The organism is Paenibacillus harenae DSM 16969, from assembly GCF_000422465.1.
In the GTDB taxonomy this organism is placed as follows: domain Bacteria; phylum Bacillota; class Bacilli; order Paenibacillales; family Paenibacillaceae; genus Pristimantibacillus; species Pristimantibacillus harenae.
Genome location: NZ_AULV01000013.1, coordinates 115,343 through 324,295 on the forward strand (window position 1 = coordinate 115,343; position 208,953 = coordinate 324,295).

At 52.3% G+C, this 208,953-nt stretch carries 205 protein-coding genes, 1 tRNA gene, 2 pseudogenes and 1 riboswitch (1 of these 209 running past the window's edge); of the genes and pseudogenes, 58 read left to right on the forward strand and 150 right to left on the reverse strand.

Translation table 11 applies throughout. The features are described 5' to 3' along the window. The 47 genes from H581_RS0100425 to spoIIR form a co-directional block, all read right to left on the reverse strand. Positions 1–205 carry the beginning of a carbohydrate ABC transporter permease gene (locus H581_RS0100425; RefSeq protein ID WP_028608276.1) on the reverse strand. The gene continues 680 nt to the left of window position 1, outside the view, so the window shows 205 of its 885 coding nt (coding positions 1–205); the start codon lies at positions 203–205; the stop codon falls past the left edge of the window. Between the two features lie 106 nt (positions 206–311). Continuing rightward, positions 312–1,637, reverse strand: coding sequence for an ABC transporter substrate-binding protein (locus tag H581_RS0100430; protein WP_028608277.1), 1,326 nt, complete (start codon positions 1,635–1,637; stop codon positions 312–314). A 173-nt stretch (positions 1,638–1,810) separates the two neighbouring features. Then, positions 1,811–2,788, reverse strand: coding sequence for a LacI family DNA-binding transcriptional regulator (locus tag H581_RS0100435; RefSeq protein ID WP_028608278.1), 978 nt, complete (start codon positions 2,786–2,788; stop codon positions 1,811–1,813). A gap of 313 nt (positions 2,789–3,101) precedes the next feature. After that, the gene (gene murA, locus H581_RS0100440; protein ID WP_028608279.1) at positions 3,102–4,556 is read right to left on the reverse strand and encodes a UDP-N-acetylglucosamine 1-carboxyvinyltransferase; all 1,455 of its coding nucleotides are present in this window, start codon (positions 4,554–4,556) and stop codon (positions 3,102–3,104) included. 300 nt (positions 4,557–4,856) lie between these two features. Then, the gene (locus H581_RS0100445; RefSeq protein ID WP_028608280.1) at positions 4,857–5,123 is read right to left on the reverse strand and encodes a DUF1146 domain-containing protein; all 267 of its coding nucleotides are present in this window, start codon (positions 5,121–5,123) and stop codon (positions 4,857–4,859) included. Positions 5,124–5,138: 15 nt separating this feature from the next. Beyond that, complete coding sequence (locus H581_RS32620) at positions 5,139–8,375, reverse strand: S8 family serine peptidase (protein ID WP_051250356.1); 3,237 nt, start codon at positions 8,373–8,375, stop codon at positions 5,139–5,141. Between the two features lie 898 nt (positions 8,376–9,273). Further along, positions 9,274–10,830 carry an NADH-quinone oxidoreductase subunit N gene (locus H581_RS0100460; protein WP_036717260.1) on the reverse strand — a complete coding sequence of 519 codons (1,557 nt, stop codon included), beginning with the start codon at positions 10,828–10,830 and terminating at the stop codon, positions 9,274–9,276. A 3-nt stretch (positions 10,831–10,833) separates the two neighbouring features. Then, a complete protein-coding gene (locus tag H581_RS0100465; RefSeq protein WP_036717264.1) occupies positions 10,834–12,462 on the reverse strand; it encodes a complex I subunit 4 family protein in 1,629 nt (542 codons plus the stop codon). Further along, the gene (nuoL, locus tag H581_RS0100470; RefSeq protein WP_028608283.1) at positions 12,459–14,330 is read right to left on the reverse strand and encodes an NADH-quinone oxidoreductase subunit L; all 1,872 of its coding nucleotides are present in this window, start codon (positions 14,328–14,330) and stop codon (positions 12,459–12,461) included. Before nuoL ends, H581_RS0100465 begins: the two co-directional genes overlap by 4 nt. 8 nt (positions 14,331–14,338) lie before the next feature. Next, complete coding sequence (gene nuoK / locus H581_RS0100475; protein WP_028608284.1) at positions 14,339–14,641, reverse strand: NADH-quinone oxidoreductase subunit NuoK; 303 nt, start codon at positions 14,639–14,641, stop codon at positions 14,339–14,341. A 4-nt stretch (positions 14,642–14,645) separates the two neighbouring features. Then, positions 14,646–15,161: an NADH-quinone oxidoreductase subunit J gene (locus H581_RS0100480; RefSeq protein ID WP_028608285.1), complete on the reverse strand. Its 516-nt coding sequence runs from the start codon at positions 15,159–15,161 to the stop codon at positions 14,646–14,648. Further along, positions 15,162–15,611, reverse strand: coding sequence for an NADH-quinone oxidoreductase subunit NuoI (gene nuoI / locus H581_RS0100485; protein WP_028608286.1), 450 nt, complete (start codon positions 15,609–15,611; stop codon positions 15,162–15,164). It abuts the gene before it with no gap. Positions 15,612–15,630: 19 nt separating this feature from the next. Next, positions 15,631–16,644, reverse strand: a complete 1,014-nt coding sequence (nuoH, locus tag H581_RS0100490; RefSeq protein ID WP_028608287.1) for an NADH-quinone oxidoreductase subunit NuoH — start codon at positions 16,642–16,644, stop codon at positions 15,631–15,633. After that, positions 16,644–17,744 (reverse strand): NADH-quinone oxidoreductase subunit D, encoded by a 1,101-nt coding sequence (locus tag H581_RS0100495; RefSeq protein WP_028608288.1) that lies wholly within the window; start codon positions 17,742–17,744, stop codon positions 16,644–16,646. The genes nuoH and H581_RS0100495 overlap by 1 nt, the downstream gene beginning before the upstream one ends. Positions 17,745–17,751: 7 nt before the next feature. Further along, positions 17,752–18,444 (reverse strand): NADH-quinone oxidoreductase subunit C, encoded by a 693-nt coding sequence (locus tag H581_RS0100500; RefSeq protein WP_028608289.1) that lies wholly within the window; start codon positions 18,442–18,444, stop codon positions 17,752–17,754. Continuing rightward, positions 18,441–18,959 (reverse strand): NuoB/complex I 20 kDa subunit family protein, encoded by a 519-nt coding sequence (locus H581_RS0100505; protein ID WP_028608290.1) that lies wholly within the window; start codon positions 18,957–18,959, stop codon positions 18,441–18,443. The genes H581_RS0100500 and H581_RS0100505 overlap by 4 nt, the downstream gene beginning before the upstream one ends. Then, positions 18,944–19,315, reverse strand: a complete 372-nt coding sequence (locus tag H581_RS0100510) for an NADH-quinone oxidoreductase subunit A (RefSeq protein ID WP_028608291.1) — start codon at positions 19,313–19,315, stop codon at positions 18,944–18,946. The genes H581_RS0100505 and H581_RS0100510 overlap by 16 nt, the downstream gene beginning before the upstream one ends. Positions 19,316–19,425: 110 nt before the next feature. Then, on the reverse strand, positions 19,426–20,649 hold the full coding sequence (locus tag H581_RS0100515; RefSeq protein ID WP_028608292.1) for a GerAB/ArcD/ProY family transporter: 1,224 nt from the start codon (positions 20,647–20,649) through the stop codon (positions 19,426–19,428). 5 nt (positions 20,650–20,654) lie between these two features. Beyond that, the gene (locus H581_RS0100520) at positions 20,655–20,897 is read right to left on the reverse strand and encodes a hypothetical protein (protein WP_028608293.1); all 243 of its coding nucleotides are present in this window, start codon (positions 20,895–20,897) and stop codon (positions 20,655–20,657) included. A 10-nt stretch (positions 20,898–20,907) separates the two neighbouring features. Beyond that, positions 20,908–22,158: a Ger(x)C family spore germination protein gene (locus tag H581_RS0100525; RefSeq protein ID WP_028608294.1), complete on the reverse strand. Its 1,251-nt coding sequence runs from the start codon at positions 22,156–22,158 to the stop codon at positions 20,908–20,910. Next, positions 22,155–23,795 (reverse strand): spore germination protein, encoded by a 1,641-nt coding sequence (locus tag H581_RS32625; RefSeq protein WP_156889463.1) that lies wholly within the window; start codon positions 23,793–23,795, stop codon positions 22,155–22,157. The genes H581_RS0100525 and H581_RS32625 overlap by 4 nt, the downstream gene beginning before the upstream one ends. A 202-nt stretch (positions 23,796–23,997) precedes the next feature. Beyond that, positions 23,998–26,220: a methyl-accepting chemotaxis protein gene (locus H581_RS0100535; RefSeq protein WP_028608295.1), complete on the reverse strand. Its 2,223-nt coding sequence runs from the start codon at positions 26,218–26,220 to the stop codon at positions 23,998–24,000. Positions 26,221–26,459: 239 nt separating this feature from the next. Beyond that, positions 26,460–26,858, reverse strand: coding sequence for a F0F1 ATP synthase subunit epsilon (locus tag H581_RS0100540; protein WP_028608296.1), 399 nt, complete (start codon positions 26,856–26,858; stop codon positions 26,460–26,462). Positions 26,859–26,879: 21 nt separating this feature from the next. Further along, the gene (gene atpD, locus H581_RS0100545) at positions 26,880–28,286 is read right to left on the reverse strand and encodes a F0F1 ATP synthase subunit beta (protein ID WP_028608297.1); all 1,407 of its coding nucleotides are present in this window, start codon (positions 28,284–28,286) and stop codon (positions 26,880–26,882) included. Positions 28,287–28,379: 93 nt separating this feature from the next. Next, a complete protein-coding gene (atpG, locus tag H581_RS0100550; protein ID WP_028608298.1) occupies positions 28,380–29,240 on the reverse strand; it encodes an ATP synthase F1 subunit gamma in 861 nt (286 codons plus the stop codon). A 285-nt stretch (positions 29,241–29,525) separates the two neighbouring features. Then, positions 29,526–31,040, reverse strand: a complete 1,515-nt coding sequence (atpA, locus tag H581_RS0100555; RefSeq protein ID WP_028608299.1) for a F0F1 ATP synthase subunit alpha — start codon at positions 31,038–31,040, stop codon at positions 29,526–29,528. A gap of 25 nt (positions 31,041–31,065) precedes the next feature. Next, complete coding sequence (locus H581_RS0100560) at positions 31,066–31,605, reverse strand: F0F1 ATP synthase subunit delta (protein WP_028608300.1); 540 nt, start codon at positions 31,603–31,605, stop codon at positions 31,066–31,068. Then, on the reverse strand, positions 31,602–32,084 hold the full coding sequence (gene atpF / locus H581_RS0100565; protein ID WP_028608301.1) for a F0F1 ATP synthase subunit B: 483 nt from the start codon (positions 32,082–32,084) through the stop codon (positions 31,602–31,604). Before atpF ends, H581_RS0100560 begins: the two co-directional genes overlap by 4 nt. 92 nt (positions 32,085–32,176) lie before the next feature. Beyond that, positions 32,177–32,389 (reverse strand): F0F1 ATP synthase subunit C, encoded by a 213-nt coding sequence (atpE, locus tag H581_RS0100570; RefSeq protein ID WP_028608302.1) that lies wholly within the window; start codon positions 32,387–32,389, stop codon positions 32,177–32,179. A gap of 114 nt (positions 32,390–32,503) precedes the next feature. After that, positions 32,504–33,262, reverse strand: a complete 759-nt coding sequence (atpB, locus tag H581_RS0100575; protein ID WP_028608303.1) for a F0F1 ATP synthase subunit A — start codon at positions 33,260–33,262, stop codon at positions 32,504–32,506. A gap of 9 nt (positions 33,263–33,271) precedes the next feature. Further along, complete coding sequence (locus tag H581_RS0100580; protein WP_028608304.1) at positions 33,272–33,655, reverse strand: ATP synthase subunit I; 384 nt, start codon at positions 33,653–33,655, stop codon at positions 33,272–33,274. Further along, complete coding sequence (locus tag H581_RS0100585; protein WP_028608305.1) at positions 33,648–33,881, reverse strand: AtpZ/AtpI family protein; 234 nt, start codon at positions 33,879–33,881, stop codon at positions 33,648–33,650. The genes H581_RS0100580 and H581_RS0100585 overlap by 8 nt, the downstream gene beginning before the upstream one ends. A 191-nt stretch (positions 33,882–34,072) precedes the next feature. After that, positions 34,073–35,221: a non-hydrolyzing UDP-N-acetylglucosamine 2-epimerase gene (wecB, locus tag H581_RS0100590; RefSeq protein WP_028608306.1), complete on the reverse strand. Its 1,149-nt coding sequence runs from the start codon at positions 35,219–35,221 to the stop codon at positions 34,073–34,075. 38 nt (positions 35,222–35,259) lie between these two features. After that, the gene (gene upp, locus H581_RS0100595) at positions 35,260–35,889 is read right to left on the reverse strand and encodes a uracil phosphoribosyltransferase (protein WP_028608307.1); all 630 of its coding nucleotides are present in this window, start codon (positions 35,887–35,889) and stop codon (positions 35,260–35,262) included. Positions 35,890–36,121: 232 nt separating this feature from the next. After that, positions 36,122–37,231 (reverse strand): glycine-rich domain-containing protein, encoded by a 1,110-nt coding sequence (locus tag H581_RS32630; RefSeq protein WP_051250358.1) that lies wholly within the window; start codon positions 37,229–37,231, stop codon positions 36,122–36,124. A gap of 301 nt (positions 37,232–37,532) precedes the next feature. Then, entirely contained in the window at positions 37,533–38,489 is a 957-nt protein-coding gene (locus H581_RS0100605; protein ID WP_028608308.1) for an ABC transporter ATP-binding protein, read from the reverse strand. Continuing rightward, positions 38,486–39,487, reverse strand: a complete 1,002-nt coding sequence (locus tag H581_RS0100610) for an ABC transporter ATP-binding protein (protein ID WP_028608309.1) — start codon at positions 39,485–39,487, stop codon at positions 38,486–38,488. Before H581_RS0100610 ends, H581_RS0100605 begins: the two co-directional genes overlap by 4 nt. A 33-nt stretch (positions 39,488–39,520) precedes the next feature. Continuing rightward, a complete protein-coding gene (locus H581_RS0100615; protein WP_028608310.1) occupies positions 39,521–40,465 on the reverse strand; it encodes an ABC transporter permease in 945 nt (314 codons plus the stop codon). 3 nt (positions 40,466–40,468) lie between these two features. Further along, complete coding sequence (locus H581_RS0100620; RefSeq protein ID WP_028608311.1) at positions 40,469–41,404, reverse strand: ABC transporter permease; 936 nt, start codon at positions 41,402–41,404, stop codon at positions 40,469–40,471. Between the two features lie 123 nt (positions 41,405–41,527). Beyond that, a complete protein-coding gene (locus tag H581_RS0100625; protein WP_051250359.1) occupies positions 41,528–43,207 on the reverse strand; it encodes a peptide ABC transporter substrate-binding protein in 1,680 nt (559 codons plus the stop codon). Positions 43,208–43,878: 671 nt separating this feature from the next. Beyond that, positions 43,879–45,126: a serine hydroxymethyltransferase gene (locus H581_RS0100630; RefSeq protein ID WP_028608313.1), complete on the reverse strand. Its 1,248-nt coding sequence runs from the start codon at positions 45,124–45,126 to the stop codon at positions 43,879–43,881. Between the two features lie 73 nt (positions 45,127–45,199). Next, the gene (locus H581_RS0100635; protein ID WP_028608314.1) at positions 45,200–45,802 is read right to left on the reverse strand and encodes a TIGR01440 family protein; all 603 of its coding nucleotides are present in this window, start codon (positions 45,800–45,802) and stop codon (positions 45,200–45,202) included. Positions 45,803–45,821: 19 nt separating this feature from the next. Continuing rightward, positions 45,822–46,280, reverse strand: coding sequence for a ribose 5-phosphate isomerase B (rpiB, locus tag H581_RS0100640; RefSeq protein ID WP_028608315.1), 459 nt, complete (start codon positions 46,278–46,280; stop codon positions 45,822–45,824). A 99-nt stretch (positions 46,281–46,379) separates the two neighbouring features. After that, a riboswitch (ZMP/ZTP riboswitch) is annotated at positions 46,380–46,461 on the reverse strand. Between the two features lie 92 nt (positions 46,462–46,553). Next, positions 46,554–47,132 carry a low molecular weight protein arginine phosphatase gene (locus tag H581_RS0100645; protein ID WP_028608316.1) on the reverse strand — a complete coding sequence of 193 codons (579 nt, stop codon included), beginning with the start codon at positions 47,130–47,132 and terminating at the stop codon, positions 46,554–46,556. 27 nt (positions 47,133–47,159) lie between these two features. Then, complete coding sequence (locus tag H581_RS0100650) at positions 47,160–47,720, reverse strand: manganese efflux pump MntP (protein WP_028608317.1); 561 nt, start codon at positions 47,718–47,720, stop codon at positions 47,160–47,162. Between the two features lie 79 nt (positions 47,721–47,799). Beyond that, the gene (locus H581_RS0100655; RefSeq protein WP_028608318.1) at positions 47,800–48,861 is read right to left on the reverse strand and encodes an L-threonylcarbamoyladenylate synthase; all 1,062 of its coding nucleotides are present in this window, start codon (positions 48,859–48,861) and stop codon (positions 47,800–47,802) included. A gap of 140 nt (positions 48,862–49,001) precedes the next feature. Continuing rightward, positions 49,002–49,730, reverse strand: coding sequence for a stage II sporulation protein R (gene spoIIR / locus H581_RS0100660; protein ID WP_425414565.1), 729 nt, complete (start codon positions 49,728–49,730; stop codon positions 49,002–49,004). A 273-nt stretch (positions 49,731–50,003) separates the two neighbouring features. Between spoIIR and H581_RS0100665 the strand changes: the two genes are divergently transcribed. Next, the gene (locus H581_RS0100665; RefSeq protein WP_028608320.1) at positions 50,004–50,870 is read left to right on the forward strand and encodes an RNA polymerase sigma-70 factor; all 867 of its coding nucleotides are present in this window, start codon (positions 50,004–50,006) and stop codon (positions 50,868–50,870) included. A gap of 121 nt (positions 50,871–50,991) precedes the next feature. Further along, entirely contained in the window at positions 50,992–51,429 is a 438-nt protein-coding gene (locus H581_RS0100670) for a carboxymuconolactone decarboxylase family protein (protein ID WP_028608321.1), read from the forward strand. Positions 51,430–52,261: 832 nt separating this feature from the next. Here the strand turns inward: H581_RS0100670 and H581_RS38705 are convergent. The 3 genes from H581_RS38705 to ychF form a co-directional block, all read right to left on the reverse strand. Beyond that, a complete protein-coding gene (locus H581_RS38705) occupies positions 52,262–53,341 on the reverse strand; it encodes a N5-glutamine methyltransferase family protein (RefSeq protein WP_051250360.1) in 1,080 nt (359 codons plus the stop codon). Positions 53,342–53,641: 300 nt separating this feature from the next. Further along, positions 53,642–54,712, reverse strand: coding sequence for a peptide chain release factor 1 (prfA, locus tag H581_RS0100690; protein WP_028608323.1), 1,071 nt, complete (start codon positions 54,710–54,712; stop codon positions 53,642–53,644). Between the two features lie 345 nt (positions 54,713–55,057). Next, positions 55,058–56,158, reverse strand: coding sequence for a redox-regulated ATPase YchF (gene ychF / locus H581_RS0100700; protein ID WP_028608324.1), 1,101 nt, complete (start codon positions 56,156–56,158; stop codon positions 55,058–55,060). 555 nt (positions 56,159–56,713) lie between these two features. On the opposite strand from ychF, the gene H581_RS38265 reads away from it, so the two are divergent. After that, on the forward strand, positions 56,714–56,860 hold the full coding sequence (locus H581_RS38265; RefSeq protein WP_169507391.1) for a hypothetical protein: 147 nt from the start codon (positions 56,714–56,716) through the stop codon (positions 56,858–56,860). A 68-nt stretch (positions 56,861–56,928) separates the two neighbouring features. On the opposite strand, the gene H581_RS0100710 is transcribed toward H581_RS38265, so the two are convergent. The 7 genes from H581_RS0100710 to H581_RS0100740 form a co-directional block, all read right to left on the reverse strand. Next, entirely contained in the window at positions 56,929–59,304 is a 2,376-nt protein-coding gene (locus H581_RS0100710; RefSeq protein ID WP_028608325.1) for an S-layer homology domain-containing protein, read from the reverse strand. 133 nt (positions 59,305–59,437) lie between these two features. Further along, positions 59,438–60,703, reverse strand: coding sequence for a phospholipid carrier-dependent glycosyltransferase (locus H581_RS0100715; RefSeq protein WP_051250361.1), 1,266 nt, complete (start codon positions 60,701–60,703; stop codon positions 59,438–59,440). A gap of 33 nt (positions 60,704–60,736) precedes the next feature. Continuing rightward, complete coding sequence (locus tag H581_RS0100720) at positions 60,737–61,081, reverse strand: EamA family transporter (protein ID WP_028608327.1); 345 nt, start codon at positions 61,079–61,081, stop codon at positions 60,737–60,739. Then, the gene (locus tag H581_RS0100725) at positions 61,081–61,425 is read right to left on the reverse strand and encodes a DUF2304 domain-containing protein (protein ID WP_028608328.1); all 345 of its coding nucleotides are present in this window, start codon (positions 61,423–61,425) and stop codon (positions 61,081–61,083) included. The genes H581_RS0100720 and H581_RS0100725 overlap by 1 nt, the downstream gene beginning before the upstream one ends. Before the next feature lie 92 nt (positions 61,426–61,517). Continuing rightward, positions 61,518–62,300, reverse strand: coding sequence for a glycosyltransferase family 2 protein (locus H581_RS0100730; protein WP_245599848.1), 783 nt, complete (start codon positions 62,298–62,300; stop codon positions 61,518–61,520). 266 nt (positions 62,301–62,566) lie between these two features. Then, positions 62,567–62,878: a thioredoxin gene (gene trxA / locus H581_RS0100735; protein WP_028608330.1), complete on the reverse strand. Its 312-nt coding sequence runs from the start codon at positions 62,876–62,878 to the stop codon at positions 62,567–62,569. 72 nt (positions 62,879–62,950) lie between these two features. Further along, a complete protein-coding gene (locus H581_RS0100740) occupies positions 62,951–63,370 on the reverse strand; it encodes an RrF2 family transcriptional regulator (RefSeq protein ID WP_028608331.1) in 420 nt (139 codons plus the stop codon). Positions 63,371–63,624: 254 nt separating this feature from the next. Between H581_RS0100740 and H581_RS0100745 the strand changes: the two genes are divergently transcribed. Continuing rightward, on the forward strand, positions 63,625–63,834 hold the full coding sequence (locus H581_RS0100745) for a hypothetical protein (RefSeq protein WP_028608332.1): 210 nt from the start codon (positions 63,625–63,627) through the stop codon (positions 63,832–63,834). A gap of 81 nt (positions 63,835–63,915) precedes the next feature. Here the strand turns inward: H581_RS0100745 and H581_RS0100750 are convergent, their stop codons facing one another. The 12 genes from H581_RS0100750 to H581_RS0100805 all read right to left on the reverse strand — a co-directional run bounded on the left by H581_RS0100750 (position 63,916) and on the right by H581_RS0100805 (position 72,147). Next, complete coding sequence (locus H581_RS0100750; protein WP_425414566.1) at positions 63,916–64,623, reverse strand: serine/threonine-protein kinase; 708 nt, start codon at positions 64,621–64,623, stop codon at positions 63,916–63,918. A 56-nt stretch (positions 64,624–64,679) separates the two neighbouring features. Further along, on the reverse strand, positions 64,680–65,003 hold the full coding sequence (locus H581_RS0100755) for a DMT family transporter (RefSeq protein ID WP_028608334.1): 324 nt from the start codon (positions 65,001–65,003) through the stop codon (positions 64,680–64,682). A 2-nt stretch (positions 65,004–65,005) separates the two neighbouring features. Next, on the reverse strand, positions 65,006–65,431 hold the full coding sequence (locus H581_RS0100760) for a DMT family transporter (RefSeq protein ID WP_342663376.1): 426 nt from the start codon (positions 65,429–65,431) through the stop codon (positions 65,006–65,008). A gap of 81 nt (positions 65,432–65,512) precedes the next feature. Then, positions 65,513–65,962: a hypothetical protein gene (locus H581_RS0100765; RefSeq protein WP_028608336.1), complete on the reverse strand. Its 450-nt coding sequence runs from the start codon at positions 65,960–65,962 to the stop codon at positions 65,513–65,515. Then, entirely contained in the window at positions 65,962–67,023 is a 1,062-nt protein-coding gene (hisC, locus tag H581_RS0100770) for a histidinol-phosphate transaminase (protein WP_028608337.1), read from the reverse strand. Before hisC ends, H581_RS0100765 begins: the two co-directional genes overlap by 1 nt. A gap of 33 nt (positions 67,024–67,056) precedes the next feature. Continuing rightward, entirely contained in the window at positions 67,057–67,518 is a 462-nt protein-coding gene (locus H581_RS38555; RefSeq protein ID WP_028608338.1) for a VanZ family protein, read from the reverse strand. A gap of 39 nt (positions 67,519–67,557) precedes the next feature. Next, entirely contained in the window at positions 67,558–68,271 is a 714-nt protein-coding gene (locus H581_RS0100780) for a metallophosphoesterase (RefSeq protein ID WP_028608339.1), read from the reverse strand. Continuing rightward, entirely contained in the window at positions 68,268–68,774 is a 507-nt protein-coding gene (locus tag H581_RS0100785) for a GNAT family N-acetyltransferase (protein WP_028608340.1), read from the reverse strand. The genes H581_RS0100780 and H581_RS0100785 overlap by 4 nt, the downstream gene beginning before the upstream one ends. Positions 68,775–68,789: 15 nt before the next feature. After that, on the reverse strand, positions 68,790–69,221 hold the full coding sequence (locus tag H581_RS0100790; RefSeq protein WP_028608341.1) for a hypothetical protein: 432 nt from the start codon (positions 69,219–69,221) through the stop codon (positions 68,790–68,792). Between the two features lie 104 nt (positions 69,222–69,325). Beyond that, positions 69,326–69,919 (reverse strand): molybdenum cofactor guanylyltransferase, encoded by a 594-nt coding sequence (gene mobA, locus H581_RS32635; protein ID WP_084134398.1) that lies wholly within the window; start codon positions 69,917–69,919, stop codon positions 69,326–69,328. Positions 69,920–70,089: 170 nt separating this feature from the next. After that, on the reverse strand, positions 70,090–71,751 hold the full coding sequence (locus tag H581_RS0100800) for a glutamine--tRNA ligase/YqeY domain fusion protein (protein ID WP_028608342.1): 1,662 nt from the start codon (positions 71,749–71,751) through the stop codon (positions 70,090–70,092). Positions 71,752–71,895: 144 nt separating this feature from the next. After that, the gene (locus H581_RS0100805; RefSeq protein WP_028608343.1) at positions 71,896–72,147 is read right to left on the reverse strand and encodes a DUF7667 family protein; all 252 of its coding nucleotides are present in this window, start codon (positions 72,145–72,147) and stop codon (positions 71,896–71,898) included. 197 nt (positions 72,148–72,344) lie between these two features. Between H581_RS0100805 and H581_RS0100810 the strand changes: the two genes are divergently transcribed. After that, positions 72,345–73,547, forward strand: a complete 1,203-nt coding sequence (locus tag H581_RS0100810) for a hypothetical protein (RefSeq protein ID WP_028608344.1) — start codon at positions 72,345–72,347, stop codon at positions 73,545–73,547. Positions 73,548–74,270: 723 nt separating this feature from the next. Here the strand turns inward: H581_RS0100810 and H581_RS0100815 are convergent. The 7 genes from H581_RS0100815 to H581_RS0100845 form a co-directional block, all read right to left on the reverse strand. Then, positions 74,271–74,816 (reverse strand): glutathione peroxidase, encoded by a 546-nt coding sequence (locus H581_RS0100815; protein WP_028608345.1) that lies wholly within the window; start codon positions 74,814–74,816, stop codon positions 74,271–74,273. A 181-nt stretch (positions 74,817–74,997) separates the two neighbouring features. Continuing rightward, positions 74,998–76,332, reverse strand: coding sequence for a DUF2252 domain-containing protein (locus tag H581_RS0100820; RefSeq protein WP_028608346.1), 1,335 nt, complete (start codon positions 76,330–76,332; stop codon positions 74,998–75,000). A gap of 19 nt (positions 76,333–76,351) precedes the next feature. Beyond that, positions 76,352–76,834: a CcdC family protein gene (locus H581_RS0100825; protein ID WP_245599849.1), complete on the reverse strand. Its 483-nt coding sequence runs from the start codon at positions 76,832–76,834 to the stop codon at positions 76,352–76,354. A gap of 179 nt (positions 76,835–77,013) precedes the next feature. After that, complete coding sequence (locus H581_RS0100830) at positions 77,014–77,877, reverse strand: AraC family transcriptional regulator (RefSeq protein ID WP_028608348.1); 864 nt, start codon at positions 77,875–77,877, stop codon at positions 77,014–77,016. A gap of 97 nt (positions 77,878–77,974) precedes the next feature. Then, complete coding sequence (locus H581_RS0100835) at positions 77,975–78,439, reverse strand: GNAT family N-acetyltransferase (RefSeq protein ID WP_028608349.1); 465 nt, start codon at positions 78,437–78,439, stop codon at positions 77,975–77,977. Positions 78,440–78,604: 165 nt separating this feature from the next. Continuing rightward, the gene (locus H581_RS0100840; RefSeq protein WP_028608350.1) at positions 78,605–79,801 is read right to left on the reverse strand and encodes an MFS transporter; all 1,197 of its coding nucleotides are present in this window, start codon (positions 79,799–79,801) and stop codon (positions 78,605–78,607) included. A gap of 150 nt (positions 79,802–79,951) precedes the next feature. Then, complete coding sequence (locus H581_RS0100845; protein WP_028608351.1) at positions 79,952–80,236, reverse strand: ArsR/SmtB family transcription factor; 285 nt, start codon at positions 80,234–80,236, stop codon at positions 79,952–79,954. A gap of 536 nt (positions 80,237–80,772) precedes the next feature. Here H581_RS0100845 and H581_RS0100850 point away from each other — a divergent pair. Further along, on the forward strand, positions 80,773–81,297 hold the full coding sequence (locus H581_RS0100850) for a GNAT family N-acetyltransferase (RefSeq protein WP_028608352.1): 525 nt from the start codon (positions 80,773–80,775) through the stop codon (positions 81,295–81,297). A gap of 311 nt (positions 81,298–81,608) precedes the next feature. Here the strand turns inward: H581_RS0100850 and H581_RS0100855 are convergent, their stop codons facing one another. The 4 genes from H581_RS0100855 to H581_RS0100870 form a co-directional block, all read right to left on the reverse strand. After that, entirely contained in the window at positions 81,609–83,063 is a 1,455-nt protein-coding gene (locus tag H581_RS0100855) for a catalase (RefSeq protein ID WP_028608353.1), read from the reverse strand. Between the two features lie 186 nt (positions 83,064–83,249). Further along, the gene (locus H581_RS32640; RefSeq protein WP_051250362.1) at positions 83,250–84,107 is read right to left on the reverse strand and encodes a winged helix-turn-helix transcriptional regulator; all 858 of its coding nucleotides are present in this window, start codon (positions 84,105–84,107) and stop codon (positions 83,250–83,252) included. Then, positions 84,086–84,478, reverse strand: a complete 393-nt coding sequence (locus H581_RS0100865) for a Fur family transcriptional regulator (RefSeq protein WP_028608354.1) — start codon at positions 84,476–84,478, stop codon at positions 84,086–84,088. The genes H581_RS32640 and H581_RS0100865 overlap by 22 nt, the downstream gene beginning before the upstream one ends. A gap of 103 nt (positions 84,479–84,581) precedes the next feature. Further along, entirely contained in the window at positions 84,582–84,935 is a 354-nt protein-coding gene (locus tag H581_RS0100870) for a winged helix-turn-helix transcriptional regulator (RefSeq protein WP_051250363.1), read from the reverse strand. A gap of 168 nt (positions 84,936–85,103) precedes the next feature. On the opposite strand from H581_RS0100870, the gene H581_RS0100875 reads away from it, so the two are divergent. Further along, complete coding sequence (locus H581_RS0100875) at positions 85,104–86,225, forward strand: NADH-dependent flavin oxidoreductase (protein ID WP_028608356.1); 1,122 nt, start codon at positions 85,104–85,106, stop codon at positions 86,223–86,225. Positions 86,226–86,662: 437 nt separating this feature from the next. Here the strand turns inward: H581_RS0100875 and cls are convergent, their stop codons facing one another. Continuing rightward, positions 86,663–88,111, reverse strand: a complete 1,449-nt coding sequence (gene cls / locus H581_RS0100880) for a cardiolipin synthase (protein ID WP_028608357.1) — start codon at positions 88,109–88,111, stop codon at positions 86,663–86,665. Between the two features lie 147 nt (positions 88,112–88,258). Here cls and H581_RS0100885 point away from each other — a divergent pair, with 147 nt between their 5' ends. Further along, on the forward strand, positions 88,259–89,575 hold the full coding sequence (locus tag H581_RS0100885; RefSeq protein WP_028608358.1) for a deoxyguanosinetriphosphate triphosphohydrolase family protein: 1,317 nt from the start codon (positions 88,259–88,261) through the stop codon (positions 89,573–89,575). 132 nt (positions 89,576–89,707) lie between these two features. Here H581_RS0100885 and H581_RS0100890 read toward each other — a convergent pair whose 3' ends face one another. Further along, complete coding sequence (locus H581_RS0100890; RefSeq protein ID WP_028608359.1) at positions 89,708–90,679, reverse strand: nucleoside hydrolase; 972 nt, start codon at positions 90,677–90,679, stop codon at positions 89,708–89,710. Between the two features lie 71 nt (positions 90,680–90,750). On the opposite strand from H581_RS0100890, the gene H581_RS36835 reads away from it, so the two are divergent. Continuing rightward, positions 90,751–90,906 (forward strand): DUF1540 domain-containing protein, encoded by a 156-nt coding sequence (locus tag H581_RS36835; RefSeq protein ID WP_084134399.1) that lies wholly within the window; start codon positions 90,751–90,753, stop codon positions 90,904–90,906. A gap of 153 nt (positions 90,907–91,059) precedes the next feature. Here the strand turns inward: H581_RS36835 and H581_RS0100900 are convergent, their stop codons facing one another. Continuing rightward, entirely contained in the window at positions 91,060–91,989 is a 930-nt protein-coding gene (locus tag H581_RS0100900) for a M15 family metallopeptidase (protein WP_028608360.1), read from the reverse strand. 324 nt (positions 91,990–92,313) lie between these two features. Here H581_RS0100900 and H581_RS0100905 point away from each other — a divergent pair, with 324 nt between their 5' ends. Continuing rightward, positions 92,314–94,179 carry an LTA synthase family protein gene (locus H581_RS0100905; RefSeq protein WP_028608361.1) on the forward strand — a complete coding sequence of 622 codons (1,866 nt, stop codon included), beginning with the start codon at positions 92,314–92,316 and terminating at the stop codon, positions 94,177–94,179. Positions 94,180–94,253: 74 nt separating this feature from the next. Here the strand turns inward: H581_RS0100905 and bcp are convergent, their stop codons facing one another. Then, the gene (bcp, locus tag H581_RS0100910) at positions 94,254–94,727 is read right to left on the reverse strand and encodes a thioredoxin-dependent thiol peroxidase (RefSeq protein WP_028608362.1); all 474 of its coding nucleotides are present in this window, start codon (positions 94,725–94,727) and stop codon (positions 94,254–94,256) included. 41 nt (positions 94,728–94,768) lie between these two features. Beyond that, the gene (locus H581_RS0100915) at positions 94,769–95,827 is read right to left on the reverse strand and encodes an asparaginase (protein ID WP_028608363.1); all 1,059 of its coding nucleotides are present in this window, start codon (positions 95,825–95,827) and stop codon (positions 94,769–94,771) included. Between the two features lie 315 nt (positions 95,828–96,142). On the opposite strand from H581_RS0100915, the gene H581_RS32645 reads away from it, so the two are divergent. The 4 genes from H581_RS32645 (at position 96,143) to map (ending at position 100,450) form a co-directional block, all read left to right on the forward strand. Beyond that, the gene (locus H581_RS32645; RefSeq protein WP_051250365.1) at positions 96,143–96,745 is read left to right on the forward strand and encodes a PadR family transcriptional regulator; all 603 of its coding nucleotides are present in this window, start codon (positions 96,143–96,145) and stop codon (positions 96,743–96,745) included. Then, positions 96,745–98,616, forward strand: a complete 1,872-nt coding sequence (locus H581_RS0100925) for an ABC transporter ATP-binding protein (protein WP_028608364.1) — start codon at positions 96,745–96,747, stop codon at positions 98,614–98,616. Before H581_RS32645 ends, H581_RS0100925 begins: the two co-directional genes overlap by 1 nt. Positions 98,617–98,804: 188 nt before the next feature. Further along, positions 98,805–99,620, forward strand: coding sequence for a pentapeptide repeat-containing protein (locus H581_RS0100930; RefSeq protein WP_051250376.1), 816 nt, complete (start codon positions 98,805–98,807; stop codon positions 99,618–99,620). Positions 99,621–99,703: 83 nt separating this feature from the next. After that, positions 99,704–100,450 carry a type I methionyl aminopeptidase gene (gene map, locus H581_RS0100935; RefSeq protein ID WP_028608366.1) on the forward strand — a complete coding sequence of 249 codons (747 nt, stop codon included), beginning with the start codon at positions 99,704–99,706 and terminating at the stop codon, positions 100,448–100,450. A 126-nt stretch (positions 100,451–100,576) separates the two neighbouring features. Here map and H581_RS0100940 read toward each other — a convergent pair whose 3' ends face one another. From H581_RS0100940 to H581_RS36165, 3 genes are all read right to left on the reverse strand, one after another. Beyond that, positions 100,577–103,783, reverse strand: a complete 3,207-nt coding sequence (locus H581_RS0100940; RefSeq protein ID WP_028608367.1) for an MMPL family transporter — start codon at positions 103,781–103,783, stop codon at positions 100,577–100,579. Then, entirely contained in the window at positions 103,761–104,234 is a 474-nt protein-coding gene (locus tag H581_RS0100945) for a MarR family winged helix-turn-helix transcriptional regulator (protein WP_028608368.1), read from the reverse strand. Before H581_RS0100945 ends, H581_RS0100940 begins: the two co-directional genes overlap by 23 nt. Positions 104,235–104,636: 402 nt before the next feature. Continuing rightward, on the reverse strand, positions 104,637–105,536 hold the full coding sequence (locus H581_RS36165) for a hypothetical protein (RefSeq protein ID WP_028608369.1): 900 nt from the start codon (positions 105,534–105,536) through the stop codon (positions 104,637–104,639). A gap of 167 nt (positions 105,537–105,703) precedes the next feature. Here H581_RS36165 and H581_RS32655 point away from each other — a divergent pair. The 3 genes and pseudogenes from H581_RS32655 to H581_RS0100965 form a co-directional block, all read left to right on the forward strand. Next, positions 105,704–105,829: pseudogene (locus tag H581_RS32655) on the forward strand (DUF6262 family protein); the annotation flags it as partial. Positions 105,830–105,986: 157 nt separating this feature from the next. Continuing rightward, positions 105,987–106,433 carry a MarR family winged helix-turn-helix transcriptional regulator gene (locus tag H581_RS0100960; RefSeq protein WP_028608370.1) on the forward strand — a complete coding sequence of 149 codons (447 nt, stop codon included), beginning with the start codon at positions 105,987–105,989 and terminating at the stop codon, positions 106,431–106,433. A 75-nt stretch (positions 106,434–106,508) separates the two neighbouring features. After that, positions 106,509–107,735, forward strand: coding sequence for an epoxide hydrolase family protein (locus tag H581_RS0100965; protein WP_028608371.1), 1,227 nt, complete (start codon positions 106,509–106,511; stop codon positions 107,733–107,735). Between the two features lie 96 nt (positions 107,736–107,831). On the opposite strand, the gene H581_RS0100970 is transcribed toward H581_RS0100965, so the two are convergent. The 13 genes from H581_RS0100970 to H581_RS0101035 form a co-directional block, all read right to left on the reverse strand. Beyond that, positions 107,832–108,299 (reverse strand): SRPBCC family protein, encoded by a 468-nt coding sequence (locus H581_RS0100970; RefSeq protein WP_028608372.1) that lies wholly within the window; start codon positions 108,297–108,299, stop codon positions 107,832–107,834. After that, positions 108,296–108,640 (reverse strand): MerR family transcriptional regulator, encoded by a 345-nt coding sequence (locus H581_RS0100975; protein ID WP_028608373.1) that lies wholly within the window; start codon positions 108,638–108,640, stop codon positions 108,296–108,298. The genes H581_RS0100970 and H581_RS0100975 overlap by 4 nt, the downstream gene beginning before the upstream one ends. Before the next feature lie 183 nt (positions 108,641–108,823). Then, positions 108,824–109,609 (reverse strand): phosphotransferase family protein, encoded by a 786-nt coding sequence (locus H581_RS0100980; RefSeq protein WP_028608374.1) that lies wholly within the window; start codon positions 109,607–109,609, stop codon positions 108,824–108,826. 27 nt (positions 109,610–109,636) lie between these two features. After that, positions 109,637–110,053: a GNAT family N-acetyltransferase gene (locus H581_RS0100985; RefSeq protein ID WP_028608375.1), complete on the reverse strand. Its 417-nt coding sequence runs from the start codon at positions 110,051–110,053 to the stop codon at positions 109,637–109,639. Between the two features lie 55 nt (positions 110,054–110,108). Then, complete coding sequence (locus H581_RS0100990) at positions 110,109–110,648, reverse strand: histidine phosphatase family protein (RefSeq protein ID WP_028608376.1); 540 nt, start codon at positions 110,646–110,648, stop codon at positions 110,109–110,111. Between the two features lie 83 nt (positions 110,649–110,731). Beyond that, a complete protein-coding gene (locus H581_RS0100995) occupies positions 110,732–111,448 on the reverse strand; it encodes an IMP cyclohydrolase (RefSeq protein WP_028608377.1) in 717 nt (238 codons plus the stop codon). Between the two features lie 138 nt (positions 111,449–111,586). Next, entirely contained in the window at positions 111,587–112,102 is a 516-nt protein-coding gene (locus H581_RS0101000) for an NUDIX domain-containing protein (RefSeq protein ID WP_036717279.1), read from the reverse strand. 140 nt (positions 112,103–112,242) lie between these two features. Continuing rightward, positions 112,243–112,734: a GNAT family N-acetyltransferase gene (locus tag H581_RS0101005; RefSeq protein WP_028608379.1), complete on the reverse strand. Its 492-nt coding sequence runs from the start codon at positions 112,732–112,734 to the stop codon at positions 112,243–112,245. Between the two features lie 26 nt (positions 112,735–112,760). Continuing rightward, complete coding sequence (locus H581_RS0101010) at positions 112,761–113,225, reverse strand: 8-oxo-dGTP diphosphatase (RefSeq protein ID WP_051250377.1); 465 nt, start codon at positions 113,223–113,225, stop codon at positions 112,761–112,763. 591 nt (positions 113,226–113,816) lie between these two features. After that, positions 113,817–115,838, reverse strand: a complete 2,022-nt coding sequence (locus tag H581_RS0101015; protein ID WP_028608381.1) for an ABC transporter ATP-binding protein — start codon at positions 115,836–115,838, stop codon at positions 113,817–113,819. Between the two features lie 22 nt (positions 115,839–115,860). Then, positions 115,861–117,606 carry an ABC transporter ATP-binding protein gene (locus tag H581_RS0101020; protein ID WP_028608382.1) on the reverse strand — a complete coding sequence of 582 codons (1,746 nt, stop codon included), beginning with the start codon at positions 117,604–117,606 and terminating at the stop codon, positions 115,861–115,863. 430 nt (positions 117,607–118,036) lie between these two features. After that, positions 118,037–118,210 (reverse strand): hypothetical protein, encoded by a 174-nt coding sequence (locus H581_RS37600; protein WP_156889465.1) that lies wholly within the window; start codon positions 118,208–118,210, stop codon positions 118,037–118,039. A gap of 26 nt (positions 118,211–118,236) precedes the next feature. Further along, the gene (locus H581_RS0101035) at positions 118,237–118,938 is read right to left on the reverse strand and encodes a hypothetical protein (RefSeq protein WP_028608383.1); all 702 of its coding nucleotides are present in this window, start codon (positions 118,936–118,938) and stop codon (positions 118,237–118,239) included. A gap of 799 nt (positions 118,939–119,737) precedes the next feature. Between H581_RS0101035 and H581_RS0101045 the strand changes: the two genes are divergently transcribed. The 5 genes and pseudogenes from H581_RS0101045 (at position 119,738) to hmpA (ending at position 124,783) form a co-directional block, all read left to right on the forward strand. Further along, the gene (locus H581_RS0101045; protein ID WP_028608384.1) at positions 119,738–120,142 is read left to right on the forward strand and encodes a hypothetical protein; all 405 of its coding nucleotides are present in this window, start codon (positions 119,738–119,740) and stop codon (positions 120,140–120,142) included. A gap of 41 nt (positions 120,143–120,183) precedes the next feature. Further along, on the forward strand, positions 120,184–120,969 hold the full coding sequence (locus tag H581_RS37605; protein WP_036717283.1) for a hypothetical protein: 786 nt from the start codon (positions 120,184–120,186) through the stop codon (positions 120,967–120,969). Between the two features lie 241 nt (positions 120,970–121,210). After that, the gene (locus tag H581_RS0101055) at positions 121,211–122,647 is read left to right on the forward strand and encodes an IS4 family transposase (protein ID WP_028608385.1); all 1,437 of its coding nucleotides are present in this window, start codon (positions 121,211–121,213) and stop codon (positions 122,645–122,647) included. A 191-nt stretch (positions 122,648–122,838) separates the two neighbouring features. Continuing rightward, a pseudogene (locus tag H581_RS0101060) lies at positions 122,839–123,276 on the forward strand (ISNCY family transposase); the annotation flags it as partial. A 271-nt stretch (positions 123,277–123,547) separates the two neighbouring features. Next, the gene (gene hmpA, locus H581_RS0101065; RefSeq protein WP_028608387.1) at positions 123,548–124,783 is read left to right on the forward strand and encodes an NO-inducible flavohemoprotein; all 1,236 of its coding nucleotides are present in this window, start codon (positions 123,548–123,550) and stop codon (positions 124,781–124,783) included. Here hmpA and H581_RS0101070 read toward each other — a convergent pair. Both H581_RS0101070 and H581_RS0101075 read right to left on the reverse strand, forming a co-directional pair. Further along, positions 124,780–125,289, reverse strand: a complete 510-nt coding sequence (locus tag H581_RS0101070) for a Crp/Fnr family transcriptional regulator (RefSeq protein ID WP_028608388.1) — start codon at positions 125,287–125,289, stop codon at positions 124,780–124,782. The genes hmpA and H581_RS0101070 overlap by 4 nt on opposite strands. A gap of 112 nt (positions 125,290–125,401) precedes the next feature. Further along, positions 125,402–127,690: a helicase C-terminal domain-containing protein gene (locus H581_RS0101075; protein ID WP_036717286.1), complete on the reverse strand. Its 2,289-nt coding sequence runs from the start codon at positions 127,688–127,690 to the stop codon at positions 125,402–125,404. A 175-nt stretch (positions 127,691–127,865) separates the two neighbouring features. On the opposite strand from H581_RS0101075, the gene H581_RS0101080 reads away from it, so the two are divergent. Further along, on the forward strand, positions 127,866–128,273 hold the full coding sequence (locus tag H581_RS0101080; protein WP_028608390.1) for a YhfM domain-containing protein: 408 nt from the start codon (positions 127,866–127,868) through the stop codon (positions 128,271–128,273). 606 nt (positions 128,274–128,879) lie between these two features. Here the strand turns inward: H581_RS0101080 and H581_RS32665 are convergent. The 3 genes from H581_RS32665 to H581_RS0101100 form a co-directional block, all read right to left on the reverse strand. Then, positions 128,880–129,311 carry a hypothetical protein gene (locus H581_RS32665; RefSeq protein WP_036717288.1) on the reverse strand — a complete coding sequence of 144 codons (432 nt, stop codon included), beginning with the start codon at positions 129,309–129,311 and terminating at the stop codon, positions 128,880–128,882. A gap of 55 nt (positions 129,312–129,366) precedes the next feature. Then, positions 129,367–130,311 carry a PP2C family protein-serine/threonine phosphatase gene (locus H581_RS0101095; RefSeq protein WP_028608392.1) on the reverse strand — a complete coding sequence of 315 codons (945 nt, stop codon included), beginning with the start codon at positions 130,309–130,311 and terminating at the stop codon, positions 129,367–129,369. Between the two features lie 185 nt (positions 130,312–130,496). Next, positions 130,497–132,200: a glycoside hydrolase family 2 protein gene (locus H581_RS0101100; RefSeq protein ID WP_028608393.1), complete on the reverse strand. Its 1,704-nt coding sequence runs from the start codon at positions 132,198–132,200 to the stop codon at positions 130,497–130,499. Positions 132,201–132,571: 371 nt separating this feature from the next. Here H581_RS0101100 and H581_RS0101105 point away from each other — a divergent pair. Both H581_RS0101105 and gluQRS read left to right on the forward strand, forming a co-directional pair. Further along, a tRNA-Asp gene (locus H581_RS0101105) sits at positions 132,572–132,648 on the forward strand. A gap of 112 nt (positions 132,649–132,760) precedes the next feature. Next, a complete protein-coding gene (gluQRS, locus tag H581_RS0101110) occupies positions 132,761–133,729 on the forward strand; it encodes a tRNA glutamyl-Q(34) synthetase GluQRS (RefSeq protein ID WP_028608394.1) in 969 nt (322 codons plus the stop codon). Positions 133,730–134,239: 510 nt separating this feature from the next. Here the strand turns inward: gluQRS and H581_RS0101120 are convergent. Together H581_RS0101120 and H581_RS0101125 are read right to left on the reverse strand one after the other, a co-directional pair. Then, positions 134,240–134,755, reverse strand: coding sequence for a hypothetical protein (locus H581_RS0101120; protein WP_028608395.1), 516 nt, complete (start codon positions 134,753–134,755; stop codon positions 134,240–134,242). Between the two features lie 410 nt (positions 134,756–135,165). After that, positions 135,166–136,545 carry an MFS transporter gene (locus H581_RS0101125; RefSeq protein ID WP_051250369.1) on the reverse strand — a complete coding sequence of 460 codons (1,380 nt, stop codon included), beginning with the start codon at positions 136,543–136,545 and terminating at the stop codon, positions 135,166–135,168. A 121-nt stretch (positions 136,546–136,666) separates the two neighbouring features. On the opposite strand from H581_RS0101125, the gene H581_RS0101130 reads away from it, so the two are divergent. Beyond that, positions 136,667–136,996 (forward strand): ArsR/SmtB family transcription factor, encoded by a 330-nt coding sequence (locus H581_RS0101130; protein ID WP_028608397.1) that lies wholly within the window; start codon positions 136,667–136,669, stop codon positions 136,994–136,996. A 73-nt stretch (positions 136,997–137,069) separates the two neighbouring features. Here the strand turns inward: H581_RS0101130 and H581_RS0101135 are convergent, their stop codons facing one another. The 4 genes from H581_RS0101135 to H581_RS0101150 form a co-directional block, all read right to left on the reverse strand. Beyond that, positions 137,070–137,615: a GNAT family N-acetyltransferase gene (locus H581_RS0101135; protein WP_245599850.1), complete on the reverse strand. Its 546-nt coding sequence runs from the start codon at positions 137,613–137,615 to the stop codon at positions 137,070–137,072. After that, complete coding sequence (locus tag H581_RS0101140; RefSeq protein ID WP_028608399.1) at positions 137,612–138,100, reverse strand: GyrI-like domain-containing protein; 489 nt, start codon at positions 138,098–138,100, stop codon at positions 137,612–137,614. Before H581_RS0101140 ends, H581_RS0101135 begins: the two co-directional genes overlap by 4 nt. A 190-nt stretch (positions 138,101–138,290) precedes the next feature. Then, positions 138,291–138,521, reverse strand: a complete 231-nt coding sequence (locus H581_RS0101145) for a cold-shock protein (protein WP_028608400.1) — start codon at positions 138,519–138,521, stop codon at positions 138,291–138,293. Positions 138,522–138,684: 163 nt separating this feature from the next. Beyond that, positions 138,685–139,344 (reverse strand): hypothetical protein, encoded by a 660-nt coding sequence (locus H581_RS0101150; RefSeq protein WP_028608401.1) that lies wholly within the window; start codon positions 139,342–139,344, stop codon positions 138,685–138,687. A 257-nt stretch (positions 139,345–139,601) separates the two neighbouring features. On the opposite strand from H581_RS0101150, the gene H581_RS36845 reads away from it, so the two are divergent. After that, complete coding sequence (locus H581_RS36845) at positions 139,602–139,733, forward strand: DUF4023 domain-containing protein (RefSeq protein WP_084134401.1); 132 nt, start codon at positions 139,602–139,604, stop codon at positions 139,731–139,733. Between the two features lie 245 nt (positions 139,734–139,978). Here the strand turns inward: H581_RS36845 and H581_RS0101160 are convergent, their stop codons facing one another. Continuing rightward, positions 139,979–141,154 (reverse strand): amidase, encoded by a 1,176-nt coding sequence (locus tag H581_RS0101160; RefSeq protein WP_028608402.1) that lies wholly within the window; start codon positions 141,152–141,154, stop codon positions 139,979–139,981. A 63-nt stretch (positions 141,155–141,217) separates the two neighbouring features. Further along, positions 141,218–142,798: a gamma-glutamyltransferase gene (ggt, locus tag H581_RS0101165; RefSeq protein WP_028608403.1), complete on the reverse strand. Its 1,581-nt coding sequence runs from the start codon at positions 142,796–142,798 to the stop codon at positions 141,218–141,220. 222 nt (positions 142,799–143,020) lie between these two features. Between ggt and chrS the strand changes: the two genes are divergently transcribed. The 6 genes from chrS (at position 143,021) to H581_RS0101195 (ending at position 146,847) form a co-directional block, all read left to right on the forward strand. After that, positions 143,021–143,506 carry a chromate efflux transcriptional regulator ChrS gene (gene chrS / locus H581_RS0101170; RefSeq protein ID WP_028608404.1) on the forward strand — a complete coding sequence of 162 codons (486 nt, stop codon included), beginning with the start codon at positions 143,021–143,023 and terminating at the stop codon, positions 143,504–143,506. 3 nt (positions 143,507–143,509) lie between these two features. Then, positions 143,510–144,145: a chromate efflux transporter ChrB gene (gene chrB, locus H581_RS0101175; protein ID WP_281169502.1), complete on the forward strand. Its 636-nt coding sequence runs from the start codon at positions 143,510–143,512 to the stop codon at positions 144,143–144,145. Then, the gene (gene chrA, locus H581_RS0101180) at positions 144,132–144,683 is read left to right on the forward strand and encodes a chromate efflux transporter ChrA (protein ID WP_028608406.1); all 552 of its coding nucleotides are present in this window, start codon (positions 144,132–144,134) and stop codon (positions 144,681–144,683) included. The genes chrB and chrA overlap by 14 nt, the downstream gene beginning before the upstream one ends. Before the next feature lie 222 nt (positions 144,684–144,905). After that, positions 144,906–145,274, forward strand: coding sequence for a GntR family transcriptional regulator (locus H581_RS0101185; RefSeq protein WP_028608407.1), 369 nt, complete (start codon positions 144,906–144,908; stop codon positions 145,272–145,274). Continuing rightward, entirely contained in the window at positions 145,274–146,167 is an 894-nt protein-coding gene (locus H581_RS0101190) for an ABC transporter ATP-binding protein (RefSeq protein WP_028608408.1), read from the forward strand. Before H581_RS0101185 ends, H581_RS0101190 begins: the two co-directional genes overlap by 1 nt. Next, positions 146,167–146,847 carry a hypothetical protein gene (locus tag H581_RS0101195; RefSeq protein ID WP_028608409.1) on the forward strand — a complete coding sequence of 227 codons (681 nt, stop codon included), beginning with the start codon at positions 146,167–146,169 and terminating at the stop codon, positions 146,845–146,847. The genes H581_RS0101190 and H581_RS0101195 overlap by 1 nt, the downstream gene beginning before the upstream one ends. Positions 146,848–146,901: 54 nt before the next feature. Here the strand turns inward: H581_RS0101195 and pdxR are convergent, their stop codons facing one another. Continuing rightward, positions 146,902–148,326: a MocR-like pyridoxine biosynthesis transcription factor PdxR gene (gene pdxR, locus H581_RS0101200; RefSeq protein ID WP_028608410.1), complete on the reverse strand. Its 1,425-nt coding sequence runs from the start codon at positions 148,324–148,326 to the stop codon at positions 146,902–146,904. A 122-nt stretch (positions 148,327–148,448) separates the two neighbouring features. Between pdxR and H581_RS0101205 the strand changes: the two genes are divergently transcribed. From H581_RS0101205 to H581_RS0101215, 3 genes are read left to right on the forward strand one after another with little or no spacing between them, the layout of a single operon-like run. Further along, the gene (locus H581_RS0101205) at positions 148,449–149,021 is read left to right on the forward strand and encodes a thioredoxin family protein (RefSeq protein ID WP_245599851.1); all 573 of its coding nucleotides are present in this window, start codon (positions 148,449–148,451) and stop codon (positions 149,019–149,021) included. A gap of 36 nt (positions 149,022–149,057) precedes the next feature. Continuing rightward, entirely contained in the window at positions 149,058–150,002 is a 945-nt protein-coding gene (locus tag H581_RS32670) for a DMT family transporter (protein WP_051250370.1), read from the forward strand. A gap of 8 nt (positions 150,003–150,010) precedes the next feature. After that, positions 150,011–150,877: an arylamine N-acetyltransferase family protein gene (locus H581_RS0101215; RefSeq protein ID WP_028608412.1), complete on the forward strand. Its 867-nt coding sequence runs from the start codon at positions 150,011–150,013 to the stop codon at positions 150,875–150,877. Between the two features lie 76 nt (positions 150,878–150,953). On the opposite strand, the gene H581_RS0101220 is transcribed toward H581_RS0101215, so the two are convergent. The 9 genes from H581_RS0101220 to H581_RS0101260 form a co-directional block, all read right to left on the reverse strand. Continuing rightward, positions 150,954–153,338: a polyprenyl synthetase family protein gene (locus H581_RS0101220; protein ID WP_028608413.1), complete on the reverse strand. Its 2,385-nt coding sequence runs from the start codon at positions 153,336–153,338 to the stop codon at positions 150,954–150,956. 386 nt (positions 153,339–153,724) lie between these two features. Beyond that, positions 153,725–154,294: a TetR/AcrR family transcriptional regulator gene (locus H581_RS0101225; protein WP_028608414.1), complete on the reverse strand. Its 570-nt coding sequence runs from the start codon at positions 154,292–154,294 to the stop codon at positions 153,725–153,727. Between the two features lie 19 nt (positions 154,295–154,313). Continuing rightward, positions 154,314–154,712: a DUF5360 family protein gene (locus H581_RS0101230; protein WP_028608415.1), complete on the reverse strand. Its 399-nt coding sequence runs from the start codon at positions 154,710–154,712 to the stop codon at positions 154,314–154,316. A 384-nt stretch (positions 154,713–155,096) separates the two neighbouring features. Beyond that, a complete protein-coding gene (locus tag H581_RS32675) occupies positions 155,097–156,197 on the reverse strand; it encodes a UDP-N-acetylmuramoyl-tripeptide--D-alanyl-D-alanine ligase (RefSeq protein ID WP_036717292.1) in 1,101 nt (366 codons plus the stop codon). A gap of 133 nt (positions 156,198–156,330) precedes the next feature. Then, a complete protein-coding gene (locus H581_RS0101240) occupies positions 156,331–156,756 on the reverse strand; it encodes a rhodanese-like domain-containing protein (RefSeq protein ID WP_028608416.1) in 426 nt (141 codons plus the stop codon). 102 nt (positions 156,757–156,858) lie between these two features. Then, a complete protein-coding gene (locus tag H581_RS0101245) occupies positions 156,859–157,746 on the reverse strand; it encodes a LysR family transcriptional regulator (RefSeq protein ID WP_028608417.1) in 888 nt (295 codons plus the stop codon). 108 nt (positions 157,747–157,854) lie between these two features. Beyond that, positions 157,855–158,679 carry a sugar phosphate isomerase/epimerase family protein gene (locus H581_RS0101250; protein WP_028608418.1) on the reverse strand — a complete coding sequence of 275 codons (825 nt, stop codon included), beginning with the start codon at positions 158,677–158,679 and terminating at the stop codon, positions 157,855–157,857. A 17-nt stretch (positions 158,680–158,696) separates the two neighbouring features. Beyond that, positions 158,697–159,521 (reverse strand): membrane protein insertase YidC, encoded by an 825-nt coding sequence (gene yidC / locus H581_RS0101255; protein WP_028608419.1) that lies wholly within the window; start codon positions 159,519–159,521, stop codon positions 158,697–158,699. After that, a complete protein-coding gene (locus tag H581_RS0101260) occupies positions 159,491–159,814 on the reverse strand; it encodes a hypothetical protein (RefSeq protein WP_028608420.1) in 324 nt (107 codons plus the stop codon). Before H581_RS0101260 ends, yidC begins: the two co-directional genes overlap by 31 nt. A gap of 198 nt (positions 159,815–160,012) precedes the next feature. On the opposite strand from H581_RS0101260, the gene H581_RS0101265 reads away from it, so the two are divergent. Both H581_RS0101265 and H581_RS0101270 read left to right on the forward strand, forming a co-directional pair. Then, positions 160,013–161,518 carry an ABC transporter substrate-binding protein/permease gene (locus H581_RS0101265; protein ID WP_028608421.1) on the forward strand — a complete coding sequence of 502 codons (1,506 nt, stop codon included), beginning with the start codon at positions 160,013–160,015 and terminating at the stop codon, positions 161,516–161,518. Beyond that, positions 161,511–162,233 (forward strand): amino acid ABC transporter ATP-binding protein, encoded by a 723-nt coding sequence (locus H581_RS0101270; protein WP_028608422.1) that lies wholly within the window; start codon positions 161,511–161,513, stop codon positions 162,231–162,233. Before H581_RS0101265 ends, H581_RS0101270 begins: the two co-directional genes overlap by 8 nt. Before the next feature lie 128 nt (positions 162,234–162,361). On the opposite strand, the gene H581_RS0101275 is transcribed toward H581_RS0101270, so the two are convergent. After that, on the reverse strand, positions 162,362–162,844 hold the full coding sequence (locus tag H581_RS0101275; RefSeq protein WP_028608423.1) for a tetratricopeptide repeat protein: 483 nt from the start codon (positions 162,842–162,844) through the stop codon (positions 162,362–162,364). A 20-nt stretch (positions 162,845–162,864) separates the two neighbouring features. Next, positions 162,865–163,410, reverse strand: coding sequence for a hypothetical protein (locus H581_RS0101280; protein ID WP_051250371.1), 546 nt, complete (start codon positions 163,408–163,410; stop codon positions 162,865–162,867). Positions 163,411–163,611: 201 nt separating this feature from the next. On the opposite strand from H581_RS0101280, the gene H581_RS0101285 reads away from it, so the two are divergent. Next, positions 163,612–163,950 carry a cupin domain-containing protein gene (locus tag H581_RS0101285; RefSeq protein WP_028608425.1) on the forward strand — a complete coding sequence of 113 codons (339 nt, stop codon included), beginning with the start codon at positions 163,612–163,614 and terminating at the stop codon, positions 163,948–163,950. A 4-nt stretch (positions 163,951–163,954) separates the two neighbouring features. Here H581_RS0101285 and H581_RS0101290 read toward each other — a convergent pair whose 3' ends face one another. The 11 genes from H581_RS0101290 to H581_RS0101340 all read right to left on the reverse strand — a co-directional run bounded on the left by H581_RS0101290 (position 163,955) and on the right by H581_RS0101340 (position 174,077). Beyond that, positions 163,955–165,049, reverse strand: coding sequence for a glycoside hydrolase family 88/105 protein (locus H581_RS0101290; protein WP_028608426.1), 1,095 nt, complete (start codon positions 165,047–165,049; stop codon positions 163,955–163,957). Positions 165,050–165,082: 33 nt separating this feature from the next. Beyond that, the gene (locus H581_RS0101295; RefSeq protein WP_028608427.1) at positions 165,083–165,400 is read right to left on the reverse strand and encodes a cupin domain-containing protein; all 318 of its coding nucleotides are present in this window, start codon (positions 165,398–165,400) and stop codon (positions 165,083–165,085) included. A 93-nt stretch (positions 165,401–165,493) separates the two neighbouring features. After that, positions 165,494–165,832, reverse strand: coding sequence for a hypothetical protein (locus H581_RS32680; RefSeq protein ID WP_169507392.1), 339 nt, complete (start codon positions 165,830–165,832; stop codon positions 165,494–165,496). Then, the gene (locus H581_RS36175) at positions 165,814–166,122 is read right to left on the reverse strand and encodes a hypothetical protein (RefSeq protein WP_028608429.1); all 309 of its coding nucleotides are present in this window, start codon (positions 166,120–166,122) and stop codon (positions 165,814–165,816) included. Before H581_RS36175 ends, H581_RS32680 begins: the two co-directional genes overlap by 19 nt. Positions 166,123–166,137: 15 nt before the next feature. Beyond that, positions 166,138–167,013 carry a carbohydrate ABC transporter permease gene (locus H581_RS0101310; protein WP_028608430.1) on the reverse strand — a complete coding sequence of 292 codons (876 nt, stop codon included), beginning with the start codon at positions 167,011–167,013 and terminating at the stop codon, positions 166,138–166,140. A gap of 94 nt (positions 167,014–167,107) precedes the next feature. Then, positions 167,108–168,058 carry an ABC transporter permease gene (locus H581_RS0101315; RefSeq protein WP_028608431.1) on the reverse strand — a complete coding sequence of 317 codons (951 nt, stop codon included), beginning with the start codon at positions 168,056–168,058 and terminating at the stop codon, positions 167,108–167,110. 95 nt (positions 168,059–168,153) lie between these two features. Beyond that, positions 168,154–169,719 (reverse strand): extracellular solute-binding protein, encoded by a 1,566-nt coding sequence (locus H581_RS0101320; protein WP_028608432.1) that lies wholly within the window; start codon positions 169,717–169,719, stop codon positions 168,154–168,156. 241 nt (positions 169,720–169,960) lie between these two features. After that, complete coding sequence (locus H581_RS0101325; protein WP_028608433.1) at positions 169,961–170,308, reverse strand: VOC family protein; 348 nt, start codon at positions 170,306–170,308, stop codon at positions 169,961–169,963. Positions 170,309–170,519: 211 nt separating this feature from the next. Then, positions 170,520–171,383, reverse strand: coding sequence for an SDR family oxidoreductase (locus tag H581_RS0101330; RefSeq protein WP_028608434.1), 864 nt, complete (start codon positions 171,381–171,383; stop codon positions 170,520–170,522). 96 nt (positions 171,384–171,479) lie between these two features. After that, a complete protein-coding gene (locus H581_RS0101335) occupies positions 171,480–171,893 on the reverse strand; it encodes an Rrf2 family transcriptional regulator (RefSeq protein ID WP_028608435.1) in 414 nt (137 codons plus the stop codon). A 663-nt stretch (positions 171,894–172,556) separates the two neighbouring features. Continuing rightward, positions 172,557–174,077, reverse strand: a complete 1,521-nt coding sequence (locus tag H581_RS0101340) for an extracellular solute-binding protein (RefSeq protein ID WP_028608436.1) — start codon at positions 174,075–174,077, stop codon at positions 172,557–172,559. Positions 174,078–174,223: 146 nt separating this feature from the next. Here H581_RS0101340 and H581_RS0101345 point away from each other — a divergent pair, with 146 nt between their 5' ends. The 3 genes from H581_RS0101345 (at position 174,224) to H581_RS0101355 (ending at position 177,818) form a co-directional block, all read left to right on the forward strand. Further along, positions 174,224–176,527, forward strand: a complete 2,304-nt coding sequence (locus tag H581_RS0101345; RefSeq protein ID WP_028608437.1) for a helix-turn-helix domain-containing protein — start codon at positions 174,224–174,226, stop codon at positions 176,525–176,527. A 104-nt stretch (positions 176,528–176,631) separates the two neighbouring features. Then, positions 176,632–177,144 carry a DinB family protein gene (locus tag H581_RS0101350; RefSeq protein ID WP_028608438.1) on the forward strand — a complete coding sequence of 171 codons (513 nt, stop codon included), beginning with the start codon at positions 176,632–176,634 and terminating at the stop codon, positions 177,142–177,144. A 254-nt stretch (positions 177,145–177,398) separates the two neighbouring features. Then, positions 177,399–177,818: a DUF1284 domain-containing protein gene (locus H581_RS0101355; protein ID WP_028608439.1), complete on the forward strand. Its 420-nt coding sequence runs from the start codon at positions 177,399–177,401 to the stop codon at positions 177,816–177,818. Between the two features lie 66 nt (positions 177,819–177,884). Here H581_RS0101355 and H581_RS36180 read toward each other — a convergent pair whose 3' ends face one another. The 3 genes from H581_RS36180 to serS form a co-directional block, all read right to left on the reverse strand. Next, positions 177,885–178,607, reverse strand: coding sequence for an HAD family hydrolase (locus tag H581_RS36180; protein WP_051250372.1), 723 nt, complete (start codon positions 178,605–178,607; stop codon positions 177,885–177,887). A gap of 18 nt (positions 178,608–178,625) precedes the next feature. Further along, on the reverse strand, positions 178,626–179,078 hold the full coding sequence (locus H581_RS0101365) for a hypothetical protein (RefSeq protein WP_028608440.1): 453 nt from the start codon (positions 179,076–179,078) through the stop codon (positions 178,626–178,628). Positions 179,079–179,254: 176 nt separating this feature from the next. After that, positions 179,255–180,541, reverse strand: coding sequence for a serine--tRNA ligase (gene serS, locus H581_RS0101370; protein ID WP_028608441.1), 1,287 nt, complete (start codon positions 180,539–180,541; stop codon positions 179,255–179,257). A 627-nt stretch (positions 180,542–181,168) separates the two neighbouring features. On the opposite strand from serS, the gene H581_RS0101380 reads away from it, so the two are divergent. The 3 genes from H581_RS0101380 (at position 181,169) to H581_RS0101390 (ending at position 184,209) form a co-directional block, all read left to right on the forward strand. After that, complete coding sequence (locus H581_RS0101380) at positions 181,169–182,863, forward strand: GAF domain-containing sensor histidine kinase (protein ID WP_028608442.1); 1,695 nt, start codon at positions 181,169–181,171, stop codon at positions 182,861–182,863. After that, complete coding sequence (locus H581_RS0101385; RefSeq protein ID WP_028608443.1) at positions 182,860–183,513, forward strand: response regulator; 654 nt, start codon at positions 182,860–182,862, stop codon at positions 183,511–183,513. Before H581_RS0101380 ends, H581_RS0101385 begins: the two co-directional genes overlap by 4 nt. Positions 183,514–183,654: 141 nt before the next feature. Beyond that, positions 183,655–184,209 carry an NADPH-dependent FMN reductase gene (locus tag H581_RS0101390; protein ID WP_028608444.1) on the forward strand — a complete coding sequence of 185 codons (555 nt, stop codon included), beginning with the start codon at positions 183,655–183,657 and terminating at the stop codon, positions 184,207–184,209. A gap of 260 nt (positions 184,210–184,469) precedes the next feature. Here the strand turns inward: H581_RS0101390 and H581_RS0101395 are convergent, their stop codons facing one another. From H581_RS0101395 to H581_RS32690, 4 genes are all read right to left on the reverse strand, one after another. Beyond that, entirely contained in the window at positions 184,470–186,458 is a 1,989-nt protein-coding gene (locus tag H581_RS0101395) for a GTP-binding protein (RefSeq protein WP_028608445.1), read from the reverse strand. 279 nt (positions 186,459–186,737) lie between these two features. Then, on the reverse strand, positions 186,738–187,307 hold the full coding sequence (locus H581_RS0101400; RefSeq protein WP_028608446.1) for an SF0329 family protein: 570 nt from the start codon (positions 187,305–187,307) through the stop codon (positions 186,738–186,740). A gap of 58 nt (positions 187,308–187,365) precedes the next feature. Beyond that, on the reverse strand, positions 187,366–188,769 hold the full coding sequence (locus H581_RS0101405) for an MATE family efflux transporter (RefSeq protein WP_036717297.1): 1,404 nt from the start codon (positions 188,767–188,769) through the stop codon (positions 187,366–187,368). Positions 188,770–189,092: 323 nt separating this feature from the next. Next, positions 189,093–189,290, reverse strand: a complete 198-nt coding sequence (locus H581_RS32690) for a hypothetical protein (protein ID WP_036717299.1) — start codon at positions 189,288–189,290, stop codon at positions 189,093–189,095. A 371-nt stretch (positions 189,291–189,661) separates the two neighbouring features. Between H581_RS32690 and H581_RS0101415 the strand changes: the two genes are divergently transcribed. The 9 genes from H581_RS0101415 (at position 189,662) to H581_RS36185 (ending at position 201,221) form a co-directional block, all read left to right on the forward strand. Then, positions 189,662–191,776, forward strand: coding sequence for a multicopper oxidase family protein (locus tag H581_RS0101415; RefSeq protein WP_028608448.1), 2,115 nt, complete (start codon positions 189,662–189,664; stop codon positions 191,774–191,776). Positions 191,777–191,902: 126 nt separating this feature from the next. Then, positions 191,903–192,406 (forward strand): hypothetical protein, encoded by a 504-nt coding sequence (locus H581_RS0101420; RefSeq protein ID WP_028608449.1) that lies wholly within the window; start codon positions 191,903–191,905, stop codon positions 192,404–192,406. 26 nt (positions 192,407–192,432) lie between these two features. Further along, complete coding sequence (locus tag H581_RS0101425; RefSeq protein ID WP_028608450.1) at positions 192,433–192,927, forward strand: hypothetical protein; 495 nt, start codon at positions 192,433–192,435, stop codon at positions 192,925–192,927. 117 nt (positions 192,928–193,044) lie between these two features. Next, positions 193,045–195,330 (forward strand): PAS domain S-box protein, encoded by a 2,286-nt coding sequence (locus H581_RS0101430; protein ID WP_028608451.1) that lies wholly within the window; start codon positions 193,045–193,047, stop codon positions 195,328–195,330. A gap of 204 nt (positions 195,331–195,534) precedes the next feature. Further along, complete coding sequence (locus tag H581_RS0101435) at positions 195,535–197,124, forward strand: histidine kinase N-terminal 7TM domain-containing diguanylate cyclase (protein ID WP_028608452.1); 1,590 nt, start codon at positions 195,535–195,537, stop codon at positions 197,122–197,124. A 37-nt stretch (positions 197,125–197,161) separates the two neighbouring features. Beyond that, positions 197,162–198,529, forward strand: coding sequence for a TrkH family potassium uptake protein (locus tag H581_RS0101440; RefSeq protein WP_036717301.1), 1,368 nt, complete (start codon positions 197,162–197,164; stop codon positions 198,527–198,529). Between the two features lie 166 nt (positions 198,530–198,695). Further along, entirely contained in the window at positions 198,696–199,379 is a 684-nt protein-coding gene (locus tag H581_RS0101445) for a futalosine hydrolase (protein ID WP_028608454.1), read from the forward strand. Continuing rightward, a complete protein-coding gene (locus H581_RS0101450; protein ID WP_028608455.1) occupies positions 199,376–200,215 on the forward strand; it encodes a 1,4-dihydroxy-6-naphtoate synthase in 840 nt (279 codons plus the stop codon). The genes H581_RS0101445 and H581_RS0101450 overlap by 4 nt, the downstream gene beginning before the upstream one ends. Positions 200,216–200,732: 517 nt before the next feature. Further along, complete coding sequence (locus H581_RS36185) at positions 200,733–201,221, forward strand: cupin domain-containing protein (RefSeq protein WP_245599852.1); 489 nt, start codon at positions 200,733–200,735, stop codon at positions 201,219–201,221. 231 nt (positions 201,222–201,452) lie between these two features. On the opposite strand, the gene H581_RS0101460 is transcribed toward H581_RS36185, so the two are convergent. The 4 genes from H581_RS0101460 to H581_RS0101475 form a co-directional block, all read right to left on the reverse strand. Further along, positions 201,453–201,833, reverse strand: a complete 381-nt coding sequence (locus H581_RS0101460; protein WP_028608457.1) for an ArsR/SmtB family transcription factor — start codon at positions 201,831–201,833, stop codon at positions 201,453–201,455. A gap of 1 nt (position 201,834) precedes the next feature. Further along, complete coding sequence (locus tag H581_RS0101465; RefSeq protein ID WP_028608458.1) at positions 201,835–202,263, reverse strand: SRPBCC family protein; 429 nt, start codon at positions 202,261–202,263, stop codon at positions 201,835–201,837. A gap of 220 nt (positions 202,264–202,483) precedes the next feature. Continuing rightward, complete coding sequence (locus H581_RS32700) at positions 202,484–203,464, reverse strand: ABC transporter substrate-binding protein (RefSeq protein WP_084134410.1); 981 nt, start codon at positions 203,462–203,464, stop codon at positions 202,484–202,486. Between the two features lie 112 nt (positions 203,465–203,576). Next, on the reverse strand, positions 203,577–204,416 hold the full coding sequence (locus tag H581_RS0101475; RefSeq protein ID WP_028608459.1) for an AraC family transcriptional regulator: 840 nt from the start codon (positions 204,414–204,416) through the stop codon (positions 203,577–203,579). 137 nt (positions 204,417–204,553) lie between these two features. On the opposite strand from H581_RS0101475, the gene H581_RS0101480 reads away from it, so the two are divergent. Both H581_RS0101480 and H581_RS0101485 read left to right on the forward strand, forming a co-directional pair. After that, the gene (locus H581_RS0101480) at positions 204,554–204,748 is read left to right on the forward strand and encodes a hypothetical protein (protein WP_028608460.1); all 195 of its coding nucleotides are present in this window, start codon (positions 204,554–204,556) and stop codon (positions 204,746–204,748) included. Between the two features lie 68 nt (positions 204,749–204,816). Then, the gene (locus H581_RS0101485; RefSeq protein ID WP_028608461.1) at positions 204,817–205,401 is read left to right on the forward strand and encodes a beta-class carbonic anhydrase; all 585 of its coding nucleotides are present in this window, start codon (positions 204,817–204,819) and stop codon (positions 205,399–205,401) included. Positions 205,402–205,523: 122 nt separating this feature from the next. Here H581_RS0101485 and H581_RS0101490 read toward each other — a convergent pair whose 3' ends face one another. Beyond that, the gene (locus H581_RS0101490; protein WP_028608462.1) at positions 205,524–206,303 is read right to left on the reverse strand and encodes an APH(3') family aminoglycoside O-phosphotransferase; all 780 of its coding nucleotides are present in this window, start codon (positions 206,301–206,303) and stop codon (positions 205,524–205,526) included. Between the two features lie 126 nt (positions 206,304–206,429). Beyond that, positions 206,430–207,338, reverse strand: a complete 909-nt coding sequence (locus tag H581_RS0101500; RefSeq protein ID WP_028608463.1) for an NAD(P)/FAD-dependent oxidoreductase — start codon at positions 207,336–207,338, stop codon at positions 206,430–206,432. A gap of 200 nt (positions 207,339–207,538) precedes the next feature. On the opposite strand from H581_RS0101500, the gene H581_RS0101505 reads away from it, so the two are divergent. Together H581_RS0101505 and H581_RS38560 are read left to right on the forward strand one after the other, a co-directional pair. After that, entirely contained in the window at positions 207,539–208,513 is a 975-nt protein-coding gene (locus H581_RS0101505; protein ID WP_245599853.1) for an MraY family glycosyltransferase, read from the forward strand. Between the two features lie 222 nt (positions 208,514–208,735). Then, on the forward strand, positions 208,736–208,953 hold a 218-nt coding region (locus tag H581_RS38560; protein ID WP_342663378.1), incomplete at its 3' end, for an HTH domain-containing protein.

The following is a 208,953-nucleotide window of genomic DNA, read 5'->3' on the forward strand; positions in this document are numbered from 1 at the left end:
AAAATACCGTATCTTGAAAAACTGAAAAATAATTTTGAAATCCTACAAGGCTGCTTGTCGTTGAAATGCCATCCCAGTTCGTAAAGGTCAAATAAATGCCATAAAGGAAAGGAACGATCATCACGGCAAGAAACGCAAATAATGTAGGTCCGGTAAACAGCAGCCGCAGTCGTAAACGATTCCACAGCCCTTTTTCCGTTATCATCATGATCCCTCGCATTCATGGATGGTTTGCTGAAGAGGAAGCAATCAAGCGTAATCGGCTTACCCCGTCATTTGGCGGGGTAAGCCGTTCGTCTCGCAGCTAATGATTACTTCACCGATTTCCAATATTCCTGAATTTCTTTAATCAGCCCGGCACGGTCCGCCGCCCCTGCAAGATACTTTTGCATGGAGGCGCCGACTTTCGCCCAGTGATCGGCGGGCAATGTGCTCATGGAATCCTGAGTCTTGCCCTTCGCGATATAATCGGAAATCGACTTCGCCAGCGGATCCTTCGCTTCAAGCGTTATGTTCTTGAACGCCGGGATGATATTCGCTTTGTTCACTAGGAAATCTTGACCCTTGTCGCTGTAAACCATCCACTCAAGGAATTTCTTTGCCGCCGCCTGCTGCTCTGCCGTATTTTTCTCTTTGTCGAGCACCAGCCTTTTGGATACCGCGGAAGAAATTTGCGTGTTGCCAAAGTCATCCGCATTGTTGCTGACCGGTACCGGCAGGAAGCCGTATTGTCCGCTTGCCGTATCAAAGCCGCTGATTTGCGGCCAAGCCCAGTTGCCTTGGAACCAGATGCCAACCTCGCCTTTGCCGAGCACTTCCGGTCCTCTCTCATAAGTGCCGGACAATGGCGATGCCTTATCGATGTTGTATTTTGCCATCAGATCAAACGTATCGAGCAGCCCGTTAAAGACGGCGTTGCCAGTCAGATCAACCTTGCCCGCTTTCAAGTCATTTACGAACTGCGTAGCGGCCTCTGTATCCGCCGACTGACCTGCGTAAGCAAGCGGCAGGTAATGGGCGCCCAGAGACCAATCCATAGGAGAAATGATGAGCGGCGCTTTGCCGGAAGCCTCTATTTTTTTGAACAGCTCTTCCAGCGCCGCAGTCGTGTTGATCGTTGCCGGATCAAACGCAGAGCCTACCGCCTGATCAACCACTGCTTTGTTGTAAATAAAGCCGTAGCCTTCGATCGCCAATGGGAATGCATAGTTTTTGCCATCAAACGTTGTAAGCGATGTGCTGCGGTCGACGGCGTCCGCCATCCACTTTTCCCCGCTTAGATCAAGAATGCGATCCTTGAATTTCTCTACATCTCCCGTATCCAGCATCGTAATCGTTGCCGGGTTGCCGGAAGCGTAAAGCGCAGACGCTTTCTCGAACGGCGATTGTCCCGCAGGCACCGGTATGATTTGCATTGTAATATCAGGATTATCCTCTTTAAACGCTTTCGCCGCTTCTTCAAGCTGCGATTGAATTTCGCCCTTGGAGTTAAGAAGCGTAATCGTTACTGCCGAGCCTTCGCCGGACCCGCCAGATTCGCCTGACTCACTTGTGTCGCCAGACTTCCCGCAAGCTGTTACGAACAAAACTGCGATAAGCGATAATGCGAGTACTTGCATCCATTTCCAGGATTTCATTTGTCTGCCCCCGATTCACGAGAATTGTTGCGGTTTTGAAAAAGTAAACCGCTTTCATATCGTATTATATAGGCGGTCGCGATATATGTCAATCGTTTGACATATCAAACGATTGACATATTTATAAAAAATAAAAATCCCCGCGCCGCGCAAGGGATTTTCGTTCTTTTCATCTATGTTGTTGACCGTTCTACGATAGCCACCGGCAGGATGTTTTCCGCTTCGAAAGGCTCACCGTTCATTTGCCGCATAATCAGATCAACAGCCTTCCGTCCGATCTCTGCAATCGGCTGCTTGATTGTCGTAATAGACGGCGTCATCCACCTGGCCGCATTAATATCGTCATAGCCGATAATCTTCACGTCATCCGGAATACGCTTGCCGGCGGCTGCGCACTGCTTCACCGCAAAAGCCGCAATAATGTCGCTCGTCGCGAACACGCCGTCTATATCGGGATGCTCCTCGAACAAGCGTTTCATAATTTGCTCGTACTGTATTTGGTCAAACACGTTCATATCGGTTTGAATAATAAGATGCTTCACATTATTCTCGTTCATGACCGCCTGAAATGCCTCGGTTCTCCGGTTGGCCAATAACTGCAGCTCCAGGTTACCGCATATATGCGCGATTTTCGTGCAGCCCTTCTCAACCAGAAGTTTAGCCGCAAGGCTTCCGCCTATGTAATTATCGGAAGAAATATAAGGAATCTCAAGGCCAATTTGACGGTCAATCGTTACGATGGGCGAGCTCAAATTTTTGTATTCCTCGACCTGAAGCGTATGGCTGCCCATTATAATTCCATCGACGCGGTTCCGCTTAAGCATTTCAATATAATCCTTTTCCTTCACGGGGTCGAGCTGAGAATTGCATAAAAGCATTTTGAAGCCTTGGTCATAGGCGTAGTTTTCAACATGGTTAGCTAGCTCGCTGAAAAAAGGATGAGAGACGTTCGGTATAATGAGACCGATTACGTTAGACTGCTTCCTGAGGAGGGAGCGCGCAATTTCATTCGGCTGATAATTAAGCTCCTCCATCACTTTAAACACCTTGGTTCTTGTCGCTTCGCTAATATATCCCCGGTTATTCAAAACGCGGGAAACCGTCGTTACGGATACATCCGCTTTTTTCGCGACATCGTGTATCGTTGCCATGGCATCCCCTTTGCATCGTGCAGTAGTTCCAACCATTATAGCTGAAATATAAGCCCGTCATAAACCTAAACTTAAAAACCCTATATTTCAAGCAGAAACGCCTGTCAGCGTCCTTGTCAGAGGACGCAAACCGTTTACTCCGTATTTTCTGAAGCAACTCATGAAGCTTGTTCATCGAAAAACGGTATCGCGGAGAATTCTAAGCGCATATATATACATGTAAAACTCATGAATGCTTAGCATTTGAAAAAAGAGCCGTTTCTAATAAGCCCGTCTTGGCTTATTAAAAAAGGCTCTTTTTACGTGCCTGCTGTCAAGCCCACGTAGGCTGCACCTTAAGCACCGCAACTTCCTTCTCCCGTTTATAGGAAGCGGCCGGCTCGATCTCAGCCGGCGCTGCGGATACAGCGATCGCCGCAGGTATTTCACGCGACGGCTTTGACAAGATTCCGTGCGCTGCCAGCTGGCCTGCCTGAGAGCCCGCAGATGCGACAACGGCAATCTCTTCTTCCGGCTCCTGGCGGCGGATATCCGCTCCAAGCTTGGCAAGCTTGCCGGTAATATCGACATATCCGCGGTCGACGTGGTGCAGGCCGGTTACTTCGGTCTCGCCCTCGGCGCGAAGCGCCGCGCAGATCAGAGCTGCGCCCGCGCGCAGATCGGTTGCGCATACTTTCGCTCCAACCAGCGGCAGCCCGCCGTTCACAATGGCGGTCCGTCCATCCACCTTAATTTGGGCATTCATCTTCAGGAATTCCTCAACGTGCATGAAACGATTCTCAAATACCGTTTCCGTCACGACGCTCGTTCCTTCGGATACGAGCAGCAGCGCCATCATTTGCGATTGCATATCCGTCGGGAAGCCCGGATGAGGGAGCGTCTTAACGTCCACCGATTTCAATACGGAGCCGGAGCGGACGCGAAGACCATTATCGCTCTCCGTAATTTCCACGCCCATTTCCTGAAGCTTCGAAATGACCGGTGTCAGGTGATCCGCAATCGCGCCTTCAACAAAAACATCTCCGCCGGTAATCGCGGCGGCAATCATATACGTTCCGGCCTCAACGCGGTCGGGAATCACATTATGCGAGGCGCCATGCATCCGTTCGACGCCTTCGATCCGAATCAGTCCCGTACCTGCGCCTCGCACCTTGCCGCCCATCGCATTGATGTAGTTGGCCAGGTCAACGATCTCCGGCTCCTTGGCCGCATTCTCGAGAATCGTCGTTCCTTCCGCCAGAGCGGCGGCCATCATAATATTCTCCGTCGCGCCGACGCTGGCTACGTCGAGATAGATCTTCGCGCCTTTAAGACGCGTCTTCGTGCTTGCTTCGATAAATCCGTGACCAAGCGTAATTTCCGCTCCCATCGCCTCGAAGCCCTTCAGATGCTGGTCGATCGGACGAGTGCCGATCGCACAGCCCCCTGGCAAAGAAATTCGTACCTTGCCCACTCTTGCGAGCAGCGGTCCCATAACCAGAAAAGACGCCCGCATCTTGCGAATGAGCTCATATGGAGCCTCATACGACGTAATCGCCGGTGCGTTAATACGCATCGTTTCGTTGTTATAAGTTAATTGTGCGCCTAATGAGGCAAGCACCTTCTGGATCGTCATAACGTCGTCGAGGAGGGGTACGTCATAGATGACGCTGTCTCCTTCGGTCGCTAATAATGAGGCCGCCAAAATCGGGAGTACCGCATTTTTTGCTCCGCTGACACGGACCGTTCCCTTCAAGCGCTGGCCTCCGCGGACGATAATTTTGGTCATCTGTGGTTCCCTCCGCGAACTGCAATTTCTATTTCCTAATCGTGAATATTTTGGAATCGGACACTTTATCCAGACTACATCTTATCACTCATTTACACAAATCGACAAGCGTTAAATTGTTTCCACATTTTTCATGCGTTTTTGTCGTAAAAATAAGACTATTTTCTCTAAAAACGGAACATTTTCGGGACAAAAATACGTTTTCATTCCACGCGTAGGCCTTGATTCATACTTATTCGTAAGCAAACTGTTTTTTCGTACCGTCTTGTTACTACCCATTGTTGACATTTTTCGCTCTTGTTATTCGACAAAGCTTTTGAGCAGTACGGTATAACCCCAATATTCCAAAATAAATTTGGCCAAAAGATGTCCGATGACGATGGCCGCGATCACTTGAAACAAACGTGCCTTCGGGCTGCGGGGAAAACGGAAAAAAGTATCCCATTTCACCTCCTGGATAACAAACCATACGAAGATGATACTGAGAATAACCGTGACGATGGAGAACAGACCGGTAAAACCGGCCGCGTTTTGCACATTTTGATATAAATCGTTATCAACGTCCATGAATCCTCCTAATAATTAGGTAATAATCCTGTGCAGCAGCACGGTAAAATCGGCTCGGCTCGCCTGACGCTTCGGCTCGTAAAGGTTGGATTGAACGCCTTCGATCAGCCCGCGCTGCTTCATGGCTGTCAGCATAGGCGCGGACCAGTCGCTTCGATCTACGTCGTCAAACGGATCAACGGCGGACAGCTGCGGTTCAATACCTTCCGCAAAACCGATGATAACCGCCATCTCCTTGCGCGTGACCGGCTGTTCCGGTTTGAACGAGCCGTCCGGGAAGCCTTTTACCCAGCCCTGCTGAACGGCTAAGTCAATCGCGCCGGAAGCCCAATGAGCTGCAGGGACATCCTTGAAGCGCTTTGTCAGCGCGTTTTTCTGTGGGGCTGGCTTATAAGCCTTTACGGCCATCGCCACCGCTTCGGCGCGGGTGATTGCGCGCTTCGGCTCAAACCGGTAAGCCCCCGTACCATTGATGATCCCCATTTCGCTTAATTCGACGATCTCATTTTTTGCCCAATGCTTGTGAATATCCCGGAAGCCGGCGACAAGCTCCTCGGACTTTATATTCATCCGGTAATACTGCTTGTCGAATGGGGCATCCGCCGTCAGCTTCACATAATAAACATCCGGCTGAAGCAGTTTGTCGTTCGTTTGAAGCTTGCCGGCAGAGCCCGTTGACGAAGCAGTTAACAGCTTCATGCGTTTATCATATACCTCAAGCTTCAAATCGATATCCGCCGGAACGCCGCTTACCGCCATGCTTACGATGCTCGGTTGAGCCGGCCGATATTGAAACCAATCCATATCGGCGTAGCTTCCAATCACGCCTATGTACTCAGTGCCGGGAGTAACCATAAAGGCTTCATACGATTTGTCGTTCGGTTCGTTCGGATCATCGTATTTCGGCGTGTAATCCATCGCAAGGGAATAGGTGCCGAGAGCCGGACTGGCCTCCGAAGAGATTGCATTATGAACACGAATATAATATTTCCCTGGGGTCACAGTTATGACTGGGGAATATTCCGTCTCCCCTTCCCCTTCATTATCGTACAAAAGAAGGGACTCGCCCGCCCTCTGCATAGCAAGTCCCGGATCGATGCGCGCCGTGTTTGTTGTTAGAGTCAGACGGAGCTTTCCGCTCTGCGTGAAGGTTACGGCAAACCAGTCCCGGTCCGCCGTCTGGTGAAAGGTTCCGTTCATTTCCTGCGAATTCGGTTGGAGCGTGAAGGCCTCATAGGATCTGTCATTCTTTTCATAATCATCCGCTTTTATGGTAAAAGCAGAGGTCAGCAGATACGGCAGGGCGACGTCGCCGCTCTGATTTATTAGCTCGAGATGAATAAGATGCTGGCCTTTGCTTAAATTAAAATCAATAGACCGACTGGCGAGTTTTATGTCGGCTGCATGATTTTCAATGCCATTCGTATACAGCGTCATCCTGACCGGCGGAACAACCGCCCCGTCTGTTACAAGTCCCTCGTAATGGATGGTCAGCGTACCGTCGTAAGGAGTGTCGACTCTATACCAGTCATGATCGTCCGTTATTTGCAAAACGGCAGACAGCTGTGTATTCAGCGGAAAACGGGCAGCTGTCTTCATGCTCTCGTTCGGTTCCAGACTATCGGGCCTGAGAGCGGATTGAAGCGCTTGGTCAATTTGCAGAACCCCGTACCCCGAGGAAAGGTCAGCTCCTGCGGGACCAATATCCTTTGCGGTCTGCCTCAGCAATTCCCGGACCTGATACGGCTCTAACTTGCTGTAGCGGGCCCATACGAGAGCGGCTGCAGCAGCGGCTTGCGGAGCAGACATCGATGTGCCTTCTTCTTTCTTATATAAACCGCCCAGCGCGGTTGTGTACACGTTCCATGGCGCTACCAGGTCGAGCTCGCTGCCCGGATTCGAGCGCGGGTCAGCCGTATGATCCGGCTTCACGCCGCCTACCGCCAACACGGTCGGATAGGCTGCCGGATATTTCACGGCTGCTTTGGAACCAAATGTCAGCCCGTCATTTCCTGCCGCAGCAACGAGCAGTACCCCCTTACTCTCGGCGTACTGCACGATATCCTGCATATAAGGCGAATACCGGTGTAAGCCGACTGACAGCACTACAATCTTTGCACCGGCGCGGACCGCGTACAATATCGCGTCACCCAGCTCCTGCTCCGTGCCGTCGCCATGATGATCCAGCGCTTTGATCGGCATGATCTTCGCTTTCTGCAAGATACCCGACACGCCGATCCCGTTATTGCCTACCGCCGCGATCACGCCCGCAACGCTTGTGCCATGTCCGTTATCATCATCGGGCGGCTCGTTCGGGTTAACCAGATTGGCCCCTTCCACGAGATTAGCCTTCAAATCCGGATGATCCAGATCGACCCCCGTATCCACGATCGCGATCGTCAGACCGGTCTGTTCCCGTACCGTTTCCCATGCCTTCGGCACGCCGATCTGATCGAGATAATGCTGTTTTGCCAGCTCCGGGTCATTGGCCGTTGGCATAACTGCTGCGGCTGCCGCAGATAATTCGGCTGGTGTCTCGGACGATGATGAAGAGGCGGGTTGGCGGGCTTTGCCAGCCGTTTCGGATAACGAAGGGCGGGCGGGGAGCTTGTCGCCTTCGGCTTCATTAATAGGCGCAGTGGGCGAAGAGCCTTCGTCTTCACCATTTGAAGCCGGAAGGGCGGAAAGGCTGCCGCCTTCGGCTTCATTTGGGTGAGAAGCATGCGCCAGCATGTGCACCCCGGAATTCGGGTGCACATACTCTACGCCCGGCGCCCTCTGCAGCCGGCGCAGCCACGCTTGCACGTCCGCGCCTTCTTCAGCCGGACGTACGAGCAATACCGCCGCCTCGTCCTGGCGGCGGAGCACTTCCGTCCCGCGCAGCTCATGCGCGAGCGCGGGATCGCGCCATTTGAGCAGCCAGCTCTGCGGCTGCTCTTCATCGGCGCATGCGGCGCAGGCGGCCGCGTCTCCTGCGGCCGCCTGCGCGGCATGCGCCGCTGCGGCAGCGGGCCCTGCCGGGCTTAGCCCGGTCAGGGTGACGCTGCCGATAAGCAGCGCGAGAAGCGCGCGACGAAGGAGCGTGCGCGGTCCTCGCGCCCGAAGCCATGCGCTTGATTGGCGCAGCAAGCGCGTTGTTAAACGGTTGGTCGCTAACGCCGGCCGGCTGGCATCAACTGCTAATGAGAACCGTTGATGCTCCGGCATACGCCGCGACAATTGTTTTACGAGATGCCGTATACGTTTTATCATCGTCTTCTGCCTTTATATGCCGTATTGAAATATCGCCTTCGATCGCATTTAAGCTACCGCAGGCTCATTTCTCGTTCACTATAAATTCTATTAATCTATAACCATTCCCTTGTCATCTGTACATAAAAGGACGAAAGACCTATAAAATTGAAAGAAATACACGCTGCACCCGAACTCAGAAGCTGAATATACCATCGTCCCCGAACTAAAAACAGCCTGCTAGAGTTTCGCATTCTGAATCTATCTGCGAATATGCATTCAATTGGCACATTGCAGATTCCTATCGTAACGCCAGCGATTCTTTCCCTTTTGCTCAATTCTATAAGTTGAACAAATGAATTGCCGTACACCAGGTAGGATGAGGAATGATATTAATCATTCTCACTCTAACGGTTGTCTGAACCCTTATTTGCTAAAAAAAGCACGTTTCAATATTGTAACGGCTGCTACAGACCTTATCCGCCGATTTCAGCCCGAAAATGGGCTGAAATCGGGAAATAGCGTCTGTCAGCTCCGTTACATTTTTAAAATGGCCGATATTGCACAAATAACGTTTGTGGCGGCCGTTAAACGAATCAAATGGCATGTGTTAGCCATATCTCTCCACCCGAGTCGCGCAATTCTCTGGTTCAACTTATATAGCATATACGCTGTTGCCGTTTATTGACGGCAAAAGCCAGCATTCACGGTGCTTCCCAAGACCGAATAAATGGGAATCTTTTAAACCTTTGGCATTTAAAAAAAAGTGATTCCCCACGCCTTGCCGGCTAAGCCTGGCTAAGACATAAATGAATCACCTTTTATCCTCCAACTATTAACAGCTTAGTGAGCTCACTAAGCTCACTATGCCCACTAAGCTCACTAAGCTCCAGTCAGCCTTTCAAACATCCTGCTTATCCTAATAAACAACAAACATCAAGTCCTGCCCCAGCGAGAATACCGCGTCAATCCAGCTCATGAGCGGGCCCGGGAACAAGCCGAGCGCTACGGTGGCGATCGCGCACAGCCAGATTACGATGCCGGTTGCGGGTGATACCGGGATGCTTTGCTCCGTTCCGCCGACCCGCATGAACATTTGGCGAACCAAACCAAAGTAGAAATAATAAGAGATGACGCTGCTTACTACGATGACGGCGACCAGCCAATACGCCTTCGCGTTCGCCGCGCCCAGCAGGATGAACAGCTTGCCGAAGAAGCCGCCGGTTACCGGCAAGCCTGCCAGCGACAAGACGAAGATGACCATCGCCGCCGCCGTCCAAGGCGCGCGGTAGTACATGCCGGCAAAGCCCTTCAGCTCATCGTGGCCCGCGGCCCGGCTGACGGCGGTCAACACCGCGAAAGCGCCGATCGTCATCAATAAGTAAGCGATCAAGTAATAAACGAATTCCGAGAAGCTGCTGCTATGGACGGCCGTTATCGAGATCCCGATCGGCACGAGCATATAGCCGGAGTTAGCGACACCGGATAAAGCAAGCAGCCGCTTCACGTTTTTTTGCCTTAGCGCGGCCGTTGTTCCGACCAGCATGGCTGCGGCCGACATTGCCAGCAAAGCCAAGAAGATGTCATTGGACACATCCGGTTCCATGTCGGTTCTGGCGAAATAGACGGCACCGAACATCATCCGGAAGACGACCGCCAGAGCCGCGCCCTTGGCGATAACCGCCAGGAAAGCGGACACCGGCGTCGGAGCGCCTTGATACACGTCCGGGGCCCAGGCGTGGAACGGCGCCGCGGCAATTTTCATGCCGAAGCCCGCCAGCATCATGAAGAAACCCACGTACACAAGCGCTTTGAAGTCAGCGAGCGCGCCCGGCAAAGCGCTATATATCACGGTAAGATCCACAGAACCGGTCACTCCGTATATGTAGGACATGCCGAACAGCACGAACGCAGAAGATATGCCGCCGGTTACCACATATTTAAACGCCGCCTCCGCAGACAATGCGGAACGACGTCTCATGCCGACAAGCACATAGCTGGTAAGGCTGAGGAGCTCGAGCCCGATGTACAGCGTAACCAGATTGCCAGAGGATGCCATCATCATGGCGCCCATAACAGCCGGCAGCAGCAGGTAGAAAAACTCCCCTTTTTCGGTAATCGCGTCATCGTCGCGCACGGAGCCCAGCGCTAGCAGCACGGTCAGCGCCGTACCGGTAAGGAATACAATTTTGAGTAAGCTGGCAAAGTCATCGATCCGATAGCTGTTGGCAAGCAGCTCAATCGTTTCCGCCGCTTCTCCCGCCCGGTTCATGTCCAGCATCCGCCACAGCACGAGCCCCAGCGAAATGAGCAAGCCAAGAAGCGTCAGCCACCCGATCGATAGCCTGCTGACACGCCCCGGCATAACCAGATCCAGCAGCACCAGCAGCAGGAATACGGCGGCTAATGCAAGTTCCGGGGCAAGGTAGAGCATATCCGTCCATGTGAGCGGTATGAAAGAAACGCCTTCGTACATGGTCTAACCCCCCGCCCTTGTTGCAAGTAATTGTTCGAAGAGGCCGCCGATGCTGTATTGCACCGTATCCGTCAGCACCGATGGATAGCAGCCCAGCAGAAGGATGAACGCCAGCAGCACGATCATCGGGACCGCTTCGACCAGCCGGGCATCCTTCAATGCGCCGAACCGCTCCGGCTGGGTGCCGAACGTGATCTTCAGTACCGCCCGCAGGACGTAGACCGCTGTCAAAATAACGCCAAGCACGCCAAGAGCCGTCAACCAGCGCATTGATTCGAATAGGCCGAGAAACGCGAGAAACTCGCCGACAAAGCCGGATAAGCCCGGCAGACCCAGCGAAGCGAGTCCGGCAGTCAGAAGTACCCCGCTCATAAAAGGCATGGACCGCGCAAGTCCCCCGAGCTCGGACAGCTCTGTCGTCCCGGTTCGCTCGAACAGGCTTCCGACGATCAGGAACAGCAGCGCGGATATGAGTCCATGCGAGACAAGCTGGAACAACGCGCCCTGCAGGCCGATTTCGTTAAAAGCGGCAAGGCCGAGCAGCACGATGCCCATATGGCTGATTGATGAATAAGCGAGCACAAGCTTGAATTCCTGCTGCCTGAACGCCAGCAGCGCCCCGTACAATATATTAATGACGCCAAGCACGGCCAGCACGACCGCCCAATCCCGCGCCTGCTCAGGGAAGAGCAGCACGCCGAAGCGCAGCAGGCCGTATGCTCCCATCTTTAACAGGATGCCGGAATGAATCATGACGACTGAAGGAGGCGCCTCCGTATGCACCTTCAGCATCCAGGTGTGGAACGGGAAGACCGGAAGCTTAATCCCGAACGCAATCAGCAGCAGAATAAAGAGAACCCACTGCATCGTATCGGTCATTTGGAACGGGTTAACGGCCCCCATCTGATCCGGCGACAGGTTGACCCAGGCCGTCGGATCCGCCATATTCCGGAAAATATCCGTATAGCTTCCGCTGTAGATGAAGCTCGTCTGCTCGCCCGCTTGATCGATCCGGAAGCCCGCCGTATTGACCAACAGCACAAAAGCCAGCAGCATGATCGCCGATCCGATCCCGTTATAGATCAGGAATTGATTCGCCGCCCGTTCGCGGTTGAAATATCCCCAAATCCCGATCAGGAAATATGTCGCGATCAGCGTAATCTCGAAGAATACGAAGAACAGAAATACGTCTCTTGCAAGAAACACGCCGAGCATGCCCGTCTCCAGGAGCAGGAACCAGACAAAAAACGATTTCCACCGTTTCTTCACATGCACGGCGGCCAGCGCCGCCATCGCCGTTACAAGCGTCGTCAGAAGCAGCAGCGGCAGCGAGAGACCGTCTACGCCAAGCGTATATTGAAACTTAAACACAAATTCGGAGATATCTTGCAGTTCTTTGTTAAGCGGTACATCTACCCAATTCAGCTTTTCCTCAAAAGCCGCTCCGCCCTGCTGCTTGTCGTAGTCCGCATATAACCAGAGCGACAGCGCAAGCGGCACAAGCGTAGCGGTTACGGCTGCGGTCTTCATCCACCCGCTCCGGTGTTTAGGAAGCAGCAGCACGACGAGCAGACCGGCAAGCGGCGAGAGCAGGATGAGCGAGAGAATCGGAATGTCCTGTAGGATGCTCATGGCCAGAACCTCCTTCCGACGATCGCGACGATGATGACGACAAAGCCGATAACGGCCGTCAAGCTGTACGTTTGCACCTGTCCGTTCTGGAGCCGGGCGGCCGTCCGGCCGGCTGACGCGGTTACGATCCCCGTTAACCGGACGATGCCGCCGATGATATATTCGTCTACTACCATAAGCAGGGATCCGATCGTTTTTAACGGCCTCACTACAACCGCCGCGTATAGTTCGTCTACATAATAGCTTTTCTCCAGCAGCTTAACGAGCCAAGGCAGCCGTTCGCGGGCAGCGGTGCGGCTGACGCTTCTTTTCCCGTAAATAAGCCATCCGACATAAATGCCGATCAGGCCGACGGCAATGGATGCGACGATGGCTACCCCGCTTCCGTGCGCGGCTTCCGCTTCTCCGCTCAGCCAGGAACCGAACCAGCCGTTCCACGGCGTCTCGATGAACCCGGCCAAGACCGCCAGCGCAGCCAGCACGACAAGCGGCGCAGTCATGGTAGCCGGCGATTCATGCGCGCCGTCAGCCGCAGCGCCGGGCTTGCCCGTAAAGACGAGAAAGAACAGCCTCGACATATACAGCGCCGTACAGAACGCAGCCGCTAAACCGGCGACGAACAGCAGCGGATTCGTTTCAAACGCAACCGTCAATATCAAATCCTTCGACCAAAATCCGGAGAGCGGCGGAATACCCGTTAACGCCAGCGCTCCGATCGCGAACGTCCAGGCCGTCACCTTCATTTTCGAGCCGAGCCCGCCCATTTCCTGGATGTTCTGCGTATGTACCGCGTGAATGATACTGCCTGCGCCAAGGAACAGCAACGCCTTGAAGAACGCGTGCGTGAACAGATGGAAGATGCCGCCCGTCAGGGAACCGAGACCCAGCGCCATCATCATGTAGCCCAGTTGGCTGACCGTCGAGTAAGCCAGTATCCGTTTGATGTCATTTTGCGCGAGCGCGATCGTTGCGGCGAAGATAGCCGTAAAGCCGCCCACATAAGCGACCGTCTCCATTGCCGCGGCTGAATCCAGGAAAATATCGTACGTCCGGGCGATAAGGAACACGCCCGCCGCGACCATCGTCGCCGCATGGATAAGAGCGCTTATCGGCGTTGGGCCCTCCATAGCATCCGGCAGCCACACATGCAGCGGAAATTGTCCGGATTTCCCGACAGCCCCAAGAAAAATAAGGAGCGCGATCAAGGTCGTAATTCCGGTCGTAATCGCGCCTGACTGACCGTCGAACACGCTTTGGATCGTTGTGAAATCAAGCGCGTGATCCGGCATGTACCAGAACAGCAGCAGAATGCCGAGCAGCAGGCCGGCATCGCCGATCCGCGTGACGATAAACGCTTTTTTGGCTGCTGCCCGCGCCTTCGGCTTGGCATACCAGAACCCGACGAGCAGGAACGAGCATACCCCGACCAGCTCCCAGAAAATATAGAGCGACAATAAATTATCGGAGAGCACGAGTCCGAGCATCGAGAACGTGAACAGCGCTACATACCCGTAGAACACCGTAATGCGTTCATCGTCCTTCATGTACCCGGCCGAATAGATATTCACGAGCAGGCTGACCAGCGTCACCACAACAAGCATCATTGCGGTCAGATTCGTAACCTCGAAGCCGATGCGCAGCGTATAATCGCCGATCCGGATCCAATCGAAGGCATAATTGTAATCAACGGCCCGGCCTCCGAGCCGGTCGACCGCAATGATCATCGATAGGACGAAGGCAGCCAGCGAGCCGGCCGTGCCGGTCAGTATGCCGGCCCTTCGAAAGCTCCGGCCAAGCGCGGTCAAAACGAGGAACGCCGCCAGCGGGAACAACGGAATGAGCCAAGCCGCTTGTGAGTACATGTCCATATGCCGCGCTACCTCCTCATTTTGTCAAATTCATCGACATTGACGGTTCCGCGCATACGGAACAACGCGATCAATACCGCTATCCCGATCGCGGCTTCCGCAGCGGCGACCGTAATCGTGAACAACGAAAAAATTTGCCCCGTCAACGACGGAACCACGCCGTATTTCGAGAAAGCGACCAAATTCAGATTGACCGCGTTAAGCATCAATTCGAGCGACAGCAGCACAACGATAGCATTTTTCTTGACCAGCGCGCCGTACAACCCGATACAGAACAAGATCGCGGCCATTGTGAGATAGGATGGAAGCATCCTTCTAATCCGCCTCCTTCTTCGCCAGCACGATCGCCCCGATGAACGCGACGGTCAGCAGCACCGAGAGCAGCTCGAACGGGATGACATATCCCGTGTACAGCAGCTCGCCGATGGCCATCGTGTTATCCTCGACGCCCTGCAAGGCTCCGGCTTCCGGAAACGTCGTCCGGCGAATCGCATAGAACAGCACGCCGAACAAGCATAAGGCGGCAATAGCCGCCAGCGCTTCATGCAGCGGCTTCGCTTTCTCCCGTTCCGCCTCCTGATGCTTCGTCATCATGATGCCGAAGATCATCAGAATGGAGACCGCCCCCGCATAAATGAGCACCTGGACGAATGCGACGAACTCCGCCTCCAGCAGCACGAACATGCCGGCGAGGCCAAGGAATACAGCCGCCATGGAGACGACCATATGCACGACCTTCTCCAGGCTGATCATGAGCACAGCCCCGCAGATCATAATGGTCGAGAGGATAAAGAACGCGGCGAATTCACCCGTAAAATCGATATTAAACAACTATTTGCCGCCCCCTTTGGCCGGCGCTCCGATATTGTTGTTATCCTGCCGGACGAGGGTATTATTATCGGTCAGCCACTGCGCATCCTTGAACAGGTCGTCGCGGCTGTAAGCCGACAGCTCGAAGTGGTTCGTCATTACGATCGCCTCGGTCGGGCACACCTCGGTGCACAAGTCGCACAAAATGCAAATTTCAAAATTAATATCGAACGTGTCGATAACCTTCCCTTTTTTGTCCGGATCGGGGTTCGGCTTGCCCGTAAGCGTAATACAATCGGTCGGACATATACGAGCGCATTGGTTGCAGACGATACATAAATCCGGTATAAAATGCTGGATGCCGCGGAACCGGTCCGGCATTTCGAACGGCACATCGGGATACGAGGTCGTTACCTTCGGAGCCGTCATCGATTTAAGCGTTACGCCGAGCCCTTTGATTAATCCGTTCATATCGCTTTCCCCCTTGCAATCATTTGATGAACAATTCCAAATAAACAGCGGTCAGAAACACGTTTAACAGCGAGACAGGCAGCAGCACCTTCCAGCCGAGCCCCATGAGCTGATCGACGCGGATACGCGGGAAAGTCGCCCGAATCCAGAACAAGAAAAATACGATAACCGCGAACTTGAGCAGAAACCAGACGATGCCCGGCACAAAATCGAGAAAAGGCGCCGGCGCATGCCAGCCGCCCAGGAACAGTACCGTAGTAAGCGCGGCAATCGCATATACGTATACGTATTCCGACAGCATGAAGAAGGCAAACCGGAAGCCGCTGTATTCGACATGATAACCCGCAACCAGCTCCGACTCCGCCTCCGGCAGGTCGAACGGCGTACGGTTGAGCTCCGACACGGCCGCAATGATGAAGACGACGAACCCGATAATCTGGGGCAGAAAGTTCCAATTCCAGAACCAGCCGCCGTCCTGCGCCGCCACAATATCCCTTAAATTCAAGCTTCCGCTTAGCAAAATAACGCCGACGACGGATATAACGAGCGGTACTTCGTAGCTGATCATTTGCGCGGCCGAACGCATGCCGCCGAGAAGCGCATATTTGTTGTTGGATGCCCATCCGCCCAGCACGATCGCCAGCGTCGAGATGCCCGACAGCGCCACATAATAGAGCAAGCCGACATTCAAATCGGCAAAATAAAGATTTTGGGTGTACGGCAGTACTGCAAGCACCGAAAAAGCCGGAATGTAGGCCAGCGCCGGAGCCAGAATGAACAGCAGCCGGTCAGCCTTGCGCGGAATCGTGTCTTCCTTGACGAGAAGCTTGAAAATATCGGCTACCGTTTGAAACAGCCCGAACGGGCCGACCCGGTTCGGACCGACGCGCAGCTGCATCCATCCGATGACCTTCCGTTCGAAATAAATCGCATACGTAACGAAGCCAAGCACGATGAATAGAAACACGACCGCCCACAAAAACAGCACAAGCGCGCCGCCCCATGTGAGCGGTTCATTCAGCCATGGGGGCATTAGCAATCGACCTCCCCGACGACGATATCAACGCCGCCCAGAATCGTAATCAGATTCGTCATCGTTTCACCGACAAGCAGCTTGGGCAAAATTTGCAAATTCACGAAAGAAGGACGGCGAAATTTCAAGCGATACGGCTCCGCCTTCCCTTTGGAGACGATATGGCAGCCGATTTCGCCCCGGGGCGACTCGATCCGCACATACACCTCGCCGGCCGGCGGCCGAATCACCCTCGGCACCTTCCCCATCGTCTCTCCGCCTTCCGGAAACTGCTCTACCGCCTGCTTCAGGATGCGCAGACTCTGGCGAATCTCCTCCAGACGGATCCGGTAACGGTCATAACAATCGCCGTTCTTCCCGAGCGGCACGTCAAATTCGAAACGGCTGTACAGACTGTACGGCTCCGCCTTGCGCAAATCCCAATCTACGCCTGTGCAGCGCAGGTTCGCGCCCGAAAGGCCGTAATCGATCGCGGTTGCCGCGTCGTACTTGCCAATGCCCTTGATGCGCGCCAGGAAAATCTCATTGCCGCTGACCAGCTTGTCGTACTCTTCCAGTTTATTCTCCAAATATGGAATAAAGTTGCTCACCTTATCCATCCACCCCGGAGGCGCGTCCCATTTGACGCCGCCTACGCGCATGTAATTATAAGTTAATCTCGCGCCGCACAGCTCGTTGAACAAATCAATAATGATCTCTCTGTCGCGGAATGCGTATAGGAACGGGCTCATCGCTCCGATATCAAGCAAATAAGTGCCCCACCAGACCAGATGGCTCGCTACGCGCTGCAGCTCCATCACGATAAGGCGCATAAACTCCGCCCGCAGCGGCACCTCCAGGCCCATCATCGTTTCGACCGCATGGACGAGCACATAATTGTTCGTCATCGCCGAGACGTAATCCATCCGGTCCGTATACGGAATAATTTGCGTAAAATTCAAATTTTCCGCGATTTTCTCGGTCCCCCGGTGCAAATAGCCCATGACCGGCGTCGCTTCGGTGATGACCTCCCCGTCGAGCTTCACGACGATTCGGAATACGCCGTGCGTGCTGGGATGCTGGGGACCAACGTTTAATAGCAGCTCTTCTGTACGGATCAAGGGTTTGTCACACCTCCGAGTCTAACGGTTCATAATCCTTGCGGAGCGGATGGCCGACCCAATCGTCAGGCATCATAATGCGGCGCAGATCGGGATGCCCGGGAAAGTCGATGCCGAGCAGATCGAATATTTCGCGTTCATTCCAGTTCGCGGTTGCCCAGACCGGAGTAGCGGAATAGACGGATGCGCAGTCCCGCTCCGTCTTCACCTTAATGGCGGCTTCCCGCTTCGTGCCGAGCGACACCATATGATATACCGCTTCCATGTGCGTTTCGTAATCAACGCCGGACACATTGCGCAAGTAATCGAACCGCAGCTGCTCATGCAGCTTCAGCAGCTTGGCCGCCTCCCGCCAATACTCATTGTTTACTACAATCGTCGGCATATCGCCGTTCAGTTCGTTCACATAAGCGTCCGCTACCGCGTCCTCCGCGATTTCCCGCTTGAGCAGAGCGACGATAGCTTCCAGTTCGGGCTGCTTCGGAGACGGCGGCTTAGGCTCCGGAGGCTCCGCTTCCGCATCGGCTTTCTCTTTCGCCGCCGCGCGCGCGGCTCTCGCCTCCGCTGCCGCCTTCAGCTTCGCTTCGCGCTCCGGATCAACCGACGGCGCAGCGCTCGGTTCGCCGGAAGCGCCGTTCTTCACATCGGCCTCGCCTTTTTCCGGAAGCGCTTTCTCTTCATCTTTCCGCTCCTCGCTCATCGCCCTGTCACCCGCTTCCCGGTCTTCGCTTCGTAGCGGATCTTCTCCTGAAGTTTGTTGATGCCGTAGATAAGCGCGGCAGGGTTAGGCGGGCAGCCTGGAATATAAACGTCAACGGGCACGATCTGATCGACGCCCTTGATCACCGCATACGATTTAATATATGGTCCTCCCGCCGTAGCGCAAGATCCCATCGCGATCACCCATTTCGGCTCCGGCATCTGATCATACAGCCGGCGCAGCAGCGGACCCATCTTCTTCGTCACGGTGCCGGCCACGATCATGACGTCGGATTGGCGCGGCGAGGTGCGGAACATGACGCCGAAGCGGTCCAAATCATAGTGCGAAGCGCCCGTTCCCATCATTTCGATCGCGCAGCAGGCGAGACCGAACGTCAGCGGCCATAACGAGTTGCTTCTTGCCCAAGCCTTCAATTGCTCCAACGTTCCCATAAAAACGTTGCGTTCCAGTTCTTTGCGTTCTTCCAGCGAAATCGACTCTAAACTGAATTCCATTTGAGCACCTTCTTCTTCCAGGCATATAAGAGACCGACAAGCAGCATCGCTGCAAAAACAAACATTTCGACGAGCACAAATAAGCCGAGCTTATTATATGCGACGGCCCAAGGATATAAGAAAACGGTTTCCACATCAAAAATAACGAACATCAGCGCAAACAAATAATAGCGGATGTTAAAACGGACCTGCCCTTCGCCTACCGGCTCATTGCCGCTTTCGTAGGTCGTTTGCTTCGGATTCGTCGGCTTGTTCGGTCTGAGCAGCCTCCCCACCGTCAAAGCCACAACCGGCAGGAGTATCCCTAGCGCGATAAAAATAGCAACGACGACATAATTGTTGGCGTAGTTTTCCACACGATCGCCTCCGTCTATTGGTTTGTAACGAACCGTTGCCGCTGGGCCGATTTTCCTCACAATTATAACAAATGCTACCACTGCCGTCTATGACGGAGTTCGTGGCGGAGCTAGGTCGAAGACGGCTCTTTATCCGGTAAACTCTCTGATCCGGGCGCCTCACTTCCGCCGCTTTTCACGCTTTTGTCCAAAGGAGGCGGCTCCGGAAACCGCCCGGCGCCGCCATCCTTCTTACCTCTGGCCGCCGCAATGACCAGCAGAAGCAGGGGCAGCACCATCCCATAAAATACGCTGTACACGGTCCATACGCCCATCGCGAACATTTTCAAATGCGCAGCGTTCCGATAGGCGATCATCGAGAGAGGGACGAGCAGGAACGAATAGGGCACCACCAGCGGCCGATAGGTGGTCAGATTCAGCATCTGTGCCGTTAATACGGAAAGTACATACATGCATAATACGAGCTTCATAAATACGGTAGCGATCCATACCATCGCCACCAATATTTCTACACGGACTAAAACTTCCTCGATATTGATGTTTTTAGCCATATCATATACGGCAAACGGGCTTCTGGCGGCCTCGTCCACCCCCAGGATGCCAATTAGAAACACGGTCAGCAATACGCCCGTCACAATGAGCAGAATCACCGCTTTATTCAACTCGTGCCGAAGCTTTGGACGATCCTCTTTTTTGACAAGCGGTAAGATTACCGTTAAAAAAACAAATTCACCGATCGGAAATCCTAAAATCGGGTAAACCCCTTTGATCGGTCTAACGATACCTTCGTACAATAACGGTTCGAAATTTTGAAATTCAAATTGATTGAGCAGCGAGAAAGTGATAATGATAAAGACGAATAAGGCCCAGGCGAACAAGATTTCACCCGTCCTTGCAATCGTCTCGATTCCCAGAAACACACCGTAAATAATGACAACCATGAAGGTGATATCAATGAACCAATCCGGTGTTTGCGGCAGCACGGAAAGACCGAGGAAATCGGAAATATTCCGCAACACAAGCGAGCTGAGCAGCAAAAAAAATAACACGAAAGTGAACGTAACCGCCTTCCCTGCCCATACGCCAAGCACCTTCTCTGCATACTGGGCGAGCGACATATTCGGAAACCGGTCGGCCAGCGACAAATAAAGGGCAAGCACCAAATAGTTGAACGGGCCGGCAAGCAACATGGATATCCAGGCATCCTGCTTTGCGATCGCTATCACCGCTGACGGTAGAATAAGCGCCGCGCTTCCAAGCGCGAACAAATAAAAGATCTTCGCGCATTGAACCGCAGAAATCTGAGTATTATTCATCCCGGCAAATTTACTCATCTCTGCTATGACCCCTCTTCAATCCAGCTTATAATTGGTGTATAGATAGGTTTAAACAAGAAGGTCACCCCGTCTACCGGATTCGGTACCGGCAGACGGAGCTGCACGCCGATCGCATAGGCCGTGCCGATGAGCAAAATAAACAGCGCCCACATCCGCTCGCGCGGCCTCTTCTTTATGCCGTTACGAATCCATATTAATGTACCTATAACCACTGCAAGCAGGGCAATTCCGATGACAGCCAGCATCCCAATCCACTCACTTCACGATAGATTCGCCTCGCACGCCTGAACCGATGATATTGAAGTTGCAATCCACAACGCTCTTCACATTCGGGAACACCTCCGGCCATTCGGGTTCAATTCGCTTCCAGATTCCAGGCTGTTTTAAATAAACCTCCCTGCCCCAGCCCAGCACATCCGTGCGCCATTCTTTCTGCAATTTACGGATGGCGTCCTCTGCCTCAGCTTTAACGGCACCCTCGGCTAGCAAGCTGATTTCATTCAAAGTCCCTTCCTCCACAACTTGAACCCCTGGGCACATAATCTCTTGAACGCTTCCCGTTATGAGCAGTTTGATTTTAATAACCGGCATACCGTCCGGCGTACGCTCGACTTGATATTGACGGGATGCTTCGTGTACCTCTACAACTAAGTGGCCCTGAGACTCAGGACAAGCTAGCGTAACGGTCGTACTCTTTACCTTTTCCTGCAGCCAGGAAAGCCCTCTCGATTGCTTCGGCTTCAAGTAACCGGTTAATTTCCCCTCCTTAAATACGGCCATCGTAGAGAGGACCGGGTAAGCCGATGCGGGAATCCGATTCACATTGTCAACCGTATTGCGCAATGCCTTCTTTCCCTCTAATCGGATAGATGGCAAGGCGGCCTGCTGCTTCCCTTTCCCCGCAAGCATTGATAGATCATGGACTTCAACCACATAGTTCGTTCCGTAGGAATCCTGGTTCACCTCGATCATTTCATGAATTTGATTGATCGGGATCGATTCCATTTGAGTGGTCGTCTGAAGCAGCTGCTGCGCAGTGATGCCGCGTGCAACTAACACCGAAATGTCGGTGCGGATATCCGGATTCCGTTCAATTAAATCGGTCAGCGAAGAAATACCCCTCTTTGCCATTTTCTCCCCTATAATTAACATTTGGGTGTGCGAGAAGAACAGCCTTCTCGAGGTCTTCGCAGACATCTTGCGGATGGCTTCGAATAAAGTGTCGCCGGTTTCCGTGAAGGTCGTCACGGGCGTTCCTCCAACTCCCCCTTTGCTTTCGGCGGCGACGTTTTGAGCCAATACGACTTGAACCGTTAGCTGCAGCTCCTGCTTTCCGGCTGGATCCACATCAACCCCTAAGGCAAGCACAACCCCAAGTTTGTCCAAATATCGCAAATCCCAGCAGCCGCTTAACACTATAAGCGAGCACAAAGACAGCAGGAGCATGGCTTTTATTCTCATGCCATCCTTCTTCGGCTGACATGTGGACGCTGCTCGCTTGCTCATTGCCCCGGCTCCTTTCTCGGTTCTGGTTCGATTTGCTCTCTTACCGGGTTTTGGACAGCGAGCTTCTGCGGACGCTCCCGCATGAGCCAAAGCGGCGCGCGGACAAGCGTATCCTTCAGATCTTTGATTTTGAGCGGAGCGAACGGCTTCGTATAAGGCATGCCGAATGATCTGATGTTGGTCAGATGCAGCAACAGCAGCAGCACGACAAGCGCGATTCCGTAAAAGCCAAGTGTCGATGCGGCAAGCAGCAGAATAAACCGAAGCAGTCTTGCCGCGATGCCTAAGCTGTACGCAGGCGAGACGAAGCTGGCTATCGCGGTAAAAGAAACGACGATGACGACAGCCGGCGACACGATTCCGGCTTCTACGACGGATTGCCCGATGACCAAACCGCCTACGATGGATATCGTATTACCCGCCGCGCTCGGCATTCGTACAACCGCTTCCCGCAAAATCTCAAATACAAACTCCATAATGAAAGCTTCCAAATACGCAGGAAATGGCACTCCCTCCCGCTGCGCCGCCAGTTTTAGCAGCAGCTGGGTTGGAATCATTTCCTGATGGTAGCTTACGATAGCCACATAGACGGAAGGCATAAGCAAGGCGATCAAGAAGGATACAAACCGAATCATCCGCAGGAATGTCGCTATATCGAATCGCTGATAATAATCTTCCGCTGCTTGGAAGAACATGTTCAATATCGACGGCACAATAAGCACGAACGGAGTGCCGTCTACGAGAATCGCAATTCTGCCTTCAAGCAGGTTTCCGGCTACCGCATCCGGACGCTCGACATTCATAATGGTCGGAAAAGGGGACCACTTCTGATCCGTAATAAGCTCCTCGATATACCCGGATTCCAGAATACCGTCGATTTTCACGGCATCGAGCCTTTCCCGCAAATCCTTCAGCACATTCTCATCGGCTAAGCCATGGACATACATAATGCAGACCGGCGTTTGCGAAATTTCTCCAATTGTCCACTGTTCCATCCACAGCTTCGGGCTGCGGATTTTTCTGCGGATCATGGCCGAGTTCACGCGAACCGATTCGGTAAAGCCTTCCCTTGGCCCCCGGATCGCCATCTCGGTCTTCGGTTCCTCTATGCCGCGCCGCTCGCCGCCAACTACGTTTGCCGCAATCGCTTTAGCCGTACCCTCGATCATAATGATGGAATAACCTAATAACAGCTTCTGAAAAAACTGCTTCCAGTCCTTAATGTCCGACACGATCCCGATCGATAAAATATGGCTTTTGAGCTTGTCCGTAAGCTCATTCGGTTCCAGCTCTCTGTCCGCCGGGTAACGCTCCCGGTGAAGGGGCTCGATGATGAACTTATTCATTCGTTCATCATCGACCATTCCTTGTACATAGACGATAAGCACATTCGTCTGTCCGGTGTCCGTCAGCCGGATACTGCGAAATATAATGTCCTGGCTTTCACCCATTTCCTGTTGAATGAAGACCTGATTATCCTTAAGGGAGACAGAGAGGGGCTTCTTCGAATAGCCTTCAAGCTGCTGCTGTTCATGCTCCTCCGCTCGCACGGAGCGCTTATCGGCTTTACCGCCGGTTTTTTTTCTGCCGGTTATATGGGATCCGAACATCTGCCCCTCTCCTCTCTGCCTTTTCACACAAGTTTCATCCTTAGGATAACTCTTCCAGCCAGTAATTATGTATACAAGAGGATGCGAAGCGTATTAAGGCAAGCAGAAACGCCTATCGGACGATGAAATATAAGCCCATTTATTAGGTGCTAAACTTATAAAGTCTTATATTTCGAAAAAAAGCCGCAGGACCGACTTCGCGGTTCCTGCGGCTTGATGCGCTTTCTGCCTATCTTAATCTGGATTCGGTCAGCTTGAATTGCCCGACCAGCTGCTGCAGCAGCTTTGTTATTGTTTCCACGCCTTGCGACGTCTGGCGCACATTCGACATTTCGCCGATCAACTCCTTCACCTTGCCCTCGACATCCGAGGATACGCTCCGGTTCTCTCGGCTGACGAGCGCAATTTTCTCCATGAGCTCTACGACCTCATCGACAACCTGCGTCTTGCGCAGATCCTCCTGATTCGCTGCCGCAAGCGTGCTCGCTGCAGCCGCTACAAGCTGATTGCCTTCCTGCACGACGCGGGTGCCTTCATCCATGGAGATATACGCTTGTTTCGCTTCATTATAGATATGGCGGGTAATGTCATGAACCTCTTCGGTCGACTTCTTCGTCATATCGGCCAGCTTCCGGATCTCTGAAGCGACGACCGCAAAGCCTCTGCCCTGCTCGCCGACGCGCGCAGCCTCGATCGAAGCATTAAGCGCAAGCAAATTGGTTTGAGCCGAAATCTCTTCAATGACATGGAGTACGCCTTGAATCTCCTGCACCGTGTTCATAAACGTATGAATCGTCTCGTTGGTTTCTTCCACTTTAGCCGAGATTTGGTGCATTTTGTCGCCAATTCGTTCGACCTCTGTCTTTGCTGCCGCAATTTGCTCGGTCGCTTGCTCCTCGATTGATCGCAGCGTCGAGCGCATATCGCCTGCCGCATCCTTTGCCAGATCGATATCCTTGAGCTGCAGCCTGATGCTTCCGATCATATCATTGACCTTGCTGCTGACCCTCTCCGTCGACGCCGCCGTCACCGAAGCCGATTCGTTCAGCACATGCTGACTGGACAATACATCGGTAGAAGCCAGCTTCACTTGCAGCATAATTCCTTCCAAGGAATCGATCATATTGTTGATCCACTTGGCCAGCTCCTTCGATTCGTCGTTATCGAACTCGTTCAATGCGAGCCGCTGCGTCAAATCGCCTTTGCCCTCCGCATTCATCCGGATAAACCCGTTAATCTTCCGAATATGGGAGACGACGCGATTCGATTCCTTCTTTTGAAACACGCCGCTGAATAATAGGCCGAATATCAAATTAAAGGCTCCGGCCGATAACGCGGTCGCCCATACGGGCGCGCTTGAAGCGTTCAAAATAATAAGCAAAGCCGTCATCAGGCTTAAGCTAAGAACGGCAATTGTCTGCAGCTTCCGCTGTCTCCAGCCGATGCTTCTAATCCGGTACACTTCCTCCAGGTCGCCTTCGCACATCATGCCCCAGCTGTCCGGACAATGCGGAAGCTGGAAGGTTACTCCCTTGCCGATAACGGAAATATGCCGGTAATCGGAATAACCAGGAAACTCCACGAACAGATTGCTGCCGTTGCGGATGGTGTTGGCTACGCCCGGATGAAGCTGCCCCGTCGCCGGATCCGTGAACATAATTTCGAGTTCCGTATGCTCCTTGATCGAGACGACTCCCCAATCGGTCGTAACGCCGTCCTTCAGATTCTCGCCGTGCGTAAAGGTGCGGTCCTCGAACCGGCTGCGGGATAACGCCGTGCCTGGCGCAATTTGCGCATTTAGCCCGGCTTTGGCCATGAATATGTAATTGTCCCCCGAATCGGGATAGACGTGACCCGATTCCCTTTGGATAAGGTCGCCGAGCACGTCATTCGGCACGCGGCCGCACAGCGTTCCGACGAAGGTTCCGTCCACCGATAAAGGCAGTATAAATAATAGCGTCATTTTATCATGAAACGAAGACGAACGCGCTCCGAGCTTCAGCGTGGCCGGATCGCTGTACGGTCCGTATAAGCATTTTTGCAGCTTGCCGTTCTGACTCGAGTAGGCGAGACCCTTGTGTATGCAGCTCTCTATGCCGTATGTCTCGCCAATGTGCGCAGGATAGGTTGAGCTCGCAACGGTCTGATTGGCATCTAATAAAAATAACTCTGTAAAGTCAATTGCCCTCGCATACGTCCGATCAAACCATTTCTTGATTTGCTGCTGTATGGAAGGAGATTCGGACTGCTGCCCGTGAGCCAGAACCGTTGTAAGCTGATCCGCCAACCGGTCAATATGATTCCAATAATCCGTAGCCCATGAGGTCAGCAGCTCCTTTCGGGTTTCCGCTATTCCTTCGAAGCTTTGTTCGACATCCGCCTTTAAATCCCTATTCAATCTCCAGGAAATCCAAAGCGGAAGCCCTGCCTTCATTCCCAGCCAGTCAAACATGAGCATCTCCCCCTGTCAACATTTTCTATCATCATGTTAACTATATTAACATACAATTTAGGACTTTTAGTACAGAATAACTGTTTTTTGGTCTAATTTTAACAAAAAAATTCCTGAATAACCGTTTTCTCTCCTTAATACACGAATATTTGACATTAACCTAACATATTAAAGATGCGGCCAAAAGAAAAAAAGCACCGCCAACGCATAAATGCGTTGACGGTGCTTGAGAAACACGCTTACTTTCGAATGATGTTCAGTCGATTCATCGCACGCTGCAGAGCGAGCTCCGCACGGCGGAAATCGATCTGATCCTGCTTGGCGGCAAGGCGCTGCTGCGCCCGCTGCTTCGCAGCTTCAGCCCGCTCGATGTTGATGTCGGTGGCCAGCTCAGCGCTCTCCGCAAGAATAACGATTTTATCCTTGCGTACTTCGATGAAGCCCCCGTTAACCGCGATAACGTCTACTTTACCGTCACGTTTGATTGTAACCGGAGCAATGCGAAGCGGCGTTACCAGCGGAATGTGATTTGGCAAAATGCCAAGCTCGCCTTCAACGCCCGTTACGCTAACCATATTCGCCGTTTCCGCATACACCTTGCGCTCAGGAGTTACGATTTCTACCAAAAAGGTACTCATGTGGATTCCTCCCGCCTTTCGCTATTGCAGCGTTTTGGCTTTCTCCACGGCCTCTTCAATCACACCTACATACCGGAAAGCTTCTTCCGGAAGGTCGTCATGTTTGCCCTCGAGAATTTCTTTGAAGCTGCGAACGGATTCTTTAACAGGCACGTATTTACCTTTAATGCCTGTGAACGGTTCAGCAACGTGGAACGGTTGGGAAAGGAAGAGTTGAATTTTACGCGCACGTCCAACAGTCAATTTATCTTCCTCGCTTAGCTCGTCCATGCCGAGAATCGCGATAATATCTTGAAGCTCTTTGTAGCGCTGAAGGATTTTCTTCACGCCTTGCGCAACGTTGTAGTGCTCTTCACCCAGAATTTCCGGGCTTAGGAGACGGGAAGACGAAGCGAGCGGGTCAACCGCAGGGAAGATACCCATCTCGGAAATTTTACGCTCAAGGTTGGTTGTCGCATCCAAGTGGGCAAACGTCGTTGCAGGAGCCGGATCCGTGTAGTCATCGGCAGGCACGTAGATCGCTTGGATCGATGTAACCGAACCTTTCTTCGTGGATGTGATACGCTCTTGCAATTGACCCATTTCGGTTGCCAGCGTCGGCTGGTAACCTACCGCGGAAGGCATACGGCCGAGAAGGGCCGAAACCTCAGAGCCTGCTTGCGTGAAACGGAAGATGTTGTCGACGAACAGAAGAACGTCTTTGCCTTCTTCGTCACGGAAATATTCGGCCATCGTCAATCCCGTCAGGGCAACACGCTGACGCGCTCCCGGCGGCTCGTTCATTTGTCCGAATACCATTGCCGTTTTGCTCAATACGCCGGAATCTTTCATCTCGTGGTAAAGGTCATTACCTTCACGGGTACGCTCGCCTACGCCGGCGAATACGGAAATACCGCCGTGCTCTTGTGCGATATTGTTGATCAGCTCTTGAATCGTAACCGTTTTACCTACGCCCGCGCCGCCGAAAAGACCGATTTTACCGCCTTTTGCGTAAGGTGCGAGAAGGTCGATGACTTTAATGCCTGTTTCAAGAATTTCCGCTTGCGTGGACAATTCGTCGAAAGCAGGTGCCTGACGGTGAATTGGAAGATTAATCTCCGATTTCGCTTCGCCGGCTTGGTCGATTGGCTCGCCGAGTACGTTAAATACGCGGCCCAGTGTCGGAGCACCAACCGGAATTGTAATTGGTGCGCCCGTGTCTACGACTTCCATGCCGCGAACGAGACCGTCCGTCGTGCTCATCGCAACTGCACGTACCATGTTGTCCCCGAGATGAACGGCTACTTCAAGCGTCAGATTAATATCAATCCCGCCTGTTTGACCCTTCTGCTCGATTTTGACAGCGTTCAAAATTTCCGGCAGGTTGCCGCGTTCGAACTCTAAGTCGACGACCGGACCCATGACGGATACAACGCGTCCTTTTTTCATGGTTTTCCCTCCTGGTTCCTTCTTGTTACTGCTGTCCGCTCAGCCGCTTTGCAGCGGCTGCGAACGATGCAGAGTATATAATCCGATGCTTGATTACGATTGTGCGTTTGCTCCGGCAACGATCTCGGAAATTTCCTGCGTGATCGCCGCCTGACGCGCCCGGTTGTACGTGAGCGTCAGTTGGTTGATGAATTTCGTCGCGTTCTTCGTCGCGCTTCCCATCGCCGTCATACGAGCGCCAAACTCGCTGGCTTTGCCGTCCAGAACCGCGCTGTAAATGAGCGTCTCCGCATATTTAGGCAGCAGCACTTCCAGTACGCCTTCAGGCGAAGGCTCGTATTCGTACGTTGCGATTGATGCCCCGCCGCTTACTTGTTCCAGCGGCAGCAAACGCGTTTCAGTCGGAATTTGCGTAATCGCGTTGACGAATTGGTTGTAATACAGGTAAAGCTCGTCGTATGCGCCTTCGGTGAACTTGCTGACCGCAGTGAACGCAACCGACTTAATGTCCGCAAATGTCGGAGAATCCGGCAAGCCGGTGACTTCCTCGAGAATCGGCATGTTGCGGCGGCGGAAGTAATCCCGGCCTTTGCGTCCGATGACGAACAATACATATTCATCAGAAGATTTATGTTTCTCGCGAATCGTTTGCGTTACTTTACGAAGCACGTTCGCGTTGTAGCCGCCTGCGAGACCGCGATCGGATGTGATGACGAGATAACCCGTTTTCTTGATCGGACGAGTCTCCAGCATCGGATGCTTCACATCCTTCGTGCCGGCAGCGATGCTCGCCACGACCTCCTTCAGCTTCTGCGCGTAAGGACGGGATGCTTGCGCTGCCTCCTGAGCTCGTCTCAGCCTGGATGCCGCGACCATCTCCATCGCTTTCGTGATCTGCTTCATGTTTTGTTTACTCTTGATTTCGCGTTTAATATCGCGCATGCCTTTTGCCATTTGTTTCACCCGCCTTTGTTGCGCTGGAGCTTGCTATATCACTGACTTGAAGGGCATGGACTGCGATCGGTACTATTGCCTCAGCCGCTGTTGAAGTTGAATATTTTCGATTAGGTTATAAGGGAAATATTCAAGCTTCAAAAAGCGGCACGTAAACTCTCCGGCAACAGTCCCGATCTCCGTCCACACTTCAATGCGGTGATACGCAGAGCTCTTTGCGCCTGGTGTTGGTAGGAGTAAGGGACTACGCCCGGACTTGATTGGACGGGCGTAGGTTGTTATTTATTAAGCCGATACGGCAAAGCTTTTCTTGAATTTATTGATTGCGTCTACGAGAGCTTTCTCGTTGTCGGCAACAATGTCCTTCGTATCGCGGATCGATTGACCGATTTCCGGATGGTTCGAATCCAGGAACGCATGGAATTCTTTCTCGAACCGAAGAATGTCAGCGACAGGAATCTCATCCAGGTGGCCTTTAACCGCAGAGTAGATCGAGATAACTTGCTTCTCAACCGGCATCGGCTGGTTTACGCCTTGCTTGAGGATTTCCATCGTGCGCGCACCGCGGTTAAGGCGGGCAAGCGTCGATTTGTCGAGGTCGGAGCCGAATTGCGCGAACGCCTGAAGCTCACGGTATGCCGCAAGGTCTAGACGGAGCGTGCCGGCTACCTTCTTCATCGCTTTAATTTGAGCGGAACCGCCTACGCGGGATACGGAAATACCGACGTTAACGGCCGGACGTTGACCCGCGTAGAAGAGATCGGCTTCAAGGAAGATTTGGCCGTCCGTAATCGAGATAACATTCGTAGGAATGTAAGCCGATACGTCGGATGCTTGCGTCTCAATGAACGGCAATGCCGTCAAGGAACCGCCGCCGAGAGCGTCGCTCAGCTTCGCTGCGCGCTCCAGCAAACGGGAGTGAAGATAGAATACGTCGCCAGGGTAAGCTTCGCGGCCCGGCGGGCGGCGGAGCAAGAGCGAAAGCTCGCGGTATGCTGCCGCTTGCTTCGACAAGTCATCATAGATAACGAGAACGTGCTCGCCTTTGTACATGAAATACTCGCCCATTGAGCAGCCTGCGTATGGAGCCAGGAAGAGCAATGGAGCCGGTTCGGAAGCGCCTGCCGTTACGACGATCGTGTACTCAAGCGCGCCGTGGCGGCGAAGAGTTTCAACGACGTTGGCAACCGTCGATTGCTTTTGGCCGACGGCTACGTAAATACACTTTACGCCGTTGCCTTTTTGGTTAATGATCGCATCGATCGCGATTGCCGTTTTACCCGTCTGACGGTCACCGATGATAAGCTCGCGCTGACCGCGGCCGATCGGAACCATCGCGTCGATTGCTTTGATACCCGTTTGCATGGGCTCATGAACCGATTTGCGGTCGATAACGCCGGGTGCCGGGGATTCAATCGCGCGGAATTGAGTCGTATTGATTGGTCCTTTGCCGTCAAGCGGCTGACCAAGCGGGTTAACAACGCGGCCAAGAAGCTCTTCGCCGACAGGCACTTCCATGATGCGGCCGGTACGTTTCACTTGGTCGCCTTCGCGGATGTCCGTGTAAGGTCCGAGGATTACGACACCGACGTTGCTTTCCTCAAGGTTCAATGCCATTCCTACAACACCGTTTGCGAATTCGAGCAATTCGCCCTGCATCGCATTCTCAAGGCCGTGTACGCGAGCGATACCGTCACCGACATTGATTACGGTGCCGACGTCTACGACTTGAATTTCGGATTTATATTGTTCGATCTGTTGTTTAATCAGCGTGCTGATTTCATCAGGTCTGATACTCAATTCGTTCACCCCTATCTACAGTGCATTAGATTTTAAACGATTTTTGCAAACGTTCCAGCTTGCCGGATAAACTGCCGTCGTAGAGACGGTCGCCGATACGTACTTGCATGCCGCCCAGCAAGGATGGCTCTACGATTTGTTCAGCGATAATGGTTTTACCGGTCAATTGGCCGAATTCCGCCGCTACGCCCGCAAGCTCTTCATCCGTGAGAGCCTTAGCGGCATATACCGTAGCGTGCGCTTGACCGAGCGCTTCGCCGGCGATCTTCACGAACGCCTCGTATACCTCGGCAATTACGTCTTCGCGTCCGCGGGTAATCAGCAGTTCCACCGTATTTAACACGAGCACGGATACGCGATCGCCGAACGCCGTTTTCAGCAAAGCGATTTTCTTATCCGTATCGATGTTTGGCAAGGACAAAAATTTCAGGACATCTTCGTCTTGCTCCAGCGTTTCGACGATCAGCTTCAACTGAGCCTCTACCTCGGACACGAGCTGTTGCTGCGCGGCAAGCTCGAACAATGCTTTAGCGTAGCGCTTCGCTACGACCGTATCCCGGCTCATTTGCTTCCAACTTCTTTCAGGTATTGATCAACCAGCTGCTCCTGGGATTTCTCGTCAACCTGCTTCTCAATGATTTTCGAAGCGATTTGGACCGAAATATTGCCGACCTCCGTACGAAGAGCTGCAATTGCCTTGTCCTTCTCCGTTTCGATGTCCTTGACAGCGTCGTCCTTCAGACGAGATGCTTCGCTCTTAGCCGATTGAACGATGTCATCTGCTTGCTTCGTGCTTGTTGTTCTCGCTTGCTCAATGATTTCGTAAGCTTCTTTCCGAGCTTGGTCGAGCGCAGCCTTCTGATCCGACAAAGCTTGCTCCGCTTGCTTACGGCTGGATTCCGCCGTGTTCATTTGCTCGAGCACCAGCTGTCTACGCTTCTCCATCACGCCAAACAGTGGTCCGAATGCCCATTTATTCAAACCCCAGTATAAAAGCAGGAATGCTAGGATCGTAATCACGGTCGATGTCCACACAAAATCCATAGCTGCCACTCCTTTCTTAACCCAATAAGACTTTTAATCAAAACAAAGGCGAAGAGGGCTAGGCCTTCCCCGCCAATCGTGTATGTTGCCTATTAGCTGAAGAACGCCAAGAAACCGATAACGACGCCGATGATAGGCACAACTTCGACAATACCCGCACCGATAAACATTGTTGTTTGAAGGGCCGCTTTCTGTTCAGGCTGACGAGCGATACCTTCAACCGTTTTACTTACGATCATGCCGTTACCAATACCTGCGCCAATCGCACCTAAACCTACTGCAATAGCTGCTGCCAATACTTCCATTTGAAAAATCCTCCTCAAAATTCGTTGTTTTTTTGTTATTATCTATTCGATCCAGCTCCAAATCAACGAGTTACTGACAATGCCATCGAGTTGGAGATAAAGCGTGACTTAATCTTAGTGCTCCTCATCATGCACAGTTGCCTGCGAGATGTATACCATGGTGAGAACCGTGAACAAAAATGCTTGAATGGCGCCGATAAAAATACTGAAACCTTGCCATGCAACCATGAACGGAATACCTGCCCAACCTAGCATCAAAATCGTGCTGATAAGAACCTCACCCGCATAAATGTTAGCAAATAGACGAAGAGCAAGCGTAACCGGCTTTGCAACCGTCTCGATGAGATTGACTGGAAAGAACACCGGGTACGGATGGAAATAATGCTTCAGGTAATGTTTTCTGTTCAATCTCATCCCAAGATAATGAACGAGAACGAACACGATGAGCGCAAGACCTGCTGTCACGGATAAGTCAGCCGTAGGTGATTTCCACCAAGCAACGTGAGCGGCACCGCCATGGGAATCAAGATAATCTTGAGTGATGCCAATAGCCGGAAAGGCTTCATGTATGTCCGTAATGATCAGCAAAGGCAGTCCCAACAGATTGGAGATAAAGATGAACATAATAAGCGTCATCCCTAGCGCCAGATAGGGTCTGACCTTGTGAACCGGCATCGAGCTTGCGATGGTGGAGTGCATGAAATCTACAGCCCATTCCATGAAGTTCTGCATCTTGGATGGGTTATCCACCGACAAGTTGCGAACGGCCAATCGTGCCACTACGATCGTGATGATGACGGAAACGAGAATTGCAATCATCGCAGCGATATCGAAACGCATGCCATTCCACTCCGCGATGGGAAATAAATGCATATAACTATTTCACCCCTTTCCGCTATTATTTTCTTTCACATTGTGAATAATTCCAACTACTAAGATTACGAACGGCATGACCATACTGCCAAGTAATGCAGCAGGCATATTTAGAGTCTCTGGATAACGATAAGCAATCATCGCTACCAGCAAAACCGTCGCTATGCGGCTGCCAAATCCCAATCCGCGCCTCCGAGAACCTTCTTCCAATGTTGCTTGTGCAAGCATATTCACTCTGCGCTTCAATAAAAACGCATTCATTGAACTTGCCGCCAAGCCTACGATTAGACCAAGTGTCACCGTCTGCCATTCCGGGAGAACAGCCCACAAAATGAGACAAGCCGACATCATATAGATGATTGTACGCATGGCTGACCTCATAATATTATCCATCGGAATCCTCCATTACCTTCTTAACCAGCAGAATGGCTGAGAGCAGTCCGACAGCCAGACCGACCAGGATGCCTCCAATCGTCCAACCCCTTCCGCTTCCTAAGCGGTTGTCCAAATAGGATCCGATCCAATAACCTAAAAAGATACAAAATGCGACTTGAATTCCGAGCGCGCCGACGAGTCCTGCGGCGAAGAGCGGATTGTCTCTTCTGTTCTTTTTGCTCATAGGCTTATACCCCTGTCAATCCTCATTTATTTTATCGAAGCGGCGCAAGGTTTGTCAATTGATATAACGACAAACTTTTGACAAATGCATCGACCAAAACCCTTGATTTATAAGGCGTTCCGAGCGGTGAAAACCGTACAGTACTACTGTATGCTGTACATTTGAGCAGCAGTCTGTTATCGTCTCGAAAACTATGAACGTTGTGTGAACGAGTCCGGCCGCTGCCCGAGTCTTCCAAAATGATGCAAGATCGCATCCACGATCCGCTCCGAAGCCCGGCCGTCTCCGTATGGATTGGCAGACTGGCTCATGCGTTCGTACAGCTGCGAATCATTCAACAGCGCTTTCGCCCTGCTGTAAACCCTCTCCTCATCCGTACCGACCAGCTCCAGCGTGCCGGCCTCAATTCCCTCCGGACGTTCCGTCGTATCGCGCAGCACCAGCGTCGGCACCCCGAAGGAGGGCGCCTCCTCCTGCAAGCCGCCGGAATCGGTCATGATCATGAAGGCATGAGGATAAAAATTATGGAATTCGAATACGTCGAGCGGCTCAATCAGCCGTATTCGGGGATGATTGCCTAATATTTCATTCGCCGGCTCCCTTACCGCCGGATTCGGATGGACTGCATACACGACCGCAACATCCTCATGCTCGTCCGCAATCCGTTTGACCGCGTTGAAAATATTCCGATGCGGCTCGCCGAGCGCTTCCCGCCTGTGCGCCGTCATCAGAATCATCCGCTTGCCCTTCGCCCAGTCGATGACCGGATGCGTGAATGTCTCGTCAACCGTATATTGGAACACATCCGCAGCCGTATTCCCGGTCACATAAATGGCAGCTTCCGGTTTGTTCTCCTTGCGCAAATTCCCCGCCGACCATTCCGTCGGCGCAAAATGCACATCCGAGAGCACCCCTGCGAGCTGCCGGTTCATCTCCTCCGGGTACGGGGAGAGCTTATTCCACGTCCGGAGACCCGCCTCCACGTGGCCGACTTGAATTTGCTTCAGAAACGCCGCATAGCTGGCCAAGAAAGTCGTCTGCGTATCGCCGTGAACGAGTACGATGTCCGGCTTTGCTTGCGCCAGCACGGGATCCAGGCCTTCCAGCACGCGCACTGTCGTCTCGGTCAGCGTCTGACGGTCCTTCATCACATTCAAATCGTAGTTAGGACTAATTTCGAAAAAATCAAGCACTTGATCCAGCATTTGACGATGCTGCGCCGTTACGCATACGATCGATTCAATCTCGTCCTCGCGCTTTTGCAGCTCCAGCACGAGCGGCGCCATCTTAACCGCCTCCGGACGGGTTCCGAAAATTGTCATTACCTTCAGTTTAGACAAAACATTCCACTCCTAATATGAACTCGCGCCTCGAAGCGCTAATTTGTGCCGAACATCCGGTCGCCGGCATCGCCCAAGCCGGGAACAATGTAGCCTTTTTCGTTAAGCCGCTCATCCAAAGACGCTATGTAGATATCGACGTCCGGATGGGCATCCTGTACCGCCTTGACGCCTTCGGGAGCGGCAATAAGGCACATCAGCTTAATTTGATCGCAATTCCGGCTCTTCAGCGAGTTGATCGCCGCGATCGCGGAGCCGCCCGTAGCCAGCATCGGATCGATCACGATCAGCAGGCGGTTCGGAGCATCCGTCGGCAGATTAATGTAGTACTCCTTCGGCTGCAGCGTCTCGTGATCGCGCGCAAGGCCGATATGCCCGACCTTCGCGGAAGGAATCAGCTTCAATATGCCGTCAACCATGCCGAGTCCGGCGCGCAGGATCGGAACAAGACCCAGCATTCTGCCGGAAATAATCCTCGAATCCATCTCGGCGACCGGCGTCTGCACCTTAATCGTCTCCAGCGGTATTTCCCTCGTCAGTTCGTATAACATTAATGTAGCGACTTCATCAACCAGTTCCCGAAAATCTTTTGTATTCGTTTCTTTATTCCGAATAAAAGTCAGCTTATGCTGAATTAACGGATGGTCGCAAATGATTAATTTGCTCATGGAGCGGTATTCCTCCCGTTTATCATTGTAGGCCCTAACACAATCCCGTATATTATAGCATTGTAAACAGGCCGTTGCATCTTGAGATTTACGGGAAGAGGAGGAAATCCATCAATCATTCTTAGTATTCGTAACGAATTGTAAAACTAATCCAAAATCGCCCGCCGCTATCTGTGAAAAAAAGAGCGGCGCCGTTCGACGCTGCCCTCATTCCCGAAATATCGCAAGGTATCTAACTGCTGCAGCCGCCCCCGCCTCCACAGGAGGAACCGCAGGAGGAACCTCCTCCGTCGTCTCCGCCGCTTCCGCCAGAAGAATCGCCTCCTCCCCCGCCGTCATCGCCTCCGGAATGGCTGTCTCTGCCGTTATCCGACGAACCGCTGCAGCCGGATGTGGAATCGCCGCTTCCGTTGGCTTTCCGCTCTTCTTCGTTTTGCTCCTGATCCATTTGCCGCGCAAAATCGTCCGAACTGGAAAGCGAGTGGAAAATGAGAAGACCCGAGAGCAGGCCGACCGAGCTTGCCGCGGTATCATAACCGCCGCCGTATACCGTTTGACCCGTTCTGCCGTATGACTTATCGCCCCTGTGCGCCGCAGTCAGCTGGGACTTGACGCGACCGATTAAATAATCGACCGTCTCCCTTAAGTCTGTATGCTTAGCCGTCGACTTTAGATTAAACCATTGTTCGCGCAGCGCCTCATCGCTCCAGCCTGCCAGCTCCTCCAGCCTTTGATCTGCCATCCGGGTCCGGAAGAACGCTCCCCATATTCTGCCGCTTGCCGGCGCCTGCTCGAATAGCTCGCCGTATACCCAATCGAACCAAGCACGTTCATCCAGGGACGGTTGAACGCCCGGGGCATGCGGCGCATGATGAATCATTTCACCGCAGAAACGCGTGCAGAATTGCTCGTATTCCCTGGTAAACATAAGAAACTCATGCCACAGCGCATCCGCCTGCCGGCTGTACATCGGAACGCCGCGCAGAATCCCGCACATAAGAAAATACCGTTTGAGCTCGAACCAAGTCCAGTCCCATTCCTTGTCGCTCATTTTCGGCTGTTCCTTCAGCACCCGGTCCTTTACCCGGCTTTCCGTGTCAAAGCCCAGCGCCGATTCCAATCTTTCAGCGGCTGTCCGTGCAGGATGACCGTAAGGAACGCCGAGAGCAGCCGGCATCTCTGCGGCCGGCCAAGGAGCAAAGGCATTCGTTCGGCCGTAAGTGCTCCTTCCGCCTTCTGAGACTAGGGATGAATCCCCCTTCGCCTTATTCCATTTGGTAACGGCATTGACAATAATAATTATGACGATAGCAATTAGAAACAAAATTACGATTTCAGTCATCATATCCCCCTAATCCGTTTATCTTATCCATATATTAACACATGCCCCCCTGTTTCCAACATCCGTTAAGAAGTAAACTTTTGAATAAGCCGGCAAAAAGTTCTTTCCTTCCTGGTTTTTTAGCTATATAATAAAAAAGGAACGCATGTTCTCGTTTCCGGTCGATACGGTTGGACGGTTCACACGTACCTTTAGCGCATCTTCAAGCGATTCGTTCCAAAACTTTTTTTGGCGGCACAAAGCCGAAAAAACCTGTCCCAAGCAGATTTATCTGCTTACGAGACAGGCTCTATTCGTTAAATTATGCGTAATGGCAAGATGCAAAGTGACCTTTGCTCACTTCAAGCAGCTTCGGTTCATCCGTCTTGCATTTCTCCGTTGCGATCGGGCAGCGCGTGTGGAACTGGCAGCCTCTCGGAGGATTGATCGGGCTCGGCAGGTCGCCTTTCAACACGATACGCTCGCGCTCGGCTTCCACCTGCGGATCCGGAATCGGTATCGCCGAAAGAAGCGCCCGTGTATACGGATGGCGCGGATTGTCATAGAGCTCGCTGCTTTCCGCCAGCTCAACGATTTTACCCAAATACATAACCGCGACGCGGTCGCTGATATGCTTAACCATGGACAAGTCATGCGCGATGAACAGATAGGTCAGTCCCATCTTCCGCTGCAGATCCTGCATCAGATTGACCACCTGCGCTTGAATGGACACGTCCAGCGCGGAGATCGGCTCATCCGCAATGATGAACTTCGGATCTACCGCCAGCGCGCGCGCAATGCCGATACGCTGACGTTGGCCGCCGGAGAACTCATGCGGATAACGAGTCGCATGCTCGGGATTCAGGTTGACCAAATCAAGCAAGCCTTCCACCTTCTTCTTCCGCTCGGCGCGGCTTCCGGCAAGGTTATGAATGTCCAGCGCTTCCCCGATTATGTCGGTAACCGTCATGCGGGGATTCAGCGATGCGTACGGATCCTGGAAGATCATCTGCATATTGCGGCGGAGCGCCTTCAGTTCCGCGCCGCGCAGTTTGTAGATGTCCTTCCCGTCGAAAGAAACGCCGCCGCTTGTCGGTTCATAAAGGCGCATAATGGTGCGTCCCGCCGTCGATTTGCCGCAGCCGGACTCGCCGACGACGCCTACGGTCTCGCCTCGTCCGATGGAGAAGCTGATCTCGTTAACGGCTTTCAGAATACTGCCTTTGCCTAAATTGAAAAATTTGCGCAGATCGTTTACTTGAACTAACGGAGAGCTCATACCGGCACCTCCCGATTGGCGTGAGGATGCAGCATCCAGCAAGCAGCCGCATGGGAATCGCTTCCCTTAATGGCGCTCAGATCCGGATCGTTATCCACGCATACTTTCATCGCTTCGTCGCAGCGCGCGCAGAAGCTGCAGCCTGTCGGCGGCTTAATCAGATCCGGCGGCGTGCCGGGAATCGGAATAAGCGGCTCATCCTTCCTTTGGTCCAGACGCGGCAAGGAGCGCAGAAGCCCTCTCGTATACGGGTGCTGCGGGTTTTGGAAAATCTCCCATTTCGTGCCCGTCTCTACCACTCGGCCAGCGTACATGACGATGACGCGGTCGCATACGTCCGCTACAATACCCAAATCATGCGTAATCAGGATGATGGATGTTCCCATCTTCTCCTGTAGGTCTTTCATGACGCGCATGATTTGCGCTTGAATCGTCACATCCAGCGCCGTCGTCGGTTCATCCGCGATCAGCAGAGACGGATTGCATGCCAGCGCAATGGCAATCATAACCCGTTGGCGCATGCCGCCCGAGAACTGATGCGGGTACTGCTTAATCCGCGATTCCGGATTCGGAATGCCGACAAGGTGAAGCATTTCAATCGCACGCGACTTTGCTTTCGCCGCACTTACATCCTGATGCTTGATTAGACTCTCCATGATTTGATCCCCGACCGTCATCGTCGGATTCAGGGATGTCATCGGATCTTGAAAGATCATACCGATTTTGTTGCCGCGCACCTTCTGCATGTCTTTCTCCGAAAGAGACAGCAGCTCCTCGCCCTCGAACAAGACGGAGCCGTTCTTGATTCTGCTCGGAGGTGATGGAATAAGCCGCATGATCGACTGAGCCGTAACGCTCTTCCCGGAGCCGGACTCGCCGACGATCGCGACCGCTTCCCCCTTCTTCACATCGAAGCTTACATTGCGGACGGCTTGCACTTCACCGCCGTAAACGTCGAAGGATACGCTTAAATCTTTCACTTCCAGCAAGGTCTTCATCTAGCCTTGACCTCCTCTCCGTTAAACGGGTTGTTATTTTTTCAACTTCGGATCGAACGCATCCCGCAGGCCGTCGCCGAATACATTAAAGGCAAAGATCGTCAAACTCAGCAAGAATGCCGGGAACAGCAATCTCCAAGGGTAAATCGTCATCGCGCTCCTGCCGTCGTCGATCATCGTTCCCCATGACGCAACCGGCGATTGAACGCCGAGTCCGAGGAAGCTGAGGAACGCTTCGGTAAAGATCGCGCTTGGCACCGTCAGCGTCAGGGTAACGAGAATAGGACCCATCGCGTTCGGAATCAAATGACGGAAAATAATACGCATGGCGCCCGCGCCAAGGGACTTGGAAGCCAAAGCGTACTCCTGGTTCTTGAGCTGCATAATCTGACCGCGCACGATCCAGGCCATGTTGATCCAGCCCGTAATCGACATCGCAATGATAATGGTCGTTAAGCTTGGCTCCATGACGACCAGCAGCAGGATAACGACAAGAAGATAAGGAATCGAATATAAAATTTCGGCAAACCGGTTCATAACTTCATCCACTTTACCGCCGTAATAACCCATAATACCGCCGTAGATGATTCCGATAATCAAATCAATCAACGCCGCCATCAGACCGACGAAGAGGGATATTTGAGCACCCTTCCAGGTTCTCTCCAGCAGGTCGCGTCCAAGGTCATCGGTACCGAACCAGTGCGCCGCGCTTGGCGGTTGGTTCGTGTTTGTCAAGTCATTCGTGAAATGGTCGTTAGGCGAAAAGAACGGTATGCAAATTGCGCAAATTATGATGGCTATAATAATCCAGAAACCCGTCATGGCCAGCTTGTTGCCAAGCAACCTGATCTTTATGTCTTGCCAAGCCGTCAAGCTTTTTCGTCCAGCCTCATCAATATGGGCATTACTGCGATTGATTTTTTCAAACATTCCAGGCGGCAGATTGCCCAAGGAATTGATATCTACTCTCTTCGACATAATCTATTTCCCTACCTTTCCGCCGGACACCCGCATGCGCGGATCAACGAACACATAAGCGATATCGGCCAAAAATCGGGTTACCATCAGAATAATGGCATAAAAAATCGTGATCCCCATAATTAAAGGATAATCTCTATCAGTTACACTCTGAACAAAGTACTTTCCGATTCCCGGAATACCGAAAATCTCCTCAATGACCACGGACCCCGTAATGATCCCGGCCGTAAGGTAACCTAAGTACGTTACGACAGGCAGCATAGAGTTGCGCAGCGCATGCCGCATAACGATCACGTACCCGGAAAGTCCTTTGGATTTGGCAGTTTTAATATAATCCGCATTCAATACTTCGATCATGGTGGACCTTAGCAATCTTGCGATAAAAGCAATAGGACCAGACGCCAAAGCGATGGTCGGCAATACGTAATCCATTGGGCCGTTCAGCCCGGCTACCTCGAAGATTCTTAACTTAACCGCAAATAAGTATTGTAATAGCGGAGCCAAAACGATGCTTGGAATGGCCAGACCTAATACAGCTAATATCATTGCGGAGTTATCCAATGTTTTGCGATGATGCATAGCGGCCAAAATACCCAGCACGCTCCCTGCGACAACAGATGTTACAATGGCCGAAAGACCCAACCTCAGCGAGTAGCCGAATGATTGTGCGATCATTTTGTCGACGGACTGAAACTTTTTCTTCATGGAAATGCCCAAGTCGCCTTGAACAAGATTTTTCAAATAGGTTCCATATTGCACGATAAGCGGTTTATCCAAACCGTAATACGCTTCCAAGTTTTTCTGAACTTGCTCGCTTGTCGCCTTCTCTGACTGTAACGGACTGCCGGGTATGGCGTTCATTAAGACAAAAGTAGCTGTAATAAGCAAAAAAAGCGACAACAGCATAAACATAAATTTGCTTAAAATATAGCGGACCAAGCGATCACCCACTCTCTCGATCTTTGATTACATTTCAAAAGGGTATATATAGAGACTATATATACCCTTCCGAAATAAGTTGCTCTAAGTTAGCTGCCTATTAGATTGACAATCATGAGTGATCTACTCTTTGCTGCCAAATACCCAGTCAATATGACCTGCATAGTCGGATATTACATCTTTAAATCCGTCTTTTATCATCGTTACAGTCGTGTAGTAGTACAGTGGCATTGCGCCCATGTCTTCAGCAAAAGCGATTTTCTCAGCTTCCGCCATCATTTTGACGCTTTCTTCAGGCGTAGCGGCAACCAGCGAGTTATTCAGAAGCTCATCAACTTTAGGGTTGTTGTATTTACCGTCGTTGTTGCCGGATTTCGAATGAATCAAATCATAAGTGAAGTTGATCGGATGGTTGATGTCCGCGCCCCAACCGGAACGGGCGATATCAAATTGACCCGCTTTTCTCGATTCCAGGAATGTACCCCATTCCTGATTAGCCAGCTTCACTTCTACGCCCAGGTTTTGACGCCACATGTCAACGACGGCTTCCGCGATCGCTTTGTGACCTTCGCTTGTGTTGTAGAGAAGCGTGATTTCCGGCAGTGCCGTCAGATTGCTCTCAGCCAGACCTTCTGCAAGGAGCTTCTTCGCTTCTGCTACGTCTTCTTTAAAGAAATCCGTGTCTGGGTACATCTCGCGGAACATTTTGCCTTCAACACCTGCTATGCTTGGCGGCACCAAGCCGAATGCCGGCTGTTGGTTCGCTTTTGCAACGTTGTCGATCAGCGATTGGCGATCTACGGACATTGAGAATGCTTTACGGATTTTTGCGTTGTTAAACGGTGCTTTGTTGTTGTTAAACAGGTAGTAGTACGTCGATGCGACCGAAGTGATTTCCGCTTTGCCTTCTTTAACCAGCTGCGGCGTTCTGTCGGTAGGAACGGAACCTGCTTGCGCGCCGATCCAGTCGATTTTATCTGTATCGTACAAGTTGTAAACCGTGTTTTCATCATTAATCAACGAAATCGTTACTTTATCGAAGTTAACAGCGGACGCGTTGTAGTAATCCGGGTTTTTCTCCAGCACAAGCTTGTCCTCATGTTTCCATTCCTTTAGAAGGAAAGGCCCGTTAGATACGATGGTTGCTTGTTCGGAAGCCCACTCGGGCTTGCCGTCTACAGCACCTTTGTTAACCGGCAGGTAAGTATAGTGGGATAGCAAGCTTGGGAAGTATGGTGCAGGCGTGTACAATTTCACTTCCAACGTATAGTCGTCAGTCGCTTTAATGCCTACTTCATCGGCAGTGCCACCGCCTGTGTTATATTTCTCAGCGTTCTCGATGTAGTAAAGCATGTATGCATACTCGGAAGCTGTCTCTGGATTCAAAGCGCGTTTCCACGCATACTCGAAGTCATGTGCGGTAACACTTTCGCCATTGCTCCACTTTACGTCGTCGCGAAGCTTGATTGTGTAAGTTTTGCCGTCTTCGGAAGGCGTAATTTCTTTTGCAATTGCATTTTTAGGCTCGCCGCTTGTGTTAAGACGAGTAAGTCCTTCATACAAACCTGCAGCTACGATACTGGATTGAGCATCCGTCATTAGAGCGGGATCCAAGCTTGGCGGCTCGCTGGCTAATGTAAAACGGAACTCTTGAGGAGCTTTAGTCTCTCCTCCGTTGGCGGCGCCGCCATTATTCGACGGATCCGGTTTGTTGTTGTTGCCCGAACATGCAGACAAAAGCATGCTTAACGCAACGACTAGCACCAGCATCAATTGTGCCGGCTTTCTGAAACTCCCTTTCACAAACATCAACTCCCATTTATATCATTTTTTTGAAACCAACTTTTAGTAGGTACAGCAGACTAATAATTACCCATGTTATAAATACTAACATTAATTTTTTATTAATCAACGATATAAAATATACAACTTAATTTTAATAATTGTCAACACGAATCTTGACCTCAAAAGTTTCCAAGTTCGATTTCAGCTGGCCCGGCCTGCTATTATTTGTTTGCGGGACTTCATCCGCTTTTTCTCATAGACTTTATCGCATTAATAGATTAACACACATTCGCATTAATACGAATAAGCACTAATACGATTAAGCATTACCACGTATTTGCATTACTACAGATATGCATTAATGCTTATCCGTTATAAATCGAATAAACGTTCCCGTCCTTACCCGTTTCTGCATGAAAGCTGTAACGGAAAGGCTTCCAATTCCATGCAGATTCAAGCCATTTCATTCTTGTAATAGAGATATATAAGATCCATTATTGGGATTACATGTTATTTATTATTCGAGATTATTTTTATAAATACATTCATAATTTCTTGAATGAATAATTTTGACAAGCGGCTGATGACTAACATTCGTATTGAAATACATCGATATAAAAATAAACACCGCCTACGGTTTCATTCCCGTGACGGTGTTTATTATTATATATTGTATGAGATTCGTTCGATTAGTAAGTCATATTCGGATAAAGCGGGTATTGGGCGGTAAGATCACGAACCATGCCGCGCGCTTTTGCCAGCACGTCCTGATCTTCGGGACTCTTAAGCACAAGCGCGATAACCTCTGCAATCACCTTCATCGCTTTCTCGTCCATGCCGCGGGCCGTAGCCGCAGGCGTTCCGACGCGGATGCCGGATGTTACGAACGGACTAGTCGGGTCAAACGGAATCGCGTTTTTATTAACGGTGATGCCCACTTCGTCAAGCACGTGCTCAGCCGCTTTGCCTGTAATGCTCAGGTTGCGTGTATCAATCAGCATTAAGTGGTTATCCGTGCCGCCGGATACGATGTTGATGCCTTTAGCTGTCAGTTCCTCGGACAGAATCTTCGCATTTTTCACCACTTGTTCGGCATAGGCTTTGAACGACGGTTGAAGCGCTTCTCCGAAAGCAACGGCTTTCGCTGCGATAATATGCATCAGCGGACCGCCTTGCGAGCCCGGGAATACCGCTTTATCGATGGCAGCCGCCCATGGCTGTCGACACAGAATCATGCCGCCGCGAGGACCGCGAAGCGTCTTGTGCGTAGTCGTTGTCACGAAATGCGCGTGCGGAACCGGGCTAGGGTGCAGACCTGCCGCGACCAGACCCGCGATATGGGCCATGTCGACCATGAACAATGCGCCTACGTCGACAGCGATTTTGCCGAGCTTCTCGAAATCGATAACTCGAGGATAAGCGCTGGCGCCTGCTACGATCAAACGGGGACGGTGCTTGAACGCAAGCTTGCGGACCTCTTCATAATCGATGGTGAAGGAATCCTCTTGTACGCCGTAAGCAACGAAGTTGTAGAGCAAGCCGGATGCGTTAACCGGACTTCCGTGCGTCAAGTGTCCGCCATGCGCCAGGTTCATGCCCAGTACCGTATCGCCAGGCTTTAGAGCAGCCAGATAAACGGCCATATTCGCCTGTGCGCCGGAATGCGGCTGCACGTTCGCGTGTTCTGCGCCAAACAGCTCCTTCGCACGGTTGCGCGCAATGTCTTCCACGATGTCTACGTGCTCGCAGCCGCCGTAGTAACGTTTGCCCGGATAACCTTCCGCGTATTTGTTCGTCAGCACCGACCCCATTGCTTCAAGCACCGCTTCGCTTACGATATTCTCCGATGCGATCAGCTCGATGTTGTCGCGTTGACGCTGCAGCTCGAGGCCAAGCGCTTTAAGAATTTCAGGGTCCTGCTTGCGTAAATTTTCCATAAATAAGTTCCTCCTCAAGTGATTATGCCCGTTTATTAGGGGATATCAAGACATCCAATCCTGCATGATAACGTTAATCGCATGTGCCGGCCGACTGCTCCGGCTTAAGCTCCCGCTCCATTTCGTACACGGCGCGAACGCCGCCAATGAGCTTCGGTCTTGTAAAAGCCATCGTGACGTGAGCCTCTCCGATGCTTCGAACCGATGGCCGAACCGGAACGGCCACCCGCTTCAGGTGCATCCCGATGAACGTATCGCCGATATCGATCCCGGCATGCGCTTGCACGGCCTCCGCCAAGCAAGGCGATTCCAGCTGCCGGTAGGCATATGCCGCCATCGAGCCTCCCGCCTTCGGGACGGGTACCGCGCTTACCAATTCCAGCCCGAAACGCTCCGCGGCGGTCCGGTCCACCACGAGCGCGCGATTCAAGTGCTCGCAGCACTGATATACCGGGATAAAGCCGACTTCCCGCCGGACTGCCTCCACGCCCGCGTAGATCTGCTCCGCCGTCTCCAGCGTTCCCGCCGTACCGATCCGCTTGCCCAGCACCTCGCTGGTACTGACGCCGATAACAAGCAATTGATGCGCCGCAAGCCCGCCGGCTTCGATTAACTCCCGAACGATTGTCTCAACTTGAACGGCGATTCCGACCGGTTGCGCTTCTTCGTTTGTCATCATAGCAAGCGCCCTCCGTTCAAGACAGCCGGGAATACTTCTCTTCGATTTGCTTCACTTTATTTATGCGTCCCACATGCCGTTCGCCCTGCGAGAACGGCGTTTCCAGCCAGATGCGGATAATTTCCTGCGCCACGCCGGGACCGATAACTCTCTCGCCCATGGCGAGGACGTTCGTATCGTTATGGTCTCTGGTTGCTTGCGCCGAGAATAGATCATGCACCAGGGCGCAGCGGATGCCGCGCACTTTATTTGCGGCAATCGACATTCCGATTCCCGTCCCGCAGATCAATAGGCCGCGTTCCGCTTTGCCGCCCGTCACAAGGTCGCATACGGGCAATGCATAATCGGGGTAATCAACCGATTGATCGCAATTGCAGCCCACGTCTTCCACTTCATGGCCAAGCGATTGAAGAAACGGCACGATCACTTCCTTCAGGCTATAGCCTCCGTGATCGGCACCAATAGCAATTTTCAACGTAAAAGACCTCCTTCGGAATGAAACATCACAGAGCTAGTATACCTATTTTTGCGAAAAAAGACGAAAAAAGAGCATGACATGCTAAATCAGCATGCTGCTCTTTGCCCAGGCGACCGGCCGTATATTCCGATGCTCCACCGTGGTTAGCCCACTTCCGTCGCCAGTTACATCGGAAACCATATTGGTGTAAAACCGCTACACACTTATACTTTTTATAATAGCTGAAGCCATACAAAAAATCAATCCGCAACTGAGAAGGCAATTGCGTAATTATCGCCTCGTCAGCTTGTCCAGCAGCTTGGCGATCGCGGACTCGATTTCATCGGCGCAGCTTCTATAGAGCGACAGGGATCCGCCAAAAGGATCGACGATATCGAAGCTCGGAATGCGGCGTTCCAGCTCCAGCAGCCGGTTGCGCTCCATCGCGGACAGCTGCTGTCCGAGCGCCTGCTTCATATGAAGCTCCGTATAAAGCCCTTCCAGCTCTTCGATATCCGAAAGCACGCCGTCATCCTGATTCGCGAATTCCTTGAGCGTGTAAGACTTCTCAACCGCTTCGGGAAACCACTGCAGCAGCGCTTTCTTGTGGCTCGACGTCATGGTCAATATCAGATCAGCCCACTTCACAGCCTCGTTCGTAAGGGCGCGCGACGAGCCCGTATGACCGATCTCGCGCTGCCGCAGCACCTCAATCGCATGCGCCGACACCGGCAGACCATCGACAGTGGAGACGCCCGCCGAACGCACGGCGACTGTAATGCCCCTTTGAGCGGCCATCCGGCGCAGCATGGCCTCCGCCATCGGCGAGCGGCAAGTATTGCCTGTACAAACGAATAATATCCGTTTCACACCGTCAGCTCCTTTCAGCATTTAGATTCAAAAGATAAACAGGATGCCGAACACGAGCAGGATCGCGCCGCCGCAAGCCTCGCCGTATTCGCCAAGATTGCCGCTGACTCTGCGCCCGAGCATTAAACCCAACACCGACAACAGCCCCCCGAAAAAACCGAACAGCAAAATCGTCGCCCATATGTTAGCCGCAAACATCCCCAGCGTAATGCCTACCGAGAAAGAATCGACGCTTACGCTGAGGGCCAGCACCAGCAAGCCCAGTGAAGAACGATGATCAAAGGATTGAACCGTGTCGCCCCGCAAAGAGCTGTAAATCATATGTCCGCCGAGGAGCACAAGCAATATGCCTGCGGCAGTCGTAGCCACGCCCCCCAGAAGGCTGCCGACATAGTGTCCGGCAAACATGCCTGCAAGCGGCATCAACACATGGAACAACGCAATGATGGCACCAAGCTTCACGACTTCCCGGAGCCGGATCCCCTTCAGGCCAATGCCGAGTCCGAGCGAAAAAGCGTCCAGCCCCAGCGCGAGCGCTATAATGAGCAGCGTCAGCAGCTGCCCGGCTTGTAATGGTGTATCGATCACAGCCTATCTCCCCCATGTCCGCTTGGTCTCTCTACCAAACATATGCGGACATAAGGACAAACATACTTTTTGACTTACTCTACAGCCGCACGATCCGGTGGCCAGCCGCCTTAGCCATGCGATTCATGAGCGCGGCGCCGATCCCGCGCTCTAGGCAAACCTCCGACCAGATGCACTGAACGCCGGCAGCGTCCATCTCGCGGAGCGACGCATAAAGTCTATGCGCCGCCGCTTCCAGCTCGCGCTCGCTGCCCAGAGAGAATTTCCGGTCCGCGTCATAAGCGGCGATACGTTCCTCGAAGGCCAGCACCCCCGTCAGCTCTCCGCGTTCCCTTGCCGCCGTTACCTGCTTGCGGATATACCGGGCGACTGCCCCTGGATTGCCCTCTACAAGCTCAAGCCGCCCCTTCGGGGCATAATGCGCATACTTCATCCCCGGCGAGCGTGGAGCCGCTTCTGGGGCTTCTGAGGACGCGCAGTCTATAAAAGCATCCGGAGCCGCTTCCAGAAGCTGCTCCCGCGTAATGCCCCCGGGCCGCAAAATATGTATCAGCCGCTCGCCCGCAAGCTCGATGACGGTCGACTCCAATCCGACGCCGGTCGCTCCGTCATCCACTACGCCGTCAATGCGTCCTTCCAAGTCGTCCAGCACATGCTCGGCAAGCGTAGGGCTCGGTCTGCCCGAACGGTTCGCGCTCGGCGCCGCAACCGGACAACCCGCTTGCGCAAGCAGCTGCAAAGCCGTCCGGTGGTCCGGCATCCGCACGCCGACGGTAGCAAGCCCTGCCGTAACGAGCGGCGATAGCGCCCCCTCGCGAACAGGCAGCACGATCGTCAGCGGCCCCGGCCAGAAGCGGTCCATCAGCGCCGCCGCCAGCCGCGAATACGGCTGCACCAGCCCGCCCAACTGCGAACGGTCGGCAATATGCACGATCAGCGGGTTATCGGAAGGGCGGCCTTTCGCGGCAAAAATTTTACCTACGGCTTCCGTGCTGCGGGCATCGGCGCCTAGACCGTAGACGGTCTCCGTCGGAAAAGCAACGACGCCGCCCTCGCGCAGCAGATCCGCCGCTTCTTTCAGTCCCAAGCGGAGCTTGTCTCCGCTAAGGCTCTTCACTCGCCATATGGTTGTCATCGTCATCTCTATCATTCAATCCTTGCTCTTGATTAAATTAACCAATCCAACGCTATTATAACATAAGCACCCAAGCGCAAGGGTAAAGGAACAAAAACGGCAGCCTCGCCTTCGACTGAAGACGCAGCTGCCGTTAGGATGAAACCTTAGGAGAATAACGACTTTATCCATTCGATCAACGACTTGATCATTTCCCACAGAAAGAACTTTGCCTCCGGCGCGTTCTCTCCGGAAGGGGCCTCAGCGGCCGCCGCCTGAACGGCTTCCCCCGCATCGGCGTCAACCGTCTCCGCTTGCGCCGATACCTCGGCCGGAGCTGCAACCGCTTCGCCGCTTGCGGCGTCAATAAAGCATAGCGGCGGGAACAGCACGCACCACCAGTTCTGGCCTTCGCCGTTGCCGAGCGTAATGCGGAGCGCCTCATACTCGCCGGCCGGATACACCTTGTTGCCGTACATTTTGGTAGGAAACGGCACGACTCCAAGCTCTGCCGCTGAGCCGTAGTTAAACCCGCGGCTTTCCAGCACTTTTGCCGTAATTCGTTCGATTTCCGGCATATGCGCCATGATCGTCCGGCGTGCTTCCTCAATGGACTGAGGACCCGTCACCCAGCCGTTCATCGCTTGAACGATCTCATCCCGGACGAGCCGCTTCACGATCTGGTCGGCGGGATTATCGGAATTAGCCAATATACGAAGTCGGATCGCTTCCTGCGGAATTTGGCCGCCCGCGACCGCCGCATCCATCTGCTGGGCCTCCCAGCTCATAATTAAGAGAATAAGGACAAACAGGATATAACCGTACGACTTGCGGTAAGGCATTTTATAGGGATTTGATGAGAAAGATTTAGAAGTATAGGAATAATAGCTGGACATGACACAAGCTCCTCTCGCCGCACCCGTCGGTGCGTCCGCTTGCGTTCCGGAACGTATCTATCCGTCAGTATGTCCGCTATCGCGATTATATAAACCTAGTAATCTAGTCTTTTTCCGAAGGCATAAGGTTCCGTCCCGGTCCGCGTTCCCTTCGGCGGACTTTCCCAGAGTGAAGAAAAATGGTTATGATTAAGGTATTCAACCATAACGGCTGACGCCTTGGGAAAATATAAACATGACATTTATCTTTTTGAAAAAAGGAAGGATGCACAAATGGACGTACACGACTCATATGAGGCCTACAGGCCGCTCCTCCATTCGATCGCCTATCGGATGCTCGGCACCAACAGCGAGGCGGAGGATGCGGTGCAGGATGTTTTTGCCGACTATATCCGTCACCGTCCCGATGAGGTCAACAACGAGAAGGCTTATCTCATTCGGATGCTGACCAACCGCTGCCTTAATCTGCTTCAATCGGCGCGCAAGCGGCGCGAGGTGTATACCGGAAACTGGCTCCCCGAGCCTGATGTCAGCTTGGTTCAGCAGGATCCGGCGGAGCTGTACGATAGGAACGAGACCATTTCCTATGGCCTGCTTGTCATGCTGGAGCAGCTGTCCGCTGTGGAACGGGCGGTATTCATCCTGAGGGAGTCGCTGCAGTACGAGTATTCGGAGATTGCCTATTATCTGCAGAAGTCCGAGGCCAATTGCCGTAAAATATACAGCCGCGCCAAAAGCAAGCTGATGCAGAATCAACCGGCGCTGCCCGCTCCATCCGCCGCGGCCGAACCGCTTGCGGCCGCCTTTATCGCAGCGGCGCGTAGCGGCGATTTTGACGCGCTTGTCGAGCTGCTCACCGAGGAAGCCGCGCTTGTCACCGATGGCGGGGGCAAGGTTCGGGCGGCCATCTTCCCGATTCTCGGCAGAGATCGCGTGCTAGCTTTTTTGAAAGGCGTTATTCCCCGCGGCTTGCTTGGCGAAGACAACCGGTTCGCTGCCGTTAACGGTCAGACCGGCATTATTCTCATGGAAAACGGACAGGTTAAAAGCGTCTTAAGCTTTCAAATTGACGAGCAACAGGGAAAGGCCGATAAAATTTTTATTTTGGCGAATCCCGAGAAGCTGGGGCATATCCGGTAACCCATTTCGTCCGACATGTTCATTGTTGTCACAAACGGGAGGGTTGTATTGTCTATGATTATACAAAGCCGCTTCGGCTTTGGGGTTTCAACAATAATCGTACATGGAGGAGATGGAGTCAATGACACAAAGAAGCGTCATGGCAAAAGAAAATCCCGGAGCTTATCAGGCGATGCTTGGCTTGGAGAGTTACTTGAAGGGAACGGACTTAAGCGGCGTGCTGAAGGAATTGATTAAAATTCGCGCATCGCAAATAAACGGATGTGCTTATTGCATAAATATGCACACCAAGGACGCAAGAAGCATGGGGGAGACGGAGCAGCGTATTTATGCGCTTAACGCTTGGCGCGAGACGCCCTACTTCACGCCGGAGGAACGCGCCGTGCTTGCGCTGACGGAAGCCGTTACCGTGATTACGAAGGAGCATGTGCCGGATGCGGTATACGACGAGGCCGCGCGTTACTTTAACTCCAAGCAGATCGGGGATATCATTATGGCCATCGTCACGATCAACGCATGGAACCGCATTGCGATTAGTACGAATATGATGCCGGAGTAGGGGAGTTGGAGGCAGGTTGTCTGGCGTAGTTCTAACACGTTCGTAACTGTTTGGGGAAATGATCGTAAACAGTAAATCAGCTATTAACGGTAAAAACAATTAAGATAAAAAGATAACATCGTAATCACTTGAAAAACGATGATGGTTTGACGGAAACCACCTTCACTGCTTAGAGCTATTGCGGCTTTCATTGAGTGAGTGATTTACGTGAAATAACAGGAAATCGTGTATCTATTTTAGCCATAAGAGACGAATGGAAGGTAATAAGCGGAATTTTCGTATCTATTTTTACAAAAACTCCGTTTTTCGCTGATATGGCCTGATTTAGATCCATATCATCCCGTTATTTTATTGATCGCGTCTGTCTCTGTCAAAATAACAGCACAATATCCAGTTATTACTGTCCAAATCCAATCACATTCCGCCTGCTATATAAGTTGAACAAATGAATTACCGTACACCAGGCAGCATGAGGGATGATTTTAATCATTCTCACTCTAACGGTTGTCTGAGCCCTTATTTGCTAAAAAAGCACGTTTCAAAATTGTAACGGCTGCTACAGACCTTATCCGAAGATTTTCAGCCCGAAAATGAGCTGATATCGGGAAATAGCGTCTGTCAGCTCCGTTACATTTTTAAAATGGCCGATATTGCACAAATAACGTATGTAGCGGCCGTTAAACGAATCAAGTCGCATGTGATAGCCATATCTCTCCACTCGAGTCGCGCAATTCTCCGGTTCAACTTATATAGCTATCGCGATAAAATTAAAAGGAGCTGTCTTGATAAATCAAGACGGCTCCTTTGTGTCATAAGCGAAACCTGGATCGCCTTATACCGGGTGCGTTTGTACGGCGATAACGTGGCGCTCGATTCCCGCATAATCGTCGATGATGCGGATGTCATCCCAAGCGCCGATGCTGCGCAGCATGTCGGCTACGATACGCGGCTGACCCATGCCGAGCTCGAAAGCGACGATGCGCGGCAGCTTCGCAAGCAGAGGCAGCTGCTCCAGCATGCGGCGGTACGGCTCGAGCCCGTCCGCCCCGCCGTCCAGCGCGAGGTGCGGCTCATAGTCGCGCACCTCGCGCTGCAAGCCCTGCAAATCCGCCGCCGGAATGTATGGCGGATTGGACACCAGCACGTCGATGGCCAAGCCGACGTGCGGGGCAGCGGAGCTGCCCCGGGGTTCGCGCCCCGGCACGAAGGGCGCGAGCAGGTCGCCCTGCACGAACGCCATGCGGTCCGCCGCCTCATGGCGGGTCGCGTTCGTGCGGGCGACAGCCAGCGCGTCCGGCGACAGGTCGGACGCGCTCACGCGCCAGCGGGGACGCTGCGCAGCCAGCGTCACGGCGATGGCGCCGCTGCCGGTGCCGACGTCGACTACCGTCGGCGCCGCACTTCGCTCCAGCTCACCGCTCACATGAGCGGTACGTTCTCCGTCCTCCGCACTTCGCTCCTTCCCCTCACTCATATGAGCACCGCGCTCGCCGTCCGCTCTTCGCTCCTGCCCGCCCTCACCAACCGCCGATGCCGGCCATAGGCGGTCAGCGGCTTCGATGACAGCTTCGACGAGCAGCTCCGTCTCGGGCCGGGGAATGAGCACAGCCGGCGATACCGCAAACGGACGGCCGTAGAACCACTGTTCGCCGATCATATATTGCACCGGCTCTCCTGCCGCCTTGCGGCGTACAAACCGCTCCCATGCCGCCAGCCGTTCCGACGGAAACGAGTCGCCTCCATCGCGGAGCAGCGAAGCCCGATCTATGCCGAGCACGTGCATAAGCAGCAGCTCCGCATTATTACGCGGCTCCTCGACCGCCTCCGCCTTTAAAATCGCGGCAGCACGCAAACATGCCTCCCGAATCGTTAACGGCTCGGCAAACCATGGACCACCCGTTTGTCCGTTCATCCTTTAGCCGCCCCTTCCAAATAACGTTATCTGTTCAATCCGCCTACGCCAGTTCGTTATATCCTTCTAACTGTCCGGACTTTACGAATTCGGCAAGCGGAAACGCCTGTCGACGCCCTTCCCGGGACGTAACCGTTTCCTCCGTATTTTCCAAGCAACTCATGAAGCAAGCTCATCGAAAAACGGTACCGCAGTGAAATATTTGCCTAATTGTATGTGCCATTCCTATAAATTTTTTCAACAAAAACGCCGGGCAGCCGCTTGCAATTCGCAAGTATCCGGCAGCCCAGCGCAGTTTTGTTACACCATTTCACGATCCATGAGCTCCGCTTGCTCCGCGATCGTCAGCGACGAAATAATTTCTTCAATGTCGCCGTTCATAACCGCGTCAAGCTTGTGCAGCGTTAGGCCGATGCGGTGATCGGTTACGCGGCTTTGCGGGTAGTTATACGTGCGAATCCGCTCGCTGCGGTCACCCGTACCGACCTTGCTCTTCCGCTCGCCCGCATATTTCGCCTCTTCCTCCTGCCGGCGAATATCGAAGATGCGGGCACGAAGCACCTGAAGAGCTTTCGCTTTGTTCTCGTTCTGCGATTTGCCATCCTGACAAGTCGCCATAATGCCCGTCGGCACGTGCAATACGCGAACGGCGGATTTTGTCGTATTGACAGATTGGCCGCCTGCACCGCTGGAGCAGAACGTATCTACGCGAATGTCCTTGTCGAGAATTTCAACCTCCACATCCTCGACCTCCGGCATAACGGCAACCGTCGATGTGGATGTGTGAATGCGTCCGCCGGATTCCGTTGCCGGAATACGCTGTACGCGATGCGCCCCGCTCTCGAACTTCAGCTTGCTGTAAGCGCCCTTGCCGTTAATCATAAAAATAACCTCTTTAAAGCCGCCCAGATCGTTTTCGCTAAATTCCATCAGTTCTACGCGCCAACCTTGCGTATCCGCGAACTTCGTATACATGCGGTATAGATCGTAAGCGAACAATGCAGCTTCGTCGCCGCCGGCCGCTCCGCGGATTTCCACGATGACGTTTTTGTCGTCGTTCGGGTCTTTCGGCAGCAGCACAAGACGAATCTTCTCATCGAGCCTTGCTTTCCGCTCGCTCAATTCTTCAATCTCCATCTTGACCATTTCGCGCATTTCGTCATCGAGCTTCTCAGCCTGCATCAGCTTGGCGTCTTCAAGCTGCTCCGACACTTGCTTATATTCCGTATAGGCCTCGTAGGCCTCTTGTAAATCCGACTGCTCCTTGGAAAGCTCCCTAAGCCGTTTTGGATCGCTGGACACGTCCGGATCACATAACAGCTCGCTCAGCTTCTCATACCGGTCGGCGAGTGCTTGTAAACGGTCTAACACAATCATTCACCTCTGTTTATTCCATTAGGATAATCTTTATTATACCATACGGCAGGCTTTGTATCGACAGCTGGTTTCGATTGACAGCGCCCCAATTAAAGCCATCATTACGCCATTATCGGCCGCTCCAGCCATGCCTTCCTCATTTCATATGCCCGTAAACCGGATTTTGCTACTCATTTAACCGGCTTTCCAGCCGTTCCTAGCTCTTGTCTCCCGTAAATTCCAACCTGGAGCTCACCTGCGCACTTACCGTTTTCGTCCGCGAAATGCGACTCGTCTTCCACCTCAACAAAGCCCCGCAAGTGCAAGTACGCACTTACAGGGCTATATGCCATCCGATTCCTATACGTTAAAACGGAAGTGCATGACGTCGCCGTCCCGCACGACGTAGTCCTTGCCTTCCAGGCGAACCTGGCCCTTCTCGCGGGCGGCTACCATCGAGCCTGCCGCTACGAGATCGGAATACGATACTACCTCGGCGCGAATGAAGCCGCGCTCGAAATCGGTATGAATAACTCCCGCTGCCTGAGGCGCTTTGGTGCCGTTGCGAATCGTCCAAGCGCGAACCTCTTGCACGCCCGCCGTAAAATACGTGTATAACCCCAGCAGCTTGTAAGCCGCGCGAATCAGACGATTAAGACCCGATTCCGCCATACCCAGCTCCTCCAGGAACATTTCCTTGTCCTCGCCTTCAAGCTCGGCGATCTCCGATTCCACTTTCGCGCTGATCGGCACAACCTCGGCATTTTCCTGCGCCGCGAATTGACGCACTTGCTGCACATATTCATTCCCGTCGGTATCCGCAACCTCAGACTCGCTGACGTTGGCCGCATACAGCACCGGCTTCATTGTAAGCAGGTGAAGATCTCGGACCAGCAGCTTCTCATCGTCGGTCAGCTCCAGGCTGCGCGCAGGCTGATCGTTGTAGAGCGCCTCTTTAACCCGCTCAAGCACCTCGACCTCTTGCGCGATTTTCTTGTCCCCGCTCTTCAGATTTTTGCGTGAGCGTTCGATTTTTTTATCGACGGAATCGATATCGGCCAGAATAAGCTCGAGATTAATAACCTGAATGTCGCTGATCGGGTCTACTTTACCGGCAACATGGGTAATATTCTCATCCTGGAAGCAGCGGACGACGTGCACGATCGCATCCACCTCGCGGATATGCGCCAGAAACTTATTGCCAAGTCCCTCGCCTTTGCTTGCGCCGGCAACCAGACCGGCAATATCGACAAATTCAAACGCGGTCGGAACGATGCTTTTTGGCGTTACAAGCTCGACCAGCTTATCCAGACGCTCGTCCGGCACCTCTACAACGCCGACGTTCGGATCTATTGTACAAAAAGGATAGTTGGCAGATTCTGCCCCAGCTTGTGTAATCGCGTTAAACAAAGTCGATTTCCCCACGTTCGGCAAACCGACGATCCCTGCTTTCAATGCCATGCTATAAGACACCCCTATTTTCCCGAAAATAAATAACTTCAGCTATTATACCCCAGGCTCCCCCACAAAGAAAGTGCCAACCGCTTGCGCCGATTAAGTTGAACTATTGATTTACATCAGCTGTTATCGCTGCGAGAGCAAATCATTCTTACGATCGCTGTTCCAGCCAAATGGTCTGAATAGGTAAACCCTGTTTGGTAACCAATTTAGACTGCAAAAAGCGACCACTTCGTTTCTCCAGAACGATTTGCTCTCTCCGCTCCACGCTTCCGTTTCTTTCGTTCAACTTATATAGATTAAGTCACTTCATGACAGATACGTTCAGAATTCGAAACAAACCGGCTCCGGTTAGCCCAATTTGCTTAAGGAATGAAAATAGGCAGGAATGGTTCGCGCGCCCTCGGAAATACTACCAATGCAATACTCATGATACATGCTTCAAACCGTCTCGAAGCATCGCCGACCAACTTTAAGCGTATGGATCCCGGCAAGATTAGTTGACTACGCGCATATACAGCGAAGCTTGTCTTCACAACCGCTATTGGAGGTGACTTTATGGAAAATCGGAAGCACAAGGGCAATTACACCGGCACGACGAACATGCAGGCCAAAAATCAAGACATGGCATTCGTCAACGACAATTTGGAGGATACGAAATCCGTTTCGAATTTCTCCGCCAGGAAGAAACGGACGGATAAATAGGAAACGCTTAAAAGAGAAAGGCCCGAAGGTCCCAGCTTCCAGCTGGAGGCCTTCAGGCCGTTTAATCTTTACATCCGAAGCGGGGCTTCCTGCAGCTCGGCCCGCGATTGCAAATAACGGAAGAACGCGACCGACGCCTCCGCGCGCGTCACCTGCTTCTTCGGCAGGAACTTGCCGTCGGCCAGATTCATAATTTTCAAGCCGACCACAATCGCCGCCTGTCCTTTATTCTCGATTTGCGCCGTATCCTTGAACGACGTTTGAAAAATATAATCGTAATTCGCGAGCGAATTGAAACCTAACGCCCGAACGATCAGCTCCGCCATCTCGTCCCGGGACACTTTGCCGTCCGGATTGAATGAGCCGTCCCCAAGATCGATCAGGTTCTGTTCCAGCGCGCTTTCTACATAAACAAAGTAGCTCGAATCCGTTGCCACGTCATTGAAGGACGCTTTCGCTTGCGACATATCCGCCGCGCCGTACAAAATCGGCGAACGCCCGCTGTTTCTTGCCAGTACGAGCATTTTGATCAATTCGCCGCGCGTCACCGCTTCATTCGGCCGCACCTTTCCGTCTTTTACGTCAAGCGCTTTATAAGCGACCATCAGCTCCAGCTGGCGCTGAGCCCAATGCCCCTCGATATCCGTTGCCTGCGGCTTCTCCAGCTGCGTCGCCTCGCCTGTCTCCCGATTGCGCCACTCGCCTGTTTCGGCATCGAGAAATACGGATTCGTCGATCAGCTTCGGAACCAGACGGTATACCAGCTCCGCCTGTGCCGTCGTCGTCACTTCATTCGATTTGATCTCGCCGGAAGCCATCATCAAGTTGTACTTCTCGATCGGAATCGGCTGGCCGTTCCAGGAGAACTGCTGCACCAGCCGGTAGGTCAGCTGCGTCCTGTAATAATCCAGCCAGCTATCCACCGCTTTTTCCTTCGAAATCAAAGCCGGCGCTTCCGACGGATAAGCGAAGCTTGAAAGATAAGCATCGAAATTGACGACCTCGCCCGTACGCGAATCGATCGCGACGCTTACGTTGTCATATTCCGCCGTCGCTCCGTGAATTTTGTGCAGGAAACTAATATAGTATTGACGGTACTCGCCAGCTTGCTTGCCCTCATATTGCTTCGGATCAGGGTTAACCGCATACAGCTCATGCGTCAGCCACGGAAGATGCTTCTTCACGGCGTCAACCGCCAGCGTCACGGCTTTCTCGAGCGGTATATTTTGCCCCGCTGCCGCTTGCTCATCGTAGTTATAAATGTAGAAGCTGCGGACGGCCCCCGTACGTCCGTCCACGGTCGCGTGAGCGGAACCCGCTTCCTTGCCGTCCTTCTTTATGCTCCAGTTCAAACTCCAGTAAGCTTCGGTTACTCCGGTGCCTTCATTATTCTGCTCGCTGTAATTGGAGCCGTTCAGCTCCGCATCCGCCGGCAGTTTAAATGCGGCCTTCACGGCTTCAGCGGCCTGCTTCTCCGTAATCGTGCCTGCCTTAGGCGCTTCGCCTAGCGGCTTCTCGCTTATCGGTGATTCTGCGACCGTTCCCGCCCTGAAAAACTGTCCTTCCGTCTGCCCTTTTACCTCGCCCGTCACGGCATCCACTGCGATCGGCTGCAGGTCATAGCTCAGCATCGGCTTGCGAACGCCTTTCGTGTTATACGGCACGATATAGGATAGCTGTGGAGCCGCCGCTTCGCGCAGCTTTGCATTTGCTTCTTCGAGCGTCAGATTCGAATCGGCTTTAGGAAATGTGACCGTATCGTCCCACTGCAGGGAATAGCTTGTAATATGACCCTCGCTGTCTACTTGAAGCTCGATATAATTATCGACATAAGGGATATTATTGACGATCCGGTCATAGCGGATGACATGGGTTACCGCCCCCGAAAGAGGAGGAAGCAGCTGCACGCCGTAATCCGGATTGTATTGAATTTGATCCTTGTAGCCGGCGGCTGTCGTTCCAATGAATTGGAGTGCGATCTGCTGGGCAGCATCGCGCTCGACCTTCAGCGGATACGTCGGTTTGGCGGACGGGTTATCCGTGTAAGAGTTAAAATCGAGCAGCTGTCCGCTGTCAGCGTGAATGCGTACGTAAATGCTGCCGACATGCTTGCCGTTCACTTTCTTCACGAAATCAAAACCCCAGGCATTACGTTTCCCGCCGCTGATCACATCCGTTGAAAAATTGGCTCCCTGAAGCGAATACTCCTTGGGAATGCTTACATACTGTCTTGCAAGCGCCTCCGCTTTCTCCTTCGTCACAGCTACATCAACCGGAACCTCCGCTTTATCCGTCACAGCGATCCCATCCTCCGACCCGGATGCCGCAGCACCCGCACGCTCAGAAATGACCGCGCTTTCAGCAAATGCCGCAGCCGGCATCGCACTCAGCAGCATCGCCATTGACAGCACCGCTGCCAGCTTCGTTCGTTTATTCTTCTTCACTGCATCGCCCTCCAGTGCTTTTCCATTACATTCATGCAATTAGACGCATCATATTAGGAGGAAGTTGCAGTCGAACATTAAAAAAAGACTACCCCTTAACAAGTCAAAGGATAGTCTCGGTCCGTTTCATTAATTAGGCCGTTCCGCTGCGCTTTACATAAGTCCGCAGCTTCTGCCAAACATAAACGCAAAGCCATACTGACAAAATAATAAATAACGGCATCACCGTAAAGTTATAACGGTATTCCGGCACGAAGACCAATCGGATCATCGACATAATGATGATGACAACCGCAAGTATGGCGGCAGGATGCCTCCAACGCCATACGAGCGCAAGCAGCGATAAAATCGTACTGTACACCACAAAAATATGCAGATAGGCGACATTCGGATAGGCATGGTAAATCGGCGAATGACCCGACCCGAAGAACATATGCCCATATGTATATTCCAGCTTGCCAACCGTATACCATTTCACGTATTTCCACGTCTGCGTCGTAAAGCCCGCTTTCAGTCGCGCCCAAGCATAATCCTCTTGAGACATCTCCTTCGGCTTCGGTACGATCCGATCCGTGTAATCCTTATTCGGATAAGTGCCGGCGGAGAACGGGTTCGATTGCGATGCCGTCAAGACAAGCTCACCCAGTGTCACCACGTTGCGGATCCACCACGGCAGCATCGCGGCAGATAAACAGAGGCCGGTAATAATGCCGAGCAGGGCGACCTTTTTGAAAATGCTCCATTTCGACGGACCGCCGGACACCCGCTCGCCCTTCGCTTTAAACCATTGCTGCAGCAGAAACACGCCGTACAAAGGTACGAATAAGGGCAAAAACTCAGCCCGCACCAGAACCGTAAGTCCCAGGAGGAGACCGGCAATTGCCGCATCGCGCTTCCGCTGCGTACGGAAAGCATACAGCTGCATGGACAAGTAGCCCATCAGCAGGAACAGCGCAAGCGTCTCGGTCAGTACCGCGCCCGTCGTCCAAATAAACGGATGATAAATCGCACCGGCAAGGATTGCGAAGAAAGCCACCCATTTATTTTTCGTAGCCTGCATCGCGATTATGTACATCAGAGCTAACGAGGCTAAGCTGATCAGCACCTGCACCCAGCGAATCAGAGGAAACGGTTCCACGCCGATTTGGTCGGCGACAAGGTACATAGCTGTCATAAACAACGGATAACCCGGGGTTACCCTTGCATTCGGCACCTCTTCCTTATAGGAATAAATGCCTTTGTCGAGCAGACGGTGAACCATTTCGTCGTAATATTTCGTATCATGCGAAATATTGTGCTTGACCGAGGTTAGAAAATCCGCCCGCAGCCAGAAGGCGAGCAGAAAAATAAGGACGATCATCACCGTCCACACTTTATTTTTTCTCATATAATCCAACAAAACCGACAGTCCCCCTCAACCCTTGCAAAAACCTTATTTCCAAGCTAAAACAACGACACCGACCAAAATGATGGCCGCTCCGATCCAGCGCTGCAGCGGCACCGATTCGTGGAATATAAAAACGGCTGCCACGAGAGCGATAACATATGCCATGCTTTGCAGCGGGTAAGCCAGACTAAGCGGCAGCTTCTTCAGCACGTACAACCATAAGACCGTTGCTACGCCGTAGAGCACAAGCCCCGACCAAATATGCGGCGACCACAGCAATGAAACCCACGTGTCGCCCTTTGCCGTATCCAGCCTGTTCATTCCCTCTTTCCATAGCAGTTGACCGGAAACAAGCAGCAGTATGTTCAGAAACAATACGATATAAGCCATCAGGAATCCGACCTTTTGCGTTCATGCAGCTCGTGATGCAGGATGCCAAGCTCCTGCGTCAGCCGTATGACCTTCTCCGACAGCTTTGACACGATTACCGTCAAGTGCAAGATAAGGGCGACACAGAACAAAATACCGACCAGGAACAGCAGGGCCGGCGCATAATCGATGCCGACGGCATCGGCCAAAGCGTCAATAATTTGAACCCGTACGGATAAAATCAGCATAACAACGCCGAATAAGAGCCAAAGCATCGAGTATTGCTCCCGCAGCAGTCTGCGGTTGATTAACATAATCAGCACGAATAAAAAACCTATGCTTGTGATAATCCACAAGGCTTGCATGGTGTATCCTCCTCAAATGTTTGCGCAGCAAACATATCTTCGTAAGCATTCACTTAAATGTTTGCGCAGCAAACGCAACTCCGTAAGCAACCCTACGATTGAACTTCTGCCGGCTTGGTCGCCTTTAAGCTTCGAATAAACAAAGAAAGTGTGACCTTGATCATATAATACACCGAACGCATGGCATTTATAGATGAAGTGCCGCCCGTCCGGGCTTCCATAACGACAGCTACCTCACTGGTGCGAAGTCCGCTGCGATGAATAAGCACAATCGAATCAACCTCCGGATAGTCCGTAGCATAGTCGCTTTGAAACACCGCTATCGCACGCTTGTTAGCCGCGCGGAAGCCGCTTGTGACATCCAATACGCGCTTGCGCGTCATCGCGCTGACGATCGTGGACAAAATTTTAATGCCGACTCTGCGCGTAGCCGACGACAGGAAACCCGTTTGTTCGATAAATCTCGAGCCGATCGCAAGATCAGCCTTGCCGCTCAATACCGGCGACAAAATCAGATGAAGCTGCTCCGCTTTATGTTGTCCGTCTCCATCCACCTGTACAGCCACGTCATAACCGTAGCGGTAAGCATAACGATATCCGGTCTGCATTGCGCCGCCTATGCCTAGATTAGTCGGGAGTGAGATGACGGCAGCGCCGTTTGCTTCAGCAACCTCCTTGGTCCGGTCCTTCGAGCCGTCGTTGATCACAAGTATATGAGCGGACGGGCAATGTGTCTTCACATCCTGGATGACATGGCTTATGCTGTGTTCTTCATTATAAGCCGGAATTATGATTAGTATTTTTGAAGACGTAAGACCTTGCCGCAGGGACTCGCCGGTAACCGTATCGTCCGCTTTCGAAATGACTGCGTTCACTCCATCATCACTCCATCAATCAATTTAGGCACACAAAACACACAATTATTTCAATTCTACTAACTTCTCTATTAGAAAGCAACAGAAATGGTTGTGAATATGTGTAAATTTTGTCGATTTTCCTCATCAAATCATTCCATATGTTAACTATTATAGTAAATGTTATTTACTAGACAAATGGAATTCAAGAAAAAAAATACCGCCCGGTAATCAGCTCCAGCTGATTCCAGACGATATTTAGACGTGCGATGCTCCGGATTTGTTGCTTACATTTGACCGGAAATTTTCGATTTCAATGCATCTTTGCTTTGTACGCCGACCATTTTGTCAACCGGTTGGCCGTCTTTGAACAAAATGAGGGTCGGGATACTCATAACGCCGAATTGCGAAGCAAGCTCAGGCTCTTCGTCTACATTGATTTTGCCGATTACCGCTTGGCCTTCCAGTTCAGTCGATAATTCCTCCACGATCGGAAGCTGCATTTTGCAAGGTCCGCACCATGGCGCCCAAAAGTCTACAAGGGAAACGCCGCTCTCAATGCTTTTTGTAAAGTTGTCTTTCGTAAGTGCTACTGCCATTTCAATCATCCTCTCCAAACAGTTTGTATGATAAAGGGAAAACCCGTCTCACCGGTTGTTATAGCCTCGCCGTTAGCCGCAAGCATGAATTTGATTCAGCACATCCTGGATGGTTATGGCGTTGAAATGATCCTCCAGCTGTTTCTCCGCCTTGCAGAAGATGCCAAACATCACCTGATTCATATTCGAGCCTACCACGCAATCCATCTCCGGATTGCCCGAGCACCAGCTCGGAATCAGCGAGCCTTGAGCCATCACGCGATAAATATCCGCCAGCGTTACGACGCCCGGATCAATCGTCAGCCTATAGCCGCCGCCTGAGCCTTCGCGCGTATCGACATAGCCGCTGCGGCGCAGGCCGCTCATGACTTTGCGGATTCGTGCGGAATGCGTGCCTACATTTTCGGCGATCAGATCGCTGCTTGCCATTCTCTCCGGCAAATAAGCTAAGTAAACGAGACTGTGTACGGCAATGGTAAATTCGCTGTTCACTGTAAACGGGCCTCCCTGCTTTGTACTGTAATTTTATCAGTTACAGTTACTTTTGTCAATAGTCAGGTCGCCGGATTTCTTTCTTAGCATGCAGCGCGCGGCTTGCTCTTATTCTCCGCTAGAATTTGGTCTGTATCAAATTGCTGGAGAATACATATGAAATGTGCTTCTACTCCCGTCTTGCCAAGCAACACGGGCGGCACATGCTTCCGAATCCGGTTTTGCTTTGCAAAACTTTAAGGAGGTGATTGAAAATGGCGCTATTTTGGAATCGATGGATTGCCGTACGCACGGAAGGAGGCTCTAGATCAGAGCTGATTGACCGACTTCAAGCGCACTTTAAGGCAAACGGGCTCAAAACCAAAATTACCATTGAAGGAAGTTCCTTGAAACGGATTCATGTGCTTAAGAAGGACGCCGATCGGGCTAAAGTGCTTTTGGATGCTTTTGACGAAGAGCACTAAACCAGTCCGGCAACGCTTCACAATTGCTTCGCCAAGCAGCGGCTCCGTTTATGCGGCAGCCGCTGCTTTTATCCGATTTCATTAGGACGAGCGGCCGAGCACCGACGAATGACGCATGAAGCGGTAGCCCTTACGGACGCCGTTCATGACCCACTCGGGCACGGGCACCGGATTTCTGGACAGAAACGGCATGTAAATCCGGTTATATGCCCGCTTCAGATCATCCCACATCGTGCACGACTCATCCTTCAGAAAATCGGAAATATCGACGACGACGCCCCGCCCGTCGCTGACCATCACATTTTTGCCATGAACGTCATGCGGATTCAAGCCGCGCGAGCGAGCGTATTCGAGCGCCCCGTCGATATCGTCAATTGCGCTTTTGGGGATCGGTACGCCCTCAATGAGGCATTGATATAAGGTTTTCCCTTTTAAACGTTTTAAGATCAAATAGTAATAGCCGTCATGCTCGCCTGCGTAATAACAAGTCGAATATGCCGGATGAACGCCAAGCTTCCGGTACACCTCGCTCTCGCTCTCCCAGCCTTCACGACCGGGAGCGTATACCTTTACGACAGTATCCGGATAATCGCGATGCGCGAATACGCCCGCGTAATTGCCCGCGCCCAGCAGCTTCCAGTCCTCCGGCGCGCTGTTCACCCGAACGGGGTCCCCTGTGTTCACGCTATATATCTCAAGGCCCGGAAGGAGCGACCGCTTCGTAAGCGCAATGAGTTCTTGCAGCTCTTTCTCCTCCATTATCGATTGCGCCCCTTTCGTTTCCGCCATGATATGCACATCTTTTCATTGTAAAACGCGGAAGCGCAAAAAGAAAGACCGGTCCGTCAATGACCGCCGCTTACGATTTTCAGGCCGATGACGCCGGTTATGATCATCGCCAGGAACAAAACCTTGCGCCAATCCCGCGATTCTCCGAATAGACTCATGCCCAGCACGACGCTGCCGATCGAGCCGATCCCCGTCCATATTCCGTATGCGGTGCTGATCGGGATCGTCAAGAGCGCTTTCGACAAGAAGTAGAAGCTGACGAAGCCGGCTGCAATTGCGCCCGCCGTTCCCCTCCAGCGCTTAAAGCCGTCGGAGAGTTTCATGAACGTAACGCCGCCGACCTCGCCAAAGCCGGAAATAATCAAATAGAGCCATGCCATCTTTAAGAACCTCCCGTTTCAAAGGATTGCCGTCCGGAATTCTTCCCGGCTTCGGCCGGCTTCTCCTTCGACACGAGCTTCAGTCCGATAATGCCGCCGATTAATACCGCAATAAAGAACAGCCGCCAGAAATCCGCCGGCTCGTTCAGCACGAATATGCCCGCGATTACCGTGCCTGCCGTTCCGATTCCCGTGAACATCGCATACGCGACGCCAATCTCTATCGTCCTCATAGCCCGCGCGAACAAAATAAAGCTCGCCGCAAGCAGAACAATCGTAACAAGGCTCGGAACGAGCCGGGTAAATCCTTCCGAATATTTTAATCCGAATGTCCAGCCGACCTCCAAAAAACCGGCCAGCAGCAAATAAATCCAAGGCATCGTGTAAACCAATCCTCTCTTGCCGATCTCATTCCAGTCTGTCGTCAATCGAATACTCCGCCGATTGCAAAATAAAGCAGGACCGTTCGAGCAGCCGATGCCGCTTGAGAACAGTCCCGCTTCTTTCTTCTATACCTTCTTCTTCAGTTTGCTCCAAAGCAGCCATAACGCATTCACAATCATCCCTAACGCAATCCCAAGCACTATGGCGATGACATTCAGGATTAAATAATAGACGAGCAGCAAGCCAAAATCATAAGGATCCCCCGTCATGGGCAGCACTCTGCTCAATAAGAATGCAAACAAAACGCTGAACGGGATCCAGAATAAAATAATAAATACCGGAATATACCAATGCCGGTTCCGGAACAGCAGCACGACCGGAACGGCGAATGCCGCAATCATGATCGCGCTGATGAGATAGCTCCAATCCACTATGCGGCTGTTATAATACGAAGCATATAAGAAGGCGTTTCCTGCCAGCGCATAGAGGGCGCTCAGCAGGAACACATGGCGAAGGGAACGCCGAAACAGCGCCTGCTCTTTAGAAACTTCTTGTTCCCTCACTGCAACTTCCATTATGCCTCCGTGATTTCGCGGAGCGCTTGGATCAATGAATCCATCTCCTCATCCGTACCGATGCTGACGCGCAAATATTCATTTATTCGCGGCTGATCGAAATAACGGACGAGCACGCCTTTATCGCGAAGCCGGCCAAAGATTTGTTTGGCCGGCAATACCGGATGCGAAATGAACACGAAATTCGCCTTTGAATCGGTTGCCTTGAAGCCGAGAGCAGCCAGCTGTTCCGATGTGCGTTCGCGGGTAGCCGTTACCTTGGCGGCCGTTTCCTTGAAGTAGGCCTCATCCTCGAAGGAAGCAATCGCGCCCGCCAGGGCAAGGCGGTCAAGCGTATAGGAGTTAAATGAATTTTTGATCCGGTTAAGACCTTCGATCAGCTCCTCGCTGCCGAATGCGAATCCGACGCGCAAGCCTGCAAGCGAACGGGATTTCGACAATGTCTGCACGACCAGAAGATTCGGATAATCCGGGATAAGCCGCACCGCCGACTCACCGCCGAAATCAATATACGCCTCGTCAATAATAACGGCTTGCTCCGGATTATTCTCGAGCAGCGTCCGGATCTGCTCCAGCGGGATGAGCTGAGCGGTCGGCGCGTTGGGATTCGGAATAATGATACCGCCGTTGTCCGGCAGGAACCGGTCGATCGGAACATGGAACCGCTCGTCCAGCGGAATAAGCTCCGCCTGCAAGCCGTAAAGCTTCGCATATACTTTATAGAAGCTGTAGGTAATGTCCGGGAACAGCAACTTCTTGGACGGATCGAAGAAGGCTGCGAAGGCGAAGGCCAATATCTCATCCGAGCCGTTTCCTGCGAATACCTGCTCCGGCTTCAAGCCATAGTATTCAGCAGCTCTTTGCACCAGCGTTTCGCAGGTCGGGTCGGGGTACAGGCGCAAATCCGCATTTGCGGCTTCCTTGATCGCTTCGATCACCTTCGGTGAAGGCGGATACGGATTTTCGTTCGTATTCAGCTTAATATAGGTTTTATCCTTGGGCTGCTCTCCGGGTACATACGGTACGAGCGACGCCGTCAGCGGACTCCAAAATTTACTCAAAGGCTGATCATCCTTTCGGGTTCATCTCTGCATTTATTTTACCATTATTTTGTTCCGCGATTGAAGCGCCGACCTTGTCAGGACCAACCCCAGCAGCGCCCCGAATGTATTCAAAATAATATCGTCGATGTCAAAAGTTCCAACCTTCGACAGCATCTGGATCAGCTCTACAACGGCGATCAGCGCAATAGACGCAGCCGTCAATATGAGCACCCGCTTGTATTTCTTGTTAAGCAACGGCAGGAAGATACCGATCGGGACGAATAAGACGATATTCCCGAATAAATTTTTGAACCAGGTGTCGAAGTTAAAATGATCGTAATGGATAATGTAGCGTTTAATGGTGTTAAAAGGAACGAGATTATAGGCGTACCCCTCAATGGAATAACGGTCGCGGTAAAATAATAACCAACCCATAATGACGGCGTAGCTTAATGCCATAGCTGCAATCAATAGATTGAGCAGAATGCTTTTGAAATGCGCTCGTTTAAACATCGTATCACTTCACCTCATTCGAAGAGCCGCTCTTGTAGCTTACGGTCTCCAAGGCACGGCAAAGGTTTTGAAGCGGCCCGGCCCCGTAATTTCCAAGCCGTTAAGCTGATGGCCGTTCGAGCAGCCGCCGTCGATGCCTATTTTGCCGTCGCCGAACCAGATGTTCGGCTTGCCGTGGATATCAATCGTTTTGGTATGTCCGAAAATAACGGTCTTGCTTACGACGGTCGGCCTGCTCAGAAACGGTTCCTTCATATAAAGAAAATCTCTGGGCGGCTGCTGGCGCCAATTCGGATAATTCGGATTCAATCCGGCATGGACATAAATAAAATGCTCATCCTCATGATAGTATGGCAGCCCGTCCAAAAAGGTTAAATGATGCGGATACCGCTCAAGAATGACCGACTTCGCGCGTTCAATCACATGCTGAATAGGCCCTTGCCGAATTCCCGCATAGCTCTCCGCGGTCTGTCGGCCGCCGTGACCGGAGAATTTCATTAATGCTTGCTCGCTGCGCTCCAGCATAACGTCTACTAACCTTTCATCGTGGTTGCCCTGGATCGCAATGGCGCCGTCCTTCTGCACAAGCTGATAAACCCGTTCCACCACTTCTCTGCTCCTCGGGCCTCTGTCGACGAAGTCGCCCAGCAAAACGAGCCGGTCTTCGCCCGGATTATATTTCATAAGCGCCAACAGATCGTTAAAGGGCGTAAAGCAGCCATGAATGTCGCTGATCACTAACGTTCGCTTCATACGCGCCTGCCTGAGATAATTAAATCCCGCTCCACGCCGTCGAGCACGGCCACTCTTGGCAGATGCCCCCACTGCTCGAATCCTAACTTGCGAAGCAGCGCCAGACTTGGTTCGTTATGTCCGAAGACAAAGCCCAGCAGCGTATGGAGCCCCAGTCGCGGGCTTTCCTCAATAGCCTTCTCGATAAGAATGGATCCCAATCCGCGTGAACGGAATTCCTCCGCAATATAAATGCTAATTTCCGCAGTAGCGTTATATGCGGGTCGGCCGTAGAACGATTGAAAGCTGAACCATGCGACAATCTCTCCTTGCGTGCGCAGCACCCACAGGGGCCTGTGATTCGGCGAATGTTCGTCGAACCAAGCCCGCTTGCTCTCCACCGTGGCCGGCTCCAAATCCGCCGTCACCATCCGGCTTGCGATGGTTGAATTATAAATGTCGACGATCCGTGTCAGGTCGCTTGCCTGCGCGTCGACAATTTCATAAGGATGCTGACTGTACATGCTCGCCACCTCTTACTATTCGATGTCTAAGATTATTGCTTTTTTCTTATACAACCTTCTCTTTGCAAATTTACCGCCCAAATAACCGAATAGAACGATTGAACCGTCATACAGGATATTAAGGAGGAACGGATCGCTTTCCGGGTCGAATAATGCCGCTATCGTGCCGAAGAATTGATAGGCGAATATAATCGCACCGAGCAGCAGGCTGTGATCCAGGCCGGGCTTTTTTGATATTTTATGCGCGTAATACCCTGCACAAAATATCGAGAGCCACGCCAATAAAAACTCGCCGATAAGTTCGCTTGTGTTATTCATCAGTTCATAGCTTGTCTGATAAGACAGTTCGACTAGCGCCGCAACAAGCACAAAACCCGCGGCTACCGAACAAAACGCAAAGATAAGCACGCCTACCGTCAGCGCTTTGAAATCGATTCGTTTGACCATGGATTCTCCCTGCTCTCCCCGGATCCGTTTAAGCGAAACTTTCATTTACTCAACTTTGATGAATTATATCACAGAGGAAGGCACTTGAGCGCATAAAAATACAGCTAATCCGCCATATACCGCTTGTAATCGTCCGGCGTGTTCAAGTTGGCGAAGACAGAAAGCGGGTCGTCCTCTTGCAACTCGAGCATGAACGTATTCAACCTCGAGAGCAGCCCCATTAGCCGATAGTCTCCCGCTTCCAGCGACCTCCGGATCTCCCGCACGGTTCGCGAATGATATAGAGCATGGAAAGGCTGCCCGGATAAGCAAATGACATCCGCCTCGCTATCCGCCGCGCTTATCAGTCTTTGAAGCAGCGGTACCGATAGACGCGGCATATCGCATGCCATGACGAATGTATAACCTTCGCCAATCGCTGATAAACCCGCATGCAAGCCCGAGAGCGGTCCGCAGCCGGGAATCCGGTCGGTGACGAAATTCGCTTGCGAAGCCAAGTCGTCAAGACCCTCGCGGTAAACCGCCTCGCGCTCCGGCGCGCCAATCGCAACCGTTAAAGACTGCGCAAATGCAGACACCTGCGCAGCCAACTGATAGAGGAGCGGCTTCCCGCCGATCGGCAGCAGCGCTTTATCCGTGCCCATTCTCGAACTTTGTCCCCCTGCCAAGATCAAACCGTGAACCGGTTTGTTTGCCATTTCCTCACCTCTTTCTATCGCAAGTAACGCCTGTCGGCGTCCTTGTCAAAGGACGCAACTGTTTAAGCTATGACATATAAGCCTGGTTATAAGTGCAAAACTATAACGCTTATATTTTTAAAAAAAGCCTGCCGAGCGTTCTCGCTCTGCAGGCTGACTGACGTTTAGGCTTAAGCTTTCGCGGGATCATACGAGCTCTTCAGCGATACGATGCGGTTGAACGCCAGCTTTTCTTCCGTCGTATCCTTCGGATCGACGTTAAAGTAGCCGTGCCGGAAAAACTGGAACTTGTCGCCGCCGGCCGCTTCCTTCATGTTCGGCTCGACGAAGCCCTCCAGCACATCCAGTGAATTCGGATTGATGCACTCCAGGAACGGCTTGCCGTCCTCATCCGCTTCATCCGTAATGAGCGGTTCGAACAACCGGAACTCGGCAGTAACCGCCTGGGATGCCTCTACCCAGTGAATGGTGCCCTTCACCTTGCGTCCGGTAAAGCCGCTTCCGCTCTTCGTCTCCGGATCGTAGGTGCAGCGCAATTCGACAACATTCCCAGCGTCGTCCTTGACGGCCTCTTGGCAAGTAATGAAATAAGCGTTCTTCAAACGCACTTCATTTCCCGGGAAAAGTCGGAAATATTTGCTCGGAGGATTTTCCATGAAATCGTCCTGTTCAATGTACAGCTCGCGGGAAAAAGGAATTTGTCGAATGCCCATTTCCTCGTTCTCGGCGTTATTCTCGGCATCCAGGAGCTCGGTTTGACCCTCCGGATAATTTGTAATAACAACCTTAAGCGGACGGAGGACCGCCATCGTGCGAGGCGCCTTCAGCTTCAAGTCTTCTCTTATAAAATGCTCCAGATTCCGCTCGTCAACGAGGCTGTTGCTCTTCGACACGCCGATCTCGCGGCAGAACGCGCGCATCGCTTCTGGCGTGTAGCCTTTGCGGCGAAGTCCGCTGATCGTCGGCATGCGCGGATCGTCCCAGCCGTCAACAACGCCCTCATCCACCAGCTGCTTCAGCTTGCGCTTGCTCATAACGGTATTCGTTACGTTCAAGCGGGCGAATTCGTATTGACGCGGCTTCGATTCCATCTCGCATTCGGCGATCGTCCAGTCGTAGAGCGGACGGTGATCCTCGAACTCCAGCGTGCAGATCGAATGCGTCACGCCTTCGATCGCATCGCTTATCGGATGCGCGTAGTCATACATCGGGTAAATACACCAAGCGTCGCCCGTGCGGTGATGATGCGTATGAGCAATACGGTACAAGACAGGATCGCGCAGCGAAATATTCGGCGATGCCATATCGATCTTCGCGCGAAGCACCCGTTCGCCGTCCTTGAACTCGCCTGCGCGCATGCGCGCGAACAGATCGAGATTTTCCTCCACGCTGCGGTTCCGGTAAGGACTTTCCTTGCCGGGCTCGGTCAGCGTACCGCGATATTCGCGCATTTGATCGGCCGTCAGATCGCAGACAAAAGCTTTGTCCTTCTTGATCAGGAGCACGGCGCGGTTATACAGCTCTTCGAAATAATCCGAGGCAAATCGAAGCTCGTCCCATTCGAAGCCGAGCCAGCGGACATCCTCTTGAATGGATTCCACGTACTCCGTATCTTCTTTCAGCGGATTCGTATCGTCAAAACGCAAGTTCGTTCTGCCTTTAAACTCATCGGCAAGCTCAAAGTTCAAGCAGATCGACTTGGCGTGGCCAATATGCAAGTAGCCGTTCGGCTCCGGCGGGAAGCGAGTAACAACCTCCTGTACATGGCCGCTCTTCAAATCTTCGATAACAATGTTTTTAATAAAATTCGAGGATGAGGACTTGTTTTCCATTGTGTTCTCCACCTGCGACCACCCTTTCCACGGAAAATATTCATCCTCCTATCATACACAATATTCCTTGAAAATATAAGACATGACGATGGGCAAGCTGCCCCATTTACCTCAGGAGCGCTTTAGGCATTATTTTATACCCTCTCAGATCATCTTCGTCTCCAGCGCTTCAATCCTTGCGCAAATATCCTGATGCCAGGACGTATCTCCGGTGTCATAAGCAATGAAAGCGAGCGATTTCAACGAGTCCAGCTTCAAGATCAAATCAAGGTTAACCGCCAGGCAATGGTCGAGTTCCAGTTTCTCATTCTGCGTGAGCAGTTGATAGCCGCCGATTGCCTTTGCTTTAATAGTAAGTTCCGCCAGCCTGCGGTGTACGGGATGAATACCGACCATGTGCATGACCTTCTTTCGGCAATAGAATATGGCTTACATTCCAAGCATCGCCCAAACTTTGCAGCTTCATAATCCAATCCGATAACAAAGTCGCTAGCATGACTGCTTCCCCAAAAGATATCTGCATTCGAACAAGCTGCCCTGCATAGGCTTCATAAAAGCGAATTCAGAATTTTATTGGAATGGATGGTGAACCGATGGCGAACGCTTCTTCCATTATTATTTTTCCGGACGGCCCCTGGAGCGATATCCCCGTTCTCTATCAGAAGCTGTTCGAGAAGCTAATGGATCGACATCCCGTCTATATCGTAACGAGTCAATTCCAATCCGATCCGGTTCCTGCCGGACTAACCGCTATTTCCATGAATCAAACGTCGGATATGGATTGGAACGAATCCGTCGCCGTCGTGATGCAGCCGTATTTGGCCCCCATCGCTATTGCGGCGGCTCCGAAGAAGCTGATCGCCATGCCGCGCTCACCCAGGGAGAACGAGCCCGCGCTTTTGACAAAATGCCGAAAATGGCTTTGCGGCCACGCCGATTTGATTATCGTAGACTCGGAGCCTTATTACTTGAAGCAGACCTTCTGTACGGAGCATGTCTTTCTGCTGGACGGGCGTGATGAGGGATGTGACTTGCTTACGCTGCAGGCGTTTTTCTGGACACTTGACGGCTACACGCCGAAACCGCTCGCAAGACTGCAGCAGCGCAGCCTCGCGGACGGCTATGAACGGAAGCTGCGCGAGCACGCGGAGAGCAATGAAGCGATTGCGGTGCAGGACCTATTTAATCATGCGGTTTACCGGTATTTGATTTATGATTTGGAACGTGCAAAAGGGGCTCTTCTCTCCTCATTCGGACTGGCCGTCAAGGAAGGAAAGATCGATGCTCTGCGCAAATATTACCGCTTCCTATCCGCGATCGAAACAAAACAAGGCTTAACGAGACAAGCGGTTCGAAGCTACAGCTTTACGGCCATTACGCCGGATGAGAAGAAAACGGTACGTCAAATGGAGGAATGGCTGTTCTACGGAAAGGATGGCCTTGCGGCCGCTATGCTCTACAGTCTGAATGCGGATTTTCAGCAGGCGATGAACCAGCTTGAACTGGTCGAGCCGGAACCCGCCGCGAAGGGCTTAGTCACGGAATCCAGCATTCAGGCCGGCCGGCTGAATAAAGCGATGGAGCATATTTCTGCGGATCCGCCAGAGTCGGAAGACGAGGTTCAGCAATATGCGCTGCTGTGCGGCACGACGGCATGGCTGACAGGGAAGCGGCACGAGGCCGGTCAGGCCTTCTCGAAAGCGGGCGAAGCCCGTCATAAGGAGTTGGCTTGCCCTGCGGAATGGGATGAGCTGGAGACAGCCTTAAGAGAGCTTGCGCTTGAGCGCGAAGATTAACTTATCTATGCGAAAATATACAAATTTCACATATCCATTATCAGCTGCACGAACGAGCGATCACGCGAGATCTACCTCTATCATTTACTCATCGTTTCATCATCTATTTTGCATATAATCACCCATCAATTCTTCAATCGATCCCTCTTGGTAGATTATTGATTATAGCCAATAAATTAGGCATAAATGGACAGCACTTCGATTCAATTCTTGGGAATATGAGTTAATCATTTTTGCATAATTATAATCTTTATTTGTCATGCCGGTCTCGGGGGCCTCACCTTGTACGCACGGCTGTAAACATAACTAAACGGACAGAAACGGCCATGCCGTTTCTGTCCGTTTTCACTCCGGGACTATTTTACCTGTGAATCGAAAGTCTTATCGAAAGAAGAAAAGCAGGGACAGGATATCAGCCTGTGCCATGAGGCTGATTCTGTTCCAATGATGCAAAAGCGTAAGGACATGCTGTTGATAGATGGTCTAAACATAGTTACCGAGTATTTCGCGCCGGACGAGTGAGATACCCATCCGCCCCGTCATCCTGGTGTTTGTGCCTTTACCGGTATGTCTCTCTGTTGTTGTTTCAATGCTTCAACTGAAAATTGTCGTTTCGGATCGCGGATAAACGCTATTATTCCTTCCCAATCGACCGAAACAGCCAATATATGGGCTTTTTTTCGCCGGGAAGCCGCATCTATTTCTGTTTTAAATGAGGGAGCACTAGAGCAGCCGCTCGATTTCGCCTCTCATATCAAGCGGTTCAGCGGTCGATTCGTACCGGTTGACGACGCGCCCCTCACGGTCGATCAGAAATTTCGTGAAGTTCCATTTGATCGAGTTGCCCTGGAGGTAATGAGGGAGCTTCTCCTCCAGAAAGGCGTTCAGCATTTTGCCGCTAGGCTCGCTCGTGTCGAAGCCTTCGAAGGGCGCGGCTTCCGTTAAGTATTTGAAAAGCGGATGTGCGGTTTCGTCGCGCACGTCGGTCTTGGCGAACAGAGGGAAGGACACGCCGTAATTGATCTGGCAAAAGCTTTGCACATCCGAATTCGCCCCCGGCTCCTGTTCACCGAATTGATTGCTTGGAAAACCCAGGATCTCCAGGCCATGCTCCTTGTATTCTTCATACAGCTTCTGCAAATCGCTGTATTGAGGGGTAAAGCCGCATTTGCTTGCCGTATTCACGATGACCAGCACCTTCCCCTTGTACGGCTCCATGCTTACCCGCTCACCTTTAATTGTCTCCAGCTTGTACGAATAAATGCTCATTGTTTGTATCCTCCTTGTCGATTTCAAAAGATTTTAATAAATTAAATTGTATACAATTAATATAACAAAAGAATAACACGCCGCATATAGGCATGTCAAACCAAAAAGGTGCGTCTTGCTCCCTCTGGATGAGAGATCGACAAGGCGCACCGCAAAGTCACGTCATATGAAAATTTAAAGACTACTTTATGATTCCGGTCAGCCAATCAGTGAACAGCATATAATCATGCTCGACCTGATCCGCATACGATACCGCCCAATGCGAGATGGAAGCGCAGAACGCCTCCTCGTCTTCGCCCATGGCCTTCACGATTCCCTCCTCGCTGTGGTAAGCAAGGATACCCTGTGCAACGTCGGCATCCGCCCGGGCATGGAGCTTCGCCGTCAGCCTGCCCATCGTCTCGGTAACGGACAGAAGGTCGCCTGTCGTCTCGAGCTTCTCCAGCTTCAACCGTTTCTTGTACGGAGACCGCTCCCGCACATAGAAATGGCGCTCTCCGATCGACAGCCAGCCGAGGTACGGATCCGCTTCATGATGCATCGCCTTCTGCGTCATCGTCACCCTCTTGCCCTGATGCTCGAACTCCGTCCAGAACGTCTCGTCATACGGCATAAAGTACGCCGGCACCGGCACGCGCACCTCTTTCACCTCAAGCACGATATCGTCCACGCCTTGTTCCACTTCTCCCGCCTCTATTAATACATAGAACCGGTCAAGGCCGATCGATGCCGTTCCCGATCCGCGCTTCACGGCGATGTCCTTCACCTCGAAATGACGCTGCTCCTCCTCGCTGTCCGCGGTAACCGATGCCAGATAGTCCGGCCATGCCGCAAGCAGCGCTTCGCGCTCCTCGTCCGTCGGCGGCACGATTTCCTCCGATGAAGCGAACTTGCGATCCTCCTGCACGAGAGCCGTTACCTTCTCCAGGAAATGCTCGTCCTTCCGCTGCTGCAGCTTCTTCAGCAGCTTTTTGACCGGCCCTTCCGCCTGCTGCATGTCGACCGCATACGTCCCGGGATCGTCCTTCCCCTTCGCAAACCTGCGCATTTGCTTCGAATAGGCTTGCAAATAAGCCTCAATCGCACGGATTTGCTCCGCGACCGTCTGCTCCTTCAATCTGCACACGAGCGCAATGCTCACCGTCATCCGCAGCAGATCATTGAGGTACGAGCCCAAATAACCCTCGTCGAAATCGTTCACATCATAGACCAACGTGCCTCGCTCATTACGGAAGGCGCCGAAATTCTCGAAGTGCAGGTCGCCTTGAATCCAGGTCGGACGGTCCGCAGGCGTATGATAAGCAAACCATTCGCGCGACACGTCGAAATAAAACAAATAAGCGCTGCCGCGAAAAAAAGAAAACGGCGACAGCGCCATTTTACGATACTTTTCTTCGCGCTTGCCTCGCTCGAGCTTCATAATCTTCTGATCGAATTCTTGAAAAATCGCGGACAGCGTCCGTTTTCTCAGCTTGTTCTGAGTTAGCTTCACCCGTTCCGTCAGTTTCGAATCCATATTCGTTCCCCCGTTCGAACTAGATTTCCACCTTCTGCAGTCTCATGAAGTCGCTCACCATCGCCAGGCGCCAAGGAATAATCATGCCGAAGGCCAGCAAATAAAAGATCGCTCCGGTCTGCGGAATCGACATATACTGCTCGGCGATGCCGTGCAGCGCGAAGCGTATCGCAAACAGCGTGACCATAATGAAAATAAACGCCTTGGAGCGCCGGACATAAATCTCGGATTCCACCCGTTCCAGCCTCGTTGTAACGACAAGCGGGAAGGAGAAGATCAGCATGCCCGTTCCAAAGGCAGATACGCCCCAGCCCCATGGTATATGGGTGATCGGAAAGGCGAACATCATAAAGCCCGTTGCCATGCCGAGCGGCGGAATGATGATTTTGCGCAGGGAGGTCGGCTGCTTTCCGGCTCTTATGCGAAGAATGGCAAGTATAGTAAAGGCGAGCAAGGATACGACGACCGAACCTGCTTGAATCCATTCTGTAGACAGCAGCACTGCGCGCTACCTCCGTTTGTTGTGAAGTGAAATTTACTTTTTGTTTACGTATGGTTAATCGTACTGCAAAAAAGCGTCCTCTGCAATCGAGTGTGCTGTATAATGAAAAAAACGACAGTCCGGAGCATGATTTCATATGCCCGGACTGTCATTTTTCAATTTATGATTCCCTGTTCCGCTTATTTAATCGCAACCCAAATTTCATTCATGGAATCCGGACTGCTCAGATCGGAATCGATATACACCTCGAATGATGGAGCATCGGCCGGCTCGTAGCCATTGGAAGGAAACCATTCCGAATAAATGTCCTTCCAGGTCTGCACCATGGCACCCGGAATGGGTCCCCGCACTTCGAACAAGACCCATTTGGACGCCGGAATATCGAGGCTTTCGAAACCTTCCGGCGTATCGCCGCTGTGCTCGGAAGCAATCCAATAGTCCATTGTATTGTTCTCCGCGTCAATATTGCCGCAAAGTCCCAGCATCCCTTTAATCTGCCCGTTGTTTAGTTCCAGCAACCGGCTAACGGTTCCATCCCCGTTGACTTGACCCCAAAATTCCGGAATCCCCGGAACGCCGTTGCCCTCCTCCTCCGCGCACGGAAAATTCCTTTTTACACCCGTTACTTGAAAAGCGTCTCTGTCCACCATTTGATATCTCATCGGTTCTGCTCCCTTCAATTTAACCTGAATCGTCAGGCGGTTATAGGATTGCAGCCTTCCTATGCCTTTCCGCGCCTCGCTCGGCGTTACGCCATGCTGCTTGCGAAAGGCTTTCGCGAAAGACTCGGGAGTGTCGTAGCCATATTTGTCAGCAAGGTCGATGATTTTAAGCGAGGTGCCCGTAAGATCCTGGGCCGCCAGCGTTAACCGGCGACGGCGAAGATATTCCCCCACAGACAGATCGGTTAAGATCATGAAGGTCCGCTGAAAATGAAACGGAGACACATTCGCTTGCCCCGCTATTTCATCGATCGTCACGGTGTCCAGCAAATGCCGCTCCATATACTCTATCGCTTTCTGCAAGCCCTCGACCAATGCCATGTCTCTTCACTCCTTATATGAATTGTAATCGTGAGTTTGCTTTCAAGCCTGTCATTTTATGCTCTGTTCGGACCAAACGTGGAAGTTTGCCCGGGAATTAACCGTCAAGGTTATTCTTCTTTTCAAAAAAAGACAAAGCAAGACCCGGTGCAACCTCTTGCTCATCAAGCAGCTGAAAGCCGTTTTTCAAGTAAAGCGTTTTGGCAGGCGTATTCCTTGCTCCGGTGGCTACGATAAATTTCACAGCCTCATCCTCCAGCTGCAATACAAAGCTTAGCAGCGCCTGGGCGATTCCTCTGCGGAAATAAGCGGGATGTACGACCATCCGGTGAATGTCAACAGTTCCCTCATCCAACTTAAATGAGATCGCTCCTGCCAAGGTCTCGTCGGTGTAATAGCCGTAGAAGGTCTCTCCGCAGGCCATCAACGAGCCGGTCGTATCCTTAAGAGGAGGAATCTCTTCGTACCCGATGAGCTCCGCCTCCACCCGATAAGCGGGAAGCTGCGCCGCAAGCACTTGTCGCGCCGTTTCCTCGTTCGTTATGTCAAGAATCTTTATCATTTCTGTTCACCCTTTAATCATGGTCTCTTGTACTTGAATATTTTAACCTATTCATTGAGAGAATGGTTGTATTTTGGATATTTTAATTCTCTTATTGCTTAGAGGATGAAGACAAACAAATAAGGCTGCCGACCGGCAGCCTTTATGCTGGAAAGTTAATTCAATTTATGCTCCCATCTCTAGCAACTTTTCTTCCGCCGCTTTCTTACGGACGCCGGAACCCGACAACCGGAAGGATGCGACTGCCGTCGCTGCCGCGATCATAACGCCTGCCGCTCCGATCCATGTGATGGACGACAGCGACAGCTGCTTGACGACTACGCCGCCCAGTCCCGCGCCGGCAGCCATGGCTAGCTGCAGCATCGAGGTGTTCAAGCTGAGCATGATGCCGGAAGCCTCGGGAGCCAGGCTGATTAAATTGTACTGCTGCGTCGGACCCGACGACCAAGCCGAGAACGACCAAAGCATAAGCAGCGGGAAGACGGCGACCGCGGACTGTCCGGCAAGCGAGAGCAAAACTAGCGCAACCGCGTGAAGCAGCATGCCGATAACCAACGTACGGGGAGCCCCCCATTTATCGGTGCTGAAGCCTCCAAGCTTGGAGCCGATCAGACTGGCGATCCCGAATGCAAATAGTCCAATGCTGACGCCCTGCTCGTTAAAACCCGACACGTTAAGAAGATACGGCGATAAATAGGTGTTCGCGATCGAATAACCGCCGATCCAGAAGAAAGTGACAAGCAAGGCGACAACGATCTTCGGCTGCTTCAGCAGCGCAAGCTGCTTGCCGATCGGCACCGGCTCTTCGCCGTCCGTTCGCGGAATCGTGAACATAATAAGCAGAATGGCAACGAGTCCCAATAGGCCGATTCCGGCGAAAATCATTTTCCAATCGAAGGCGGATGCTACGACCCTTCCTATCGGCACGCCGATAATAAGAGCGGTGCTGAAACCCATAACGAGCGTCGCGATGGCGCTCCCTTGCTTCTCGGGCGGGGCGAGCTTGGCTGCTACGGTAAGCGCCGTAACGACGAACACCCCGGTGCTGAGCGCCAAGACGACTCTTGAAGCCATAAGGAACCCGAAACCCGGCAGCAAAACTGCGATTCCGTTGCCTGCGGCAAATACGGCGAGGGCAACGATCAGCAGCTTTCTGCGCTCCACCCGGGCCGTTGCGGCCATCAGAATCGGGGTGCCGAATGCGTAGGCCAGCGAGAATACGGTAATTAGCTGGCCAGCCGCGGACACCGATACTCCCGAATCCTCGGCTACCTTATCCAAAATGCCTGCGATAATAAACTCCGACGTACCGACCAGAAAGCTGATGACGGCGAGCATGTAAATTTTCAAAGCGTTCGACATGACGGTGTTGCTCCTCTCTCCACTCCAATAATTTTTATATTTCTAAATGTATAGAAATAAAACTTAAAAAAAATGACTGCGTTTTTTCTGCCGTCTCCTCCCTGTGGACAGAACAAACCCGTCGTGCTGTGAAATATAGGCTTCTTCCCGCTAGATTTCAAGCAAATACGGCGCGTACTTTTGCGCCAATTCGCGGTTCACGCTGTAGTAGATGTAGGTACCGTCCTTGCGGGTGCTCAGAAGGCCGCAGTCCGTTAATTGCTTCAGGTGATGCGACAGCGTCGAGCCCGCGACGGATTCCAGCTTGCTCCCGATGTCGGAGCAGCATAAGTTCCGTTCCTCGGTGAGCAGAAGAGCGATTTTGAGCCGTGTCGGTTCTCCGAGCGCCTTATATATCTTGACCGCTTGCCGTACGTCTGCGTTATCCTCCATCATCGTCCCCCACACCTTTACAAGTTGTCGTTATTTCTATGGATGTCGAAATAAAGATATCACAGCCTATTAGAAATGTAAAGCCCGGGTGTGGGAATTCTGCAACTATTGCCTGAGACCGGCCGTTCAGCATCACTTTACTCAACTCAGCCTATGTTCACTTTCCTATATAGCACCTTAATCTTACTATTCACGATGTTATCCTGTATTTCGTCCAGTAATTTTGTATGATCCAGACACGGATTGTCGTCTATACTGGAAATTTGCTGTAATACGTGCAGGGGACTACAAAAATAGTGACTTCGCGCCTGAAAAGGTGGGTGAAATCCAGTATAGCCGCTAGTATCCGCACAAATAAGCTTCTATCCTGTACGAGATCCAGTATAGTTCGGATTCGGGTCTATAAAATCTGATCTCACAAAATCAACTAATTTCACTCAATCAGATCCAATAGATAGACCTGATTCCAATAATCTGCCTCTTCCCTGTATAATACAAGGACAGACGCTGGCAAGCATTTATTGCTAAGGAGGGGCCATATGAGCGAACGCGTTATGTTAGTCAAGCCAACAGCTGCCTTAAATGAATCATATCTACCTTTCTATCGAGAATGGTTAGACAGCGGCGAAGACATGGTACCGTGGGTCATCAGCAAGGATCCTGAAGACTTTAACGGGATGGTGCGGTTTCTGCTGGAACAAGAGACGAGAGCAGGCGTGCAGGACGGCTGGGTCAAAAACTCAACGTATTGGCTGGTTGCGGAGGAGAAGCGGGTCGTTGGAGCCGTGAACATCCGACACGCGTTGACCGAGCATTTGTTCAACTGCGGCGGCCACATCGGTTACGGTATTCGCCCTTCCGACAGGCGCAAAGGCTATGCCACGAAGCTGCTGGCGTTAGCGCTGGAAGAAGCGAGGGAGCTGGGCATTCTTAATGCCCTCGTCGTCTGTGACGCAACAAACACCGCATCCGAGCGGACGATCTTAAATAACGGAGGCATAGAGGACGAGAGCTTCACGGAAGAAGACGGAAACGTGGTCAAGCGATTCTGGATTGCCTTATGAACCGAATCACATACAACCGGACGCTCCTTCAAACTGCTAACAATGAGGCAACCTTATTATTTTATGAGGCAAACCTCATTCCACGTGATGGCAGCCTCATGGGGAGTGAGGTTTGCCTCACTATTTGTTCCGAGCATTATAAAAGACAACGAGAAGTGTAAGGTTTACCTCATAAATAGTGAAGTTTCCTCAGCGCCGCCAACACGGATCATCATCACGTGCTTAAGGTCACGCACAAGGAGATCCCACGTCAATAATATAACAGGCCTTCCGCTCGGCAAATGCCGAATGGAAGGCCTGTTTCATCTATGTTAACCCTTTGGGATATATTGGCGGATATCGACGCCAAGCGCTTCCGACAGCTTCATGCCAAACGTACGGTCGGCGCGGAAGAAGTTGCAGATGGCGCGCAGCCGGATGTCGTCATTCGTCTGCTTCAGCTCGCCGACGACGTTCGCGATCAAATTGGCCTGCTGCTGCTCCGACAACGAGCGGTAACGCTCGCCGGCCTGCGTGAAGTCGTCCGTTTTGTCGATCTTCTGACGCCCGGCCATTCCTTGCACGGGCACGTAGGAATCGATATAATCCGGCGCATCCTTCGGACTCTCGGATGAACTGTTCGGTTCGTAGTTTACGGGCGACGGATCGGCCTTCATCGTCATCGCGCCATCTCTCTGATGGTTGCGGACGGGAGCGTAGGGACAGTTCACCGGAATGTTCAAGTAGTTGGCGCCAAGGCGGTACCGCTGCGTGTCCGGGTACGAGAACAGCCGGCCTTGCAGCAGCTTATCTTCGGACGGCTCAATGCCCGGGACCAGCGCGCTCGGCGAGAATGCCGACTGCTCAACCTCGGCGAAGTAATTGACCGGGTTGCGGTTCAACGTCATCGTTCCGACCTTCTGCAGCGGATACATATCCTCCGGCCACACCTTTGTCGGATCCAGCGGGTCGAAAGCGTACCGATCCACGTGCCAGGCCGGCATCAGCTGGACATGAAGCTCCCATTCCGGAAAATTGCCCAGTTCGATCGCATCGTACAAATCACGGGTAGCATGGTTGAAATCCTTGCCCTGCATGTCGCCAGCTTCCGCTGCCGTAAAGTTGCGCACGCCTTGAAGCGACTTCCAATGATATTTGACATACGTTTGCTTGCCCAACGCGTTAATCCACTTGAAGGCATGAACGCCGAAGCCGTCCATTTCACGATAAGTCGCCGGGGTTCCGTCGTCCGAGAACACCCAAGCGAGCATATGCGTCGATTCCGGGCTTAGCGTCATGAAATCCCAATATCGCGCCGGATCTTGCAGATTCGTATGCGGCGCCGGCTTAAGCGAATGAACCATATCCGGGAACTTCATCGCATCGCGAATGAAGAACACGGGCAAATGATTGCCTACGATGTCGTAGTTGCCTTCCTGCGTATAGAACTTGACCGCAAAGCCGCGAGGATCGCGAGCCGTCTCCGGCGAGCCCGAGCTGTTAATGACGGTCGAGAACCGGACAAATACGGGCGTCTCGCCTCCCGCCTCCTGCAGGAAATGAGCCTTCGTATGCTCCGACATGCCGATCTCCGTCCGGAATACGCCGTGAGCGCCTGCTCCGCGGGCGTGCACGACCCTCTCAGGTATGCGCTCCCTGTCAAAATGCGCCAGCTTCTCCAGCAGATGATAGTCTTCCAATAATGCAGGACCGCGCTGCCCGGCTGTGCGGGAGCTTTGATTATTGCCAACCGGCGTGCCTTGATTCGTCGTTAAGAAGTTTTCCATGATAGCACCTCGTTGATTAGTTAGAATTTAGACTTGATCTAAATCTTTAAACCAATCTTATCGGATGCGAGGCAGCCTGTCATGAAAACACGATGAATGAACAATGAATATTTCATGAAAATGCCTTTTGCGTGAAGGCCAAAGCCCGTATGCCGATAACGAGAACGTATCCTGAGGCGCATGCACTCATTCGATGCAGCTCACAGCCTGCCGGTCGCGGTCGTCCGCCAGCCGGTAGCCTGCGCCGCGTACGGTTACGATATATTTCGGCGACACGGCGCTGTCCTTGAGCTTCTTGCGCAGACTCTTGATATGAGCGTCGACGAGATTGCTCCCGCCGAAAAACTGAAGCCCCCATACGGTATCCAGAAGGGATTCACGCGTCAGGACTGATCCGTCGGACGATATGAAATGCAGCAGCAGATCGTACTCGGTTTTCGTCAAATCAATCCGCTTGCCGCCACGGTCAACCGTCATTTTCTTCAAATCGATGCGGATGTCCTTAAAGGCGCGAATATCGTCCTCAGCCGCATGCGGTACAGACGCCGGCCGGTTCTCCAGCATCCGGTTAATCCGCTGCAGCGCCTCCTCCGGCTTGGACGGCCATACGAGCAGCTCCGCCGCTCCAAGCGCCGCGCTACCGCGGGCTTCATACGATTGCCGGTCCAGCAGCACCAGAACAGGCACGCCATGTTGGTCCGCAGACTGGATCAACTCTTCGCCGGCCTTCAGCGTATTGCCCCCGCCCGAATGAATAACAGGAATCGCGTCGTATACGAGCAGCTCCGGCTGAAGGCTCCCCAGCATCCCCTTGTTAAAATCATGCAGCGAGAATACGTCGTAGCATTGCGCCGATAAAGCGACAAGCAGGCTCTTCACCCGTTCGGGCAGCGGGCTGATAATCATAACCCGCTTCGTCAGCGAGCAAAGCATGCCGCTTGGCAGCTCCGTCTCCCCCTGGTAGCCAGCCGAAGCAAGGCTTTCCAGGCTTTGTCCTGCTCTCGCGGCGGATACCGCACCCGTTATGATTGTTTCGTTGCGCATGACTCACATACCCCCTCCAGCACGACCTGCGCGTGCTCTATCGTATATTTCGTCTCCTGCGCCACCTTCTCCAGCCACTCCTTCGGAAGATCGGTCAACACCTCGTCCACCCGTCCGCAGACCGTACAGACGATATGCTGGTGCTCCTCCGTTCTCGCGTCATAGCGGCTTACCGCCTCGCCCAGCTTAAGCTCGCGGATGAGGCCGGCATCGGTCAAATAACGCAGCGAGTTATAGACCGTACCGTAAGCGAAATTAAAACCTTTCTCTCGCAGGCGATCAATGACATCGGCTGCCGTCGGATGATCATGCGCGTGCTGCACCACCTCGAAAATCGCTTTACGCTGCACCGTTAAGTTGATTTTAGCCACTTGGCATCCTTCCTTATTCAAAACTGACTTTAGACTAAGTATAAATTTAAAGCGCCGATCGGTCAACTTTTTGAAAAAGGCGAAGAAGCTCGTCCAGCAGAAATTATATGCTGCTTTCCTTTTGATTCCCCCATTTGTGCACCCATTTCTCCATTTCCTTCAGCGCCGTTTGAAAATCGCTCCCTTTCTCGGTCAGCGAATACTCTACGGTAACGGGCACGGTCGGAAAAACTTGACGGCGGACAAGTCCGTTCTTCTCCAAATGGCGAAGCGTGTCCGTAAGTGACTGCGTCTTGATGACCGATACTTTCTTCTTCAGCTGATTGAACCGCACCGGGCCGCCCAGCAGCTCGTCGAGGACAAGAAATGCCCATTTGGCCCCGAGAATTTGCAGCACTTCACAAATGCTGGAGCTTGCCGGTTCCGTGACATGCAGGCTTTCACTTGGCTCTGTCATTTTTCATTCCTCCTATAAAAAAGTTAGTAGGTCCGCTTGATTGTCCAATGTCCAAATATTTTGCCTTCTTACATTATGAAATTTGCCATTCTATAATGTCAATAAATAGCCGCCTTGCTCCGGAGCAGCGGAATGAATCTAACACGAATAACCAAGGAGAGGTTTCTTATGCATACATCCGATCAACCGATTTTCGCCCCTTTTGAATTCCAGCGGGGGTTACGGCTTAAAAACCGCATCATCATGGCTCCCATGACACATATGAGCTCTAACCCGGACGGCTCCATATCCGAACAGGAACTGACCTACTACATGCGGCGCGCAAGCGGCGTAAGCATGGTGATCACCGCCGCCACTTGGGTTTCGGAAGCAGGAGGCCTTCCGGGAGCAGCCGGGGCGGACCGTGATGCTTTTATCCCCGGTCTGAGACGGCTGGCATCGTCCATTCAAGCGCAAGGAGCGGCGGCGGTATTGCAAATTTTCCATGCAGGCCGGCAATCCTCCAGAACCGGCGATTACGTCAGCGCCGGACCTATACCGGAGGATAAGGAGGGAGCCGCTATCCCTCGTGAGCTGACCGAAGCGGAGATTCCCGCGATTATCCGGGCATTCGGCGAAGCGGCCGGGCGGGCCGTCGACGCAGGCTTTGACGGTGTCGAAATTCATGGCGGCAACGGAAATCTGCTGCATCAGTTCTTCTCGCCCTACACGAACAGACGCAACGACCGTTATGGCGGCACTCTCCGGAAGCGTATGGCTCTGGCACTTGCTATAATCGAAGAAGTTCAGCGCACCGTCCGCTCAAGAGCGGTGAAGCCGTTTATCGTCGGCTACCGGTTATCGCCGGAAGAGCCCGGCACGCCCGGCATCACGATGTCCGATACGCTGGCGTTCGCGGATGCTCTTACGGACAGCGGCCTCGATTACATTCATATATCGCTAAATGATTTCAGGTCTGTGCCGAGACGCGGTGCCGACAGCTCCCGTTCCCGACTATCCATCATGCAGGAACGTTACGGTCACCGTATTCCGATCATTGGAGTAGGCGGCGTTCATACTCCAAGCGACGCGACCCTGGCCATGCAAACCGGAATTCCGCTCCTTGCCGTAGGCCGTCAGCTCGTCATGGAGCCCGATTGGATGAAGCTGGCTGCCGAGGGCCGTGAGGGCAAGATCAAAACAACACTTACAAGCAATGACCAGCAGCTGCTGGATATTCCCGATTCCATGTGGAGCCTTATTTCCAGCATACCGGGCTGGTTCCCGTTCGAGCGGCATTCCGAGAAATAAATCGACAAAAAAACGTTAGTTCGATAAATAATCTGAATATTTACAAAATTCTAATAAAGAGGTATACTTAGCCTATACCAATCGAGAGGGGATAGTCCATTGAAGTAAGTTAGCGAAGCGTGTCCCACTAACTTAGGAAGGAGTTCCGATTGGACAATAAAGGACATGCGGGGACCCCTGTTATAGAAAAAACGCCGTGACCAGAAGACACATACTTACGGAAGGATGGAATTTGGAACAAATCAAACGGAACGAGATGAAGGTCAATCAGGATAAGATCGAAATCGAGCATGGTTTGTAACAAATCAGTGAAAGGACCAAGAAGGAGCTTTTTTAAGAAGCGGAATGGAGCGTTAGAATAAATTGAATAGTTGTTTAGCAAGCATGTAAAGGGATTCTGGTTATCGCCGATAAGCAGAATCCCTTTTTAATTGCGTTTACAGGATCGGACTGAGAAGTCTCGATATCGATTCCTTTAGCCGGTTCATAAACGGACGAGCCGCATAGGTCTCAACCGTAAGACGGGTGCAGTACAAGGAATCCTCTTCAAATATGCGTTGCAGCTCAGCTGCCGTCTGCGTATCATATATGAAAGCATTCATCTCGAAATTCAATTTGAAGCTGCGAATATCGAGATTGGCTGTTCCGACCGAAGCGATTTTGCCGTCGATGACGAGCGTCTTCGCATGAAGGAACCCTTTGTCGTACAAATAGCATTTGACCCCTCCTGCCAGCAGCTCGCCCAAATACGAATGCGTCGCCCAATAGACGAAGAAATGATCCGGCTTGCTCGGCAGCATGATGCGTACGTCAACGCCGGACATGGCAGCGATTTTGAGCGAGGTCATTAAGCTTTCATCGGGAACGAAATACGGTGTCTGCAGGCAAATCGTTTGCTTGGCCGCGTAGATCATTTTGATATAGGCATCCTTAATTTGCTGATATTCCGTGTCGGGGCCGCTGGCCACCAGCTGCATGCCGATCGATCCCGCCTTCTCGTTCATAACGGGAAAATAAAGCTCGTTCAGCTCGATTCTGCCAAAGGCCGCAAGATTCCAATCCATGAGGAACTGCGCCTGCATCTGCAGCACCGCGTTGCCCCGCACCTTCAGATGCGTATCCCGCCATTCGCCGTAATGCTTGTTTAATCCCAGATATTCGTCTCCGATATTAAATCCGCCGATATAGCCGACATGACCGTCAATGATGGCCAGCTTGCGATGGTTGCGGTAATTGATTTTCAAATTCAGATACGGAATGCGCGATGGAAAAAAAGCCGCCTCCTTGCCGCCTGCCGCTCTGAGCTCTTGAAAATACCTTCTTGGCAGTCTGGAGCTTCCGATGTGATCATACAGAAACTTAACCTCAACCCCTTGCGCGGCTTTCGCGGCAAGTGCTCTCACCAGCCGTCTTCCAAGCTCATCGTCGCGGACAATGTAATAGACGAGATGGATGTGATGCTGCGCCGCTTCGATATCCTTGAGCAGCGCATCGAACTTCTGATTGCCCTCGGTGAAAATTTCAACCGCATTGTTGCTAGTGAACACCGCGTAGCTCGAGCGCAGATTCATATAGATCATATCTTGATATTCCCGCATATCCGGGTCATTAAAGCTTAACTCGCGGTCCCGAAGCTGCCGCATCTGCCTCTCTACCGTGTGCTCAATGATACGCTGGCTGTCGCCAAGCAGCTTATACAGCTTTCTTCTGCGAACCTTTTGGCCTAATATCAGATAAAGCACGAAGCCGAAGACCGGAATAAAGAAAAGAACCATTACCCAAGCCCAGGTCGTGCTCGCATTCCGCCGTTCCAGAAAGATAACGGTCAACGCCAAAAAAATGTTAAGCAGTGTGATTAGTGCATATGCGCTGTCCATTGTGGCCATTCGTGTAAAAGCACCTCAGTCATGTGTCAAAGTTAATGCGATCATACTCTATGGACGAATTATGTTCAAGCTTGAAAATATGCTACAATTCACCGTAAGTGATGAAGTGATGAAAAGACCGCGGGTAAGGCACTGGAGGAATAGCAGATGGACATTAGAAAGCTGAGGCTCGACGAGAAAGCGCTCGGTACCTTTAGCGAAGAACGCGACGAATATGAACGGGATTACGCACGGCTGATCCAGTCCCCGGCATTTCGGCGCTTGCAGGGAAAATCGCAGGTATTCGGCGCCGGAACGGGCGATTACTATCGGACAAGGCTCACCCATTCGCTGGAGGTGTCCCAGATTGCGCGCGAGGTCGCCCGCAGGCTTGGAAAGCAGTATGAATTTCTCTCGAAGAAGGAGCATCCCGGACTTGTGCTTGATCCGGCCGTCGTGGAGATTGCCTCACTTGCGCATGATCTCGGTCACCCGCCGTTCGGACATAAAGGCGAAGAGGTGCTGAATCATCTCCTGCTGGAAGAGCACGGCATCCCTTACGAAGGCAACGCGCAGAACTTTCGGATTCTTATGTTTCTGGAGAAACGCGCGGGCAGCGGCAGCGGCCTCGATCTGACGGCAGCCGTGCTGCTCGCCGTTAACAAATATCCGTTCGGCCTCGACGAGCCTGGACGTCTCAAAGGCGTGTACAACACCGAGTGGGGCGAGATCGAACAGCTGCGGCGCGCCTGGAAAATACCGATCGGCTGCTCCACGTTAGAAGCCCAGCTCATGGATCTATGCGACGACATTGCGTATTCCACGCATGATATTGAGGACGGCATCCGGGCCGGCAAAATTCAGATGAACCGGACCTTCTTCGAAGACAGCAGGCTTATCAACCATCTCGTTCAGGAGATCGTCGACGATAAGGGCAATACCAGCGTCGGTTGGGGTAAGGTTGACATTCCCGCCATGGTGAAGCGGGTGCTCGCCTCCTACCTCGAGCAGTGGGAAGCCTTATATGCCGGCTGCGACCACGAATCCTCCCGGACGAGACGTGAGATGAAGGCTCGCTGGGTCAGTATTTTCGCAGGCAAGGTCGGAATTATCGATGATCCTGCGCATGGCTGGAAGAAGGTAACGTTCGTAAACAACGGCCAGCAGGATATAGATTTGCTGCGGACGATGGAAATATTGAAGAAGCTCGCGTGGGTGACGCTTATTAAGGACTTCCGCGTGCAGCGGCTCCAGATGCGGAGCGAGATTATGATCCGGCGGCTGTGGGAAAGCTTCAAGGTGCCCGATTACGGCAGGCTGATTATCCCGCCCGATTGGATCGAAAATTACGAGCTGCACCGGAACAAATGGAGCTGGCCGCGCTTCGTGGCCGACTACATCTCGGGCATGACCGATGCTTATGCCGAGAAAGTATATGCCGAGCTGTACGCCAGCAAGTCCGGTTCGATTTATGAAATGGATTAAAAAAGCTCGGAAACCGATTTATGAATGAGTCGGTTTCCGAGCTTTTTTAGTGATAACTGCTTCGCATAGCTATCGACTCCGCTGCTAAAATCAGGTCAGACCGCCGTCCGCTGCAGCGCCCGCGCAGCCCGTCTAGCCCCGGGCGTTAAGATAGCTTGCCGCGCCTGCGGACAGCTCCGTGATGTAGTCGAAGAAGCGGACCGGATCGACGTCGTACACGAGACTGACGGGGCGGCCGTCCTTCGTCTCGATCGTACGGCCTTGGCTCGGGCCGTCCTTGACGACGCGGCTGTGTACCGTGCGCACGTGAACGAGGCCGGGGTCGCCGACAACGGCAGTGGTCAACACATCCCATAAGTAATAAGTCGAGTTTGTTTCCATATAGACAAGCGGCGGGCATGCCGCATAACATTGTCCGACAAAATCGAGACCCTCATGTCTGCGCAGCGAAGCCCAGCGGTTTCTGACTTCCGGCGTGAGCGGCACCTTATTCGTGCTCTCCAGAGCGACCAGGAGAATCGGTATTCCGCTATCCCACACCCGAGCCGCCGCATCCGGATCCCAGAACGCGTTCCATTCCGCCGTACCGTCATGCTCCGGCTCCTGTACGTTGCCCCGCTCCTCGAACGTTCCGCCCATCCAGACAAGCTTCTCGATCTTCTCTTCCATATCCGGCGCCTCATCTAATGCCCGCGCAAGATCCGTCAGCGGGCCGGTAAATAACAGCGTAACCTTCTCATCCGAACGCCGAAGCCGCTCGATCATATGCTGATGCGCTGGAAGATCGGCCTCCGCGGTCATCATCGTGCCGGATTCATTAAGGATAGGCAAAGCGTCCACAAAAAACGTATGCATCCGCCATTCCGCCGGAAACGGATTGCGTCCGCGCGAATTCGATCTCGCGACCTCTACCGCTCCCGTCTTCGCAGGGTCGCCGAACCGGTCAATGATCTTCCGGCTGGCTTTCACGCCCGGCTCCAAATATCCGTCGGCCGGAATGACGGATACGCCGGTCAGCTCCACCTCTTTCATCTGCAGCAGCAGAAACAACGACACCAGATCGTCAACGCCCGCATCGTGATTAAAATAAAGCTTCGTTCCCATGCAGATCCCATCCTTTCGAAGTATAAAACGATATATCGTTTGACCATCCTATAGCAAGGGAGGTGAATACAATGGCTAAGGATGTATTGTGCGAGGTCAATTCGTGCAAGTATTGGGCTGCAGGAAACCAATGCGCCGCTTCTTCCATCTACGTCGTCAATAACCGCAGCAAGCAAGCCAGCAACTCCGAAGAAACAGATTGCAAGACGTTCGAACCAAAGATCTAACGAACGTCCTCACCATTAGAAAAGCAGCGCAAGCCGCCGGGGGAAGTTTGCCGCCAGTAAACTTCCAGACATGCAGGATCCGCATTCCGCATACGCGGCAGATGCTTCCTGTACGTATTACACCGGTATGGCTTGCGCCGCTGCTATTGCTGCTTATTGTGTTACCGGAACGGCGTCGTAATACTCCTCAAGCGTCTCGCCGCTTTCTTCAAGCTCCGCTGCCACGTCAACGCCTACGTAGCGGATATGCCACGGTTCATATTGATAGCCCGTAATATCTTCTTTTCCTTTTGGATAACGAATAATAAATCCGTATTCGTGCGCATGCTCCGCGAGCCATGCCGCCTCGTCCGTATCCGCGAAGCAGTCCGCCGCCGCGCATTTGCCGTCGCTGCCGGATATGTCGATCGCCAAGCCCGTCTCATGCTCGCTTGTTCCCGGATACGCGCTGTATGTTCTGGCTTTCACAAGACCGTCTCTCTTCACGTAACGCTCGAACAAAGTTTTTTGCGTACTGTGCGAACGATAGGCGGATACGCCTGCCAGCAGAATGTTATCCTTCTCCGCCGCTCCGAACAACTCCTCCAGAGCCGACGCCGCTTCCTTGCGCAGCTTGCGCTTCTCAATCTTCTCTGAAAATATAAACCGCACGTCCGGGTATACTAAGTCTGTCGGATTGTAATCCTCGGGCAGCTTATTCCGCTTGTTGACAAGGACTCCAATATTTGCAGGCTCCGCGATGACAGCCAGCCCGTCTTCGCCGACTTCGGCGCTGCCGCCATTCGACGGCTTGTCCGTCTGCGCCTGATCCGGCTCTTGACCGTCCGCTTCGCCGCCATTCGAAGGCTGGTCCGCATTCCCGCCTGTGTCCCCTTCGTCCGGCTCCTCGGACGGAGTCACATCTTCCGTGCCCGAACCAAGCTCACCCTGCACTTCGCCCCCGCTAACCTCCGCCTCCTCTTCCGAAGGCGCCTGCTTTGGAGGAATTATCGCCGAATCCCCTGACTTTATAAAGGTGTAGCCGATCACCATAACCGCGCATACCATAACAAAAAATAAAAGCCGTCTTCTTCTTTTTTTCATGAAGAACCTCCACACCTATTGTTTTTACATATATTTCATGTCATTATAATAATCTGGGCATTACGAATGAGCATGAGATTCTGTTATCCTGTTAAGGCTTTTAAAGAGCTAATTAATAGACTACTAAAACCGCCGAAATGTTTCAATCCGTCCGCAGAAGATTATGATTGGGCTGACTGGTTGCGGAGGGTCCATTTGCCTTTTGACATTCGAGAGCAATTCGGAGCATAATGATTATGACTTCAGCGTACGTATATATAACTTCAAGCGGGCTGGGCCGGCACTATAGACGGCCTGTTTTTGCTTTGAAAGGAAGGCGATTATATGACATTTCTGACTCCAAAACGGCTGCTCAGCACTCGTCCCATCCTGTTCTTCTCGTTCATTATGCTGCTCAAAAGCTACTTGGCATGGATGGTCATATTCGAAGACGGGTTCTCCTGGACAACCATTTTAAAAGAAATTCCGTTCGTTCTTATCGTTTATTGTTTAATAGAATGGTTTGCTTCCAAGCGCAAGCTTCATTACTATTTAATTGCCAATCTGGTTATGACGCTCATTCTGTTCGCCGTCATTATGTATTACAAGTACTACGGCGTAATCGTGACCTATCTCGCGCTGCAGCAGGTCAATCAGGTGACCGCGGTTAAGAACAGCGTGTTCTCACTTATGGATCCTTATTATCTGCTTATTTTCATCGATATTATTATTATGGCCGTTATTTTGTTCCGGAAGAAGAAGGCTGTGAACTGGAAAAAAGAGAACTCGAAGAAAGAGAGCAAGCGGCTCGTCGTCGCGTTGTTCAGCATTTCGGTCGCGCTCTGCTTATTTAACATTCTGCCGAACCGCGCCAGCATGAACGAAATCGTCAAAGCGGAGCAGATGGGCATTCTCAACTACGAAGCTTACATGATCTTCTCGAAGAAAGAGATCGAGTATGTCGATCCGAACCAAATTACGCAGCAAAAAATCAACGCCGTCAAAAAGACCGAGCAGCCGGCAACGCCGCAGCTGTGGCAGAAAGCGGCCGGCAAGAACGTCATTATTTTGCAAATGGAGTCGTTCCAGAACTTCCTTGTAAATTTGAAGATCGACGGGCAAGAGATTACGCCGAATATCAATAAACTCGTGAACGAGAACTATTACTTCAAGCACTTCTACCAGCAGGTCGGACAAGGGAATACGTCGGATGCGGAATTCGTCGTGAACACGTCGCTCTACATCCCGCCGCACGGCGCGGCTACGATGGAGTACGCGGATAAAGAGCTCCCAAGCCTGCCTAAGCTCCTGAAGTCGCAGGGCTACGATACGTCGACCTATCATACGAACGTCGTTGAATTCTGGAACCGCGGCGATCTTTATAAGTCGCTTGGCTTCGACCGTTACTATGACCAGAAATTTTTCGGTACGGAGGATACCATATTCTTCGGATCGTCCGACGAGCATCTCTATGCGAAAACCGCGGAAGAACTTGACCGCATAAGCAAGACCGGCAAGCCGTTCTACTCCCATGTGATTTCGATGACGGCGCACCATCCGTATACGATTCCTGAGGATAAGTACAAAATGACCCTGCCTGAGCGTTATGAAGGCACCTTCGTCGGCGATTATATCCGTTCGCAGAACTATGCCGACTACGCGCTTGGCTTGTTCATCGAGGACCTGAAGGAACGCGGAATCTGGGATAACAGCTTGATCCTGCTATACGGCGATCACCTGGGTCTGCCGATCTACTCGCTGGACCGGGACGACAAAGACTTGATGGCTGAAATTTACGGCCGCGAATACGGCTACACCGATATGATCAATATCCCGCTTGTCGTTGCTTCGACCGGGGTCACCGAGCCGAAAGTATTCGACCAGCTGGGCGGTCAAGTCGATATTATGCCGACCATCGCGAATTTGCTTGGCATCGCCCTGGACGATCATATCTACTTCGGCCAAGACTTGTTCAACCAGACTTACAACGTGCTGCCGCAGCGCTATTACCTGCCAAGCGGCTCGTTCCTTAGCAGCAAGGAGCTGTTCATGTCCGGAAGCGGCTATGAGGACGGCAAGCACTACTCCTTGGCCGGCGACGGTTTAACGGAGCAGGAAGCGACGGAGGACGAATACCAGCGTGCGCTGGAACTTCTGAAGCTGTCCGACAGCTACGTCAGCCAGCTCCCAAGCTGGAAGAAAGAGAAATAAGCAAAGGCTCACCAAGGAGCAGCAACAGCTGCTCAAGGTGAGCCTTTTTTTCATGGATGCCGCCTAAAGCACAATTAGATGCTTTTAACCGCCTCGAGTACTTCCTTCACATGTCCCTCCACGCTGACGCTGCGCCATTCCTTCGCCAGAACGCCATTCTCGTCAATAAGGAACGTCGAACGCTCAATGCCCATAAACTCCTTGCCCTCCCAGCTGCGAAGCTTCCATACGCCGAACAGCTCGGATACGGTATGCTCCGGGTCGGACAGCAGAAGGAACGGCAGCTTGTGCATAGCTATGAATTGCTCATGCGAGGTCAAATCATCGGGGCTGATCCCGATAACCTCCGCGTTGTTCATGCCGAACCCGCCGTTAAAATCACGGAAATCGCAGGATTCCGTCGTACAGCCCGGTGTCATATCCTTCGGATAAAAATAAATGATAAGCTTCTTGCCGGCATAATCCGCAAGCTGTACATCCTTGCCATTCGAAGCCGACAGCTTAAAATTCGGCACTTGGCCGCCTACATGCAGGGCATTTTGTCCCATTTCTCATTCTCCTTTGTGTTTCATTCTGACCGGTCGTCGATTTACGCCTCGTTGCTTTCATAGAATAGAGCCGTCTCCGTTACGAAAGCCTTTGCTTTCGCATTTTCTTCATACAGCCCGTACCCCAGCATGAGCTTCATCAGCGCCGCTTCCGCCGACAGCTTCTCAATGACGATCGCACCCGCGTCAATCAAGCGTTGAGAAGAGGAATAAAGCGCGTCCGAACGGTCTTTGATCGGGCAAATATAGAAGTCGATGCCGAGCGCCCTGCAGCCCGCAATAAATTGCGGAAGGGAATACGGACCCTCCGGGACAGCGCACGCGGTGCCGGAATGATGCAAATCATGAAGAACCGCCTTCGGTTGATGCGCCGAGAAATCATAAAACGAATAATTCAGCCCCGGATAAGGCTTTATGTATACGATGCTGTCATCGATGGCGAGGGTATCCGGCTCCCAGCCCGGCTGTGCGAGCGGACGATTTCTCAAGTCATCCGGCTTAGGATTACGCTCATGCTCGCGCCATTGAAACCGCCGATTGACCATCGTGCCATAAGGTACGCCGTATGGACTGCCGAATTGGTCGGTGAAGGATACCGCCTGCGTTATTCTCGTGCCCAGATAGACAAGCGGCTCGCCTTGATCATTCTCGTAAATGACGAATATGCCCGGCAAGTCTTCATCCGCAGCAAAATCAACCGCGTTCGTAAAGTTTCGCAGACCGTTGCTCCGCTCGTCGGCCAGCGGATAATTGCTCGCCGTCAATACGACCGGTATCCGCGCATCGGCGAATAAATAGCTGATCATTGCCGCGCCGTACGCCAGCGTATCCGATCCGTGAGTGATGATCACCCCTGCATATGCCGTCAAATCCACGCTTCGAATAGCTGCAGCCAGCGTCCGGTAATCGCCCGGGGTCAGATTTTCGCTTAATAGGTTGAGGGGCTGTACCGAATGAAGCGTGACATCGCCGCGCTGCTTTCCGCTGTTGTTGTAAGCATCTATCAATGCATATGAACCCGACTCATGCACATCGATGCCGGCCCCCTGCTTTCTGCTGCCGATCGTTCCGCCTGTAAATATAACTAAAAGCTCTTTCACTTGTCCGCACACTGCCTTTCTTTCCGACTTTTGCTGCCTACCCGCTAAATGGAATACCTTTATCGTATATGTGTACCAGATGCCCGGTCAAGTACCGCCGCCCTCTCTTAACAGGTTTCCCTGCTATCGCGGGTTGATTCCGTTATTCATAACATTGATAATCATTGTCAATGATATAGGGAGGGAAAGCTTTCGTCCCGAATTAACGGATTCACATATGCTGCATACACAGTGTAAAAAATTTTATTGCAATACGATATATCGTTAACTTATAATTGCGATATATCGTATTCGAATAATTAGAGGTGATCGCATATGGCTACGGAACCAACAAAGACTCAGGAAGAACAGCTGCCCCCGAGCGGAGAAGAATATACAGCGGAAGAACCGCGCGGCAGCGGGAAGCGGTATTTTGGCCGTGGTGGCGTGAAGATCGCCCTGCTCCGGCTGCTCGAGGGCGAGCCGATGCACGGCTATCAGATGATGAAGGCCTTGGAGGAGAGGTCCGGCGGGCTATACGTTCCCAGCGCAGGCTCGATCTACCCTACCCTTCAGATGCTGGAGGAACGGGGCTTCGTCACCGCGCAGGAAGAGGACGGCGGCAAGAAGGTCTATTCCATTACCGGGCAGGGCCGCTCCGCTTTAACCATTTTGCCGGACAAATCAAGAAGAGACCCGGCGTGCGAGGGCCGGCACTCTCCGGAGGCTGAAGCCTACCGGTTCGAGAAAATCCGCCGCAAGCTCGGGCTGTCGAATGAATCCATCGATTTGCTGCGGCTCATTACCCGCGCGGAGCAAGCTGCAGCTGTCAATAAGGATCAACTGAAGCGGCTTCTGGAAGAGCAGCAGCGGCAAATTCTTGAACTGCTGGATACCGGCAATCATTCGGAAGCGGATAGCAATGAGGTGACAGTCTAATGCCAGCACAATCATCACCCGGCATGTCCGGCCATCGTTCCTTCCAGGCGCCGGCGGCCAAGCCGCAGCCGGGCAGCATTTGGGCGATGTATAAACGGATGTTTTTTCACGTGCGGTCGCACTGGCTCCTGCTGGCCGGCGCTTTCTTCTGCATCATCGCCGTATCGCTGCTCGAATTCGCTATTCCGCGGCTCTCGCAGTACACCATTGACGTGATTATTCCGGATAAGCGTTACAGCTCCTTAATAGGGGTAGGCGCCGGCGTGATCGGTACGGCTATCTTGCTCGGCGTCTTTCATTTTCTCAGCAGCCTGCTGCTGGCTTCGGTCGGCCAGCGCGCGGTCTATGACATTCGTAACGAAATGTACCGCCATATTCAGAAGCTGGATATCGGTTTTTTTGACCGCAACCGTACGGGGGATCTGATGTCGCGGGTGACGAATGACGTAAATATGCTGCAGCAGCTCGTCTCCTCCGGCATGATGTCGCTTCTTACCGACTGGTTCACGTTCGTTGTCGTTGCCGCTTATATGCTGTGGATCAATTGGCAGCTGACGCTTATTGTCCTTATTACGTTTCCTATTATGATCGTGACGACTCATTTCTTCGGCAAAAGAATGCGGGCGGCCTTCAAGAAGGTTCAGGAGACGGTCGCCGAGGTAAGCAACCATCTGCAGGATACGCTGTCGTCGATCCGGTTGATCAAGTCCTTCTCGAACGAGGATTTTGAATCCGACCGTTTCTCCGTCCGCAGCCGGAACAATATGAACGCCAACCTGAATGCGATCCGCATTCGCGCAAGCTTCGAACCGTTTATTGATTTGATGCTATTTGTCGGCTTGGCTTCCGTCCTTGTCGTGGGCGCGATGCATACGATGGACGGCAGCATGACGACCGGCACGATTGTCGCATTCATGGCCTATCTGCGGCTGCTGCAAAATCCGATCCGCAGGTTCAGCCGGACCATCAACACGATTCAACAATCGGCGGCAGCTTATGAACGGATCGTCGATATTCTGGGCACGCAGCCGCAGGTTACCGATGCTCCTGACGCGGTGGAGCTCACGGACGTTAAGGGCAGCATGGTTTTTAAGAACGTCAGCTTCGCTTATCATAACGATGTTCCGGTACTGAGAAATTTTGATTTTGACATTCAGGCAGGGAGAATCACCGCTATCGTCGGCTCCTCCGGCGCCGGAAAATCGACGATAACGCATCTGATGACGAGGTTCTACGATCCCCAGGAAGGCGAGATCACCATCGACGGCCAGCCGCTCACCCGCGTAACGATGAAGTCTCTGCGCGAAAATATGGGCATCGTCTCGCAGGATATCGTGCTGCTGAACGGATCGATTCGCGAGAACATCGTATACGGCAAGCCCGACGCGACGGATGAGGAAGTGATCGCGGCGGCTCGCGCAGCCAGCGCGCATGCATTCATTATGTCGTTTCCGCAAGGCTACGACGCCCAGATCGGAGAGCGGGGCGTGAAGCTGTCCGGCGGGCAGAAGCAGCGCATCTCCATCGCCCGGGCGATATTGAAAAATCCGCGCCTTATTATTTTGGATGAAGCCACCTCCTCCCTCGACACCGAGTCGGAGAAATCGATTCAGGACGCGCTTGCTTATTTGCTCGAAGGGCGCACCTGCCTGGTCATCGCGCACCGGCTGTCTACGATCCAGAAGGCAGATACGATCTATGTGCTCGACAAAGGCGACATTATCGAATCCGGCACGCATGATACGCTGCTCCGTCAGCAGGGCCGGTATGCCCAGCTCTATGAGCTGCAATTTCCGCAGAAGCTCTCAGCGGCAGAACCGGCTGCCGATGTAGATGCGTTGCCTCCCAGCCGCAAATCCATTGGGCGTTAAGCGGCGAATTGACGAAAAAAATAATCGGTACTACCATAGAAGGACGACATAATCTTTCATTCTAGCGCGTTCCTTTACCCTCTCCCAGGTTTCGGGTTTATACTATAAAGAAGAAGGTGTCCCCCGCTGTGCTTGATAACTTTAATTATAACGATAATGAATATTTGAGCGGCAGAAGCCGCCGAAATATGACGGGGGACTGCGAGAGCTGCTTCGGCTTGTGCTGCGTCGCGCTGCCCTTCACCGCGTCGGCGGATTTTGCGGTCGATAAAAAAGCCGGTCAGCCCTGTCAAAACCTGCAGACGGATTTCCGCTGCGGCGTCCATACGAATCTTAGACAACTCGGCTTTCGCGGTTGTACGGTGTATGACTGCTTTGGCGCGGGGCAGAAGGTTTCCCAAGCGACCTACGGCGGCCGCGATTGGCGCCAAGCCCCGAAGACTGCGCGGCAAATGTTCGAGGTGTTCTATGTCATGAAGCAGCTTCATGAGCTGATCTGGTATCTTACCGAAGCGCTGTCGCTGCGGGAAGCCCGGCCGGTTCATGATGAGCTTTCCTCGGCGCTGGACGAGACGGAACGCCTGACTGATCTCAGTCCCGACTCTCTCATGGATCTGGACGCGGCGGCGCACCGCGCAGAGGTGAATAAGCTTCTGCTTAGGACCAGTGAACTCGTACGGGAGGAAGCCCTTCGCAAGCTGAAGAGCCGTCCCGGCAATCGCAAGTCCTACGGCCGCGGAGCGGACCTGATCGGCGCCAAGCTGCGGGGAGCGGATCTTCGGGCAGCCAACTTGAGAGGAGCATATCTGATCGCCGCCGATCTCAGAGGAGCCGACCTGAGGGCGGCGGACCTGATCGGGGCCGATTTCCGCGACGCGGACCTCCGGGGTGCCGACTTAACGGGAAGCCTCTTCCTTACCCAGGCCCAGCTTAACGCGGCAAAAGGCGACGCACGCACCAAGCTGCCGCCGGTCCTTACCCGCCCGGCGCATTGGTCCGCTTGAGAGAAGTCGCAGCCGAATCACATTTCGTGCCCTTTCAGACTAGAATGAAATAATGGAAGATAACAACGGCAAGGGGTACGAATATGATTACGATAAAGACGAAGGAAGAAATCTTGAGGATGAAACAGGCAGGCGAGATCCTGGCAGCCTGTCACCGGGAAATCAGGAAGCTTATCCGCCCTGGCATCACAACAATGGAAATCGATCAATTTGCCGAAAAGTTTATGAAAGAGCACGGGGCTACGCCGGAACAAAAAGGTTACCACGGATACCCTTACGCGACCTGCGCTTCCGTTAACGACGTCATTTGTCACGGTTTTCCCAGTCAGACACCGTTAGCGGACGGGGACATCGTAACCATCGATATGGTCGTAAATCTGAACGGATGGCTTGCGGACTCCGCTTGGTCGTATGCCGTAGGAAAGGTATCGGAGAAGTCGCAGAAGCTGCTCGATGTCACGAAGGAAGCGCTCTATAAAGGCATTGAACAGGCCGTCGTCGGGAATCGGATCGGAGACATCTCCCATGCGGTTCAGAGCTTTGCAGAGCAGCAGGGGTATGCTGTCGTGAGGGAGTTTATCGGCCACGGCATTGGACAGAAAATGCATGAAGAACCTCAAGTGCCCCATTACGGGCCGCCTCATCGGGGTCCGCGTTTAAAAGAAGGAATGGTTATTACCATAGAACCGATGCTAAATACCGGGACATCCTACAGCAGGATTGATGAAGACGGCTGGACGGCCAGAACGTTCGATGGAGGTTTGTCAGCCCAATATGAGCATACGCTTGCGATTACGAAAGATGGACCGTTCCTATTGACGGAGCAATGACCGATATAGAGAAACGTATATCAAGCAGAAACGCCGGTCGGCGTCCATGTCAGAGGACGAAAAATTTAGAAAAAGGGTTACCCCAAGGCCGATTGAACAGCCTTGCCAGGGTAACCCTTTGTTACGTTAAATATGCGTATCCGGAGATACTTGACTTCCGCGCAAGCGGTGAGTGTGGCTCTCGCCCGCTTCTTCAGCCTGCTTGCGCCCCATGAACGGCCACCAGTTCGCCGGACCGAAGGTGCGGACCATTACCGGTATGAACAGGGGAAGCATGAGCAGCGCGTACATGAACAGTCCGCACAGGACGATCGTTGCGATCTGCAGCAGCGACATGACCCCCGACGGCAGCATCGCGGCGAACGTTCCGCCTAGAATTACGGCTGCCGACATGATGACCGTACCCATGTTTCTCATCGCTTCCAGGATCGCTTCCTGCGGCGTCAGGTGACGGTACTCTTTGAACCGGTCCATCAGGAAGATGCTGTAGTCGATGCCGAGCGCCACCAGCATGACGAAGCCGAAGAACGGAACCGCCCAGCTGATGCCGCTTAGGCCGAGAATCCGTACGAAGATGACCTCCGTAATCGCCATCGAGGTATAGAACGTAACAAGCAGCGACGCGATAAGGTAGATCGGCATGACGATCGAACGGAACAGGATAATCAGAATAATCGATATTCCGATCAGCATCAGAACGACCGTACGCGAATAATCGGCTGCCGATATGTTGCTCAGGTCGTTGTTCATGCTCGTGACGCCGCCAATCGCGATCTGCGCTCCGCTGTAATCCGTTCCTTGAACGGCGCGTTTCACGGCAGCCTCAAGCCCGTCGATTTCCCCCATTGTTTCCTGCGCATACGGATTTCCGCTGAATACGACATCGAACTTCGCGGTTTGCCGGTCCTCCGACATATATACATTCAGAGCGGATTGGAATTCCTCGTTCGCAATAGCTTCTTCCGGAATGTACCAGCCCGTCATTTGCTTGTTCGGCGAATCCGCAAGACCGTTCAAATAACCGCCGGCGGACGCCAAGCCGTCCGATACCTGACTTAATCCGTCCACGCTTTGATCAAGCCCGCTCGTCAGCTCGCCGAGCTGATCGTTTAAGGCGGCGAATCCGGCTTGCAGCTCCTGCTGGCCTTCCGCGAGCTCATTGAAGCCCTGCGTGACGCCCGGCAGCTTCGAGACGATCTGCCCCTGGCCCGCGGCTGCCTGCGCGATTCCGCTTTGCAGCTCGGCAATCCCCGCCGCCAGATGGCCGAGACCGGCTGCCAGCGCCGATTGACCTTCCGAAGCTTGAGCGAAGCCCGCGTTAGCCTGTGTCATACCGGCCGAAATGCCGGCTAGCTGTTCGTTCATCTGCGTCAACTGCCCGCTAATACCGGCGGCGCCCTGCTGCAGTTGATTCAGCGTGCCTAGCGCTTGCTGGTAATCGGCGTCATTCTTCAGCTCCGGATAACGCTCCTGCAGGCCGCTAAGCCCTTGCTCTACGCCCGATAAGCCATCCGCCAGCTTCGCTTGCTCCGACGCAACCGCCTGATAAGCACCCGTCAGCTGGCCGAGGCCTCCGCCGAGCTGACCGTAGCTGTCGAGCAGCTGACCGCTTGCAGCCGCGAGCTGTTCCGCGCTTGCTTGCGCCTGCTTCAGCCCTTCACTAAGCTCGCTTGCGCCAGCCGAGCCATCTAACAGGCCCTGCTGAATTTGCTTCAAGCCGCCGCCCAGCTGCACGATGCCCGCTTTCAGCCGGTTCGTGCCGTCGATCAGCTGTCCGGCGCCGTCAACCGCCTTGTTCAGCTTCGGCGCGTTCTCGTTCAGCGCGCTGCTTGCTTCCGCGAGGCCGTCTCCGATCTTGCCCAGGCCGTCCCCGCTCTGACCGAGTCCGTCCTCAAGCTTCACGACCTGGTCGGCGACGAGAAACTCCTCCATCACTTCGCCGGTAGGACGGGTCGCGCTGCGAACGGCTTTGACTCCTTCCGTGTTCGCCAGCTCACGGCTTACCTGCTCGAGCGCCGCTAATCCGTCAGGCGTATCGAACGGCTTATCGGCCTTCACGATGACCGTTGTCGGCAGCGAATCGCCAGGGCCGAAGCTGTCGGAAATGATGTTGAATGCTTTAACCGAGTCATATTTGTCGCCGATCTCATCCAGCGAGTTGAAGGAGATCGAGCCTTTGTAGGCGGTAAGGAACGGTACGATAATAACCGCCAAAATAAGGAGCGCCCAAAGCGGACGTTTCAACGAGAATTTGCCAACCGTCCCCCACAGCTTGCTCGGCTTATGCTCGAGCGAGCCCTTCGACGGCCAGAACAACGTTTTGCCCAGCACCGCCATGAAGAACGGCACGATCGTAAACAGCGCGATAAGAAGCACCGCTACCCCGACGGCAACCGCTACGGCCGAGCGATACAGCACAAAGGTCGAGAAGCCGATCGACGCGAAGCCGACCATCACCGCGAGCCCGGAGAACAGCACCGTTTTGCCCGCCGTACGATACGTATGAATGATGGCTTCCGTCTTATCGCCGCGATGGGCGAGCTCTTCCTTAAATCGGCTGATCAGCAGGATGCAGTAATCCGTCCCGATGCCGAACAGCACGGCGACGAGGAAAATTTGCGTAAAGTTCGAAAGCGGAAAATCGATATATTCCACCAAATATGCAACGACCGATTGCGATACCAAGTAAGTAAAGCCCACCGCGATAAGAGGAACGAGCGGCGCAACGGCCGAACGGAATACCACGAACAGGATGATCAAAATAAATCCAAGCGTTATGAATTCGGTTTTCTTGAGCCCTTCCTGCGAGCTTTGCACGACATCCTCGGAAATGATCCAGTTGCCGGTGTAATAATGCTCTACGCCAACGTCGGAGATCGCCTCATACAGACCGTCGCGCAGCTCGGTCAGCTCGCGGTCCCCCGCCTCTACGTTAACGAGGGTCAGGATCGTGCTGCCATCTTCGGATACCATCTGCTCCTTCAGCTCTTCGGTATCAAAGTGCGTCGTGACGGAGAGGACGCCTATCGCTTCCCCTTCGCTCTTCAGCTTCTCGATGCCGCTCTTCATCTCAGCCAAATCGGCCTTGGCTAAGCCGCCATCCTTATGGAACACAAGCACGGTCGCCATTCCGCTGCTTGCCCCGGCCTCGCCGCCGCCTCCGATCGCTTGCTCCAAATCGCTGGCAATCGTCGATGAGTAGCCGTCGGGAACGGCAATTTGCCCCTTAGTCCGGACGAGCTCCTCCATTGCCGGCGCGCTGATCATTAAGCCGGCCGCCGCAGCCAGCCACAGAGCCAGCACCAGCCATTTAAACCTCAGTATGATTCTCATCTCTGTACTCCTCTCCTTGCATTAATCTAGCAGCAAGCTTCTCGAAGGTATGGATAAAGCTTAGCGCCTCCTGCTCGTCAAATTGCGTAATAAATTTCGATAGCAGCGTATGAATCTTCTCCTCCATCATGTCGCACATCCGCTTGCCTTCTTCGGTTAAAGCCAAATAGGTCACGCGGCGATCCTTGTCGTCCGGAATCCGGACGAGCAGGCTTTTGTCGAATAAGCGGGTGATGATGGCGGTAATGGAGCTCTTGCCCACGCAGAAGATGTCCGCCAGCTCGGAAGACGTGCTCTTCTCGTTCATCCGCAAATAACGCAGCGTTGCGAATTGATCGATCGTCAGCTCCTCCGGCATTAACTCGCGGATCATCGCATTTAATCGCCGGTTCACGAGGAAATTTGCCGCCTCGTAACGGTCGACGATCTGCTTCAATAATTCTCGATCCACACCGATGTCCTCCCTTTGCGCAAAATGATTCTACTGTAGAATAGTTTAATAATAGAACTATATCAGATGGATAGACTCCTTGCAAAGATGAAGTTTGTTAACATTACGTGAACAGCAGCTGCCCAAACGGCGGACATGCGTTTGCTTTTTGCCCATAATCATCCATATACTTAGGATGTAACAATTGTTTCTATTTTAGGAGGCAGGTTGCATGTACGATATCATTTCACAAACCTAAATAGAGGACGCGCGGGGCCTTTTTAAAACACTAACTGATTTCGTAGATCTGATTTTCGGATTTGAACGGTTTAACTGTAAACAGGCAGAATCACCAACATGCAAAAGAGCTTTCTCACGGCAGCCCTAAGGCTTCCGGAGAAAGCTCCTTATCCATTTAAACCGTTATACCGCAAAGTCATCCGCAGCTGTTTCGTCAGCGCTCGTTCCGTCTGTCGCCGGCTCGCCCGGACGCTCGCCGCGCGGACCTTTGCCGCCGGGACCGCCCTTGCCGCCTTCGCCGCGAAGCGGAAGCTCGCCGTTCACATGCTTCGTTGCATGCTCTACCGCTGCCGCAAGCCTCTCGTCATACTGCTCCTGCGTAATCGTGCCGGAAGCCAACTTCTCGCTCAGCTTCGTTTTTTGTCCGCTGACCATCGCATCAATGACTGTCTGAACCGCAATGCCCTTCTCGGTCGCTATAGCCGCAATCGTCTTCCCTCCCGTAACCTCTGCGCGCAGCTCCTCAACCGTTAAGCTCAGTGCCGACGCCACAGAATCAAGATTTCCTCCGAAGCCGCTCTTACCGCCTGCTCCGTGCTTCCCGAAGCCGAAGCCTTTGGAATCAAGCAGCTTGTCCGCCAGTGTGGCCGCGTCCGGTTTATTCAACGCTTTCGTATCATCCTGCTGTTCGTCTGCTTCGGTATCAGCCTGGCGTGCTGCCTCCGCCGCTTCCAACCATTCCACGAGTTTCGCTTTCAGCTCCTCGCGCGTTTTCCCTTGTTCAACCGCCGCCTCAGCCAGCGTTAGCGTCTCCAGCTTCGTCCGCAGCGCCTCTTCCTCCAAGCCTAAGTAGGTGAGCAGCTGCTCCTGGATTTGCCGGAAGCCGTGGCCGAAGCCGCCCCGTTTGCCTCTGGGATCCTTCTGCTGCGTGCCCGCCTCCGTCTCCGTGTTTTGGGATTGCGTATTTCCGCTATCGACGGTTGCGGCTGCATTTACGTATTGGGTTGTTGCCCATAAACCTCCGCCTCCGAGCGTCAATGTAAGTGCGATAGCGCCTGCCGTCATTGCCTTTGATCTTTTCATGTTAGGGTCATCCTTTCGCTTTCGATTTGTTGTTACACTTTCATCCTAACCAACCAGTCTTAAGCCTTCTTTAACGCGGGCTGAAAGTTGGCTGAATGTGGAAAGCCGCGTTGGCTGATCGTTTGGCAGAGAGATTACAGGGCATCAAGAAGGCGGCATCATTGTTGAACGATGCGAATAAGGATGTACTCATCGAAACGTTAAAACGCAAAATCAAAGCACTGGAGAACGAGAACAAAGAATTACGAGAACAAATGAAAAAAGCTTATGCTCAGATTTACAAAAAATTTTAGTTGCACTTCATGGAGTTAACGGAGGTTAATGACACAAGTAGAGAACATGATTTCGTTGAAATGGGGGAGTGAACCCAACGTCTTTAAGCTGGTTTGGAGTCTTGGCCAACTGAATTTACATTAGATACTTATATAAATTTGTGATATAGTTTTATTCATGGAACCTAAAAATAACCTGACTGAGTTGAACGTTAGCGACTTCGCTATGGTGTTCGAAGATTTAACGAGGATTTTTATTCGGTTGCCGTCAATTGAAAAACTAAGCTTCACTACACTTTCCGTCCTGCACACGTTGTCCCTCAAGAGTCCCATGCGGCTTACTGAGTTGACAGTTAATGAGCAAGTTACGCAGTCGGCAATCACACAGTTGGTGACCCGACTTGAACGAGACGGGCTCGTCGAGCGCCGACCAGATCCAAATGATGGCCGAGTCGTTCAAGTGTATATTACCGCGCTGGGGGCAAATGTTATTGATTCGCGTCGTTTGAATCGCATAACGCAGCTCTCGAAATTCAGTGAAGGGCTCACTCAGGAGGAAAAACGGGCAATTGCATCCGCAATTCCCGCATTGAGGCGTCTGGTCGAACTGGGAACCGATTCGTAGTCTCAGTCGCGGCTGCATTTCCGTTGTTCATACCTAAGTGACGGACGAAACAAACGAATACAAGGAGGAACACTTATGACAACAGCTCCTTTCGTGCTTGAACCGAGTCCGATCTACGTGTCGGATGAGTTACTTGCTGATCTTCAAAATCGTTTAAAGTCCACCAGATGGCCTCTCGATGCCGGTAATGATGACTGGTTTTACGGAGTTAGTCGGAACTACCTTGAGAAACTCGTCGACTACTGGATTAACGAGTTTGACTGGCGCAAATCCGAGAAGGCGATCAACGCCTACGAACACTATAAAGTAAATGTTGACGGAGTTCCTGTGCACTTTATGCGTAAACCTGGCGTGGGGCCTAAACCTGTACCATTGATCCTGTCCCATGGCTGGCCTTGGACGTTCTGGCATTGGTCCAAGGTCATTGATCCGCTAGCGGACCCCGGCGCATTCGGGGGCGATCCGGCTGAAGCATTCGACGTAATCGTGCCCTCACTTCCTGGCTTTGGATTCTCGACGCCACTGCCAAACAATCCAGACATGAACTTTTGGAAAATTGCCGATCTCTGGCATACGCTCATGACCGATACTCTCGGCTATGCGAAATACGCGGCAGGGGGATGCGATGTAGGTGCTCTCGTGACCGGGCAACTGGGACATAAATATAGTGATGAGCTCTACGGAATACATATCGGGTCTGCTCTAAAACTGAGCTTTTTTAATGGAGATCGCGCTTGGGATTTCTCCCGCGGCCGTCCCATTTCCGACAACATCCCTGAGAAAATCCGATCGCAGATTTTGGAGTTTGATCGCCGTTTCGCATCGCATCTCGCCGTTCACGTTCTTGATCCCAGCACACTCGCCTACGGACTGAGCGACTCGCCAGTTGGAATGCTCGCATGGATCTTGGAACGATGGACCAGATGGAGTGACAATAACGGCAACGTCGAGAATGTCTTTACAAAGGACGACATCCTTACACACGCAACAATCTTCTGGGTCAACAACGCCATCGAAACCTCAATACGCGTCTATGCGAACGCTAACCGCTATCCATGGACACCCGATCATAGTCGCTTGCCTGTCATTGAGGCACCAACCGGTATAACCTTTGTGGGCTACGAAAATCCGCCGGGTATCACGACCGAAAATCGCGTACCGAATTTTCTCGACAGCGATCGGGCTCCTTGGTATAAACATGTCAACATCACAGCCCACGAACATGGTGGACACTTCATCCCCTGGGAAATTCCGGACAAGTGGGTTGAGGATTTGCGCCGCACCTTCCGAGGACGTCGATAAATCTAACACCAACCGCCATTGATCACAAATAGGGCTGTCCGACAAATGTCGGCAGCCTGATTAGCGAAAGCGGCGGCTTGCGTTCTGCAACCTGCCTTACGATTCCTTTTTGGCATCCTTCACGGCTTCGCTGCGAACCAAATCGACAAACTCATCGACGACCTTATCGTTATTTTTGGAACCTCCTAATCTTAACAGGGAACGTCCCAGAAAATTGATGCCTTCGTTCTGGCCCGTATAAATAAAAGTCGTCAAATTCTCGTCTACTTTCTTTAACGTAAACCCGGCCTGAATTTTGAACGCCTTCGCCAGAACAAATTCAATTCTTTTATGCTTTAACCGCCCGGTATTCTCATACTCAATGTCCGTAACGATATACGTTTCTTTCCTTTTGCCTTCTTGATAGGTCTGCTGATACGTGGATCCTATTACGCCTTCTTTTAAATCAACCGGCTTATGTTCGATGACATTGGGCATGATTCGCTGAATTTGATCCAAGTCGAACAGCCTCCACACGGTTTCAATAGAAGCCGGAATTTTTATTTCTTTACTCCAAGTAATCATTCTTCTCCCCCGTTTCCTTCGTCAATAAATGAGTCGATGTCTTGAATAATGACCGTGATTTCCTCGATCTGCCGATTCAGCTTCCTCTTCTTCTCCTGTAATATATCCTCCAAGTCATCCAATGAGCGCTTCTCGACGAAATCCTTCATTTCTTGAATCGTAAATCCGAATCTGCGCAAATGAAACAGCAGCCGTGCCATTAAATACGAATGATTGTCGTAATACTTGTAATGGTTAACGGGATCTACGTATACAGGCTCCAGAAGCTTAATGTCCGCATAATATCTCAACGTCTCTTTGGTCAGCTCGGTCATAGAGGCAAACTCGCCTATGCGATACATTTCGGCTCCCCCTTCAGAGTCGATTATAAACAATGTGGCGCACCACGCAGTCAAGGACCCGGCAAGCTTCCGATTCAAGTTTAGCTTATTATGCCAGTATTTCCGAACAAAAAAACGGCAGTCGAGGCCCTCATGGGCCGCAACTGCTACACTCGCTCTTGATCATAATCTCTATAGCCGCCGTTACTCTTGCAGCGCTTCTTCCAACAGTTTAATGATTTCCTCCTGCTCGCCATGCGCCAGCTCATCGATCCTAACGGCTAATGTCGGCAGCATCCACTGCTCGACATCATCCGTGTGGACTCCGCTCAAATGGACATACTCGCTTATATAATGTTGATGATACAATAATCGAAGCTCCCTCTCTACTAACCAGCTAGGAGCATCCGGCGGTACGGCATGCGATTGCAGCATCATCGACGTTCTGGCCACATCCGCGAGCCGGTTCCCTACCAGAACGTTCATCCAATCAATGACAACAGGCCCGTCCGGCGACATCAGAATGTTATCCGGATGGAGATCATAATGGCAGAGATCTTGTCCGTCTTGGAGAACACGAATTTTATCCGTAACGATTTGTTTCTGGCGCTCCGACAGATGCGCAGATCTCTGTACTTTATGGGTAAGCTCCGCCTTGAGATTCGGAGGATAGGCCACTTTGATGCGATGCAGTCCAAAATGAACTTGCGCCAGGATTTTGGCGTTCCGGACGAAGCTTTCCTTCGTTGGCTCGAACTGCCGCAGCAGCGACGAGCCTTGAATACGCTCATAGATGATACCGAATCGCCCCTCATATTCGATAAGGCCTGACGATTTGGGCGCCCGTATGCCTAGAGAATCAACCAAATCCGCATTCTTGGCTTCGTGGACGGCATGTTGGCGGTCATGGAACAGCTTAATGACCTCGGCATGTCCCCATTCAAACACATCCGCAGTATTTCCTTTTCCGATGCATTCCCCTAATTTCATCGTTCACTTCTCTCCCCTGGCCAAGATTCACGATCGTTTGGGCCTTCTTATCATAAACCTGTCGGCATCCCGCACAAATCCATATTGTTCATATAATCCGTGGGCATCCGCCGTCCCCAGGAACCCGGAAAGGTCCTTTAGTTCTTCGCTATGTATAATGGCTTCGACTAGCTGTTTGCCTATGCCCTTACCCCGGTAATCTTTATCGACCACAACATCGCATAACCAATAGGTCGTAGCCCAATCCGTAATAACACGGGCAAATCCAATCTGTCTCTCTCCGTGATAAACCCCGTAGCATAGAGAAGTTTCAATCGATTTATTTATTTTGTTCAATGGCCTCTTGTTTGCCCAATACGAATCCTGCAGAAACCGGTGAATAACCTCCCGCTGCAAGAGAGACTTATCCGAGCTAATCACGTAATCCGTGCTATTTGCTTCCATTATTCATCCCCCGGAACTCTATCGAATCGTACTCCCGCTATTCCGGCACTCGATTTTATTTCCAAATCCGCTCCATGGAGCGTTCGCCGTCCTTCACGCTTATCAGATAAACATCGGGATTGCTTAGATTGCGCCATTCCCTGAATCCGAAGGCGGGATCAATCGATTTTAACATCAACGACATCAAAGCGCCGTGCGTCACGACTGCCGCATTCCGATACGGACCGCCTGCGATTTCCTCGATTACCGCCGCCCCTCTGCACATGGCTTCGCGGGAGGATTCCCCGCCTTCGTATACGAGATCCAGATTCACATAGGTATGCTCTAACAGCTCCATCCAGTTGGGAGCATTCGCCGAACTCAGTACTCTCTCCTTGAGCCTGTCATCCACTGTATAGTCCAAATTCCGTTTTTGGCAAAAGGGGGAAATCGTAGCAATCGTTCGCGCGAACGGGCTGGTTACGACGTAGTCGATCTGTTTCTCCGCCAAAAATCCCGCAAGCCGATCGGCTTGTTCTTCGCCTTCCGCGGTCAATGCGGCTGCGGGCTCTTGCCCTTCCGCCTTGCAATGCCTGATGAGATAAATATTTTTCACCGAGCCATCCTCCTTGCCCATCATATTGGCTACCAGTCCTCTCTTCCGGTATATAAATCAGGGACAGCCGGGTAGAGAAATGTTTACCGCTTGTTTATGATGCTGATTCTCTCTTCCGCGCTTATTGCGTCTATAAACTTAACGAGGAGCGAGATTCGATTCTCCGGGTTTAATGTCTGCCAGTAGTAATCCTTCACTTCTTCTATATCGTCAAATAGAGACACCTCGAACGGTTCTCCGTAGAAGGAAAGAAGAGTTCCATCCGCTTCATCTTGATACGTATGGATGCAATGCCCTTCTCCCGGCACAAAACGATTGAAGTTAAAAAAGTTTCTTACGCAGATTTCCGGACGATTCCGGGAGCTTTTCAAAATGGAAAGCTTATAATTTTGTTGGGCCGTGTCGATCACACCCGATATTCTTGGGGTAAAATGCGGAGCATCCGGCTCATATTCACGGGTAAATAAGGAGCTTTCAAAGGTCTGATTATTCATTAAGCCGTCCATTATCGTTTCCGTCTGGTCGCCATTGGAGACGATGTGGTAAGGTCCCGTTTTCTTCAGCGGGTAATAAATAATCAAAGATGGATCGGTCATCTTGGTCTCATCGAATGCTTTGTTTTTGACAAAGTCCCCTTCTCTTGCAAACACGCGGTTTCGGCTGTTTTCGCTTCTCCCCATAATCCAATACACCTGCACGTAATGCTGCCGGGAAGGCGTCATACCAATGACGATCCCCCGACCGGGGTAAACATTCTCCTTTAGTTTAAGCCAGTTTTCATTTAAAAGCCGGTGATTCATCATCATTTCTCTCCTTTTGTTTAGCAGCATCCTCAATGATCGGTTTACATCCTATTTCGAGAAACGATCTTCCACATTCCGGATCATGCTTCGCGTTGTCCATAGCCGAAATCGACTGCGCTAACCCACGTAGGATGACTAATCCATGTCCCTGACCATTAAACGCTCCAAACGATGATCTTCGATCAGATCAATATTTTTCTTCGTCTCCATGTAACTCCTAATCTGTTCCTTAATATTTGGAATAAGCAGGATGCCGTCTAAATCTGCGATGGGGATCCACTTCACGGCTGACTGGTGAGGATCGGGATGCTCAGGCAAGCGCGGAACTGAATAATCTTTTAATGTACATTCGAAAATAAGATGAAGTCCGTGCCGTTCATTGCTTCCATAATCGCCGGACTGTTTGTGAGGGGCAAATTCGTAGATCAACGCGAGCGGGCCAACGTCCACTTCCGCCGCCGTTTCTTCCCATACCTCACGGGCTACGCCTTCGAGGATGGTTTCTCCCGGCTCCAGTCCTCCGCCAGGCAAATTATAGTGGATGCCATTGTCGTCGTATTCAACAAGAAGAATCGACTCATTCTCGACGATTAGAGCTGTGCATCTAATTCGAACATGCGGGATTGCAGCGCCTCCATTTTTAATTGACATAGCTATACCGTTATTCAGTTCTCCGCTCAGGCTATTGCATTTCATCCAGCTGACTTAAGTTTCTTGGGAGCTCAGGAGCGCCAGCTTCGAAGGAAATGGCCATTCAGATCCTCCGGATCGGCATCGGCCAGCTCACTCCTCTACTCGACAAATAACTCCATTCTTCTGCTCCTGATCTTCATCCCCAAAGATTCATAGAAGGCGATTGCTTCGACATTAAATTCGGATACTCCCAATTCGATACATTCGGCGGATATCTCTCTTGCGTTATCCATTACATATTCCATTAACTTCTTCCCGATTCCTTGTCCCCGGTACGACCTATCCACACAAAAATCGTCAATATGGATATAGTTCCTTGGTTTGAAAATTTGCCGATAAGGAGCCGAATTAATTCGAATCACCGTATAGGCCATAACTGCTCCTGTATCGGCGGCCGCTGCAACGATAACTTTCGCCTTTTCATCTTGCAGCAGCTTTTGATAATACTCCCGGCCTAACGGACACGGATCCGGCGAGTAAATATCCGGTCTGGCCATAACATGCATCTCATGGAGCTGTGCTACCAGCTTTGCTACAGACGGATAGTCCTCTGCTTCCGCCGAACGAATGATCGTATCGATGAAGTTCACTTCCTTTTGCGAAATTTACAGTGCCTCTAGTTCCCTGACGCAGACTCGCCATAATTCTTTATTGTCTCTTGTAATGTCCTATTGCTCCTCTCATCCCAGATAAAACTCATTTCAAAAGTTCCCCGGCGAAAGAACAACGGAAATCTTCTCTTGAACCAATCCTGCATCGGCAGCTTTAATGCCTCTTCGATTTCGACCCAAACCAACTCTCCTTCAGGCGGGTTCTTGCGTATATCCCCCTTAAATGAGGTTGTCAAATAGTTAAATACCATATATCTTAACCCTGTATTCGGGTCGCAAAATTCATCCAGCCCTTTATAAGTAATGTCCGTTACATCCAGCCCGGTTTCTTCTTTGACTTCCCTAATTGCTCCATTAACGATACTCTCCGGAAAATCCACTTTGCCTCCCGGCGCTATGTAACCCGGAAATCCTAATTTGTCGGGTCTATTCATTAATAGCACTTTTGATCCGTCCTGCACCATGCACATGGTGTATAGCTTATGTTCAATAGGATTCGGCAAGATATCCACTCCAATTTCAATTTAAGGCTCCAACCCATCTTATCATTATTCGAAAATTTGGAAAATAAAAAATGGGAGGATTAGAACGCTCTTTAAACCATTGGTTATCTGATCGGGGTAACCGCCTCATCGCCGTCAAAAATTCTAAAGCTCGCATGGAAGAAAGCAATTATTTCCATAATCTGTGATGTTGCGTGAGCGGCATGGATGGCTAACGAGTAATAACGGGTACAGCGGGAAAATCGCCCGCTAAATTCGGCCTATCCGCTAAAAAGTTCAATCTTGCCGGAATTCCTCCCGTTAAATCGCGAGTATCCCCCGCATCAGGCTGTTTCCGCCAAAATTAGCCCCGCAATTTCCCGCTAAGCCGTACCCAACGTTTATCCAGCCGAAAATTGCGGGAGGTTTTCAGATTAATTCGTTCAAACCATGCGGCTGCATTAGTCCTGGGTGAGCAGCTCCGTGAATGATCTCTACCTCCGTTTAAGCAAAAAAAAGAGGACAACCCCAGCCTACTATGAAGAATAACCATAGCAAACGGATTGTCCTCTACCATCATCAAGCCGGCAATGCCGAGCCGAACTGCAATTGATACATCGCGTAATACTTGCCGCGGTGCTCCATAAGCTCGTCGTGATTGCCGCGCTCCACGATCACGCCGCGGTCCAGCACAAGAATCTGGTCCGCATTCCGGATGGTCGACAAGCGATGCGCGATGACGAACGTCGTACGGCCCTTCTTCAGCACGTCGAGCGCCTCCTGAATGATCGCTTCCGTCTCCGTATCGATGCTCGCGGTCGCTTCGTCCAGGATCAGAATCGCCGGATCGTAGGCAAGCGCCCGCGCGAACGAGATGAGCTGCCGCTGACCGGCGGACAGCGTGCTGCCCTTCTCAATGACAGGCGCGTCGATGCCGCCCGGCAATTGGCTAAACATCTCGTATGCGCCGACATCGCGAAGCGCCTGTTCGATCTTCTCCCTGCCGATCGCCGGGTTGTCGAGACTGATGTTCGAGGCGATCGTACCGGTGAACAGGAACGGATCCTGCAGCACGATGCCCATATGCTGGCGAAGCAGCTGCTTCGGGATATCGCGCACATCCGTTCCGTCTATGATGATCCGCCCCTCGTTCGTATCATAGAAGCGGAACAGCAGGTTCAGAATCGAGCTTTTGCCCGAGCCGGTATGTCCGACGAGCGCTACAGTCTCGCCTTGACGCGCATGGAAGGAAATATGCTTCAGCACATACTCATCCTTCTTGTATGCGAACGATACATCGTCGAACCGCACGTCGCCTTTATAGCGCTCCATCGAGCCGGACACAACGTCAATGCCTTCTTCGTCCATCAGCTTGAATACCCGCTCTGCGGATACTCTCGCCGTCTCCAGGTTGGACAGCTGGTTCACGATTCCGACGACCGGCGCGAACATCCGGTTCATATAATCGACGAACGCGTACAGCACCCCGACCGATACGGCCGTGCCCAGCGCATCACCCCAGAACATCCATATCACGACCAAGAACAGCACATTCCGTACCACGTTAACCAGGTTATGCGACGTGATCGAATTCAGGCTGAGCAGCTTATTCTGATACGTAAAGTAATGCTCATTCAGCTCCTCGAATTCCTTCGTCGTTTCTTTCTGGCGGCGAAACGCTTGAATGATCGGCATCCCTTGAATCGATTCGTTGATCATGCCGTTAATTTCGCTGAGCTTCGACCTGATAATCCGGTTATAACGGGCCGCAAACCGGCGGTACACGATAATCCAGACGATCAGAATCGGCACAAGCGGCAGCGCAATCAGCGCCAAGCGCGCATCAAGCAGGAACAACGCCCCGTATATCGCTGTCATGTAAATAATACCCGTAAAAAAGTTCGCCAGAACGGCGACATACAGCTCGCGAATCGCCTCCGTATCGTTCGTGATCCGGGAGACGACCTGCCCCGCCGCCAAATTATCGTAGTAATTTACCGGGAGCCGCTGCGTATGCGCGAAAATGTCGGTGCGCATCTTGCGTACGATCCGGTTAGCCGACGTCTGCAGCATCAGCCGCTGGCCGTAGGTGAATGCCGCGACGAGCAGCAGAAAGCCGAAATACATCGCTGCCAGTCTCAGCAGCGCCGGAAACTCCGGCTTATAGAAAGCGAACAGCTCCTGCTTCGTCAGCTGTGTCACCGGATACGATTCACTCTCTCCCGTCTCCTTGCCGGTGACCGTTAACGTTGTTCCGTCCACCTCGCGTTTTCCGTTCTCTATGCCCAGCTCAGCGTCCAGCCAATAGAATTGACGGCCGACCTGGAGCACGCGTACCTCCTTGCTCTTCTCTTCCATTGCCGCGAAGTGATCCTCGCGCTTATACCATTTCTCTTTATAAAAAACCGCATAAGGCTGTTCTGCCTCGACCTCATGCCATTTCTTCTCGATGCCGAGAATGTTCTGATCGATCATTCGCTTCGCGATCAGCGGTCCGGCCAGCTCTGCGCATACGGCCAGCACAAGCAGCAGCAGCGCGAGAATGATCGGTTTTTTATAGAGCATGGCGTATTGAAACAATCTCTTTCCCGTGTTTCCCATTGTTCTTCACGCCTTTCCTTTATTACGTTTCAATAATGGCTTCAAGCTGCTGGCGGTCATACTGCTCGCGGTACCAGCCGCCTCTCTCCAGCAGCTGTTCATGCGTGCCTTCCTGCACGATCCGGCCTTCGTCGAGGACGATAATCCAATCGGCGTGCTGTACGGCAGACAGGCGATGCGTTGTAATCAGCGTCGTTTTGCCGGCACGCTCCGTACGGATGCCCTCGATTATTTCCGACTCGGTCTTCCCGTCTACCGCGGATAACGCATCATCCAGCAATAATATTTCCGGATCGGCAATAAGCGCCCGCGCAATGCTGACCCGCTGCTTCTGTCCGCCGGACAGGGCAACGCCCTTCTCGCCGACCATCGTGTCCAGCCCGTCAGGCAGAAACCGGATGTCCTTCGCGAACGAAGCGCGTTCGAGCGCCCGCTGCAAATCCTCTTCTGTGCCTTCCGTCAACCCGAAAAATATATTCTCGCGAATCGTCTTCGAGAAGAGAATCGGCTGCTGCGGAACATAACCGATCCAGCCGAGCAGCTCCTCGATCCTCAGGCTGTTCAGCGATACGTCCGAAATGTAGACGCCGCCGCTGCCGAGCGGATACTCCCGCAACAGCTGCTTCAGCAGCGTCGTCTTGCCGCTTCCGGTCCGCCCGACTATGCCGAGCGTCTGCCCTTGGCGGAGCGTGAAGGACACACCGGCCAAGTTATCGACCTGCGACGAAGGGTACCGGAACGTGACGTTCCGGAATTCAAGCGTCGAAGGCTCCTCCACATGGACGGTTTCGCTTGCTTCCTCCACGTCCGGCTTGTAGCCGAGCGTCTCGCTGACCCGGTCGAGAGAAGCATTTCCGCGCTGCATAATGTTTATGAGCTCGCCGATCGCGAACATCGGCCAGATGAGCATCCCCAGAAATACGTTGAACGAAACCAATTCGCCTAATGTGATCTCGTTCCGGAATACTAAGTAACCGCCGTAGCAGAGCCCAATCAAGTAGCTCGTGCCGACGAGTATTTTCATCGTTGGTTCGAACAATGCGTCGATGCGGGCGACCGCGATATTTTTGCTGAGCACCTCGTTCGTCTTGGCGCCGAAGCGTTCCTCGCTCGCTTCCTCCTGCACGAATGCCCGGATTACCCTTACGCCGGACACCGATTCCAGCACCTGATCGTTCAGCTCGCCGAACGCATCCTGCGCGTCCGTGAACCGCTCGTGAATTTTCTTCCCGTAATGCTTCATCGCCAGCGCCATCAATGGCAGCGGGAGCAAAGCGGCCAGCGTCAGCTTCACGCTGATCAGACCCGCCATCATGACAAGAATCGTCAGCATGAATAAAGTGGAATCGATCAGCGTCAGAATACCGAACCCGGCCGTCGTCGCGACCGCCCCAAGATCGTTCGTCGCGCGCGCCATCAGGTCGCCCGTCCGGTTGCGTTCATAGAAGGTCGGCGTCATCCGCAGAAAATGTCTTATGAGCCGCGACCGGAGCAGCTTCTCCAGTACGTATGCTCCGCCGAACAGCTTATAGAACCACACATACGTAATGATGTAACCGACGATCGTCACCGCGATCCAGCCGTACAGTACGCGGTTAAATTCCGACTGCCCGAGTAATCCCAGATGGATGCCGTCTATCGTATATCCGATCAGCCAAGGCGGTATGACGTCGAGAAAGCCCGTCAGGATAAGCAGCGTTATCGCCAGCGCATACCGCTTACAGTTCATTTTGAAAAACCAGCTTAATTTTTTGAGTACACTAAACATATTTCTCTACCACACCTTCCGATATCCATCCTTGCATCAATTTTTCCATAAAAAAGAAGCGCGCCGCCGTAACGACACGCTTCCTTCCGCGTTTGGAGCATGACGCGCACAGGCGGCGGTCAAGCTCCAAAAGCACAGAAAAGGCGCACGGTTACGGTAACGTAACCATGCGCCTCTTGTACCGGGATTCCCCTGGTTTAAAAATCGACGCGCGGATGGATTACGTTATTCATGTTCAAACGATGATTCTTTGCTGCCGACGAAATAAATCCTTTGCCGTTTCTCATGGAACGTAATCCTCCTCTCGATAAAATCTAATTGTCACTTTACCATCCGAAGAAAATACTGTCAATACCCGATCAAGCAAAAAGAAAAAGTTACAACTAAGGACCGGAGAATATTCTCCGGTCCTAGTTTAATATCTATTAACTTATTTTTGATTTCCTTTAAACCATCGAATAGCAAATGAAAGTATAACAAAAACTATTCCTAGCACTCCCATATACATGTAGTAATCAGGACTTTCATTGTTTAAAATACGTCCTAATCCAAAGATTACAGCTAATGGGATACCGACAACGAGAAATATTTTTGATAGTTTCACATACAGCCTCCTATTCTAAGTTGTTATTAGGCGAGGGGCACGTAGGTACACATATACATCATTGTCGCACTACAGATAAATCCGCCCCATCCTCCAGTAATTACACCCAATACAGCACACATTACTACACTACTCCATCCACATTTTTCACTTTCAGACATTGCTGCTTCTGCTTTGGGGGTTGATAAGAGATTATCAACAACAGCAGCTATGCCGCTTTTATTTTCTACAACTTTTGAACCTACGCAACCGCAATCCTCCTTGTTGAATGCTTTTTGATCTTTTTCGAATACTTCTTTAGAACGTGTTACTTCTTTATTTTTCACTTTATTATTTACTGTTATTGTATCTTCTGTCACTACTCCAAAGGTAGCATCTATAAGTTCATTATTATTAAAATCATAGACTACGGTTAGTGACCATCCTGTTTTATCTTGGTTTTCCTTTTTTTCTACATGTTCAAAAGCAAACACGTATACATCCTTTTCAGGAACAAGTGCCATCCCCATGAAATGCTTTTTTAATTGGCCGTAGTTGAGGTCTGAAAAATCGTTAAACCCTTTATTTTGCGATAGGTTTTTTAATACATTATCAATTTCTTTTGCATCCTCCACCATACTCAAAGTTAATTCTTTTTCGTTCGCGAATGAAGTAAAACCGGTATTCAGCATCAATAGTGAAACAATGAGACTTAGCGTTACCAGCACTTTCATTCTAAATTTAACCATGAAAACTTCCTCCTAATAATGATAATTTTTGTAAGACAGTATAAATATACCATTCGAGAATTTAGGTTGTATTTATATTTTTTGTAAATATTAGCTTATTATCTATATGGGGTTCCACCACATGCCCATCAAGTTAAGTAATTATTACACCCCCAAAACGATAAAAAGCTATTCTTTTTGTTAATAAAGGATAGCTTTTTTTCGTTGTCGGGGTATTCGAAAAATTTTAGCTTGATGGGCATTTGGCGGAACCCCTATAATAACATTCTTCCCAGAAGTTCACTCCTATGAGCATCTTACCCGTTAAGGTAACACAGCTGCTGTAGGAAAATTTGTACTGGATTGTACAGTTTTTAAATATCAACTAGGGGTAATACCCGAAAGTGAGGCCGGTCTGGGAAATATTAAATTTCATTAAGCTAATGTTCAGATAGACGCAACTTTCCAGCCACTGGAAACGTTTATTTATTGAAGGGTTTTGGGTGAAGCTCGGTGGCTAGATATATATTATAAAGACTTTGAAATTTGATAAATCAATATTTTCAAACCAAACGGCATGAATGAATACATCCATTAACCTGATATGGGTTACTTTCATTGTTTTCTCCTTGTTCGTACCATTGAGTCTGCCACTTGTTAATTATCCAAATAAATATTGACAGAAAATTGAAATGGCAATAAAATGTAAAGATGGTATAGACTTACTCCATGAAAGCAATCTTTTAACAAATATATTAATAGCTAAAGTCATTTAACATATAATGAAGTAACAATCAATCATTGAAAGGGTGTGTTATGTATGAAGCATAAATCAATTCTAGGAGTATTTTTTGGTCTTGCTTTGATAGCATCCACTGTTTACGCCTCCGATTCAACCAAGCCTTCTTTAAATAATGTACATGAGGTTGAAAAATCGATTCCTGATTACCCTACCAATGAACAAGGACAAACTTTTGGTAGTGGACCATTTCCTGCAGGTGAAGTAAAAGAGCCTGATTTAATTATGGCAGAAGGTGAAAATGGGGTTGTGGGATATGTTAAATCCTCAGATTTAGTACCATCAGTTTCGTCACCAGAAGAAGCTTTGGCACACAATAAATTAATGAAAGAACTTGGTTATAAATCACTCCCGCTATATGAAGCAGACGGAAAAACCATTATTGGTGAATTCAGGATGTATTCTTCTACCAATGGTGATAAATAAAATTTATCATAAAAACTATCTTACAAGAAGTGTTATTTTCAATGAAATGGAAGAATTTAGCTTCTAAAGTGACGGGAATATCTATCTTGTCTATCTTTTTAATGTCAGCAACAGTATTTGCTTATACAGCAGAATCACCGAAGTCAACAAAAACACTTTTTGGTTATACTTACGATGCTTATTCAAGAGCACATGTTGAACCATGGACTTCAACAAGCGATCATGTTTTTGCTTCTACATTAATCTTAACACAGAACTCTGATTTTGTTCCCGTTGGTTATATGGGTGCACAAGCACGTTTATACAGTATAACTGGAGTGTTAAAAGATTCAAGCACTGTGAAATATAATTCAAGTTCAAGTAATAATTTAGTAGTATTTACACCGCTAAGATTACTAACATCCGATACATACTATTCGCAAGGTAGAGCTGAATTTTACAATGGTAATAGTTATGAGGGCCTTAGTATAAATATGTCTCCTCGTGTTACTTTATCAAATACAAAATCCCTTTCCGTAACTAATCCATTGCCAGATAACTTGAAACAGCAAGAAGAATATGCTGTAAATAATAATGGAGAAACGTTTGGTTCCGCTTTATTAGAAGCTAAAATAGGAGAAGAGCCAGATTTGATTAGTGCATTGGGCACCAACGGAATTCAAGGGTATGTCAAGGCTGACGATTTATTTCCAGATGTATCCGATCCTCAAGAGGCACTTCGTAGTTACAGTGTTAGCGCAATAATTCCTTTATATGATACGGATGGTATAACAGTTATTGGTGAATTCGAAATGAAAACCGAAGAATCGATTCCGGTAAGTAATTAACATACTAATGACTTAAAAGAAGATGCAGCCTTCTTATTCAGGCTGCATCTTCTTTTATTCAAACGTCTTGTTTGATAATCATGAGATGCGTACTGGCTGCCTTGATCCGTAAGGCCCAAGAAGGCCTCATACAGGGGTACCGCCACATGCCCATCAAGCTAAGAAGAATCTATACTCCAAAATAGGAAAATAAGCTATCCTTTCTATATCAAGCATAATTCCATAGAAAGGATGGTTTTCCATGAATTCTCCACTTTCTATCAGCGAAGAAATGCATTTATTAGCCCAACAGCTTCAACATCATTTTTCTCCTACCCAACTTGAGGAACTCGCTAGAAAAGCTGGATTCGTCCAACGAAAAAGCAAATATACCGCGCAGGATTTGGTTTCCTTATGTGTCTTTTTAAATGAGCATGTATCGATGACTCCCCTCGCACGATTATGTAGCCAACTTGATGCCTCCAATCATCTTTCGATGAGCGCAGAAGGATTGAACCAGCGGTTCAATCCTTCTGCAGTTGCCTTCCTTCAATCCCTTTTTTCAACACTTCTCCAAAAAAAAATCTCGACTTCTTTCTCGCTACCTTGTGAATGTAACTCCTATTTTCACCGAATTCGTATTCTGGATTCGACTGTTTTTCAACTTCCAGATCCCTATGCCGAACGTTATCAGGGATCCGGAGGAAGTTCTCATACGGCTGGTATGAAAATTCAACTCGAATACGAGTTAAAAACTGGAGAATTTTTACAAGTGGATGTTGGCCCCGGAAAAAACAACGACGGTTTATATGGTTCAAAACGAGCGAAAACGGTGGAAATGAACGATCTTTGTATTCGAGATTTGGGCTACTTTAGTTTAGAAGACTTCGAAGAAGTGGAGCAGCGTGGAGCTTTTTATGTTTCGCGGTTAAAATTGAATGTCCGTGTATATGAACAAAATAAGGAAGTTGAACAATTCAAAGATGGCAAGGTAAAAAAGCAATCGTTGTACAAAGAAATCGATTTGGAAGCTATAATGAATCGTCTTCAATCCGGAGAAATGGTTGAACTTCCCGAAGTGTATCTGGGTCTCTATAAAAAATTTCGCACGCGGCTTCTCATTTGCAAACTTACGGAAGAACAGACTCAAAAGCGGCTCCTGATGCGTGCTAAACAGGAGAAAAAGAAAAACATAACCTATAAAGAACGAACAAAGCGTTTAAGTGCCATCAATATCTACATGACCAATGCCCCTGACATCTATTTAAAAAAAGAGCATGTCCATGACCTGTATTCCCTACGCTGGCAAATCGAGATCTTATTTAAAACATGGAAATTCATCTTCCATATCGACCGGTGTAAGCCGATCAAAACTGAACGATTTGAATGTCATGTATACGGGCAGTTGATCGCCATTTTGCTTAGTTCTACTCTCATGTTTCAGATGCGTAGGCTTTTGCTGTTGAAGAAAAAGAAAGAAGCCAGTGAATTCAAAGTAATCTGTATCTTAAAAGAATATTTTCTTTCTCTACATGATGCCATTAAAAAACAAGCGGATGATGTCCAGCGAGTGCTTCTCCAATTCTTTCGGATGATTGAAAAGAATGGACGTAAGTCACATCGGTATGAGAAGAAAACCGTATTTGACATTCTAGGTGTAGTCTATGAGTGTAGACAGAAATACCGATCTGCTGCCTAGAAATTTGAAATATCAAAAAAATGAAGCGGCGAAGGCTTGTTTAAGTCTGTACAAAATCCAGTTCTAAGCTAATTGATTTGGATCAAGTGACGAACTTTAGCATCTGTTCCTTTTTCTTTGTTCTTAGCTTGATGGGCATGGGGTTCCACCAGCAAAACGCATATTTACAACGCTAAAGAGATTCAGACAAAGTTGCTCCTCGTTCGAATGATGCGGCCTATGTGAAGCTCAGTAATAACGTACAGCTCGACCATGTATTTACCATCCGCGAGTATCGAACGTTGGGGCATGGCAATACCCTCTCTTATGGCGGTACTTCCTATACTCTCGCTGATTCCTCGATCCTGCGTTTCGACGCCAAAACGGTCGTTGAAGTGCGTCAGACGCTTTCGGGAGAAGTGTTCCTTTGGCATCGTGATCAGGCTCTGCTACTCAAGAAAACAGAGCGGCCGGAACGGAAGCAACAGCAAAAGAAAAAGGCGAGTTCTGCGCTCCAACGCAAACCCGCCGACAATCATCCGTGGAAAACCACGTATGATACCAACCTTTCTAAGGGTAACACAAAACGCAGCGCCTTCCAAGACGCTATGTATTCGCAACACAACAGTTATTCAGAGGCCCCCTGGTAAAGGCGGCCTCCATTCTAACAAGTGACATTTTCACTGCACAGTTAGAGTGACATTTTCACAGACGATTGACATACCCATCAGGTAACAATTTGGTCCTGCTCGTCCCAAGCATCCCGTCACAAATCGTTGCGGTTTGCTGTGATTGAAATCACAAGTCCGCCTCCAACACGTGTATATACTGAAATTATTAAGCAGACTACGCAAGTTTATCGCACAACGATGCTTTTGATGTGAAGCTTTGCTTCATCAAACTTTTCTGGAGGGGATCTGCATGTTAAGCGAACAATCCGTTCAAATTATTAAATCCACTGTGCCTGTACTAGAGGTGCACGGCGTTACCATTACGAAACGCTTCTACGAGCTCTTGTTCACCGCTCATCCGGAGCTGCTCAACCTATTCAACCACGCTAACCAGAAGCAGGGCCGCCAACAGACCGCTTTGGCTAACACCGTGTACGCCGCTGCTCTGCATATCGATAACCTGGCTACCATTATTCCCGCCGTTAAGCAAATTGCGCATAAGCACCGCAGCCTTGGCGTAAAGCCGGAGCATTATCCGATCGTCGGCAAATATTTTCTCGCGGCGATTAAAGACGTGCTGGGGGATGCCGCAACCGACGAGATTTTGAATGCGTGGGCTGAAGCCTATGGCGTGATCGCGGACGCTTTTATCGGGGTTGAAGCCGAAATGTACGATCAGACGCACAAGCAGTCCGGCGGTTGGGAGGATTTCCGCGCATTCCGCGTGGAGCGGAAGGTGAAAGAAAGCGACGTGATCACTTCCTTCTATTTCGTTCCGGAGGACGGAGGTGCGATCGCAGCCTTCGAGCCCGGCCAATATGTAAGCATAAAGATTGAAATTCCTGACGATAATTATACGCATATCCGGCAGTACAGCCTCTCCGATTCACCCGGCAAGCCTTACTACCGGATCTCCGTGAAACGCGAGGACGCAGCGCAAGGACGTCCTGCCGGCAAAGCGTCGAATTACTTGCATGAACATATCGCAGAAGGCAACACCGTTTATTTGTCGGCACCTGCAGGCGATTTTGTTCTGGATCGAAAGGACGAACGCCCTGTCGTGCTCCTTAGCGGCGGCGTCGGCTTAACGCCTATGATCAGCATGCTTAATACGCTGGTCGAGAAGTACCCGCAGCGCCCGGTAACGTTCATTCATGCCGCGCAGAACGGCAAAGTCCATGCGATGAAAGAGCATGTGGACACGCTGGCTCGGAAGCATCCGCAGCTATCCGTCTACTACTGCTATCAGCAGCCGACCGCTAAGGACCGTGAGCAGCATGCTTACAACAAAGAAGGCTACATCGATCTGCCGTGGCTGAAATCCGTTATCGCGGAGCCGAACGCACGTTATTATTTCTGCGGTCCGATTCCGTTCATGCAGACGGTTAACCAAGCTTTGCAGGAATGGGGCATACCAAGTCCGGACATTCATTTTGAATTTTTCGGTCCCTCCGCCAGTCTGGAGCCAGCAACCGCCGTCCGTTAATTCGAATCCTTCGCCTTCGCGCGCAGCAGCCGGTTCACCGTCTCGCGGCGTAGGCCGATCAACTGCCCGATCTCGTCCTGCGTCAGGATGTCCGTCAGCGCCGCGGGTCCGATATACGTCTGGAACCACTGCTGCAGCTTAAGCAGCTTATCGGCCGGGGCAACCTGCGTTAATTGGTCGATCCGATGCTGCATCATACGCAGCTTACTCTGCAGCAGCAGCGCGATTTCTCGGCTTTTCTCCGGGCTCGACATCAGATCGTCATACCACTGCTGCGGCGGTATCCGCTCAATCTCGCACGTTACAAGCGCAATGGCCGTTCCATGATAAGGCATCGGGCTGATCAAGGAATGATGCGGAATCCTTTCGCCCTCTACGATAATATTAACGAGATAAGGATTGCCGTCCTCATGCACGCGGACAATCTTGAGCAGGCCGCTCTTCACATGAAAGAGATCCCCGGTCTCGCCTTGATGAAACAGCGTTTCGCCTTTATGCAGCAGCACGATGAAGCCTCCTTCTTCTACAGCCCGTCCGGCCTGCCGGCGGGCTCTTTTTTACAGCAAATCCCGTGTTCAAAAAGATCCGCCAAAGCGGGAACCGATTCCGCCCTGTAGCTTACTCCTTCCACTCCTCCGGCAGCAGTCTCTGGTACTGCGGCTGCAAGTAACGGTCATCGATGAGCACAAGCGTGCCACGATCCGTCTCCGAGCGGATCAATCGGCCGCCGGCCTGCAGCACTTTATTCATGCCGGGGAATACGTAGGCGTAATCATAGCCGCTCTTCCCCTGCTCGTTAAAATAATCCTTCAGCATATTCCGCTCCACCCCCAGCTGAGGCAGACCGACTCCCACCACAATGACGCCGACCAGCCGGTCTCCGGCAAGATCCACCCCCTCAGAGAACACGCCTCCCATGACGGCAAAAGCGACTAAGGACCGCTCGTTCCCCGCCTGAAAGGCAGCAAGAAACCCGTCCCGCTCCTCCTCCGGCATATCCGGCCTCTGCAGCAGCACATCCGCTCCCTCACCGGAATCCGACCATTCCATCAACTCCATATACGTCTCATAGACGGCATTCATATAGGCATAAGACGGGAAAAACACAAAATAATTGCCCGGTCTCTCGCCCACCAGCCGCTTAATAAGCTGCGCGATCGGCAGCTTCGATTCATCGCGGTCGTTGTACCTCGTCGACAACGGCTTAACGATCACGTCAAGCTGCTCCTTCGAGAACGGCGACGGGACAGCCAACGTATAATCTTCCTCGCCCGCGCCGAGCATGTCCATGTAATACGAGACCGGCGACAGCGTTGCGGAGAAATAGACATGTGACCGGTAGCCCTTGCCCATGTGCCGGAGCAGATGCGAAGGGTCGAGGCAGAACAGCTTCAGCCGGACGTCGCTCTTCGACAGCTCCGTATACACGACGTAACGCTCGTCGTACAGCTTCGCCGTGCGGATGAAATTTTGCGCGGCAAAATACGTATCGAGCAGCAAGCCGCCTATACCGATCCCAAGTGCCTGCTCGGCAGCCGCCGCGAAGGCCTCCGCGAGCGCGACCAGCTCATCCGGCAGCTGCCGTTCCACCAAATGAGGCGCTCCGTCGCTCCGCTTCCGCAGCGCGATAAAATAATCATTAACCGCCTTCGCCGCCCGGAAGCCGGTTTCATGAACGCCCTTCAGCTCCCGCTGCAGCGCAAGGAACGGCGCTTTCGACAGCTCCGCCGAGAACATGTCCCGCGCCCGGTCGACCAGATTATGCGCCTCATCGACGAGCAGCGCCGTCCGCTTCTTCTGCTCGGCATACTGGCGTTTGAACGAAATACGCGGATCAAATATATAATTATAATCGCAAATGACGGCATCCGCCGCGTAAGCGGCGTCCAACGAAAACTCGAACGGACATACGCGATGCTTGCGGGCGTACGCTTCAATGACCGCCCTCGTCATGATCGATTCATGCTCGAGCAGGTCCAGCACCGCGCCGTTAATCCGGTCGTAATAGCCGTCCGCATACGGACAATGCTCTTTCTCGCAGCGCACCACGTCCTGGAAGCAGATTTTCTCCTTGGCCGTAATGGTAACCGCTTGAAGCTGCAGCCCCTTCGACCTCATGAACAGCAGCGCGTCCTCGGCTGCCGCTCTCGTCGTCGTGCGCGCCGTCAAATAATAAAACCGCTGCAGCATGCCCGCTCCTATCGCTTTGACCGCCGGGTAGGTCGTCGAGATCGTCTTGCCGATGCCGGTCGGCGCTTTCGCGAACAGGCGCACGCCCTCCTCGATCGACTTGTAGACCGCTCCGGCCAGCTTGCGCTGTCCCGCGCGGTACGACTCGAACGGAAAAGCCAGCTCCCGGATGCTCTCATCCCTCGCCTGCTCATGCCTGCGCCGCTGCTGCGCATAAGGAGCGTATCGCGCCGCTACCTCATGAACGTACTCCTCCAGCTCCGTATAGCTGTACTCCCGCACGAAGCGCCGCTCCTCCTCCGTATCCGTCTGCACGTACGTAAGCTGCACGCGCATCGACGGCTGCTCTTGCTCCTTGGCAACCATATAGGCGTAGAACAACGCCTGCGCCCAGTGGACCGCATAGCCGTCCCCCTCGATCCGGTCCAGGTCGCCGCCGGTCGATTTGATCTCATCGACCGTAAGCATCGGCTCCGTACCTAGCAGCCCGTCGCATCTTCCGTCCACCGCAAACAGCAGATCATCCACCCGGATGTCCGCTTTCACGTAAACCTCCTTGCGATCCTGCTCGCCGTAAGACCGCTGCACCCGCTGATGCGCCTTCGTTCCTTCATGCATCGTATCGATCGCATTTAACCGGACATCGATGCTTCCGCTCAAAAACACATATTCCACTAAGTGCCTTACCGATATCTCGACCGTCGCCTTGGTTAACATAACGAATTTCCCGCTCCCATGAAGAACATTTGTTCCTCAATTGTACCACATTGCGGATTTCATTATTAGATTAGGCTTGACGGGCTTTCGGCGACTGGTCAATAGTAGGGATACATTCATAAGCATCGCGTTGAAATTGGTTGCAGGAAATCGAATTCATACAGGAGTGAACAACATGAGGAAATGGTTCTATATTGTCATTCTAATGGCGATTAGCGGTCTTGTCGGCTGTAGTACAGGGGAAGAGAAAGACATTCAGGAGATTAGATTGGAATGCACGGAGCTATGCCAACAGCTCGAGAAACCGCCACTTCAAGAGAAAGTTGTGACGGATGCGGATGAAATAGACATTTTTAAGAAGGCAATCAATCGTGCGGTGAAAATGGGCGGCGAGCTTGATTACGGCGTCATGTTTTTTATGCATCTATCGTATACGGACGGAACCAAACAGAAATACGCATTAAACATTACGCGTGAGGCGGGCCAATCCGGACTGCTTGTCGATACGGCGAACAGCGGGCAAGGATATATTATACCTGAGGATATTTCGGAAGCGTTAAGTGAAATTATATATGGGAAGTAGGCGGCTGGCCGTATGGTCAGCCCACAGCACCGGAAGCGCTATAATGCATCTCATCCAAGATAAAACATTTCTTGGCGCTTCATCACCGTTTCTATCCTGTATTTCATCCATGATAAAATCATTTCTCGGCGTATCATCCCTCCTATACTGTATTCCATCCAGCGTAAATGCTCCAAACCGTCCATTAGCTCGCCAAAAGTGCTTTTTTGATGCATAAAATACAGGATAGCGCGCAATCTGGGCAGACTCCGGGTAAATGACTGTACGAAATACAGGATAGCTTCGTACAAAACCTGGAAATTACATCTACATCTACTTCTACTTCTACTTCTACTTCTACTTCTACATAAGTTTCTACATTTACTTCTACATCTTGTTATAAATCTTCACCTGCAACTGCATCTTCATCACATAACCTTCTTCATCACACATACATCTCCATCACATACCATCTGATCTATTCGGCAGTGGACAACATAAACCCATCCGCGAACAGCACTAAGAAGGACGCCGGAGCGCCCCTATTTTGATACCGGATTTCACAGCAGATCTGTCGTGTCCTCCGTTTTCACAGCAACTGCTCGATATCTCACATACCTCCGGCCATCACACCAACTCAATATCTTCCTCGTCCACGATTTCTACCATATCCAAGAAATCCTCGGTCTCTTCCTCCGGATGATTGCCTACGCCGTTCAGCAGGTCCGTTCCGTGGAACTCATCCCCCGGCGAAGCGGGATCGACCGGGCTGTTGCTCGCGACCGCATCCGCGTCGGGCACGGCGGCCAGCTCCTCCGATATTTCTTCCGGCGTATCCGCCTCGGAGTCTCCGACTCCCGCCTCCAACGCTTCCGGCACATGCGATTCATGCACGCGCGCGACGTCATGCTCCGGATATTTCTCCTTCAGCTGGTCTACCGCATTCCGCACACCGCCGCCCAGTACGTCCTGCGTGAACAATCCAAATTCAGGATCGATGTCCCTCTCCGTTACTAAGCTGTGAGGCTCATGCTCATGACGATCGTTATCCTTGGCCACTTTCATTACCTCCTCTAATCGTATCCCCCCTATAATACCCAAATCCGTTATTGTTCTAACCATAGGCCAAAATCGCAATCGTCGCGTTATCCTGATACGGCCTCCGCCAGACAAGCACCTGCCGCAAAATATATTCGGCGGCACGCTGGGGCGGCAATCGCACGGCTTCCGCAAGAAGAGGCTCTGACAGCACATCATACAGCCCGTCGCTGCACAGTAGAATCCAATCCCCCGCCTGCAGCAGAAGCGGCTCCCGATTGGCGTCGATCTCAACCAGCTTCGGGATGCCTAAATAGCTGGTCAACAATTGGCGCTCCGGATGCGTGTCCGCCTCTTCCTGCGTCATCACGCCCGCCCGAACCCGCTCCTGCAGCCGATTGGCATAGACGTGGTCTTGGGTCAGCTGGGTAAGCCCGCCGTTCCTGTACAAATAAATGCGGCTGTCCCCGACGGAGGTCCAATAAAGCCGCCCCTCCTTAACAGCCGCGGCAATGAGCGTAGTGCCGACGCTCCATTCCAGACCGTGCTGCTTCGCCAGCTCGTATACCGCCCTGCCCGCCTCCCGCAGCGAACGCTCGAGCGCTTGCGGAACAGGCTCATCGGATGTTTTGCCCGTATACGCGCTCAGCATAGTCTGAACGGCAAGCCGGCCGGCTTCGCCTCCCATGGCGAACCCGCCCATACCGTCGGCCAATACCGCCAATACGCCATGGCGTTCAATCGCTTCCGGGTTGTCTATCGGCGAGAAACACCAGGCATCCTGCTGCTCCTCCCGGGCTCCGATATGCTGGGCATTACCAGGTATTACCCGGAGCCCGCTCTTGCCCGCGCCGGACAAGGCAGTCGCTTCCGCCCCTTCTCCATGACCCGCTTGCGCGCCGGTTGCGCCTGACTTGCGACTTGCAAGCCTACGGGCAACGATCAAGACCGCCAGCAAAATAACAGCGGCAAGAATCAAGAAAATAACCGTCAGCTCATCGCCCATCCATTTGTTAGCCATATAGTCCCCCTGCCTCCGATACGAATCTTTCCGGATATTATATGGACATTTTTATTTAGGGGACTGGGGAATTATGTCAGACATTAAACTTCCTTGGCAACTACAGCCGATTGCCTGCTTGAGCGGACCGTATTGAAAAAAAAGCCCTTAAAGCAGCTAACACTGCTTTAAGGGCTTTGGCTTGTTTATTTCCCTTCCGGCTGCCGGAAATACGGCTTGACCGTGTCGTAGGCAAGCTTTGGCCTGCGGTACCGGTCTACGATGCCTTTGCTGTTCTGCGTGCCCGCCCGGGCAAGGAGCCAGCCGGTTCCTTCCGTAACGCGGCAATCGCAGAACTGCCAGATGAACATGCCGGAAATGAACGGACGTTTCGTGTACGCATCGAGATTGCGCCCGATAATATCGGCCTGCCTCTCCTCCGAGCCTTTGACCCGATTCAACGGATCGCGCAGTCCGTAATGGCCGTCGCCGCCGAATTCGCTCATGATCATCGGCTTGCCTAAGCCGCCTAGCTCGTCGGCCCATCCGCGCGCCTGATCGCTCAGCTCGCCCGGATCCTCGTCCCCGTACCAGAGCGGATACAGATTGAACGAGACGATATCGGCCAGATCGAAGCAAAGCTCCCTCTCACGGTGATGGCTGGCGAATGTGAGCGGGCGCGAGCCGTCCAGGCCGCGGATTTGCTCCAGCTGCTTTTTGTACATCGCCCGGCCCTCGTGCGTGTCGCTGGCGCACTCATTGAGAATCGCCCAAATGATAATGCTCGGATGATTATAGTGGCTCTCCACCATCTCGCGGTTGCAATCCTCGCATTGCCGCTCGAAATTCGGATTTTTCATCTGCTCCAGACTTAAGCCGCGCGCGTGATTCTCCTCCCACACGAGCAGGCCGCGCTCATCGCATAGATCCAGAAAGCGCTCATCGTTGGGGTAATGGCTCGTCCGTACCGCATTTGCCCCCGCTTCGACCATCAAATCGATATCGTGGACCATCAGCTGATACGGGAACGATGCGCCGACGATCGGATGATCCTCATGGCGGTTAAAGCCCTTCAGAACGACATCCTCCCCGTTCACTTGAATCCGGTTATTCAGCGTCGTCACGGTCCGGAAGCCGACTCGCTCGATTAAATCGTCGACCGGCTCCGCGCTTCCTTCGGCATATAGCGTCATTTCCAACAGGTACAGCTGCGGATTCGTCTGCGACCATGCGTGAACATCCGGGAACGAATGGGTCAAAGCAATAGCTTTCACCTGTCCGCCGCCAATTTGAACAACGTCTGCCGCCAATTGTTCGTCCGCCAGCTGCCCCCGCAGCTGAATGGAACTCGTCTCAGTACCGATGTTACGGACATATACGGTAATATCCGCTTCCCAAACCCCTTTAGCCATCCTCGGCGTAAAAGCGATTCTCTCCATAAACAGCTCGGATACATACTCGACCGATACCGGACGAATAATGCCTCCGTATGTATAATAGTCGTTCGGCACGTGAAGCGCGGAGGCTTCGCTGAAGCTGTTATCAACCTCAACGGCCAGCTCATGCCTGCCGGCGGGAACATGGGCGATAACGGCGCTAAACGGCGTATAAGCATTATAATGGTGCGCGACGTGGTTTCCGTTAAAATAAACGTCTGCGGTATGACTCACGCCTTGAAAGCTTAAACGAAGCGCAGTATCCTTCGCGACCTCAACCGTCCTGCGGTAAGCGGCCTTCCCTTGATAGGTGCCGAACCGGGGATGCATCTCCCAACAGCCCGGAACCGGCATTTTATAACGTGGATGGCCATCGGCGGGCTCCGGAATATTTCCGCCCAGCGGCTGGAATTCCCACTCTCCCTCCAAAGACTCCACCTTACGTACGTTATGGGTATTGAATAATCGCAGCATCCGTCAATCTCCTCCTCTTTCGTCATCGAACAGCGTCCGCTACCCGTATCATACGAGAAACCGGGGATCGCTGTCCATGATGAGATGTCCGCGCCCCGGCTTTCCAGCACGATTCGCTTCGGTTCCCTTAGGTCGATGGCCCCCTGCACGGCATGGTCCCCAAATTGCAAAAAGCGGTATTTCCCTATTTGTCCATATATTTGCGCGGCCTCATATACCGTCATTTCTTGGTACAAGCTAATCTCCTTGGCCAACTGATGCATACGCCCGCCTCCTTTCAACCAAAAACAAATGGAAATTTCAAGCTTGTCTGATCGCATCCGTTCATGTTATTATACTACTTGTGTCCAAGACACAAATGATGAATGTGTGGAGCCGTGGTGTAGAGGCCTAACATGCCTGCCTGTCACGCAGGAGACCGCGGGTTCGAATCCCGTCGGCTCCGCCATATCCATTTTCGATGCATGGGGCAAGTAGCTGCCTCAACTTACATAACCTAGAGAACACCGGGCAGAGCGACAATTCTGCTCTTTTTTGTATTCTTCAAGGAGCGTGAGAATATGACCCGCCGCGGACGTTTTGCACCAACCCCATCCGGACTGCTTCATATCGGCAATGCATTCACCGCCCTCGCGGCCTGGCTGCAAATGCGCCAGGCCGGCGGCGAATTCGTGCTGCGCATAGAAGACATTGACAAGGCCCGCTCCCGCGCCGCCTATGCGGAGCAGCTGCAGGACGACCTGCTCTGGCTGGGTCTCGACTGGGATGAAGGGCCGCGGATCGGCGGCAGGTTCGCGCCATACGAACAGAGCCGGCGCGAGCGGCTGTACGAGGAGGCGCTTGACCGGCTGCAGCAGGCCGGACGGCTGTATCCGTGCTATTGCAGCCGGAGCGAGCTGGCATCCATCGGCAGCGCGCCGCACGGGCTGGCCTCAGAAGGTGCCGCCTATCCCGGCTTCTGCCGCTCCCTCTCGGCCGAGGAGCGCCAAGCTCGGGCGGCGAAGAAGACGCCCGCCCTGCGGTTCATCATGCCGGCGGACGCGCCATTGTTCCGGGATACGCTGACCGGGCAGCAGAGCTGCGCGGGCGAAGCGTCTCCCGGCGACTTTGTCGTCAAGCGTGCCGACGGCATGTTCAGCTACCAGCTCGCCGTTACGGTCGACGATGCCGCTATGGGCATCACAGACGTGCTGCGCGGCGCCGACCTGCTTGATTCAACGCCCAGGCAGCTTGCGCTGTATGAAGCGATTGACCGTACGCCTCCGGACTTCGCCCACGTTCCGCTGCTCGTCGATGCAAGCAGCCGGCGCCTGTCCAAACGCGATCACTCGCTTACGCTTGCCGCTCTGCGCGGCGCAGCAGTGCCGCCCGAGCAACTGCTCGGCAGACTGGCCCATCTGGCCGGCTGGATCGACCGGCCGGAGCCGGTTACCGCCCGGGAGCTCGTCCAGGCTTTCGGACCGGTCCGCCCTGCGAGCGACAGGCTCGTCATTAGCGACCAGCTCCGGCAGGCGCTTACGGCAGGCTAAGCCTTATAAGCGAAGCCGGCTGCCTATCCAGGGTGGGCGGCAGCCGGCTCTCTTTTTCATTCGATTATGGTTTAAGCCAAGAGCCCCTTAAGTATTATGAGTTAAGCTCAGAACTTCAGAATCCCCGGAAGCAAGTTAACGGGAAAAACGCCTGCTAATCTCGACGTAACTCTTCATTTAGCAGAGTTAAAGGGAATTTCTACCTCTAATAGAGAGAATTAACTAGCTAAGGACGGAAATCCACATTATTAACGTCATCTTTTCCCGTAATAGTTCGAAAGAACATAACGGGGATTATTTAAAGGGAGATTTTCCTGCTAATACCGTTTGTTCCACCTAGACTTCCTTAACGCACGCACATACCCAAAATAGAAAAGCGTAAGACTCATCATCCCGCATAACGGAATCCATGGACAGCCGCCGATTATAATCTGCATGAAGCCTATAAGCATGGCAATCAAGCCCGCTTCCATGCAAAAGCCTCCGCTATCCGCCGCCAAGCTGTTGAAATCAACCAAGCATCGTCCGCGCCTTACGCTGTCCCCACGGTTTAAACACCGAAATGGCAAACATCGCCGCCAGAGATATGATTTGCAGAATAATGCCAGCCAGAAGCTGCCCATTGTTCACCGTAAACGATGGATTCAGCCAGACATCCAGTCCTTCCGCCGTTACGATCGTTACAGCCTTCAATGTCCATTCATACATACCAACGATGCCGATACCAATCGAAACGACCGTCAACAGCTCTTTGACGATTATCCAATAGAACTTGAACAATCCCCAGCCCGTCATCACGGAAAGCAAAATTCCCGTTACGACAGTGCCAATCGTCGATGCCCGGACGGATGAATCAGCCAGTACATGCATGGCATTGTAGCAGGCTTTTAGTATATCCTCGCTGTCCGTGTTCGCCGCCGCGATGCTCAGGATCAGAAAGGCGATCGTCACCCCGAACATAATCGACGCGAACAAAATGTGGAGCGTTAGCAGCCATCTTTTTGGCGTCAACCCAAGCCTTTTCACCTAAATCGCCTCCAGTCTCCCTTATTCATTCCTCTATTATCATAGGGGCAAGGTGTAAATATCCTCTAAATGAATTATAAAAAAAGGATAAATAGCTTTTGGATATCCTGCTGTCTATAAACCTTTAAGACCTGATGGTGTCAATAGGAATAAATCGGAAGACGAGATGGAGGATGAATCTTGTTGAGCAACTATGCCCGGGATAACATGCAGCGTTATTCGGGCTGGCTTTTTTTGGCGGTAAATTCACAATAGAGAGCGTTGCTCCTGAAGAGCGGCCGTTCTTGAGAGGTGAAGTTGGCGATCCGGAGTAAAAAAGTCTAACCGAGGCGAGCTAAGAGCGTGTGATATTAATCTCTTTCGAAGCTATAGAATCAAAAAGGACGCCTATCCCAGGCGCCCTTTCCCTCTTACCCCTGAACAGCCGCAGCAGCCGACCGTTTCAAATACAGATAAGCGCAGCCTATCGAGAGCAAAACGACGACCGCCAGTGCCCAATAAATGTTGCTGTAAGCCGAGGTCAGAGGAAGATCCTTCTGCCAGGTTAACGCGCTTGCCGTCATCGCGACTCCGAAAGCCCCGCTGAAAAACTGGAGCAATTGGAACAGCCCCATGCCCGAGCCGATTTGCGATTTATCCAATATCCTCGACATCTCATTCGATATGCTGCTGGTCATGAACGTAAACCCGACGCTGAGCAGCATATAAATAAGCATAATTGCGATATAGGACGTGCCCGACAGCCAGGCGAATAACAGGACGGACGTCAGCAGAAGATAAGGAATATAACGGATAATGGCCGAATTTCCGCTCCGGTCAATGATTTTGCCGACCCTCCGGGAGAGGAATAGGGCCAGCAACGAGCCGGGAAAAATCACGAGTCCGGAGGAAACCGCGCTTAACCCGTACAGGTGAACCAATATTTGCGGCATAAGGAACAGCGTCGCAAAGCTGCACATGTAGGCGACGATCCCGACAGCGCTGAGCAGCAAATAGCGGCGGTTGCGGAACAAGTCCGGCTGTACGAACGGATCCTTGACGGTGCGGATTCGAATAACGAACAACGCAAGCGCGATTAATCCTGCAGCTAAGGCAACCCAAGACTGATTCGTCAGGAACAGAAGCAGCCCCGTCGTGCCGACGCCGGCCAACAAAGCTCCCAGCGCATCGAACGAGCCTTTGGACGGCTTCTCATTCGGGAGCAGCATGCCGAAGACAGGTACCAGCAGAATCGTTACGGCGGTCACAATAAAGAGGTAATGCCAGCCCAGGAATTCGACGATCGCTCCTCCTGCGACCGGGCCCAGTCCGAGTCCGAGTGAAGCGGCCGACATGATTATGGCCATTGCTTTGCCGCGCCTCGCAAGCGGAACGTACCGCGTGATAAGCACAAGGGACAATGCCGGAATCGCTCCCGCTCCCGATGCTTGCAGAAGCCGAACGAGAAGCAAGACAAGGAAGCTGTCGCTGAAGAAACCTGCAATGGCGGCCAGGCTAAGCGATGTCAGTCCGATCATGATCAATCGCCGAATCGGGACAAAATCGGATAACCGGCTGTACGTAATCGAAGATATCGCGAAGACGATGGAGTATCCCGTGACGATCCAAGAGGTTGAGGATGCCGACAAGGCATACTCCCGGGACACATCCGGCAGCGCCAGATTGAACATCATCGTGTTCATTATGACCAGCACCAGCGACAATCCGAGCAGAACGGTGACGAGGCCTTCCCGAATAGACGACTGACCTGCGCTGCCTAATCCCTCCTCCGATGAAATTGACGTTGACATGGTATCTCCCCATTTCTATCTTTGTTGTTTATTGTTTCATTGTCATCGAACAATAGAAATATATCACCCTTTGTGGTAAAATGCAATTGTAGTTTTTCGCGACGCGAAAGGAGAAGCATCCATGAAAATTTTGCATCATCCAGACCGGGAGGACATCCGTCTCTCATCCGTTCTCTACGCCATAAGCGATCCTGTCCGATTATATATCTTATATGAGCTGAACAAATCGGGAGAACGAACATGCGGCGATATCGACCTGCCGATCGTGAAGTCGACCGTCACGCATCATGTCCGCACCTTGAGGGAAGCCGGCGTTATCCACGTGCGCACGCAAGGCACACAGCGTTTTCTCACCATCCGCAAGGAGGATTTGGAAGCGCGGTTCCCGGGTCTCCTGCAGTCCGTTCTCGATTCCTATGAATCGTCCGGGGAGAATCTGCCGAAGGACTGATACCCGCTTTCTCTCCCTCATAATATGAAGCAAGGGGCCACCCCCTAGTCGGTTAGACTTTGGGACAGCCCCTTCAAGTTTTTACTCCTCTCACGAAGGTAACATCATCCATCCGATCCCATCCCAAAGCCGCTTCAACAAGCGTTTCTTCTCCTATCTGTATATCCTTTCGGCTAAAAATGCGGCCGCCGATCCGTTTATAAAATCCGATTGCCGCATTCTTTTCCAATACCCAAACCATGAAAGACTTATAGCGTTTCGTCCTCAAATGGGAAAGTACCGCCCGGACAAGCTCCGATCCGACACCCTGTCCCTGGTATTCCTCTAAAACATAAATCGCATAGAGCTCGCCATCAAAGCGTTCATCATCCGAACGGTTTCTTCCGCCATTCGCGAAGCCTATGATTTCCCCTTTCTCATTCTCGGCTACAAAAACGACTTCGTCCGGATGTGGATGATCGAATTGCCAAATCCAGCTTTTCTCTCGCTTTTCCATATTTAGTTGAGACAAGTAATGATCGGAGATGATTCCCCTATACGTCGAAACCCAACTGTCGATATGTACCCGGGCGATTCCTTGTATATCGCTTTTATGGGCAAGCCGGATCCGCGGCATCATTCCCCCTGCCTCTTCACGGGACAATAAATGGTGACTTCATTCCGGTCATCGTCCGTTTCTCTTCTTGTTCTGTCATCATACCTCTCGAAATAGTAGGCGGCGTCATCATAGGCATAACCGTTCTCAAGCAGCCAGCGTGACGTAAAGTCATAGGCGGATGCCGTCTTGCTGGCCGGACCGCGATAGGATGTCACTGAATACAGCCGCGGCAGCAAATGAATATGAACCATGCCGTGCGGGACATTGGCCAGAGGATTCACCTCATAGCAGCAATAGAAATCGACGGGTCCCGGGTTCCCTTTGTAATTTGGCGGCGTAATTCCGTAAGTCACGTTCGCGTTCTTCAGGTGCCGAATCTCGTGCCGCCTGCTGACTAACTCGTCAAATGCGCCAGTGACGCTTTTACCCAGCTCAATCATGTGCCCGCTTGTTCTTACGCCGACATAGGCGGTGATGCTTTCCGTTTGAATAATCTCAACCTTCATCCCGTTCACTCCCGACTGAATATTAGATTGCGGTACAGTATCCCTATGCTATGTATTCGCGATTCTCCCGGGTTCCCTTCTTTGCTTTTCAAAATATTTGGCCGATCGCAGCAAAAAAAGCCGGAATTCAAACGTCAGGCTTGTGCCTGAAGCGTGAATCCCGGCTTTTTTCCTATTGATGAAGAAAGAATTACATAATCGGTGTGCCCTTCTTCAACGACTTCATGTCGTTCGTCGTATTAACGAGAGCAGGAAGCATCTTCTCGCCGCTGACCATCGGAGCATTGCATACCAGGCAGGTCGGAACGTGATCAAATGCAAAATTATCCCTCATCCAGCTGTTGCAGCCCTCCGTCTCGCATGTCCAAACCTTCGTGTTCTCTTCCGGAATTTCTTCTAGCGGTTTTTTTCGATTGTACATGGTCAGCCTCCTTCGCTTGAAAAAGGAAAAACTGCCTCAAACTTGTCGGTAAGGGGCAGTCATCATTTATGGTCAGCAGTAATATGTGACGTGTTGCTTCAGTTTTGCATTGACTATAGAATACCATATTTCATCCTAAAAAAGCAAATTTTCGGACCGCGAATTAATCCGTTTCGACCTCTTCGCAATAGTAAGCGAATAACTGCTCAACCGGTTTAAAAAACAGATGCCCGTCCTCCCACGGCTGAAAATGAAGATCCATGCGGGATTCGCTCCAATCGGCCGGCGTGCCGGACGTATGTAATTTACCTGAAATTACCGGTTTCTCGACGGTGTCCGGAAATTCCTGATAACCGAACAGCAAATTCTCGTGCATCGCAATGATCTCGTATTTCGGTCCATGGAACGCCTGCTCCTCCTGAAGCTGATAATGGTAATAGATGTAGCTGGCCGCCATCTCCGGCTTCAAGTGCGCAACCCGCCCTACCCGCCGTTCAACCGCGTCCTTGCGCAACCAGTGCTCATAACTTGCCGGCTCATTAAAATGAAACACATCGGTCATCGGAATCCATTTCCGCTTAGCCGGCTGCCCCGGCCAATCCTCCAAATACGGCTCCATCTCCGGCAGCAGCTCTTCCGGCGCGAGCGGACGATGAACGCACTCGCAGTATATGAACACATTGCGCTGCCACTTGAAGCAGCCGGCCGTCATCAGCTCTCCTTGCCGGATTAGCTGCAGCACAGTCTGCCCCCTCTTGGCGGCTTCCGCCCCATCCGCCTCTATGCCCTCTCTCAGCTGACCTCTCGCGATAACTCTAAACATAACGCTCACGCTCCGCCCGATTGCTCGTTTTGCATTCCTATACCGCTTTATATGATCATAGCGGCTCATAAGATAATCTTACCATGATTCGAGCCATACGGGCGTGCTCATCATCCTGCAACATTCCAGATCGTGTAGGACGCGTTAGACCGACCTCTTTTTCACAAATTCATCATGGGGACGCCTGTTTTCTTAAATGTTGGACAAGCTAGATAACGAAGCTGCACATTAATTCGTTGATGAGGAGGCAGAGAGCATTGGAGAGCACCCGGGAGTTTGTCGATAAGGTCCACGACACGCAGCGCAAAGCGGAACGAAACAAAAGACGGAGAGGCGAAGGATTGCCCGCAAATCAGCTGCAGAATAAACAGCACAGCACCAATAAGTAGGCCTTGGCGGTACAGGTAGCCCCCGGGAGCACGAAGCTTCCGGGGATTATTTTATAGCACCGCTTATGTGGAATACAGATGCGGGTAATATTCAATTTTGGAATCGGCAACGATCGTCAGGATAACTTGCTCCTTATCGTACTCGACCGGTCCGTTCTTGACATAATACCAGGTTTTAAGCGTCGGCCTTGGATAGATCCGAGCCAGCCGAGATCAGCCGAATGCGCTCAGCAGCGGGAAGCAGATTATAGGATTTCTGCAACGTCCGCCACCCATTTTAACAACTTTAGATCCTGTCCCCTGGCGGCAATAAACGACAGCCCTATCGGGCAGCCGTACTCCCCCGTTACCGGAACGGTGATTTGCGGAAGTCCCGCCAGTCCGGCGACGCAGCTCATTTCCAGGGTCTGCGCGCGGCGGAGCTCCACATCCTCCCCCGACAAGTCCAGCAGCGGCGCAATGCCCGGCACCGTCGGCACGACGAGCACGGTATCGTAGTCCAGCAGCGTTTCCATTCTAGCCCTTACGTCGTCCCGCTTCGCGAACGCCTCCTCCATCTCCTCCCGCTTCAGCGTGCCCGCCCAGGCGAACCGCTCCGCGATGCCCGGTCCGAAGGCAGGCTTCTCCCGCGTTATCCAGTCCCCGTGTTCTCTCCAGATCTCAAGCCCCTGCGTCAGCCGAAAAGCGTTCATCCACGCCCGCAGCCCTTCCGGAGCGAGCACAACCTCTTCGTCTTGCTCGAATAATTGCCGCAGCGCGGGAAGATACGCCTCTAAAGCCGCCTTCGAATAATCGTCCAGCGAAGCCCACATATCCAACCCGATCACCATCCTGGAAAATGGAGCCTTGCCGGATGCCCCATCGCCCATCAATACCCGGCCAACCTCAAGCAGCGTCTGCGCGTCCCTTGCCATCCAGCCGACCGTATCGTAGCTTGGCGCCAGCGGAATAAGTCCCGCCGGATCGACAGCCCGATGGGTCGGGCGTATGCCGTAAATGCCGCAATAAGCCGACGGCACACGAACCGAACCTCCCGTATCGGTCCCGATTGCGAAGTCCGCGAGTCCCGCCGATACGGCGACCGCAGAGCCGCTCGATGAACCGCCGGGGATCCTTCCCGGCGCCTTCGGATTCACCGGCGTTCCATAATGCGCATTCTCCCCGTTAATGCTGTACATCAGCTCATCCGTAATTGTTGCCCCTTCCAGCCGCGCCCCGCTGCGGAGCAGACGTTCAATAACGGCCGCATGCCGCAGGGACGGCTCATGCGTGCGGAGCCAATCCGGGTTTCCCGCTCCCGATGTATGACCGGCAATCGCGAACACGTCTTTTACCGCAAACGTCTTGCCGCTCAGCCTGCCGCTGCCTGTCGGTTCTACTGTCAGCTGCTCCTCTATATAAGCATGCCAATTATTTTCCATGCCGGTCCGTTCCTCCTCGGTCTTCTCCATCTTCTCCGTCTTCCCTGCCTCCGTGCCATCCGGCTACAAGCCAATCGCCTTGCCGTCACAGCGCGGGTCCGAGCCGCCCTGCAGAAAGCCCCTCTCATCCCTCAATATGGCGTGGGCATGCCCCATAACGCCGTCGAAATCCTTCACCTTCCGGACCAGATGGCCCGCCTTCGCCAACGAGGTCGCCACCTCATCCGGCACGCGTCCCTCCAGCTTCAGCTCCTGCGTCGGCTCGCCCCAGGTCCGCCCCCATACCCATCTCGGTTCATTAATCGCCTGCTGCGGGTCCATGCCATAGTCGACCATCCGGGTGAAAATCGCCGTTTGCGTCTGCGGCTGTCCCTCGCCTCCCTGCGTGCCGTACAGCACGGCCGGCTTGCCTTCCCGGCAAGCCATAGCCGGCATAAGCGTATGGAAGGTCCGCTTCGCCGGCTGCAGGCAGTTGACATGCTTCGGATCAAGCGAGAAGAAGGAGCCGCGGTTCTGCAGCAGCACCCCGGTGCCGCCGGCGACAACGCCGGAGCCGAATTCAAAATATAAGCTTTGAATAAAGGACACCGAATTGCCTTCCTCATCGACAACGGCTGCATACGCCGTATCGCTGCCAAGCGGCTCCGATTCCATTGAAGACGCCCGGTTAAGCTCGATGGAAGCCGCAAGCTTAGCGGCGTACCTTTTATCCAGCAGCCGCTTCAGCGGCACGCTCGAAAATGCCGGATCCGTCAGGTACCGGTTGCGGTCGCGGAAGCTCAGCTTCAGCGCTTCTACGCATAATTGGTAATAATCATGCGAGCCATGCGCCACATTTTTCAAATGAAACGGCTCTAAGATGTGAAGCGCCATAATTCCGGCAAAGCCTTGCGAATTCGGCGGCATTTGATAAAGCGTGTAACCTCTATAGGAGCCTTCGGCCGGCTCGACCCAATCGCCGCGGTGATCGGCAAAATCATCCGCCGTCAGCAGCCCGTCGCGCAACCCAAGAAAATCGGTTATTTCCTTAGCCGTCTCCCCCTTATAAAACTCGTCGCGCCCGTATTGAGCCAGCCGCCGCAGCGTCTGCGCAAGCGCCTGCTGCTTGAACCGCTCTCCCGTCTTCACCGCATGTCCGCCGGGCAAATAAATATCCGCCGTTTCCAGCGTACGGGCCAGCACGGCTTCATTATGCACTGTATTGGCGTAATGATCCTTCGACATGGGGAAGCCGTTCTCCGCGTAACCGATCGCCGGCTCCAGCACCCGTCCCCACGGCAGCCTGCCGTATTCCCGGTGAACCGCGTCCCAGCCGTCAACCATGCCGGGCACCGTCACGATACTGCCTACTCCCCGATTCGGAATGGCCGTCAATCCGGCATACGCGCCGATATTAGCTTTATAGCCGGAGCGGCCGCTGGCGTTATAACCGCGAACCTTGCCCTCGGCATGATGGTAGCTGAGCCAGAAGGAGTCGCCGCCCAGACTCGTCATATGCGGATAAACGACGGCCAGGCATGCGCTGACCGCTACCGCCGCGTCAAAGGCGTTGCCGCCCTGCTCCAATATGCGGGCCCCGGCCTCCGTGGCTAAATCATGCGGACTGACAACCATCGCCTTCGAGCCGATTACGGACTGATTCATCGCTATCACTCCATTTTTCAAGTGTTTATGATAGATTTCCTCACATTAAGTATAGATTCAAAATAACATCATCCCAACGGATAGGCAACAAAAAAGTAATCATATCTCTTATTTTGTATTGAAAACGTATGGTATTGTATATATATTTATTCATATGGTAATTAAAACTTGTTATTCCAAGACACCTTGAAATATACCCTTAGGATTGGAGTTGATTCGAACATGCAGCAAAAAACGCAAGATGAGACCGCCGCAGCCATCCATGTTGACGAGATTGACCGTAAAATCATCGCCGAGCTTAATTTAAATGGCAGAATATCTTACACGGACTTGGCAAAAGAAATCGGATTATCCCGCGTCGCCGTGCAATCCCGGATTAATGCCTTAATGGATGCGGGCGTGATCGAGCGGTTCACCGCCGTCATTAACCCGGAGAAGATCGGCATTCATGTTTCCGCCTTTTTTAACGTCGAGGTGGAGCCTAAGCATCTCCATGCCGTTGCCGACCGGCTGTCGACGGAGCCCTTCGTCACCAGTCTCTATCATATGACCGGACCAAGCAAGCTGCATATGCACGGCCTGTTCCGCAACAACCAGGAGATGGAGCATTTTATGAAGGAAAAGCTGTACACGCTGCCCGGCATTATGGGCGTCGACTGTCAGGTGCTTATTAACCGCTATAAGAGCCGAATGGGAATGAGGCTGTAGCCTATGAAGGACAACCGCGCACGGAATATTTACATGCAGCTGTCATGGGCAATGATGAAGACCGGCGTTATCGGTTACGGAGGAGGACCTTCCGTGATCCCGCTTATCCGTTACGAGGCGGTGACCCAGTACAAATGGATGGAGGATGACGAATTCGGGGAGATACTGGCGTTAGCCAATGCGCTGCCCGGGCCGATCGCCACGAAGATGGCCGCTTATATCGGCTATCGCGAGAAAGGCGCATCCGGAGCGGTCGTATCGGTTCTTGCGCATATTCTCCCTTCCGGCCTGGCCATGATTCTGCTGCTGTCATTCGTCCAGTATTTGAGCAGCGCCGCCTTCATCCAAGGGATGATCGGCGCCGTGACGCCCGTCATTGCGGTAATGCTCGGCATGATGGCCTACGAATTCGGCGAGCGGGCGGTTAAGGGGCTCGGCATCTACGTCGGCATCGGCTTCTTCGCCTTGGCTTTCGGCTTGCTGCAGGGCATTTCGATTCATCCGGCAATCGTGATTCTTTTATTTCTCGGGTATGGCGCGTTTCATTTGCGGACGGTCGCCGCTCTGCAGCTGAGAAAGCAACGGAAACAACAGCGGCAGGTGCAGCAGAAGGAGGGCGTGACGCGTGGAATGGACTGATTGGCTCCACCTGATCATCGGCTTTTTTATCGCGAATGCGCTGGGGTACGGCGGAGGTCCCGCTTCTATCCCGCTCATGTACCGTGAAATCGTGACGAACCGCGAATGGACGACACCCGCCGACTTCTCGAACATCCTGGCGCTGGGCAACGCGCTTCCCGGCCCGATCGCGACGAAGATCGCCGCCTTTGTCGGCTACGATGTCGGCGGCTGGGCCGGCTCCCTGCTTGCCCTGGCGGCAACGATCGTGCCGTCGGCCATTGCGCTGATCCTGCTGCTTAAGGTGCTGCAGCGTCATCGCAAGTCCCCGGTCGTTAAAGGGATGACGCTGCTCGTTCAGCCCGTGATCGCCGTCATGATGCTGCTTCTAACCTGGCAGATGGCCGAAAGCTCGATTGCCTCGATCGGCATTCTGCAGTCGCTTATCATCGCGGCCGTCGCCTTCTGGGCGATGCAGTTCCGCAAGATGCACCCGGCCCTCGTCATTGTCGCCGCCTTTGCTTACGGCGGCCTTGTGATTCCTCATTTGAATATGTAGTTAAGATCGTCATCCTCTCTTATATGGAGAAGGAGCAGCTGCCGCGGCTGCTCCTTTTTCGCGTTTCGGTTCCCCTCTCCTTGGACAACCTTGTTGGCGTAGGTGTCCTTCCATCCAATTGACGCATTCGCCTATTTTTTCAATCGATTGTTGACATTCTGAGTTCTTTGGTTATATAGTTAGTTACATGAGTAGTTAACCAGATTGGTGGTGATCGATGAAATGGCTTTTTTGATGGATGACAGCCGGCCGATCTTTATCCAGATTGCGGAACGAATCGAAGACGACATTATTGAAGGGTTGTTACCCGAGGAATCGCAGGTTCTTTCGACGAACCAGTTCGCCGCTTTCTACAAGATAAATCCGGCTACTGCGGCAAAGGGCGTGAATATGCTTGTGGACGAAGGGATTTTGTATAAGAAGCGGGGGATTGGCATGTTTGTGGCAGAGGGGGCTCGCGCGAAGGTGATGGAGAAGCGGAAGGAACAATTTTTCGAAGAGTATGTGGTATCGATGGTCCGGGAAGCGAAAAAACTAGGCATTTCGGTAGAACAATTAACGGAAATGATCCGGAGAGGGGATAATGAATAATGGGGAAAATCGTGGAGTTGAACAGGTTGACCAAGTCTTATGGAGCCGTAAAAGCAGTCGATAACGTCAGTTTCTCCATTGACGAGAATAAAATTTACGGTTTGCTGGGCAGAAACGGTGCCGGAAAAACAACGATCATGCACATGATCACCGCGCAATTATTCGCTACCGGCGGGGAGCTGAAGGTATTCGGGGACACGCCTTACGAGAATAACCGCGTGCTCAACCAGATTTGCTTTATTAAGGAAAGCCAGAAATATCCCGACGTTTACCGCATTATCGACGTGCTGAATACTTCCGCCTCTTTCTTCCCTAACTGGGATCACGAATATGCGCTCTCGCTTGCCGGGGATTTCCGGCTTCCGTTGAAACGGAGAATGAAGAAGCTTTCCAGGGGGATGCTCTCCTCCGTCGGCATTATTATCGGACTTGCGAGCCGGGCGCCGCTTACGATATTCGACGAGCCTTATCTGGGCCTGGATGCGGTAGCCCGCAGCTTGTTCTACGATCGGCTGATCGAGGATTATTCGCAGCACCCGCGGACGGTTATTTTATCCACGCATCTCATTGATGAGGTAAGCAGCATTCTGGAGCACGTGCTCATCATTGACAGCGGAACCCTGCTCATAGATGAAGAGGCAGAGGCGCTGCGCGGCCGGGCGTTTACTCTGGCGGGTCCTAAAGCATCGGTTGAATCCTTCACGGCAGGCAAAGAGGTTATCCATCGCGAGCCGTTCGGCAGCTTCGTAACCGCAACCGTCATGGGAAATTGGAATGCGGCGGAACGCAAACAAGCAGAAGCGCTGGGTCTGGAACTGGCTCCCGTATCTCTGCAGCAGTTAGTTATTTATTTGACGAATGGCAAAGCGCAAAGAAAGGCGGTTGAGGTCTAATGAACCGAGTCTCAAGTGTTGTAAAGATGCACAGCCGGGATAAATGGTCATGGTTTATCGTCCCTTGGCTGGTTATGCTCTCCAGCTTCGTAATCAATTTTATTATCAGTTATTTCGTGGATGAACCTCTCATTACCGGCGGTCTTTCTTCCATCTTCATTTATATGTTTGTAGCCGGAATCATTACGCTGGCTCAGACGTTCCCGTTCGCGCTTGGCATGAGCGTAAGCCGGACGGATTACTTTCTGGGAACCTCTTCTATGGTCTTGTTGACCAGCGCCGGATCCTCTCTTCTGCTTCTGCTTATCGGTCTTACGGAAGGATGGACGAATGATTGGGGAAGCGGTCTGGTTTTCTTCCAATTGCCGTATCTTAGCGAAGGCCCGCTCGTTAATCAATTCACGGTGTATCTTATCATCTTCTTGTTTATGCATTATTCGGGTATATTGATTGGCGTCGTGCACAAGCGCACGGGAAAAAACGGCATGTTTCTCATTTCCGGCATTTTGCTGGCGGCGTTCACCCTATTGGGGTTCCTGGCCGACTATCTGAATTGGTATCCTGCGATCTTTGATTGGATCGTTAAACAATCCGCTATGGATTATGCCCTGTGGATGCTCCCTTTCATCGTCATATTCGCGGCGGCGTCTTACCTGCTGCTGCGCAGAGCGACCATATAATCCGCTTACATGTCGCGGCAGCCTTAAATGACACGGGCTGCCGCTACATCTAGGTTATTCCGCGAAAATACCCGCCCACGCCTTCCTCAGCAGCAGGACAGCGGTTTCCATTTCGGCCTCTCCAATCCCTCCAAATCCCAGATAGATTCTCGTATCCCCATTGTCATTCGGGCTCATCCACATTTGCTTCAAATCATACACCCGAACGCCTTCCGCCTCGGCTAACGCCAGCAATTGTTCAGCGCTCATTTTCGTTTTTACAATCACCTGAATATGCAATCCGGCGCTATGTCCCGTTATCTCGATACGGCCTTGAAAATGGACGTGAAGCAGCTCTATAAGCCGATGATGTTTTTTGCGGTACGTGTTGCGCATTCTCCGGATATGACGGTACCAGTGCCCTTGCCCGATAAAAGCTTGCATCGCCCACTGCTCGATTCGCGAAGGGCTTAGCAGCAAATGCCGCATCGTCCCAAGCTTCGCCAGCAGCTCCCGGGGCAGCACCATATAATTCATTCGCAGAGCGGGAGTGAAGGCTTTCGAGAACGTGCCGATATAGATGACTCTCCCTTGCTCGTCCAGACTTTGCAGGGAAGGAATCGGTTTGCCGAAATACCGGAATTCCCCATCGTAGTCATCCTCGATGATAAAGCTCCTTCTCTCATTCGCCCATTCAAGCAAACACTCGCGCTCGGCATAGGACATAACGCTGCCGGTAGGAAATTGATGAGAAGGCGTGACATAGACGACCCCCGCTTCGCTCGCGGACAAGTCTTCGAGAGAAAAACCGCGGTCACGAACGGGAATCGGAATCACATGGAACCCGTCCAGCGCAAAATACTCCCGCACCGGCGCGAAGCCGGGCTCTTCCATCGCCACATGGCCGCTGCCTGCAAGAAGCTTGGTAAGAAGCCCTATACTGTACGATATGCCTGAACCGATTATGACTTGCTCAGGGGAGCATACGACGCCTCTCGCGTTTCTTAAATAATCGGACAGCATCGTGCGGAGCTCTATTTCCCCCTGCGGGTCACCGTACCGGCACATACGGTCCTGCGCCGAATCCAGCGCCTCGTTAATCATCTTCTTCCAGAGGCGAATCGGAAAGGCATCCTTATCCACGGCAGTCGTTTGAAAGTCAAAGCGGTATTTCGGCGATGCGTGGGTCCGGGAGGGCCGCTGCAGCCCGTCAAGCGGCCCTGCGTGATGGTAAATCCGGTTAGATAGCTTGCCGACATTCGGATTTACCGCAAAGAAACCCGAACGCGGCTTGCTGGTTACATATCCTTCGGCGGTAAGCATTTGATAAGCCGTTTCGATCGGCGTTTTGCTTATGTTCAAATGCTGCTGCAGCGATCTGACGGAAGGCAGGCGCGTATCGCCGGCAATGACCCCGTTGCGGATATGCTGACGGATCTGCCTATATAGCTGCAAATACAGCGGATGATCGGTTGGATCGGATAATAGCAGATCGAACATCAATATCACTCGCCTGTCTTTAATTTTATTAACAAACTGACCATTTGATAAGGGTCAGTTTTATTATAGGATGGTTATAGCGTTCCATCAATGGTTCACTAAGAAATTAAGGATGTGTTCGAGTGATAGGTCAATTGAATGTAAAGCACAAAATGGGAATGGGTATCCCGCCTCAGTCGTTCACGGAAGACATGACTCAAAATCAAGCTGAATTCATGAACTGGTATAACCTTTTTACATGGGAAGGAAAAGAGGAAGGGGCCTATTTCGATGCCATCGGTAACAGAAAGGATGTAAGCTGCCTGATTATTTGTACGGACTGGTGCCCGGATGTCATATGGAATGTGCCTGTTCTATTCAGGGTCATGGACCACGGCAGGATCCGGACCGAGGTTCTGCCGATGGAACAGCATTTGGACACGATGGATCTATTCTTGACGGATGGCGGACGCGCTCAACCGATCGCTGTTTTTGCGGATTCCAATGGGGATGTAATAGGAAAGTGGGGAGCTCGGCCTCGATACATCCAGACGGTGATGGATGAATTTCGCAGGCGTCATCCTGACCGGTCAGCCCCGGACTACCAGGAGAACGTATCCCATGTACGGAAGGAAATCGCCAAACTTTATAACGCCGGCACTCATTATCAGGCCGTTATTGTCCAAGAGCTTCGGGAGCTGTTCAATCAATTCTAGAAAGATTTAAGCCAGCTTGTGAAAGAAGGATTTATAATGTCTCGTTCGCTCTTCTTGGTATTATTTCTGCTCAGCCTCATCTGGGGCAGCTCGTTTTACTTTATCAAAATCCTGCTTCAAGATTTTGGGCCATGGACGATCGCCTTTCTTCGGTCTTCCTTCGGGCTTGCGACCATCGTGGCGATTATGCTCCTATTCCGGAAGCCGTTTGCAATCCGAACCATCCCTTGGCTGCCGATGACCGTCATGGCCCTGGTCAATACGGCCATTCCATGGGCAATCATCGGCTTCAGTGAAACGAGATTAACAAGCGGCATGGCTTCCGTACTGAACGCAACAACTCCTTTGTGGACCGTTGTAGTAGGCATGTTCTTCTTCCAGGCGATCACGAACCGGCTGCAATGGCTCGGCTTGGGGATTGGCATCACCGGTCTGATCATCCTGCTTGGCGTTAATTCCAGTACGATCATTAACGTTGATTTGCTGGGCTTTATCTGCATGATCGCCGCTTCCCTGTGCTATGCGATAGGGTCTCAGTTGTCCAAGCGTCTGCTCAAGGGGCTCACCATGTATCAAATCACCTTCGGCACCCTGCTGTGCGCAATGCTCGGCAGCGGCATGGCCGCATTCTCTTTGGAGCCGATTTCTTTGCCGCACCTGTCATCCCCCTCCAATCTAGCCGCCGTCACCGGCCTTGGCGTCTTTGGATCGGGCATCGCGTACATTCTCTTTTATTACATCGTACAGAAAGGAAGCCCTGAATTCGCGACAATGGTCACCTATCTCCTGCCCGCAAGCGCCATGATTTGGGGATATACGCTGCTGAACGAGGATATCCATTGGCGTCTGCTGCTCGGCCTGGCTTTCATTCTCAGCGGGGTGTTCCTGGCAGGACGGAAGGATTCCGGAAAACGATTGCGGCCGATACGAAGCCGAGAGACGATAAGCCGAGCCCAACCTATTCCCGAAGAACGGAGATGAAGAAATAAATGATGACGAATGAGGAAATAAAAGCTTATTTGAAGCGCATCGGCATTGCGGAAATGGAGGCGCCTACAAAGCCGTATTTATTCGAGCTGCATCGAGCTCACGTCAGAACGCTCTCCTGGCAAACCGTCGACATTTATATGGGCAAGCCCGCCGATATCGGCTTTAAGGAGTCGGTACAGCTTATTTTAAACCGGAGAAGCGGGTATTGCTTTCACCTGAACGGGGCGTTCTGCGCGCTTCTTCGGTCGTTAGGCTATCAAGTCGCTTTGCATCGGGCCGGAGTCCAGCCGCTTGGTGCCGAGCCTCGAATTAATTCCTTTCATCTTGGGTTAACGGTCAATCTCGCGAATGAGCCCGATGCGGAAGACCGATGGATTATCGATGCAGGCTTAGGCGATATGCCCTTTGAGCCGCTTCCGCTGATTCCCGGCACCTATAAGCAGGACCCGTTTGTTTATAAGGTTACGGAATCCACTGTCGCTTCAAACGGCTGGCGTTTGGAGCATGATCCGCTGGCATCGTTTATCGGCGTGGATTTTGACTCTGCCGTCGTAAATGATCTTGAGGAGTTTATGCCGAAGCATGAATTCTACAGCCGTTCAGCGGAATCGCCCTGGATGAACCTGTTCCTGCTAAGGAACCGGCACGCGTCAGGCAGTAATGAGCTTAGAGGCTGCGTCTGGAGCAAGCGCGACACCCAAGGTATTGTTAAATCGGAACTTCTTGAGAAATCGCAATGGCTTGAGGTGCTGGGAGATGTTTTTGGCGAGACTCTCGCATACTACAGCAAGCTGGAGCGCGACGAGCTATGGAAGAGAGTACGGGGAGCCCATGAAGATTGGAAGAGATCCAAGGCGGATTTATAAAAAAATCCACAACCCCGTGAGGTTGTGGATAGCGGTATCCGCCTACTTGCCCGTTACGCCCAAGGCTCGATGGTGATTAACGGTCGCGGTTAATCATGTAATTCAATAAGTTCTCCAGAAATACGGAATGGCGCGGCGTCTCCTTCAACGCTTCCATAGCAAGGCAGTAGTGCTCCCACATCTCCTTCTTGGCGCCTTCCCGTCCCAGGACGGTTACGAAAGTCGACGTATTGTTCTGGGCGTCCTGGCCCACGGCTTTCCCAAGCAAGCGCTCATCTCCTTCCAAATCAAGCAAATCGTCCTTGATCTGAAATGCGATCCCCGCATGGTAAGCGAATGTTTTCAAAATCGCGATCTCCTGCCCGCTCACCTGCGCAAGAATGGCAGGCATAACCAAAGCGGCTTCAAACGCCAATCCGGTTTTGTAAAAACAGATCGTATTCAATTGCTCCAATGTTAATGTTTTTCCTTTGGAGTTCAAATCCATCGCCTGTCCCATACACATGTCCTCCGCCTTCCGGGCGGAATATTGCATCAAGGCCAGCACGGTTCCGGCACTGAACTGATCCAGCGACGCTTGCTCCTGAATCGCCTTCTGTATCAGAAACAGACCGGTCAGCTCCGCAGTCGCGCTATTATGCACAAGATGCAGCGTTGAACGCCCCCTGCGGGTAGTTGCATTATCCTGCGACGGCAGATCATCGAATATCAGAGATGCGGTATGCATATATTCCAGGGATCTTAATAAGGGCACGATCGACGGCGCGCGCAGACCATATTCTTGTACGCCCATAACCCAGCTCACGATGGGACGCAGACGCTTCCCGTCTCCTAAGAGACTGTAATTCGCCGCATCGATCAGCGTCTCTTTCATCTGCGGCATCCCATCAGGCTTGGCGATCAGCAAGGCGTTGTTGATCTGCTCGCGGGCCGTCCGGATGGTATCGATAAACTCTTCCTTTTGCTTCCGGTTGTTTTGCAGCATGGTGACCAGCTGATCCCGGAGCAGCTTATCGAAGAAATCCACATCATCCGCTTTTTGAACCATTTGCTGGATCAGTCGGTTAAACGGCGGGTTGCCGGAAGCAAATATTTCCATGACGCTGTTATATCTTTCAGTGCCGATACGCGCTTTGCAACGCTTCAGGCCGTTGATGGCGCGATTCAGAATCACCTCGCGGGCTTTGGCATCGGAATGGTACACGTTATGAATCAAATGGCAAATGACCGACCAGTATAATTCAAAAGGATTGATCAGATCCGAACGCTGGCTGCGGTAAGTTAAATAATAGGTATAAGGTGTTACCGCGCCGTCTCTCTGATCGTCAAACATATCCGCGAAATCATCGGCTAACTGGTTATAGATGCCATAAAAGAAGGTCCGATTCTCAAAGCCCTCGTCGAAGGGAGCGCGAATGACAGATCGGGCGATCAATCGGGAGAATGCGGATTTTAAAATGATCGGGATATACAGTTCTTCGTTCGTGTAGCCTGCATGGGACAAATCCTTTGCACGGTCCACTTCCTGTGCGTGAAAAAAAACATAGGCCTGCTCGAAAAACAGACGCTGTGTCTCAGGCTGCTGATGGCGCTTAATACACTCAAAAGCTTCCCGCAGCTCCGCATGCACATACCGGATCATCGTTTTATTCGTTCCGGCCCACTCGCCAAGATCCGGCACCGTTCCCGTGAGCAGCGCGGACCGGATCATACTCGAATATTGCGCTTTCTCTTGAACGGTTAAGACCTGCGCATCCAGAAGATCGTCGATGAACGGATAGGTCAGACCATAGGAATAACCGAGCCTGATAGCTTCATCCAGTCTGCGGACGCGTTCCTCAGACGAGCGTTCACCGACCGTCTCTTCGATCGCATGCAGGACCACGCCTAAAATAATCTTAATCAGCTTGCGCTGGGCATGCTCCGCATTCATGCCCTCCGGAATATGCGCCGATACGTTCTTCAGCTTCTCGATCACCCATATTACGGCGGTCTCGACGCCTTCCTCCTGAGCCCACCGGTACAGCTCCGTCAGACTGATAAACGCGGGCAGTTCACCCTCGCCTGCTGCCGGGGAATGAAGCAGGTGCTGTTTCATATCGGCAGCCACTCGCTGAATCCTGGCCTGGGTATCGGGCGAATCCATGGCCTGGCCCAAATCCCTCATGTAAATATAGGAAATGCTTCGATCCAGATAATCATCCAATTTGCCCGTTCGTTCCAGCCATTGAATCGAACGATGATAACCTCCGGAATTGGATTTCCGCTTTCCTCGCGACAAAATGGATAACCAGGATTGGCGGTGAATATGACTGCGTTTCCACAGCCCGATGTCCTCAGTCAGGGCATGCGCATACGTTTTTTCTTTGACTTGCCCGCAAAGCGAAACAAAGTAGCTGGCGGCCTTCTGTTCAGCCTGCCGATAACAGGTATCGGCATCAACGATTAACTCCTTATTCATAGGTATATACCTCAACTTCTATGGTTGTTGTTATAGCAGGATGCCTGATGGAGGATGAGGTTTCTCCATAAGCTGTAACGGATCAGAGCAGTTCCGCAGCAGCCTCGTAGGACCCAATTCCTATTTTTTAATACGGAAAAAGATTTCCAAGGTTACGAATTCAGCATAAAGGGGCTATGGCTGCTATCATCGTATTCGCATCCGCGGCACTTTATACGGAATTAGACTCTTAGACTATAGGATGCCATTTCATTACGTCGCCGTAAACAAAAAGAAGCTCTCCCCATAAGCCACGCAATGGCAGAGGGGCCGCCTCGTGTTTTTTCAGTCAAGCAGAAGGCCAAAACTAAGGATTGTCGCCATGCTGGGATACACTTGCTCTCCCCTCAATATTTGTCACCTTGTCTATTAGTGATGCCTACTAATAAAATATCTACCATGCTCACCAAAGCTTTTTCTAGTGATAGCCCTTTATCGGCTTTAACCTGACCATTCATCAATCGATGCAGTGCCCCAATGTACATTTGAATGAGCAGCTCCAAGTCAATAGGGCGATAATCCCCGCTTTCTACCCCTTTCTTAACCAATAGCCGTATCGTATCCCATCCATGATTGATATAATGATCGACCGCTTTCCATTGTTCCGGATAACGCTGCTTGAGTTCATGCAGTAGTCTCACATCCATAAACACATACCCGCGCGGCAATAGCACTAACGCACTTCTCAGCTTTTGTTGAATGGAAAGCGAGTTGTCGCTATACAACTCCGTTTCTGTTTGCTTCATTTCTGCTATGGATTGCTCGATGATATAGCCGATTATCTGCTCTTTTGACTCAAAATACTGATAAACCGTCTTGGTACTTATACCGAGTTGACTTGCCAAATCCCGAATTGAAAATCTCAATCCGCGCTGCATAATCTCCGAAAGGGCTGTTTGTACAATGTTCTCTTTCATCCTACACGTCCATTCCTATTTACTGTGCAGCTGCGCTAACTCTCATCAATTTTGGAATAAAAAACAGCGGGTATAACATAAGGAACAAATTCGGCACCCACCACAACAGATCAAAGTCAAGCCGCAATCCCCAGAAAGCGATCGCCTGCAGCCCCGAACAGAAGGTCAGGCTTAGCGAAATAATACAAAGCGATGACCATAAACCGGACTTTCGCTTATAGAAATAAATACTCAGTAGCCCTGTCAACGAGATTACAAGATCCAACGGGATGAAAGACAAATTCCAAGCTACCAGCAGTTCGTTATCATAATCCTTATAAAGAAATTCCTTAGGCAGCAGGTCCAACCCGACAATCATCCAATATGCTATAAAACCTAAATCGGTTACTAGCATTAACAGCCTTAGCCATGCGCTCATCTAGCCACCGCCTTTTCCGAGAATCACGGAAACCAATTAAACCATTTTGTTTTCCGGGGTTTCCAGATTACAGTAGAAATTCGATTCAGTCAAGACATCATTGAATATGAGCGGTAGATTTCAATGCCGTGCTCGTTCATGATCATTTACGAAGAGATGTCTCATCCACTCCCTGCGCGTGGCCTGTCCCCTATCCACTTCAGACTTTATGGCAGCTTTAAATCCGCCTCCAGACCATGTAAAAACCCGACTCACGCGGTCGGGTTTCTCATGTTTGGTAGAGGCAACCCCGAGGCTAACCGAACCCCCTTTCGTACGACTGCCTATCAAACACAAAAAAGAGCACCTGACACGGTGCCCTTTCTCTTGATTTTTCCCTTATCGTTACCGGGTTGCTCCGGCAATTCGTTTTAAATACGAAACCATCGTGTCCATCCTCAAGCGGTGCGACCCTTTAATCAGAATGGCAGCCCCCGGCTGTATTCGTCGAAGCAGCGTCTTTTGAAGCTGATGCTTATTAACGAAAGTCATGATCCTGCCTGCGGGATAACCGGCCTTCCTGGCCCCAGCCGCAATTTGAGTCGCCTCTCGTCCCAGCGTATACAAACGGCTGACATTTTTACCGGCCGCATACCTCCCAACCTCCCGATGACCCTTGGTGGAGTGCTTGCCTAATTCCAGCATGGAACCGAGGACGGCAATCTTGGCGCTCGATCCAAAATGCGATAATACATCAAGAGCCACCTTTGCCGCTTCGGGATTCGAGCTGAAGGAATCATCGATAACCTTCACATTTCTTCTTAAGCGATGTACCATCAAACGGCTCCTTTGTCTCGCAAACGAACGGAGTCCGGCTTGCATTTGCTTTGGCGTAAATCCCAGACGGTGAGATATCGCAATGGCAAACAAAGCGTTGCAAACATTATGTCTTCCGAATACGGGAATGAAAAAAGAATGCACAACGCCGTTCAGCCTTACTTTAAAGCGCATGCCGCTTTGCGCATAGTTTACATCAAAAGCCCGATAATCCGCTTTATTACGTATGCCTACCCTGATGATTCTTCCCTTAAACCCTTTTGTATGGAGCAATACGGAATGCGGATCGTCTGCGTTCACCAATAACGCGCCGGTCGGTTTCATGAAACGAATCAGCTCCGACTTTGCTTTGGCTACCCCTTGAACGCGGCCGCCGAAGTTGCCTGCGTGAGCCCTTCCTACACTCGTAATGACCCCAATGCCGGGCCGTAAATATAAACAATGCCTCTTAATATTTCCATAAAACCGCATCCCGTATTCGACAACCGCCGCCCGATGCGAAGAGCGAAGCAGCCTGACATGTCTTCTTGTATGGCTAGGCATATTGCTGTTATGAGGGGATTTGAAGATGTTCCACCGCATTTTCAATACAGCTGCAATCATTTCCTTGGTCGTCGTCTTCCCTGCGCTACCGGTAACCGCTATGATGATCCTGGCTGCTCGATCCAAAACGCTGCCTCCTTATATCCTGTCTTCCTCTTGTAAGTTCCGCACGCTATTGTATGCCGGTCATACAAAGAAAGATTAGTGTCCTTGCCTATTCCAACGACAATTCCACTTACTGCCAGCTGCGGGGTCATATTTATCCGACGATAGGAGCCATGTCCGCGAGCGTCCCCTCGACCGGGCCGCCTTCTCTGCGCCAATACTCGATGCCGCCGAGCATTTCTTTCACTCGAAAGCCGAGGCCGGACAACCGCGCGGCGCCTCTCGCACCTCCGTTGCACGCGGGACCCCAGCAGTAGACGACAATCACCTGATCCTTCGGAAAGGAAGCCGTTGTCTCTTCCGTCATTTGACGGTGAGGCAGGCTGATGGCGCCTGGAATGTGACACTCTTCATACGCTTTGTCCAAGCGGACATCGATCAGCAGAAAGCCGCCTACCCCGAGTTCCATATCGTGACGCACGTCTGCGACATCCGTCTCCACCGCAAGCTTGTTCATATAATGGCGATGAGTTTCCTCCGGCGATGCTGCGGGTGTTTCGAGAACCAATGATTGCTGCATAATCCATTCCTCCTGTAAGTACAATCGTATAGCCATTCGGCTTAAGAGAAATGTACCACATCGCCTTGCATGGGAGTTATCGATCGTTTTCGATGCGACCCATCAATTATTTTGATGATTGGTTCCGCTCATCAGGTCCACAAAATCACGGAAGGCTCTCGAGAGCCACTTCTTCTTCGAATAAATAAGCTGGATATAGAATTCGCACTCGGGATGCGCGAACGGGAGGGCAATCAATTGCCCTTTTTGGATTTCACCCTCAACCACGATCCGAGGCAGCAAAGCAATACCTAAGCCATAGATCACGCATTGCTTGATCGCTTCCAAATTCCCGAATTCATACGATAATTGAGCATCGACCCGGGAGCCCTTCAGCGCTCTAAGCAGCATAGCCCTGTACGTGCAGCCATCTTCCGTTAAAATCAAGGATTCGTTCGCTAAATCCTGAACCCGCACCTCATTCATGCTGCCGAACCGATGCCCGGGGAGCGCGACAATCACAAGCTCTTCTTTTCGCAAAATAACGCTGTGCAGCTCCGGGTCAAGCAGCGGCGGGTCCAAAATCAATCCGACGTCCATCGTCCCTTCCTTGACCGACTCGATAATAAACGGTTCGTTCGCGGGCTGAAGATTCACTTTCATTTCCGGATAGTCCCGGCGATAAGCCTGCAGGTATGGCGGCAGATAAAAAGCAGCGAGCGTCTCGATCGTTCCGATCGTCAAAGAGCCTGCCGATTGCTTCGACACGACCTCCTTCGATTCCGCGTGCAGCCTGATTAATTCGTTCGCGTACGGCAGAAGGGCTTCGCCTGCCATCGTCAGCTTCATTGTCCGGCCGTGCCGTTCCAGCAGAACGGCGCCGTAAGATTCCTCCAGCCGCTGAATCTGCGTCGAGACGCTCGACTGGGCATATCCCAATTGCTCGGCCGCGCGCGTATAGCTTCCCCATTTTACGATTTCGCGGAAGGTTTGCAAGTAGGTCAGCTCCATGACTCATCCCCCTTTCTTCATCCAATGAATGCCGGTCGTCCTTGGCGCTCATCTCATAAAAACAGCAGCCCCAAAGTTCCATCCCGGGGCTGCTGCTTGCGCTTCTTGCTATACGCGGCCGCGAATTTCCTCGATGTACGCCTTCGCCTGCGCCATCTGATGCTCCTTCGCTTCCTCCATAATGATATGCGCATGCGGCTTGTATTCGTTCAGCCGCTTCATGAACAGCTCGTAATTCATAGTGCCGAGCCCGGCCGTCACCGTACCTAGCTTGCCGTCCTCCCGCACAATCCGGTCCTTCGCATGAGCCGCAATAATGCGGCTCCCGAGAAGGTCGAACGCCTCCTCGATCACTTCATCCTGGCGGTCAAAGTTCGCAGCCGTCATCAGATTGCCCGGATCCAGCACGACGCCGATGCTGGAGGACGGAACCTCTTCCAGCATGCGCGCGAGCTCCGGGGCGGTGCCGATCAAATGGCCGTTCGCGGCTTCCAATCCGACAAATACGCCCCACTTCTCCGCTTCCTCCACTAGCTCCGTCAGCGTCTCCTTCATAACCGACCAATCACGCTCGGTGTACGCGCCGCCTTCATAAGAGCCTGTCTCTGCCGCAACCATCGGCGCTCCGAAAAAACGCGCATACCGCAGCAGCTCCTTAAAACGATCGACGTTCAGCCGGCGCTGCGCCTCATCCCGGTCGAACAGGTTCACATAACAGCCGAGAACGGAGACGGCAACGCCATTCTTATCGAATTGCTCTCCGATCGCGCTCGCGAGTCCCGGACTTAAATTGCCGGGCTTGCTGAAATCCACGTCGCTAATCGCTTTCCATAACGCGAGCTGCACATGGCTGAAGCCGCTTGCCGCTACTTTGGGAGCAAGCTCCTTATAAGGCAGGCTTCCGAATAAATGGGCTAATACGCCGACTGACATCTGATCTTCCCCTTTGATTACACGCCGCCCTCCAACGCGAGCTCCGGCTTCGGCGCGTATATTTTTTTGGCCAAATACGATTGCGCAATCATGAACAAACCGCCCGCTACCCAATACAGCGAGATCGCGGCCGGAGCCGACAGGGCGAATACGCCCATTAGAACCGGCGACAGGTAACCCATGAACGCAAGCTGCTTCTGCTGCGCCGGGTCCGTTCCGGGCTGCGTCGTCTGCGACGCCTTGAACTGCACGAAATAGACGAGCGCCGCGATAATCGGAAGCACGATATCCGGCGACCCGAGCTTGAACCAGAGAAACGAATGGTCCGCCAGCTCCGGCGTCATCCGGATGGCGGAATACAAGCCCATCAGAATCGGCATTTGAATCAGCATCGGCAGACAGCCCACCGCCAGCGGATTCACCTGATGCTTCTGATACAGCTGCATCGTCTCCTGCTGGAGCTTCTGCTTGGATTCGGCGTCGGACTTGCCTTTGTACTTCTCCTGAAGCTGCTTCAGCTCCGGCTGGAGCGCCGCCATCTTCGTGCGCATCTGGCTCTGCGAACGGTACTGGCGCATCATTAACGGCAATAGCGCCAGCCGGATAATGAGCGTAATGCCGATAATCGCGATGCCGTAGTTCCCTTGAAATAATCCGGCGATATACTGCAAAACGGCGGACAGCGGATAAATAACGTAATGGTTAAAAAAGCCCGGCGTATCGCCGTCGATCGTCCCCGTCGTCGCGCCGCAGCCGCTAATCAGCAGCAGGCCCGCCAGCATCGCGCCGGCCAGGATGAGACGGTTATATTTTAAAGAAGCGAATACATTGTTCTTGCGCATGGAAACCCTCCTCGTTTGTTTGAACAAGCGTCTACAAACGAGGAGAAGCAATCCGCGGCGTCATCATCGGGCGATTCCTTGCGTTTCACCTTGCGCGCCAGCCAGTGGCGGATCGGAACAGCGCGAATCAGCATTTGAGGCAGCAGCGTAAATAAAACCTCGGACTCCTGACTGTTTTGCCTAAAATCCAATTGCCCTTCTTGCGCATACGACGCATAAGCGTAAGCCAAGGTATAAAGCAGACTTATCGAGAACAAATAGGGAATGACGTCATGCAGCTCCAGCTCGAACAATGTATTCACCTCCCTTCAAAAAATAGATTTTATCCAATATGGATACTATAACACTTATTACCAGCCGAATTCGAACGGATTGTTTCTAAATCTGTGACAAACCGTCCTTTTAGGTTATTTACAAAAGGATAGGCAAGATCATATAATTTCTAGGTTGTATATCGAAAATGAAAACCAGTCTAAAAGAAAGAGGACATCATGAACAGAAAAAAGCTGAAACTTATTTCTTTTTCTCTCATTGCCATTGTCGTTCTGTTCCTGGCGATCGGACAAGCGCTGCCTGCCGGAAACGGAAAAGCCGGCTTTAACACCGTTCACGCAGTAGGCGCGGATGATGCGCCGGCAGTTGGCGAGAAGAAGAAGCTCATTATGGGCACCTCGCCCGATTATCCGCCTTATGAGAATGTAGATGCCAAGAACAACGGCGAAATTATCGGCTTGGATATTGATATAGCCAAGTATATCACCAGCCGGCTCGGTTATGAACTGGAAATCGCGAGCACGGACTTCAACGGCCTTATTGCCTCCCTGCAGACCGGCCGCGTCGACTTTGTCATGTCCGCTATGTCCGCAACGGACGAGCGCAGGCAGAGCGTCGATTTCTCTGACATCTATTACGTTGCCCGCAACACGATCGTTTCCAAAAAATCCGAACCGCTCGAGACGTTAGAATCGCTTTCCGGCAAACTGGTCGGGGCGCAGCTGGGATCGACGCAGGATCTGTTCGCGGAAACGATTGAAGGCGCCAAGGTCAAAAAACTGAACAAGATTCCCGACCTGATTCAGGAGCTGAACTCCGGGCGCATCGATGCCGCCATTGTCGAGGATGCGGTCGCCATTGAGATGACAAACGGCAATCCGGATCTGGTTATGAATTTCCTGCCTGCCGATTCCGACGAGAACGGCTACGCGATCGCTTTCCCGAAGCAATCCGCCATTGTTGGCGAATTTAACAGCGTGCTGGCGGAGATGAGCGAGAAAGGCAAGCTCGACGATATCGTTCAGAAATGGTTCCCTTCCGAGGAAGTGCAGGCAAGCAAGCGTCTGAACATCGATTTCAGCGTATTGAAGGGTTATATTCCTTTTATTCTTAAAGGTGTCTACGTGACGCTGCTTTTCACGCTCGTATCGGCGTTATTCGGTCTAGTGTGGGGATCCATATTGTCCTTATTCAAAATTTCCGGCATTAAGCCGCTCGAATGGTTCGCGACCGCTTATACGTCGGTCTTCCGCGGCACGCCGCTGCTCGTGCAGCTGACGCTCATTTATTATGCAACGCCTCAATTGATTCATTATGAAATCCCGGCGCTGATGGCCGCTGGTCTCACCTTTGGCCTTAATTCGGCAGCCTATTTGTCCGAGACGATCCGCGGCGGCATCATGGCCGTCGATAAAGGGCAGCGCGAAGCGGCGATCGCCCTCGGCGTCCCTTACCGCAAGATGATGGTCCGGATCATTTTCCCGCAGGCATTGCGGACTATTTTGCCGGCGCTCGTGAACGAATGTGTGGCCTTGTTGAAGGAGTCCTCCCTCGTCTCGGTCATCGGCGTAACGGAATTAATGCGGCGTGCCGACGTCGTCCGGTCCGATACCTTCCGCTCTTTCGAAGTGCTGTTATTCGTCGCCGCGATTTACTACGTGCTTGTGCTTATCTTAACGTCCTTTGCCCGTATGCTCGAAAGGAGGCTGCGCCGCAGTGATTAAAGTAACCGACTTAACGAAGACCTTCGGCAAAAACCAGGTGCTGAAAGGCATATCCACCACCGTAGAACGGGGAGAGGTCGTTGCGCTCATCGGGCCTTCCGGCTCGGGAAAGTCAACGTTTCTCCGCTGCTTGAACCTGCTGGAGACTCCGACCTCCGGCGCCATCACGATTGACGGGACGGCCATCACCGACCCGAAGACGGATATTGCCCGCGTGCGGCAGCGGATCGGCATGGTGTTCCAGCATTTTCACCTGTTCCCGCATATGACCGTACTGGACAACATTACGTTCGCGCCGACCCAGGTGAAAGGCATGCCGCTTGAAGAAGCGCGCGCCAAAGCAAAGGAGCTGCTCGCTCGCGTCGGCCTGTCCGACAAAGCGGACAGCTACCCTTCCCGCCTGTCCGGCGGACAGAAGCAGCGGGTGGCCATTGCCCGCAGCCTCGCGATGGAGCCGGACATCATGCTGTTCGATGAGCCGACCTCGGCGCTTGATCCGGAGATGGTCAAGGAAGTGCTGAACGTTATTCGCAGCCTTGCCGACAGCGGCATGACGATGCTCATCGTGACGCACGAGATGAAATTCGCCCGCGAGGCCGCGGATACGATTTATTTCATGGACGACGGCAAGCTTGTCGAGCGGACGAAGCCGGAGCAGTTCTTCGACAAGCCGCAGAGCGAGCGCGCCGCGCGTTTTCTCGAGCAAGTGCTGTAGGCGTGTGTTATGAAAAGGAGTGAACCGGGTCGAATCCGCTTCACTCTTTTTTTTCATACTTCATCCGATTCCGCCATGCTGCTCTGCAGCTAATGGAAAAAATAGCAGCAGCCGAGGCCAGCTTCTCCTTAGTCCCAAATCCGGTCCAGCTTATCCGAATAAAATAATATGGCCTTCTTATAGCTTTGAATGCCCTTATCCTTACTAGTTTCCGCTAATTGTGTCAATAAGATTTCCATCGCGTCGCTGTATGCCTTCTGATTGAATCGAACCATCGCATAGAAAACATCAAATTCTCTTCGATCCGGAAATTCTCTGATGGCTTCCTCTAATATGAATTGGGCATCATCATACATCCCTAAGGTTCGATACGTGCTCCCCAAGCCTAGATATGCGCCTTGTCTTTCCTCATCTGCCAAACCTAGCTCTATAGATCTCTTATACATAGGTGCTGCTTCCCTTTCTAATCCCATAACGTCATGAATCCAAGCGCATTGATACCACACGGATGCATTCAAAGGCTCTTGATCGACTATTTCAAGCAAAATGGATCTTGCCTCGTCTAATTTGCCTGCTTCCCTTAATTGAATAGCCTTTTCCAGATCTTTCATGTTTATCATCCCTACCCGTTTTAAAAGAAGCTCAATAACCAGCCTATCACAAAAATCCCCGCGCAAATACCGAATACCGTTAGAAGAGCATTTAACTTATTCGTTTCCGTCGTTTTGAAGAATGACGTTGTATTTTCGCGGCACATGTAATACAGCAATAAAATGTTCCATAAGACCCTAAGCCCATATTTAACGTAATGTCCAGCAGCATTTCCTGACGCGGCATATTGCTCTGTAATTCCTGGGATAGAAAACAGCACATTAAAGTTGCGGGTCAAGGAGTAAGCAAAATAAAAAATAGCTAACCACCAGCCCCATTTCTTCCCAAGCCACATTCCTACCCCGCCAGCTACTCCAAGCAGACCTAAAAAACCAACCGCTACCTGGAAAAACAGGCTCGACACCCCGATCAGCAACGAGATCTCACTTAAAACACGAAAGGCGGACAGCTGTGTGATTATCAGCATGATACCGCCCAGTATCATTAAAATCGCAATGATTTTAACGCCGAAAGGACGATCGTAATTCCCTTCCATTACCTCTTCTGCGATTGTTCTATAGGACACCTCTAACTTTCCTCCTAAATGCTAGTGTTATAAATTATAGACGTTGCCGCTAAATGTAACAATATGGTATTCGTTTTTCCCTCCCCTGCCTTCAGCAGTCATATATTGTTTTGTGCACGCCGGATGCTTATCGTGGTAAAATAATAGCCCGGAACAAGAAGAAGAGATCGTCTTGAAGCTGACGATAGGGGGGATTCACAGATGAAGGTTACCAAGAGGAACGCCGAGCATTACATATGGGGAGACAACTGCGATGGATGGTTTATGGCGAATGAGCCGGACCGCACCATTATCCATGAGCGGATGCCCGCTGGAACCGCGGAGGCCCGGCATTATCATGAGACAGCGAAGCAGTTTTTCTTCCTGCTGTCCGGCACCGCGGTTATGGAGGCAGACGGGGAGCAGATCACCCTGCTTGCTCACGAGGGGATATCGATCCCTCCCCGTATGCCTCATCAAATAAAGAACGAGTCCAATGAAGACGTCGAATTTCTAGTCATCTCCCAACCTTCGACAAGAGGGGACCGGGTTCAGGTCTAAGCCATTATCTGGCGAGCAGCGCTTCCATCTCCACGCACGCCATGACGAAGGCGCCGACGCCGTGCAGATCGTTGCTGCTGGTCGGGCGGGTAACGTAATTTTCATAATCGCCGGCCGAGGTGCCGATACAGATGTCCGGCAGGACGAAACGGTCCTGCTCGTCATACTGCACCGCTTGCAGCAGCCCTTCATATCCGCGCCGCGCGGCTTCCAGGCAGCCGTCTCCTGCGAGCCCGAATTTATAGGCCTTCGCCAGCGTATACACGAACAGGCAGGTACAGGAGGTTTCCAGCCAGTTATCGGCCATATGGCCCTTATTCACCACTTGGTACCACAGCCCGCTCTCCGCATCCTGATACCGGACAAGCGCCTCCGCGAAATCCGCCAGCACCTGCTCCAGCTCAGCGCGTCCCTGCTCGCCTTCTCCGATTTCGTCCAGAAACTGCGCTACCGCCAGACCGTACCAACCCAGCGAGCGTCCCCAGAACTCCGGCGAGCAGCCGGTAACCGGATCGGCCCATGCCATCCGGCGGCTCTCATCCCAGGCATGATAAAGCAGCCCCGTCTCTTCGTCTTTCATATGCACCCGCATGAGCCGTTCCTGATGAAGCACCATGCTGCGCAAGCTTGGATCGCCATAAGCATTGGCATATTTGAGCGCGAACACGCCGCCCATATACAAGCCGTCGAGCCACATATTATACGGATACTTATCCTTATGCCAGAAGCCGCCCTCCGAAGTCCGGTTCAGCGTATGGAATAAATAGCGGAGCTTATCCGCCGCCGCCCGGTATTTGCCCTCCCCGCTTCGCTCATCCAGCCGGAAGAGCAGCAGCCCGGCTTGGATCGCGTCCAATTCGTCGCGGGCGAAGTCAAAATTGCCATGGTCGTCAACGAGCTTTTCGACATAACGTTTGATATAGACATCATAACGGTCTTCCCGCACTTTCCGCCAGAGCAGCTCCATCCCGCATAAAAATACGCCTTGATGGTAGTGCCACCTGCCCGCCGGAGGAAGCTCCTCCGGCAAATAACGGCTCATCAGCGAATCGCATGCCGATTTTGCCCATTCGATCGGGGTCGTCCTGTTCACGTTCAGCTTCAAATCGGATCTCCTCTCCAATAAACCGCGTTATTTGCGAAGCAAATCCTCCCTAAGCGGCGTAAAGGCATCCAGCAGCACGCTGTCCGCTTTCGCTGTGACTCCATGCTTTACGCCGCTTGGAATGACGATGGACTCCCCGGCCTTTACCGTAACCGGCTTGCCGTCCAGCCGAAATTCGAGCTCTCCCTCCAAACAGTAGGAAAGCTGCTCATGCGGATGGCTGTGCTCGTATCCTTCCGCGCCGGCGATAAAATGCACCTCCATCATCATCAGCGACTTGCCCGGCTGTAAAATTTTCCGTTTTACGCCCGGTTCGGCATTTTCCCATTCTCCAATTGCGCCCATTTCATTACCTCCTAATGTTGTCGTATCCGATCGTAGAAGGCGGGTCATTCCCTCCTCGGCAAGCCGAGGCTCAGGCTCGCCCGCAAGCTGATATCAGAGCGACCGGATCAGCAGCGCCTGCGTCGCCGCATTCATATCGCCCTCCACCCATCCTTCGCTCAAATGGACTGGCCTCGGCATATCCGGATAATGCTCGCCATCCTTCACCTGAGCGACATTCGGAGCGGACGGCGAATAGGCGAGCTCGCGCGAGAAACCGCCGTCGCCGCGAAGCAGTCTGCTCATATTGCGAATCGTCGTCTGCAGGATAAAGAGCCGTTCATCGGTTTGTACGATCGGTTTCACATAGGATAGCAGATGAACGGGATTTCGGATATAACACATATCGCTTGCTTCTTCCTTGCTCAGAGCAGTTAGAATGCTCGCATACATCTTCTCAATCCGGGGCATCGGCAGCTGAAAGCCGCTGTAGAACGTGTGAAGCTTGAACGTCCCCGATAGGCGCGCATGGAAGCGGTCAGCCTTAACCGCTCCAGCATATTGAGCGCCTGGGCCGTCGACTCCATGTCCGCTACTCTGCCGGCCAGCAGCCGGGAGCTTCGCGCATAATAGAACCCGCCGCTTCGCTCGTCGTACTGACCTGCCAGCCAGGCAAGCAGCCCGTCGAATAACCCGTCCAAATCGAATAATAAATCCTGAATGGTCGCTTTTCCCGCGTTCATGGCCAGTCCTCCCGGTTATCCTTTGATTGACCCGATTAAGGCGCCTTTGGCAAAATGCTTTTGCAGAAAAGGATAAACAAGCAGAATCGGCAGCGTGGCCACCACGATAACCGCCATCTTCACCGTCTGGTCCGGAGGGGGCACCGCGGCATCCAGCTCGGAGCTGTATTCGAGTCCGCTTGCGAGAACGACAATCTGCCTGAGCAGCACCTGAATCGGCCACTTGGCGCTGTCATTCAAATACAGAATGGCGCTTAAGTACGTATTCCAATAGGTTACCGCGTAGAACAGGGAAATCGTCGCGATTGCCGGCATGGAGAGCGGAAGCACGATGCGGAACAGAATGCCGAAGTCGCTGCAGCCGTCGATTTTGGCCGATTCCTCCAGCCCTTCGGGAATGTTTTGAAAGAAGTTCCGCAATATAATCAGGTTAAAGGCGCTGATTGCCGATGGAATGATGAGCGAGGCATACGAGTCGATCAGCCCCATCTCCTTCACGACGAGAAAGGTCGGAATGAGCCCCCCGCTGAACAGCATCGTGAACACGACCAGGAACATGATCGCCTTACGGCCATCCAAATCCCTGCGTGATAAGCCGTATGCCATAAGAGCGGTCGTTAGCATGCTGAACAGCGTACCGAATAGAGTCACTCCCGAGGACACCGCCATCGCCCGGAATATCGTATTCGTGGAGAAAATAAACGTATAAGCGTCGAAGCTCCAGACCGTCGGAACGAGTATAAATTTCTTGACCGCCATCTCTGCGCTGGTCGTGAACGAACCTGCGACGACGTGCAGAAACGGAAGCACGGTCACAAGCGCGATAACCGCCAGCAGCGTAAAGTTCACAATTGAAAACAACCGGCCGCCGAACGTCTTGTCCTCTACCATTTTGATCCTCCTCAAAGGTTTGCGCAGCAAACCTACTTCGTAAGCATGTGCTTAGGTTTGTTACACAAACCTGCTTCGTAAGCATTCGCTCCCCTTAATAAACGCCCTCTTCGCCCATTTTTTTCGCCAGCTTGTTCGCCAGCACAACCAGCACGAGGCCGATAAACGACTTGAAGAAGCCGATTGCGGTGCTGTAGCTGAATTGCCCCTGCCTGAGCCCGGCCGTATATACGTACGTATCGATTATTTCGGCTACGTCGCGGTTCATCGAGTTCAGCAGCAAATATACATGCTCGAAGCCCAGCTCCAGCACATCGCCGATTTTCAGAATCAGCAGAATGATAATAACGCTCCGGATCGCGGGCAGCGTAATATGCCACACCTGACGCAGCCGTCCGGCGCCGTCCATTCGCGCAGCCTCATAAAGCTGCGGGTCTACCGATGCGATAGCGGCCAAGTATATGATCGTTCCCCAGCCCGCTTCCCGCCAAATGACCTGAATGATATACATCGGCCTGAACCACTCGGGACTGAGCAGGAAATTGATTTTTTCGAATCCAAAGTACACCAGCAGCTCGTTGATAATGCCGCCGTCCGACGTCAGCATCACGAAGCTGATCGAGACGATGATGACCCACGACATGAAGTGGGGCAAATAAACCAGTGTCTGAAACGTCCGTTTGAAGAAAGACAGCCGAACCTCGTTCAGCATCAACGCCAAAATAATCGGAACCGGGAAAAAGAACAGCAGGTTCATGCCGAATAACAGCAGCGTATTCACCAATATCGTAAGGAAATCGGGCTCCGTAAATAATCGTTCAAAATGCTCAAAACCGACCCACTCGCTGCCGCCTACGCCCTTAAAGGGCTTGTAATCCTGAAAGGCGATCGCAAGACCGAACATCGGAATATATTTGAAAATAATGAAAAACAAAATGCCTGGCAGCACCATGACATATAGCCATCTGTTCCTCCACAGCCGCTTCTTCAGCTCGCTCGTTCTAGGCTGCGGCACACGTGCCTGCTGGACTACCGTTTGCTGCATGATGGTTCTTCCTTTCCACGGGAGGTTGGGGAGGCTGCCCTTTCGGGAGCGGCAGCCCGCCCGGCATAGCTGCGATGCGGCAGACGTCTTAGCGGTTACGGCTTGTAGACCGCGTTAAATTCCTCGATAATCTGAGCGCCGCCGCGCTTCTTCCACTCTTCAACCGCTTTGTCGAAGCCGGCTTTGTCGATGGAGCCGTAAATATATTTGTACGTTGCGTCTTTGATCAGTTCCTGAAGCTCCGTTCCCTTCTCCGTGTACGTGGCCGAATCCAGCGGCGCGGTCGGATCGGGAACCGCAATCTTCTCATTCTCCAGAACAAGCTGCTCCGCATGGATACGCGCCGGAAGGTCATGGAAGCCCTCGAACATCCCGTTCGTTTCCGGCTCGCCGATGACGCTGTCCTTGAAGCCCTTCACTTCGCGCTCCGTGAGCTCTTGATCGTCGCCAGCCTTCGCCTTGCCGTCCTGCACCGTGTAATGAACGCCTTCCTTGCCCCAGTACATCATGTTCGCGACCTCGGGCGTCATCATTTTGTCGAAGAAGGCAAGGATTCCCTTCAGCTCCGCTTCATCCTTCACCGCGGATTTCGGGAATAGGACGACGTTGTTATAGCCTGGAATCGACCAAGTCGCAAACTGACCGTCCGGACCGGCCACCATGCTGTGCGTATCGACTACAGCGGTCGGAACGTTTTTGACCAAATCCTTCACCAGGGAGTTGACGTCCTGCATCGAGCCGATATAGACGCCGGCCTTGCCGCTCGTGAACAGATTAATTTGATCGGTCTTGCTTGTCGCGGCAAAGTCGACGTTCATCGCTTTCGCGTCGCGTACCTTCTTGAAGAAATCCATCGTCTCTACGTATTCGGGGAAAGTAAACTCCGGCTGAAGCTGGCCGTCCATCTCGCCCCAGTTATTCGGCGTGCCGAACCATGCCGAAACCGTCTTGAACGCCCCGTAGATCAGGTCGTTGCGGTCCGCCAGCCCGATGGTATCCGCCTGATTATTGCCGTCCGGATCCCCAATCGTAAACTTCTCCATCATTGCGTACAGCTCATCCACATTCGCAGGGGCTGCGAGGCCGAGCTTATCCGCCCAGTCCTTCCGGTAGATCATCCCTTGACGCGCAAGCGGTCTGCCCAGATAGAGCGAATACAGCTTGCCGTCCACCTTCGTATTGTTCAGAATCTCCTCCTTCAGCTTGCCGAGATTCGGAAACTCGCTCAGGTAAGGGCCGATTTCCCAGAATTGGCCGTCGCGGATCGCTTCCTTCATTTGAATAAAGGTGGCCTGGTTCTTGAGGTAGGTCACGTCCGGCAGCGAGCCGGTAGCGAAGGAAGCGTTCAGCTTCTCCTCATACGTATCGGCCGGGAAAAATTGATACGTCAACTTCGTGTTCGTCAGCTTCTCAATTTCGTTCTTGATCGTATCCGGCGGCGTCTCCGCGGTGTTGAGCGGGAGCATGATTGTAATCTCCGCCGGCTTCTCCTGCTCCTCGGGCTTTGCCGTCTCCTCCGTCTTCGCTCCGCTGTCATTGCCCGGCGCCGGAGACGTATTATTGTTATTGCCGCCGTTTCCTCCGCCCGAGCAAGCCGAGATCAGCAGACTGAACGCCAAAACTACGCTTACCAGAATCGAAATGGACTTTTTCTTCTTCATACCGCGTTGACCTCCATTTATCGTTGTAATTGCTGCACCCCAAGGCTACCATTGCCGGCACGGGTGTCGAAACAATCATTTCCACAGATGGAGCGCCCGCTGCGGAAGATCCGAGTTAATGATTATGAACGGTGATAAGGACACCGGGAGACTGGGCGGCAGACGCAAAAAAGGACCACACCGCAGCCGATGTTGCCGACTAGGGTGCCGTCCTATTGATTGGATCTGACCTAACTAACGATTAATCTTTTAATTCAATTCTATTTCCTTCGGGATCAATCACGACTCCTATCGTTCCCCATTCAAAGCTCTTCACCTCAACATTGACTCCGCGTGCCTCCAGCTCCGATACGGCTGAGTCAAAATGATTTACGTTAAGCCGAATGACCGTTGGATTTTGCGATCTTGTTTTTTCTTTATCTGAAGCGACGCCATTCCCTTCAAGCATGAGGTAACTGCCTCCGAAATCCAAAATGGACAAGTCCTTGCCGCGTTGACGGATTTTCAAGCCAAGATGTTCGGAATAAAATTTTAATGCGAATTCGTAATCCTCGCAGAAAAGAATAACGCCTGTTTCTCTAATATCCATTAATGTTCACCTCAAATCGTTTTTTTCTTATCTTAATGGATTTTCTTGAAAAGAACTTCAATACAATGAAGGAAATGCCTTACGTCTTTAGTCTCATTGATCACTTTTGATTCGGTTAGTTTCCTCAACAAATGCCATTTAAATGAGAAAACGACAGCCGCCTTGGCTGTCGTCTCTGTTGTTTATTCACTATTGCGTTCAGGTATATGGTTTAAGAAAGTCCACTAATGACTTGCGTCAGCGCCTCCCTGATTGGCGTAACAGGACGGCCGAGCAGCTTTTCCAAATCATTGCTTTCGATCTCGAGTACGCCTTCTCTAATGCCTTGCTGGATGCCTACGAGAATCGGGATGACGAATTCGGGTACGCCGGCGCCTTTCATGATTTCGGCATACGCGGCGTCGTCGACATGCTGCACGGGTACTTCTTTGCCTGTAACCTCTCCAATAACGGATACAAGTTCATCTTGCGTTATTAGTTTACCCGAAAGCTCGTAAATCGTATTCTCGTGTCCGGTTCCTGCAAGTACGGCTGCGGCCGCTTCTGCGTAATCCTGCCGTAACGCCCAGCCTGTCTTGCCATTCCCGGCAGACGTCACCCAGGGCGCTCCTGCCAGCACGCCTTGAATGCTCCCGATTTCATTCTCCAGGTACCAGTTATTTCGCAAGAAGGAGTAAGGAATGCCGGTTCGGATGATGGCTTCTTCCGTTACGCGGTGCACTTCAGCAAGGAACAGCTTGCTTTCACCTGCATTCGCTGCACTGGTATAGGCAATAAATCCAACGTTCGCCCGCTTGGCTGCGTCAACCGCACTCGTGTGCTGCCTAATTCTTGTTTCGTTGTCCCCATCGGCTGAAATGATTAATAACCGGTCAATACCGGCAAATGCGGAATCCAATGTTTCCGGTCGGTCGAAATCGCCTTGCCGGACATCCACGCCCAGAGCTCGCAGCGCTTCCGCTTTTTCCGGATTACGGACACTGACAGCCAGTTGACTGGCCGGCACGGTCTTTAATAATTGCTCTACCACTAGTGCTCCCAATTTCCCTGTTGCGCCTGTAACTAGCATTTTCATCATCTTTTCCTCCGATACGATTTGTTGTAATTGCTTTTGTTATAACTAATTAAGTTACAACAATCTATAAAATAAAAGCTCTAAAAGAGCTCTCATTTATATGAACCTTGTCGTTAACTGACTTAAAGTCGTTTGGGCCAACCTTTGTTCCATAGCGGCTTGGGCTTCGAATAATTCGGATTGGAGAACCTGCTCAATGTTCTGTCCGACTCGGCATTTCACATTCGAACCTCCGTGAACACGGAATAATTGGTTTCCCTCGATCACATTTACAGCGCGATAAATATCAAGAAGCGTAATTTCCTCAGGTGATTTGAGCAGAGAAGCGCCTCCAACGCCAGGACGTACTTCCAATAACCCGGCTTTTTTTAACATACCCATAATTCTTCGAATGACTACGGGATTTGTATTCACGCTGCCCGCAATGTAATCCCCAGTCAAATCGGCCTGAACTGATATCAGGGAAAGGATATGAACTGCCATTGAAAAGCGCGTGCTTATTTGCTTCAAGTTTACCACTCCCGATGTAACCATTGTAGTTACTACCAGTCAAAATGTCAAATACGTCGCGTCTCTGCAGGAAACTCGTTATTTGAACTTGTTTTGCTCGAAGACTTCGTTTCTTTATTCATAACGAATTCGCTAAATAAAAAAGGAGTTCAGCTCGTCAATTGAACTAACCACCTTCTTATCGCGGTGCCTGAATGATGATCCCCGTTAATTAAAATCAAATAAATAGAAAAAAAACGACAGCAATTACGCTTAATGCAACCATCAGTTGGCCCATCCTATAACCGGCAGCGGCGCCAAAATCACTTAAATAACGTTTGCCGACCCAGAAGGCTGCAACCCAAAGCGGGACGGAAACTAAAAAAGGATAGTGGAAGCCTTCGGTACCTTTGGAATATAGATCTAGTCCTGCTGCCTCCGCTAACGGGAATAGCTCCTGCTAATTTAAACGATTCCGCAGTGATTGACCATTTAAAGGGGAAACCTAGCGCTAAATTCACTCAAATCCGTCTCATGCGGTTAAACAGGCTCATTTTGCGGGAGAAAATCCCGTTAGATCTCCTCCCAAGCTGATAAGAGCATATTAATGGGAAGAATTCCGTCTATTTTGTTATCCATACATTCATGTATTTATGTATGCCACAAACCGGCCTGTGCCAAATATCACTCCTTTGCAAAATAAGCCTCTGTATACTCGTTCATCATCCCGCTTCCGCCGCTCTGCTTCCACCTTTCGACCTCCTCGTAGAAACCTCCTTCGTCAATCTGCCCCAGGATATATTTGTACGTCGAATCCGATATGATTTTGTTCAGCTCCATGCTTTTCTCGTCAAACGTCTTCGATTCGAGGCCGATCGTAGGGTCCTTCACAATAAACTTGCCGTTGTCCGCGCTCAACCGTTCCGCAAGCTCCCACATCGATTCCTTCTCCGCCGCCTTTAGGACGTTCGGGTTGCTGAGATCGGCGATCATGAGCGGGTAGAGAGCGTTCACCTCCGTGACGCGAAGCTGCGACGTCTCCTCGGGCAGCACCACCTGTCCGCCGGTGAGGCTATAATGCTTGCCTTCTATGCCGTACCGCATCAGATTAGCGACATCCTTGTCCATGGTGCGGTCGAAGAACGCCAGCTGTTCCAGAAGCTCCTTCTCGGTGCGGATCGATTTTTTGGAAAATAAATAAAGGCCGTTATAATTCGGAATCGACCAGATCCGGTAGCCCTCTGGCCCCTGAATGCGGTTCGCCAGCGTAAACCGCGCGGACGGGTTGATCTGCCGGGCTTCATCCGACAGCCGCTGCACGTCCGTCATGCTGCCGATGTAGACGCCAGCGGCGCCGCGAATCATCAAATCCCGCTGCATCTCCTTGCTCGTAACGGCAAAATCGTTGTTCATCAGCTTCTCGTCAAACAGCCGCTTCATGAAATTCATCGTATCCATATAAGGCTGGGTGTCGAACTCCGGCACAATCCGGTTGTCCGCGATGCCCCAATTGTTCGGCGTGCCGAAATAAGAGCTCAGCGTTTTGAACGCGCCGAACACCAGATCATTGCGGTCAGCCAGTCCGACCGTATCATGCTTGCCGTTCGCGTCAGGATCGTAAGCCGTGAACTGCCGGATAACCTCATACAGCTCCTCGATCGTTCCCGGCTTGGGCAGTCCGAGCACTTCCAGCCAGTCCTCGCGGATAATAATGCCCTGCCTGGACGACGGGCGTTCCGTGTAAAGTCCGTAAATGCGGCCGTCGATCGCTGCCTGATGCAAAATGTCGGCATCCAGATGCTTCAAGTTCGGGAACTGCTCCAAATAAGGCCCGATTTCCCAAAATGAGCCGGAACGGATCGCATTTTTCACAAAAATATAATCGGTATGCTTTACAAATGTCGCTTTCTTCAGCGAATTGGTGGAGAGCGCCGTGTTCATTTTATCCGTGTAGATGCCGTCCGGCACCCAGTTGATGTCCATCGTCGTATTCGTCAAATCTTCGATTCGGGTAATAAGCTCGGCACTTGGAGTATGGGGAAAATGCAGCGGCACCATAATGGAAATCACCGGTTTCGCGCTTTCATCCACAGTTAAGCCGGCCCCCTTAATTGACGCGCAGGAGGCGCACAGCATGAGAACAAGCAGCGGCGCAAGCATGCTGCGGCCAAGACGAAACCAAACCTGATCTGAGACCTTGCTCATCGGTATCCCCCCTCGTCATTACTGGCTTTGCGGCTCATCGTCTAAGGAAATGATTATCCGGCGGCCAGATGATTATTGCTCAACATGTATGCGTTTACTAAAATAGTGATAGAATTCACTCATCTCTTGATAAGGTGTTGGTAGCTGTGCGGTCATTAACTTTCCTGAGCAAGCTGACGATCTTCGGCTTCCTGCTCGGTACTCTCCCGGTGATCTTCATCGGCGCTTTCGCTTATGTCACATCTTCCAATGAGATTCAGAAAAATGTAAGTACAGGAAAAATGCAGCTGATTATGCAAATCAACTCCAATGTAGAGCAGAAACTGACGACTGTCAACCATACGCTCAATCAGGTTATTAACTCGACCGTGCTCAAAAACGCGATGAACCGTCCGCTGACGGTGAACGATTTTATGATTTATGACGATTTGCGCAACGAGATCCGGCACATGCAATCCTTCGATACAAGGCTGGAGGATGTCGTGCTTATTAACGAGAAGCATAACTGGATGATCAAAAATTCCGGCCTTTACTCATTCGACGAATACGCCTTTCACGACGAGCTGGCGGGCCTGATGCAGGTTCCGGACAACACCTCCTGGGTGCTCACTCCGTCCGATTGGTTCTACAGCGAGGAAGCCGCGGGCAGCGCCGGCTGCAGCTACAGCATCAGCCTGGTGAAGAAGCTGCCTACGGCCGGGCTTGAGAAATACGGGCTTGCGCTGGCCAACATTCCGACCTGCAGTCTGCAGGAGCTGCTCGAAGAGGACGGCGGCGCGGGCTCCAGCTTCATGATCCTGGACGATCAATTCCGCATTCTTCTCCACCGCGACCAGGCCCTGATCGGAAAGCCTGCCGCGGAGGCCGGACTCCGCGTGCAGCAGTTGACCGGGAATGCCGGTCAGTTCACGGCGCCAATCGAACAGATGGACTATTCGCTCACGTATTACCGGTCCGAGCTGAACGGCTGGATTTACTTGTCGGCGACCTCCATCGCCAGCATGACGAAGGAATCGAACAAAATCGGCAGCTATACGCTTTATGTCTGCCTGATCATGCTCGCGGTGTCGATGCTGCTGGCCTGGATGGGCTCTCGCCGCATGTATTCGCCGATTCGAATGCTGTTGAACCAAATCGGCGAGCGGGTAACGGATATTCAGAAGCGGAGAACGAATGAATTTCAAGCGATCGGCGAACGGGTGACGTTTCTGTTCCAGTCCAAGTCGGAGCTGGAGAAGGAGCTTCGCCAGCATATCCCACAGGTGCGCGCTTTTTTCTTCATCAAAGCGTTCCAGGGCCATATCCGGCCGAACGAGGTGGCGGATAAGCTTCGCCAGTTCGGCTACGGCATGCAGCTTCAGGAGTGGAGAACAATGGCCGCGGTCACGCTGCAGCTCGATTTTCTCGAAGACAGCCGCTATTCCAGAAAAGATCAGGAGCTCCTTCTGTTCGCTATTCATAACATCATCGAAGAGCTTGTTCCTGCAGGTGAACGATTGGTTCCGGTTATTATGGACCAAACGATCGTCACGATCATTGGCGGCCCGGAGAACGATGCGGCGGAATTCCATCTTGCCGTATTCGCGTTAACCGAGCATTTGCAGCGGCAAATCGACGTCTATCTAAGCGTTAAGGTCAGCATCGGCATCAGCCTGCCGTTCAGCTCGTTCGGCTCCATGGCCATCGCCTGCCGGGAAGGGCTTGAGGCGCTGAAGCATCGTTTAAAGCTCGGCGAAGCCATCATCATCCCTTATTCCAACGTGAACGCGGGCAAGCATTATTTGAATTTGAATTACCCGGGCCATCTGGAGAACGAGCTTCTGGATGCGATTAAGCTGGCGGATAAGGACAAAGCGAAGGAACTGTTGAAATCTGTCCTGCAAGCCGTGTTAGAAGCGGAGCTGCCGCCGCAGGAATATCAAATTCCGCTGTCGAGACTGCTCAATAGCCTGCTTATCGTCATGCAGGAGTCCGGTGTCAGTCTCAGCCAGCTTCATCCGGTGAAGGGCTCGCTGCTCGAAGAACTGCTGAAGCTTCATACCGCCCTGGAAATCGACGATTGGTTCTGGACGCGGGCCGTCTATCCCATGGTCAAAATTTTCAAAGACCGCCAGGAAGCCCAGTACCATAACCTGTCCGAACAGATCATCGATCTTGTGCAGCAGCATTACGATACGGATCTCACGCTCGAGGAATGCGCGTCGCGGCTTCATTACAACGCCAATTATTTGAGCAGCGTGTTCCGCAGGGAAACGAACCACTCCTTCACCGAGTATTTGACGATGTACCGTTTCAAAATGGCCAAGAAGTGGCTGGAAGGAAGCGAGATGCCGGTTAAGGACATCGCCGCCAAGCTTTGCTACACCAATCCGCAGAACTTCATCCGCTCCTTCCGCAAGCAGGAGGGTATGACACCGGGGCAGTACCGGGAGCGAAAGCGGACCGGTTAGCGGAAGATTTTTACGGTGCCGTGCTGTCTGCGTACATGGAATATGCTATACTTTTCCAACAGGCAGAAACGAATAGATGATATTTTGAAACGGAGGCTGCACGAATGGAACGACCGTCGAAGGAAGAATACAACGCCAATAACGAGATTTACATCGGCCTTGTCGGTGAGGGAAGCATTACGGATATCGTTGCGCGGCAATTGAATGACACGATTAAGATGCTGGAGGTTATTACGGAGGAGCAAGCGGACTACCGCTACGCGCCGGGCAAATGGTCGCTGAAGGAAGTGATCGGGCATATGACGGATAGCGAGCGGGTGATGAGCTATCGCCTGCTGCGGATCGCCCGGGGAGACAAGACGCCGCTTCCCGGCTTCAATCAGGACGATTTCATGCAGTACTCTCCGTTCGCGGGATGGACGCTCGCCGACCTGTTAGAGGATTATAAGGCCGTCCGGCAGGCAACGCTTACGCTGCTGCGCGGGTTATCCGCAGAAGCTTGGACTCGCGTCGGCACTTCCAACAATACCGATACGTCGGCGCGTGCGCTCGCTTATATCATCGCCGGCCATGAACGCCATCATCTGAATATCATTCGGGAAAAATATTTGAAATAGTCATCGATATGCCATTGGGAGCAGGTAGAGGGAGTCGAGATTATTTGGGGCGAAAAGAATAAAGAGTTCTTCCAATTTCCGAATAAGATATTCGAGGCCACATGGGTATATGAGAAAATAAGCTTTCAATCCTAGTGGGTTGAAGGCTTATTTTTGTTGACCCCAGATAATGAAATCCGTCATATATGTAAACTTACACTTGTGGTAAAATGGTTAACATATGGCATTTTACAGCGAAAGGGGCGTTTGCCGCTATGACCATCCGCTTGCGCGGTCACCATTTGCTTTGCTTGCTGGGCTACCGCGGAATGGGCTACTCGGACGAGTTTTGCGTCAATATGACGGCAATCTATGAGACGCTGCGGACGAAGCCGGAGACCGAGGTCGAAATCATTACCGGTCCGGACGACATTTGCCGCGCTTACCCGCCGGATAAAACCTATCATTGCGAAGGAACCGTCTATGGGCTGGATGAACGGATTTTGGCGAAGCTGGGGCTCGCTCCGCATGAACGCAGCAGCTGGCAGGACATGTGCAGCCGCATCGCAGAGAAGATCGTTCCGGAGGATATCGCCCGGCTGTGCACGACATGTCCGTGGGAGAAGTACGGCGTCTGCCGGGAAGGCGTAGGTTTTCTGATCGAAGGCCGCCCTCTGCCGAAGGCGGGGGGATAAGCGGGCCCGCCCAAGCGGAGAGCAGGAGCTAGAGAGCTCCCGCTCTCCGCTTGGGCGGGCCTATCGCTATTCAAGCAGCTGCTTAATGTCGCTTAGCGTACGAATTGACTTGTAAGGCTGGATGTTATGCACCGTCCCCGAATCGATCCCCTTCGGATTAATCCACACGCCCCGAATGCCGATTTCCTGCGGCGCGATAACCTCCCACTTGTAGTTGTCGCCAACCATCCAGGCTTCCTCCGGCAAAACGCCCATTTGCTCCACGGCATGAAGATAAATATCCGGATCCGGCTTACCGACGCCGAACTCTTCCTCGATATAAATATGTTCGAAAAGTCCTTCAAGCTGGAACCGGTCAATCTTCCGCCGTTGCGCGCCGGAAGCGCCATTCGTAATGAGCGCAAGCTTAATACCGAGCGATCTTATGTGCGCAATCGCCTCGAGAGCGCCAGGATGCAAGGTAACCGCTTCTTCTCGTTCCCGTCCATAATCAATTGCTATGCTTTTCGCTGCAGCAGCATCGGCCACTCCCATCTGTGTGAAAGCAGCCGAGACAATCTCCGTCCTCGCCGTGTCCAGATCCAGCCGGCCGGTGCGGTGTCTCTCTTCGTCGCTCCAGTACCACTTCGCGCGCTCCTTAATTTTACCGACGAGCCCGTCGATTTCTTCGGCCGAACATTCCGGCAAATGGCTGCCGCATACCTTCCGCCAACACCCGTCCAGATCGATGCCCCGCTCAAACGCGATAATCGTATCGTCCAAATCCAGCAAAATCGCTTTTGGCCGCATTTCGTCTCCCCCTATCTCCTACTCGTTTTTCAAGGCTGTATTCACCTGTACCGCTTGCTGCAAATCTTCCGCCGGCGAGCTGATTATCACCTTGCCATCCTTGTCATTGCGCTTGGTTAATGCATGATAAAGCTCGCTATCGCTTATTTCGATCGTGAGGGCATGGGTTTTCCTATTGAAATAAATTTCACCCAAATAGGTTCTTACTTCTCCTTCATAAGAAAGCAATCCTGTTCCAGGCACGAACAAAATCTTATCCAAATGGATATCATCGATCGTTAGGGACCCCTCAAAATTATTATTTTTATGATTAAAAAAACCAACCAGCGCAACCTCCGCTTTCTGACTTATGGTTGCATCTGAGTTATACATGTAAGCAGGAGCATGAATTTCCAGTTTATCGCTTCCGCTGCATCCGGCTGACAACCATGCGAAAGTAAACGCTTGAAGCAGAAGAAATAATTTCTTCATCGTTACCTCCAGATATTTGAAATCCCTTCAACTCGGGTCCAAAATAACATACAGTATCAGGTTTCACTTTACTGCATATGAATCCTGCATTGCCAAATCATATCATCTTATTTCAAGCATTTTGTCTTACAATAAAAGCGGCACGAAGACCCTTCAAGCGCCTTCATGCCGCCAATTTATTCTACTCCGGGAGCCAGCCGCTCCAGACCGTTCATATAAGGCCGAAGCGCAGCCGGGATCCGTATCGAGCCGTCCTCCTCCTGATGGTTCTCAAGGAGCGGAATCAGAATGCGAGGGCTTGCAACAGCCGTATTATTCAGCGTGTGACAGTAGCGGAGCTTGCCCGAAGGATCCTTGTAACGGATATTCGAGCGGCGCGCCTGAAAATCGTGAAGATTCGACGACGAGTGCGTCTCCCCGTACGCTCCGCGGCTTGGCATCCACGTTTCGATATCGTACTGCTTATACGTCTTCTGCGACATGTCGCCGGTGCAAACCGCCATCACCCGGTACGGAAGCTCGAGGCAGTTCAGCAGCTCCTCGGCATTCGCCGTAATTTCCTGCAAAATCGCCTCCGACAGCTCTGGATCAGCCCTGCAGATAATGACCTGCTCCACCTTCGCGAACTGGTGGACGCGGTACAACCCGTACACGTCGCGCCCGGCCGACCCGACCTCGCTGCGGAAGCATACCGACGCCGCGGCCAGTTTGATCGGCTCATTTACCTCTACAACTTCATTCCCGTAATACGCGACCAGAGGAACCTCCGAAGTGCCGACCAGCCACTTGTCCTCGCCGGCCAGAAGATAGGTCTGATCCTCGCCCAGCGGGAAAAAGCCCGTTTGATTCATCGCTTCCGTCCGCACCATCAAAGGAACGTCGAGCAGCGTAAAGCCCTTTCGAAGCAGCAGGTCGACAGCCAGCTGCTGAACAGCCCGGTGGAGCAGTACACCGGCTCCTTTCAAGAAATAATTGCGCGTTCCCGCGGCCTTCACTCCCCGCCGTACATCGATCATATCGTGCAGCTCACCCAAAGCGATATGATCCCTCGCCTCGAACGGGAAGTCCGGCAGCTCGCGTGCCCGCCTCACCTCCACATTATCCGCATCCGAACGTCCGGCAGGAGTGTCCGGCGATACGACATTCGGGACGAGCTGCATAAGCGTCTCCCAATCCTTTTCGCCTTGCATGAGCTCCGCTTCCATAGCAGCCAACCGATCATTGATCTCCTTCACCTGCTGTTTCATCTTCGCCGCAACGTCCTGCTCTCCCTGCGCGACAAGCCCGCCAATCTCATTCGACCGTTTATTCCGCATCCCCCTTAGCGCCTCTGTTTCCTGCTGCAGCTGGCGCTTCCTCTCATCCAATGCCATAAGCTCTGCAATGGAAACCGCTATCCCCTTCTGATTCGCCGCCGTTTGAACTTGCTCTTGATATTGCCTGATCCATTTCATGTCTAACATGTGCACCGCGCTCCTTTTCTTGGAAAAATACAAAAAGCGCCCTCATCCCTATGGGACGAGGAGCGCTCTTACTCGCGGTGCCACCCAAATTGACTGCTACGGCCGCAGCCGTAAAGTCCTCTTTGCTCCGCGATAACGGGCGGGACCGGTAAACTTAGGGGGAACTTCCGACCTTCCCCTTGACGAGAACGCCTCCGAGTTGGATGCTCTTCACTGGCGTGATTCCGATCTTTAATTTTTATGTATTATAGCTTATTTACAGGAAGCAATTCAAGTGACTCGGCAGGTTTTATTGTGACACATAAAAAAGCACCCCCCCAAAGTCGAATGATCTCTGAAGCTGCCCGCATGGACATCCGTATTAAGGAACAACCGAATATTTTTCTCTGCCATTACGGCCTCCAGAACAATCAAGTCCCCTAGCAGCATTATAAGGATTTCCCCCCGCTAAATTGCTCGAAATCTGGTATTGAAAGATTCTAACGGGAAATCTTGCAACGTTCTAATCGGAAAATAGAGGGGGCTTTCGAGAAAACAGTGAGATTCTGGAGCATGAAGGGTTTACGCGGTCTTTTCACGAATAGTAGCATGAACAGGACTCGAAGATCGGAGGGGACAAGAGAAGCCATGACGAATGACCAGCATGTGCAGGAGCTGACCGCGCTCAAGACGATCGCCGAAACGTTGAACCAATCGAATGATCTGGGCTACATGCTCGATACGGTGCTTGGCAGGCTGCTGGAGGTTACGGGCCTAGCCTTTGGCTGGATTTTTCTAGTCGGTAAAAATAACGACTACGAATGCGTCGCCGACCGCAATCTCCCTCCGGGTTTGCTGTACAAGGATAAGCAGCTCATGCAGTGCGGCTCCTGCTGGTGCATGGACCGTTACCGCGACTGCCGGCTGACGGACGCCGTTAATATATTGAACTGCAAGCGGCTGGACATCGCCAAAGCTGATAATACCGGAGATACCTGCGGCTTTACCCATCACGCGACGGTGCCGCTTCGGATCGGCGAACGGCGATTCGGCATTTTGAATGTCGGGGCGCCGGGCAAAACTCATTTTTCCGGCGAGGAGCTCGCGCTTCTTCAGGCGGTCGCCTTCCAGATCGGCATTGCCGTCGAACGTGTGAGATTGCATGAGGCCGAACAGCGGCGGGGGGAATTATTCGCTAGACTTGGCGAGTTCAGCAGAACATTAACCGTATCGTTAAGCGGAGAAAATGTCCGCTCGCAGCTTAAGGACCGCTCGATGCGCCTTATCGCCGAGCATTTTGATTGGCCGCTTGCGGCGTTGTTCGACCGTTCCGGCCAAGACTTCGTTCTGCGAAGCATTCATTACGGCGGCCAAGCCTTCACGCCTCGATGGCGCATTCCGGTCTCCGAGGCCGGGTGGCTGCACGATGCGGCGACCCATCATGGTTACCGCGAATGGGATGGCGCAGATCTCGCCGAACTTCATCGCCATAGCGGGAATGAGAAGCTGTCAGCCATCGAAAAAGTATGGCCGACAGCCATTACGGCTCCGATTGCTTATGGCAGCGGCGCGATATGCGGCGTGCTGCTTATTGCCCATCACAAGACCGGCGAACTTGCGCCGTCCGACGGGGCTGTCCTCGAAGCGATTGCGGAGCATATAGCCGTCGCGTTGGAAAATATCCGGCTCGAGGAAAACCGAAGAGATCTGGCGAGGTTAGAGGAGCGGAACCGGCTGTCCCGCGATTTGCATGATTCCGTATCGCAGATGCTTTTTTCCCTTAGCATGACGGCCAAAGGAGTCGAGTCTATGCTCGACAGCAGCCATGTAGATGCAGCCAAAGCCTCCGTGAAAGACATGCAGACCTTGTCCCGGGACGCATTGAAAGAGATGCGCGCGCTCATAATGCAGCTGAGACCCGCAGGCATCGAGAAGGGAATCGTCGCCGCACTGGAGGAATACGGGATACGACAGGGACTGCAGGTAAACATGCAGGTAGAAGGCCATTTGGATGTGTCGGGCAGCATCGAGGAGACGATCTGGAGAATCGGCCAGGAAGCCTTAAATAACGCAGCCAAGCATGCCGGTTCCTCCAAGGTCGACGTTACTCTGACTGTCCGTGCCAATGAGGCAATGCTCATTGTCCGGGATTTCGGCCGAGGAATGGCGGATACGATGGCCCCCTTTTCCGCGCCGACGTCATACGGTTTATCGATTATGCAGGAGCGCGCCGAAGCCCTTGGCGGCCGACTTCGCCTGACCAGCATGGCGCAGCATGGCACGACGGTAGAGGCGGTTATTCCTCTCCGATCACATCCGGGAAGGGAGAATACGGAGCAATGACGATTAAATTGCTGCTCGCCGACGACCATACGATGGTACGGAGAGGCTTGCAGGTGTTTTTATCAACCCAGCCCGACCTGGAGCTGGTCGGCGAGGCGGCAACGGGGCAAGAAGCTTTAGAGCAGGTCGCGGCGCTCCAGCCCGACGTCGTATTAATGGATATTAACATGCCCGGAATTAACGGGATTGAAGCAACGCAGCAGATTAAGCTGGCGCATCCGCAGGTGAAGGTGATTATTCTGACATCCTTCTCCGACCAGGGCCACGCCCTTCCCGCCATTCGTTCCGGCGCCAAAGGATATTTGCTGAAGGACATCGAGCCGGAGGACTTGGCCCGCGCCATTCGCAAGGTGCATCAGGGCCAGGTAGAACTGCATCCCGACATCACGGGGCAGCTGATGAACCAATACGCCGAAGCGGATCAGACTGCTGGTCTGCCAGAAAGAGCCGGCTATTCCGCGCTGACCGACCGGGAACGGGACGTGCTCCGGCTCATTGCCTCCGGCAAGAGCAACCGGACCATAGCCGAGGAGCTGTTCATTACGGAGAAGACGGTCAAGACGCATGTCAGCCATATTTTGAGCAAGCTGGAAATGACCGACCGCACGCAGGCCGCCATTTATGCGGTGAAGCACGGGCTCGACAAGTAGAGTCAGACTAAAGTCGTAGAGCGTTCAGCCGATGGTTGAATGCTCTTTCGGACGCGAAAATCATTCGAATTGATGACGTTAAGCCCCGCACGGAATGTTACGATGAATGTAACAATAACGCAACACGAAAGGAAGAGTATCATGAACATAACCATTATCGCCGGAAGCAACCGTAAATCAGCCACCAGCACGCGTCTAGCGGAACATGTAGGACAGCTCATTCAGCAAAAAGGACATAGCGTCGCCTTGATTGATCTGTATGAAACGCCGCTTCCATTCTATTCTCCCGAAGGAGTCGGCGGGGACCAGGAATCCGTTCGGAAGCTGCAGCAAGCTGCGCTTCAAAGTGACGGGATCGTCTTATCATCTCCCGAATATCACGGCAGCATCTCCGGCGTCCTGAAAAACGCGCTCGACTATCTCGGTCAGGATCATTTTCGCGGAAAAGCCGTCCTGTCCATGAGCTCCGCCGGCGGCGCTGTCGGCACAAGCTCGCTAACGCAGGTTCAAGCGATCGTCCGCAACCTGCATGGCATTAACTCGCCGGAGTGGATCTCCATCGGAGGAGCCCAGCGCAACTGGGTAATGGACGGGTTGTCCGGCTATGAGGGCGGCGGCCAGGATCTGAGCGACCGCATCCACCGCGCGACGGCCACTTTTCTTGATCTTGCGGCGATGGTCCGGAGAACGGCATAAAGAGCAGTATTTCAGGTAAACCAAAAACGCGGAATGAGGCGACATCGTCCCTCGTTCCGCGTTGTTTTGACTGGCCGGTGTTGCCCGCCAGAAATGAGACAGATTAATCTGCTCTTGATTCCGTACTTCTCGCCGGATTCCGGCAATTCAAGAGCATTTGTGCTCTTGATTTCACTCTTCCCGCCGGATTCGCGCCATTCAGGTGCACTTCTGCACCTCATTCCACGCTGGCCGACGGATTCCCGCCATGCGTGCTGCCGCTACGAACCGGCAAGCGCTTTGCGGACGGATAAAATATATTTCGACTGGTCCAGCGGGTTAACGCCCCGGCGCTCCCGCTCGGCATGGACATCCGGCGGACATTCGCGGTAGCCCGCGAAGAAGGTGGCGAGTGCGCCCCTACCCTTGGTCAGCGAGCCGAAGCGTGCGGGAAAATCGAGCGAGGTCGCGACCGGCAGCGTCCCTTCAAGCTCCATCCGATCTCCCCGGACGACCGGGGTATCGAACTCTCCCCGCATCTGTACCAGCTCATTCATGAGCTTGCCACCCGTCTCCTCCGGCGCGGACAGACGGAACGACAGCATCGGCTCCAGCAGCTTCACGCCGATGTTGGATAGCCCGTCCATGATGCCCATCGGCGTCGCCACTGCGAAATCAAGCGGATGCGTATGCCATACATGATGCTCGCCCTCGATGAGCGTCACTTTCAAATCCGTCACCTCCCAGCCGAACAGTCCCTGCTGAAGCGCCTCCGGCACGCGCCTTGCCACTTCGTTCTGATAGCTGCCTAGCAGCCGCTCCGGGCGGACAACAGAGCTATAAACCAGCCCGCTGCCTCGCTCTCCCGGCTCGATCTTAAACCGCAAGATCGCCCAGCAAGGCTTCGGCATCGTATAAGCTATGAAACCCTCACCCATCTGCGCGGGCGTTTCCTTGTAAATAACAGACGGCTGCCCGAAATCGGCCGCTAAGCCGTACCTGTCGCGCAGCACATGCGTCAGTACCTCGATTTGAATCGGCCCCATTACCTTCAGGTGCAGCTCCCGCTGCTCCTGCAACCACTGCAAATCGAGCAGCGGATCCTCGTCCGCCAGCTCATGAAGCGCTGCCACGACGGCCGGATATTCGGCCTCGCTCCGCCAGCGCACTTGAACCGTCAGCAGCGGCACCGCCAGCCGCGTCTCGCCGGGAACATCATCGGCGCAGCCGATAATGTCGCCGATGCGCGCCTGGTTCCAGCCGCACACGGCGGCGATGTCGCCTGCGGCAAGCAGCCCGACATCCTCGGCCTTCTGCCCGTCGATCTTGCGGATTTGCGTCACCTTCTCCTCGATCTGCCGCGTCTCGTTACGAACGGAATCGCGATTGCGAATCGCCCCGCTGTATAACCGCACATAAGCGATCCGCCCCATCGCGGCGTCCCTCTCGATGCGGAAGACAACACCCGACACCGGCCCTTCAACCGCCGCGGCCGGCGGAGGGACCAGAGACACCATCGCCTGCATAAGCGGCTCGATGCCAATTCCCTTGTTCGATGCCCCGAACAAGACCGGGAACATCTCCGCGCTCTGCGTAAGCGCGGGCAGCAAGCGCCCAAGCTCCTCCTTCGGGAGAGAGCCGCTCTCCAAATAGCGGATCAGCAGCGATTCGTCGCGCTCCGCAATCGTCTCCTCCAGCAGCTGCAAGTACGGACCCTTGCTGCCGCCTTCCGCATCCAGCAGGTTAACCGAACCGCTGAAGCCGTCCTCGACGCCGAGCGGCATCTGCACCGGAGCGGCGTCAGCCGACAACAATCGCTTGATTTGCCGCAGCGTGCCCATCGGGTCCGCCCCGATGCGGTCCATTTTGTTGACGTACAGCAACGTAGGAATTTGCCGCTCCCTCAGCGCATGCCAGATAACCTCCGTCTGCGCCTGCACGCCCTCTGCTGCGGATATAATAAGCACCGCGCCGTCCATGACGCGAAGCGATCGTTCCACCTCGGATAAAAAATCGACATGCCCCGGCGTATCCACCAGATTAACCGTGATCCCCTTCCAGGCGAACCGCGTCGCAGCCGCGCGGACCGAGATCCCGCGCGAGCGCTCCACCTCGAGAAAATCCGTCTGCGCCGTCCCGGCATCTACGCTGCCAAGCGACCGAATGCGGCCGCTGCGGAACAGGATTTGTTCCGTTGTCGTTGTTTTGCCCGCATCGACGTGGGCGAAAATACCGATATTCCGTATATGTGCAGGATCATTATGCTCCATTATCACAACTCCCTTGACCGCTGTTTCTCTCCTTATCCTACTCCTGCAGCCGGCTCGCGGCAACAAAAAACGGCCTGTCCGACCGAAGTCCGATAAGCCGAAGAATGTCATTACTTCATTCACACATTAACTGCAGAATGTTCTTATCTCAAGAGAAATCAATTCATCCCTTCCCTAAAACGCTGCTCGTTTTGGAAGGAGGGGTCTTCTCTCCAAAAATGATAAACAATAAACCTGCCAGGGCACGCGTGCACTTATATATACAATACTATTTGATTTTCACAACGTACTAAGCCTTAGATCATAAAAATACTGCACAACCGGATGCTTTAACTTCATATTCTCGGTCATGTTTAAAATCCGCTTTTTCCCAACTCGCCTGTCCACCAAAGCTAAAATATTCAATAAGATATCATTGCTCTCCAAGCTTTCCTCAATAGAAGTAGATAAAAACGTATTGGCTACAACGGTGAAATCCGATTTACTTAATGCTAATTGTGCAGATAAAATCACCTTAGCAAGTTCTGATATTTTTCTACTTCTTGCAATTACTTTTAGACGCTCCTCCGGAACCATTCCCTTGGTATCTGTTCTAACCGCTTCCATTTCTTCATTGTTAATAGGAATTTGGATATGAGGATCATTCCTTATTTCCTGCTCCGTCTGATACCATCTGATTAAGGTAGTTATATCACTCATATTGAGAACGTTCTTATTATCTACTGCAATATAACAATGTCCTGCTTTATCAGGTAAATAACGGTAGCTGGTTGAACGGTATTCGACCCTTCCAACTAGCGCAGGACAAAGAAAGCTCTCCAGAATTTGCTTCAATTTGCTCCAGACCATTTAATCCTCCTAAATATGAGTGGGCTTTATACAATAACCCGGACGGCCTCCAGCCGCATTACGGATGCAGAACAGCTTGCTCCTTGGACTCGCGCTTGACCAGCGCATGCTTCTCCCACGCCCTGCTCCGCCAGCGGAAGAACATGATGACCGCACGCAGCCACTCGTCCGCGGCGATCGCCAGCCAGACGCCCGCGAGGCCCAGATCAAGCTGGAAAATAAAGAAATAGCCGAGCGGCAAGCTCATCGCGACCATCGAGAACATGCCGATCCAGAGCGGATACTTGGCGTCCCCGGCCGCCCGCAAGGAGTTGATGAGCACGATATTGATCGTGCGCCCCGTCTCCAGCACGATGCTCAGGAGCAGTACGTTGACCCCCAGCCGGATAATTTCCGCATCGTCCGTGAAGATGCCCATCAGCGGCTCGCGGAACACGATGACAAGCGCGACGGCAATGAGCGTCACCGCGCTTGCCCAGCGCACACTTTTCCACACCCGGTGGTAAGCGGTCGTCTGCTCGTTCGCCCCGACCAGCCGGCCGACGATGATCGCCGTCCCCATGCCGATCGCGAATGCGAACAAATACGTAAACATGGAAATATTGTTCGCATAATTTTTGGCGGCCAGCGCCTCGGCGCCCAGGAAGGTCGTATAGTACAGAAAGACCATTTGGCAGGCATGGTACATCACCTGTTCGAGCGCCGACGGAATGCCGATCTTTAAAATTTTCAACACGAATTCCTTCGACAATGTCAAATAGTACCGAATCTCGATCCGGACCGCCATAATCCGGTACAACAGCCAGAAGAATACGACTATCGCCAGTAAACGGCTAACGACCGAAGAGATCGCGGCGCCCTGTACGCCCATTTCCGGAAAGCCGAAATTGCCGAAAATAAGCAGATAGTTGCCGGCGATATGAATGACGTTCATCCCGAGCGACACATACATCGCTTCCTTCGTAAAGCCGTGCACGCGGATAATCGCCGCGACGGAATTGATAATCGCCTGCAGGAAGATCATTCCGCCCACGATGGACAGATAGTTTTGCGCATGCGTTAGAATCTCGCCCTGCAAATTCAGCGTCTGAAGCAAGTGTCCGCCGAACAAGACGAAGGAAAGACTGATCACTAGACCGACTGCCAGATTTAACGTGACCGCAAGTGCGGAAATTTTCGCCGCTTCGATAAATTTGCGGGATCCGATATATTGGGCGACGACAATCGACGCCCCGTTGCCGATAACCTCCAGCAGCAGAATCGCAATATGCAAATACTGATTGGCCGCGCCGACGCCGGACACCGCGTTATCCGATATGGCGCTCAGCATCAGCGTATCCGCAATACCCATCAGCATGAATAAAAAGATTTCCAAAAATATAGGCCATGTCAGGAAAAACAGATTAAACCCATTCTGCCCTTTCTCCCCTTGACCGGATCTACCTTCCGCTGCCGTTGCCATGATGCCACCTTCTTCATATAAAATAAAGCACAAGGTATCGTAGCATATCCATACGGCGATTGCACGTTAGATTTTCGCTTTCACAAAGTTAAAATAAAGGTAAAAAAAATGAAAGCGCATCAACGCAAACGGCGGCCGCGCCGCGGCATTCGGGACAGAACGAAATCACGGGCGACAAATTTTTAACGTTGCCTAATTTCCCAAGCAACTAAAAAAAGACCGCGCCCGATTCGTCGAAACGACTCAAGCACAGTCTTCTTTTTTATAAATGAAATGATAGATATCATTATTCCTCTTCAGTCGATTCTTCAGCAGCCTTCCTCTTATGCCTCTTCTTCCGCTTCCTCGTCGGCTGCTTCCTCTACTGCCGCCGCAGCTTCTTCCAATTCCTCTTCCAGTTCAGCTTGAACAGTCTCTTCCGCCTCGACTGCTTCTGCCGCGTCATCTGCCGGAGCCTCTTCCGAAACAAGTTCCACTGCCTCTTCCAGACCGTCCTGAACGACTTCTTGTTCTTGGCTCATCTTATCACCTCCTCTATCTTATTACCTTAATTGTAGCGCTTTCATAGACGGAATCAAGAGGTGCAAAATGTCGTTTCATAGGAACTATTTCCGTTTATTGTTGTATTCGAGCGTAAACCGGCTGATGCCGTCTTCCTACGGCTAAAGCCAGGGTTTCGCGGTGAATTCTAAGCCCAAATAAGTGTGAAACTTATATATTCTTAGAATTCGAGCAAAGCCGCCGATATTCGAGCTTGCGCCCCGCCAGAGGTCCAGGTCCCGCTTCAGACCTTCGGCGGTTTTGCGCAAGGAACGAACTAGATAAGATTATTAACGATAAGAGAGGTTCTCGGCAAACGACCGACATCCATCAAATTCGGGAGGTTTATCCTATGTACGACATTTTCGCCCATTCAGAGCTTGGCGCTATTTTGTTTTTCACGATATTCTCCATCATAGCGGCAAACAAGTCATCGAAGCTCATCTACCAGTCCACGGAAAAACAGCTGTACCGCAGGACACGCAAGCTTCAATTCTGGACCGTCAGCCTCACGCTGCTCGCAGGGATTATTGCGGCGGCGGACATTGCGGTGGCCGCGACCGCTCATCCTTTATTCTGGCTTGACCGTCTGTTCATTCATGCGCCGCTGGCCGTCATTCCTGTCGCCCTGATCTGGTTCAGCGCATTTCCGAGGCTTCGCAGATTGATGCGCCGCACGAACAAGCAAACCGGCGAACAACCTGACACCGCGCGCCGCCGGCAGGCCTCCGAGCCCGCCTTCATTATGCCTTACCGGATCGCGGCGCTCTGCTCGGTCGCTTTGTTCTATTTCACATTTGTTCCGCCGATCCCGTTCGTCTGGACGGAGATCACGATTCCGTCCACGATCCTTCTATTCCTGGCCTGCATGCTGTGGATGCTGCAGTCGCGCCGCAATCAAATGGCCACCGAGGCTCCGCTCATCTACCGCCCGTGGCGCCGCAGATTGAAGCTTACGGCGGTTCTTCTTGCCGCCTTCGCGCTGAGCAGCGTACCTTTTCTTACGGCAATGGAGACCAGCCGTCTGCCGGAGAGTCTCAGCATGATGGCCGGTAAAACCGATTACGGCAAGGTTGCCGGCGCCCAAGCTTCAACCGCGCATTCCGGCAATCACAACCATGCCGTCAGTACGGCCGCAAGCCCTTCATCGGGCGACGGCTCAGCCGTGCCCGTCACCGAATTGACAGGACCGCGGACGGGCGAGCCGGACCGTCAATTCACGATTACGGCGCAGCACATGACGCTGAAGCTTAGCTCCGGCAAGGAAATCGAAGCCTGGACCTATAACGGTCAAATTCCCGGCGAAGAGCTTCGGATGAAAGAAGGCGAGCTGGTCGAGGTGACGCTCATCAACAAAGACATTGAAGACGGCGTTACGCTCCACTGGCACGGATTAGATGTGCCGAATGCGGAGGATGGCGTGGCCGGAGCGACGCAGAATGCCGTGATGCCGGGCGAAACGTACACTTACCGATTCATAGCCGAGCAGGTCGGCACCTTCTGGTATCATTCCCACCAGCATTCGAAGGAAGCCGTCCGGAAGGGACTGTTCGGCTCGCTGATCGTCGAACCGGCCGAGCCGCAGGCGCTGCCGCTTGAGGACATTACCGTCATAACCCATAATTGGGAAGGGGCAGGCATGGCCATCGGCGCGAACGACACGCTCCAGCGCAGAACGATTGCGCCCGGCACAGCCGTGAAGCTCCGGCTGATCAACACGGACGATTGGGTACGGCAGAGATATGAATTGACGGGGACTCCGTTTAAGGTTACCGCAATCGACGGCACCGATCTTAACGGACCGACCGCGCTGGAAAATCAAAGCCTGGATTTGCTGACCGGCGGACGTTACGACATTAGCTTTATTATGCCTGATCATCCCGTTATGCTGCGCGTTGGCCGAGACGATAAATTGGGCATCCTGATGAGCCCGGACGGCAGCGGGGAGGTTCCCGAGTTTCCAGCTGCAACAACGTTCGACCCTACGCATTACGGAACCCCGGCCGAGACGCCCTTCGACGCCGACAGCGCGTTCGACCGGGAATTTACGATGGTGCTGGATAACCGCTTCGCCTTTTACAACGGCTCCTTTGCCGCTTACGATACGATCAACGGCGCCGTATTCCCGAATACGCCGATGTTCGTCGTGAAGGAAGGCGAGCTCGTGAAGACGACGATCGTAAACCGCAGCGCCGTTGAGCATCCGATGCATCTTCACGGCCATCACATGCTCGTTCTCTCACGCAACGGCGAGCGGGTCACCGGCAGCCCGTGGTGGTCCGATACGCTCGATGTGGCTCCCGGCGAAGTGTATGAGGTCGCCTTCCTCGCCGACAATCCCGGCGTCTGGATGGATCACTGCCACAACCTCGTCCATGCCGCCGCCGGCATGACGATGCATCTCATGTACGAAGGCGTAACCTCGCCTTTCGAGATCGGAACGGACACCCGCAATCACCCGGAGTAAACGCAAAAGAGCGAAACTGGACTTAGGTCCAGTTCGCTCTTTTACCTATAGCAGGAGGACAATATTTTTTGTTGTATGCTATGCTGTATTCAGCTCATTAAACGATGATAGGAGTGTTCGGAAAACATGAACGTTAGAACCATTAGCGGGCTTGTCCTGCTGCTGCTCGGCGCAGTATTATTTTTGAATCAAGGCGAGACCTTCGGGCCGGGCCAAATTTTCGCCTACTTCTGGCCTTCGCTGTTCGTCATTCCGCTTGCGCTGTTCTTCCACTGGCTCTACTTCGCCATGGTCGGGCGCAAAGGAGTCGGCCTCTTGATTCCCGGGGGCATTCTGTTCACCGCAGGCGTCGTCTGTCAGATCGCGATGCTCTTCGGCAACTGGGGCTACATGTGGCCGGGCTTTATTCTCGCCCCCGCGGTCGGCTTGTTCGAGTTCTACTGGTTCGGCAACCGCAACAAATGGCTGCTGATCCCAATCAATATTTTGACCGTGCTCTCCCTGTTGTTCTTCGCCGTCTTCTCGCTCGGTTCGCTCTACAACAGCGTCGTGCTCAGCCAGCCGATCTTCGCGATCGTATTCATTCTGGCCGGGGCGGTCATTCTACTCATGAAGAAAAAAGATGTTTAACGCCTTAGAGGAGGAAACGACAGTCCATGCTATCCTTTGAACAAAAGCTAGAAGTCATCGAGTCCTTTCCCGAGCTGCAGCGGAGAGATGTCTCGCTGGGACGCGCCAATTTCCATTTTGAAGAAAGCGCCCATGAGAAGAAGACGGTCGTGCAGCATCTGCACCCGAACGGTAACGGATATGTGTATGCCGGCCTCATTGACGGCGTAAGCACAGACGACAAAGGTCTGGTCAATATTCGAGACTTCAGCGAAGAAGAACTGCGCTCGCTCATTGCCGAATCGATCCGTTCCCTTTCAGTCGCTCCGCCGGAGAAGCCGGACAGCAAGAAAAAGAAGAAGCGGAAGCCTCCGCAAGAGGAAAGATGGATCGATGCAAACGGTCATTCGCTGACGCTGCTGTTCGAGGAAGACCTGTGGTATTTATATGCCGGTCTTAACCTGGAATCCGCCTTTGAAACTTACGAAGAAGCCGAACAATACTTAGAGGAAGAACAATTTACACGAGCCACAACGGAATAAGACGTTTGGCAGGAGAGGCAATTTTTGCTTCTCTTTTTTTATGGCGATACAGACAGGATTTTGTCGTTAAACGTCTAATTGTAGTAAGTGCAACCTAGACGCCAGGGGGAACGTCCATTGTCCATAAAAGCAAAGCTATCCTTCTCGATTTCTTTAATCGTGACAATCATTCTTGCGCTTAGCATTATCATTTACTACTTCTCGACAAAATCGGAATTACAGGACAACACGGTGGAGAATGTTAAAAATATCGCTAAACAGATCGGGATTTCGCTGGAGAGCTCCGAAAGCGCCGTTCAGATCATGGAAGATACAATCGGGGAGAAGCTCCGGTCCGCGGCCATCGCCGCGCAGGCGCAGCTTGATCCGGATTACAATAACGTCAGCAACGATCAGCTCGTCCGGCTCAGCCGGCAGCTGGGCGTAGAGCACATTACGCTATGGGAGCGCGTAGGAAACGACGTGATTGCCCGCAGGTCCTCCGATCCCAATGAAATCAATATCAGCTCCAAAAATTGGGATTACTGGCATACCGCTTTTCTTCAGCTTTTCCTTTATCAACAGGTTATGATCAAGGAAGGGCAGAAGCTGGATCATTTCTGGTCAGGCCCGTTCAACTTCGCGGATACGGATCCCATGAAAATAAGAAAATGGGGCAATTACTACGACGGCACAACCAATTACATGATCAATCCTTATGTAAGCGCACAAGTGCTTCGGGAGTTTGATCTGACAACCGGAACGGACGCCCTTATCACGAAAATTATCGCGGATCAGCCGGATTTGCTCGAAATCACCGGGTTCGACCCGCAATTTTTCGGCAAAAGCCCGATTATCAAGATAAAGAAAGGCATTCCCGTCTATAATCTGGATGTCCGCGATATTCCGTTCGGCGCTTACAGCTACAAGGATCCGGATAATGATTCCGTTTCTATACAGCAGGCATTATCAACAGGCAAGCCGGTTACCGTCAAGAGCAGCGTGAAAGGCAAGCAGCTGCTGAAAACATTCATTCCGATCACGATCGATAAAACGTATGTCGTCTGCATAACTTTCGACGACGCCGCGATCACAAAGCCGTTAAACAAGCAGCTGCTTTTGCAAACGCTTATATCGCTTGGACTCATTCTCGTGACGACGCTCGCCAGTTATTTTATCGCGGACTTTATGCTGCGCGGCCTTCACCAAATCCTCCATAAGGTAAATGCCATTGCCGAAGGCAACTTTGGCGAGGTCATTACGATCCGGAGCAAGGATGAGCTCGGGCTGCTCGCCTCCCGCGTCGACACGATGGGCAGCAATTTGCACAGCTATACGTCTCGGCTCAAGGATACGGCCGAAGAGCTGAGGAGCACGAAGCAATATTTGGAATCCTTTGTTAATCATACCTCGGACGCCATTCATGTAACGGATCTGTCGGGCCGGATCACTCAGGTAAACAAAGCGTTTGAGACCATGTACGGCTGGAGCGAGGATGAGATTATCGGCAAGCCGCTGGGCGATGTGCCGAAGGAACATTCCGGCTCCCATCGCGAGCTGGAGGCTACGGTGCTGCGCGGAGGTTCCGTAACGGACTACGAGACCGTACGGTATACGAAGTCGGGTGACCTGATCGACTTAAGCATTACCATCTCTCCGATTCGCGACGAGCCGGGCGAGATTATCGCGATCGCCACTATCTCCCGAAATATTACGTCCCGCAAGCAGGCGGAGGAAATGATCCGCCGCTCCGAGAAACTGTCGGTCGTCGGCCAAATTGCTGCGGGCGTCGCGCATGAGGTGCGGAATCCGCTAACGACGCTTCGCGGCTTCGTACAGCTGCAGAAGCAAACCGGCTCGTTGTCGCAGGCGCATCTCGACGTCATGATTGGCGAGCTGGATCAGATCAATATGATCGTGAGCGAGTTTCTCGTATTCGCAAAGCCTCAAGTGAGCCGTTACCAGCCTGTCAATTTACAGGGCATTGTCAATGATATTATGCTGCTCCTTGATTCAGAAGCAAAAATGAGCAACGTGCAGCTCATCTTATTCGCTGAAGACGATCTGCCTGAAGTAACCGGGGAGCCGAGCCAGTTGAAGCAGGTATTCGTCAATGTCATAAAAAACGGAATGGAAGCCATGACCGGCGGCGGCGAGTTGACCGTTGAGCTCGCTCGCAACGGCGGCGACGCGATACGGCTGCGATTCATCGATCAGGGGGGCGGCATCGCGGAGGACGATCTGCTGCGGCTGGGAGAACCCTTTTTCACGAAAAAAGAAAACGGGAACGGTCTTGGCCTGATGGTCAGCCAGCAGATCATTGCCGGCCACAAAGGCTCGATCTTGTTCCGCAGCAAGCTCGGCCAAGGAACCTGCGTTGAAATTACGCTGCCTCTGGCGAATGAAGCGTCGCTAACGGCTTAGGCTTATTATCCGGAGGCAAACCGAATCCTTGATGCAGCCCGGTTCTGAGCCGGTCATTAACCGCATCAGCTCTTTTCATGTATTTTTTGAAGAAAACGAATCTGCTATGGTAGAATGTTTCAGTAGCCTTTTATCCACGCCATGGCTGCTTCTTAGAAGATGATCATACTACCGCAACAGTTGGAGCCGCCAATGTCCTTGACTATGAATTCACCGATATCCCAATATATAATCGTTGTCATCATTTCCGGCGTCCTTAGCGTGCTGCTTGCCATATATGCTTATTACAACAAGACGAATTTCTCCGGCATGAAGGCATTTATATGGTCCACAGCCCTATCGGCCGTCTATACTTTCGGCTTTGCTTTCGAGCTGGCCGGCGATTCGCTTCAGGAAATCCGTTTTTGGATAACCATCGAATACTTAGGGATGCCATTTATCGCTCCGTGCAGCTTGCTGCTCGTTATGCATTACGTCGGATTTGACAAAATTACGGCCTCCAGGAAAACATGGTGGTTGTTTGTCATACCGGCGATTACCCTGCTGATGGTAATGACGAATGACTACCATCATTTTTTTTATCAGGATATTTTTTTACGCCCGAATACGCCAACACCTATGGTTGATTTCATTCCCGGCACATGGTATTACGTACACGGCGCCTACACGTTCGGCTCAATGTTCTCCAGCTTATTCCTGTTGTTCCGCTATTGGAGGAAGACGAAATCGATCTACCGCAAGCAGATGCTGACGATGGCACTCGCTATTGCTATTCCTATGATAGGCGCGCTCCTGTATGTGCTTGGCCGGACTCCGCTCGGGATGGACCCTGTTCCGATCCTGCTGTGCATGACATCGACGCTTTACATCTTGTCGATCATCTCTACAGGCATGCTGACGGTATCCCCCATTGCGCGGGAGCATATATTCGAAAGCATGCGCGACGGCGTGCTCGTACTGAATTTATCGAATCAGATTATGGACTTCAACAGTGCCGCCGCCCAGATCATTCCTTCGCTTACGCCGCTTGCCATCGGAAAGAAGCTGGAGGAGGTCTGGAAACGGGGGACCGAGTCCGGCGCCTTCCGTTTCGGAACGGACCCTGCCTCCGATCAGGAGCAGGAGCTGAAGTGGGTTCGCGGCAGAGAGACGTTTTATTACCGGATCCGCGCATCCAATCTATTAATGCCGAACGGGCGGATCGCCGGCCGCACGATCGTTATGATAGATGTCACGGAATATACGCTTCTTCAGCATAAGCTCCGCCGCCTGGCTGAGATCGACGGCCTCACTTCGATCTATAACCGGACCTTCTTCATGGAGAAAAGCCGGGAGCTGCTTGCGGAAGCTCATCGAACGCACACGCCTCTCTCATTCATTCTGTTCGATGTCGACCATTTCAAACAAATCAATGACCGATACGGCCACAGCGTCGGAGACTTTGCGCTGCAGCATGTCGTGAATATATGCCGGCAGCAATTGAACGGCAATGCGCTGTTCGGGCGTTACGGCGGCGAGGAATTCGCCGTATGCCTGCCGTATACCGATTTGTTGCAGGCAGGGAACGTTGCGGAGCATATCCGCAGGGAGTTAGCGGGTAATCCGCTGTACAGCGCGGCCAAAGCGATCTCGGTCACGGCGAGCTTCGGGGTAACGGAAGCTTTGTCCGCGGATACGACGCTCGAGGCGCTGCTCAGCGAGGCTGACGTCGCGCTCTATCGTTCTAAACATGAAGGCCGTAATAGGGTGCATTTGATGCAGGACGGTCATGTGCATGCGGTCGTCCAGAAATAAACATACTATCACAAAAGAGACAGGCGGTGCTGACACCATGCTTAAACTCGGATCACTCCGCAAGAAATTGCGTTTCAGGCCTAGTCCGCCTCAAGTCTTGACCTTCGGCTTTATTTTTCTTATATTGACGGGGGCCCAGCTCCTATCGCGTCCGGTTGCATACGTCGAGGGCATTCAAGTGTCGTTCATCGACGCTTTGTTTACTTCCGCCAGCGCAGTCTGCGTAACGGGACTCACCGTATTAAATACCGGAACCCATTTCTCCGCCTTCGGCCAGATCACTATTATCGTGCTTGCCCAAATCGGGGGTCTCGGTTTTATGACCATGGCCACGCTGTTTGCGCTTCTTTTCAAAAAAAAAATCTCGTTCCGCGAGCGTCTGGTGCTGCAGGAATCGATCAACTATGCCTCGACGGAAGGCATTGTCCGCATGATCCGCAAGGTGCTGCTGTACGCGCTGGTCATCGAGCTGTCGGGAGCCGTGCTGCTTAGCAGCTATTTCATGCTTGAAATGCCCACGGGGCAAGCGCTCTATTTTGGTGTTTTCCACAGCATTTCTTTCTTTAACAATTCCGGCTTCGATTTGTTCTCCCAGTTCCCCGACCGGCCGGGCAGTCTTATCCATTACGTAGAGGATCCGTTCGTAAATATCGTGTCCATGCTGCTGATTTTTTTCGGCGGCATCGGCTTTATCGTCATTTCCGAGCTCGTGACATATCCGAAAAACAGAAGGTTGAGCTTACATAGCAAGGTCGTCTTGTCCGTCACGGGCATCCTTACCGTTATCGGAGCTATCGTGATCTTCGCTTTGGAATTCTCCAACCCCGGTACCCTGCAGCCTTTATCCGCGGGAGGCAAGGTTCTCGGCGCAACCTTTCAATCGATTACAGCGCGTTCCGCAGGTCTGAGCACAATCGATCCGATGATGCTGAGGGAGGTTACGCAGTTTTTCCTCATCCTGCTTATGTTCATCGGAGCCGGTCCCGGGTCGACGGGCGGCGGGATTCGCGTGACGACCTTCGCTATTCTGATCGGAGCGATGGTCGCGATGATTAGGGGCAGGGGAGACGTCGTACTGTTTCGTTACCGGATAGCCAAGCAGCAGATCCATCAAGCCATTATGTTTACGATGATTGCTTTTGCGATTATTTGCACCGCCTCGATGCTTCTCTCCATTACGGAGAGCGGTCCGTTCCTGGCCATTCTCTTCGAAGCGACCTCCGCTTATTGTACAGTGGGCATGTCATCGGGCTTATCGGGCCATTTAAGCGATACAGGTAAAATCATTATGAGCCTGCTCATGTTCGTCGGCCGATTGGGACCCGTTACGCTCGCTTTCGCGCTAAACAGGCGCTCAAGGAAAGAACTCTACCGCTATCCGGAAGGCAATATCACGATCGGTTAAGCTGCGGCGGGGAGCCGTGGACGGCTGCAGGAGGGTGCAGGCTTGTTGTACCCGCCTGCCGGATTTGCTAGCGCAATCTATCAGGTGTACGATTATATCATGTGTGAGCTGATAGAATAGTTAAAGGAGATACCGATACATGAAGCCTTATTCCGACACAGATTCTATGAAGCAGGCGAATAGCGCGGGAGAAGGCCGCAGAACGCGCGTGCTGATCGTAACTGCCGTCGACGCAGAGAAGGAGGCCGTTCTTCGCGGCCTGCAAGGAACAGGCGGCATAGACGTCATCGCCGCCGGCGTCGGCCCCGCTTCGGCAGCGGCAGAAACAGCGGCGATGCTGGCTCAGCACGGACCGGGCTACGGTTTGGTCATAAGCGCCGGCATCGGCGGCGGCTTTGCGGGGAGGGCTGACATCGGCTCGATCGTCGTCTCCGATGCCATCCATGCCGCCGACCTTGGCGCAGAGACGCAGGACGGCTTCCTCAGCGTGGACGAGCTTGGCTTCGGCACGGCACGCGCCGCGGTTAGCGAGGATTGGAGCAGCGCTTTGTACGCTGCGATTCAAGCCGCCGGGATGCCGGTATGCCTCGGCCCGGTGCTTACGGTGTCGACGGCGACCGGAAGCGCCGGGACGGCCGCTGCGCTCGCGAAGCGGATCCCCGGCGCCGCCGCCGAAGGGATGGAAGGCTACGGCGTTGCCGTCGCCGCTAGCAAGCGCGGCATTCCGGCCGTCGAGCTTCGCGCCATCTCGAATGCGGTCGGTCCGCGCGACCGCGCGGCCTGGCGGATAGGCGACGCGTTATCCGCGTTAGAAACAGCATGTCAAGCTCTACGGGAGGTGCTCGAATGAATATCGCTTATTCCCCATGTCCGAACGATACGTTTGTATTCCATGCCTGGGCGCACGGCCTTATCCCCGGCGCGCCCGAGCTGAACGTCACCTACGCGGATATCGATATTACGAACAAATGGGCCGCTAATGCCGAAGGACCGGAAGTGATGAAAATCTCGTACGCCGCATTGCCGTGGGCGTTAACCGACTATAAGCTGCTGCCATGCGGCGGCGCGCTTGGGCGGGGCTGCGGCCCTCTCGTCTTGACGAACGGTCTCTCATCCGATGCAGGCAATGCCGCCTCGTTGTCGGGCAAGCGCGTAGCCGTTCCCAGCGAGCGCTCGACCGCGTATCTGCTGTTCCGGTTATGGGCCTCGCGCCATGTGCCGGGCGGCATCGGCGAAATTATCGTCATGCCGTTCCACGAAATCATGCCGGCCGTTCGGGATGGGAAGATCGATGCCGGACTGGTCATTCACGAAGCCCGTTTCACTTATCCGTCCTACGGACTGACCATGCTGACGGATCTCGGCAGCTGGTGGGAAGCAGACACCGGCCTGCCCATACCGCTTGGCGCCATTATTGCGCGGCGCTCGCTCGACAGCGATGCGATCGCCGGCTGGATCCGGGCGTCCGTCGACTATTCGTGGACGCATCCGGGAGCCTCGCAGGCTTATGTGATGCAGCATGCACAGGAGTTGTCGCCTGATGTGGCCCAGGCGCATATCGATCTTTACGTCAATGCGTTCACTTCCGACTTGGGCGAGAACGGCTACGCGGCCGTTACCGCCCTGCTCGGGCGGGCCGCGGAAGAAGGACTTGTCCCAAGCTTCGACCTGTCGCTGCTGCGGTAGGCTGCCTACGGGCGGTGTATGTATGTACCGGCCGGCACGTTTGGTTTAACCCTTGTAACCATAACATCTCTTCTAAGGGGAAATTCTCCCTTAATGGTCTGGGAATTAGAGATTTTGATTATCTAGCGGGATTTTCTCCCGCTATTTCAGTCTTTTTGCCTTCAAATGGGCCATTTCCAATTGATTAACGGTAGGATTTCCTGTTAGCTTGAGATTGTGGCGATTGAGAGCTCATTAGCGGGAGAAATTCCGTATAATCGGCATTCATCCTAATTCTCTGCGTAACCGTCAACTGTATTGGTCGTGAATCTGAGTTTAAAAATTCGGTGTTCGATCTACAATTAACGAAGCGGTGTCACCGAAATGAAATCAGCCCCAATTTTGCCGTTACGGGGATATTCTTTTAAACCGATTATCTAAATACGACCGGCCTCCGCCCCCAGCACTACGTTTGCCTATTATAAAATGCGAAAATCGTCTATTACCTACAAAACGCCGAAAGAGGGTAATGGTAAATATGCATAAACAAAACGATAAATCATCACAGCAAGGAGACCGCGACCACAGCAGCTCCACTAGTCCCCCAACGCTTCAAGACTTGCTCGCGGCTCCGCTTTCAGCACGGCTGCTCGCGCCGTCCGGTTCCGATTTGATCATGGCGGAATGGACGGCTGAAGGCACCCCCGAGGGGAACGAGCCGATGCTTATTGCCCCGCTGCACCTGCATGCCGAAGATGATGAGGCCTGGTATGTGATTGAAGGCACATTGGGCTTTCGCATTGGCGACAACAGCTTCGAGGCCGGCGCTGGTTCCGCCGTCGCCGCTCCTCGAGGCACGCCGCATACCTACTGGAATCCGAAGCCGGAAGAGGCGCGTTACCTTATTATCATGACGGCGCAAATCCATTCGCTCATCCAAGCGATTCACGCTTCGAGCAGCCGCGACGCTGAAACCATCCGTGCTTTGTTCGAACGGCATGGCGCCGTACTTCTAGAAACCCCTTAAGTCATGTTACAAACATTGATGAAAAAGCGCTGTTGGATCAAAATCCCTCCCTGCTATGTTCCTCCAGGCTCGCCAACCCATACCCAATAATCCGCAGAGCGTAAAAAAAAGCCAAGCTTATTCCCGGTTGACTTCATTTAACAAGAGATTCGTCCCGTGATCCTCCTGCTCCATGACAACGGAATGTCCTCTTCCAATTTCACACAAATCTTTCTCAGCTGACTCATCCTCTTACTCGTCAGAATCCGTATCCGCCCCGGCATGAGGGTTGAACGGCCCCCCAACATCCGGCTCATCCGCCTCGACATAACGTTTAAGCGCGGATAATTTATTCTCCCAGTACCGTTCGTAGTAGGCGAGCCAGCGCTTCAGCTCAAGCAGCGGCTCAGGATCCAAACGGTAACGCGTTTCCCTGCCTACCTTCCGGTCCTTTACCAGCCCGGCATCGGCCAAGATGCGCAAATGCTTGGACACCGCGGTCCGGCTCATCGTAAAATGGCCGCTTATTACCGTTACCGGCATTTCCTGATCGCCCAGCAGGCGAAGCAGCTTGCGGCGCGTCGGATCGGCGATTGCCTGGAACACATCGTGCGTGCGCGCCTCTTCAGCCATCCTAGGCCTCTACAATCGCTTTAAGCTTCTCTAGCAAGCCAACCCAACCATGATCCATTCTGTCGCGTACAATCTTATGCGATTCCTGGAACTCCGTAACGGTCTCCTCGGTCCAGCCCGAATGGATCAGCGTAAACTCGGTTTGGCCGCCTTGCTCCGACAATTCAAAGGTTAATACCCAGTCCTTGCCCCATGTAAAGGACAAACGGTTAGGCGGATCAATGACCGTCACCTTGCAAGACGACATGCCGAACGGCCCGGCATTCAGCTGGAATTCATGGCCCTCCACCGGCTCGAAATCATTTGGCATGAACCATTCCGCAATCCCTTCCGATGTCGCAACCGCATTCCATACTTTCTGAACCGAAGCGTTCAACCGGACGGTCTGCCGAATATCCGGCAGCGTGCTTTGATTATTGTTGTCTCCCATTTCATAACCTCCGTTAAAATAGCTGTGTATTTTATGAAACCATTTGGTTTCGCTTCATCATTATACGAAACCTTTTGGTTTCATGTCAACTCCAATTATATGCTGCATATTGTATCCCCCTTAAGTTGCCCGCATCCGCAAGCAGAAACGCTTGCTTGGAAATAAATAAAGCCGCAGGTTACGGTCATCGACCATAACGCGCAGCTTTTCCCGTGCCTGATTATGAATTGCCGTTTGTCATAATACTTTCCATGAATGTCAAGCCTTTGGATTGACCCATGGCCAGCGGACCCAGTATTTCCGTATCGACGATGAATACTTTGCCGCTCTTTACCGCCTTCAACCGGTTCCATACCGGATTTTTCTCCAGCTCCTCCAGCTGCGTCTCCGCCGAATTCGTGAAGTCCTTCCCTAAGAAAATATAATCGGGGTCGAGCTCGCTTACCCCTTCCAGACCGATCTCGCCGTAGTCTTCAAGCGTATCGAACGATTTAAAGCCCAGATGCTCGTAATAAGGCGCCATTCGTGCCCCGCCGTAATAGTTAAAGCCTTTGCCCCAGGTCATGACGAACAGCGCCGATTTGCCCTTCTCTCCCGTCGTATCCATAAGCGCGGCGACTTCCTTCAGCTTCGCTTCGTAATCTTGGATATACTGCTCGGCTTTTTCTTCAGCGCTGAATACGGCGGCCACCTGCACGATCGTTTCCTGCCAATTTTCATTGGAATTAATGACGATAGTGTCGGCGATTTTCGATAATTGGTCGTATTGGGCATCATCCGCTTCCCAAGCAATGATCACGTCCGGGTTCAACGCCGTTATTTGCTCCAAATTCGTCTCGTCGCCAAGGTCGGCAATTGGCTTGTCCATAACGTACGGCTCGTATACGGTAAAATTTTGAAGCGCCGTCAGCCCGACGACTCCGCCGACAACCGACTCTTCGCCGATCGCGAACAGGTGCTCCGCATAAGGAAAGTAGGTAATCGCAGCCGTCATAGGCTTCTCCTCCAGCACCGTCTCGCCCTTGGCATGCTTGATCGTAACCGGATACGCGGCTCCATCCGACTCCCCGGAATTCGTATTCACGGCTCCCGAATTCCCGCCTTCATTCCCTGTATTTCCGTTATTGCCGCAGCCTGCGGCAACGAGCATGACAGCCAGTGCCGCCGTCGCTATCATCGCCAGCTTCCTTTTCATCCACATGAACAATTCCTCCACCTTATCGAGGCCAATCTGAAGTGACAGCAGCCATTTTATGATAATGATTTTCATTGTCATTATTATATAAAAGCGACCGCCGCATGGAAATATACGATTACTCAATTGCAGGTGGATAATTTCCCACGCTGGCCCGGAACTCGCTCGGCGTCATGCCGATATGCTTTTTGAACAGCCTGCTGAAATAATGCGCATCCCCGTAACCGACGCTCTCGGCAATATCCCTCACGCTGCTGCCGCTCCCGACGAGCTGCTGCTTGGCCCGCTTCATCCGGTGCTGGATCAAATAATCAATCGGAAAAAGGCCGACATACTTATTGAACAAATAAGCGAACGGCTTCACTTCCATATCATGCAAGCCCGCAAGCACAGGAAGAGTCAGCGGCTCCATGTAATGATTATGCAAGTATTCGAGGGCATGCCTGATTACCGTCCGGCTCTCCTGGTTCATTCGGTTCCGGCAGCCCGTGAGCGCCTCACGCATGATCGAGTAGAACAGCTCCTTCATCCGCAAAGCCGCGAAATGGCCGGGAATGCTGGATGCCTCCTGCAGCAGCTGAAGCAACTCCGCGATAGCCGGGTTTTTCCCGATTTCCAGCATAAAATGGGTGCTTTCGTAAGGATTGCCTTCCGAATTGGGCTGCCTCAGCGCGTAGTGAATCAGAAAATACTCAAAGCCGGCTTCGCCAATTTGCAGCTGCAGCTCCATTCCCTTGCCCCCGTGAACAAGCTTCCCCGGTTCAAGTTCATAGGGGATGCCGTTAAACGTGAAGGTTGCGGTCCCCTTAAGCGCGAACAAGAAGCCGGCATGCGGCGTTGCCTGGTCCTTCGTATGGCCTTTGCAGGTCAGTTTGCCGGGTACCGCCGTGCGGTATATTCCTTCGACCGTCAGCACCCCCTTCGCCAAAGCTCCCGCAAGCTCGTTTAAGTCAACCATGTCACCCATCCGCCTTTCCCTGAAGCCGTTTCCGGCAACCGCATCCATCTCTGCCGAATCTATATCATGCTATGCTTACTATGCAATCGTCTATTTAGTACGACAGCACGGACGAGCTGTGGAACGAGCAGGTTAAAATGATCGTGCGCAAACAGCTCAGCCTTTCGATTGCCGGCAGCAAAGCTGCCGTTCGGGACAGGCTTGCGAAAGTCATCGAAGAGACGCAACCGGATGAGTTCATCGTCGTCAGCCAAGTGTACGACCATGCGGCCCGCCTCCGTTCCTTCGAGCTGCTGTCCGAAATTGTCCGCGAAAGCCCGGCAGACAATTGACTCCGTCCCTAATTCCATGAATAATAAGAATAAATAGATAGAGAAAAACATAACGGGAGGAATCATACATGTCTATCGTTCCGCGATTATTGGAGTTCAACAAGAAATTCGTCGAAGAAAAACAATACGAATCTTATCTGACGGACAAGTTCCCTGATAAAAAGATTGCCATTCTCACCTGCATGGATACCCGGCTTGTCGAGCTGCTTCCGAAAGCTCTGAATTTGAAAAACGGCGACGCTAAATTTATTAAAAATGCCGGCGCGATACTCACCCAGCCGTTCGGGAGCGCGATGCGCAGCATTCTTGTTGCCGTTTATGAGCTTGGCGCGCGCGAGGTGCTTGTCATCGGCCATCACGGCTGCGGCATGACGAACCTCGATACGGGAGGCTTGGTCAACAAGTTCATCGAGCACGGCGTCGACCCGCTTGCCATCCAGACGCTTGAAAATGCCGGCATCCGGATGGATAAGTTTCTGCGCGGCTTTGAAAATCCGGAGGAAGGCGTCATGCACAGCGTCAAAATGATCCGCAAGCATCCGCTGTTCCCGCATGACATTCCGGTACACGGTTTCGTCATGCATCCGGAAACGGGGAACCTGGAAGTGCTTGTCGAGGATTATCGCGAGGAAGCTTTGTCACCCCTTGCCTAGCCGGCCGGACAAGCAGACTGCCCATCGGCGTCCTTGTCTGAGGACGTAACCAATTGACTTCTCCTGCGAAGGAGCAGCGTGCTTCGCGCACGCTGCTCCTTTTTCTTTAGCCGTTCAATCCGCTAGAAGAACTCGTCCAACAGCTGGTAATAGGCTATTTTGGCCTGATCAGGCTCCTCTATTCCATACGCTGTGAGAAATAACTGTACATACTCCGCACCAAAGTTGTACCCGATGCTTCTTACGGCCAGCGCCAAATCCTGATACCTGTCAGCGATTCCGGCTCTCCCCAAGTCGATGAACCCGCTCACCCGGCCATCCTGAATGACGATATTCGGCATACAGTAATCGCCATGCGTGAACACCAGATCCGCCTCTTCAGGCGCTCTCGCCAGAAGCTCCCGGTACAGCTCAGCCGCCTTCATGCCCTGGCGACTCGAATCGAAGTCGTCCTCATCCACCAGACCAAGCTCGACGCGCCTCCCCGCTTCCGCAAGCACGACCGGCAGCGTCCGGTTGAACGGACACTCCTTAATCGGCACGTCATGCACCGCGCGAAGTCCTTCGGCCAAAAGCCGCATCAGCTGCGGCAGCGCCTGCTCATGCGCCTTATCCGAGGCGTCAAGACCGGCTAATCCGGTAATAAGCAAATACTCGCCTGCATCATCCTTCTCGTAAGTGGCCACTCTCGGGACGGGAAGCTTCCCTTGCAGCCACTCGATACGCTCCTTCTCATCCAGCAAGCTCTCTACTGCGTCCGCAGCATGAAATTTAATAAAATAATTGGCGGCAGCACCCGTTAACCGGTACGTCTTCGATTCCGACATCCCAACCGTTACTCTGTGCCATTCGCAGTCTTCGGTAAGCCTCTTGATCATTGGCGGCAGCGTTAGCTCCTGCATGAATGCTCCTCCTTCTCATACGGCTCCCGGTTTGGTACGCTGTCGCTTTCCTTAAGTGCTTCCAGCATCCTCACCCTCCTATTTTGAACCATTATACGGGATTTGGAGTCTATCTTCTATATCGGATCATGCCATGTAAAAGTCCTGGTTCGTTAAGTCCGTGTTAACGCCAATCGCCGCTTTGCTTCCTTCGCCGGCGGCAATGACGAGCTGGGACGGCGCGATCAGGGAGGAGTCGCCCGCAGCGTATATCCCGTTGACGCTTGTACGGCCATAGTCATCGGTGACGAAGCCGCCTGCCTGCGTCATCGCGCAGCCCAGCGCCTCGCCGAATGCGGCGCCCTGTTCCCATAGCGGCGAGATGAAGCCGCCCTCCCGTCTTACCTCTTCGCCGTCTGCGAACGCGATCCGGCTCAGCATGCCGTTCTCCCCGACCAGCGCTTGAATGCGCTTCGGATTTACCCGAATTCCTTTGCGCGCAAGCTGCCTGATCTGATCTGCTCCGAGGCTGTTCGCGCCATTCGTGCAAACCAGAATATCCTTACTCCAGTTGTATATGATTTTGGCGGAGTGAAAGGCATGCGCGCTTTCCGATATGACGGCAAGCGGCTTATCCCGCAGCTCCCACCCGTCGCAATAGGGGCAGCTGAACAGGCTTTTGCCGTAATAGCCGCTAATCCCCGGCACTTGCGGCAGCGTTTCCTTCAGTCCGGCGGCCAGAATGACGGTGCGGGACCGGTAGATGACGCCGTTGCCCGTTCGCAGCATAAATCCCGGCTGGCCCGGCGTGATTGCGACCACCCGATCCGGCTTAACCGTCACGGACGGATAACTCGCCAGATTCTCATGGGCAAGCCTCCGGAACTCCCTCGGCTCGATGCCGTCACGCGTTATAAAGCCGTGAGAATGGCGGGTCACCGCATTTCTCGGCCTGTTGTTATCGAATAAAATAACGACTCTTCTAGATCTGCCGAGCACTAAAGCCGCATTTAAGCCGGCCGGTCCTCCGCCGATGATAGCGCAATCCAGCCACATCCCGATCGCCTCTCTTCCGGTTCCGGCGTAAATCCGCAGCAGCCGCATGATTTCCCGGTTCTTTAAAAATAAAGGATCGTATATCTGTATTCACCGATGCGGAGAACCATTCTATATTAATATCTTCTCAGTAACATGCGCGTCCAATCGACAACCGTCCTCATCAATTGTATAATTTTGTTGTTGGTTCATACCCTATTTTGGTGGTGACGATCATTTTATACGCATTTTCTTTACTTTTATCCTTTGTCATCGTTTATCTGTTGATCCCGCCGTTCGGCAAGCTGGCTTTTCGCCTTGATTTTGTGGACAAGCCCCGGAAGGATGTCGAACGCAAGCTTCACCGGGAACCGATTCCGCTTACGGCCAGCTACGTTATTTTTATCGGTTTTTTTGCTACCTACCTGCTGGTGACGAGAGATTTCTCTCTTCAGACCGGAGCTCTGGTTGCAGGCGGCGTACTGCTGCTTATTATCGGTACGGTCGACGACTGGTATAAGACCAAGGGCAAAGATTTCCCATCGCTGCCGAAGTTCATTGTGCAAATTTCAGCCGCTGTGCTTGTGTATGCCTCCGGCATTGCTTTTACCGGATTTTATAATCCGATATCAGGCGAATACGTGCTGCTGCCGGTTATCCTGCAGTTTCTGCTGACGATCCTGTGGATCTTCGGCGTCACGACGGTCATTAACTTCTCGGACGGCATGGACGGGCTTGCCGGCGGGCTTTCCGCGATTTCGGCGGTGACGCTGTTCATCGTCGCAGTAGCGAAGGGCCAGCCCAACTCCGCCATTATGGCGATTATATTGGTCGGCGTAACCGTTGCCTATTTGCGTTATAACAAGCCTCCCGCCAAAATTTTCATGGGAGACGCGGGCGCAACCTTCATCGGCTTCATCCTGGCGGTCATCGCGCTGGACGGCGCATTCAAGCAGGCTACCGTCATGTCGCTGTTCATTCCGATTCTGGCGCTTGGCGTGCCGATCTTCGACAACGTCTTCGTCGTCATTAGACGGATGCTGCAGGGCAAAGCCATTTACCAAGCCGACGCCAGCCAGGCGCATTACCGCCTGCTGCGGGCCGGGCTGAATCATAAGCAGGTCGTCATGTTTCTCTGCCTGGTCAGCACCTGCCTATGCTTGTCCTCCATCATCCTGCTGCTTGTACAAATTTAAGCGAAAATAGGTTCTTATCATTTGAGAAAGGGATTGTCTCAAAAGTAGATAAGTTCATTACTTAGTTAGTACTCTTGAAGTAATAATCAGATTTCAATTCAAAAAATGGTGGCGATAGGGTGAACTGTGACCCGTGAAATAGACACTTTGAAAAAAGTGTCTATTTCACGGGTTTTTGTGTTTTAATTAACATACTAAATAGAACGGGGTATAACTTTCATCATGTCTAAACGCAAATGTTTTACACCAATGCAGATTAAAATACTTGAATCAAATCCTAATGTCGTGCACGTTTCAGAGAAAGCAATTACATATAGCCCTGAGTTTAAACGGTACGCAGTAAAGGCATACATGAGCGGCATCACACCTATGCAGATCTTCACTGATGGTGGATTCGAAACCACAATAGTTGGGACAAGAAATCCTAGAGCCTCTCTAGA

Excerpts from the sequence above, each read along its gene's own strand:
- H581_RS0100930 (WP_051250376.1), top strand. The coding sequence starts at position 98,805 with ATGACGGGGGACTGCGAGAGCTGCTTCGGCTTGTGCTGCGTCGCGCTG.
- H581_RS0100465 (WP_036717264.1), bottom strand. The coding sequence starts at position 12,462 with ATGAGCATCCTACAGGACATTCCGATTCTCTCGCTCATCCTGCTCTCG.
- H581_RS0101425 (WP_028608450.1), top strand. The coding sequence starts at position 192,433 with ATGCTATCCTTTGAACAAAAGCTAGAAGTCATCGAGTCCTTTCCCGAG.
- H581_RS0100850 (WP_028608352.1), top strand. The coding sequence starts at position 80,773 with ATGAGCGAACGCGTTATGTTAGTCAAGCCAACAGCTGCCTTAAATGAA.
- H581_RS0100540 (WP_028608296.1), bottom strand. The coding sequence starts at position 26,858 with ATGAGTACCTTTTTGGTAGAAATCGTAACTCCTGAGCGCAAGGTGTAT.
- H581_RS0101500 (WP_028608463.1), bottom strand. The coding sequence starts at position 207,338 with ATGTGGCTGGATTGCGCTATCATCGGCGGAGGACCGGCCGGCTTAAAT.
- H581_RS0100520 (WP_028608293.1), bottom strand. The coding sequence starts at position 20,897 with ATGCTGGCTGTCATCGGAATTGCCCTGCTTGCAGTGGTTATAGGTACA.
- H581_RS0100580 (WP_028608304.1), bottom strand. The coding sequence starts at position 33,655 with ATGGATAATATTATGAGGTCAGCCATGCGTACAATCATCTATATGATG.
- H581_RS32690 (WP_036717299.1), bottom strand. The coding sequence starts at position 189,290 with ATGAGCCAAGAACAAGAAGTCGTTCAGGACGGTCTGGAAGAGGCAGTG.
- cls (WP_028608357.1), bottom strand. The coding sequence starts at position 88,111 with ATGGCCACAATGGACAGCGCATATGCACTAATCACACTGCTTAACATT.
- H581_RS0101140 (WP_028608399.1), bottom strand. The coding sequence starts at position 138,100 with ATGAAGGTTGAGATTATTCAAACGGAAAGCATCACCGCCTATGTCGGC.
- H581_RS0100665 (WP_028608320.1), top strand. The coding sequence starts at position 50,004 with ATGGACGTACACGACTCATATGAGGCCTACAGGCCGCTCCTCCATTCG.
- H581_RS0101020 (WP_028608382.1), bottom strand. The coding sequence starts at position 117,606 with ATGTTTAGTGTACTCAAAAAATTAAGCTGGTTTTTCAAAATGAACTGT.
- H581_RS0101435 (WP_028608452.1), top strand. The coding sequence starts at position 195,535 with ATGAATTCACCGATATCCCAATATATAATCGTTGTCATCATTTCCGGC.
- hmpA (WP_028608387.1), top strand. The coding sequence starts at position 123,548 with ATGTTAAGCGAACAATCCGTTCAAATTATTAAATCCACTGTGCCTGTA.
- H581_RS32630 (WP_051250358.1), bottom strand. The coding sequence starts at position 37,231 with ATGACTGAAATCGTAATTTTGTTTCTAATTGCTATCGTCATAATTATT.
- murA (WP_028608279.1), bottom strand. The coding sequence starts at position 4,556 with ATGACCAAAATTATCGTCCGCGGAGGCCAGCGCTTGAAGGGAACGGTC.
- H581_RS0100905 (WP_028608361.1), top strand. The coding sequence starts at position 92,314 with ATGACATTTCTGACTCCAAAACGGCTGCTCAGCACTCGTCCCATCCTG.
- H581_RS0101145 (WP_028608400.1), bottom strand. The coding sequence starts at position 138,521 with ATGTACAATCGAAAAAAACCGCTAGAAGAAATTCCGGAAGAGAACACG.
- H581_RS0100635 (WP_028608314.1), bottom strand. The coding sequence starts at position 45,802 with ATGACAAACGAAGAAGCGCAACCGGTCGGAATCGCCGTTCAAGTTGAG.
- H581_RS0100750 (WP_425414566.1), bottom strand. The coding sequence starts at position 64,623 with ATGGCGGAAACGAAAGGGGCGCAATCGATAATGGAGGAGAAAGAGCTG.
- atpF (WP_028608301.1), bottom strand. The coding sequence starts at position 32,084 with ATGGATTTTGTGTGGACATCGACCGTGATTACGATCCTAGCATTCCTG.
- H581_RS0101245 (WP_028608417.1), bottom strand. The coding sequence starts at position 157,746 with ATGGAGCTGACCTACTTGCAAACCTTCCGCGAAATCGTAAAATGGGGA.
- H581_RS32680 (WP_169507392.1), bottom strand. The coding sequence starts at position 165,832 with ATGTATGCGAGCATTCTAACTGCTCTGAGCAAGGAAGAAGCAAGCGAT.
- H581_RS37605 (WP_036717283.1), top strand. The coding sequence starts at position 120,184 with ATGAAATGGAAGAATTTAGCTTCTAAAGTGACGGGAATATCTATCTTG.
- H581_RS0100805 (WP_028608343.1), bottom strand. The coding sequence starts at position 72,147 with ATGGTCGGTATTCATCCCGTACACCGCAGGCTGGCGGAACTTACTATT.
- H581_RS0101285 (WP_028608425.1), top strand. The coding sequence starts at position 163,612 with ATGAAGGTTACCAAGAGGAACGCCGAGCATTACATATGGGGAGACAAC.
- chrB (WP_281169502.1), top strand. The coding sequence starts at position 143,510 with ATGAAGGACAACCGCGCACGGAATATTTACATGCAGCTGTCATGGGCA.
- H581_RS0100525 (WP_028608294.1), bottom strand. The coding sequence starts at position 22,158 with ATGAGCAAGCGAGCAGCGTCCACATGTCAGCCGAAGAAGGATGGCATG.
- H581_RS0101390 (WP_028608444.1), top strand. The coding sequence starts at position 183,655 with ATGAACATAACCATTATCGCCGGAAGCAACCGTAAATCAGCCACCAGC.
- H581_RS0100430 (WP_028608277.1), bottom strand. The coding sequence starts at position 1,637 with ATGAAATCCTGGAAATGGATGCAAGTACTCGCATTATCGCTTATCGCA.
- H581_RS0101315 (WP_028608431.1), bottom strand. The coding sequence starts at position 168,058 with ATGCAGCAAACGGTAGTCCAGCAGGCACGTGTGCCGCAGCCTAGAACG.
- H581_RS0100985 (WP_028608375.1), bottom strand. The coding sequence starts at position 110,053 with ATGGAAGCAAATAGCACGGATTACGTGATTAGCTCGGATAAGTCTCTC.
- bcp (WP_028608362.1), bottom strand. The coding sequence starts at position 94,727 with ATGGGACAAAATGCCCTGCATGTAGGCGGCCAAGTGCCGAATTTTAAG.
- H581_RS0101095 (WP_028608392.1), bottom strand. The coding sequence starts at position 130,311 with ATGGCTAACAAATGGATGGGCGATGAGCTGACGGTTATTTTCTTGATT.
- serS (WP_028608441.1), bottom strand. The coding sequence starts at position 180,541 with ATGTTAGACATGAAATGGATCAGGCAATATCAAGAGCAAGTTCAAACG.
- H581_RS0101380 (WP_028608442.1), top strand. The coding sequence starts at position 181,169 with ATGACGAATGACCAGCATGTGCAGGAGCTGACCGCGCTCAAGACGATC.
- H581_RS0100995 (WP_028608377.1), bottom strand. The coding sequence starts at position 111,448 with ATGAATCACCGGCTTTTAAATGAAAACTGGCTTAAACTAAAGGAGAAT.
- H581_RS0101475 (WP_028608459.1), bottom strand. The coding sequence starts at position 204,416 with ATGGTTGACTTAAACGAGCTTGCGGGAGCTTTGGCGAAGGGGGTGCTG.
- H581_RS0101465 (WP_028608458.1), bottom strand. The coding sequence starts at position 202,263 with ATGGGAGACAACAATAATCAAAGCACGCTGCCGGATATTCGGCAGACC.
- H581_RS0101420 (WP_028608449.1), top strand. The coding sequence starts at position 191,903 with ATGAACGTTAGAACCATTAGCGGGCTTGTCCTGCTGCTGCTCGGCGCA.
- H581_RS32645 (WP_051250365.1), top strand. The coding sequence starts at position 96,143 with ATGGCTACGGAACCAACAAAGACTCAGGAAGAACAGCTGCCCCCGAGC.
- H581_RS0100435 (WP_028608278.1), bottom strand. The coding sequence starts at position 2,788 with ATGGCAACGATACACGATGTCGCGAAAAAAGCGGATGTATCCGTAACG.
- H581_RS0100505 (WP_028608290.1), bottom strand. The coding sequence starts at position 18,959 with ATGGAATTCAGTTTAGAGTCGATTTCGCTGGAAGAACGCAAAGAACTG.
- H581_RS0101075 (WP_036717286.1), bottom strand. The coding sequence starts at position 127,690 with ATGTTAACCAAGGCGACGGTCGAGATATCGGTAAGGCACTTAGTGGAA.
- H581_RS0101295 (WP_028608427.1), bottom strand. The coding sequence starts at position 165,400 with ATGGGCGCAATTGGAGAATGGGAAAATGCCGAACCGGGCGTAAAACGG.
- H581_RS0101405 (WP_036717297.1), bottom strand. The coding sequence starts at position 188,769 with ATGGCAACGGCAGCGGAAGGTAGATCCGGTCAAGGGGAGAAAGGGCAG.
- H581_RS0100800 (WP_028608342.1), bottom strand. The coding sequence starts at position 71,751 with ATGGAAAACAAGTCCTCATCCTCGAATTTTATTAAAAACATTGTTATC.
- H581_RS0100790 (WP_028608341.1), bottom strand. The coding sequence starts at position 69,221 with ATGGTCAAACGAATCGATTTCAAAGCGCTGACGGTAGGCGTGCTTATC.
- H581_RS0100925 (WP_028608364.1), top strand. The coding sequence starts at position 96,745 with ATGCCAGCACAATCATCACCCGGCATGTCCGGCCATCGTTCCTTCCAG.
- H581_RS0100765 (WP_028608336.1), bottom strand. The coding sequence starts at position 65,962 with ATGGAAGTTGCAGTGAGGGAACAAGAAGTTTCTAAAGAGCAGGCGCTG.
- H581_RS0100900 (WP_028608360.1), bottom strand. The coding sequence starts at position 91,989 with ATGAAAAAAAGAAGAAGACGGCTTTTATTTTTTGTTATGGTATGCGCG.
- H581_RS0101400 (WP_028608446.1), bottom strand. The coding sequence starts at position 187,307 with ATGGTCTGGAGCAAATTGAAGCAAATTCTGGAGAGCTTTCTTTGTCCT.
- H581_RS0100975 (WP_028608373.1), bottom strand. The coding sequence starts at position 108,640 with ATGTATCGCATAGGCGAGTTTGCCTCTATGACCGAGCTGACCAAAGAG.
- H581_RS0100980 (WP_028608374.1), bottom strand. The coding sequence starts at position 109,609 with ATGAAATTAGGGGAATGCATCGGAAAAGGAAATACTGCGGATGTGTTT.
- H581_RS0100890 (WP_028608359.1), bottom strand. The coding sequence starts at position 90,679 with ATGGGAACGAAGCTTTATTTTAATCACGATGCGGGCGTTGACGATCTG.
- H581_RS0100845 (WP_028608351.1), bottom strand. The coding sequence starts at position 80,236 with ATGATGGAGGATAACGCAGACGTACGGCAAGCGGTCAAGATATATAAG.
- H581_RS0100885 (WP_028608358.1), top strand. The coding sequence starts at position 88,259 with ATGGACATTAGAAAGCTGAGGCTCGACGAGAAAGCGCTCGGTACCTTT.
- H581_RS0100755 (WP_028608334.1), bottom strand. The coding sequence starts at position 65,003 with ATGGCATGGCTCTATTTGATTATTTCCGGCTTTGGCGAGGTCGGCGGC.
- H581_RS0101325 (WP_028608433.1), bottom strand. The coding sequence starts at position 170,308 with ATGGATATTAGAGAAACAGGCGTTATTCTTTTCTGCGAGGATTACGAA.
- atpB (WP_028608303.1), bottom strand. The coding sequence starts at position 33,262 with ATGCATTTATTTCCCATCGCGGAGTGGAATGGCATGCGTTTCGATATC.
- H581_RS0100820 (WP_028608346.1), bottom strand. The coding sequence starts at position 76,332 with ATGGATTCGAAACTGACGGAACGGGTGAAGCTAACTCAGAACAAGCTG.
- nuoL (WP_028608283.1), bottom strand. The coding sequence starts at position 14,330 with ATGGACATGTACTCACAAGCGGCTTGGCTCATTCCGTTGTTCCCGCTG.
- H581_RS0101080 (WP_028608390.1), top strand. The coding sequence starts at position 127,866 with ATGAGGAAATGGTTCTATATTGTCATTCTAATGGCGATTAGCGGTCTT.
- trxA (WP_028608330.1), bottom strand. The coding sequence starts at position 62,878 with ATGGCAGTAGCACTTACGAAAGACAACTTTACAAAAAGCATTGAGAGC.
- H581_RS0101275 (WP_028608423.1), bottom strand. The coding sequence starts at position 162,844 with ATGAAAGATCTGGAAAAGGCTATTCAATTAAGGGAAGCAGGCAAATTA.
- chrS (WP_028608404.1), top strand. The coding sequence starts at position 143,021 with ATGCAGCAAAAAACGCAAGATGAGACCGCCGCAGCCATCCATGTTGAC.
- H581_RS0101130 (WP_028608397.1), top strand. The coding sequence starts at position 136,667 with ATGAAAATTTTGCATCATCCAGACCGGGAGGACATCCGTCTCTCATCC.
- H581_RS36185 (WP_245599852.1), top strand. The coding sequence starts at position 200,733 with ATGCATAAACAAAACGATAAATCATCACAGCAAGGAGACCGCGACCAC.
- H581_RS0101045 (WP_028608384.1), top strand. The coding sequence starts at position 119,738 with ATGAAGCATAAATCAATTCTAGGAGTATTTTTTGGTCTTGCTTTGATA.
- H581_RS0101055 (WP_028608385.1), top strand. The coding sequence starts at position 121,211 with ATGAATTCTCCACTTTCTATCAGCGAAGAAATGCATTTATTAGCCCAA.
- H581_RS0101355 (WP_028608439.1), top strand. The coding sequence starts at position 177,399 with ATGACCATCCGCTTGCGCGGTCACCATTTGCTTTGCTTGCTGGGCTAC.
- H581_RS0101190 (WP_028608408.1), top strand. The coding sequence starts at position 145,274 with ATGGGGAAAATCGTGGAGTTGAACAGGTTGACCAAGTCTTATGGAGCC.
- yidC (WP_028608419.1), bottom strand. The coding sequence starts at position 159,521 with ATGCGCAAGAACAATGTATTCGCTTCTTTAAAATATAACCGTCTCATC.
- mobA (WP_084134398.1), bottom strand. The coding sequence starts at position 69,919 with ATGGCAAACAAACCGGTTCACGGTTTGATCTTGGCAGGGGGACAAAGT.
- H581_RS0101135 (WP_245599850.1), bottom strand. The coding sequence starts at position 137,615 with ATGATGCCGCGGATCCGGCTTGCCCATAAAAGCGATATACAAGGAATC.
- atpG (WP_028608298.1), bottom strand. The coding sequence starts at position 29,240 with ATGGCAAAAGGCATGCGCGATATTAAACGCGAAATCAAGAGTAAACAA.
- H581_RS36175 (WP_028608429.1), bottom strand. The coding sequence starts at position 166,122 with ATGAACGCGGGAAAAGCGACCATTCAGGATTTATTATTCGATTTGGAC.
- spoIIR (WP_425414565.1), bottom strand. The coding sequence starts at position 49,730 with ATGTCCAGCTATTATTCCTATACTTCTAAATCTTTCTCATCAAATCCC.
- H581_RS0101310 (WP_028608430.1), bottom strand. The coding sequence starts at position 167,013 with ATGGTAGAGGACAAGACGTTCGGCGGCCGGTTGTTTTCAATTGTGAAC.
- H581_RS36165 (WP_028608369.1), bottom strand. The coding sequence starts at position 105,536 with ATGAAAAGATCAAAGGCAATGACGGCAGGCGCTATCGCACTTACATTG.
- H581_RS0101460 (WP_028608457.1), bottom strand. The coding sequence starts at position 201,833 with ATGGCTGAAGAGGCGCGCACGCACGATGTGTTCCAGGCAATCGCCGAT.
- H581_RS0101450 (WP_028608455.1), top strand. The coding sequence starts at position 199,376 with ATGAATATCGCTTATTCCCCATGTCCGAACGATACGTTTGTATTCCAT.
- H581_RS0100785 (WP_028608340.1), bottom strand. The coding sequence starts at position 68,774 with ATGTACAGTCAGCATCCTTATGAAATTGTCGACGCGCAGGCAAGCGAC.
- H581_RS0100970 (WP_028608372.1), bottom strand. The coding sequence starts at position 108,299 with ATGATTACTTGGAGTAAAGAAATAAAAATTCCGGCTTCTATTGAAACC.
- H581_RS0100655 (WP_028608318.1), bottom strand. The coding sequence starts at position 48,861 with ATGACGATGACAACCATATGGCGAGTGAAGAGCCTTAGCGGAGACAAG.
- H581_RS0101000 (WP_036717279.1), bottom strand. The coding sequence starts at position 112,102 with ATGTCAATTAAAAATGGAGGCGCTGCAATCCCGCATGTTCGAATTAGA.
- H581_RS0100725 (WP_028608328.1), bottom strand. The coding sequence starts at position 61,425 with ATGCAAGCCTTGTGGATTATCACAAGCATAGGTTTTTTATTCGTGCTG.
- H581_RS0101240 (WP_028608416.1), bottom strand. The coding sequence starts at position 156,756 with ATGCAGCAATCATTGGTTCTCGAAACACCCGCAGCATCGCCGGAGGAA.
- H581_RS0101150 (WP_028608401.1), bottom strand. The coding sequence starts at position 139,344 with ATGTTTAGAGTTATCGCGAGAGGTCAGCTGAGAGAGGGCATAGAGGCG.
- H581_RS0100815 (WP_028608345.1), bottom strand. The coding sequence starts at position 74,816 with ATGAGCATTTATTCGTACAAGCTGGAGACAATTAAAGGTGAGCGGGTA.
- H581_RS0100445 (WP_028608280.1), bottom strand. The coding sequence starts at position 5,123 with ATGGACGTTGATAACGATTTATATCAAAATGTGCAAAACGCGGCCGGT.
- H581_RS0101220 (WP_028608413.1), bottom strand. The coding sequence starts at position 153,338 with ATGAATAAGGAGTTAATCGTTGATGCCGATACCTGTTATCGGCAGGCT.
- H581_RS0101440 (WP_036717301.1), top strand. The coding sequence starts at position 197,162 with ATGCTTAAACTCGGATCACTCCGCAAGAAATTGCGTTTCAGGCCTAGT.
- H581_RS0101340 (WP_028608436.1), bottom strand. The coding sequence starts at position 174,077 with ATGAGCAAGGTCTCAGATCAGGTTTGGTTTCGTCTTGGCCGCAGCATG.
- H581_RS0101100 (WP_028608393.1), bottom strand. The coding sequence starts at position 132,200 with ATGCTGCGATTATTCAATACCCATAACGTACGTAAGGTGGAGTCTTTG.
- H581_RS0100605 (WP_028608308.1), bottom strand. The coding sequence starts at position 38,489 with ATGAGCTCTCCGTTAGTTCAAGTAAACGATCTGCGCAAATTTTTCAAT.
- H581_RS0101125 (WP_051250369.1), bottom strand. The coding sequence starts at position 136,545 with ATGTCAACGTCAATTTCATCGGAGGAGGGATTAGGCAGCGCAGGTCAG.
- H581_RS0100780 (WP_028608339.1), bottom strand. The coding sequence starts at position 68,271 with ATGAAGCGAACGTTAGTGATCAGCGACATTCATGGCTGCTTTACGCCC.
- H581_RS0100500 (WP_028608289.1), bottom strand. The coding sequence starts at position 18,444 with ATGAGCGAGGAGCGGAAAGATGAAGAGAAAGCGCTTCCGGAAAAAGGC.
- H581_RS0100940 (WP_028608367.1), bottom strand. The coding sequence starts at position 103,783 with ATGAGAATCATACTGAGGTTTAAATGGCTGGTGCTGGCTCTGTGGCTG.
- ggt (WP_028608403.1), bottom strand. The coding sequence starts at position 142,798 with ATGAATCAGTCCGTAATCGGCTCGAAGGCGATGGTTGTCAGTCCGCAT.
- H581_RS0101350 (WP_028608438.1), top strand. The coding sequence starts at position 176,632 with ATGGAACGACCGTCGAAGGAAGAATACAACGCCAATAACGAGATTTAC.
- H581_RS32620 (WP_051250356.1), bottom strand. The coding sequence starts at position 8,375 with ATGATAAAACGTATACGGCATCTCGTAAAACAATTGTCGCGGCGTATG.
- H581_RS0101395 (WP_028608445.1), bottom strand. The coding sequence starts at position 186,458 with ATGGAGCATAATGATCCTGCACATATACGGAATATCGGTATTTTCGCC.
- H581_RS0100840 (WP_028608350.1), bottom strand. The coding sequence starts at position 79,801 with ATGTCGAACGCTTTGAAAATTTACATGCTCGCCGTCATCAGCTTTCTG.
- H581_RS0101490 (WP_028608462.1), bottom strand. The coding sequence starts at position 206,303 with ATGCAGGAGCTAACGCTGCCGCCAATGATCAAGAGGCTTACCGAAGAC.
- gluQRS (WP_028608394.1), top strand. The coding sequence starts at position 132,761 with ATGACCCGCCGCGGACGTTTTGCACCAACCCCATCCGGACTGCTTCAT.
- H581_RS0101445 (WP_028608454.1), top strand. The coding sequence starts at position 198,696 with ATGAAGCAGGCGAATAGCGCGGGAGAAGGCCGCAGAACGCGCGTGCTG.
- H581_RS0100515 (WP_028608292.1), bottom strand. The coding sequence starts at position 20,649 with ATGAGTAAATTTGCCGGGATGAATAATACTCAGATTTCTGCGGTTCAA.
- H581_RS38265 (WP_169507391.1), top strand. The coding sequence starts at position 56,714 with ATGGAAAATCGGAAGCACAAGGGCAATTACACCGGCACGACGAACATG.
- H581_RS0100965 (WP_028608371.1), top strand. The coding sequence starts at position 106,509 with ATGACAACAGCTCCTTTCGTGCTTGAACCGAGTCCGATCTACGTGTCG.
- H581_RS36835 (WP_084134399.1), top strand. The coding sequence starts at position 90,751 with ATGGCTAAGGATGTATTGTGCGAGGTCAATTCGTGCAAGTATTGGGCT.
- H581_RS0101185 (WP_028608407.1), top strand. The coding sequence starts at position 144,906 with ATGGCTTTTTTGATGGATGACAGCCGGCCGATCTTTATCCAGATTGCG.
- H581_RS0100835 (WP_028608349.1), bottom strand. The coding sequence starts at position 78,439 with ATGATAAAGATTCTTGACATAACGAACGAGGAAACGGCGCGACAAGTG.
- H581_RS38555 (WP_028608338.1), bottom strand. The coding sequence starts at position 67,518 with ATGTTTAAACGAGCGCATTTCAAAAGCATTCTGCTCAATCTATTGATT.
- upp (WP_028608307.1), bottom strand. The coding sequence starts at position 35,889 with ATGAGCAAATTAATCATTTGCGACCATCCGTTAATTCAGCATAAGCTG.
- H581_RS0101215 (WP_028608412.1), top strand. The coding sequence starts at position 150,011 with ATGATGACGAATGAGGAAATAAAAGCTTATTTGAAGCGCATCGGCATT.
- H581_RS0100870 (WP_051250363.1), bottom strand. The coding sequence starts at position 84,935 with ATGACAGAGCCAAGTGAAAGCCTGCATGTCACGGAACCGGCAAGCTCC.
- H581_RS0100535 (WP_028608295.1), bottom strand. The coding sequence starts at position 26,220 with ATGTTTGACTGGCTGGGAATGAAGGCAGGGCTTCCGCTTTGGATTTCC.
- H581_RS0100460 (WP_036717260.1), bottom strand. The coding sequence starts at position 10,830 with ATGTACGAAGGCGTTTCTTTCATACCGCTCACATGGACGGATATGCTC.
- atpE (WP_028608302.1), bottom strand. The coding sequence starts at position 32,389 with ATGGAAGTATTGGCAGCAGCTATTGCAGTAGGTTTAGGTGCGATTGGC.
- H581_RS36180 (WP_051250372.1), bottom strand. The coding sequence starts at position 178,607 with ATGCGGCCAAAAGCGATTTTGCTGGATTTGGACGATACGATTATCGCG.
- H581_RS0101365 (WP_028608440.1), bottom strand. The coding sequence starts at position 179,078 with ATGAAGAAATTATTTCTTCTGCTTCAAGCGTTTACTTTCGCATGGTTG.
- H581_RS0101250 (WP_028608418.1), bottom strand. The coding sequence starts at position 158,679 with ATGTCAGTCGGCGTATTAGCCCATTTATTCGGAAGCCTGCCTTATAAG.
- H581_RS0101035 (WP_028608383.1), bottom strand. The coding sequence starts at position 118,938 with ATGGTTAAATTTAGAATGAAAGTGCTGGTAACGCTAAGTCTCATTGTT.
- H581_RS0100855 (WP_028608353.1), bottom strand. The coding sequence starts at position 83,063 with ATGGAAAACTTCTTAACGACGAATCAAGGCACGCCGGTTGGCAATAAT.
- ychF (WP_028608324.1), bottom strand. The coding sequence starts at position 56,158 with ATGGCATTGAAAGCAGGGATCGTCGGTTTGCCGAACGTGGGGAAATCG.
- H581_RS0101010 (WP_051250377.1), bottom strand. The coding sequence starts at position 113,225 with ATGTGCATGGTGCAGGACGGATCAAAAGTGCTATTAATGAATAGACCC.
- H581_RS0100745 (WP_028608332.1), top strand. The coding sequence starts at position 63,625 with ATGGCGCTATTTTGGAATCGATGGATTGCCGTACGCACGGAAGGAGGC.
- H581_RS0101480 (WP_028608460.1), top strand. The coding sequence starts at position 204,554 with ATGATCGTGCGCAAACAGCTCAGCCTTTCGATTGCCGGCAGCAAAGCT.
- map (WP_028608366.1), top strand. The coding sequence starts at position 99,704 with ATGATTACGATAAAGACGAAGGAAGAAATCTTGAGGATGAAACAGGCA.
- H581_RS0101485 (WP_028608461.1), top strand. The coding sequence starts at position 204,817 with ATGTCTATCGTTCCGCGATTATTGGAGTTCAACAAGAAATTCGTCGAA.
- H581_RS0101415 (WP_028608448.1), top strand. The coding sequence starts at position 189,662 with ATGTACGACATTTTCGCCCATTCAGAGCTTGGCGCTATTTTGTTTTTC.
- H581_RS0101225 (WP_028608414.1), bottom strand. The coding sequence starts at position 154,294 with ATGAAAGAGAACATTGTACAAACAGCCCTTTCGGAGATTATGCAGCGC.
- pdxR (WP_028608410.1), bottom strand. The coding sequence starts at position 148,326 with ATGTTCGATCTGCTATTATCCGATCCAACCGATCATCCGCTGTATTTG.
- H581_RS0101160 (WP_028608402.1), bottom strand. The coding sequence starts at position 141,154 with ATGGAAAATAATTGGCATGCTTATATAGAGGAGCAGCTGACAGTAGAA.
- atpD (WP_028608297.1), bottom strand. The coding sequence starts at position 28,286 with ATGAAAAAAGGACGCGTTGTATCCGTCATGGGTCCGGTCGTCGACTTA.
- H581_RS0100960 (WP_028608370.1), top strand. The coding sequence starts at position 105,987 with ATGGAACCTAAAAATAACCTGACTGAGTTGAACGTTAGCGACTTCGCT.
- H581_RS0100670 (WP_028608321.1), top strand. The coding sequence starts at position 50,992 with ATGACACAAAGAAGCGTCATGGCAAAAGAAAATCCCGGAGCTTATCAG.
- H581_RS0100610 (WP_028608309.1), bottom strand. The coding sequence starts at position 39,487 with ATGAAGACCTTGCTGGAAGTGAAAGATTTAAGCGTATCCTTCGACGTT.
- H581_RS0100830 (WP_028608348.1), bottom strand. The coding sequence starts at position 77,877 with ATGGCATTGGTCGAGGGCTTGCAGAAAGCGATAGAGTATATGGAGCGG.
- H581_RS0100720 (WP_028608327.1), bottom strand. The coding sequence starts at position 61,081 with ATGGCTTATATCGTATTGTTTCTGAACATACTGCTGCTTGTTTCCGGT.
- H581_RS0101330 (WP_028608434.1), bottom strand. The coding sequence starts at position 171,383 with ATGAAAATGCTAGTTACAGGCGCAACAGGGAAATTGGGAGCACTAGTG.
- H581_RS0100560 (WP_028608300.1), bottom strand. The coding sequence starts at position 31,605 with ATGAGCCGGGATACGGTCGTAGCGAAGCGCTACGCTAAAGCATTGTTC.
- H581_RS32670 (WP_051250370.1), top strand. The coding sequence starts at position 149,058 with ATGTCTCGTTCGCTCTTCTTGGTATTATTTCTGCTCAGCCTCATCTGG.
- H581_RS32640 (WP_051250362.1), bottom strand. The coding sequence starts at position 84,107 with ATGCGCAACGAAACAATCATAACGGGTGCGGTATCCGCCGCGAGAGCA.
- nuoH (WP_028608287.1), bottom strand. The coding sequence starts at position 16,644 with ATGCCCCCATGGCTGAATGAACCGCTCACATGGGGCGGCGCGCTTGTG.
- H581_RS0100615 (WP_028608310.1), bottom strand. The coding sequence starts at position 40,465 with ATGTCGAAGAGAGTAGATATCAATTCCTTGGGCAATCTGCCGCCTGGA.
- H581_RS0100630 (WP_028608313.1), bottom strand. The coding sequence starts at position 45,126 with ATGGAAAATTTACGCAAGCAGGACCCTGAAATTCTTAAAGCGCTTGGC.
- nuoI (WP_028608286.1), bottom strand. The coding sequence starts at position 15,611 with ATGAACGGATTAATCAAAGGGCTCGGCGTAACGCTTAAATCGATGACG.
- H581_RS0101385 (WP_028608443.1), top strand. The coding sequence starts at position 182,860 with ATGACGATTAAATTGCTGCTCGCCGACGACCATACGATGGTACGGAGA.
- nuoK (WP_028608284.1), bottom strand. The coding sequence starts at position 14,641 with ATGCTTCCATCCTATCTCACAATGGCCGCGATCTTGTTCTGTATCGGG.
- H581_RS0100810 (WP_028608344.1), top strand. The coding sequence starts at position 72,345 with ATGGCGAACGCTTCTTCCATTATTATTTTTCCGGACGGCCCCTGGAGC.
- H581_RS0101015 (WP_028608381.1), bottom strand. The coding sequence starts at position 115,838 with ATGGGAAACACGGGAAAGAGATTGTTTCAATACGCCATGCTCTATAAA.
- H581_RS0100875 (WP_028608356.1), top strand. The coding sequence starts at position 85,104 with ATGCATACATCCGATCAACCGATTTTCGCCCCTTTTGAATTCCAGCGG.
- H581_RS32700 (WP_084134410.1), bottom strand. The coding sequence starts at position 203,464 with ATGTGGATGAAAAGGAAGCTGGCGATGATAGCGACGGCGGCACTGGCT.
- H581_RS0101320 (WP_028608432.1), bottom strand. The coding sequence starts at position 169,719 with ATGAAGAAGAAAAAGTCCATTTCGATTCTGGTAAGCGTAGTTTTGGCG.
- H581_RS0101265 (WP_028608421.1), top strand. The coding sequence starts at position 160,013 with ATGAACAGAAAAAAGCTGAAACTTATTTCTTTTTCTCTCATTGCCATT.
- H581_RS0101230 (WP_028608415.1), bottom strand. The coding sequence starts at position 154,712 with ATGAGCGCATGGCTAAGGCTGTTAATGCTAGTAACCGATTTAGGTTTT.
- H581_RS0100585 (WP_028608305.1), bottom strand. The coding sequence starts at position 33,881 with ATGAGCAAAAAGAACAGAAGAGACAATCCGCTCTTCGCCGCAGGACTC.
- H581_RS38705 (WP_051250360.1), bottom strand. The coding sequence starts at position 53,341 with ATGAACGGACAAACGGGTGGTCCATGGTTTGCCGAGCCGTTAACGATT.
- H581_RS0101195 (WP_028608409.1), top strand. The coding sequence starts at position 146,167 with ATGAACCGAGTCTCAAGTGTTGTAAAGATGCACAGCCGGGATAAATGG.